The sequence below is a fragment of the Paeniglutamicibacter gangotriensis Lz1y genome (assembly GCF_000348945.1).
Classification (GTDB): domain Bacteria; phylum Actinomycetota; class Actinomycetes; order Actinomycetales; family Micrococcaceae; genus Paeniglutamicibacter; species Paeniglutamicibacter gangotriensis.
Genome location: NZ_AOCK01000001.1, coordinates 343,207 through 571,700 on the forward strand (window position 1 = coordinate 343,207; position 228,494 = coordinate 571,700).

A 228,494-nucleotide genomic window follows, 5' to 3' on the forward strand; every position below is an offset into this window, starting at 1 on the left:
CTGACAGGCGAGCTGGCGGCGGAGAACCTGCGCGCCGGGATTCGGGTAAATTCGGTGAGCCCAGGCCCGGTGCAGACTCCGATCCTCAACGATTTCAAAGCCGATCACGGTGCGGCGAAGGTCGAGGGCGCAGCTGCCTTGCTCGGCCGTTTCGGTGAACCGGAGGACATCGCCGACGTCGTCGTATTCTTGCTCTCAGAGCAGTCTCGCTGGGTCAATGGAACAGACGTGCGAGTGGACGGCGGGCTGACCGCGTACCGCACCAGCAACGTGGTCTCAGCCTAGCTAGGCAGGAAGCGGCTCGGGCCTAGCCCAGATGCCCGGCCATGCGTTGGTGCATGGCCGCGCTTGCCTCGTTCAGACCGGTGATCTGCACGTTTTTACCCCCGGCCTCGTACTTCGCGGTGATGGCCTCCAGCGCCGCCAGGGTGGAGACGTCCCATAGGTGCGATGCGTGCATGTCGATGATGATGTGGCCCGGGTCCAGGGCGTATTGGAACTGGGTGTAGAGGTCATTGGACGAGGCAAAGAAGAGCTCACCGTTGACTGTATAAGTAGCGGTTTCTCCGGTGGCATCCAGCGTGCGTGTGACCGTGACGAAGTGCGCCACGCGGCGTGCGAAAAGCACCATCGCGGCCAGCACCCCGGCACCCACGCCAACGGCAAGGTTGTGGGAGAAGACCGTGGCCAGCACCGTGATGAGCATGACCGCGGTTTCGCTCTTGGGCATCCGTCGCAGTGTGGAGGGACGGATGGAATGCCAGTCGAACGTCGCCCACGACACGAAGACCATCACCGCCACCAGCGCCACCATGGGGATCAGCGCGACCACGTCGCCGAACACCACCACCAGCAGCAGCAGGAAGGCGCCGGCCAGGAACGTGGAGATCCGGGTGCGGGCCCCGGAGGCTTTCACGTTGATCATCGTCTGGCCGATCATCGCGCACCCGCCCATGCCGCCGAAAAAGCCGGTGACCATGTTTGCCACGCCTTGGCCCCACGCCTCGCGGGTCTTGTTGGAACGGGTGTCGGTGATGTCGTCGACCAGCTTGGCAGTCATCAGGGATTCGAGCAGCCCGACGAAGGCGACAGCCAATGCGTAGGGAGCAATGATCTTGAAGGTCTCGAAATCCGGCGGGATCTGCGGGAAGAAGAGCTCGGGCAGGCTCGAGGGCAGTTCGCCCTTGTCGCCCACGGTCGGCACCGCGATGGACGCGAGGACCGTGACCAGTGTGAGCACCACGATCGCGACCAGCGGGGCGGGCACCACCGTGGTGATCCGCGGCAGCCCGAAGACGATCAACAGGGCCAGTCCCAGCAGCGGGTATGCCAGCCAAGGCACGTTCATGAGCTCGGGCAGCTGGGCAATGCACACCAGGATCGCCAGCGCATTCACGAACCCGACCATGACCTGGCGGGGGATGAAGCGCATCAGCTTGGCCACGCCCAGCACCGCCAGCAGCACCTGGAAGACGCCCGCTAGAAGGATCGCCGCGACCAGGTAATGCACGCCATGGCTTGCCACCAAGGGGGCGATCACCAGGGCCACGGCGCCCGTGGCAGCCGAAATCATCGCGGGGCGTCCGCCGACAAACGCAATGCTCACCGCCATGGTGAAGGCGGAGAACAGGCCCACGCGCGGGTCGACCCCGGCGATGATGGAGAACGCAATGGCCTCGGGGATCAGCGCGAGGGCCACCACCAGCGCGCCGAGGATCTCGACGCCCAGCAGCTTGGGGGAGCGCAGGGCGCGCAACACCGACTGTCGTTCCAGGGGCGTCGGCGCAATGGCCGGGGTGGCGGGCAGGGAAGGCATGGGTGGTTCCGTTCAAGGTAGCAGCGAAGACGCACAGGTATCGTGCCTGCCATGGTTCGCGCGAAGCGCCACCAAGAGCGGGATGAGCGCGCACTGCGAGGGGGAGACAGGACCAATACTAAATCAGCGACCCGATACCCGATGCGAACAGTGTCCAAGGACGCAACATTTTCCGGTTTCGCCCGGTCCGCATGGGACGGGGCGAGACTTGGCAGCGGCCTCCCGGGCTTCACGGAAAAATAATCTAGAATTGGAATTTGATATTCCAATGAGGTGCCCGGGTCAGCACGTTTCCTGCTTGTTGACTGGCGGTAGCGCCTTGTCAGCAGGGCTTCGCTCCACGGGAAGCCATGAAAGGAAACCATGGGCCAGGGCGTCGCATCGCCAACGCAGAATGCCCATCCTGCGTTGGCGCGTTTCGCCGCGTGGGAACAGGACGGGTCCCGGCTCCTGTTGATCAGGGCGGCGGCAGGCACCGGCCGGCGCTTATTTGCACGTTCCTGGGTTGGTGGACGTCGCGGTGAGGTCCATGACTGGTCCGGAAACCACCTCGACGAGGTGGCTGAACTCGAAACCTTGGCCATGCGGATGCACCGGGAGGCGGATCTGCATGCGGCCGTCATCCTGCCGCCCTCCGCCCCGCTGTGGGATCTTGCCTCGGTTGCCCCGTTCGTGCTTGCCGAGCAGCATGACCTGCTGCTGGACGCCCGGGAAATCGCGCAGCTGGCGGAACCCGGCCGGCCGATCGACCCGGATCAGGCCCGTGCCATCCATGAACTGTGCGGCGGGTGGCTCGGCGCGGCCCGGGTCCTTGCCGCGGAGCCGGGGGGCCACGCCCGGGCCCAGCACCTGATCCGCACCGGCCTGGCGCCGTGGTTGCGCCACCACGATCCCCGCGGGGAACTCTCAGAGGCGGCGTTCCTCCCCCAGCTCGATGCGCAAACGGTTGAGGCTTTCTTCGGGCAGGTCTCACCGGAGGTGCATGTGATGGAGGACCTGTCCCGGGCCGGGCTTGTGCAGGCCGATGGAAGCGGCGGGTGGATGATGCCGGCGCTGGTGCGGCAGGTGCTCATGGAACGTGTCGGGTTGCTTGGCCGTGAACGCATTGGCGCCTTGGAACAAGGCGCCGTCGATGCGATGGCGGAGACCAGCGGGGTGGGTCCCGCGCTGAAGGCTGCCGTGGACGGGCGCCGGTGGCCGGCAATCCTGAACCTGCTGCTGGAAAAGTGGGTCGACATGTTCATGGCCAACCCCAAGCACCTGGCTGCGGTGGCCGCCAAGGTGCCGCGCTTTGTCTCCGGGCAAACGCACTACATGCGGGTGGGACTGAGGATCCTCGGATCCGCCGGCAAGGACGGGATGGTCCTGCACCTTCCGTCCCTGGCGCCCGATTACTCCACCGACAGCACCGCCCAGCGCTTGCGCGAGGACACCGAGCGGCTCTACCGCACTCCAAACGCCCGGGCCCTGACCATCGGCATGCTGGAGATATCGCACCTGCGCTTGGCGGGATTGTATGAGGAGGCAGGTGGCGCCGCCCAGCGGCTGCGCGAAGCGCTGTCCCGGGGACTCGACACCCAGCGGCTGAACCCGTCCTTGGCGGCGCTCGTCGAGTTCCACTCCGGCCTGACACTGCACCTGGCCGGGTGCGATGCCGAGGCGGTGAGGGCCTACGAGACGGGCTTCCGCCTGGCGCAAGCCTCGGGCAAGGCCTTCCTGGTGGCCGATGTTGCCGGGAAGCTGGCGTTGTTCCACGCACTGGAAGGAAATGGCGACTCGGCGCGGAGATGGCTTGCGGAACACGAAGCCGCGATTGCCCAGGTCGGGTGGGGCAGGAAGATGATCGCGCACACGGCCACGCTGGCACGCGCCTTCCTGGATGTGGCCGACCTGCGTTTCGGCGAGGCTGCGCGGGAGCTGGACGGGCTTCCCCAAACCCCCGGCAACGACGAATTCTGGTCCGTGCATGCCTATTTGCTGGTCATGCAGTCCCTTCAAGGCGCCAGCCCGGAGTCGGCGCGCAGGCTCATCGATGCGTGGCGCACCGAGCGCCGCTACGCCTGTGCCGCACCGTTGGCGGACCGTTTGCTCGACGAGGCGCTGCTGCTGGCAGAAATCATCGAGGCGGGTGGTTGCCCGTCGAGGCACGCGGGTGCACGGGTGCATCCGGCGCTGGTGGCGTTCGGACACCTGGTGGGAGGGGAACCCGACAAGGCGCTCACGATGTTGCGCGGGCAGCAGAAAGCACCCGCGACGCGGCGCTGGGAGGGGTTTGCGCTGTTCCTGGACGTTGCGGCGCGGAATCCCGGTCCGCCCAGGGTGCTGGTGCTGCAGCAACTCAAAGAGCAACGTGGGCAGCGGATGAACCTCGTGGAGATTGCCCTGTTGCGCATGATCCCGGGTTGGGCCGATGTCGCCGGCGGGCTGCAGTTGGAGCCGGAAGAGCTCGACAGGCTTGAAATGGTTGCGGCACCTGTTCGGGGCACCGGAACTCGCCGCCCGGTGCTGACGCCGCGGGAGCAAGAGGTCCTGCGGCAATTGCGGATGGGCATGAGCCGGCGGGAAATCGCTGAAGCCGGATTCAGGTCGGAAAACACCGTCAAGACCCAGATCCGCAGCCTCTACCGGAAGCTTGGGGCCACGGATGTGGCGCAGGCGCTGGAGCATGCGCGGGAGCGGGGAATCTAGGGCCTCCCGCACTCCTGCCGCAGCCCGATGCAAGGGTGCCCCGGGGTCCGCCCGGAGCGAAGTCGGATGCGCCGGAGCACATGGGTACGAGGTTGCGATGTATGTATAGATTTTTTCTATGTGTGGTGCACGCCGCATCTATTGGACAAGATAATGCGGGCTTAGGCACACTGGGTGGTGATGGGTGCCATAGATCTCTTGGTTCCCTAACGTCTTGACCTAAGGTTCCACACACTCCATGAAATCCACCCGCAATAAATGGATCGTTGCCCTGTGCTGGCTGACGGTCGTCTTCGAGGGCTTCGACATCGTCGCCCTCTCCGCTTCGATTCCGCAGCTGATCGATACCTCGTACGCCGGCATCACGGCGCTTGATGCGACCTTCATCGCCACGATTTCACTGGTTGGCGTCGGTGCCGGCGCCGTGCTGATCGGCCCGATCTCCGACCGCTTCGGCCGCCGCGTCCCCTTGATGATCTGCGTGCTGGTCTTCTCGGTCTTCACAATCCTCTTCCCTCTGATGCCCACCATCGCCCTGCTGGCGACCGTGCGCATGATTGCGGGTCTGGGCATGGGGGCATGCATGCCCGTGGCCATCACCATGATGCAGGAAGCCGCGGCCTCCAACGCCCGTGCGCACTCCGCGACCATCACGATGACCGGCTACCACGTCGGCGCCGTGGCCGCCTCGCTCTTCGCGATCCTGGCCCACGCCGACTGGCACCTGCTCTTTTACATCGGCGGCGCGCTGGGCCTGGTGGTGCTCCCGTTCATGTGGGCCAAGCTGCCCGAGACCCATGCCGTGGGCCTCAAGGACATTGGCACCAAGGCACCAAAATCCAGCATGGCGACGCTGTTCACCGGAGGGCTTGCCCGCTCGACCATCGGCCTCTGGGTAGCGGCCTTCATGGGCCTGCTGCTGGTCTACGGGCTGAACACCTGGCTGCCGCAGCTGATGCGCGGCGCCGGATACAACGTCGCGGATTCCCTGGTGCTGCTGCTGATCCTCAACGTCGGCGCGATCGCCGGGTTGCTGCTCGGAGGACGCATCGCGGACAAGCGCGGCGTCAAGGGCACCACGATGTTCTGGTTCACCTCCGCCGCGGTGCTGCTGGCGCTGCTGAGCATCCGGATGGAAAGCCAGTTGCTGCTCAACGGCGTGGTCCTGGTGACCGGCTTCTTCGTCTTCTGTGCGCAGGTGCTGGTCTACGGATTCGTCGGCTACATCTACCCCAAGCATGTGGTGGGCACCGGCATGGGCATGGTGGCGGGCGTGGGACGGCTGGGAGCCATTGCCGGCCCGGGCCTGACCGGCCTGTTGGTGGCCAGCGGCCACGCCTACCCGTGGGGCTTCTACCTCTTCGCCGGGGCGGCGTTGCTGGGCATGCTCGCCGTGGCCATCATCCCCAAACCGGCAGCGCAGAAGGACGTCGACGAGCCGGTGCTTGAAACCCAGGAGGCGTAGGCGCGTTTTCCCGGGCGGGATCCGCGGCCTGGGATGCGATCCCGATAGTCACCAGGGGGCGTGTTTCCCCGGGGATTCGCTGGTGCGAATATCCCGGGGACTGCGCCCCTTTTTCGTGCCCGGGAAGCGGCAAAGGCTCAGTGCAGCGCCGGACCCAGCGCCGAAGGCATCTCGCGCAGTGCCTCGCGCACCAGCTCGCGGAACCAGAGCACCGGCCCGCTCGCGGCGATCTTGTGATCGGTGTAGAGGTCGACGGAGAAAGCGGGACTGTCCACCGGAAGCTCGCGGTGGACCAGGGGCCACTGCCGGCAAAAGCGCTCGGCGATCTCCAGCGGGACCACGGAGGCCAGCGAGGATTCCAGCTGCACCGAGGGCAGCACGGAGAAGTGGTGCACACGCAGTGCCGTGCGCAGCGAGATCCCCGATTCGCCCAGCCGCTCCTCGATCTGGCCGTGCCCGGCAGTGGGGTCGATGGTCACGAACCCCAGTGCGTCGAATTGCTTGTGCGTGAGCTTGCCCTGTTTCGGTGCCATGGCGCGCGGCAGCAGGCAAACGTACCTGTCCTTGGTCACTGCCTCGCGCCGCGCGCCGCCGCCGAGCACCAGCGAGGTCAGCGCGGCGTCGACGTGGCCGTGGGCCAGCCAGTGCGGGATATGCCCGACAGTCATGGGCACCGATTCGAGGTTGGCGGCCGGTGCCAGCGCGGTCAGGCGGGCCATGATCGGCGGCAGGAAGATGACCTCGCCGATGTCCGAGAGGCAGATGCGGAAGGTGCGCCGCGTGGTGGCCGGATCGAAGGCGGCGTTCGAGTCAACGGCCGCATCGATGTTGTCCACCGCGGTGCGAAAGACCTGGAAGAGTTCGTTGGCGCGGGCAGTGGGTTCGAGTCCGCCGGGGCCGCGGACAAAGAGAGGGTCGCCCAATTGGGTCCGGAGCCTGGCCAGCGTGTGCGAGACCGTCGGCTGGGTCAGCGAGAGTTCCTGTGCCGCTCGGGTGACGCTTCGGGCCTCGTAGATTTCCAGGAAGGTGCGCAAGAGATTCAGGTCCATGCTCATGCGCCCACTCTATCGAAGTGATCGATGATCGATTGCGCGTGGAATCGTTGGACCGATGCGCGGCCCTGGCATAGCCTGGGGGTGGGGCGGGTCACACGCGGGGCGGACGGCAAGGGGAAGCGCCGCACGTGATGATTCCACGCCCCGCCGGCCCGCGCCGGAACGCCGCATCCATGCCCACCAGAAAAGGAACCACAAAGTGCCACTGCTTGAAGAATCACTCTGGAACTCGAAGATCAACATCAACGGCTGGGTTGCAGGCAGCGCCGGCACCCAGGATATCGTGGAACCGGCCACCGGGAAGGTGATCGGTGCCCTCGGAGTGGCATCGGCCGAAGACGTGCTGCGGGCCTCCAGCGCAGCGGCCAAGGCTCAGGTCGACTGGGCGGCGAAGAAGCCCGAGGAACGGGCTGCCGTGCTGCGCAAGGCTGGCCTGCTCTGGGAAGAGCACGCCGAAGAGATCAACGACTGGTTGGTGCGCGAGTCCGGCGGCATTCCCGCCAAGGCGGAGTTGGAAACGCACACGGCGGCCAACGAATGCTACGAGGCCTCCGCGCTCCCGTCGCTGCCCGCCGGAGACGTGCTGACCACCAACCATGACCGCTGGTCCTTTGCCCGGCGCCGTCCGGTGGGCGTCGTCTCGGTGATCGCGCCGTTCAACTTCCCGCTGATCTTGGGCATCCGTGCCGTCGCTCCGGCACTGGCCTTGGGCAACGCGGTGCTACTTAAGCCGGACCCGCGCACCTCGGTCTGTGCCGGCGTATCCATCATGCGAATCTTCGAGGAGGCAAGTCTACCCGAGGGCCTGCTGCACCTGTTGCCCGGCGGTGCTGAGGTCGGCGCCGCGGTGGTCGAGGCCCCCGAGGTTCGGGTTATCGCGTTCACCGGTTCCACCGCCGCAGGGCGCAAGATCGGTCAGAGCGCCGCCCGGCTGCTCAAGCGCGCACACCTCGAGCTGGGAGGGAACAGCGCCATGATCGTGCTGCCCGGGGCCGACCTTGCCAAGGCGGCGTCCGCCGCCGCGTTCGGATCCTTCATGCACCAGGGGCAGATCTGCATGGCTACCGGCAGGCACATCGTGCACCAGGACATCTATGAAGACTATGTGGCGGCGTTGGCCGACAAGGCAAAGAACCTGCCGATGGGCGATCCGAAGTCCGGCACAGTGGCCATTGGACCGGTCATCGACGGGCAGCAACTGGAACGGATCGACTCCATGGTGCAATCCGCGGTGTCTGGCGGAGCGCGGCTGGCTGCCGGTGGGGTCCGCGGAGAGGGCTGGTTCTACCCGCCCACGGTGCTGGCGGACCTTGACCCGGAACACGATGCCTGGAAGGAAGAGATCTTCGGTCCCGTCGCACCGGTGCGCAGCTTCTCCACTATCGATGAGGCCGTCGAGATGGCCAACGCCTCGAGCTACGGGCTCTCGGTGTCCATCCTCGGTGACGTGGGCATGGCCATGAAGATCGCCGACCGGGTCGACTCGGGCAAGGTCCATATCAATGAACAGACCGTCTCGGACGAGCCCAACTCCCCGTTCGGCGGGGTCAAAGACTCGGGCAACGGCGGGCGCATCGGTGGGGCGGCTGCCAATATGGAGGCCTTCACCGAGACCCAGTGGCTGACCATGCGCCCGGAGATCGCGCCGTACCCGTTCTAGACCACGCCATGTAATGGGGTTCGGCTGCCGCCCGGTGATTGATCGGGCGGCAGCCGAACTGTCTTGCCACGTTCGGGGCCGCCGGACAATTGTCCACCCGCGTTCGATCGGGTCCTGGCGGAACCTGCCTTCGGGGAATGGCAGGGCCGGCGGGACCGTTGAAGGGGGCATGACAACCATCGGAATCATCGGAGCAGGACATATCGGATCCCAGATCGCCCGTAAGGCCGTGGAACTGGGATACGACGTCGTCATCGGCAACTCTCGCGGGCCGGAAACCCTCGCGGACCTGGTGGCCGAACTTGGACCGCGGGCGCGTGCCGCCACCGCGGCCGAGGCAGGGGCAGCGGGCGACTTCGCGGTCGTCACCATCCCGTTGAAGAACTACAAGGACCTCCCCGCCGCGGAGCTGGCAGGGAAGGTCGTGATCGACACGATCAACTACTATTTCGAACGCGACGGGCATGTCGCTGCCTTGGATACCGGCGAGGCCACCACCTCGGGGCTGGTGCAGCAACACCTGAAGGAATCGAAAGTGGCCAAGGGCTTCAACCACATCCCGGCCAGAGACATCACCACGGCAGGAACGCCGAGCGGACGCGAAAACCGTCGTGCGCTGGCCACCGCCAGCAACCACGAGGACGCCACGGAACTGGTCACACGGTTCTACGACGAGTTCGGCTTCGACACCGTGAACATCGGCCCGCTGTCCGAAAGCTGGAAGGTGGAACGTGACCGTCCCGCCTATGTGGTGCGGCAAAATGTGCAAGAGCTGCGGGAGAATCTGGCTAAGGCGGCACGGCTTCCATAGTTCCTGGCAGTCTGACCGCGAATTGCCGCAGCGTTTGATCGACCCTGTATAACGGTCGTGGCCGAGCCGAAAAGCCTGCTTACTTCTTGTAGGCTCTCAACTCAAGACGTTGAGCGGTGTTCCTGCCACCCACGCGGCAATGTCGCGGACCGCGTCGGTGTAAAAGATGCTGAACTGTTCTTCGGTCACGTAGCCCAGGTGCGGGGTGGCAATCACCCCGGGGGTTTGTAACAGGTGGTGGTTCGCAGGCAGCGGCTCGACATCAAAGACGTCGAGGGCCGCCAGCGACGGGGCGCCGGAGCCCAGCGCGGCAACCAATGCGTCCTCATCGATGATGGCGCTGCGCGAGGTGTTGACCAGGATCGAACCGGACCGCATCGCTCCGAGTTCCTGGGCCCCGACCACCGCGGTGGTGCGCTCGGAGAGTTTCAAATGAATGGAGAGCACGTCGCTGCGGGCAAAGAGTTCTTCCTTGGCCACCAGCTCGACCCCGGCTTCGGCTGCCCTGGCGGCGGACAGGTTCTGGCTGTGGGCGATGACCTCCATCCCGAAGGCCCGACCGATCCCTGCGACCTGGGCCCCTACCTTGCCCAATCCGTAGACCCCGAGGGTGTGCCCCGCCAGCCCGGTGCCCAGCGTTTGCTGCCAGGGCTGGTCAATGGCCCGGGGTCGGGATGCCGAGAGCAGCTCCACATCCAGTCGGCGGGCAGCGGCCAGGATCAATGCCCAGGTGTGTTCGGCGGTGGCGGCCAGACTGCCAGAGGTCCCACACACCGTGATGCCCTGATCCCTGGCAGCGTCTAGGTCGATGGCGGCATTGCGCATGCCGGTGGTGACCAGCAGTTTCAGCTTCGGGAGCGCTTGCAGTCTTTCGGCGGTGAACGGGGTGCGTTCGCGCATCGCCACCACCACGTCGAAATCTTGCAAGGCCTGGCAAACCGCATCGTCTCCGTGCCCGAGGAACCCGGAGAAGAAGACCGTCTCTGCGGGCAGCGATCCCCAATCGGCCAGGGTGCGGGCAACGTTTTGGTAGTCATCAAGGACGGCTATGCGCATGGCTTCATCATAGGGTGTGCGGCGCCGCGTGCGGTGGAAAGCCGGCTGCCACATGAGAGCCGGTCAAACCGACCGCGGGAGAAAACGGTCATGGGATTGGTCGAGGCGTTGCTGAGCGGGCGGAGGGGACGGCATTTCCTGCCCGCCAGCGGGAGCATCGTCGGTGGCGCACCACGGTGGTGCCGGGACCATCCGGATGCGGTTGCCACCTGCGGGGTCAGGCCAGTTGCATGGCCATTTCATCGGCGGCGGCCCGAACCGCCTCACCCAGCGTCGTGGCCGGCCGGCCGATCAAGCTGGCCAGTGCGTTGCCCTCAACAAGCAGTTCACCGCGGGCGATGCCCCTGTCGCTGTCGGCCAGGATCGTCGCAAAGTACGCGGGGACCCCGGCGCCGATCAGCAGGTGGGAGAAGTCTTCCTCCGGCAGGTCCTGGTAGACCACCTTCTGGCCCGTGGCGGTGCCTACCTCGCGGGCCAGATCGCCCAGGGTGAACGATTCCTCCCCGCCTAGCTCATACACCGCGTCCGCCTGGTCGTCAGCGAGAAGGACGGCCGCGGCCGCCTGGGCCAAGTCGGCCCGGGAGGCGCCGTTGAGCCTGCCGTCGCCCGCGCTGCCGAAGACCGAGCCGTGCCGCAGATATCCCTGAAGCTGTTCGGTGTAGTTCTCTAGGTACCAGCCGTTGCGCAACAAGGCGTAGGGGATCCCTGAATTGCGAAGTGCCCGTTCGGTCTGCTGATGGTCGGTGGCCAGCGCCATGGTGTTGGTGTCGGCATGGGGGATGCTGGTGTAGACCAGCAGCTGGACTCCCGCGTCCTTGGCCGCATCGATGACATCGAGGTGATGGGCCACGCGCGGGCCCGGCTCAGTGCCGGAGACCAGCAGTGCCTTTTCGACGCCGACAAATGCCTCGCGCAGCGACGTCGGGTCGGAGTAGTCCATGGTGCGGGCCTGGACCCCGAGCAGGGCGAGTTCGGCCAATCTTTCCGGGTTCCGGCCCCCTGCGACGATCTGTCCGGCGGGAATGTCGCGCTCGAGGAGCGCTTCAACTACGAGGCGGCCGAGCCTGCCGGTGGCGCCGGTGACGAGGATTTTCATGGGGTTTCCTTTCGCGGAAGTAATGTCTGTCACCCATCACAACCGCGGAGTCGGGATGATGCTTCCCAAAAGAGAGTACGCACTTTAAGGTAAGGTGCTTTTATGACTGCACCCGCCGGCTTCCACCCATCCGCAGTTTCTGCGGCAACCCTTGTCCTTCAGGCCGATTGCCCTAGCAGGACCGTGCTTGACCACGTGACCAGCAAGTGGGGCGTGCTGATCCTGGTGTCGTTGGAATCGGGGCCGCAGCGCTGGAGCGAATTGCGTCGCCGGGCCGAGGGGATCAGCGAAAAGATGCTGGCCCAGACCCTCAGGACCCTGGAAGGCGATGGCTTCATCCATCGCGACGCCCAACCCATCATTCCTCCCCGCGTCGACTACAGCCTCACCGCACTGGGAGCCGAATTGGTGCAACGCCTGCTGCCCCTGGTCACCTGGATCGGTGAGCACGCGGATGACATCATCGCCTCGACGGCCGTTGGCCCAGACAAGGTTTCGGCCACGAGCTGAGACGAGAACGGGCCCGGGACAATTCGGCTGAATCGTCCCGGGCCCGGTGCCTGATTAGTGGCAGGAGCCCTAGCTAGCGTTCTGCGCTTCGTATTCGGCCAGAACCCGCTTGCCGATACCGAACGCGGTGTTGGCCGCCGGCACCGAGCAATAGATGGCCGATTGCAGGAAGACTTCCTTGATCTCCTCGGCAGTCATCCCGTTGCGCAGGGCCGCGTGGACGTGCATTTCCAGCTCTTCCCAGTAACCGCCGGCGATCAACGCGGTCAGCGTGATGGCGCTGCGGGTGGTGCGCGGCAGTCCCTCGCGGGTCCAGATGGTGCCCCACGCGTAGCGGGTGATCATTTCCTGGAACTCGTCGGTGAAGTTGGTGGAATTCACCGTGGCGCGTTCAACGTGTTCGGCACCCAGGACCTGTTTGCGGACCTCAAGACCCGCGTCGTAGGTGTCGCCGGGCAGGCGGGATGAGTCAGTCATGCGGTTTTCTCCTGGGAAACGGAAGCGAAGAATTCAAGCAACAGTGCGGCGGTTGCCGCCGGGTCCTCGGCCGGGGCCAAATGCGCGGCGGTGTAGACGGTGGCCGCCTGGGCGTTCGGGGCATGCTCGGCGATGAACTGGGCATCGGTCGGCGGGCAAACCGAGTCGTGGGCTCCGGCGATAGCCAGGATCGGGTCGTTCATGCCGGCCAGGGATTCGCGCAGGTCGTATCCTGCCAGTGCGGCACAGGCGTGGGCGTAGGAGAACCGATCGGCGTCCTGCAGGTTGTGCAACAGGTCGGTGGACACCACGGGGTTGGCCTCGATGAAGCCCGGGGCGAACCAGCGCTCGGCCGATCCGGCGACGACCACCGGGGTGCCGGCCTTGGCCACGAGCTCGGCACGCTCGGCCCAGCCCTCGGGGGAGCCGATCTTGGCAGCGGAACAGATGACCGAGAGTCCGGCGAAGACGCCCGGGAAGTCGTTGGCCAGCTGCAGTGCGATGGCCCCGCCAATGGAGACACCCGCGTAGAACAGCGGGGTCCCGGCCGGCACGACCCCGTCGGTTTCCAGTGCCTGGAGCATGTTGATAACACCGGAGGCGAGTTCGGCCATGGAGAAGTCTTCGGTGGAGGGCGCGGAGGCGTCGTGGCCGGGCAGATCCCAAGCCACGAGCTGGTAGTGCTCCTTCAGGTACGGCACTGCTGGTCCCCAGAGGGCCAGCGAGCCGGTGCCCAGCGAGGGGCCCAGCACGAGGGTGGGTTTGCCTGCTGCACCGTGGAGCAGGGACGGGGTCAATGTGGGAATGCTCATGCGTGGTTCCAATCGTTGAAGTCGTCGCGGATGCTGTTGATGAAATCGGTGGCCGAGCCGAGGTAGCCGGCGGGGTCCAACAAGTCATCGAGGAACAGCTTGTTGTCCATATCCGAGGGCAGGACCCCCTGCAGCAAGGTGCGCAGCGGGGTGCCGGTGGCCAGGGATTCGAGGACGAGGCCCTGCACAGCTGCCTTGCCGCCATCCACCAGCGGGGCGGCGACGGCCAGAATGCGCTCGGAGACCAAAAGGTCCCCGGATAATGCCATGTTCCGGGCCATAGCCTCGAGGTGGACCTGCAGGCCGGAGGCCAGTACACGGGCGTGGTGCGCGGCTCCGCCGGCCAGCCGCAACAGCTCGCGCAGCGCGGCCCACTCGGAATGCCAGCCGCCGTCGGGACGCTCGTCCACCGCGGTGCCGGCGGCGGTGTAGAGCGTTGCCAGGTGTCCGGGGGCGGAAAGTGCACTATTGCGCAGCAATACTGAGTGCACGGGGTTGCGTTTTTGTGGCATCGCCGAGGAACCGCCCTTGCCCGCCTCATGGGGTTCGGACAGTTCGCCGATTTCCGGACGGGCCGCGGTGAGTACATCGGCGCCGAAGGTGCCGGCAGCGGCAACCACCGAGCCCAGTGCGGAGCCGAGCCCGAGCACCGGTTCGCGCACGGTATGCCACGGAGTGCGCGGTGCGGACAATCCCAGCTCGGTGGCCAGCGCCGTGGTGAGTTCGGCGGCACGCTCGGCCAATCCGTGGTCGGACTTGTAGGGCAGCGAGGTACCCAGTCGTTGGTGCAGCGAGGCGAGGGTGCCCACGGCTCCGCCCCATTGCACGGGCAACGAGGCCGCGCTTGTCTCTAGTCGGCGCCCGGCGGCAACCAGCCCCGCCAGCCAGTTGGCGGCTCGCAGCCCAAAGACCGTGGGAAGCGCGTGCTGGGTCAGTGAACGGGCGACGCACACGGTGCCCTGATGTGTGTGGGCCAGCTCGGACAGGGCCGCGGCGGCACCAATCAGGTCCGTACGAATCAGCGCGATGGCCCGGGAGGCCATGAGCATCAGCGCGCTGTCGATGATGTCCTGGCTGGTGGCCCCGCGGTGCAGGGCGGTGGCGGCGGTGGAGGGCGCTCCGGTAGCGGTGAGGCGTGCGCGCATCATGGACAGCAGCGGGATCAGCGCGTTGGCGCCATCGGGTCCCTGGTCTGCCAGCTCGGCCAGGTCATAGTGCTCGACGTGTGCGATGGCCGCAACGGCTGCCGCGTCGGCGGCGGTGCACAACCCGGCGTCGGCCTGGACCTTGACCCAGGCAGATTCGACGTCGAGCATCCCCTGGACGAAGGCAGCATCACTGGCTGCTTCGGCCACAGGGGTTGCGGCCCAAGCGGGGGTCAACAATCCGTAATCGACCGGGTACATTCGGTGGTGCATCTCCTTGGACGGTGGGGGCCCGGCGGATCCGTGGAAGCGCTCGGGAAAGGCTGTGCGGGGGATGAACCCCCAAAACCCCCGCGGGGGTTAGGAGCCGTCGAATCCATCATCCCAATTCGGGAGCGGAAAAGGCGAGTCCCGCCGCACGCGGGGGTCATCTAGTGGTGCTTCAGAGGGCTAGTCCTCGCGCGGGTAGGCCAGGAACACCGTCTCATCTTCGCCCTGCAGGGAAACATCGAAGCGCAGCGACCCGTCGGCTTCGCGGGTGGCGATCATCGAGGCGCGGCTCTTGGCATCCAGTGAGGAAAGTAGCGGATCATTGGCCAGCGCCGCGGTGTCCTCGGGCAGGTAGATGCGCGTGAACAGGCGGTTGAGCAGGCCGCGGGCAAAGACCGTGAGCATGATGAACGGCGCCTTGCCTGCTTCTGTGGCCCCGGGGTTCAGGGTGGTGAAGGTGTAGTGCCCGGCGTTGTCCACCGCGGTGCGGCCCCACCCTGTGAAGGTGTAACCATCGCGCACCAGCGAGCCGTCCTTCGAGACGACGTTGCCTTCTTCGTCGGGTTGCCAGATTTCTAACAGGGCGTCGGGGATTAGGGCGCCTGCACCGTCGGTGACGTTTCCGTGCAGGCGCACCGAGCCGGGACGTGCCTGGTTGACCAGCTCGTTGTCCTTCTCATAGGGAAGGGCGTAACCGTAGAACGGGCCGATGGTCTGTCCCGGGGTGGGAGCCAGCTTCAGGGCTGGGGCGGAGGTGTGTGCTGCCTGAGTCATTAGTGATCTCCCTCTTCGTCTTCCATCCAGGTCCGGTTTGAACCGGTCAATACGATGTCCCAGTTGTAACCGGTGGCCCATTCGTGGGACGTGATCGAGTGGTCGTAGGTGGCCACCAGACGATTGCGTGCCTCGGCGTCGGTGATCGACTGGTAGATCGGGTCTAGCGAGAACAGCGGGTCGCCCGGGAAGTACATCTGGGTGATCATCCGCTGAGTGAAGTCGGTGCCGAAGAGCGAGAAGTGGATATGCGCCGGGCGCCAGGCGTTGTGGTGGTTCTTCCACGGGTACGGTGCCGGCTTGATGGTGGTGAAGGAGTATTCACCGTTCTTTCCGGTGATCGCGCGTCCGACGCCGGTGAAGTTCGGGTCGATCGGGGCTGGGTGCTGGTCACGCTTGTGGATGTAGCGTCCGGCGGCGTTGGCCTGCCACACCTCGATGAGCTGGCCGGCCACCGGGCGTCCGTCGCCGTCGAGCACGCGTCCGGCCACCACGATGCGCTCGCCGATCGGCTCGCCATTGTGCTGGATGGTCAGATCGGATTCCAGGGTGTGTACGTCGCGCTCGCCGAAGGCGGGGGAGTAGAGCTCGATGGTTTCCGGGTCCACGTGGTGCAGGTTCTTGGTGGGGTGGCGCAGCAGCGAGGAGCGGTAGGGGGCGAAATCGAGGCGCGGTTGCGTCTCGGCTTTGACGCCTGCGGCCAGGGATTTTTGGTAGCCGACTTGGATATCGCTGATCTCGGCGCTCATGGATTCCTGCGAGACGGCGGTGGCTGCTGGATCCAAGCTCGGGGATTGATTGGAGGTCTTCGACGATGCGGTTTCGGTGCTCACTGCGGGCTCCTTTCGGGGAGGCGGGGTGGTATGTGGTGAAAGTGTGGGGCGACGAGCTAGGAGTGCGGCCAACCGGTGTAGGACTCGGCCAGGTACTGCTGCCCGAAGCGAGAGGACGTCACGGTGTCGAGCTCGCCCAAGGCGCGCTTGGCCATGAACGGATCGGCATCCACCGGGGTGTGCAGCATCGAGGTCATCCAGTAGGAGAAGTTCTGTGCCTTCCATACGCGCTTCAGCGCCAGGTCGGAGTATCCGTGCAGCAGGGTCGAATTCTGGGTGGAGTAGTAGGAGTCGATGGCTTCGAAGAGCACCTTGACGTCGGCGAAGGCGAGGTTCAGGCCCTTGGCGCCGGTGGGCGGGACGGTGTGCCCGGCGTCCCCGATCAGGAACATCCGGCCGTGCGAGAGCGGTTCGCGGACAAAGGAGCGGAACTTCAGCACCGTCTTGTCGAAGATGTTTCCGGTCTTGAGGGTGAATCCGTCGGGCCCGTCAACGCGGCGCTGCAGCTCGGACCAGATCCTGTCCTCGCTCCACGCATCCACGTCCTCGTTCGGGTCGCACTGGAAGTACATGCGCTGGACGGTCTCGGAGCGCTGGGAGATCAGTGCGAAGCCGTGCGGGGAGTTGGCGTAGATGAGCTCCGGTGCGCTCTTCGGGGCCTCGGTGAGGATGCCGAACCAGGCGAAGGGGTACTCGATCTTGAAGTCCTGGGTGCCGGGAACGGCGCGGCGGCAGAAAGACCGTGAGCCGTCGGCGCCGACCAGGATGTCGCAGTGCACCTCGAAGTCGGTGCCTGTGGCGTCGGTGAAGTGGAACTTCGGGGTTTCGGTTTCCAGGTCGAAGACCGCCGTGACCTCGGAGGAGTAGCGCACGTCTCCGTTATCGCGTTTCCGGGCCGCGGCCAAGTCGACGAAGACCTCGTTCTGCGCGTAGAGGGTGACCGTTGCATCGACCAGGTCGGTGAAGTCCAGCGGGTGGGATTCGCCGTTGAAGCGCAGGTCGATACCCTCGTGTTCGTCGCCGTGGGTGAGTACCCGGCCGTCGACCCCGGAATCGGTGAGCATCTTGACCGATCCGGCCTCGAGGATGCCGGCGCGGTGGGTGTTGCGGATGGTCTCGTGGTCGCGGGATTCCACCACGAGGTTTTCGATGCCGTTCTTGGCCAGAAGGTGCGAGAGCATCAGTCCCGCCGGGCCGCCGCCGACGATGCCGACCCGGGTTTTGATGATGGTGCGCGCTGTGGCCATGAGTGGATCGTGTTCCTTTGCTGCGTGGGGTTCCGGGGCGGCACGGGCACGTCGCTGTGCCGAGGGGTACGCCGCGGGGAACCCGGAGTATGGGGTATCTGACTCAAGTGTGTGGGTTGGCCCACGACAAACACATGCCGCGTCTCATTGAATGAGAATATGTTGGGTGGGTGCCGACCGCGCCGAGTGCCCGGCGGACTCTGGATTCGCGCAGCGGCCCGAGTGATCGGCGGTTTCAGGTGCCGTAAAGAGTGACGGCGGTGGCCTTGAGAACGAAGTAGGCCTCCGTGCCGGGGACCAGCCCGAGGTCGGCCAACGCGGCAGGGGTGATGTCCGCGGCCAGCTCGCCGGCCCGCACCCGGATGGCATCCCCGTGCGGTTCCAAATCGGTGATCGCGGCGCGAAGCATGTTCCTCGGGCTGCCGTCGTGCGGCGGATCCAGATACACCGAGACCGCCGCGGGACGGAACGCCGCCGCCGCAGGGCCACCTGGTGGGAGCTGTTCCTCCGCGGTACCGGTGATAAGCCCGTAGCGGGTTTCGACCCCCTCGGCCCGGGCGGTGCCGGTGAGCAGGTTCAACCCGGCCAGCCCCGCGGCAAAACCGGAGCGCGGCCTGTTCAGCACCTCGCGGGTGGCCCCGGCCTCGGACACCTGCCCGTCCTCCATGACGATGACCGAATCTGCGAGCATCAGGGCATCAAGCACATCGTGGGTGACGATGATGGCGTTGCGGTCGGCCAGCACGTGCTTCAGCAGCCGGCGCATCAGGGGGGCGGCATGGATGTCCAGGGCGGCCATGGGCTCATCAAGCAGCAATAGGTCCGGCCCCGCAGCAAGCGCCCGGGCCACCGCGACGCGTTGGGCCTGGCCTCCGGAGAGCTCGCCGGGGCGACGGTCCGCCAGCAGTTCGGTGTCGGTGGCCGCCAGCCAGTGTCGTGCGATGCTCCGAGATTCGGCCTTCGAAACACCCGTCGAACGCGGTCCGAAGGCAACATTCTCCAGGGCGTTCAGATGCGGGAAGAGCAGCGGGTCCTGGGCCAGCAGGGCCGTGCCGCGTGCGTGCGGGGCCAACCAGCGGTCCGGTGTGGAAGAAAAATCGAAGAGGGTGCGCCCGTTCAGGGTCGCCGATCCCGCATCGGGTTTCAGCAACCCCGCGATCACCGAGAGCAAGGTGGACTTGCCGGCGCCGTTGGGTCCCAGCACCGCCAGCGTCTCACCCGGGGCCATATCCAGTGCGATGTTGAAATTGCGTGCCTCCAGCGAGGCTTCGACTTGGAGGCTCATCGGGTGGCCCGCGCAAGGTGAGGCAACCGAGGGGATCGGTAGGACAGGGCCACGACGATCACGGCAACGGCCACCAACACCAGAGAAAGCGCCACCGCGGCATCGGCATCGGTTTCCCGTTGCAGATAAATTTCCAGGGGAAGAGTCCGGGTGACGCCCTGGAGCGAACCGGCAAAGGTCAGGGTGGCGCCGAATTCCCCCAGGCTGCGGGCGAAGGAAAGCACGGCTCCCGAAGCCAGACCGGGAAGGACCATCGGCAAGGTCACCCGGCGCAGCACCGTGGTGGGCCGGGCGCCGAGTGTCGCGGCCACCGCCTCGTACCTTCCCCCGGCGGTGCGCAGGGCACCTTCGAGGCTGACCACCAGAAAGGGCAGGGCCACGAAGGTCTGGGCCAAGACGACAGCGACTGTGGAAAACGCGATCTGGATGCCGGCCATTTCGAGACTGCTGCCCAGCAATCCCTGGCGCCCGAAGGTGTAGAGCAGGGCGATGCCGCCCACCACCGGCGGCAACACCAGGGGCAGCAGGACAAAGGCGCGCAGCAGGCGTTGACCCCGAAAATTGCCGCGGGCCAACACCAAGGCCAGCGGGACTCCGAGGATGATGCACAAGGCGGTGCTGGCCGCCGAGGTGCGCAACGACAGGCCCAACGCGGCAAGCGAAGCCTCTGAGGTGATCAGCGGAATGAACTCGGACCAGTTGACCTTGGCCACCATGCCAAGAAGCGGAAGTATGACAAAGAGAGCGCCCACCGCCGCGAACACATAAAGCCAGCGGGGGACCGCGGTGTATCCGCTTCCGCTACGACGAAACATCCCCTAGCTCCGCGGGGTTCCGAAGCCGGCGGCGGAGAGCATCTTTTGGCCCTCCGGACCCGTGACCGAGGCGATGAACGCATCGGCCAGCTTCTGATTGGAGCTGGTGCCCACGGTGGCAATCGGATAGCTGTTCACCGCGGCGGAAGACTCGGGGAACTCGATGCCCTTCACCTGGTCTCCGGCAGCCAGCACGTCGGTGACGTACACCAGCCCGGCGTCTGCTTCCCCGCTTCGCACCTTGCCCAACACATCGGTGACCGAGGATTCCTCGCTGACCGGAGTCAGTACGAGGCGCGCTGCTTCCTCGATGGTCTTGGTTGCCGCCCCGCAGGGGACCTGCGGGGCGCAGATGACAACCTTGAGTTCGGGTTTGGTGAGGTCGGCCAGGGAAGAAACCTCGGCGGGGTTGGCCGGGGGAACAACGATCTGCAAGGTATTGGTCGCAAAGTCTATCGGGGTCCCGGCCACGAGGTCCGCATCGGCCAACTTGGTCATGTTTCGCTCGTCGGCCGAGGCAAAGACGTCCGCCGGAGCTCCGGCAATGATTTGGGTGACCAGATCGGAGGAGCCGGCAAAGCTCAGCTTAATCTCGGTGCCCGGGTGCTGCGCTTCGAAATCGGCGGCCAACTCGGTGAAGGGGCCGTTCAGAGAGGCCGCGGCAAATACGGTGATTTCACCAGTTGGGCCGGAAATCGAGGTATCGGGGGTGTTGGTTTCCGCTGCGCAGCTGGCCAGTGAAACGGTCAGTGCCGCGCAGATGAACAGGGCTGCCGCACTTCTTCCCAGGCGGTTCATATCGCGGCCGGTCCCTGCGGGGATTCGATGATGACGGTGGTGGCTTTAACGACTGCCGTGGCGATGGAGCCTAGCTTGAGGTCCAATTCGCGGGCGGCTTCGCTGCTCATCAGCGAGACAACCCGGAAGGGGCCGCATTGCAACTCGACCTGTGCCATGACGGTGTCCATCGTGATGCCGGTGACCAACCCGACGAACCTGTTGCGCGCGGAAGAACCGATGCGCGAGGGATTATCCGGCAGCTGGGCCTGGTTGCGTGCCAGTTGGGCCAGCTCGAGTCCGTCCACAGCCAGGCGCCCCGATGCGTCCTTGAATGGAGTCAGATTTCCGTTCTCGGTCCAACGGCGGATGGTGTCGTCGCTGACTCCTAAGAAGCGGGCGGCTTCGGACACACGGATCTTTGTCATATCCACATAATGCCTCATATGCGGAAGCTTTGGCGTAATTCCGAAGCAAATACGAGAATTTGTATTTCTCTGCAAGGCTGGTTGGGTCGATTCGGGCACGTTGCCCAGTGCCCAGGGGCTTCCCGATGAAGGGCGATCGTACGTTTGGGTTTCCTGGACGATAGTTGCAATGTCCGGTGCAGGGTTACTGCGGGAAAGCTATCCGAGCCAGCAGCTCACGCAGGGTCTCTTTCTCGGATTTGCTCAAGTTCGCCATGGCAATATCCTCGCCCTCCGCGGTGGCCACGCGAGCCTTCTTGTAGAGCTGCATGCCTTCGTTCGTGCAGGTGATGACCTTGGAGCGACGGTCGTTGGGATCGGCAGCGCGCCCGACCAGCCCCCGACTTTCCAGCTCGTCCACGAGCGGCACGATCTGGCTCGGATCCAGCAAGAGGAATTCGGCCAGTTCGCGCTGGGTGGGTGCCATGCCGCTGCAGGCGAGGGAAAGTACAGAGTAGGAGCGAACCTTCAGCCCCAGGGGACCGAGGAGCTTGTTGGCACGCGCGGAACCCAGTGAGCGGTTCCGGGCCGTGAGGAACTCTATTTCCCCTGCCAATTCGCTGGCCAGGAAGCGGTCAATGGTATTCGTGGTGGTGCCCGGCTTGGTCGCCATGGTGTCGCCCTTCGAGATCGATAAGAAACTTAATCGTTGACTTTATCAAGAGTTTACGTTGTTATGTATGTAGCAAGGTTCCCACGACCGGGTCGGAGGGAGCAATGAACACCCTTGAAGGAGCAGACATGTCACTGGCTGGAAAAGTTGCAATAGTTACCGGCAGCGGCCGTGGCCTCGGCCTGAGCTACGCCCAAGAATTGGCCCGCCAGGGTGCGGCAGTGGTCATCAACGATGTCGACGCAGACGTGGCAGCCGAGGCAGTTTCCTCGATCACCACAGCAGGCGGCAAAGCAGTATCCGTCGTCGCGCCCGTCGGTTCCACCGAAACCGCCAAGGCACTGGTTGCCTCCGCGGTGGAGAACTTCGGTCGCCTGGACATCTTGGTCACCAACGCCGGGGTACTGCGCGACAAGTCGATCCTTAAGATGAGCGACGAAGACTTCGATCTGGTCATCAACGTGCACCTGCGTGGAACCTTCACCTGCGTCCGCGAAGCCTATGGCTACTTCAAGGAAAACAATATCGCCGGACGCATCATCACCATCGGTTCGCCCACGGGCCAGCGCGGTAACTTTGGCCAGACCAACTACGCAGCCGCCAAAGCCGGAATCGTGGGAATGGTCCGCACCTGGGCCATTGAAATGAAGCGCGCCGGTATCACCGTCAACGCCGTGATCCCGGTGGCAGCCACCGCCATGACCAAGACCGTCCCCTTCTTCGCCAAGGCCGTCGAGGCCGACGAGCGCGGCGAGGCCATGCCGGACTTCTTCCGCAAGGAACTGGGTTTCGGTACCGCCGACGACGTCGCTGGACTGATCGCATTCCTCGCCTCGGAAGAGGCGGGCAATATCACCGGCCAGGCGATCGGTGCCGGAGGGGACCGCCTGCAGCTGTGGAGCCACCCGGAAGCCATAGCTTCCGAATTTCACGACGGCGGCTGGGATTACGCGACCTTGCAGGAACAGTTCGGTACGCTCTTTGGCGAGAAGTTGCAGTCCGTCGGCGAGCAGTTCCCTGAGCTGCCGGCCGAGCTGCAGCCCGAACCAGCAGCTAAGTAGTAAGGGATACCGGGTTAGAAAATGAGCGTTCGCTACGAATCCAACATCGATCTCAACGCAATCACCGCGATCGACATGCATGTACACCTCGAGGTCGATGACTGCGGGCACAAGGCCATGCCGGAAGACCTGTTCGAGGCCTCTGCGGCGTACTTCAAATCCGCTGAGCGCACCCCGTCGGTGGATCGGGTCGCAGAGGTTTATCGCGAGGCGAAGATGGCCGCGGTGTTGTTCACCGTTGACGCCCGCACCGCACTGGGTCACGAGCCGAACTCCATCGATGACCTGGTCGCCGGGGCGGCACGCAACAACGATGTGCTGATCCCCTTCGGTTCAGTGGACCCGCGCACCGGCCCGGCAGCGATCACCGAAGCCAGGCGCCAAGCGGACGTGCTGGGTGTGCGTGGTTTCAAATTCCACCCCTCACTGCAGGGCTTCGACCCGTCGTCGGCGGAATTTTACCCCTTGTGGGAGGCGCTTCAGGAACTCGGGTTGCCGTGCATCTTCCATACCGGGCAGAACGGGATGGGCGCGGGGCTTCCCGGCGGGCGTGGCATCAAGCTGCGCTACTCCAACCCGCTGTTGCTCGACGACGTCGCTGCCGACTTCCCGGGGTTAACCATCATCATGGCCCACCCCTCGGTGCCGTGGCAGGACGAGGCAAACTCGATCGCCACCCACAAGGCCAACGTGTTCATCGACCTTTCCGGGTGGAGCCCAAAGTACTTCCCGGCCTCCTTGGTGAAGATGAGCAACAACGTCCTTGCTTCCAAGGTGCTCTTCGGCACCGATTACCCTCTGATCACCCCCGCGAAATGGCTGGCTGCCTTTGCCGATTTGCCGTTGAAGGACGAAGTGCGCCCCCGGATCCTCAAGGACAACGCGGTACGGGTGCTGGGACTGGACGGGTCATGACCGATTTCTGCCCCAGCGACCAATACAGTTTCGCCAGGCTGCTCACCGACGCCGAACGCGCGGCGCTGCTGCGCCTGCGCGCGGTACTTGATGAACATGTCCGCCCGGTTCTCAGCGACCATTGGGAGCGTGGGGAATTCCCCGAAGCGATCATCGACCCACTGGTTCAGCTGGATCTGATGCGCCCGGCCGAGGTACTGGCCGCCGGCGAAAAGGTCCGTGGCCTCTTTGACGGCTTCAGGAACTTCGAACTGGCGCGCGTCGATGCCTCGGTAGTCACCTTCTACAATGCCCAGTCCGGGCTGTTCCGCACCGCCGTGAACCTCGGCGGCAGCCCCGAACAGGTAGCCGAACTGGATCCGCTGATCGCTTCCTACGCCTACAAGGGCGTCTTTGCCCTGACCGAACCCGAGCACGGCTCGGACATCGCCGGGGGACTTGATACGCGGGCCACCTTCGTGCCGGGCACCGACGGTGGGCACTGGGTGATCAACGGCGCCAAACGCTGGATCGGTGGCGCAGCCCAGGCCGACGTGCTGGCGGTCTTCGCCCGCGACACCGCGGACAGCAAGGTCAAATGCTTCCTAGTACCCACCGACGCGCCGGGCCTGACGATGAGCAAAATCGAACGTAAGACCTCGTTGCGGATCATGCAGAACGCCGACATCGAGCTGAAAGATGTGTCGGTACCGGCCTCGGCACGGCTGGCAAACATCAACTCCTTCGCCGACGTCGCGGCCTGCCTGCGCAATATGCGCTCGGACGTCGCCTGGATCGCCGCGGGGACCGCAGCGGGCGCCTACGAGGCGGCACTGAAATACGTCACCGAGCGACAGCAGTTCGGCAAACCCTTGGCTTCCTTCCAGTTGATCCAGGAAAAGCTGGCCACCATGCTCACCAACGTCACCGCGTCGCTGGCCATGGTCGTCAGCCTGACCCAGGCGCAGGACGAGGGCATCTACAAGGACGAGAACTCGGCCATGGCGAAGATGTTCACTGCGCGCATGCTGCGCCAGACCGCCGCCCTGGCCCGGGAAGTCTGCGGAGGCAACGGCATCGTGCTCGACTACGACGTGGCCCGTTTCCATGCCGACGCAGAAGCCATCTATTCCTACGAGGGCACCGACGAGATCAATGCGTTGATCCTCGGCCGGGCCATCACCGGCATCGGGGCCTTCCGTTAGCGGGCTCGACGCCCCCCCGATTGTTTTTCCTTATGTTTCAAGACCAACCACTTTAGAAGGAGTACCCATCATGGGCCAGACAGTTCTTTCCTACGAGCAGCTCGCAACCGCCGCCGGCACCGACCTGGGCTACAGCGAATTCCGCACCGTCACCCAGGAGCAGGTCAACACGTTCGCGGATGCGACAGATGACCACCAGTGGATCCACACCGACCCGGAAAAAGCCAAGGATGGACCCTTCGGTGGACCGATCGCCCACGGCTACCTCTCGCTGAGCCTGCAGATCGCGTTCTGGTCAGAGCTCTTTGACGTCACCGGTGTCTCCACCCGCGTCAACTACGGGCTGGACAAGGTCCGCTTCCCCTCGCCGGTACCGGTGGGCGCGAAGATTCGCATGAAGGCACAGATCGCGGAGGTCGAAGAGGTTAAGGGCGGTTATCAGATCGCCGTGGACCAGGTCGTCGAGGTTGAAGGCGCACCGAAGCCGGCCGTGGTTTCCCGCGGCATCTACCGCTTCTACGCCTAGAAAACGTCTTAACGGTCGGGAACCCGAGAGGGTTTTCCCGGCCGTTGCCGTATCCGCGTTCGGGTGAATCGCGCGATCTATCGTCACATTCAGAAGTTCACGCTTTAGAAAACGACAACTATTGATTTCTTCAACGATTAAGCTTAGATTGTCGTATGTGGCAGGGGTCACAATAACTCGCGGTTGGGGCATAGTCGCCTGGGCCATCATTTTTCACCAAGGAGCATTCATGAAGAAGCGTCTGTCTACCATTTTCGCCGGGGCATCGATTGCGGCGCTCGCCTTGACCGGATGCGGCCAGGGCTCGCCCTCGGGCTCTGGATCCACCGACGAAGCCTCGTCCGGCGGATCCGACGCAAGTGGACTGACCAAGGTCGTCGTCGGGGTCCTACCCATCGCTCCTTCGGTAGCTGTGAAGTACGGAATCGACAACGGCATCTTTGAAAAGCACGGCCTTGATATCGAGCTGACCACCAGCTCCGCCGGCGCAGCAATGCTCCCGGCAGTTTCCACCGGTGATTTGAACTTCGCCGTTGGCAACCCGCTCTCGGTACTGACCGCAGTGGACAAGGGTCTGGACATGAAGATCGTCTCAGGATACTCGGACTCCAAGGCCGAGGGCGATGACATCAATGGTGTGGTCGTGCGCGGCGATTCGGGCATCAAGACCTTTGCGGATCTGGCCGGCAAGACCACGTCGGTCAATGCCCTCAAGACCCAGGGTGACCTGACCATCATGGAATCCGCCGCCATCGACGGCGGGACCCCGGGCGACCTGAAATTCTCCGAGATGCCCTTCCCGGACATGGAGGCTCAGCTTGATCGCAAGAACGTGGATGGGGTGTGGTTGCCGGAACCGTTCCTGTCCAAGGCCCTAGCCAACTCGGATAATGAGCTGCTGGGCTACCCAAACCAGAAGGCCATTCCAGGCCTACCGACCATGGTCAGTTTCACCAGCGGCAAGTTCGCTGAGGAAAAGCCTGAGGTCGTCGCCGACTTCAAGGCAGCCATGACAGAAACCCTCGCCGCCGCCGAAGATGACCAGACCGGGGCCAAAGCCCTGCTGCCGGAGTTCATGAAGATGGACCCCAAGGTCGCTGAGACCCTCAAGATGGAAACTTGGGACGGCGCGGTTCCCACGGAGCAGCTGAGCAAGCTGGCGGAACTCGCCGCAGAGCACAAGTTCCTGTCCAAAGCACCGGACGTCGACGCCATGACGGTCAAATAATCCTGAGAACAAACGTACGAAAAGGTGTGCCGGCCTTGGGGCCGGCACACGCGAAAGGCACCCCCATGCATAATCAAGGACTCGGCGGCTGGATCCACAAGCGACGCATCAAGTCGCAGCACCACGCAGCAGTCATCGAGGGCGAGAAGTCCCTGAGCTATGCGCAGCTAGCAACCCGCATCGACAAGCTGGCCAACGCACTTCGCCAGTTGGGTGTGGAGAAGGGAAGCAGAGTTGCCTACTTGGGCAACAACCATTCCGCCTTCCTTGAAACTCTCTTTGCCGCCGGCGGCATCGGCGCGATCTTCGTCCCGCTCAACACCCGGCTCACTCCACGCGAACTGAACTACGCGTTGACCGACTCCGGCAGCACCGTGCTGATCAGCTCGGCCTCCCTTGACGACCTGGCTCAGGCAGCCAAGGCCGACAGCCCCGTGGTGCACCATCTGGTGCTGGCCAATGAGCCGGGCGCCGACTCGGACTATGAACGGGCACTGTCGAACGCGGACGCCGGATACCAGGACGTTGCGGTGGAGCACGAGGATCCTGCCATCATCCTGTACACCTCCGGAACCACCGGGCAGCCCAAGGGCGCGGTGCTGACCCACGGGAACATGACCTGGAATTCGCTGAACGTCTTGGTCGACTACGACGTGACCAGCGATTCGAAGGCCCTGATGATCGCACCGATGTTCCATGTTGCCTCTCTGGGCATGGGCGCTCTGCCGACACTGCTCAAGGGCGGCACCCTGGTGCTGCAGGATCGCTTCGAGCCCTCCGCGGTGCTCGCGGCGATCGAACACCACTCGATCACCTCGCTCTCCGGGGTCCCGACCACTTATCAGCTGCTGGCCGAGCATCCCGCCTGGGCCACCACCGACATTTCCTCGCTGCGCATGCTCACTTGCGGCGGATCCGCCGTCCCGATGCGTGTGCTTGAGGCCTACGAACGGCGGAACCTAGGGTTCTCCGGCGGCTATGGCATGACCGAGACCGCTCCGGGGGTCACCTCCCTGCAGGCCGAGCGTTCCCGTTCCAAGGCCGGATCGGCCGGGCTGGCGCACTTCTTCACCGATGTGAGGATCGTTGATCCGGTCGGGAACGAGCTGCCGGCCGGTGAAGCCGGCGAAATCCTGATCTCGGGGCCGAACGTGATCAAGGAATACTGGCAACTGCCCGAGGCCAGCGAGGTGGCCTTCATCAACGGAAACTGGTTTCGCTCCGGGGACATGGGGTATCTGGATGAGGAAGGCTTCCTCTACATCTCCGACAGGCTCAAGGACATGATCATCTCCGGTGGGGAAAACATCTATCCCGCAGAGGTCGAACAGGCCATCATGGAATTGGACGGGGTGGGTTCGGTGGCGGTCATCGGCGTCCCGGATGAGAAATGGGGTGAGGTGCCGCGGGCCATCGTAGTCCCGGTCGAGGGGGCGGAGATCACCGCGGAAGAAATCAAGGAACATCTGGCCGGGAGGCTGGCCCGATACAAGATCCCCCGAACGGTAGTGCTCACCGACGACTTTCCACGCACCGCCAGCGGCAAGATCCGCAAGACCGATCTGCGCAAGACATTCGGCGGTTCCACACCGCCGGCACACATCCTGTAAGGACACCGAAACAGCATGAAAAACAAACTCACACTCGCAGTTGCAGCATTGGGGATTCTGGCACTGAGCGCTTGCGGATCAGGCTCGCCTAGTGGTGGCGCCGATAGCTCCGCCGATGCCGGGGGAGACCTGGAGAAGATCACCGTGGGCGTGATCCCGATCGTTGACACCGCCCCGATCTTCCTCGGGGATTCTAAGGGCTTCTTTGAAGAGGAAGGCCTAGACCTAGAAATCCAGACCGCCACCGGCGGATCGGCGATCGTTCCCGGAATCCAGTCCGGAAGCTACGACTTCGCCTTCTCCAACTACGTTTCGCTCATGGTCGCCAACGACAAGGGCCTGAACATGAAGGTCGTCGCCAACGGCGTCACCACCACCGGGGACGCGGACACCGACTTCGGTGCCGTGGTGGTCACCGACGACTCGCCGATCAAGACTCCGAAGGACCTGGCCGGAAAGAAGGTCTCGGTCAACAACCTCTCCAACATCGGAGACATCACCGTTTCCCAGGTGGTCAAGGACGATGGCGGAGACCCCAGCACCGTTGATTTCGTCGAGGTCCCGTTCCCGGATGCCCCGGCAGCACTGGAAAACGGCATCGTGGACGCCGCATGGATCCTTGATCCCTTCCTCGTCCAGTCACTGGGTGATGGGGCACGGGTGGTCAGCAACAACTTCGTGGACTTCGACCCTGAACTGGACATCGCCGGGTACTTCACCTCCGCCGAGAAGGTCAGCACGGAACCCGAACAGACAGCCAAGTTCCAGCGTGCCATGAACAAGTCGCTTGAATACGCGCAGGAGCATCCTCAGGAGGTCCGCGACATCGTGGGCACCTACACCAAGATCGACGCGGACACCCGCGAGGAACTTGTGCTGCCGCGCTACCGCGTAGACATCAACACCGAGGCTGCACAGAAGCTCGGCGACGCCGCCCAGGAATTTGGTGCCATCACCAAGCCCGTTGACCTCGAAACCCTGTTGCCATGACCCAAATGACTGAATCGTCGACGCGGGCCGCGGCGAAGGTGAAAGTCTCCCGTGCGCCCTCCAAGGGTTGGCCGAAGTGGGTGCTGGGTCTGATCGGCATCGTGGTGTTCCTGGGTTTCTGGGAGCTGATGCCGATCCTGGGGGTGGTGCAGGCCAAGTACCTGCCCCCGGCCTCCGAGGTCATCGCGGCCCTCATCGCAGATCTGGGCTTCACCGCGTTCTGGGTTGCCGTGGGCGACACCCTGCTGGCCTGGGCCATCGGCTTGGTCATCGCGGTGGTTGCCGCGTTGATACTGGGATTGGTCATTGGGATGTCGCCGTTCCTGCGCCGTTTCAGCAACTCGAGCATTGAATTCCTGCGTCCGATCCCTTCGGTGGCATTGATTCCGTTGGCGGTGTTGCTCTTTGGCATCAAGATCGAGTCCTCGCTGCTGCTGATCGTCTACGCGTGCTTCTGGCAGGTGCTGATCCAGGTGCTCTACGGGGTGGCTGATGTGGACAACGTGGCCATGCAGACCGCGAAGTCCTACGGGTTCTCCTATGTGCAGCGGGTCCGGGACGTCGTGTTCCCCACGATGCTGCCGTACCTGATGACAGGTATCCGGTTGGCTGCCTCGGTGGCGCTGATCCTGGCGATCACCGCGGAGCTGCTGATCGGTTCCCCGGGGTTGGGTCGGGAAATTGCCCTGGCCCAGTCCGGTGGAGCGATTTCCGGGATGTACGCGCTGATCCTGGCGACCGGATTCCTTGGGGTGGCGATCAACTCGGTGACGCGGATAGTTGAGAAGCGGGTCCTGTCCTGGCACCCGTCGGTTCGCGGGGAGGCAACGGTATGAAAACCCTGAAATCTGTTGGCTACCTGCTCGGGTTGCCCGTCATTTTGCTGCTCTGGTGGTGGATCGGGACCTCTGGGGAAGCGAACTTCTTCGTCCCCACGCCCGCGAAGCTGGTGACCACGTTCATCGACACCTGGTTCGGGGAGCGGATGCTCACCGACGTTTTGCCGAGCATCATGCGCCTGGTGGTCGGGGTGTTGGCCGCGATCGTGCTGGGCATCGTGCTGGGACTCGCGGTGGGGTTGAACCGTACGATGCGTGCGGTGACCGAGCCGGTCTTCGAGTTCTTCCGTGCGCTGCCGCCACCGGTGTTGGTTCCGGTGTTGATGCTGTTGGTGGGCATCAACGACGGGATGAAAATCGCGGTGATCATCTCCGGCTGTGTCTGGCCGGTACTGCTGAACACCATCGAGGGCGTGCGTTCCATCGATCCGGTGCAGAACGAAACCTCCAAGTCCTACGGGATCACCGGATTCTCCCGGATCCGTTATCAGATTCTTCCCTCGGCAACCCCGACCATTATGGCCGGGGTCCGCCAGGCACTGTCCATCGGGTTGATCCTGATGGTCATCTCCGAAATGTTTGCCTCGTCCTCCGGGCTGGGATTCACCATCGTGCAGTTCCAGCGGTCCTTCGCGGTCCCGGAAATGTGGTCCGGCATCGTGGTGTTGGGGTTGATCGGTGTGGCCCTGTCCTTTATTTTCCAATGGGTTGAACGGCGCGTGCTGCGCTGGTACCACGGCCTGAAAGAGGTTGAAAATGCAGTCTGAGAATCCTACGTCCCACAAAGGCGGGCGTACCCTGCCCGAGGGTGAGGCACTGCTCTCGGTGCGGAACCTGAAGAAGGTTTATCACACCGATGCCGGGGACATTGAAGCTGTCCGCAACCTGACCTTCGATTTGGGCCGTGGCGAGCTGGTCTGCCTGGTCGGCCCTTCGGGCTCGGGAAAAACGACGCTGCTCAAGTGCATTGCCGGGCTCATGGGTTCGACCGAGGGCGAGGTGCTTTTGGATGGGCAGAAGGTCACCGGTCCACCGAAGAAGATGGCGGTGGTGTTCCAGGAGTACGGGCGCTCCCTGTTCCCGTGGCTGCGGGTGGTGGAGAATGTCGAGCTGCCGTTGAAGAACGCTGGCGTTCCGAAGGAGGAGCGCAAGCGACTGGTTCAGGAAGCTTTGGAGGCGGTGGGCCTGGATCATGTGCCCAAGTCTTACCCGTGGCAGCTTTCCGGTGGTATGCAGCAGCGTGTGGCGATTGCCCGCGCCGTGGCGTACCAGCCTGAGGTGTTGTTGATGGATGAGCCGTTTGCTGCTGTTGATGCGCAGACTCGTGCGGATTTGGAGGATTTGATTCGCAGTGTTTGGAAGAAGCTGGGCGTCACGGTCCTGTTTGTCACCCACGACATCGACGAGTCGATCTACCTGGGGGAGCGCGTCATCATCCTCTCATCCTCGCCAACGATCGTGCAGGAGGATATCGTGATCGATCTTCCGGCCGAACGCGATCAGCTGGAGACTCGTTCTCTGCCGCGTTTCACCGAGTTGCGGCACCACGTTTACGGGGAGATCCAGAAGGCCAAGCAGGGGCATCGCCCCGAGGAAGCCATCACCATGGTCGTCAAGTAACCAGAGTCGTCCCTCGAACCAGGACGCCGTTTGTCTGTTATCCCCTTAACCCGGAGATAGCGGGCGGGCGGCGTCCTTTTTGTGCCCCTCGCTTCATTTATCGCACCACAGACAAGTGGCCGCCGTTCCCCGGCGAGGGGAACGGCGGCCACTTGTTGGCTGGCGGGGTTCCTACTTTTGGTAGGAGGTGCGCCATCCACCCTGGTATTCGGCCCGGGCCACGGTCGAGTACGGCACCGGGCTGACCACCACGCGGGCTTCGAACTGGCGGTGCGGCTCCACGGTGGTCTTCTTCGTCCCACCCTCCGGCTCACCCCACACGACCCGCAGCTCGGTGCCCTCCGGGACATCGGGATCGACAATGGCCAGGGACAGGCCCCGGCGTTCATTGGAGCTATAGCCGGTGAACATGGACAGGCCCACGGTCTTGCCGTCGGCATCGATGACGCGGTCGTAGTTCGAGGAACCGTAGTTGGCCAGCGGGAGATCGAAGTACTTGTAGGGGACCTCATCGGGGTCCAAAATGGAGGAAAGGATCGTCCCGAGGTCCTCGGCGTTCCACGCCAGGGTGACCTTCTTGCGCTGGCTGGCAGGATCGATTTTTTCCAGTGCCTCGCGGCCGATGAAGTCGTGATCGAACTTCACAAACGACCCGTAGCCCAGTTCCCAAGGCGTGTGATAGTAGTCCTCGATGTTCGTGGAATCGAAGCTGCCGGCCACGGCGTTGGTGGCCTCGTAGCTGTCGGGGCCCAGCCATTCGCGGTAGGCGCGCAGCTCCTCGCCGGTGTAAATCCCCGGCAACGGCGAGGGGATCCAGCCGGATTCAAGAGTGTTGGAGGGATAGGCGCGGGCACCGACCGGAACCATGCCGAATTCCTCCCCGGCTTCCAGTACCGCTGTTCGGATCGTGTCGTAGGATTCGTACGGGCCCCAGATTTCTAGTCCCGGGGCTCCTGCCATGCCGTGGCGCAGCGTGCGCACTTCGGTTCCGGCGATGGACATGGTGTCCATGGAGAAGAAGCGCTGCTTTTCTAGTGGCTCGCCATTGAGCTTCTCGATGATGTTCCAGGCCTGTGGCCCCTGGATCTGGAAGCGCCAGTACTTGCGTTGCACCGGCTTGCCCATGGGGCGCGAGGGGGAGCGGCGATCCACCTCGATCTGCACGTCGTACCCGCCGGTTTCGGCGTGGAAGAGCAACCAGTTGGCGGCAGGTGCCCGTCCGACGTAGACGTATTCATCCTGCTGTTCGTGAAAGAGGATGCCGTCGCCGATGACGTGGCCGGCCGGGGTGGTGGGTACGTATTGTTTGGCTCGGTTCACCGGGAAGACCGCCACGCTGTTGATGGCGGTGTCGGAGATCAGCTTCAGGGCGTCGGGGCCCTTGATGAAGAGGTTGTCCATGTGGTGGGTCTGGTCGTAGAGCACCGCGGTTTCTCGCCAGGCACGCTGTTCGCTGCGCCAGTTGGAGAATTCCGGGGCCACCACCGGGTAGACGTAGGCCCCGATCTGGGAATTGCGCAACAGTTCGGCGGTGTTGCCGGCCGCATCCAGGACTTCCTGGAGGTTCTTGGGTGACATGCGAGAAGGCTTCCTTTCCTGGGGGAGCGGTGCCCACTTTTCGCCGGGCCCGCACTGGAACACGAAGGGACGGCATACCTGCCGCTACCCTGACCATAAGCCACCAAACTCACTAAGTCGATAGTTACTTGAGAGGAACTTTTCCCGCCTTCCCCCCAGCTTCGAGCCCGAGGGAGGAATGTGGCTGGCTGGCCGAAATATTGGGTTCGGCACTTTCCCCCAAAGCACTATCAAAATAGGTAGTATGCGACGTACATCACTTTTCTTTCGGGGGTGTCCCCGAGAATCTTGGAGACCAGCATGAAGAAGATCAAGGGTGCATTGGCCCTGCTTGCGGTACTGAGCTTGGCGGGGTGCGGGGCAGGATCTCCGTCGAGCGGAACGGCCGAATCGTCCCCGGAAGGGACGTCCGGCAGCGGCGCGGCCACTGCCCTGGAAAAAGTCGAGGTTGGGGTGATCCCCATCGTGGACGTCGCGCCGATCTACCTGGGGGTCAAAGAAGGAATCTTTGAAAAGGAGGGCCTGGACGTCAAGCTGACGTTGGCTCAGGGTGGGGCGGCCATCGTTCCGGCCATCATGAGCGAGCAGATGGATTTCGGCTTCTCCAATGTCACCTCCATGATCGTGGCGCGTTCCAAGAGTCTGCCGCTGAAGATGGTGGCGCCCGGAGGAAGTTCCACCGGTGACACCAAAGCGGACTTTGCCTCGGTGATGACCAAGCCGGATAGCGGCATCAAGGAGATCAAGGATCTGGTCGGCAAGAAGGTCGCGGTGAACACCCTGAACAACATTTCAGACTCCACCATCAGCGAGGCCGTGAAGTTGGCCGGCGGGGACTACAAAAAGGTCCACTTCGTGGAGATGGGTTTCCCGGACATGACCGCCCAGTTGGCCGCCGGAAACGTCGATGCCATGGCGGCCGTCGAGCCATTCGTGACCATCTCCGAGGCGGATGGAAACGTTCCGATCTTCTCCAACTACGCCGAGCCGGTCGATGACCTGACGGTCGCGGTTTACTTCACCTCGGATGACTACATCAAGAAGAACCCCGAGACGGCCGCCAAATTTGCTCGGGCCATGACCGAATCACAGAAGTTCGCCGACGAAAACCCGGAAAAGGCCAAGGCTGTCCTGCCCGATTACACCTCGCTGGAGCCGGAGGTTATCGAAAAGCTGAAGATGCCGCGCTACTACACGGAAGTCAACGAGGCCTCCATCGAGAAGATCGCCGAGATCTCGCTGGACCGCGGACTGATCGAAAAGATCCCGGACCTCACGGCGCTGCTGCCCTCCAAGTAGCGGCATCGAGGCATGAAAGCGGCGGCCTGCCGGGGAAACTCTTCCCGGCAGGCCGCCGTTGGTTCAACAGGTTTCTTGGTTTCCGCCTTAGCGGTGCGCCGCAACCCAGGTGGCGGTGGTCTCGATGCCGCCGAAGGTGTAAAAGTGCAATTTGATTTCTCCGTGGCGTTCGGGCTGGTAGTCCCGTGCCAGGTCTTCAATGAAGCGCTCGGGCCCGGCGGTTCCCAGCAGGTTTCCCAGGGAGAATCCGTAACGCTTGGCAATCCCGGCGGAGGATGCGACCCCGAACCTTCCGGCGTAGCCCAGCAGGCGTTTGATGCCAGCCGGACCGGGGACCCCGATCCGCACTGGCAGGCTGATACCGCGGTCACGCAACGTGGTTAGCCAGTCAAGTATCGGGACGGTATCGAACCCGAACTGGGTGATGATTTCGCCTTCCAAGCCCCGTTCCCGCAGGGCGGCGACCTTGGCTTCGAGGACCGACCAGAGTACGTCGACCTCGATGCCTGAATGGCCGTCGGGATAGCCGGCGATCGACACCTTGTTCACTCCGAAGGCTTCGAGACGACCGGAGGTGATCAGCGACAGGGAATCGGAGAAGGGACCCATGGGTTCGGCCGGGTCGCCGCCGACGGTGAAGACATGGTGTGCGGAACCGACCCGCTCCAGGGCCTCAAGGAAAGAGTCGAGCTCGCCCGTAGATGCCAGCCTGCGTGCCGAAATGTGTGGCACTGGATGCAGCCCGGCTCGTTTGACTGCTGCCGCCGCGGCCACCCGCATCGAGAGATCCTCGTTGCCTAGGAAGGTGACGTTGACGGGGGTCCCGGGCGGCAAGGACGGGGCCGCTGCTTCGAGTGCAGGGATGTCCTTGCCCGTCATTTCCAGGGAAAAACCGTCCAACAAGCTGCCTGAAGTGGTGCCGGGATGATCCGTTGTCATTGCTGCTGCCCCTTTCGTGCCCCGCGGGGCAGGTTGGCATCATTGCCTATGCCCATAGGTATATCCCGGATGCGTGATGGTGTCCATGGCCCCGGGGTGGATTGCTTACTTATGCACAATGAGCACTTCGCCCTCAAGCCCGTCCGGGTCCCGGAAGAACATGCTAAACGCTGCCCCGAAGTCGTTGACCTTCCCGTCACCTGCCCCGGACTCGATGAGCCGGTCACGGATGGTGTCGAAGGCGTCTTGGGAAGCAGCAGCAAGGCCGAGGTGGTCGATGCGTCCGCGGCCCCACATGGGGGTCTGTCGTTGGGCCTCGGCGTTCCCCTCGATCACGAAGACATTGAGTTCCGTGCCTGGTCCGATCCTGATGTTCGTCATGGTTTCGCCCGGGCCGTGGTCACGCGTCGGCCCCACCTGCGCGTCGAAGACCTTTCGGTAGAAATCAGCCAAGGTGACGGCATCATTTGAGATAACAGCGATGTGATTGATCCCATTGAGCAGCATGTCCCCATCCTCCGGTGTTGTCGTGGCGCCCTCGAATGCCCTTCCTGCCATTGAGCTACAGGTTCCATGGGTTTTCAAGGGTCGCGCGGCCCTTCGGCGGGACCGAGGCGGGGGTGAAGGGGCGGGGGTCAGCCGTTGAGACGATCGATGAGCTTGAGTCCACGTCGAGCCCAGATGATTTCGGCTTCGGCCTGGGACATGAGCCCCTCGTAGGTATAGACCTTGTAGGCGTTGATTTTTTCGCGGTCGGCCTTCGGGCTGTTGGCCAGTCGACGGTTGAGCATGGCACTGGAGCCGTCCTCGATTTCCTTGACTTTTTCGCGCCATTGGCCCAAGAGCCCCGTGTGGTGTTCGATGTGGGCGCGTAGTTGGGCCCGGGCCGCATCCGGATCCGCCCATTCCATGTAGGCGGCCTTGAGGTGCGCCGGGTCTCGGGTGCGCGCGTATTCCAGCGGGGTGTCCATCCAGTTCCTGAAGGCGGCCTTGCCCTCCTCGGTGACGTGATACTGGCGCTTCTTGCCGCGGGAGCCCCACGGGATTTCCTCCCCTTCGAGCAGCCCCTCGGACTCCATGCGCTTGAGCTCCGGGTAGATCTGCGAGTCAGGGGCGTGCCATACGTGGCCGACCGAGGATACGAACTGCTTGTGCAGGTCGTACCCGGTCATCGGCTCGACAACGAGTAGGGCGAACAGTGCGTTTCTCAGACTCATAGCAGCTTTCGTCGGTCAAGGGTGTTGCAAATCACTATATCCGCAGTTAGTCTATGACTCACACCACTAACTATGTCGATAGGTAGTTTGCTGCCGTATCGAAAGGAAAACGCCATGACCGTCGTCGCCCCGACCAGCTCCACCACCAACAAGGTCCTGCCCCACCCGCTGAACGCCTGGTATGTGGCGGCTTGGGACCACGAGGTCACCCGCAAGCCGATGTCCCGCCGCATCGCCAACCGCCCGGTGGCCCTCTACCGCACCGAGGACGGCAGGGCCGTCGCGCTGGCGGATGCCTGCTGGCACCGTTTGGCGCCGCTGTCGATGGGCAAGACCATGGAAAAGGACACCATCCAGTGCCCGTACCACGGCATCGTCTACAACTCGGCGGGCCGCTGCGTCTCCATGCCGGCGCAGGAGACCATCAACCCCTCTGCCACCGTCCCCTCCTTCCCGATTGTGGAGCGTTACCGTTACGTGTGGATCTGGATGGGCGACCCGACTCTGGCCGACCCGGAGCTGGTGCCGGACATGCACCAGATGACCTCCGATGAATGGGCCGGCGACGGCCAGACCATCCACGCCGCCTGCAACTTCCAGCTGGTGCTGGACAACCTCATGGACCTGACCCACGAGGAGTTCGTTCATTCCTCCTCGATCGGCCAAGAAGAACTCAGCGAATCAGACTTCGTCACCGTCCGTGAGGGCAACAAGGTCACTGTCACCCGCTGGATGCACAACATCGACGCCCCACCGTTCTGGCGCAAGAACATGCAAGACAAGTTCCCCGGATTCGAGGGCAAGGTGGACCGTTGGCAGATCATCAACTACGAAGCACCCTCCACCATCAGCATCGACGTGGGAGTGGCCAAGGCCGGCACCGGCGCACCGGAAGGCGACCGCAGCCAGGGCGTGAACGGATTCGTCATGAATACCCTCACCCCGGAGACCGATCGGTCTTCGCACTACTTCTGGGCCTTCATGCGCAACTACGCCCTGGACAGCCAGTTGATCACCACCCAGCTGCGCGACGGCGTGCACGGGGTCTTCGGCGAGGACGAGGAAATGCTCAAGGCCCAGCAGGCAGCCATCGATGCCAACCCCGACTACGAGTTCTACAACCTGAACATAGACTCCGGAGGCATGTGGGTGCGACGCATCATCGAATCGATGCTCGCCGCCGAGGGGCGTCTGGTCGCCTCCGCCTAGCGGTTGGGCGTACCGGACACCGAAAGGAAACGGACAAGAACCATGGCAGCAACAAACATTGAAACCTGGCAATCGGCCACCGTCATCGAGACCCTTCCGGTGGCCACAGGCATCACCCGCATCGTGCTGGAGCCCTCTATGCCGGTGTCGGCCGAACCGGGAACCCACATCGACCTCATGGTTGAAATCGAGGGTGAGGCGGTCAAACGCTCCTACTCGGTGGTCGAATCCACACACGGCGGCACCCGTCTGGTGATCAGCGTGATGAAGGCGCCGCTCTCACGGGGCGGATCGATCTTCATGCACTCCCTGATCCCCGGAGCACGGCTGGACATCACCCAACCGCTGCAGAACTTCCCGTTGCGCGTGGGCGCCCAGCGCTACATCCTGCTGGCCGGCGGCATCGGCGTGACGGCCATTGCCAACATGGCCGCGGTGCTCAAGCGGCTAAAGGCCGACTACACGCTGGTGTACGTGGGCCGCAGCCGCAACGCCATGGCCTACGTCGATGAGCTCTCGGAGCTGCACGGCGAACGCCTCGAAACCCACATCGATGACGAAGGGTCCTCGCTTAAGGTCCCCGAACTGGTGGGCCGCGCGGATGCGAGCACCGAGCTGTACATGTGCGGGCCCATCCGGCTCATGGATGCGGTGCGCCGCAGCTGGGTCGAGCGCGAGCTGGATCTACCGAACCTGCGCTACGAGACCTTCGGAAATAGCGGCTGGTACGACCCCGAGGAATTCATCGTGCGCGTCCCCAAACTGGATCTCGAAGTGCGCGTCCCCCAGGGTCGCTCGATGCTTGAGGCACTGGAAGATGCGGGGGCGGAAATGATGTTCGACTGCCGCAAGGGCGAATGCGGGCTCTGCGAGGTGCGCATCACCGAACTGTCCGGAACCATCGATCACCGCGACGTGTTCTATTCCAAGCGCCAGCAACGGCTGGCCACCAAGATGAACTGTTGCGTCTCGCGCGCTGTCACCTCGGCCACCGGGGCCCAGTCCGACGCCGCCCATGCCGGGCCCGCCGTCATCACCATCGAACCGAACTAGCCACCACCCACGCACGACGAGTCTCCTGAAGGTTCCGACAAGGGACCTTACGGGTGATTTGTTGCGCCCATAAACGGAAGACAACCCCCATGAACATCAGAGATCGCATAGATGCCTCGCCCATGACCAGCTTCCAATGGGTTGTCATCGGCGTCTGTACCTTCCTCAACGCCCTCGACGGATTCGATGTGCTGGCCATGGCCTTCACCGCCAACCGCGTATCCGCCGAGTTCGGGCTCAGCGGTTCCCAGCTTGGCGTGCTGCTCAGCACAGGACTCTTTGGCATGGCTGCAGGGTCCCTGGGCCTGGCGCCCTTCTCCGATATCTTCGGGCGACGTCCGATGCTCTTGTTCGCGACGGGGCTTGCCGCGGTGGGAATGTTCCTGTCTTCCACCTCGGGCTCGGTGACGGAATTGGGGCTGTGGCGCTTGGTGACAGGTCTGGGCGTGGGCGGCATCCTTGCCTGCACCAACGTCATTACGAGCGAATATGCCAACAAACGCTGGCGAGGTATGGCAGTGAGTATCTATACCGCCCGCTACGGTGTGGGGGCCACGCTCGGAGGAGTGGCCGCAGTTTCGCTCCAAGCCTCCTACGGTTGGCGTTCCGTTTTCGTCTTTGGGGGTGCTGTCACCGCCGCTGCGTTTGTTCTTCTGCTCGCTGTAGTGCCCGAATCGGTAGATTTCCTTGTCACCAAGCGACCGGCGCGCGCGCAGCAACGTCTCGCGGTTCTGGCATGCAAGCTTCGCCTCGACCAAGACACCGTCCTGCTTCCCAATCTCCCGGCCAGCACAGGAGGCCGTGCTGTGACTGGCCAACAGCTGACGGCGCTGTTCTCCCCGGCGAACCGCAGGGTGACCACGTTGATCTGGGTTGCCTTCTTTGCGACCATGTTCGGCTTCTACTTCGTGAACAGCTGGACACCCAAATTGTTGGTGACTGCTGGCATGACCGAAAGCCAGGGTGTTGTTGGCGGGCTCATGCTGACCCTGGGCGGGACCTTTGGCGCGTTGCTCTTTGGTGCGCTGACCACCACGTGGCAAACGCGTAAGGTGCTGCTGGTTTTCACCGTGCTCTCCTCTATCACGATGGTGCTGTTCATCTCGGCCGTCGGTATCCTGACCTTGGCCTTTGGAATGGGCATCGTGGTGGGAATGCTCATTAATGGCTGCATCGCCGGCCTGTATACGTTGGCACCTGCCTCATACGCCCCGCAAACCCGTGGCACGGGCGTCGGCTGGGCCATCGGCATCGGACGGTTCGGGGCAATCCTCGCCCCGCTGGCAGCCGGTGCGCTACTTGATGCTGCATGGAGTGCCGGACAGCTGTATCTGGGTGTTGGCCTCATGGTCTTGGTTGCGGCAGTTGCCATTGGTTTGATGCGCTCGCCGAAGGTCAACGATCCTGAAGTTGCGCCGGAGACAACGAGCGCAGCCGGAGCACTAGAGAGCCAAGGCAGCCGATAGAGGAAAGCCCTTGGAAAATTCGGATTCCTAGTGCACAAGAGATACTGTGCGCGGCCGTCTGCAGCGCCATCACTGCGGAAGGCAATAACCCGGAATCACCACGGCTAAAACCGCCAGCGCGTAACCGCGGGAATCGAGGATAGGAACCATCGACCACCGCGACATGTTCTATTCCAAACGCCAGCAACGGCTGGCCACCAAGATGAACTGTTGCGTCTCGCGCGCCGTCCCCTCGGCCACCGAGGCTCAGGCCGACGCCGTCCGCACCGGGTCCGCCGTCATCACCATCAAACCCAACTAACGGCAAATAGGATGAGTGAAATCTTTGTGGAAGGAACAAGAATGACTCCGATTCCGCCGGCACTGGATTACGTGGCAACCATTGAGGTTGAGGTCAGCCCCACGATCGAGATTGGCACCACGGCCCAAGGAATCCGCCGGGTCGCGCCCATCCGTGGCGGCAGGGTGGTTGGTCCGGGGATTTCCGGCAAGGTGCTCGACGCCGGGGCAGACTTCCAGCGCTACCCGACTTCCGACCTGGCATACCTCGAAGCCAACTACGTCCTCGAGCTGGACGACGGCCACCGGATCCTGGTGGAAAACCAGGCGATCCGCTCGGCAGATCCCGCGGACCTCAACCGCATGATGGCCGGGGAAACCGTAGACCACTCCCGCGTCTACTTCCGCTGCGTGCCGAGCCTCTCGGCCGATGACTCGGGACCTCACGCGTGGATGAACCGCACGATGTTCCTGGGCACCGGTGAACGTCTGACCGGCGGCGTGCGCATCGAGGTGTTTCGCGTGCGCTAGCCAAAGCGTTCGCGCTGACGTGCCTCCGCTACTCTTGAGGAAAGCCTGAAAGTCCGAGGAGAAATTCATTGCCCTGCTGCCACCCGGCCGAACGCGCACACCCTTCCGGCACGGATGTCCCGGCCTCCGCTCCGGAGAAAGTTGTAGCTTCCGGCGCTCCCTCCGCTGACCATCGGCCGGCGGAGCAGCTTGAGCTGGCCGGTGGTGACTTTGCCATGGGGGATCCTTTTGCCGAGGGCTACGTTGATGACGGGGAACTCCCGGTCCATGCGGTAAACCTTTCCCCCTTCGCGATCGACGCGACCACCGTGACCAACACGGAGTTCGCCCGGTTCGTGGAGGCCACAGGGTATCGAACCGAGTCCGAGCTCTACGGGTACTCCGCGGTCTTCCACCTGCTGGCCCAAGCGAAGACGCAGGACATCCTGGGCACCGCCGAGGGCGCAAGGTGGTGGCTCACGGTGCGCGGGGCGGACTGGGCCCACCCGCACGGACCCGAATCCACCTGGCAAGATATCTCCGAGCACCCCGTGGTGCAGGTGTCCTGGAACGACGCGCAAGCCTATTGCGCCTGGGCCGGACGCGCCCTACCCACCGAAGCCCAATGGGAATATGCCGCCCGCGGCAGCCTCGTAGCCAAGCGCTACCCATGGGGAGACGAGCTGCACGGACCTGACGGGGAGCACCTGTGCAACATCTGGCAAGGCGAGTTTCCAACGCGCAACACCCTCGACGACGGATTCCTGGGCACCGCGCCGGTCAGATCCTTCCCACCCAACGGGTACGGGCTCTATGAGACCAGTGGCAACGTCTGGGAATGGTGCGCCGACTGGTTCCTGCCGAAATACTACAGAAACTCTCCTGACGCAGACCCCGCCGGACCAAGCATCGGCCGCGGCAGAGTCATGCGCGGCGGATCCTTCCTCTGCCACGATTCCTATTGCAACCGTTACCGGCTTGCCGCCAGGTCCTCCAATACCGCGGACTCGGCCAGCAGCAACACCGGGTTCCGCACCGTCGCCGGCACAGCCTGACCCCCGGGTCTCCCCAGGAACGCGTAGGCCTATTCGTAGATCCTAGCTATTTCCCGGTCCAGGGCAATGATCTGCTCCGGGTTGTAGGCGCTCTTTTCTCTGGGGGTGTAGCGGACCCGGTGCAGGGTCCCGGTGTAATGGAAGCAGCCGTGGCGTAGCGACAGCTCCCAGTCCACGGGCCCGCCGCGGTCCAATCCGATGCTGATCCCGGCGAACGGAGATACCCCGGTCAGCTGCAGCAGGTGCTGCAGGACCATCACATCTTCACGCTGATGAACACATCCCAGGTGATCCCGGGCAGCACGATGAAATCGACCGTGACCAGATGACTGCCAGCGGTCAACGGCTCACTGGTCCGCAGCATCTTCCCGTATTGGTTGTAGCTGAAGTGCAGCTGCCCGTTCTCTGCGAAAAGTACGTAGCCGCCACCCTGGTCGCCATGGGCCAGCCGAATCGTTGGCAGGGAGGGCCAAGCGGTGCGGCGATGCAAACGCTTTTTCTCACTCGAAAGAGCACCGTCAATAACGCTTTTCCGGTCCAAATTCCAGAGTTGACGCGGCCTGCGGGAAATAAGTCGGTGAGCACTGGACAAAAAACTTGATACCGGAGGGTAACGACCTGTTTTGTCTGTACTACGGAACTTTCAGTGCCTTCCTTGCGGCACCCGGTTAGGCTCACTGACGGATGATCATCCCCTGTCAGTTCATGCAAGCGCACGTTCATCAAAGGAGATTTCCACGTGTCAAAAAATGTCAATGGGAGAAAGCTCGCGACCTCAGTCATGGCTGGCCTCTTCGCTCTCAGCCTTCCGTTCGCAGGTATTGCCCCGGCTGTTGCCGACGCAAACTTCCCGAGTGTTGAGGGCAACACCAACACTTCCAGCATCCTGTCGTATGCGGATGTGGTTTCCGAGATGCTCAAGCTCGAGAAGAACTCCCGCTTCAACGTCGACGTCTTCACGTTGGCCGAAGCTGGAATGGCGGTGAACACGTCCGAGCAGGGGCGTGACCTGTATGTTGCTACCGTCGGTACCGGTTCGAAGCATGTTTGGCTCCAGGGTCGTATCCACGGAAACGAGCCTTACGGCGCCGAGGCGCTGCTTCAGGTCCTCAAGGACGTGGGCACGAACGGTTCGCACGACTACAAGATGCTTCGCGACGAGTTCACGCTGCATTTCATCCCCAACTACAACCCCGACGGCTCCGAGGCGAACATCCGCCACACCATCCTTTGGGACCAGATCGCCAACAAGCCGCTGATGGGGGACAACGGTCGCGAGCGACTAGTCGACCTCAACCGCGATTGGACCCCAACAGGATTCGTCGCCAAGGAATCACTGGCGTTCTACGAGTACTGGACCACCGTCAAGCCTGACTACGGAATCGATATCCACCACCAGGGTCTGAAAAAGCAATGGGGGACCGGCGACGATGTAACTTTATCGCTGGGTATTTCCTTAGCGCCAAACGGCCCGACGCTTCCATCGATTAAGGACGGGCTCTACAACGACCTAACCCGCCAGATGAACGTTCACGTATACGACTCGTTGAAGAAGTACGGGTTCGTCAACACCGACCGTTACCAGGTGGGTAATGGCATGGAGATCGATATCAAGGGCGGTGTCGTTTCGGCGATGATGCTCGGGCTGAACTACCAGGGCATGAACCCCAGCGAGCACTCCAACCCGGTGGTCTTCTTCGAGACCTCCGGGAACACCTCCGATGGCAGCCTGGGGCAAAAGGCACGAGGCAAGTCCATCAAGCAAAATGCTCTGGCCGTGAAGGAGCTACTCACGGGCCTGGCCAGCGGCGCAGTCGACCAGGTGGATCCCGATCGCTGGGAAGAGATCCCGCACCAGCCGGTGACCGGATACAACACCGACTACGCGGGGAACATCCCGAAGTAGATCCTCCGATGGCGGCATCGTAGAGCGCTGAATCACCCAACACGTCCGTTTGTCGGATGGGGACACTGCTCCCGGATGTTCATGTGAACATCCGGGAGCAGTGTCGATCCCCCGTATCCTGCGCAGTTTCCGGGGTTCGCCTCAGGGAATCACGGATGAGTTCCCGTCCTACCGGTTGTTCAATCTGCTGCTGGACCAAGCGCGCGGGAGATACCACGCGCGGCTGTCTGCAATGCCATCACCGCGGAAGGCAATAATCCGGAATCACGCGGAACCACCACGGCCAAAACCGCCAGCGCGTAACCGCGGGAATCGAGGATCGGTGCGGCTGCCCCCGTGGACTCGGGATCGATGAATCCGTCGAAGGTCGCATACCCGGTACGGCGGATCTCGGCCAGCTCGTGGCGCAGCTTCGGATGCTGACCAAGCATCCTCTCCCCATGACGTTGGAGATAGCCCTCCAACACTCCGGCAGGGGAGTAAGCCAACAAGGCCATACCCATGGAGGTCAGGTGCACCGGCATCCGCCCGGCGACGTTGGCCTGGTTGACGACCGAACCCGGGCGAGAGAGGCGTTCGATGACCAGCACATCGTCCTCGTGCAGCACCGCCAATTGGGTGTTTTGCCCCACCAGCTGGTTTATGTCCTCCATGAACGGAAGGGCTGCCTGGCGCAGATCCAGGGTGGACGCGCTGCGATTGGCCAGCTCCCACAAACGTAGGCCCAGACGCACCTGGCCATCTGCATCACGCGCAAGCAAGCCGTGGCCCACCATGTTCTCCAACAATCGGTAGGTCGTGGCACGGGGAACGTCGGCACGCCGGGACAGCGCGTTGACGGTCAGGGTGGGATTTTGGGCATCAAAGGCGTCCAGGATCCGCACGAGGCGGTCGAGCATCGAGTCCCCGCTCGGTGAATTGGCCATGGATCCACTCTAGAACAGTCGCCGCCGGCCCGATGCCGGGCCGTGGCCGCCTGGCCACGAGGATCGGAGAATAAAGTAACCACGTCAAATTCGGTGGATGTCGGCGAAATACGCCTAACATGAGGAATCACAGACAACTAGGTTCGCCGGTCCATCTGACCCAGATTTGCAGGGTTTGACAAGCGGTTCTTGATTTTACGAACGGGTGTCCGGCACCCCTGGTCCACCGAGGGTTTAAGGAGAACCGCGTGGCCGAGTCAGAAGACACCCACGGGATGGAGAACGAAAACCGTCAACCGATGGTGGAGCGCAGCCGCTTCGGCGTTTCCGAACGGCGCAAGGATCCGATGATCGAAGGCAACCGCGCCCCGATCACCAGTACGGAACTGAGCAAGGGGCCGGCCGAGCTCACCAAGCACCTTGAGCCCAGGGTCAACTGGCGCGTGTTCATCACCGCCGCGGCAATCATCCTGGCGTTCTCGGCCTGGGCCATCATCAACCCGGACAACGCCGCAGCGATGATGCAGACGGCGGTCTCCTGGATTTCCACCAACCTCGGCTGGTACTACGTTGTCACCGTCACGCTGGTGGTGCTCTTCGTGCTCTGGGTGGCCTTCTCCAAGGAGGGCAGCGTCCGGTTGGGCCCGGACCATTCGCGGCCGCAGTACAACCTCTTCACCTGGGTGGCCATGCTCTTTGCCGCCGGCGTGGGTATCGACATGCTTTTCTACTCGGTGACCGGTCCCATTACCCAATTCATCACGCCTTCGGCGGCTGATCCCCAGTCCGCCGCCGCCGCGCAGGACGCGGTGGTGTGGACGATGTTCCACTACGGAATTGCCGGCTGGTCGATGTATGCGCTGTTGGGCATGGCCATGGGCTACTTTGCCTACCGCTGGGGCATGCCGCTGTCGATCCGCGCCGCACTCTACCCGCTGCTGGGCAAGCGTGTGCGTGGGGTGACCGGCGATGTCATCGACATCTTCGCGCTGGTCGGCACGGTGTTCGGCGTGGCAACGTCGATGGGCATCGGCGTGGTGCTGCTAAACGTCGGGTTCTCCTGGCTTTTCGGCATACCCGAGGGGCTGGCCCTGCAGATCGCCCTGGTGCTGGTGGCGGTCATCATGACCATCGCCGCCTGCACCTCCGGGGTGGACAAGGGCATCCGGCTGGTCTCCGAGCTGAACCTCTGGTCGGCTGCGGCCATGATGCTCTACATCCTGATCACCGGCAAGACCTCCTTCCTGCTCACCGCGCTGGTGGAGAACATCGGCCGCTTCGTCTTCACCCTGCCCGAGCGCACGTTGCAGACCTTCGCCTACGAGGAAGGCGGCTCGGAGTGGATGGCCGGCTGGACGCTCTTCTTCTGGGCGTTCTGGTTGGCCTGGGGCCCGTTTGTCGGGCTGTTTCTGGCCCGTATCTCGCGTGGGCGCACGCTGCGCGAATTTGTCATCGCCGCGATCACCGCACCGGTGCTGTGCGACTTCTTCATCGTCTCGATCTTCGGAAACAGCGCCATGTACGAGGTCCTGAACGGAAACACCGAGTTTGCCGAGAAGGCCATCAACAGTCCCGAACACGGGTGGTATGCGCTGTTGGAGATGTTCCCCGGCGCGCCGTTCCTGATTGGCCTGGCCACGCTCTCGGGCTTGCTCTTCTACCTGACCAGCGCCAATTCCGGCGCGATGGTCATGTCCAACTTCTCCTCCTCGATCCCGGACCCGTCCGTGGACGGTGCCAAGTGGCTGCGCATCTTCTGGGCGCTGCTCACCGCGGTGCTGACCGTAGCGATGCTGGTGGCCGGCGGGGTGACCACCATGGAACACGCCACGCTGATCTTCGCGCTGCCGGTGACCGTCATCGCGTACCTGGTCATGGCGTCCTTCTCCAAGGTCCTGCGCATGGAGCGAGCCGAACGCGAGGGCACCGTCATGCGCCGCCGCTCGGTGGCCGCGCACGGCGGAAACGCGCCTGAAAAGACCTGGCGCCAGCGGATGGCGCAGCTGCGTTCCTACCCGTCCAACAAGGCCGTGGCCCAATTCGTGGAGCGGACCATCCATCCGGCACTGGAAGCGGTCGTGGGGGAGTTCAACGAGCTGGGCTACGAGGCCGAGCTGACCATCACCCCGAATGCGACGACCGGCATCGACGAGCACACGTTGCTGGTCCACATGCACGACCACCGCAACTTCCACTACCAGGTGGCGGCCATGGAGGCTCCAGTCCCGGCGTTCGGTGCCCGCACCGTCTCCCGCGAGGTCGACGTGTACTACCGCCTCGAGGTCTTTACCCAGACCGGTACCGAGGGCTACGACCTGATGGGCCTGAGCAAGCAACAAGTCATCAACGACGTGCTGGACCGCTACGAGGCGCACCTCTCGTTCCTGCAGTACTCCTCCGAGCGCGACTATGCCTCGTTCGTCACCCCGCCGCGTCCGGCCACGGGCATGGTCCCGCAGGTTGATACCTCGGAACCTGACGAGGCCGAGGAGGAAGGCAAGGGGCGGGAATAGCGGAAGCACCAACCCGGAATCCTTGAAACAAGGCTCTTCCAGGGGGCGATCCAGTCGGGAGGTCGGGGCATTTGCGCGCTGGGTGTGCCGCCGATCTGACCCGCCGTTTTGTCTTGTCCCCAGTCATGCCCGGGGACAGGACAATGGTCGTTGTGTCGCCCGGTGATGTTTGCCGCCGAGGTGAAAACGGGCCGACCAGTTTTCTGCCGGCCCACCCACGAAATCCCGTTTCACAAAAACCATTGACTCCTGTGGCTCAGGTCACTTAGAGTCTGTTGTATATCAGTTGTATGCCTGACGGGGCAGGGTTGGAGCGACACCATTTAGGGGGTTCTGTTGAGAGAAATGCTCGGCGAGTCAGTGGGCGGGTTGAGCCACGAAATCTGGAGACCGATCGCTTCGCCCGGTGGCGAGATAATCGCCAGCGTGTTGCCCATGGTGGCGAGCTGCTCGCAAGGTCCGCGGTATGAAAACGCGGCAGCCCGGGCCACTGCGTTCAGCACCGGTGCCGATCCCCAACTGATTCGATAAGCCAAGGAGCATCAGCCATGACCTATTTGCCTTCCACCATCGCTTCGGGAACCACAAGCCTGCTCACGCCCCGCGAGAACATGCCCGCCACCGACCACGCGGTCCTCACCCTCTCCTGCCCGCAACGCAGCGGCATCGTCCACTCCGTGTCCAAGTTCCTCTTCGAGCGCGGCTTCGACATCGTTGAGCACCAGCAATTCGACGATCCGGCCGCGCAGCGCCTCTACCTGCGCACCGCCTTCGTCCAGCGCGAGCAGTCGGAGTCGGTCGAAGACCTCGTCCGGGACTTCGCCCAAGTGGCCGACGAGTTCTCCATGGACTTCAACTTCCACGACGGGACCAAGCCAAAGGTGCTGGTGATGGTCTCCAAGATGGGCCACTGCCTCAACGACCTGATCTTCCGCTGGACGACCGGCACCCTCGCCGCCGACCTGGTCGCGGTGGTTTCCAACCATGAGACCCTACGCCCCATGGCCGAGGCCGCGGGCCTTACCTTCATCCACATTCCGGTGACCGCAGAGACCAAGCCGGAGGCCGAGGCACGGCTGCTTGAGACCATCAACGACTTCGACGCAGATCTGGTGGTGCTGGCCAGATACATGCAGATATTCTCCCCGGAACTCAGCGCGCAGCTCGCCGGCAAGGCCATCAACATCCACCACTCGTTCCTGCCGGGCTTCAAGGGCGCCCGTCCCTACCACCAGGCCCACAAACGGGGGGTCAAGCAGATCGGCGCCACCGCGCACTACATCACCGACGACCTGGACGAGGGTCCGATCATCGAGCAGGAGGTCATCCGGGTCGACCACCGGCTCAGCCCCCAGGAACTGGCGATGGTGGGCAGGGACAACGAAGCCCTGGCACTGTCCAAGGCCGTGCGGCTGCACGTCGAAAACCGGGTCATGGTCGACGGGCTGCGCACCATCACCTTCACCTAGCCCGGCCCCGATCCGCGCACCACCCCCCAAATACCTGCGGTCCGCCTGCACTGCACCGGCACCCATACCCCCCCCAAGGAGAGCCATCATGAAGTCACCACGCGTCGTCATCATCGGAGCCGGAATCGTCGGGGCCAACCTGGCCGACGAACTCACCCAGCGCGGCTGGAACGACATCACGGTCCTAGACAAGGGCCCCATCCCGCTCACGGGCGGCTCCACCTCGCATGCCCCCGGGCTGGTCTTCCAGACCAACGCGTCCAAGACCATGACCGAATTCGCCGCCTACACCGGAGCGAAGCTCGCCTCGCTGGTGCGCGGGGGAGAGAGCGCCTTCAACCAGGTCGGCGGGCTGGAGGTGGCCACCACCGCGGCCCGGATGGAGGAGCTCAAGCGCCGCCAGGGCTGGGCCACCTCGTGGGGCCTGGAGGCACGGGTGGTGGATGCGGCCGAGGCCAAGGCCCTGCACCCGCTCATCGACGAGGACCAGGTGCTCGGCGCCCTGCACATCCCCAGCGACGGGCTTGCCTCCTCGGTGTTCGCCGTTGAACTGCTGCGCGAGCGCGCCGAGTCTCGCGGTGCGGTGTTCATCGGCTCGGCCCCGGTGACAGGGATTGAACGCAACGCCGGCCGGGTCACCGGGGTGCGCAGCGGTGACACCGTGTTCCCCGCCGACTTCGTGGTCTCCGCCGCAGGGTTCTGGGGCCCCGCGGTGGGGGACCTGATTGGGATGAAGGTCCCGCTGATTCCACTGGCCCACCAATACATCACCACCTCGCCGCTGGCCCCGCTGCGCGGATCGGCGGCCGCTGCTCGGAAGGTGCACGGCACCGGGAACAACGCCGACCTGCCGATCCTGCGCCACCAGGACGAGGATTTGTACTTCAGGGAGCACGGCGAGCGGTTGGGCATCGGCTCCTACGCCCACCGTGCGATCCCCGTGGGCTACGACGAAATGCCGAACACCGGGGAAATCACCGAGCACAACATGCCCTCACGGATGGAATTCACCGGGGAGGACTTCGAGGGCCCGTGGAAGAACTGCCAGCTGCTGCTCCCCTCCCTGCAGGGCGCCGCCTTCGAGGACGCCTTTAACGGCATCTTCTCCTTCACCCCCGACGGCGGATCGCTGGTGGGCGAATCGCGCGACCTGCGTGGCTTCTTCATTGCCGAGGCCGTCTGGGTGACGCACTCGGCGGGCGTGGCCAAGGCCGTGGCGCAATTGCTGGTCGATGGACGATCAGAAACCGACCTGCGGGAACTGGACGTCGCCCGCTTCGAGGAAGTGCAGCTGCAGCCCGACTACGTGCTGGAGACCTCGCAGCACAACTTCGACGAGATTTACGACATCCGCCACCCGCTCGAGCCGCGTACCTCCCCGCGCAACGTGCGCGTCTCGCCCTTCCACCAACGCCAGGTCGAACTCGGCGCCTTCTTCCTGGAGACCGCCGGCTGGGAACGTCCGCACTGGTACGAGGCCAACGCTGAGCTCGTGGCCCAGCTGCCCGAGGACTGGCAGCCTCCGGCGCGCGATGAATGGAGCGCGAAGTTTGAGTCCCCGATCTCCGCAGCCGAGGCCCATGCCACGCGCACCAACGTGGCGATGTATGACATGACCGCGCTGAAGCGGCTCGAGGTCTCGGGTCCCGGGGCGCTGGAGCTGCTGCAGAAGCTGACCACCAGCGGGCTGGACAAGTCCATCGGCTCGGTGACCTACACGCTGATGCTCGACGAATCCGGCGGGGTGAAGAGCGACTTGACCGTGGCGCGCATCGATCAGGACCTGTTTCAGCTCGGCGCCAACGGCGGGCTGGACCTCGACTACATCCTCAAGCACGCCGCCGACCAGAGCGCGGCCGACCCCGCACTCTGGGCCCAGGTGCGCGACACCACCGCGGAGACCTGCTGCATCGGGGTCTGGGGTCCGCGGGCCCGGGACCTGGTGGCTCAGCTGACAGCCCAAGACCTGACCAATGACGGATTGAAGTACTTCCGCGCGGCCAGCACTTCCATCGCCGGGATCCCGGTGCGTTTGATGCGCCTGTCCTACGTCGGGGAACTCGGCTGGGAGATCTACACGACCGCTGACCTCGGGCTGCGGCTCTGGGACGTCCTGTGGGAAGCGGGCCAGGGCCTCGGGGTCATCGCGGCCGGACGCGGCGCCTTCAACAGCCTGCGGCTGGAGAAGGGTTATCGTTCCTGGGGCAGTGACATGGACACCGAACATGATCCGTTCGCCGCCGGTGTCGGCTTCGCCGTGCGGGCCGCCAAGGAGGGATACATCGGCAAGGATGCGGTGGAGCAACGACGCAACAACCCTGCCACCAGGCGCCTGCGCTGCCTGACCGTCGATGACGGCACCTCGATGGTGATGGGCAAGGAACCGGTCTTCGTGAACGGAGAGAACGTCGGGTACGTTACCAGCGCCGCCTTCGGGCACACCGTCCACAAGCCGATCGCCTACGCCTGGCTTCCCGCCGCGATGGAGGAGGGGGAGAAGGTAAAGATCAACTACTTCGGGACGATGGTGGAGGCCAGCATCGTTTCCGAGCCGATGGTCGACCCGGGCATGGTGGTGATCCGCGCCTGATTCCTCGGGCCAGACGCCCCAGACGACCGCCGGGTGGGTCCCCGGCGGTCTTCTGGTTTAACCCCTACAGGGCCTCGCGCACGCGGTTTTCGAAGTGGGTGATGTGCTCCTCGGCCAGGCGTGCAGCCAACTCCGGATCCCCATCGATGATGGCGCGCAATAGCGCGGTGTGCTCATTAACATGGCTTTGGATGGGTTCGAGCCCGGAAAGTACGAAGTTCCACATGCGCTGGGAAAGGTAGAAGTACTGGATCAGCGTGGATTCCACGTAACTGTTGCGCATTACCGCATACACGGCGCGGTGCATCTGCCCGTCTAGGTCCACCGAGACCCGGTTCGAGGCAAAGGACTGGGCCTCGATGTCCGCCAGGCAGGCCCGCAGCATGTCACGGTCCTCATCGGTGGCCTGCTCGGCTGCCCGTCGGGCGGCGAAGGCCTCGAGCACGCGGCGAGCATCGGAGATGTCTTTGAGATCGCGGATATTAACATCGGCAATGATGGTCCCGCGGCGGGGGAAAACCTTGAGCATCCGGTCCGATTCCAGGCGTTTGACCGCTTCACGCATCGGGGTCCGGCCGACGGCCAGATCGCGCATCAGCGCCTCCTCATCGAGCGCGCTCCCGGGTGGCAGTCGCATATCGATGATGCGCTCGCGCAATTCCAGGTAGGCGTGTTCCGCCTGCGTCGTACCCATGGGGACGGTATTTGCCACGGTGCCTGGCCCTTTCGCCGAACGTGCGATCCGGATATTTATCCGTTCCTAGATATATCAGAGAGTACGGCAAACGAGCGCCGGGCCTTGCCAGCGTGGTGCCGGGGGCCAGGGGGACTTCCACCGGTCGGCGGCTTCTGCGTTAAAAGGCAACACGGTCGTTGCAGCGCCCCAACGATCTGGGTGCCGCAACGACCGCACTCACCGGTCTGCTTCATGAATTGCGGAAAATTCGGCCCCGTGGCCCGGACTAGTTGCTCAGGTAGCCGTTGGGGTCCAGTACATACTTGGTGGCGGCGCCGGCATCGAACTCCGCGTAGCCGCGCGGGGCCTCTGCCAGGGAGATCGCCTGCGCGTTGACCGCCTTGGCGATGTGGATCCGATCGTGCAGGATGGCCATCATCAGCTGGCGGTTGTACTTCATCACCGGGCACTGGCCGGTGGTGAAGGACAGGGACTTGGCCCAACCGGTGCCCAGGGACAAGGACAGGTTGCCCTTCTTCGCCGCGTCGTCCGCGGCCCCGGGATCCCCGGTGACATACAAGCCCGGGATGCCCAGCGAACCACCGGCGGCGGTGAGATCCATCAGGGAGTTCAGTACCGTCGCCGGGGCTTCTTGAGCTCCGGCCCCGCCTCCGTGGCCGCGGGCTTCGAAGCCGACCGCGTCGATGCCGCAGTCCACTTCGCGTACGCCCAGGATCTGTTCGATTTGGTCGGCCGGATCTCCGGCGCCGACGTTGATGGCCTCGCATCCGAAGGAGCGTGCCTGGGCGAGGCGGTCCTCGTTCATATCCCCGACGATGACTACCGCGGCTCCGAGTAGCTGGGAGGCTGCGGCTGCTGCGAGTCCTACGGGTCCGGCTCCTGCCACATAGACGGTGGAGCCGACGGTGACTCCGGCGCTGACGGCTCCGTGGAATCCGGTGGGCAGGATGTCCGAGAGCATGGTCAGGTCCATGATTTTTTCGAGTGCTTGGTCCCGGTCGGGGAACTTGAGCAGGTTCCAGTCGGCGTAGGGGACTAGTACGTATTCGGCTTGTCCGCCGACCCAGCCGCCCATGTCCACGTAGCCGTAGGCGGAGCCTGGTCGGTCGGGGTTTACGTTGAGGCAGATTCCGGTTTTGGCTTCCTTGCAGTTGCGGCAGCGTCCGCAGGAGATGTTGAAGGGGACCGAGACGATGTCTCCGACCTTGATGAATTCGACGTCGGGTCCGGTTTCGATGACTTCGCCGGTGATTTCGTGTCCGAGGACTAGGTCGGCCGGGGCGGTGGTGCGGCCGCGGACCATATGTTGGTCTGAGCCGCAGATGTTGGTGGTGACGGTGCGCAGGATGACTCCGTGCGGGACCTTTCGGCCCACGTTGGCCGGGTTCACCCCCGGCCCGTCTTTGAGTTCGAAGGTGGGATACGGGGTATCAATGACCTCGACGACTCCCGGGGACTTGTACGCGACGGCTTTGTTACCTGACATTGAATGGCTCCTTTGCGTTGGTGATCAAGCGTTTACGGTGGCCCTGGCTGTGCCAGAGTGCCGTTGAAGGTAGTGGTTGTCGGTTTCCGTGAAGACATTTGCGTCAGTTGCTGCGCGTTGCGCATTCATCCTGTGATCGCCGCCAAGGGCCTGAGACCAAACAATGGAGCCAGATACATGCGGCGGCTGATCTCGGCCAACCCCGAGCGACAGGAAGGGGCTAGGCATCGATCACCAGATCGGTTTGCGCCGTCGAGCAGCACGGGAGGAACTTGCCGGCGTCGATTTCCCTGGCCCGGATCCCTCCCTGGTGGTTCATGTCAACGTCGCCGTACAGCTTGACGACCTTGCAGGAGCCGCACATGCCTTCTTGGCAATTGGCCCCGATCCTGACACCGGCTTGTTGGGCAATGCCCAGGATCTTTTCTTCGGGATTGATCAGGACGTTGAGGCCGGTGCGCACAAAGGACATGGTGAGGCTTCCGGTTCCGACGGTCTCGAACGCCGAAATATCGGGGCCGTCGGTGTCCAGTGTTTCTTCCGCTTCGGCTTCGGGGGCTTCGGGTTCGGACATGGCGGGGTCGGCCGCTTCCAGTGGCAGGCCCTCGGACTCCAGCGGTCCCTCGGCATCGTAGCCCGGTTCGTAGATTCCGAAGGCAGCGGGCTGGTTGTCGTAGTAGTCCTCCGCGGAGTCGGCGATTTCCTCGGCGATTTCTTCCGCAATGTCCCCGGCCAGCGCGACCTCTGCCTGGTATTCCATTCTCGTCTGGCGGTCGCCGGAGAAGTACTCCATGTGGATGGAGGTATCGTCGACGCCGACCGCTGCCAGCAGCTCGGAGACGTTGTTCAGGTACCCCTCGGGGCCGCAGGCATAGACCTGGCGTCCGTTTGCATCTGGTGCCACCTCGTCGAGCATGGCGGTGGTCATCCGCCCGGTCAGGCCTTCCCACCCCTCGTACGTGCCGCGGTCGCCTAGGGAGTAAAAGACCTTGACGCGCGAATCTACGGTGGCGATGTAGGCCAACTCCTGATGGAAGGCGAAGGCGCCTGGCGCGGCACCGTGGTAGAGCACCACGACATCGGCCTGGCCGGGCAAGGAATGGATGGTCCGCAGCATGGACATGATGGGGGTGATGCCGGCGCCGGCGGCCAGTAAGAGGTAACGTGCCCGCCGGTCGACGTCGGGCAGGTGGAATGCCCCGACCGGTCCGAGCATCTCGAGTACCGTGCCGGGGCCGACGTTTTCGTGCACCCACTGCGAGACCAGGCCCTTGGGGTCGCGTTTGATCGTGACGTCGAAGGTCCACGGTTTGGTGGGCGAACTGGATAACGAGTAGCTGCGGTCCGCCGGGTCCTGGTCTTCGCCGTTCACGGGAAAAGAAATGTTCAGGTATTGGCCCGGTCGAAACGCCAGGGGCGCTCCGTCGACGCGGCGGAACAGGAAGGTCAGCATTCCGCCGGCCTCCGGAACGATCTCGACGCACTCGGCCAGAAACTCCTGCGGATGCCAGGGGCCCAGAGCGCGGGCGGCACTGGCCGGGCCCTCGGTGCTGCCCAGCACCCGGTTCCACGGCATTTCCAGGCCACGGATGCGCTGAGGTTGCTGAGGTGGCGCGGTGATGGTGGTGCTCTCGCTCATGCCAGGTGCTCCTGCACCCGCTGCACGTACCAATTGATGAAGGCCTCGACCTGGTATTCGCTCTTCATGTACGGGCCCGGCTCATAGACCGGGCTGTTGGCGCCGGCTTGGCAGAGTTCGACAAACGCCTTGTCCTGCAGGTTGGTCTGCTTCCACGTGTGGGTGAGCTTCTCGAGGTCGTAGTCATCGCCTTCGACGGCGTCATCTGCCACCAGCCAGGTGGTGCGCACCAGGGTTTGGTGCTCATTGATGGGGAACACGGCGAAGGTGACGACGTGGTCACTGAGGAAGTGAAACCAGCTGTTGGGCTGCAGGTGCATCGAGCAGCGACCGAGTCGGAAATCGCGCAGGTCCCCGAGCAGCTTCTTGGAGAGCCGGTGCCCATCGGGTGAAAACGATTCGCCGTCGCCATCGAGGGACTCGCGGGAGATGCGGATTCCCGCCACTCGGGTATCGAGTTCCTCGAAGACTTCGTAGGGAATGCCATAGCGTTGGCAGCGCTTTTCAAGCGCTGCTTGGGCTTGGGTGTTGCGATCCCAAACTTCTTCCAGATGCGCCGGGACGAGGCCCTCGGTCAGGCCCCAGGTGGGGAAGAGGGAGCAAGCCAACTCCGGGTGGCCATCGCAGTGGTAGCACTCCCGGTTGTTCTCCATGACCAGCTTCCAGTTGGCCTCTTCGATGATGTTTTGCTGATAGGCCACCTTGGTCTTGGGCAAGTCGTGGGGCGCGAGGTAGGGCTCGAAGATCTTTGCTGTTTCCTCGAAGTCCGCCGGCGGCTCGTCCGCCATGCAGACGAAGATGAGTCCGGCGTACTCACGGCCGTGGGCCCGCTTGAGACCGAAGCAGCTCTTGTCGAACTTGGTTTCCCCGGGGGCCGATGCGTGGATCAAGTTGCCCTCGGGGGAGTAGGTCCAGGAATGGTAGCCGCACACCAGATTTCCGGTGCTTCCGGTGGATTCGGTCAAGACCCGCGCGCCGCGGTGGCGGCACACGTTGTGCAAGACATTCACGCCGCCCTCGTCATTTCGCAAGACGATCAAAGAATACGGGCCATAGTCGACGGTGACGTAGTCCCCTGGTTCTGGGAGTTCGGCAACACTTGCGGCAAAAATCCAGTGTTGGCCAAAAATGGCGTGCATGTCGATCTTGAAGATCGCTGGATCGGTGTAGAAGGGGGCATCGAGGGAATGGCCTTCGAGCCGGTTCTCAAAGAGTTCGGTGATTTCCGCCAGTTGCTCGGCCGGCAAGGACGAAGCGAGCTTGCCGCGTGAATTGAGCGGCAGGTTCACTGATACAGACATTCTTGACTCCTCGGAGGGCTGGGTCGGCGTCTGATGCGCGGAACTACAAGCGAATTGCTGCGCCGGTGCTACTGAAAGCGTTGCAATCATGAGGTTAGTCACAATTGGGCTGCGGCAAAAGCGCAAGATTTAGGCGGGAATAGTGCACAATGAGTGCATGATCGATTCACGGCTGACCACGCTCAGGGTGTTTGCCCGGAGCGGGACCGTCGCAGCCACCGCGGAGCTCACCGGTTACTCTCCTTCCGCGGTCTCCGCGCAGTTGCGGGAACTGCAACGCGGGCTCGGAATGCAGCTGCTGACGAAGGACGGGCGGGGCCTGCGTTTGACCGCCACCGGCCGATTTCTGGTGACGGGCTCGGATGCGATGATTGCCGAATGGGAGCGCCTGCGGGCCGCGGCACTGGACGCCGGGGGACAGGTGCAATCGAATTTTGGGTTGGCTGGCTTCTCTAGCGCCGCCGCCCAATTGTTGGCGCCGCTTGCCGCCACGCTCCGGTTGGGGCACCCCATGGTCGAAGTCCAGGTGCTCGAGGCGAATCCGGCGCGATGCTTCGACCTGCTGGTGGCCGAGCGAGTCGATTTGGCCGTCATTGTGGCCATGCAGTCCGACACGCACGCCGACGAAGACCACCGCTTCGAGCAGACCACCCTGCTGAACGATCCCCTCGACGTGATCCTTCCCTCCGACCATCGGCTGGCCACACGGAAAACGGTGACACTCGAAGAGCTCGCAACGGACCCATGGATCACCGAAGCCCCTGGATCCGCCTATCATGCCCTGTTCGTTGCGGCGTTCACGGCAGTCGGGGTGACGCCGAGAATCGCCCATGAGGCAGTCGAGTGGGAAACCCAGATTGCCTTTGTTGGCGCCGGGTTGGGGGTCGGCCTGCTGCCGCGACTGGCCACCTTGCGCAGTGCGGAGAATGTCGTTCGACTGCCCCTCTCGGGCCGCGGGAATCCCTCGCGGCGAATTGTCGCTGCGGTCCGCAAGGGGAGCCTCGACTCGCCGCTGATCAAGGATTCCCTGGCGATCCTGCAGGCCCGGGCAAAGCGAATCCTCACCGAGCGACTGGAAGACGAGCTGTGACGCCGCGGGGCCATGGCCCCGTTGCGTTTGTGGCAAATACTGGCCCTTTCGCGACGCCGTCGGCACGGGGAGTTCATTACTTTCGTGTGGTTGTGGAAGACCAAGAAGCCAGGGCTGACCTCTCTCTTTAGACGGGTAGGCATGTCCGCCTCCCGTAGCCCCCTGCGCTTCTCTTGCGTGTTGGAAGGCAGAAGCTGAGAGCCGGGTAGTAGGAAGCGGTTCATCCCCGGCCGGGCGCCATTCTTATGCAGGCCTCTTGTGAGGCCACCGGCAAGCTGATAAAGTTCATTTAGTGAACAAGCGTTCGCGATGCGAACATATTGAACAGGAAGCCAGGTCCCCACATCATGCAGCAGGCGTACCTCTACGACGCGATCCGTACCCCCTTCGGCAAGATCGGCGGCAGCCTTTCCTCCCACCGCCCCGATGATCTGGCCGCACATGTGGTCCGCGAGCTCGTGGCCCGCGCCCCGCAGCTGGATGTGAACAGCATCGACGAATCGATCTTCGGCAACGCCAACGGCGCCGGCGAAGAGAACCGCAACGTCGCCCGCATGGCCACCCTGCTCGCCGGCCTGCCCACCTCGCTGCCCGGCACCACCATGAACCGTCTCTGCGGCTCCTCGCTTGACGCGGCGATTGCCGCCTCCCGCCAGATCAATACCGACGATGCAGATTTGGTGCTTGTCGGCGGCGTCGAATCCATGAGCCGTGCCCCATGGGTGCTGCCCAAGACCGAGCGCCCCTTCCCGATGGCCAACCTTGAACTGGCCAACACCACCTTGGGCTGGCGCCTGGTGAACCCCGCCATGAACAAGGAATGGACCGTCTCCCTGGGCGAGGCCACCGAGCAGCTGCGCGAAAAGTACGAGATCACCCGCGAAGACCAGGACGTATTCGCCGCCCGCTCGCACCAACAGGCTGCAGCGGCCTGGGAGAACGGGAAGTACAACAACCTCGTGGTCTCCGTGCCGCCGGCCAATAAGCGCGGCACCGAGGTGGTCATGGACGAGACGGTCCGCGCCGACTCCACCGCACAAACCCTCGGCGCACTGCGCACCGTCTTCCGCGACGCCGCTACCGGCACCGTCACCGCCGGCAACGCCTCGCCGATGTCCGATGGCGCCTCGGCGGCCTTCATCGGCTCCGAACGCGGCGGCGAATTACTCGGTGCTGCCCCGCTGGCCCGCATCGCGGGCCGTGCGTCTTCGGCGTTGGACCCGCAATACTTCGGTTTCGCGCCGGTCGAGGCGGCCAACAAGGCGCTGGCCAAGGCCGGCATCTCCTGGTCGGACGTGGCCGCGGTGGAACTCAACGAGGCCTTCGCCGCCCAGTCGTTGGCCTGCATCCGGGCCTGGGACATCGATGAGGCCATCGTCAACGCCTGGGGCGGTGCGCTGTCCATCGGCCACCCGCTGGGCGCCTCCGGCCTGCGCATCCTGGGCACCCTGGCCCGCCGCCTGCAGGAAAGCAATCAGCGCTGGGGCGTTGCAGCGATCTGCATCGGCGTCGGTCAGGGTCTGGCCGTCGTACTTGAAAACCCGAACGCCACCGCCTAAACACCCCCCCCGAGGGGATACTGTCCCCCCAAAAAAACTTCGCCCCACCCCTAAGATTTCAAGGAGAGAACAACTTATGGCACCACGCATAGCCACCTCCGCCGCGGAAGCCGTCTCCGGCATCCATGACGGCTCCACCGTGCTCATCGGGGGGTTCGGCAACGCCGGCCAGCCGATGGAACTCATCGACGCGCTCATGGATTGCGGCGCCACTGACCTGACCGTGGTGAACAACAACGCCGGCCAGGCCGACGCCGGACTGGCCCTGCTGATCAAGGAACGCCGCGTCAAGAAGGTCATCTGCTCCTTCCCGCGCCAGTCCGACTCCTGGCACTTCGATGAGGCCTACCGCGCCGGGGAGATCGAACTTGAACTGGTCCCGCAGGGCAACCTGGCCGAGCGCATCCGCGCCGCGGGTGCGGGCATCGGCGGGTTTTTCACCCCCACCGGCTACGGCACCATGCTGGCCGAGGGCAAGGAAACCCGCGTGATCGATGGGAAGGGCTACGTGCTCGAGACCCCGATCAGCGCCGACTTCGCCATTATCAAGGCACAGCGCGCCGATACCCTCGGCAACCTCGTCTACCGCAAGACCGCCCGCAACTTCGGACCGATTATGGCCACCGCCGCGAAGAAGTCCATCGTGCAGGTCTCCGAGATCGTCGCAGCCGGCGAGCTGGATCCGGAAAACGTCATCACCCCCGGCATCTTCGTCGACACTCTGGTCACCATTGGAGGCACCAAATAATGAGCGAATACACCTCCACCGACGCGGCACTGAGCCGCGACGAGATGGCCAAGCTGGTCGCCGCGGACATTCCGGCCGGCGCCTTCGTGAACCTGGGCATCGGACAGCCGACCAACGTCTCGAACTTCCTCACCACCGAGCAGGGCGTCACCCTGCACACCGAGAACGGCATGCTGGGCATGGGCCCGGTGGCCACCGGGGAGGACATCGACGGGGAACTGATCAACGCTGGCAAGATTCCGGTCACCGAGCTGCCCGGCGCCAGCTACTTCCACCACGCCGACTCGTTTGCGATGATGCGCGGCGGACACCTGGACGTCTGCGTCCTGGGCGCCTTCCAGGTGTCGCAGGAAGGCGACCTGGCCAACTGGCACACCGGGGCGCCGGGTGCGATCCCTGCCGTGGGCGGGGCCATGGACCTGGCCATCGGCGCCAAGCAGACCTGGGTCATGATGGGTCTGTTCACCAAGGCCGGTGAGTCCAAGCTGGTCGAGGAACTTTCCTACCCGGTCACCGGGTTGGGTTGCGTCTCGCGCATCTACACCGAGTCCGCGATCTTCGTCATTGATCAGAGTGGGGTGACGGTGCGCTCCACACACGGGATCACCTTCGAGGAACTTGCCGAGCGCCTGCCGATCGAACTGATCCGCGGAGCCTAAAAAACTCACGTAGATTGGTGGGTGCGATCTCCGGGGCCTTGGCCCCAGGGACCGCACCCATCGCAGCCCGCGCACCGAGATGCGCGGGCCTTCTTATTTCCGAAGATAGAAACTTTCAGGAGCCACAGCAGATGAGACAGGAAACCGGTACCCCGGCACCGAGCGCTTCGACCTCGGTGCAGTCCCTGGCCCGCGGCCTGGATGTCATCTGTGCCTTCGGCGCCGAGCACCCCTCGATGACGCTCAGCGAGGTGGCCAAGCGCGTGAACCTCTCCCGTGCCACGGCCCGTCGCTTCCTGCTGACCTTGCAGGAACTGGGCTACGTGCGCTCGGACGGGAAGTTCTTCGAGCTCACCTCCAAGGTCCTGCAGCTGGGCTACTCGTACCTTTCCAGTGCCACGCTGCCTCAGCTGATGGAGCCGGTGCTCGAGGAGCTTTCCTCCACGGTGAATGAATCGGCCTCGGCCTCGGTCCTCGAAGGCCACGACATCCTCTACATCGCCCGGGTGCACACCCGCTCGATCATGCGCGTGGGGATTTCGGTTGGCACCCGGTTCCCGGCGGCCAACACCTCCATGGGCAGGGTGCTGCTGGCCTACCAGGCGCCTGGCGTGCTGGAAAAACTGCTGTCCGAGGGCATCAGCGCCCCGACCGGACACGGCATCGGCACGTTGGCGGAACTGCGCACCGAACTAGCCAAGGTCCGTGAGCAGGGCTATGCGATCGTGGACCAGGAACTGGAAATCGGGTTGCGTTCGGTCGCCGCACCGGTGTTCGCCCCCGACGGGTCGGTGGTTGCCGCGATGAACGTGTCCATGAGCGTGGGACCGCAGTCGCACACCAGCGCGCAGGATGCCGCCGATACGGTGTTGCCGGCGCTGAAGCAGGCAGCGGCCCAGGTCCAGGAAGCGCTGGCCGCAAGCCGCTAAAAAGTATTCTCCGGGTTCCTGATGAACGCGGGCGATGACACCGAACCGGTGATGGTGCGCCCGGCAGCAAATTTGGTTGGCGCCGGCCCACTGCCATCGGCCAGATCCGCAAGGATCCGCCCGATCGCCGGGGTGAACTTAAACCCGTGACCGGAGAACCCCGCTCCAACGACGATCGGTCCCATGCGATCAAGGATAAAGTCCTCATCCGGGGTGTTCGTGTAGGTGCAGCTGATTTCGGTATAGGCATCCGCGTCGACACCGGGCAGCCATACCCGTGCGTAGTCCTGCAGGGCGCGCAGCTGCTTCGGTTCGGAGGTGAAACTTCGTTGATCGGGGTGCGTCAGGGCGCCGGTCCCGTGCCAGCCTGCCTTGATTCCTTCGCCGGGTGTGAGCATTCCGTAGACCGGAGCGTAGGCGTTTTCAAAACCTACAGAGCCCGGAACCAGGGTGTGGTTGAAGCCCGGCCATGCGCTGGACTCATCCCGCCGGGCGAAGTGCAGTGGTTGTTCCTGGGTGACGCGCATAGCAGGTAAGCGCACCGAACCGGGCAGCAGTTCTCCGGTCCAGGCGCCGGCGGTGAGCACGACGGTGCGTGCCTCCACGGTTTCTGTCCCAATCGCCGATTCCAGCACCAGGCGCACTTGGTTGTCCCCGAGAATCTTCAGCTCTACCACCCGCACCCCGTGACGGATATTGGCACCGTGTTCGGCGGCCACACGCTGGAAGCTCGGCAAGGCTAGGTCAGGGTTCAGTTGGCCGCCATCGGGCATGTGTAGCGCGGATGTGGCGAAATGAATGCCATTCCAGCGCTCGGTAGCCTCGGCCGCGGACACTTCTTCGGCGCGGATGCCGGCGGCCGAAAGCGCGGCGAGCACCCGCCCCTGTTCTTCCGGGGCTCCGTGGTTCACGATGCCGGTGCGCGTCACTTGGGCTTGCCCGCTTTGGGAACCGAGCCTTTCCCAAAGTTCGAGGGATTCGGCGAGCATGGCCACGTACACGGGATCGAAGTACCCGAGGTTCAGATTCCTGGTGCTTCCGTGGGATGCGCCAAAGGTGTGGGCTGGCGCGAATTGTTCAAGTAGCGTGACCTCACGACCTCGCGTGGCCAGCGCCCACGCGGTGGCCGAGCCCATGGCCCCGCCACCGACAACCACCGTATCCAACAGCGCAACCATGTCCCCGTCCTTTCACTAAACCGGTCCAATCCTATGCAGCGAGACGCCGGAAGACTGACCCAGATAACGGATGTGACATGGTTTTGGTCCCTGAGCATCCGGCGCTGGGCAGTGGCCCGTTCCGCGTGCGTGCGTGGACTCTCACCGAGGGAGGAGACGATCTTAACGCGCGGTTCACTTCGCCGTGACCGCAGCGATGTTCGGGAAGGGCAGCGTGGTGGGTGCCCGTCCCCGACACTGAAGGACCCCCCACCATGAAGTTTCGTACCGCCGCCCTTGGAACCCTGACCGTCTGCCTATTTGCGGGATTGAGCGCACCTGCCGTCGCGGCACCCGTTGCCAGCACCGAGAATGATGCACCGATCCTGATCGGCCACCGCGGTGCCGGAGGCATCGCACCGGAAAACACCCTGGCCGCCTTCAAGGCGGGCAGCCAGTCGGGCGCCGATTTTGTCGAGATCGATGTCCAGCTGTCCAGCGACGGCGTTCCGTTTATCTTCCACGATGACACTCCCGCACGCACCACCAACGTCGAAGAGGTGTTTCCGGAGCGGGCCAATGCCCCGATCACCTCGTTCAGCTGGAACGAACTGCAGCAGCTCGATGCCGGCTCCTACTTCTCGAGCAACTTCGCCGGTCAAAAGATCCCGCACTTTGACGATATCCCCGAGGTGCTGACCGGAAACACCGGGGTGTTTATCGAAATCAAGTCCCCGGCACAGTCCCCGGGCGTTGAACAGGTTGTTGCCGATGCCCTGGCCAACGATCCACAGTGGAAATCACTTAAGGACGCCGGCAAGATCGAGGTACTGGGCTTTGACGCGGCTTCGAACAAGAAATTTGCCGCACTGGCACCCGAGGTCCCGCTGCAGCAGCTAACCGGCTCCGTCCCCAGTGCCGCGGTCCTTGCCGACTATGCAAGCTATGCCGACTCCTTTGGCACCAGCTACCGGAACCTCGACGCGGCAGGTGCCGACCGGGTCAAGGAGGCTGGGCTTGGTCTGGGCGTGTACACGGTGAATTCCACCAAGGCAGCGGATGCGGCCCTCGATTTGGGCGTCGAGCGCCTCACCGGCGACTTCCCTCAGCAGCTCGACCGCCACCTGGACGGCCAAAAGGTCTTCCCGTCCAACAACGGGGTGGTTATCGCGGACTCGGTCAACGATGTTTCGGGCAACGATCTGCAGCCCGAAACCGGCGAACACGTCGTGCTGGCCAACACTTCAAACCGCACCATCGACGTCAGCGGCTACGTGCTGCGCGACGCGGCCAACAACATCATGCGCATCGGACAGGGCTTCAAGCTGACCCCCGGTGCCGAACTGCGCGTGTATTCGGGCCCGGGAACCAACCGCGCCGAAGCGTTCTACCTGGGTGGGAGCACTGCGGTGCTAAACAACAGCGGCGACTCCCTGGGGCTCTGGGATGCTAAAGGCAAGCTGACTGACACCTTCGCCAACTGACCCGGACGCTCCACACCATCTCCCGAACCAGCCGTGCCCACCCAAATTGCTTGATGGGTGGGCACGGCTGGTTCAAGAGGATTAGGATTCCCGGATTAGCCCCAGATAACTTCGCCAGCCAGTCTCTGGCCCTCGGCCACGTAACCGGCCATCTCCTCGGCCGGGACCATGGACCCTCCGGTGGACCAGATGATGTGTGTGGCACTGGCCAGGGCGGCATCATCGAATCCGAATGTCGATAGGTAGGTTTTATTGGCAAGGACCTGCCACGGGCCGGGGACACCGGCAGCGGCGGAAGGTTCCACATCGATTCCCTCGAGCGTGTGAAGCAACCCGACGCACGCCTTCATACGCTCATCGGTGATGGTCACGTAGCCGTCGATCAGCTGTTGCAGGTGTTCGCCGACCAGGCGGGAGGGACGGCCCACGGCCAGACCATCCGCCGCGGTGAGCCCGTCCAATCCGATGTCCGCCACGGAAATGGCATCGTGCAGGGACGTGCGCACACCCAGTGACATGCACGGGGAGCTGACCGGTTCGACGAAGATGCAGTGCACCGCATCCCCAAAGGTCTGCTTTAACCCGAAAGCCACACCGCCCGGACCGCCGCCGACACCACAAGGCAGGTAGACAAAGAGTGGATGCTGCGCATCGACGGTGACCTCCAGCGAAGCTAGTTGGCCGGCCAACCGTTCCCCGGCGACCGAGTAACCGGCGAACAGGCTTAACGAGGATTCATCGTCGACGAACCAGACGCTGGGATCCTCCTGTGCGGTGCGGCGTCCGGCAGCAACTGCATCAGAGAAATTCCCCGCATGCTCCACGACGGTGACCCCGCGCGAACGCAGCAGCTCCTTCTTCCATGCTCGTGCGTCCATGGACATGTGCACGGTGGTGTTGAAGCCGAGTTCCGAGGCAACGATGCCGATCGATAAGCCCAGGTTTCCGGTGGAACCCACGGCAATGCCGTGAGCCGAGAGCAGTTCTTGCACCTCGGGGGTCATCAGCACCCGGGCGTCATCGGTGGGTTCCATGAGGCCCGCCTCGAGGGCAATCCGCTCGGCCACCTGGAGCACCTCATGGATGCCACCGCGTGCCTTGATCGATCCGCTGACTGGTAGTAAATCGTCGCGCTTGATCCAGAGCTTGCCCGGCAGCGCCTTCCCGTAGCGGTTGCCGAGTTCTGTTTGCAGATCGGGGACGCCGACCAGCGGGGATTCCAGGATGCCGTGAGTGTGGCGGGTGTCGGGGAAGCGTTCGGCGAACCATGGGGCAAAGCGGCGGAAGCGTGCCCGGGCATCCTCGGTGATCGCCGGGTCGATGCCCGAAGCCTTGATCCCGTCAATCGTTGGGGTGGGCCGATCTCTGAACCATGCGGTCTCCTCGGAGCGGGAGAGTGCAGCAACCACCGGGTCAGCGAGCAACTGCTCGAGGTCGGGAAGCTGGGTCATCGATGCGGCTCTCTTCATAGGGGCGGTGTCTTGAGGTACCCAATGTAGGGCACCGCGATGTTACGGGCGAGTCGGTACCACGAGTATCGACCGCAGCCGAAGCCTGAGACTACAGATCGCGCTGGTCGCGGCGGATCGGGTGATCCTCGGGGACCTGGACCAGCACGATCCGGGTGCCGTCCGGATCCTTGATCCAGCCCTCGATCAGCCCCCACGGTTCGGTGCGAGCCTCCCGAAGAACCTCCACCCCGTGCTGCGCCAACCGCTGCACTTCGGTGTGGACGTCGCGGACCTGCAACCAGAGCATCAGCGTGGACGGGGTGTCGGCCTCGCGGCTGCCGGCAACTTCCAATTGTCCATTGCCCAGGAAGAACACGACACCGCTGTGCTGCCCGGTGCCGAACTCGCGGGCCACGGCCAGCTTTAGGACATCTCGGTAGAACGCCTGGGTCCCGGCCAGATCAACCGGCCGCAACAGCACGCGGCTTGAAAGAATCTCCACGATCGTTTTCCTTTCGGTACGAGCGATCCCGAGGGTCAGGCTCCGGTCCTTGCGCTGCGTTCGAGAATGGCACGGGCATGGCGCAGCAACGGCTCGTCGGCCATCTGCCCCTCGAACGTGAAGACGCCGCTGGCATTTTTGGCGGCCTCCAGCAGCCGGTGGGCCCGGGCGACTTCCTCGGTGTCTGGGGTGAAGGCTTGGCGGATGATGGGCATTTGGCCGGGGTGGATCGAGGCCTTGGCTCCGAAGCCCGAGGCCTGTGCATCCACCGATTCGCCGAGCAGGCCGGCGTGGTCGGCGATGTCGATGTAGACCGAATCGATGGCCACCTTCGAGTAGGCGCCGGATGCCAGCAATACGTGGGACCGGGCATGGCGGGAGATGTCCCGGTAGGTGCCCGAGGCCTTGCGGGAGGATGATCCGCCCAAGGAAGCGACGAGGTCCTCGGCTCCCCACATCAGCGCCACGACGTTACCAGCTGCGGCAATCTGTTGGGCGTTGAGGATGCCCAGAGCGGTTTCGCACAGGGCCACCACCTTGAAGTCGGCAACGGCTGCCAACTGGTCAAGGGTTTCGGTCTTGGCGAGCATGATGGTGCGGTACTTGGTTTGCTGCAGGGTGGTCAGATCCTTGGCGAAGTCCGGGGTGCTGACCGGGTTCACTCGCACGATGGTGCGTTCGGGATCCAGCGGGTTCGCCACCAACGCTTGGCGCGCGGCCTGCTTGTTTTCCGGGGCCACCGCATCTTCAAGGTCCAGGATCACCGCATCGGCGCGTTCCATGGCCTTGGTGTAACGGTCGGGACGGTCGGCGGGACAAAACAGGATGGCTGGTCCCATGGTGAAGATGCTCATGGTTGTTCCTCCACGGAGTCGTAAATCAGGGTGGCTACGATTTGGTTGGCCTTGACCAGATCGCCGACGTGCAGGCGCCCCATCTGGATGGTCCCTGCTGCGGGAGCCCGCATGGGGTGTTCCATCTTCATGGCCTCGATGGTCACCAAGATTTCTCCGGCCTCGACCCACTGCCCATCGGAGACTGCCACGGCAATGACGGTGCCTGGCATGGGGGAGCGGACCTCGGGGATTGCCTCCCCGGGGATGTGGGCACGGTCGGCCAGCTCGCGTTGCAGCAATTCGTTGCGGTCCAGGACACGGATGGCGGTGACTGCTCCCTCGCGGCTGAGCCACAGCGTGTCATCGTCCCCGAACGCGGTGGCGGGGCGTTGTTGCACCCCGTTGATGGCCACGATGCCGCCGGGCAGGGAGGCAACCTCGAAGTCGTTGCCTCCCAGCGTGTAGGTGCGCCCGGTGGGGGTAGGCATCGAGGTCAGGACGGAGAGCTTGTCATTGACCTCGAGGGTGGTGGTCACCGTGGCGGGTGTGCCCAACCGCCATGAGTCCTTAGCATGCCAGGTCCCGCCGTGCCCCGGGTGCCGTGCGGCAGCCAGGGCTGCCGCCAGCACCAGCTCGGTGTCGGTGATCGGGCGGAATGCCATGTCCGGCATCTTGCGTTCGATCAGCGTGGTGTCGAGGTTCCCGGCTTGGACCTCTGGGTCGGCCAGTAATAGACGCAGGTATTCGACGTTGGTCAGCACCCCTAGGATCACTGTCCGTGCCAGGGCCGCATCCAGTCGGCCGAGTGCGCCGGCCCGGTCCGGTGCCCAGGCAATGACCTTGGCGAGCATTGGATCGTAATGCGGGGAGACGGTGAGGCCTTCGGCCAGCGAAGAGTCCACCCGAATATGCGGCCCCATCGGTTCCTTGATTTCCAGCAGCCGTCCGGTGGACGGCATGAAGTCGTGGGAGGGATCTTCTGCGTATACGCGGGCCTCGATGGCATGCCCGTGCAGGGACACCTCATCCTGGGTGAAGCCCAGCGGCAGTCCTGCCGCGATGCGCACCTGCGCCTCGACCAGGTCCAAGCGCTCGCCGGCCACCCGTGCCACTTCCTCGGTGACCGGGTGCTCGACCTGCAGGCGGGTGTTCATTTCCATGAAGAAGAACTCGCCCGGCGCCTCATCGGAGATGAGGAACTCGACCGTTCCGGCACCCACGTAGTTCACCGAGGCCGCGGCGGCCACGGCTGCAGCACCGATTTCGGCTCGGAGGCGCTCGCCGTCGGGGTGGTTCTCCAGCAGCGGGCTGGGGGCTTCCTCGATGACCTTTTGGTGGCGACGTTGCAGCGAGCATTCGCGTTCGCCCAGGTGCACGGTGTTCCCCTGGGTGTCGGCCAGGATCTGCACCTCGATGTGCCTCGGTGCGCGCACCAGACGTTCGAGGAAGAGCGTGTCATCGCCGAAAGAGTTCAGGGCCGTGCGCCGGGCACTGAGAAGGGCCTCGGGTAACGCTTCGGCGGTGTCGACGGCTACCATGCCCTTGCCGCCGCCGCCCGCCGAGGGTTTGATCAGTACCGGAAAACCGATCTGGGATGCCGCATCGATGAGTTCCTCGTCGCTGAGCTCGGGTTCGGCAATGCCCGGGGTGACCGGAACATCATGGGCGGAGACGTGGTTCTTGGAGCGGATCTTGTCGCCCATGAGCAGCAGCGCGTCCACGTTTGGGCCGATGAAGGTAATTCCCGCATCCTGTAGCGCCCGGGCGAACTCGACGTTCTCGGATAGGAATCCGTATCCGGGGTGCACGGCCTGGGCGCCGGTGGCCCGGCAGGCGGCCAGGACATGGTCAATGTCCAGGTAGCTTTCGGAAGCCGGGGAGGCCCCGACACGGATTGCCTCATCTGCCTCGCTCACGTGGAGGGCTCCGGCGTCCGCGTCGGAGTAGATGGCCACGGACCTGATGCCCATGGTGCGTAGTGTGCGAATCACCCGAACCGCGATTTCCCCGCGGTTGGCAACCAGGACTGTGTCAAAGAGTTTGGGGGTCATGAAGCATCACATCCTGAAGAGGCCGAAGGAGGTTTCCGGCAGAGGTTGGGTAGAGCAGACATCCAGGGCCATACCCAGCACCCGGCGGGTGTCCAGCGGATCGATGATCCCGTCGTCCCAGAGACGGGCGGTGGAGTAGTAGGGGTTTCCCTGGTCCTCGTATTGTTGTTTGATCGGTTCCTTGAAGGAATCTTCTGCTTCGGTGCTCCAGTGCGAGCCTGCTGCTTCGATGCCGTCGCGTTTGACGGTGGCCAGCACGGACGAGGCTTGGTTGCCGCCCATCACCGAGATCCTGGCCGCGGGCCACATCCACAGGAAGCGCGGGGAGTAGGCTCGTCCGCACATCGAGTAGTTACCGGCCCCGAAGGAACCGCCGATGATGACGGTCAGTTTGGGGACCCGGGCCGTTGCCACGGCGGTGACCATTTTGGCGCCGTGTTTGGCGATGCCGCCGGCCTCATAGTCCCGGCCCACCATGAATCCGGAGAGGTTCTGCAGGAACACCAGGGGGATGCCGCGCTGGTCGCAGAGTTCGATGAAGTGGGCACCTTTAAGTGCGGATTCGGAGAAGAGCACACCGTTGTTGGCAATGATGCCGACCTGGTGCCCATGGATGCGGGCGAATCCGGTGACCAGCGTGGTGCCGTAGTTGGCTTTGAATTCATGGAATTTGCTGCCGTCCACGGTCCTGGCGATGACCTCGCGGACATCGTAGGTGGCGTTCACGTCGGTGGGCACCGCCCCATAGATCTCTTCGGGGTTTTCAAGAGGTGCGCTGACCTCCTCGATTCGGTCCCAGACGGGTGCGGGGGTCGGTGGCAGGGTTTCGATGATGTCCCGGACGATGGAGATGGCGTGGGCATCATTCTCGGCCAGGTGGTCCACGACGCCAGAGGTCTTGGCATGTAAGTCGCCGCCGCCGAGTTCTTCCGCGGTGACAACCTCGCCGATGGCGGCCTTCACCAACGGGGGGCCACCCAAAAAGATGGTGCCCTGATTGCGGACGATGACCGTCTCGTCGCTCATGGCCGGGACATAGGCGCCGCCCGCAGTGCAGGAGCCCAGGACCGCGGCAATCTGCGGGATCTTGCGTGCCGAGAGGTTGGCCTGGTTGAAGAAGATCCGTCCGAAGTGGTCGCGGTCGGGGAAGACCTCGTCCTGCATGGGCAGGAAGGCACCGCCGGAATCGACCAGGTAGACGCAGGGCAATGCGTTTTCCATAGCGATTTCCTGGGCGCGCAGGTGCTTCTTGACCGTCAGGGGGAAGTAGGTGCCGCCCTTGACCGTGGCATCGTTGCACACGATCATCACGTGGCGGCCGTGGACCATGCCGATTCCGGTGATCAGCCCGGCACCCGGGCAGCCGCCGTCGTACATGTCCTCGGCTGCCAGAGGCGCGATCTCAAGGAACGGCGACCCTGCATCGAGCAGTGCCTCCACCCGGTCCCGGGGCAGCAGTTTGCCGCGGTCCACGTGGCGTTGCCGGGACTTTTCGGAACCGCCCCGGGCCGCGGTGGCAAGGCGCTTGCGCAGCTCGGTGACCAATTCGGTTTGCTCGGCGGCGTTCTTCAGGTAGCCCGGGCTGGTGGTGTCGATCGTGCTGGGTAGGGCGTCCATGATTTCCTCTTTCGAAGCTGAAAACGTTGCGCAGGTGTCGGGTCAGTGGGCTACTGCGGCCGGCATGTCCGGCGGTTCGCTAGACAAGCGCACCGGAGGGCGGATGAATTCGATCCCCTCGAGCATGGATTGGTCCGCGGAGAGGATCTTGCAGGCCATCGCGACGAAGTTGTGTTGCACCTCGGTGAGCCCCAGGCGCCCGTCGGGCCGATACCAGTGGGCCACACCGGTGCCCATTTCCATCAGGGCAAGGCGCGCCATGGTGGCGTCGTCGGTGGTGAATTCCCCGACGCGGATTCCTCGCTCGACGATCTGGGCGAAAAGCGATTCGTAGTCATCGCGTAGCTTCTGCATGGCCGGCTGGTTCTCGGGGGACAGGGCACGCATTTCGTATTCCGCTACCCGTGCCGTCAGGGGATTGGTGGCGGTGAATCCGACATGGGAGGAAACCAAGGCGGCCAGTTGGAGGGTCGGCTCGGCGCTGATGCGTAGCGCGGCCGAGCCGGAAGCAATCATTTCGTCGAGGCAACCGCGCATCACCTGCACCAGCAGCTCTTCTTTGCTTCCCGCGTAGTGGTAGATGGTGGCCGAGTTGATTCCGGCACCCGCTCCCAGCTCGCGGATTCCGGTTGCGGCGAATCCCTGCCGGGCAAAAAGCAGCACGGCCGCCTGCTGGACCTTTTCTATGTTCACCGTGGGCTCCGTTGCCGTGAGTAGGACCCAGACCAATCAGTTGATTGGTCTGCTCACCTCTAGCAAACACCGTGATGCAGGCCACTGTCAATCATTCGATTGGGAATCGGGTGGACGTGGGTGACTTTGGGCTGACTCTAGGTGTCGGGACTAGGGGGCTGCCCCTGCTTGCGGACGGTTGGGTCGAGCAACCGTTGGCTCTGAGTCAATGCTTTGGTAGTCACGCTTTGGAGGTGAGGCGTGAAGTTCGGGAGCGTCGTGCGTCGAGGAATCTGGGCGTCGATTCTTGGGTAGATCTACCGCAAGCCGGGAGATTTTGCCATGAGGCAAAAGCGAAGTCCCAAAATATCTTGTATCGTGAGTCGATACGCGATACGTTGAACCTGTGATCATCAGTTTCCGGCATACGGGGTTGGAAGCGCTCTATCGTGACAATTCCAAAAAGGGCGTGCAGCCCGCGCACGCAGCCAAGCTCATCCGCATCTTAGGTTTGCTCGATATAGCTCAGACGCCAGCGGACCTCGCAATACCGGCGTTCCGCACGCATGAGCTCAGGGGCAACCTTGCCGGATACTTCTCGATCTGGGTTAACGGCAACTGGCGTGTGACGTTCCGCTTCGTTGGGCAAGACGTCGAGCTCGTTGACTACCAGGACTACCACTGAAGGAACCACATTATGATGAAAAACCCACCGCACCCGGGTGAGATCATTCGTGAAGACGTGCTCGCCGAACTCGGCCTCACCGTTGCGGAAGCTGCGCTGCGGTTGGGCGTCGCCCGCGTGACCCTGAGCCGAGTCGTCAACGGCCGAGCCGGCATCAGCCCGAATCTCGCCGTGAGGCTGGAGCTAGCAGGAACCGGAACCGCCCGGGGTTGGCTCGCCATGCAGGTGAACTACGATCTCGCCCGGGAGTTGGACGGCAAGGAGCACGATGTGAAGCCGCTCGACGCTGCATAGATTACGCGAAAACGCGGGCATTCTCCACACCTCGCAAGAGGTGTGGAGAATGCCCGCGTTTGAGGATGGCCGTAGTGATACCCGAGGCCGTTGGCCCTACAGAGCCCGCAAGATAACGGCGCTGCCCTGACCGCCGCCGCCGCAGATGCCGGTGGCCCCCACTGACCCGGTACCGATTTCGGCCAGCTGGCGGGCGAGAGTACCAATGATTCGGGCGCCGGAGGCACCGATGGGGTGGCCCAAGGCAATGGCGCCGCCCTTGGTGTTCACAATTTCCGGGTCGATCCCGAGCTTCGCGGTGGAGCGTACGCCCACTGCGGCAAACGCTTCGTTGATTTCCACTGCCAACAGGTCCGCCGGGGTAATGCCGGTTCCCTCGAGTGCTGCCAGGATGGCGTTGGCTGGCTGGTCGTGCAGCGTCACGTCCGGACCTGCCACCAATGCGTGGGAAACGATCTCGGCAATCGGGGTGATTCCCAGACGTTCCGCGGCGGCCTGGCTGACCAGCACCAGGGCGGCGGCGCCGTCGGTGATTTGCGAGGCGTTGCCGGCGGTGATGGTGCCTTCCTTGGAAAAGGCCGGGCGCAGCTTGCCCAGTGACTCTACGGTGGTGTCTGCGCGAATCCCGTCATCGGCCGAGACCACGGTGTCCCCGCGCCGGCTCGTGACAGTGAACGGTGCAATCTCTCCGGCATGGAAGTCGGCGGCCGCGGCTGCCAGCCGGTGCGAACGGGCAGAGAGCTCGTCCTGCTCGGCACGAGTGATGCCCAAAGTGGTGTTGCCGTCCTCCGTGGAGGAGCCCATGGAACGGGCCTCGAAGGCGTCGGTGAGTCCGTCGAATTCGAGGGTGTCGATCATTTCGATGGCACCGTACTTGGTCCCGGCGCGGGCGCGCTGCACGTGGGGTGCCAGCGACATGGATTCCTGGCCGATGGCCACCACGATATCCGCCTCTCCGGCGTCGATCATCCGCGCGCCCGCCACCGCGGCCTCGGTGCCTGAGAGACACACGGCGTTCAGCGTCAGGGCCGGGACGTTGAAGCCGATCCCGGCGCCCACGGCTGACTGGCGTGCCGGGTTCTGTCCGGCGCCCGCCTGCAGCACCTGCCCGGCGAAGACCCGCTGGACCTCCTCGGCGGAGATCCCGGCGCGCTCGAGGGCCGCGGCAGCCGCGTGGGCTCCCAGTGCCGTGCCGGAAACCGTGGCGAAGGCTCCGTTGAATCGGGCGAAGGGGGTGCGGGCGTACCCGGCGATTAATGCGCTCATGCTGCAATATCTTCCTGTAGTTCTACGGTAAAGGGGGCACCGGTGACTTCGGTGAGGGCTTCGACGGTGATGCCCGGGGCCATGGCACGCAGCACCAGGGCGGAATCCACCACGTCGAAGACCGCGCGGTCGGTGATGATTCGATCCACCACACCCACGCCGGTCAGTGGCAGGTCGCAGGTCTGCACGATCTTGGGGGTGCCGTCCTTGGCCACATGGTCGGTGATGATGATGACCCGTGGGGCCCCGGCGACCAGATCCATGGCACCGCCCATGCCCTTGACGAGCTTGCCGGGGATGGTCCAGTTGGCCAGGTCGCCGTTGGCGGCGACCTGCAAGGCACCGAGGATTGCGGTGGCGACGTGTCCGCCGCGGATCATCCCGAAGGAGGTGGCCGAATCGAAGAAGCTGCCGCCGGGCAGCAGCGTGACGGTCTGCTTGCCGGCATTGATCAGGTCCGCGTCCTCCTCGCCCTCATAGGGGAAGGGGCCCATGCCCAACAGCCCGTTCTCGGACTGCAGGGTGACGTTGACGCCCTCGGGCAGGTTGTTGGCCACCAGGGTGGGGATGCCGATGCCCAGGTTGACGTATTGGCCGTCGCGTAGCTCGCTCGCGGCAATGGCCGCCATTTGATCACGTGTCCACATGGTGCTTATGCCTCCTGGCGGACGCGCACGGTCCGCTGTTCGATGTCCTTGGTGCCGTCCGTTGCGACGAGGTGCTGCACGTAGATGCCCGGGGTGTCCACCCGGGTCGGATCCAGGTAATCCTCGTGGATGTTCTCCGCTTCGGCGAAAGTGACGCGGCCAGCGGTCGCCACCAGCGGGTTGAAGTTCCGCGAGGTCATCCGGTAGCGCAGGTTGCCTTCAGTGTCCGCGTCATAGGCGCGGACCAGAGCGATGTCGGCGACGATGCCGCGTTCCAGGATCGCGGCCCGGCCGTTGAATTCCATGGTTTCCTTGCCCTCGGCCACCGGGGTGCCCACACCGGTGGGGGTGTAGAACGCGGGGATGCCTGCGCCGCCGGCCCGCAGCCGCTCGGCGAGTGTGCCCTGGGGGACGAACTCGACCTCGAGTTCACCGCTGAGGAACTGCTGGGCGAAAAGCTTGTTCTCACCCACGTAGGAGGCCAAAACCTTGGCGACCTGCTTGTTTTCCAGCAGCAGGCCCAACCCCTTGCCGTCCACGCCCATGTTGTTCGAGACGATGGTCAGCCCGGTGGCGCCCGAGTCGCGCAGGGCGGTGATCAGCCGGCTGGGGATTCCGCTGAGGCCGAAGCCGCCCACCGCGATGGTCATGCCGTCGCGCACCTGGGCAGCCAAGGCCTGCGCTGCGTCGGCTACTACTTTCGTTGCCATGATTCTCCTTGAAGTGTCCACGATGTGGATTACGGCTGGTTCCTACTTCGACCGTAGCCAAGGGGCGGGATCGCCGTCAACGAAAGAGATTCTATGACGCACGATTGCTCAGCTGGTGACACAGCTCTCGGCGATCGTCCATACTATGGACATGCATACTTCGTTTCCTGGAGCCCAGGTAGTGGGCAGGATGGCAGCGGTGTTGCGCGCCGTGAGCACCGCGATGCCCCGCGGCATCACTACCGCGGAGGTCGCACGGAGCACCTCGTTGGCCCGCCCGACCGTGCACCGACTGCTTGCCGCACTGACCGCCGAAGGTTTCTGCGATCACGACCACAAAGCGGGGTTGTGGATGCTGGGCCCGGAAATGTATTTGATGGGCATGGTGGCAGCCGAGCGCTATGACATCACCGAAACCGCCCGCGACCATGTGACGGCGTTGGCCGACGCCACGGGTGAGAGTGCATTTCTCTCAGTGCGCCGCGGCGAGGAGACAGTGTGTCTGTTGCGGCAAGACGGGGCCTTCCCAATCCGATCCTTTGTACTTCATGAGGGCAAGCGATTCCCGCTGGGTGTGGCATCGGCGGGGCTGGCGATCCTGTCCTTCTTGCCGGAGAAGGCGATCGAACGCTACATGGAAAGCCATGACCTGGCTTCGGGACATGGCAGTGAGCATGGGCAGGATCTCTTGAGGCAGCGCATAGCCGAGACGCGCGAACGCGGGTGGGCTGTCAACCCGGGGCTGATCGTTGAGGGTAGTTGGGGAGTGGGAGCGGCGGTGTTCGATACGGCAGGCCAGCCGGCGTGGGCGCTGAGCCTGACCGGTATCGAATCGAGGTTCGCTCCCGAACGCCGTGAGGAAATGGGTCGGTTGCTGATGCACCACGCACACGAGTTGACCAAGAAGCTGCGCGGTGAGCGATTGTAGTCTTTCCGCCTCATTTCTCGGGATTTAGAAGACAGCATGGTCGCTGAGTATCGCTCAGGAAAATCCCCCTGCAGTGGTTAGACAATGTCCTGTCGGCTGCGCACGTCAACGGACTTCGGAGTGCCTACTGATCCAGGAGCTGGAGTTCGCGGGCTGCATCAACGCATTGCTGGCGATTGGACACGCCAAAAGTGACAAAAAGGCTCTTGAGATACCATTTGACTGTGTTGATGCCGATATACAGCGACTGGGCGATTTCCCGGTTCGAAAGGCCACGATCAACCATGATCAGGATCTCCCGTTCCCTTTCGGAGAGCATTGGTGCATCTCGCCGGCCCGGTACAAGTGCGGTAGTTGCCGGTTCCATGGATTCCTTGGCCCACGTAATGGCGCCGCTACTATCCTGTCCGAACAGTTTTCCAAGATCCAGGATCCGCCCGATAAAGGCATGGATCGCTGCTGCGTTCCTGGGAACCCACGCTCCCGATTCCACGGCGCCGGATAGTGAGCGGAGCAGTTCGCGGCAATTCTGCCTGCGTTCCACCAGCACCATAGGCAGATCCAAGCCGTGGCAAATGGTCAAGACGTCCTTGAATTCCGCCTCGGCCTCTTCTTGATGCCCCGCTGCCTGCAACGCTTCTGCCAGTGCCAACCGGGCATGCAGAATCTCGTCCTTGTTTCCATGCTCCCGGCGTTGTGCCAACAACTTCGCGGCAAGAGCCGCCGTGGTTGACGCGTTGCCGGGCTGGCCGGAGAGCAACATGGACGCAAGGGTTGCAAGTTCCCGGGAGTCATCCACTGCATCCGTGATGTGTGGGTAGGAAAATGCTGTTCGGCCGTCATCTTGCCACGGGAGGCCCAGATTGGCCCGATCCGCCATGAGCCGCGTGGACAGCCGCGGAAGATCTAGGGCCGCTGCAATTTGTTCGCCGGCTTCGATGGTCTGGGTGGAGCCCTCCACGTCACCTCGCAAGGCCTGCAGCCTGGCAAGCGTGCTGTAGGTGGCCATCATAAAGTCAGCCACACCTGCGTGGGCACCCAATTCCTGAGCTTCGACAAGCAATTTTTCCGCTTCTCCAAAGGCGCCGCGCAAATACAACAGTTGCCCAAGCAGTCCACCGGCCAACTTGGCGGCGTGCGACTGCCGGCCGGCAGAACGGCGTCCCAACTCCAGGGCAGCTTCCAGGTGCCGCTGGGCGGTGTCGATATCCAATTGGGCGAATGCGGCAAGACCGGCAAAACAGTGGCCGTAAACCTCGCTGAAGGGACCCGAAGTTTGGTCGTGGGCCACACGGGCCGCATCCTGCGTGGCCATAGCTGCAGCGAAGCTCCCCTTTTGGAGTTCTGCGTAGGTGGCAATGTTGGCCGCAACCGAAACGATCCAGGGCCGCAATGGTTTTGTCGACTCGAGTACCAACACTCTCAAATCATTGGTGAGTACTATCTGGTCGGCGTACATTTCAAGGCAACGGCGGACCACCAGGGCCTCCAGCCTCAGTTCTTCCTGATCCTCGGTCCCCAGCGCGCTATCTGGCCCCAACAAGATCTCAGCCTGCTCGAGGGCGGTACGGGATTCTATCGGGAAGTGCAACAGGCAATTGGCCCAAGCAATTGCCATCTGGAGTCTTGGCCGTGGTCCGACGCGGGCGGGCGGCAGCTTCTCCACCATGGCCAGCAGCGTCGACATTTGGGAGTGCTCGACCTTGAGCATGGCGTCGGATTCAACGACGTCAACAGCAAACTCGATGTCTCCGGCGGCCAGGGCATGGTCGACTGCCTCGCTGGTGTGGTTGTGCTCCGCATACCAATGTGCCGCTTTCCGGTGGAGCTCGGCAACCCGATCGGGTTCGTCACGCTCTAGTCTCTTCCTCAGATACTCCACGAAAAGGTGGTGGTAACGATACCAGGATCCGTCCACGTCCAAGGGCTGCAGAAAAAGGTCGCGGGCTTGGACCTTCTCGAGCATGGCCTGGCCGCGCCGGACGCCGGAAAGGGTGGAGGCAAGATCGGCGCAGGTCCGTTCCGTGACGGAGGTGCTGAGCAGGAAATCCAGGACCTCGGGTTCCAAGGTGTCTAGGACGTTCTCCGCAAGGTACTCGCCGATGGCCTGGTGCCTGCCGGAAATCTTCTGCACGATCCCGGAAACGTCGCTTTGCCCGCGTAACGACAGCGAGGTCAATTGCAGAGCGGCGGCCCACCCGTCCGTTGATTCAAGGAGCGAGTCGATGTCATCGTTGGTGAGCTCAAGTCGGTTGATTCCCACGAGCAGTTGCCAGCTCTCGCGGTGGTCGAAGCGCAGAGACGTTGCATCTACCTCAACCAACTGGTCGCGGACACGCAGGCGCCCCAAGGGGAGCCCGTTGCGGGTGCGACTGGTGATCACAAAACGGAGGCTCTCCGGTCCCTCGTCCAGCAATCGTTCCAGTACGGCGCGGGCGCGCGGGTCGAGGATGCGGTGCCAGTCGTCGAGTGCAATGACGGTGGGACGCCGGCTTTCGGCCAGCGCGTTGATGATCGAGGGAACCACATACTTCTCCGCATCATCGGGGCGCTCCTGGAGAAGTTGGAGTAGCTGTGGATCCAGTTCCGTTCCGGCCTTGAGCAGGGACTCGATCAAATGCGACATGAACCAAATGGTGTTGTTGTCGTCCTTGTCTAAGGAAAACCATGCAATGACGAAGTTGTCGTCGGCGAGTTCGGCCACCCACTGGGCGGCAAGAGTCGATTTGCCGTATCCGGCAGGGCCATGCAGGAGAGCCAGACGTTTGTTGCCGCCCGCAGCCAGAACAGCGGTGAGGCGCTTGCGCTCCACCCAACTCATCACCGGGGTAGGTGGCTGGAATTTCGTAGCCGCAGTTGGCGGACCCAGAGGCATTTGCTGGCTCTCCTCGATGCACGCCGTCCACCCAACCCGCGTTTGCGGGTTGGGTGGACGGACAATAAACACATGTCATGTGACTTTGGTCATGCTATCAGTTCGCGGCTGGGCGCATCCGGAATGGACCTTACCCATGGGGGCTTTGCCTTGCTTGTGCCACCGAGCAAAGCAAAACCGGGCGTTCCCACGAGTGCCACACCGGCCAAAAACCCGGCAGACCGCGGCGAAGGCCTTACTTGAAACCCGCCATGAGGGTGATGACATCTTCCGGCACCGCAGCGGCAGGCAGCTGGGAAAAATAGAAACCGGAGTCGGGAAGCGGCGAGGTGCTCGTGCCCCAGAATCCGCCACTCAACACCTGGCCTTCGATCTCCGGCTCCCTGAACGCAACGGAATCTTCCGACCTGATCCCCAAGGTCCAGCGGTAGTTTTGGGCCACGTTGATGATGGGGGTGTAGACCTCGAGCCCCACCGCTGGGAGCTGTGCGGACCCCGCTGGTGTCCGGTCATCGAGCAAGACTCCGGCAATCGGAAGCGCGGAGAAATTCCGCAACCAATCGGCGACGTACATCGAGGCGTTCTCCGCATCATCGGCGTCCAGGTCCGCGGCGTCGTCCTTTCCGGAGAAGGCATGGGTGGCGACCAGCCATGCCATGGGAGATGGGACATGCAACACCACGGCTTCCCGTTGTGTCTGCGAAAACGTCTTGGCGATACCCATGACAAGTTCAAGGGTCTGTGCATCGGCCAGCATGGTTCGCAGGGCAAAGCCCGTCCGGCTTCTGGCGGACATATCCTCGTGCAGGGATTGGCCGGTCGCCATCCGGTGTGCATAAAACCGGTCGAGATGAAGCAAAGCGGCATCCGGCTTGAGCAGCCCCTGTGCCTGGCCAATGAAATTGGCGTAGGCCATGGGATCTTCCCACGGGATGGGACGGTTTTGCAGTATCACCGCCTGGGAGTAATCGAGGTGGTCAAGAATCACTGCATGCTTCCGGCCGGATTGCGGCTCGGCGATGACATTTGCCAGATTCACTGTATTTGCTCCTTTCCTTGCACGGACCTTGCTGGATGATTGGTGACGGTGAAGCGGTGCCTCCCGCCATGGCCGGGGCCAGGGACGGAAAGGCACCACTTCACCGATGATGCGCGGCTCAGGACTTGTGGAGCACGGTTTCCCCGTACTTCGCCTCAAGCTCGCGGATCCTCTTGTCTTGGGCCTCGATCTTTAGCACACGGCGATCCGGGATCATGACCAATGGGATCTCGCTGAGCTTCCCCTTCACCCGCTGTGGTTCCTGCCCGCCCCAGTGGGTGGCGAAGACCTCTTCATCGTTGTCCTGGCCCCAGGAACCGTAGTAGAGCAGATCCGCCGGTGGCTCCTCCGTGACAAAGTCCTTGATGAACTCCCTGAACGGCGTGCCACGGGCGATGCGGCGCTTGCGTGCCTCGGCCCGCGCGTCCTTCGTGCCCTGGACATCGACAACGAAGGTCTCCGGATTCCAGACCACTGCGTACAGGTCGGTGGCAACCTGGGCGGAAATCCTATCGAGCTGCAGGTCGGTCGCCACCATCTCCGGGTCGCGTTCCAGGACGTCGCCGTAGCCTCCACCGGAACCCTGGGAGATCATGTACAGCTCGCCCTCCTTGGCCACATCGAACTGGAGCCCCATGTGGGCGCTCTGGTAGGAGCCGCCCTCGTAGGGCTGCTCGTTCATGATGCGCTCGATCGACAGGTCGAACTGCGAGGGATCCTTGCGGATGATGTCGTAGATGTTGATCCCCTTGACGATCGACAGCGGGTACGTCGGGCAGCCATAGCCACCAAACATTCCGGTGATCGAGGAGAACTTTGAGCCGGAGGTCACCGTCATGAATCCCCAGTTGGGCGTTCCTCGGGAGGCGACGATCATCTCGTATCCCATGCCGCCGCGGTACTTGCCGAAGCCCTGGTTGTCACGCACCAGCCGCTTGGACACCAGCTGCAGGAACGGGACCTCCTCCTCCATGACCTCCTGTTCGGCAATGTCGGCCATGGCGCAGAACAACGGGGCCACCGCGTCTTCGCCGTCCCTGAAGGCCTTGGCCCCGCCGCCCATCCCGTTCAGGTCGGCACACAGGTTGCCCACCTGCTCACCGTGCTGGGTGGTGCCGCCCCACAGGAAATCGTTGATCTGGTTGAACCACGGGGCGATCACGTTGGAGTATTTCTTGGGGGTGGAGAACTGCAGCTTGGCATATGCGGTCTGCAGCGCCGAGAAACCCCTGAAGGAGCCCTGCAGCGACTGGCCCACCGGTGCGTCGTAGCCGGCGTCGGCCCACGAATGCTCCTCGGAAATCACCTCGATGGGGGACAACGCGCCCGTGCTTCGTGGCAGGTCGGGCCACCAATAGGAGAGGATCGCCTGGGTCATGAAGGCCTTGGTGGACCCCAGGGGCGAGTTGATGGCACGATTGAGGATTTCCGGTCCGGTGCCGGTCAGATCGACGATCAGCCGGTCACCCTTGACCGTGATCTTGCAGGCGAACTTGATGAGGATGTTTTCCTTCAACGTGGAATCCATGAACTGATTGAACGTCACGGTGCCATCGGGCAGTTCCTTGATGCGCCGGCGCACCTCGACCTCGACATTTTCCACGGTGACGCGCAGGGCCGCCACGAATGACTCTTGGCCGACCTCCTCGATAATGCGGTCCACGGACTCGATGACCCGGCGCACCGCGCCCATTTTCACCTTGATGTCCGCAAGCATCAGCTTCGGATCACGGGTGGAGTGCTGGAGGAAGGTCAACAGGTCGCGGCGGAGGTGGCCGCGCTCCACGATCTTGATCGGGGAAGCCCGCAATCCGTCATCGAAGGGGGTCTCCGAACCCGAGGGCATGCCCCCGGGTTCGCAGGCGCCGTTCTCGCCCTCGTGGATGGTGGCCCCGACCCAGGCAATGATCTGGCCATCGCGCATCACGGGCACGAGCATTGACTGGTCGGTGTTGTGCACCATGCCGTAACGCGAGTCGTTGTGGAAGAATCCGTCGCCGGGGTGGATGCCCACGGTCGGCTCGTCTTTCCAGTTCTTCATGATGTAGCGGATTGGGTGGTGCAGGACCGCGGAGAAGGCGATCACGCCGCGGTTGGACAGGTAGGTCACATCCCCTTCCGCTGTGTACACGGCCACCGAAAGATCGGCCCACTTGGCGCCAGGGGCCGCGCCCATGCTCTCGCACATTTCGAAGGCCTCGTCCAGGGACCCTGCCAGGCGCTTGCGGATCCGGTCCATCTCCAAGGGGCTGATGCCCTTGGAAATGCACTCGTCCTCGTAGGCGGTGCGCGCGTGGATCTGGTGGTTGCGCATGATCTCCGGGTCGGGGCCCAGGAACAGCGTGGTCTCGTCCATGAATTTGTCGACCCACTGCTGTTCCTGTGCGCTCAGGATTTCTTGCGGGTTTCCGGTGTCATTGGTTGTCAGCGTCATTGCTCTCAAGCTCCTTGGAATTGAAGTTTGGTGGTCACATCGGTCGTATTGGTGGGGTCTTTGAGCAGCCAGACTGCGCCCTGCGGGGTTGGCTCAAGGCGCCATCCCGGTTCCACGAGGTAGGTGGTGCTCTCGGTGGTGACCAGCGCAGGGCCGTTGATCACGTAGTGGCTCTTCAGCGACATCGTGTCGTAGATCGGCGTATTTACCGGATCCTCCTCATCGGTGAAGTGGATGGTGCGTTCGGCGACGGCCACCGGTTCGATGCGACGGGTTCCGCTGGAGTCCAGTGACTCGAATTGGACCACGTCCCCGTCGATGTAGGAGGCGACCCGGACCGTTTGCACGCGCACCCCGGCCTCGGGGGCTTGGGTGCCTTCGCCGTAGCGGTCGCCGAAGATGTCGGAGAATGTCTTGATTAGGTGCAACACGGCCCCGGTTCCCTTGACGCGGTTGATGTCGAAGGCGACTGCGGTGGTCACCAGCTGGTTGCCATAGCGCATGTCCATCTCCAGGCGGTACTTGACCGAATCGCGGTCGTACCCCTGGCGGACCAAGTCCTCGGCGCCCTTCTGCTCGAGCTCCTCGATGTAGTTGTTGATTGCGTCGTAGTCGTTGTAAAGACTGCGTTCCAGGGCGTCGTAGAGCACGATGTAGGCACTGCGTTCGTGGATGTGCAGCGGCTTCATGTTCCCCGCGCCGAGCGCGGAGAACACCGAGGCAAAGGGTGGGAAGAGGATCTTGCTGATGCCGGCACGGGACGCGATGCCGCAGGCGTGCAGCGGGCCGTTGCCGCCGTAGGCCAGCATGGTGTAGTCCTCGACCAAGCCGCCGCGGGTGCGCAGTTCCTTCTCGATGCCGATAGCCATTTCCTCGTCGACCGTGCGCTTGATGATCTTGGCGACCTGGATTGCTTCCAGATCCAGTTCGTCGGAGAAGGCCTCCTCGATCGCGTAGGCTGCTCGCTTCTTGTTCAGCGGGATGTAACCGTTGGCGTAGTTCTCCGGGTCCAGGTATCCCAGCACCAGATCGGCGTCGGTCACGGTGGGCCGCAGGCCGCCGCGGTCGTAGCAGGCCGGTCCCGGGTCGGAACCAGCGGATTCGGGACCGATCTTGATGGCACCGTGGATGCGGTCATAGGAAGCGATGGAGCCGCCGCCGGCGCCCAGGGTGTTCAGGTGGATCATGGGTGCTGAGACCATCCAGCGACCAATGGTCGGCTGGAAATCGTAGTGCTTGATGCCGCCCTCGGGAACCAGCCCGATGTCGAAGGAAGTCCCGCCCATGTCCATGGAGACCACGTTGCCCAGCCCCGTGGTTTCCGAGAGGTGCTGCGCGCCGCCGACACCGGCGATGGGACCCGAGTGGATGGTCTGCAGTGCATCGGTGGAGTTTGGCTGGGCCATTCCGCCGGAGTTGTGGATCACCAGCATGGGCTTGTCGTAGCCCGATTCGCGCAGGTTGCTGGAGAGCTGGTTCAACGCGTGGAACATGGTTTGGTGAAGGAATGCGTCCACCACCGTCGACATGGCTCGGATGTATTCGCCCTTGCGCCCGGAAACCTGGCTGCTGAGCAACACCGGGATCGCTCCAAGCTCATGGGCCGGGTATTCCTCGAGGATGATCTCCAGGATTCTTTCCTCGTGGTCGGCGTTCTCGGTGGCATTGGTCAGTGCCACGACGATGGCTTCGGCCCCGTTGTCGACTAGTTCGCGGACCTGTTGGCGCACGTCTTCGTACATCAAGGGGACCAACACGGTGCCGATGGAATCGATGCGTTCCTTGACGGAACGCACAAGGTGGCGCGGGACAAGGGGCTCGGGGCGTTGTGCGTCGGCCATGTCGCCCTGCTTCAGGGGGTCGAGGCCTTCACCGTAACCGCGTCCGCGGGAAAGGTGGATGGTGTCCTCGAAACCGTGGGTGACCAAAACCCCGACGCGGGGTCCAACACCCTCGATCAATGCGTTGGTTCCCAACGTGGTCGCGTAGCGTACGGAGTCGACTTCCTTCAGCGCCTGCTGGCGGCTGACTCCGGCTCGATCGCACGCCAGGTCCAAGGCTTCATTGAAGCCCAAGGCCAGGTTGTGGTGGGTGGTCAGGGCCTTTGACTCTACATAGATGTCGTCCCAGACGAAAAAGCAGTCACTGAACGTACCACCGATGTCAACAGAAATGCGTTTCATGTCCTGTTTGCTCCTTTTGGAATTCTGGCTTAGCGATGCGAATGGTTGTGGTGGCCCTCGTGCGTCGAGCGCATGTCGGTGACGGCGTTTTCGCCCGGACCGTAGTCGACAACGAGTTCGGGGTCTTCCCCTCGTTCCTCCCATTGCGTACGCAGCGCATCGATGTCCCAGATCATGTCGATTGTCGGCGGGTGGCCCGGCGGAAGGTACTCGGTCTCCATCTGCGTGCCGCACTTCGGGCAGCAGTATTCGAGGATGCGGCAGTAGGCGGGGTCCGGTGAGAACGTGAACTCATACTTCTCCGGGTCAATGATCGGGGGGTGGATCTCGCGGGGGTCGCGGTCGTAGACAAGGGTGCCTTCCTTGTAGCTGCCGCGGGCGTCACCGAGGTTGTGGCCGCATGGGCGGCACACCCACTGTTCGGTGGAAAGGTCGATGTAGAGGTATTCCGTCATGGGGACGCGCATGGTCGGTGCCTGGCTTTCTGTCTTGGTGGTTCAAAAGGCGGAGCGAAGGAAAAGAGCAGTGGCTACTGCGAGTCGGAAAGCAGCAGGTCGCCTGCGGCGGAAATATCGAGGACCCAGCCGGCAGGGACCCGGGTCGTGAAGAACGGTCCCTCCACGATGGCCGGTCCCGCGGCTGTGGCTCCGGGTGCTTGCTCCTCGAGCTGATACACCGGGATCTGGTCCACCAAGTCGGCTGAGGAACGGACCGAGCGGGTTCCCGCGGCCACCGCCTTGCTCTTTGACTGTTCGTGGTTGCCCGGCAGTGTCGGGTGGGGGAGGGCATAAGTGCACTTCAGTGAAAGCAGTGCCAACTGGCCGTCAGTTATTTGCGGGGTTGTGGTTTCGTCGAATAGTGATTCCCTGGCCAAGGAGCCATCTGCGTTTTCAATGACAAGCGTCCAGTCAAGGTCGCATTCATTGATTGTGTGTCCCTCCTGGAACATGTCACGAGCCGCGCGCCCTTCCATCTCCACCCTTGCCTCATCGATCTGTGCGGCCGATGCCCCGGTGATGTCGATTTCATAGGTTTGTGAGATATCCGAGAAACTGATCCCGAAAGCCGAGAACACCGCGGCGAGACGCGGGATCAGCACGTGGCGCACTCCCGCGATCCGGGCCGCGAGGCATGCGCTCATCGGACCGCCTCCACCGAACGCGGCAAGCGTCGTCGTGTCCGCGTCCTGGATCGTACCGGAGAAAGCCGAGGCCATCTGCTCGGCGTAGGTCCGCTCCATGAGGATCAGTGCCTCGTCGAGGCTGATGCCCAGGGGCTCGGCAACGGTCGAGGTGATGACCGCCCTGGCGCGCTCGGCATCCAGCTTCAGTTCCCCGTTGAGGTAGGTGGCAGGATCGAGCACGCCCAGCAGCAGGTTGACGTCGGTGATGGTTGCCTGGCGGCCGCCAAACCCGAAGCAGGCCGGCCCGGGTGCCGCGCCGACGCTGTCGGGGCCAACGGTGATCTCGCCGTTCTGCACGGCGATAACAGAACTTCCGCCGATGCCCTTGGAATGGACGTTGCTCATCTCGTAGGAAATGGGCACGCCCTTGACGCTTCCGCGGCGATCCGTGGAGATCTCCGAGTTCAGTACCGAGCCGACGTCCGTGGTGGTCCCACCCACGTCGATCATCAGCACGTGCTTGAGCCCGTAGGCATCTGCCAGTGCCCGGGTTCCCTCTAACCCGCCGCGCGGGCCCGAGGAATAGGTCTTCAAGGCCACCGACTTGGCCACACGGGAGGACGCCCCGTCGTTGCGGTAGATCAGAAGCGGGTTCTTGACCTTGTAGGAACGCAGCCGGTGCTCGGCGCTGTACAGGAAACGCTCGACGGTGGGGTGGAGGAAGGAGTTGATGATTCCCGACCAGATCCGGCGGCTGCGCAAGGTGTCGGAGGTGAAATCCCAGGAGAAGAGCACCGGCACAGAGCCGAGCAAATGCCGGGGGAAGTTCTTCAGCATCGCACGCTTGTAGAGCTTTTCGCGGTCGAGGTCCACTGCGGCAACGACCAGGCGTTCGGCGCCGGCCGTGGTGAGGCGGTTGATCTCGGTGACCAGCAGCCGAGCGCGGGAATCCTCGTCGCCGTCCACCGGAAGCAGGCTCACCCGTTCCCCGATCAGGTCGTCAAAAAGCCTGGATGCCTCGGGATCCTTGCGCAACTCCGCCACGAGATTCGGGTCGTCGGTGATCAGGCCGATGCCAGGACCTTTTCCCTGGACCAATGCGTTCGTGCCTTGGGTCGAGGAATAGCGGATATGACGTGTGGAGTGGAGCAAGGACGGAAGGTCTTCCTGCCCGTAGATGGTGGTCGAGGCCTTGGCCAGGCCATCGAAGAGACACTGGGACAGGTCGGCCGGGGTTGTCAGCGTCTTCGTGAAGGTGAAATCGGTGCCGCTTCCGACGACGATGTCGGTCAGGGTGCCACCGTTGTCGATGTTGATCAAACGTTCCATGGAATCTCCCAAAGCCTGGCATGTGAGCTGAGTCATATGCGGTTGTGTTTGATTAGTCTGCACCGCGGGCCCGGGTGGAGCGCTACTACCCGCAGGGGTGGTCCGCCGAGGGTGGGTCACGGCTCCGGGTGGGTGGACAGAGCTACCCACCCGGGTGGCCATCCCGGGTGGGTGAGGCAGTGAACGCGTTGCGCCTGACGATTTTTGCGGTGTGTAGGGAATGGTCTTTCTGACGCTTGGGCGTGGTTGATCAGCCCGGCCTGTGGATGCTGGACCCGGAGTTGTACCGGATGGGCATCGTGGTGGTCGGCTGCTACGACATCGCCTGCCCCTATGTTTCGGTGCTGGCCGAAGCCACGGGCGCGAGCACGTTCCCGCTGGGCGTGGCATCGGCGGGGCTGACGATTCTGTCGTTCTTGCCGGAGAAGCCGATCGAACGCTACATGGAAAGCCATGACCTGGCCTCGGGTCATGGCAGCGAGCATGGGCGGGAGCTGTTGATGCAGCGCATAGCAGAGACGCGCGAGCGCGGGTGGGCTGTCAACCCGGGTCTGATCGTTGAGGGTAGCTGGGGAATGGGAGCGGCGGTCTTCGATACGGCAGGCCAGCCGGCATGGGCGCTGAGCCTCACCGGCATCGAGTCGAGGTTTGCTCCCGAACGGCGCGATGAGATGGGCCGGTTGCTGATGCATCACGCGCACGAGTTGACCAAGAAGCTGCGCGGGGAGCAAGCGCTGCCCGCCCGATGACGTCCGGCTGTTGCAATGACGTCGTCACACGGAGTCGAAGCTGCGGTGAGGGGCTTTACCTGTTTTGATGGGGCTCCTGGAGATGGATAAAGCGTTCTTTTGACGGCAACTCTGCTTTGTCCCGAGGAATGCGTGCTACAGATTTCCCGGGCTGACATCCGCTAATCAATTGCGGTTGAAATGGACCTGCCGATGGAAAATCCATGGCCTGGATTCACCGTTCCGACGCCGCAGCCCGCCGCGCAGCCGGAACATCAACCTGCGCGTGCCCCAATTGGCCACGTAAAGGTGGACATCGTAGTAGCGCTCCATCGGTGTGACCGGTTCTGCGCCAAAATTGCCCCACTGGTACTCGTTTATGAACCCGGTGCCGGTGATCCGGGCCCAGGCGGACGGCGACTTGACCTCATCATCCTGCTTGTCACGAGTCGGAGGTCGGTCAGGGGCCAGGAATTAGTCATACTGGTTCTCGCTCAACGCGCGTCCCCCTGGCCTACGTTCCCGAAGGGCTTGGCCACGAAGGCCGAGTCCATGCCCAGGTGGAAGAAGATGTGCCCCTCGACGGTTTCGTCGTCCACCAATGCCGCCCATCCCCGTCCGCTGGTTTCGCGGCCATCGTCATCACCAGTCCAAGAAAATCCGATGCCGGGTTCTCCGTTCCGTTCAAGCGGGCGGCAGTCCATCCGGCCGCGCACGACGATGAAACTGAACTCTCCGTGTCGGTCCTCGGAAATTTCGATAAATCCCGGTTGGACCAGGTCGATGGCATCGGAGTCCCATTCGTCCATCTCGGTGATGCGCCATCGGCCGGTCAACTGCGAAGCGGACCGCGAAAGATTTTGATTCATGCCAACCGGCGTATCGATTATGGCGAGCTGGATGGATACGCAGCCCAGTCGTGTTTCGGCACGAGAAGCTTGGCCTTCATATCACGAAGAGGAGCATCCCATCCATTGGTGGAGCTTTGCGCTGTTCGGATCGGGGATGGTCGTGATCCGCGCCGGTGTTGCGGACGAAAAGTTGGCTGCGTACGGGCAACGAATCACGATCCTGATTCGGATGAGAGGTAAATGGATTCGGCTACATCGATCATGGCGCCGGGCGCCGCTCTCGTACCCTCGCACCTTCGCGATGGTGCGGCGGGAGCCACTTGACGTCCACTGGGCCGGTGCGTCGAAACTGAAATTTACGCCCAAACCAACTAGTGGTGGGGACGGATCTGAAGCTGGTCTCAGCAAGGCCGGCGAAAGCTCAAGAACGCCTCAAGTATCTCGCCTTTCAGGGTTCGGGAACCTTGCAGAAGAGTTGTGTCGACGTTTCACCAAAACGCGACCGCATCTTGAGCCTGCCCCGAGATAGTTGTTTCAGCGCAGGCCGCTGGGGCGATGCGCAACAAAACCACAGGGAAACACACCATGAATAAGATGACCAAAGGCGCACTGGCAACCGGCGTAGGCGTAGCACTCTTGCTCGGCGGCGGAGGAACCCTGGCCGTGTGGAACACCGCGGCCGAGGCAAACGCAGGCACCATGGCCAATGGCGACCTGAAGATGGAAGCGGGCGCGGGCACCTGGACCAACGCCGCCGGCACCGTCGTGAACCTCGCCACCTACCGTGCCGTCCCGGGCGACACGCTGACTTTCCGCCAGCCGGTCACCGTGGAGCTGGACGGTGACTTGATGGTCGCCAACTTGACGGTCACCGACAAGCTCGCCTCCACCGCAAGCTACCTCAGCGTCGGAGAAGCCGCCCTCACTGACGCAGCAAACAAACCTGTTATCAAGGAACTGACCAAGGACTCGGATGGCGCCTACACCGCCGCGGTGACGGTCAAGTTCCTGGAGACCACCGGCGGAACCGTCGGCACCAAGGCAACAAACGACTTGGGCAAGATCGGTTTCAAGCTTGAGCAGGTCGCGCCGAGCACGTAACAACACCGCGGGGACGGCCCCGAAAATCCATGACCAGGAGTCCCCATGAAGCGCATGCTCAAAGTGACCGGGTTGGTCTTGGCCGCCGTGGTCCTGGGGCTGCTGAGCGTCCAAGGCTCCCTGGCCCTGTGGAATACCACAGCCAATTCCAAGGCCCAGAATATGAGTACCGCCGATTTCTCGGTATCAGTGAAGTCGGATAGCGGCCCCACCGCGTATCTTGCCGAAGGAACCACCGCCGTGGATCTGGCAAGCCAGAACCCTCTGAAACCAGGTGAAAGCAATACCCTGGCCATCCGGGTGGGAAACGCAACCAATGCCAGTAGCGGGACATTCCGGACTCGTCTTGCACCGGGTACCCCGGTGGTCGGCGGAGCGCTGAAGAACCACCTGACATTGAGCCTCACCAAGGCCCAAGGCAGCGACTGCTCCAAGACCGTGAGCGTGACCAGCATCGACCTGGCCCAGGATGAATCTGCATTGTTCTGCCTACAAACCACGCTGGCCCCTGCTGCCCCGGCCACGCTCTCCGGAGCGAAAGGAACCATCAGCTTGCCGCTGAGCGCCACACAGCTCTAAGACACCACATCATCTCTTCTTGAAAAGGAACGGCCACCATGGCACGGCACCAAGCACCACGCGCCACCCGTAAGAACGCCTCGGCATGCCGCCTCGCCGGCCAATTGCTGAGCTTCACCGCGCTTATCATCACGGCATTGGCCGCGATGGTGCTGATCGTTGTTCCGCTGCTGACCGGTTCGCAGACCTACTCGGTGCTGACCAGCTCCATGAAGCCGAACTACGCCCCCGGCACCCTCCTGGTGGTCAAACCGGCAAGCTTCAGCGAGCTGAACGTCGGGGACGTCGTCACCTATCAGATCGAATCGGGCCGCCCCGAGGTCATCACCCACCGGATTCTCTCCGTGGGCGCCGACCAGGAAGGCAACCGCACGCTGATCACCAAGGGGGACAACAACGCGCTGGCCGATGAGAGCCCGGTGTCTGAGGTCCAGGTACGCGGCAAGCTGATGTATGCCGTGCCCTACATTGGATTTGTCGCCAACTGGCTCGGGAACCAAGACCGGGGCATGTTCAGCCAGCTGGCCGCCGGCGGTTTTATCCTCTACGGCTTTGGCACAATCGCCAACGCCGTCAACACTCGACGCAAGCGCTCCCAGCAGACAAGAGAAACGGAATCGACCTCGATGGAGCTCGCGGCATGAGCACTCCCAGGGCGACGAAATCGATGGCTGGACTGCGCCTGGCAGCTATCGTCTACGTGGCGGTACTGATGCTTGGCCTGGGTGGAGCAGGCGCGCACGCGTTGTGGAAAATGTCAGGTTCGGCAGTTGGCACCGTGGTCGCTGGATCGTGGGCACCGAAGAAGATTGCTGCCACCTCGGTGACGTGTGAACGCAGTGACAGCTGGGACCACGCGAATGTAACCGTGACCTGGCAGGCGGTGGACGCTGATGCCTACTCGCTCGAATTCACTGGCAACAACGTGGACTTGGCCCGGAAAACAACTACGCTTTCTGAGACTTTCAAAGTCAACAAACCTGGACTACTCGGCTTCGTCGACTACAAACTGTCCATCACGCCTACGGTGGGAAGCGGCTCGGAAGTCGTTCTTGGAAACCCAACCAATTTCAACGTCACCGTCAAGAACGCCACGGGAGTATTTGGCAGCGTGAAATGCTCGGCGCTCTAGCAGCTCTCCCTGCGCAGAAGCATCGGCAGCGTGATTTCGCGGCTTCAGTCCGACACCACCACCGAGGGATTTAGCCGCTGGTCGCTGTGAATCCGTCCCTCGCCGCCGAGTGTGCGTGGAATCTTCGATAAGCGCCCCGAGGGTCTTGGGTACGTGCTTAGGACAGAAGAGCTGGGTTGCTGGCACATCCGTGCACGTGAAAATCGTGGCGCTGCCACGTACATCGGCATACAAAACGTGTCACTTCTTGAATACCTAATATCTCAGGCGGCTGCCAAAGTGCGGTGTCGGGCCGAGATCACCTGCTGATTGCCGCGGCCCTACACCGTGAGTGTGCGGCCCAGTGGAATTTGGGTGCAGTTCATTCGGTTGAGGGGTCCCTCAACGGTTCTCTAGAGCATCGGGAAACAACTGAACGACTGCATTTCCCTACGAAGGCCATATGCTTGCCAGCTTCATTCCGTGGTGTGTTCTTTTAGCCGTTGGCTCTGTGGCCTTCGTTGTGCTGGCGGTCATGGGAAAGTGTCCTATGGAGGCCACCAAGAAGCCACCGGATCAGCCCTGCATAATCATGTGGACTGGCCGCAGGCGGTCAGTTCAAACGCACGAAACCCCTGCTGCCAACGAGCGATTTTTCGCCGATGCGCGGCCTTTCCCTGTCGGCTGGCAGTCCAGCCCTGAAGCGACGCTGCCGGGACGCACTGCTGCACTCGATCTTCCCCGGAGCGGCAACGAATCCCGGCGCTGCCAGCATTCACTGTCCCTGCCTTCGGTGACGACGATTCGTCTCCGTGCGCAGGATTCCTTCTCCAGACTCTTGACTGCTCCGCTGCGGCGACGTGGATTCCCTCGGACTGCCAAGACCTAGCCCGCATATGGCCATGGGCAAGCGATAACCGTAGGCATTGATTCATAGCCACTAACCGGCCCTGGTGACCGTTGTGGCGTCCGCCGCCTGTACTCGGGCATTCCCGGCCCGCTCCCAATACGGATTGTCGACCGCCCGACTGCGAGGCAAACAAGTACTTCGACCGTTTTCGTGCTGATGTCGGCGTGTTTCAAAAAACGCCTGGGACCTTGCCTGGGTTTCCTGACACTCAGCGTCGCAGGAGGAGCCCTGCGTCCTTTTCTGGACAGAGTCGCCAAGCCATGGCACCACCCCATTGCCCGCCTCACGCCGGAGAAGCTGCCGGGCGATACAACAAATGCTGTCCTTCCAGTTGTGATCGTACTGTGCGGGTCCCCGGGTCAGCCACGTCTGCTGGAACGGCGGGCATCGGCAGATACAAGGTATGAACCCCGTCTGGGTGGGCTTAGCAGGTTTTTGAGTGCCGACAGTTTCCGTTGCTGGGAAGCCAGCCGCCGGATCATGCTTTCCCACTGTCCATTGTGTGTCATGTCCATAAGCTGCCACGTGATGTTTCCGGTTCTGTCCCGGTGCCGCAGCGGCCTGCCTCGTGACTGGAAAAGGGCCGTTTGTCCGCGTGTTTTCGGGAGTTTATATGTGGAGGCCACTGTCGGCGTTGTGTCCGGGCGATGCCACATGTTGGTGCCTCTTGGCCAGATGTTGCAGTGGCCGCTTCCTGATCTTCCGACGGCTATTCACGGCGGGGGAAGGTAGTTCTACAAGCACGGGACAGAGGAATCCTTCCTCAGACAAAACGACTTACCAGGAGCCGAAATGACCAAGCGTATCCGAATCTTTCTGACTGTTATCGCAACCTCCGCCACTCTGGCGATCGCTGCAGGATCGGCAGCAGCTGCTCCGATCCAGACACCGGAAGCCAGCGAGATTCATACCTTGGTCGACTCGCCTGAGCAGCTGCCCTTGCTGGACTGGGACTGGAAGTAACCGAATCGAACTTACAGATTCAAAGGAAAGGGAACGCCATGAGCACGATTACGGATTCACCCTTGAGGGCAGTTGCTGTCCAGGATGTCGAGACAGTCGTCCGGATCAAGGGTTTGACCAAACAATACGGGGACTTCACCGCTGTGAAATCGCTGGACCTAGATATCAACCGCGGCGAGATCATCGGACTGCTTGGCCCCAATGGCGCCGGCAAAACCACCTCCATCGACATGATCGTGGGCCTTCAAGCACCGAGCAATGGGTCGGTCAGTGTCTTCGGACTGGATCCGACAAAAGACCGAGCTCAGTTCACTCGTCGAGTGGCAGTGCAGACCCAGGAAGCGACACTTTTTCCGTCGCTGACAGTGGCCGAAACGCTTCGGCTGTTCGCCTCGCTGCATGAGCATCCGCTATCGGTCGCCAGTGTGGCTGCGGCGACGGGCATGGACGAACAAGCGGGCGTCAAAGTGCGAAAGCTTTCCGGCGGCCAAACAAGGCGCCTGCTCCTGGGTGTGGCGTTGATCGGGGACCCGGAACTGATAGTCCTAGATGAACCCTCGGCCGGCCTTGACCCGGCGGCCCGTCAGCAACTCTGGGGCGTGATCAGAAACCTTCGTGAGCGCGGTACTACGGTCCTGTTGACCACACATCACATGGATGAAGCCACGGAGCTGTGCGACCGCGTCGCGATCATGGTGGACGGCGGAGTCATGGCTCTCGACACCCCCGAAAACCTTGTGTTGGCCCAGGCAAACAACCGAAAAGTAAGCTTCACGGTCTCGTCCGAAACGGCCCTTCAGTCGTTGGAAGACCTTCCATCGGTAACCGGAATCCAGACGCGTCCGAGCAACGGCGCACTTCGTGTCACCGTTTCCACCAGCGATTCCGATGCCGTCATAGCGTTTCTGGGGGCCAACACCGGCCTCGGGGCACGCGTGATCACCGTGGACGGCGGAAACCTGGAAGATGTGTTCCTGCAACTGGCTGCGACGTCCAATTACTCAACGCGCACCGATAAGCCAAGTCGTCAAGGACGGTTTGGAAAGAGGACCCGATGAACAAACAACTGACAATTCAGCCCCGCTCGGCGTTGGCCGAGCTGACGGCAACAAATACCAGAGAACTGGTGCGAGACGGCAAGACGATGTTCTTCGTGCTGCTCTTTCCGCTCTTCTTCCTTGGACTGTTCTGGTTCATCGGCTATTCGACCGATGCCGATGCTGCCACGCCACATGTCGTGGTCGCAGAAAGCACGATTGGGCCGGAAATCAACGAGTCGCTGGAAAACCAAGGGATCGCGACAGTTCCCCGGAATGACCCGGCGGCCAACATTCTCCTGACCATCGACGGAGAGCACGCGACAGTGACCTTGGCGGCCACCGACCAACCGTCCTGGAGTCAGACGGTGCAGGCACTGCGGGATATAGGCATCCCGAGAACCGCAATTGACGTGGTCACCACCGAGGGAATAACGGCCATGGACCCGCTACGCACCTCCATGGCATCGATTTTGATGGTTTCCTTCCTTTCGCTGGCATTCCTGGGGACGGCTGTACCGCTGGTGAGCCTCCGGGGACAGGGAACGTTGCGCCTCTTGGGAACGACTCCCTTGAAACGCTCGGTCTTCGTGCTCTCACAATCACCGGCACGGTTTGGACTAGGTCTGTTTCAGATGATCTTGGTCATTTCGGTGACCTTCTATTTGGGATACCTGGACATCGCGCATCTGCCCAGATTGATCGTTACTGCCCTCTTGGGGCTGATCATGCTCTTCAGCCTTGGATTCCTGATCGGGTCAAGGGCACGGAATGCCGAAGCCACCACCACCGTGGTTTCGTTGCTACTGCCCGTGGCTCTCATGCTCTCCGGGGCGGTCATCCCGATGCAGGTCTTCCCCGAGAGCGTGGTTCGGGTCTTGGAATGGCTTCCGACCACCGTGCTTGCCAACTCTCTTTCGACGGATTTGGTGGGTAGCGACTCCGGACTGAGCATTGGCGTTTCGTGGGCCGCGATGGCAGCGGTGGCAATCGTCGCCGCCATGATAACCACCAAAATCTTCCGCTGGGATTCGGTGATCAAGAAATGAACAAGGAGAAGATCATGGGATCTCAACAGGACCTAGGCCAGCTTGCCGAGCTTGACCAACTGGTCGGACCCCTGGGGGTCGTCAACGGGATCAGTCGACTTCCCAACCACGCCGGAGAACCGGGCTTCCCGATCTATATTGCACGTATCGGCGACCTGAACTCGATTTCGGCGAATGTCCAGGAAAGCACCGATGGTGCCTCAACCCGGGGACAAATCGATGGTGCCGGCGGTGCTATCGACCCGGTCAAGGCCTCCAAGCTGTGTGTTGCCGAAGCGCTGGAACGCTACGCCTCATGCGTGGTTCCCGAAGAACAGATCATCTGGGCTACTTCGGATGATCTCGGGGATCAAGCCATCGACATCCGCCGGTTCCCCGAATGTTCGCCCACTGAACTGGCCAACCCCAGATCGGTCCATGCACCGATCGATCCAACCGCCCCGATTCGCTGGGTAAAGGGATGGTCTCTGACGCATCGGCGCCCTGTGTATGTACCTGCGGTTTCCACCTGGTTGCACATTCGGGCTCGCACGGAGGCCGAACGGTTCACGATGCCGATTTCTACCGGTTGCGCGACACATTCATCGCTGTCCCAGGCCATCATCAACGGGCTCGGAGAAGTGATTGAGCGTGATGCCATCGCACTGACCTGGCTGCAGAAGATCCCTTGGCCGCGACTAGAAATCGATGTTACCGACGAGCGCTTGGCACCGTTCCTGGACAAGTACAACAACAGTCATGTCCGCACGGAGTTCTTCAACGCAACCACCGACGTGGGGGTGCCCACCTTCTATTCGGTGGACCTGACACCCGACAACAAGGTTCTGGGCCAAATGGTCATGTGCAATACCTCCCTTGACCCCGTCGACTCGGTGGCCAAAATGCTCCGTGAATCCGCCTCATCGAGGATCGCCATGCAGGCCCAACGGCAACGTCCCGCCGATGTTGACGAGTTCACCTCGGTCTTCCACGGCGCAAGCTACATGGGGGAACCTGACCAGGCCTCCGAATTCGACTTCCTGTTGAAAAATACGCGAAGCGAGAAACTTTCGTCCATACCGAACATGCTTTCCGGCGACCCCGAGCAGGATCTGGAAGACATGGTTGCACGGCTGGCGGCCATCGGCGCGGAAGCCGTGGTTGTGGAGATCACCACGGATGAGGCCAGACGCGCGGGCTTCCGGGTGGTGCGGGTCATCGTGCCCGAACTGATGCCGCTCTCCTTCGTGCATACCGGCAGGTACCTCGCCCACCCACGACTCTACGAAGCCCCAAAAACAATGGGCTATACCAGCCACCCGGAAGAACAGATCAACCCGCTGCCGCAGCCATTTGCCTAGGCATCGCCCCAAACATCTCGAAAGGAGTCCACAATGAAAATCCATGTCATCGCCACCGGAAAATTCGGGGGAGAAGCAGCCAATCGTTGTGCGGACCTGGTGCGCCGGGACGGCCATGTGGTGCGCATCGATCACTATGACGACACTCGGGTTGGCCACGAATCTGGCTGGCCCCACGCGGAACTACGGGTGCTATTTGCCTGGCGCGAAACTCCGGAGCTGATGGAGCGCATCGATCGGCAGTGCGCCGAGACCGGTATCCCTTACACCGTTGCCGTGCTGACGCACCCGCGGTTGCGCATTGGGCCCACCATTATTCCCGCCACGGCGCAGCTGCCGGCTCGGGAAGCAGGCTGCTTCAAATGCTACGAAAGTCGTCGCCTCCAGCACGGGGCGTTGGACGCCCGTTCGGCGCCGTTGTACGAGCACTACGACAAGGACCCTGCTGCGGGCCCCACCGGATACCTGCCACACCACGCTGGCTTGGCAGCAGCTGCGGTGGCCAGGGTCGCTATGCAGCTGCAGGAAGAAAACCTGGCAGCAGTGCAAAACATGGAACTGAGCTACAACCTACTGACAAACGGCCTTCACCAGGCCGAACTAGTGCCAGTCCACGGATGTCCGCGCTGCGGCAGCCGGGACCTGGATGCTTCCTGGAGCCAACTGGCCAAGGAACTGCCTGCCCTCGAACCGGAGTTGGAGAACAGCCATGGGTAACAACGTGCTTCAAGCCGAAGCAATGGGAATTGCCACGCTCAGCGATCCACAGTTCAAACTTCCCCTGAGGCCCGCCATGGCGCCCGGTTTGGTGGTACTTCCCACCGATCATGGGCTGCTGGTAGAGGGTGGACCAGCCAGGCAGCTGTTTGGCGGAGATGCCGGGGGTGACCTGCGATCGGTCTGGTCGGCTCTCGACGGTAGCCGGGGCATCGACGACGTGGCACTGTCAACGAACCTTGAGGAGCGCAGGGTGCACTCAATCACCTCCCTGTTGTACGCAAGCGGTCTCCTTGAAGACGCGAGCGATGTCCCCGAGGTGACGGGATTCGATGAACAGGCCATGTTGTTTATGCGGCGATCCATTGACTCAAGCAGGGTCAATATCTCCGGAGCCCATGCGGCCAACCGTTTGCAACGAGCCACGGTTTGCCTGGTGGCTAACGACGATCACGGGGACTTGGCAGATGCTCTGCACCAAACACTTTCCTTGGTGGGTTTTGGCTCATTGAAGCGCTGCGACGCAGCGCTTCCGGCTGACGCCACCTACGTGATCGTCTTGGGAAGCGGCGGACTGGCCGAGGCCGCGGCAGACAACGCCGCACGGCTAGGCATACCGGTCCTCCCGGCACAGCTTGTCGGGGAATGCGTCTACTACGGCCCGCAGGTTCATCCCGACTATTCGCTGTCCTACCAGGATTTGGCGCAACAGATTGCCGCTGAAAACCTGGACGGCCCGAGGTCGGAATCCGAGGCAATCGCCGCCGAACTCATCGCTGGCGAGGTACTGACGCTGATCTCACGTGTCGGGCACTCCATGGCCCAGCAGGCGTTGGTTAGATTGAACCTGACGTCAATGAAACAGGACCGCCTCGTTGCCGTCGAGTCAACCAAGGACGGCATGCCGTTGGCCTACGCCTTCGAGGCCTCTACGGTTTTCGCCCCCAGAGAGTTGAGCTCGCCCCGGGACCACCAAGTCCACTACAAATCCTCGAATCTGGCCCTCACCATGGATTCGATGACGTGGCCCTCGGCGCCCACTCTGCCCTTCAACCTCAGCCCATCATCCACTGGGAAACTGGAGGCCGCCGCGCTGTCGCAAATCATCAGGTATGCGGCAGGCAACCGCCACGGCGGAGAACCAGTCAACGGCAAGGTCCAACGTTGGGCACCGACCGGCGGAAACCTCGGTTCCGTCCAGGCATACCTGATCGTACGCAACGTCCCGGGGCTGGAGACGGGAGGATACGGGTTCGAGCGCGGAGACGATTCCCTAGCCATCCTCCCGTGGGTTTCCTCGTACCAATCGTTGGCAGGTCTTGACCTAGGCTGCGCGGTCTCTGTGGTGCTGACAGGAGCGCTCAGCCGCGTCGCCTCGAAGTACTCGGCCTTCGCGTGGCGGATCATCCACCTTGATGCTGGGGTCGCCAGCGCACACCTGGACGCGGCGGCCAGCGATCTGGGTTTCACGGCAACCGCGGCACCAATCTGGGACGACACGGGAATCAGCAACATGCTGGGGATCAACCTGGATCATGAACCGATCACCTCGGTCATCAATATCTCTGCAACGAAATCGCAAGGAGCAGAACAATGAGCACTGTTGTTCAAGGCGGAACAAAGCTCGAAAGCCTGTCGACCCAATACGACATCATCACCGAGCTGCAAAAGGCAGCGTGTCTAGATGCCGAGGATTTGGCAGGGCTCCCATTCGCTGGAGCATTTGCCCCGCGACGGGTGCGTGGCGTTCACGGACCAGTTGGCATGGAACCTGTTCCCGTGACACGGCGGATCCCCGCACGAAAGACCCTGTCCCAAACGTTGGAGTCGCGTACATCCGAGCGCTTCTTCAACGACACGAAGGTCGGTCCAGACCTGGTGGCGGAGGTCATGCGAGCAGGCACTGCCTACGACCAGACCCAATGGGCGGGAGAATGCGCCAACGGACTGGAACTGGACCTCCTAGTTGCCGCACGGCAGGTCGATGGCATGGTTCCGGGTTTCTACAGGTTCGCGGATGAAACTTTCACGCCCGTGGAACCGCTGACGGAACCACTCGACGACCTCGTGCTGCAACTCGAGTTCGCCTCTGCCCCCTTCATCGTCCTGGCACTGGCTCCACTGGCGGATGAGTTACAACGGTGGTCCGACCATGGTGAACGCGTGGCGAATCTGAGAACCGGTGGAGCCATCGCAGCGGGACTGCTGGCGGGCCAAGCCCGCGGACTGTCTGGCAGCCCCTTCGCCGGGTTCCTCTCCGCACCACTGCGTCGCCTGTTGAACACCGACGGATACGAAAACGCACCAATGTTTGCTGCCGCCTTCGGGTACCGGTAGCTCCATGAATTTGGCCGGCCATCAACCGGTCAGACGTAACAAGAACACTCACCATCATTCAATCAACGATCTAGACAAGGAAAACGAAAATGAACAACGAACTCTCCGCGCCTGAAGACATCTACGCAGTGGATCTTGAAGCAGTCTCCGCCGAGGGGCTGCCGGACGATGCGGCTCTCGCCTCCTTCTCCACGGGGTCAACCGCCGGCACGGCCTCCTGCCCCTCCTCTGTGTCCACGCTGGGTACCGTCGGCTGCGCCGGATAAATTCGCCGTCTGCCTCCGCCCGCAATTCACGAAAAACCATTGAAAGGAACCACCATGAACATCAACAATCCAGCCGAACTGACAGCAGAAGACCTCTCAGAGGGATTAGAAGTCGATGCCCTTGACACCGATGCCGCACTGGGTTCCTGGGGCTCCCTCGGCACCTTCGGATCCGCATCGTGCCCGGCCTCTGCCAGCTCGGTAGGCTCCGCCTCTTCATTCGGCTAACCCTCCACCAAAAACAAAAAACCAACAGTTTCAACGAAAGGCACATCATGACTGAGCAAATTCCGGGCGAGACCACCGATCTTTTCGCCCAAGAAATAGGTGTTGAAGAACTTGCCACAGAAACCGCTGCCGGGTTCACCACCGCGGCAACCTTCAGCAGCGTTTCATCGGCCGGCGGATCGGTAGGCACCGGCAGCAGTCTCTCTTCGGCCGGCGACTGAACCCTGGAGCGGGAGAGACCAACCTTCCTGGCACGGTCCTCCCGCCCCTTCTTTTCCCAATTCTGTTCACATGTCGAAAGGATGAAACCTCATGGGTCTAACACCTACCTTGAATGACAAGACCGCTCTTGCCGGTCCGAGCGACGTCGGGGCTTGGTTCCGCGACACGAAGCAGCAAGTTCGTGAAGACGTTGAGGTCCTGCAGGGATTGGATCAGCGGCCGCTGCTGTTCATCAGGACCACGGGCAAGTATGTCGCAGTGGGCTTCGATTTGCCCAAGCTCCTGCCGCTTTTCGACGGTACCCGCACGGGTGCGGAAATCATCGAGCAGATTGCCTCACGTGCCGATCCCATCCTGGCCATGGACCGGCTGGGAGGGATCCTGCACGAACTTCGGCAGGCCGGCGCTCTTGTCGAGGCTCCCAAGCCAGAACATGGGCGTCGGGGCATCGCGAGCTTCATGCGTCGAGAACATCTGCTGAGGTTGCCGCTGACGCGCAGCATCGGCACCTGGCTGGAAGGTCCTGTTGCGCCCCTGCGGGCCATCCCAGGCCGTGTTTTGGCCGGACTATGGGTCACTATGTCCGCCATCGGGTTCGCTGTGGGGCTGTTCAGCCTGTTCACTGCGGGCTCGGGATGGCAGCTTCCTTCCAACCTGTGGGTTCTTTACCTCGTATTGTTCCTTCAAATCGGGTTCCACGAACTCTCACATGCGCTGGTATGCCAATACCTGAAAGTTCCCGCGAGGGAAGCCGGTGTGGGCCTCATGCTCTATGTGATGCCCGTTGGTTATGTGGACAGAACGGATTCCTATCGGATCACCGATCGCAAATCACGGGCCTTCCTGTCCTTGGCAGGGCCGATCAATGACCAAATCTGGTTCGGTGTCACAGGGCTCGTGGTGCTTCTTGCCCCACCAGAAATCTCACATCTGGCGTTTTCAATGTTGGCGTTGCAAGTGCTGCTGACGCTGATGAATTTCAACCCGTTGGTTCCCTCGGACGGGTACCACGCAGTTTCAGCACTCGCCGGAATCGTGAACTTCCGGGGCAAGGCACTGAACTACCTGACACACAAGCTGCTCCGGGTTCCCCTGAGCGAATCGCAACTAACCGTGAGCCGCAAAACTTCGAGGGCTTACATCTGGTACGGCATCGGGTGTCTTGCATTCGTGCTCGTCTTGGTCCTTGGCATGGCCCGCACCGTGGGCAGACTACTGGAGGTATTGGCTTGAGCGCGCAGGTCCAGGAAATCCCTGAAATTTCAACTACCCACGACCTCGATGCCAGACGCGTGCAGTTCGGACCACACATGGCCCGGGTGGCAGGCCTGGAATCCACGAGGCTCGCCATCGGGTGTCCGCTCGCGGCGGCAACGGCCGCCGAGATCCACGAGATTGAAGAGCTGGTCCTGGCGGCCGGGCAAGAAACCGGAGAATTGTTGTTTCGGCTTGTTCCGTCCCTGGACCAGGACAAGGGGCTGCGTCGCGAGGTGCTGGCCCTCCGACGGGAAACCAAACGAGAAAGCCCGCGCATTGACGAATCAGTGATCAATAGAATCGCTGTCGCAGGTGCGGACCACAACACGTTGCGGGCACTTCATGCATGGAACAGCCTAGCCACCAAGGCCAAGTCGCTGCGTGAACGGTTTAGCGATGAGGTTCACTCGGAGGTGCAGCAAGCCAACGAAGTACTGCAGCGATTGCGTGCAGATGAAGGCTTCCTCACCGCTGTCGCGGATTCCTCACCGTCGTTCGCGGCAAATCCAGGGGACGGAACCTTATCGCCGGGACGCCGAGATACCCGTACCGTTCTCTCGTATGCATCTCGGGCGGCCCGCAAGACCAGCCCGTTCGGTCGTCTGACGACCGTTTCCTTGGCGGGTGCTGGCGCAAGCAAGCAGCAGGCGGAAGCCGCAGTCGTGTCACAGAGCTATGTGCATGCGTGGCTTTGGGTGCTGGCCCGCGACGAAGAGACCTCCGCGCTGTTCCAGTTTGAATTGCTGGATACCGGGGGCTTTGACCCCGTTGCCGAGGCCGTGTCGATTCCCGAGCTCATTACCCACGGAGACATCGTCTGGAAAACCTCGTCCCGTGCTTCGCTCCGAGGGTTCGCTGAGGTTTGGAATGCCCTGCAGGCTCACGGGAATCGTTGGGACTTGCCCCCGCTGCTTGCCGCGATCGGTGGCAGCGACCCCTTTGCCACGTTCATGCGGTTCCTTGAGGCCGGAATTTTGTATCCGGTGGCCCCCTGGGACTACAAAGAACCCAATGCGTGGCGAGTGCTTGCTGACCTAGTGGAGGATAACGCCCCGCAATCGCGGGCGGCAGGAGAGATAGCTGAATTATCCGAACGGATCTCTCTCTATCTGGCTTCTTCCGGTAGCAGCAGGGGCACGCTGAAAACCGACTTGGCCGCTCACGCCGAACAGCTCTTGGCCCGACGCGGTGTACCCGAGGACCGGCGGAGATTCCAGATTTACCTCGATGTTGCGGAAACCGCTGTCGACACGACGCTTCCTGGCGCCACCTCCAAGAGCTTGGAATCCTTTGGCGCAGAATTGGCGGCGCGCATCCAGCAGCGGGCGTCCTATCCCTTGTTGGTCGCACGTTTTGTCGAAACCTACGGTGTCTCGGGTAAATGTTCCGAGGCTTGGCGTTGGCTCGTCGAGGCGGCCCACGATCAAGGATTTTACGCACAGCTCCAGGCTCTGCACCATCGGGCCGGAGACGTAGCGGCGAGGCTCGGCCCGTCCATGCCCCTGCCCAACACGGCGGTCGCCTTCCAAACATCCGAGGATCCATACGCTGCGCTCATCATCAATCAGTCTCATGCCGGCACCGGCAGCGTGATGGCACGCTTCGCACATGTGCTTGATGGTTCGGACGGGCAACTGAAGCAGTGGGCTTCGGTCTTGGCACATGGGGGCAGCGCTGTTGAATTTGTTCCCTCGTTCGAAGTCAACGGGTTGCAATCGGTCTCCAAAGGGTCCCTGCGCCGGTTGGTGCGTCCCGACGATTTTCCGATGAAAAGCGCACTCGACGAGGTCACGATGACATCAATGGTGATTCGCCACGACGTCGAGACTGACTCACTGGTGTTCTACGCTCCCGACGGAGAGACCATCGTCCCGTTGTATATGGGGATTGTTCCGTCGCACCTGCTCAGCGGGGTGGATCGACTGTTGGCCACGATTGCCGACCCTTGGCTGCTTCCACGCCCGGGGGATGCGCCCTTCTCCCGCCTCGAAGATCAACAACGAGTGGTGGCTAGGCCGCGCAAAGATCTCGATGGAGTGGTACTGAGCAGGGCCCATTGGTCTGTTCCTCTCGGTGAGCTTCCAACATTGAGCGGAACGGACGAAGAGCTGGTTCGGAACTGGACGGTATGGCGTAGAAACCAGGGGATCCCCTCCGAGGTTTTCGTACGGTTCGTGCGCTCCACTCAGTCATTCTCCCCGGCAGATAGGAAGCCCATATGGGTGGATCTCACCAGTGCCCACGCACTCAGTGCGCTGTGTACTGCGTTGCCCAAAGACGCTCTGGGTGTCCGGTTGACAGAGGCGTTGCCCACGGGTGCATCTTTGGAATCACAAGGCGATCGTGCTGTCGAACATTTGTTGTTCATGACGTTCGCCAAGTAAAGCAGAATCGCCAGACAAACCGTTTTCCAGAAAGGAGTCATCGATGTTGACTTTCGGCACGGCTCAAGCCGAGCGGACACTCTCCGAAATTCCCCAGTGGTGGTATGCGTGCCTGTACACCGGCGGTTCCAACGCCACAGACGACGTGATTGCCGGCCTGCTACCGCCAATGTTGGCGGACGTGCGCATGAGTGGAGCGCAACGCTGGTTCTTTATCCGGTATTTTGATGATTCGGGCCCGCATCTGCGGTTGCGAATTTTTGGCCCTGCACGTGCATTGAATCGCCTGGTCCGTAGCTATTCTGACGTCTCTGCGCATTTGGACCTCATGAGACAGATAGAACGAGGGGAACCAGTTGAACTGATGAAGGGGCCCAAACACCCTGGCCAGTTACGTGACAGCGTGGGAATCTCCCCGGCCGTCTATGCTCCGGAGATTGAAAAATACGGTGGAATGGACGGCGTTGAATTGGCTGAAGCGTTTTTCGAGTTTTCATCGGAACTCGCGTTGTGGGCCGTAGCCCAACACCAGAAGGGAAGCAGCCGAGATGCCCTGGCCATCCTCTTGCTCAGCGACAGCGTTGACTCATTATTGACCGGACCAACTGCGTCTCATTGGTGGCAGCGCCAGCGGGTTTCGGTCGACAGGTTCTGGCAGATCCACGCCAACTGGTGGACTGGTGCGATACACGGGGACGACGCATTCCGCCAGCTCACAAGAAACCACGCCAGCGCCCACCGGGAAAGCATGCAGGATCGGATCGCAATCGTTGCCGCCGAACCGAATGTGCTGGCGTGGCGTCAACGCTGGTTCAAGGCCATCGATGCCTATCTCAACGATGTGCACGACTACGACGTGGGAAGGACTGCACAACACCTGGTATTTCATCAGAATCATATGATCATGAACCGTCTGGGGTATCTGCCCCGGGAGGAAGCCTTGCTGGGGATGTACGCAGCGGATTGGATGGAGACCCCAGCCTTCACGCATGACCGCTAACAACCAATAACCAAGGACCAAGAAAGGTCGTTCACCATGTCTACCAATTCCATGATTTTCAAGAAGCCCAACAAACCGGTATTGAGGGCCCAGGCCAAAGTCAGCGGCTCGTGTGCCGTTGTAGCTTGGCTGTTTGTGGTCGTCGCATCGATTGCGCACTTACAAGATGACTATGTGCTGGCCGGTATCATTGCCGCCGGCGTCCTCAGTGCCGTGCTTGCTGCCCTGTCCTTGGCCCTCCGCCCCCGCGGTCTGTCGCGTCGGGCGACGCTCATCACCACATTGGTCCTTTTGGTTGTCGGGGCAAATGCTCCGCTCATCGCCCGGGCAACCGACCAATGGTTGGCCATCTTGGCCATTACTTTCGCCGGGGCGGCAGCACTCGTCACTTCCGGATTTTTCCGGAAAGCCCCGGAAGAGTCCTAACCATGGACAAGAAGGATCGGAACGAGAAGGATATCGATGAGGCCATCGGGGTTACCGATAGCGAGTTGAACTGGGCCGAGGCCATGTGGCCGACTGGTCGATGCGTTATCGACGTTGAAGATGAGTCGACGGATGTTCCCAAATGAATTACTACTTCGTATAGTGATAGGTTGAGATTGACAACACACTAGGGGGGAGCCTGGATTGCTCGACGAGAACGCGATGCGCCTCTATTCGTTTTCAATTGGCAATAGCCGTTGGAGTGAAGAGGACGCCTCGGTGGAGTTGAACATTTCCCTGGCTGAGGTGGACGCGGCCAAAAACCTGTTGCTGAAGCACCACTTGTTGCACGCCTTCGGAGATGACGCCGCGTTTTTCACCGCGAATCCCCCTGATGTAGCGGTGGCAACCCTCGTCGAAACCGACGTGCAGCGAGTGCATCAGTTGCAGGGCGACATCGCCCGGCGCCGCGGGGAAATGCTCGCGTTGATGCCCCTCTACCGGGAACTAAAGGTGGCATCGTCCAGTAGCGAGCACCTTGAAATCCTTGAGGACGGCGATATGGTCACCCGGTATCTTTCCGAGGCCAGTCGTGATGTTTCCAAGGAAGTCCTGGCAGTGCAACCCAGCCCCATCAGCACCGTGGAACGGGCCAGACTTTCGGCGGCCAAGGACATCGAGCTTCTGGAACGCGGGGTCCAACGCAAAACGCTGCGACGGGATCGCGACCGCGACCACGCTCCGACGGTCTTCCTCTCCCAAGAACTTGCGCCGTATGGGGCCGAGCACCGCACCGTTGCCACGTTGCCGCTGCGCGCCATGATCTTTGACCGCTCCGCGGCCTTGATATCGCGTCCCACCTTTGACTGCGATTTTGCTGCGATCGTTGTCCACTCGCCCGACATGGTCGCATCCCTGGCAGCAGTCTTTGACAGCGTCTGGGACATGGCCACGCCCATGAACGGCGACAGCGAGCCGGCACACAGCGTCAGCAAATCCGGCGGCCTGTCGGCTGTGCAAGCTTCCATTCTTGATGGGTTGGCCATGGGCCTGACAGATGAGGCCATTGCTTCGCGGATCGGTGTCAGTGTTCGCACCTGCCGACGTCATATCGCCACCATTTTCGAAGTGCTGGGTGCCGACAGCAGATTCCAAGCAGGGGCGATTGCCGTAAGCCGTGGCTTGCTGCGTCCGGCCCTGTTGAAGTAACTGTCCGTCGCGCATCCAGTTGCGCAGTCCTCCACCGTGTGAATCATGAGGTCAACAGGGCGCAGAAATTGGGCTGATGCCCGGGCACCATGTTGCTGACACAGTAAAACGTGGAACATCCGACGCGTTGGATGTGATCAGCTCGGGGTCATGATTCCCAAACCGTGCGAAGCGTGCCTCGTCGAAGTGTTCCTGATCGACTCCTGGAGGCTCGTCTCGGTCCAGGATCTGCTGACCGGGCACCGGGGCGGAACCCTGCCCCGGGAGCGACCGGGAAAACGAATCTTATGATTTCCCCAGCAGGCTATCGAAGGACTAGACCACGTTCTACGCTTGGATCATGTCGCAGGATGACCCGCCACGTGCCAACACCGGAACCACCGAATCTGAATCCACCGGTGTAGCGACGCCTCCGCAGTCGGGGCATCGCACGTTCATGCATGTGCTGGTCAATACGGCCTTGGCCAACGTGACCACCAGCCTCCTCTGGTTTGCACTGACCTTCTGGGTGTATCTGGAGACCCGCTCGGTGTTGGCCACCGGACTCATCGGCGGTGCGTACATGCTGCTGGTCGCGTTTTTCGGTCTGTTCTTCGGCGTCCTGGTGGACAGATACCGCAAGCACGCGGTGATGGTGGGCTCCACGCTGTTCACCGTGGCCTGCTTCGGGCTGGCCGCGGTGATGTTCAGGCTGGTGCCCGAAGCCGAGCTGCTGGACCTGAGAGGGATCTGGTTCTGGCTCTTTGCCCTGGTGGTGCTCATCGGGGCGGTGGTCGAGCAGCTGCGCAATATCGCCCTGTCCACGACCGTGACCCTGCTGGTGCCCGCAGATCGTCGGGTCAATGCCAACGGGCTGGTGGGTACCGTGCAGGGACTGGCCTTCATGGTCACCTCGGTATTCAGCGGCCTGGCCATCGGGTTCCTGGGCATGGGCGGGACGATCGTCATTGCCCTGGTGGCGTGCCTTGCGGTGCTGGGGCACCTGCTGGTCTTGCGGATCCCCGAGCCGACGATCGTGCGCGCGGCCGAACGCGAGAGTTTCTCCGAACTGCGGGCCGGGATCGGGGCGGTTCGCGCGACCCAGGGCCTGTTCGCGCTGATCCTGTTCACCACGTTCAACAACCTCACCGGCGGGGTGTTCATGGCGCTGATGGATCCCTACGGCCTGACGATCTTCCCGGTGGAAATCTGGGGTGTGGTGCTCGGGGTGACCGCCACCGGTTTCTTGGTCGGCGGCGGACTGGTGGCCAAGTTCGGGCTGGGCAAGAACCCGATACGCACCATGCTGATCCTGGTGGCCTGCACCGGGGTGCTGGGTGCCACGTTCACGATCCGGGAGTGGGGGTGGCTGTACGTGGTGGGTATCTGGATCTTCATGATGATCATCCCCGCAGTGGAGGCGGCCGAGCAGACGGTGATCCAGAAGGTGGTTCCCTACGCGGTCCAGGGCCGGGTGTTTGGCTTTGCCATGACATTCGAGGCCGCTGCCGCGCCAATCACCGCATTCATGATCGCACCGCTGGCCGAGTTCTGGATCATTCCCTACATGGATTCCGAACCCGGCAAGCGGGGTTGGGGCTGGTTGCTGGGGGAAGGGGACGCCCGCGGGATCGCGCTGGTGTTCCTGGTTTCGGGGATCGCCTCGATCGTGCTGGGTCTTGCCGCGCTGGCCACGCGGTCCTACCGGCGGCTCTCGGTCGCCTATGCCACGGCGCCGGAGAGCGCGCAGGAGCATTAGCGGACACCCCTGGGCATTACCGTTGAACGGGTGCCGGGCGGTGTGATTCTTGCCCTGACGCATTCCGGAGTGTCGGTGTTTCACCTCACCCGGCGGCAAAGCAGGAATAGCCATGCTGCGGGACCGGTTGCATCAGGCAACCCCACCCCAACGTTTGGAGTACTGCCCCATGGACCTGTTTTCCCCGCTCACCCTCGGTGACCTCGAGCTGCCCAACCGCCTGGTCATGGCGCCGCTGACCCGCTCGCGCTCCCGCACGGACGGCGTGCCGAACGACGATGTCGTCGAGTACTACCGCCAGCGCGCCTCGATGGGGTTGATCGTCTCCGAGGGCGTGTACCCCAGCTTCACCGGCCAGGGGTTCGTCCGCCAGCCCGGGCTTGTCACCGATGAGCAGATCGCAGGATGGAAGCGCGTCACCGACGCCGTGCACGCCGAGGGAGGGTTGATCGTCGCCCAGGTGATGCATGCCGGCCGGGTCACCCACCCCGAGACCACCGGGCAAAGCCACGTCGTGGCCCCAAGCGCCATCGCCGTGGACGGGGTCACCCGGACCTACACCGGCAAGCATGCCTACCCCGTCCCGCACGCCCTGGGGACCGACGAGCTTCCGGGCATCCTCGAGGAGTTCGTGACCGGATCCCGCCATGCGATCGCCGCGGGGTTCGACGGCGTGGAACTGCACGGGGCCAACGGCTACCTGCTGCACGAGTTCCTGGCACCCAGCGCCAACACCCGCACCGACGCCTATGGCGGGCCTCCGGAAAACCGGGCGCGCCTGGTCATCGAGGTGGTCACCGCCGTGGCCGAGGCCATCGGCGCGGGCTGCACGGGCCTGCGCATTTCCCCCGAGCACAACGTCCAAGGTGCGCTGGAAACCGATCCGGCAGATGTCGCGGCCACCTATGCAGCGCTGATCGATGGGATCGCGCCCTTGGGCCTGGCCGCGCTGAGCATCCTGCACGCCGATCCAGCCGGTGCCCTCGTCCAGGACCTGCGCGCCCGTTTCGGTGGACCGGTCCTGCTGAACACCGGCTTCCAGACCGTCACCACCTACGACGACGCTGCTGCGGTGGCCGCAAACGGCTGGGGAGACGCCGTGGTGGTCGGCCGCCCGGCGATCGCCAACCCGGATCTGGTGCGTCGCTGGCAGGAAGGCCTTCCGCTGAACGAGCCCGATGCCTCCACCTTCTACACCGAGGGAGCGAGCGGGTACACCGACTACCCGTTCATCCAGAACTAGACAGGACTGCGGAGGGTCTACCTGCCCAGCGATTGCACAAAGGCGAGGCTCGCAGCCGATATTTCGGTGCGGGCTTCGTCGCGGGAAATCGTTGGCTCGCCGTCCCCGGATTGCGTCCCGTAGTCACCAAAGTTTGCATGCACACCGCCGTTTATTTCCGTGTAGGTGGTGTCTTTCGGAAGCAGGGAACGCGAGGCCTTGACCTTTTCCTGGGTGGTCAAGGCGTCGTTGGATGCTGAGAGCGAAAGCACGGGCACCGGCAGGGTGCGCATGTCCGAGGCTGGATATGAGGCAAAGAACAGCACCCCGGCCACGGGTCTTCCCGGATCGTTGGCGAGGGACTGCGCGTCGATCGCGGCCACCACCCCGCCGAGTGAGTGCCCGCCGAGGACCCACCGGGCGACCGGGCGGTGTTCGGTGCGTGCGGCGTTGAAGGCCCCCGTGGACAGGAAAGCAATGCCAAAGGGCTGTTTCGGGATGACGACGGTGTGGCCGCTCTCAGCCAGCGGCCGCAAGACCGCGGCATAGGCCCGAGCGTCGACCAAGGCTCCAGGCTGGAAAAATACCCCGACGTCGCTGGGCGTGCCGGTGGGTGTCATCAAGATTTGCGTTGGGGACTCCGTGACGGTGAGCGTGCCGTCGGAGACCATTGCCGAGAGGGCCGCGGGTGCGGCGCTGTACGGCACGAGCCAGCAGCCCAGGGACAGGACCCCACAGGAGGCCAACAGGCCGATGGTGCGCAGCACCTTGGATCTGCGGTGCCCGGGCGTGTGCCGGCGCCAGGAACGGATGGCGACCGCCGTGCACACGATGAAGAGCAGCCCGAGCAGGATCGCGTACGCCGGGTGTCCGTGCACGAGCATGTCACCGGTGGCGATTCCCGCCCAGATCACGGCGACCGCCCCGAGGGCCGAGACGAGGCGTACTGCCCAGAAGAGGACCACTTCGCTGCGGTTCATCGCCGCCCTGCTTCGTTGTGTGCGTTCGGTTCCACGGTGGTCATCTTTCGTTCAGGGTTCGGGCTCCATGGTGGACTTCTTTCGGGCTTGCGCGCCCCCGGCCCGGAGCCGGCAGGTTATCTGGCGCACCGCTGGGCGGTGCCATCATTCCCGGGTTGACGGATCGGTTTTCGGCCGCAACCCGGGTAAGTGTCCGCACGGCCGGTGTGGTCGACCCGAGGCTTGTCGGAGCCAAAAGACTCCTTCCAGAGATCCTTCCATGGTGGAACTATGTAGGAGTAGTCTGGCACACGTGGAAGCAGACAACGAGCGATACCTTAGGCTGCGCTGGTTTGGACTGGGCGCCATCAGCCTCTCGGTGGCACTGATCATCATGGACAGCACCATCGTGGCGGTGGCTGTCCCGGCGGTCATCAACGACCTGGGCCTGAGCACTACCCAGGTGCAATGGATCCAGGAGATCTACACCCTGGTGTTCGCCGCATTGCTGCTGGTCTGGGGCAGGGTGGCGGATGGGGTCGGCCGGCGCCGGATCCTGGTGCTGGGATTGCTGATCTTCTTGGCCAGCTCTGCCCTGTGTGCACTGGCGTCCTCGGGCGGCTGGCTGATCTGTGCACGCGCGGTGCAGGGGGTCGGCGGCTCGATGATCCTTCCGGCCACCCTCTCGTTGCTCAATGCCACCTTCCGCGGCAAGGAACGTACCATCGCTTTTGCCGTGTGGGGCTCGACCATCGGCAGCATGACCGCCGTTGGACCGATCGTCGGCGGATGGCTGACCTCCTCCCACTCCTGGAACTGGGCGTTTTTGATCAATGTCCCGCTGGGGCTGATCGCGGCAGGCGGTGTCCTGTACTTCGTGGCCGGCTCTAGGGAAAACGCCACCGTGAAACTCGATGATTACCTCGGCGCCCTGCTTTCCGTGGTCGGCTTTGGATCCTTGGCCTTTGGCCTGATCGAGGGGCGTCACTATGGGTGGTGGAGTGCCAACACCGATGCGCCATTCCCCTTGTTTGGACTATCCCCGGTACCGGTGTCCTTGGTGTTGTCGGTGCTGGCGCTCGTCGGATTCATTCTCTTGGAGCGTTCGCGGTCGCAGGCGAAGCGCAGTGTCTTGCTAGATCTTTCCCTGTTCAACATCTCATCCTTCTCGCGCGGAAACCTCACCGCCTTGACGGTGAGCCTGGGCGAGTTCGGGTTGATCCTTTCCCTCCCGTTGTGGTTTCAAAACGTCTTGGGACTCAACGCGCTTCAGGCCGGGGTGGCGTTGGTGCCGTTGGCCGCGGGATCCTTTGTGGCTTCCGGTTCGATATCCGCGCTGTCCAAGTCGCTGCCCGCGGTGCGCATGGTGCAGCTGGGTGTTGGACTGGAGATTGTTTCGGTGGCAACCCTGGCCCTGTTGATCCGCCCCGATTCCTCCACCTGGATGACCTCGGCCATCCTCTTTGTCTATGGAATCGGGGTGGGGTTCGCCACCGCCCAGCTGACCCAGGTGGTGCTGGCCGATGTCCCGGTGCAGCAATCGGGGCAGGCGGCCTCCACCCAGTCAACAGCGCGGCAAGTCGGTTCAGCCCTGGGAATCGCGATCCTGGGCACCGCGCTGTTCACCACCTTGAAGAACTCCACCGAGTCCCAGGTCTCGGGATTGGTGGCCCAGTTCCCGCAGTTGAAGGATGCCGTGGATTCGGTGACCCACAGTTCGGGCGGCACAATCTCAGCATTGGCCGGAAATCCGCAAACCGCAGCCATCGCCGACGCGGCACGCAATGCATTGACCCAGGGTGTGTCCGTGGCCGCATGGATTGCGGCCGGCGCCTTGGCCCTCGACTTGCTGACCAGTCTCAGGCTTAGGCCTGCGGTGCCGCCGCCTGAAGAGCCGCAGGCTGCCGAGGCGGCCGGGGAAAAATAAGCCGCGGCACGCCAAGGTCGCCCGGCCCCTCGGGGCCTCCGGACCGTCGCACCGGGCAAGGGACTAGAGCACCCCAGAGCATTAGCCGGGCGCCTCGGGCACCAACAAGCGCTCATCAGGCGCTGAACCGTTGTGCGCACAGCACCGTCTACTTCCCGGCAGTTGCCTTGGCCAGGGCAGCACGCAGTTGGCTGCGTCCAGCGCCCTCCCGCAGGGATCGGCCCAGCGAATGCAGCTCGTCGCGGGTGTCCTGTGGAAGCGATAGCATGGCGCCCAAAGCAAGCCGGAGCTCTTGGACCGTGGCGGTGTTGGGTGCCAGTGCGGCACCAAAGCCGATGTCCTCCAGGGCAGCGGCGCCGGCGAACTGGTCCGTGGAAAACGGCAGCACGACGGTAGGCACCCCAAAGGTCAGGGACTCGGTGACCGAGTTGTTTCCGCCGTGGGTCACCGCGGCCGCGGCGGAACCCAGCAACGTGACCTGGGGCAGGAATTCACCAACGAGCCAGTTTTCCGGGACGTCGCCCAAGGACTCGGCGCCGGCGGAGCCATACGCCACTGCGGCACGGATATTGGATTCCTTCAAGGCGGTGACGACCTTGTTCAGCACATCCCCGCGCACCGAGAGAAAGCTGCCGAAGCTGACATAGACAAATGGTTCGTCGCTCTCGGAGATCCACTCCTCGATGTGGGCCTCCGCCGATTCGGTGCGAACTGATGACCCAATGAAGATGTGCGGGGGAAGATGCCCGGCACGTTCTTCGCCCACGAGTTCACCGGGGTAGTTGAAGACCAGCACGTCGCCGTGTTCGGCAAAGGCGTCGGGGGAGGGCGGCAGTTCGGGTGCCAACTGCGCCAGGGCCGAATTCCATTCGGAGGTAAAGGATTCGGACACCCGGGTGCAAAGGTTCCGCAGCTCCTCGATTTCCTGGTCCTCCGGGGAGAAGGCCGCCGGCCAAGTCGGCGGCAGGCCGTAGACTTCCGCCGCCGCCGGAAGCGGGAGGGCCGTGGGGTGGCCCAAGACCACATCGATGTGCTCGATCCCGGCGGCCACCATGCCCAGGCGGGCGCTGAAGGCCAGATGGTCCACGATGATCGTCTGAGGTGCAACATCCTCGATGATCCGCTGCACGGCCCTTGCGGTCTTCACCGGTTCCCACATGAGGTCATTCATGCGTGCCTCGGCCTGGAAGGCCAGGGTCTGGACCATGCCCAGGCGGGTGGCGGCAAAAAACCCGCGCAGGGCGTCATCCTCGCCCTCGGGCTGTTCCTCCGCCCGGATCACCCCGGGGTTCGAACCCCGACTCAGTTGCAGGTGGACATGCTCGAAGCCGAAGGACTCCACGATTGCCGCGGTTGCCTTACCGGAGGCGACCACCACCCGCTCTTCGGCCTCAAGCCAGCTGGTGCCCAACGCGGCCAGCGGGTAAAGGTGGGAAGCATAGTCGGGACTGATGATCAGCAGTGTCATGGGACGAAAACCAGCTCTCGTTGAAGTTCGACGTCTGCGTGGTGCACATCGGAATATACCTTGGCCAGGGCGCGCGCCATGGCTTGGACAGTGAAATCGGCTTCAACCACGGAGCGCGAGTACGTGGCACGTTCCTGGCTGGTCTCGGCCGCGGCGGAGTCCAGCGCCTCCAGGATGGCTGTGCGCAGACGGGCGGTGTCCCAGGTGGCGGTGAGGAACCCGGTGTGTCCTTGCTCGAGGTAGGTCGCCGGACCCCCGGAATCCGGGGCCACCACCAGCAGGCCCGAGGCCATGGCCTCGAGCAGCGCAATCCCGAATTCCTCCTTGAGGCTGCCACAGACGTAGATTCCGGCTCCGGCGGCAAGGCCCGGAATGCCGGTGCGTGCCGCGGCGACCCAACGGGCCACGGTGTCATTGGGGCGGTGCCCGGACAGGATCAGTCCGGCCCGTTCCCGGGACCTGGGGTCGACCAGCGCGTCGATCCGTTCGAGCTGTTCGCGTTCGTCGGGCGAGGGATGGTTCAGGTTCCCGCCGACCAGCAGCAGGTTGGCCCGCTGCTGCAGGTCCGAGCCGGCCCAGGCCGCCACGATGGTGGCCATGCCTTTGACCCGGTGGAACCTGCCCACACTGATGAGCAACGGCTTCCCCCGGCGTTCCTCCGGAAGCCGCGCCAATAGCTCGCGCAGCTGCACCAGCGGTTCACTGCCTTGGCCTCCGGAGGCAAGCTCCTGGGCTTCGGCCACGGCCCGGTCGATGACCTTCAGGTCGATGCCCTCGGGGATCACGGTGTGGCGCTCGGGCTCCAGGGCCATGTCCAGGCCCACCAGTTCCTTCATGTCCCGGGCAAGCTCCGGCCGCGGGAAGAACACGGTGTGTGCCGCCGTGGCGGCCAGGCGCTGGACCAGGCGCGCACGGAACCAGAAGTGCTCCAACTCGTCGATGCTCCCGAAGTTCTCCCGGGTCAGTTGCCCGGAGAGGTCCATGGAGTTGATCACCGCGTGCGGGTCCGGTGCCACGGTGAACACGACAGGAATCTCGAGCTTGCGGGCGACGTCAAACGCGGCCAGGCTTCCCACATCGGCCATGCGCAGGTGCAGCGCATCGACCCGTCCCAGGGACGTGAGGATGCGGTGGATTCCGCGGCGTGCCGCCACCCGCAACGGCCAGGCCGTAGCGGACGTCATGGGTCCCTGCAACAGGGGAACGCGTCCGTAGACGTGGCCGGTGGCGGTCTCCCGCAGGGTGTCCAGGCTCCGCGCCGCTTCGTCCAGCCCCCCGCGGGAAAGGGTCACCACACGGCTGACCGTGGAACGGCCATCCGCCTCGGGTGCCGGGGTGGCGGAGGCCGGATGGTTCCCGTGGCCGTGGACCAGCGCATCGCCCAGGCGCACCAGCAAGGTGGCGATCCCGCCGGTGTCCCCGCTGCCGGCGTGGCTCAGGTGCGCGTCGATGTCCGCATGGAGGAACAGCTGGGCGATCGTGAGCCCCTGCCCGGGAATTCCGGGATCGGGCCGGGGGGCTGCGGCTTCGGCGAGGTCCGCCAGGGTGAGCCGGGCAGCCTGGGCCAGCAGGCCGTCTTCCCGCGCGATTGCTTCGAGGTACGTCGTGGTGTCCTCGGAGCACGAATGCTGGCCCAGCGCAACGACCGCGGCCACCCGGATGGATTCCGCCTCGCGGGTGTCCCGCGCGATGCGCTCAAGCAGGTGGATGGCCGTCTCGTGCTCCACCAGGCCCAGGGTTTCGACCAGCCGGTAGCGTCCCGCCTCGTCCACGACGCCCAGCAGCGCGCCCTCGAGTCCCACGGTGACCGTTTCGGGCACAGTGGCCGCCCAGTCTTCGAGGGTTCGCTGCGCGAGCATCCCCGCGAAGCCCCCGGTGTGCACCAGGCCGATGAGCCGCCCCACGGATTTGCTGCGCGGCGTCCGGGAACCGTGGGCCCAGGCGGCATGCTCGCGGATGAACCCTTGGTCGCTGGAGAGCAGCTCGGCCAGGAGCCTGTCGGCTTCCTCGTCGCTGACCTGGGCGAGGGCATGGATGGCGGCGATCGCCGCGACCTGGTCGGGCCCGGAGATGGTGCTGCGCAGCAGTCGCAGGTTGCGCACCCCGCCGTCCCTGCCGGCTTCCACGGCCAGTTCGTCGGCCAGCCGCAGCGCATCGACCAACCGGTCGGCCTTCTTCACGGCATCGAGACAGCTTTGGATCCGCATGCATACACCTCGTCCAGCAATGGCCAACTTGGCACGGCTTGTGACCTGCGCTTCCAACCCTACACAAAACCTAGCCAAGCTAGCTATCGTTGCATGGGCTTCGATTGCTTCCACCAGGCAGACCGGGGGGGGCTTGGCGGTATCTCGCCAGGAACAACTCGTCCAAGAAGTGCAACGCACAGGCCCCGGCTAGCTCGGGTGCAACGGCACCATGTGGCCTGCAATCACAGGCTCGGACAGCTGTCCAAGTGCCCCGAGTGCCGCCAGCCGGGGACCCCAGGCCTGGACGGAGGTGGCAAACGCCTTGCGCTTCATGACGGCGGAGCCGGGGCACGGGACCGAACCCGGCATGCGCCTCAGGTGTGGATTCCCCGCACACCATGCCCGAAAGCATGCTAGTCAACCATTTGGTTGATCCGGCGGCTGGAAACAGCCGATACCCTCGGATCATGCTCCTGCCTGCGATCGTACTCATCACCGCTGCCCTGATCTTCTACTCGATCGGTGTCTGGGCCGAACACCTCCAGCGCGTGCTCAAATGGTGGCACGCCGGGTTCTTCGCAGTGGGCCTGGTTTGCGATGCCAGCGGAACCTATCTGATGTCCCGGATTGCTGCAACCGGCGGGGTCCAGGCCAGCGGGCTGGGGACCGGGCTCAACACCATCATGGCCGTCACCGGTGCGGCGGCCTTGCTGCTCATGGTGCTCCATCTGGTGTGGGCCGTGATCGTGCTGCTGCGCAACCAAGAAGCCGAGAAGTCGAGCTTTCACAAGTTTTCCCTCATCGTGTGGGGGATCTGGCTGGTCCCCTACTTCACCGGAGCCATCGGTGCAAACATGGGATGATGCCGGCGGTGCCCGGCCGGTCCCAGGGCCAGGACCGGTTCCTGCCGGCTGCGGCAACGACATCCCCCATGGCCTGTCGCCGCCCCATCCACCGGCCTTAAGCCCGGGCCGTGGCGCAGGAAGATCCATCCTCCGCCGACTTCGAAACGACAAAGAGGCAGGCGGCCACCGGCGCGACACCCCGTGACCCGGGCCACCGCACCTTCCTGCATATGCAGGCCAACACGACCCTGGCCCACGACATCACCAGCTTCTTGTGGCTCACGCCGAGGATCCGGGAGTACCGGGAGGCGCGGCCTGTGCCGTCCCACGGGCCGCGTGGATTTGGAAGGCTCTTCCGGCTCGTATCTTCCCGCTTGGCGCGCGTCTCGTGGCGCACTGGGGCCTCACCGCCCCTTGGGGATCCCCGGCGGCCGAAGCCGAGCGCCTGCCCGGTCCGGGGGCCACGCACAAGTGGGATGTCCTGGACGAAGTCCCGCACGTCCAATGGACCACGCTTGCCGACCCGGAGGGCAACCTTTTCTGCATCGCAGAACACCCGCCCGCGGACCATCAAGGATGTCGGACCGGCGTGCCACCGGCCCGGCAACCTGTTTCCCGGGTGTACGGGCGGGTGGACCACGCCCCGGCCGGGCTGCCCGGGGTCGTGGAGGAGGAACCGTGTTCCACCCCACGGATGCGCCGGGGCCCGGAAGGAATAGCGTTGCCGCGGGGGTGGTTGCACCAGGCAACCACCCCCCAACGTTTGGAGTACTGCCCCATGGACCTGTTTTCCCCGCTCACCCTCGGCGACCTCGAGCTGCCCAACCGCTTGGTCATGGCCCCGCTGACGCGTTCGCGATCCTGTACTGACGGGGTACCGAACGACGATGTGGTGGAGTACTACCGTCAGCGTGCCTCGATGGGTCTGATTGTGTCCGAGGGGGTTTACCCCAGCTTCACCGGCCAGGGGTTCGTCCGCCAGCCGGGGCTTGTCACGCAGGAACAGATCGCCGGATGGAAGCGCGTCACCGACGCAGTGCACGCCGAAGGCGGATTGATTGTCGCCCAGGTAATGCACGCCGGCCGTGTCACCCACACCGAGACCACCGGACAAGAACATGTCGTGGCCCCGAGCGCCATCGCGGTGGACGGGATGACGCGGACCTACACCGGAAAGCATGCCTACCCGGTCCCTCACGCGCTGGAGACCGACGAACTACCGGGAATCGTTGAGGAGTTCGTGACCGGTTCGATTAATGCCATGGCCGCAGGATTTGACGGCGTGGAATTGCACGGAGCCAACGGTTACCTGTTGCACGAATTCCTGGCGCCCAGTGCCAACACCCGCACCGACTTTAATGGTGGGTCACCGGAAAACCGGGCACGCTTTGTCATCGAGGTCGTCACCGCCGTGGCCAACGCCATTGGTGCGGGCCGGACCGGCCTGCGCATTTCCCCCGAGCACAACGTCCAGGGGGCGTTGGAGGCCGATCCGGTGGATGTTGCCGCCACCTATGCCGCCCTGATCGACGGGATCGCACCCTTGGGCCTGGCCGCGCTGAGCGTTCTGCACGCCGATCCAGCCGGAACGCTCGTGCAGGATCTGCGCTCCAGGTTTAACGGACCGGTCCTGCTGAACACCGGCTTCCAGAAAATCACCACGTTTGATGACGCGGTCGCAGTTGCTGCCAATGGCTGGGGAGACGCCGTGGTGGTGGGCCGCCCGGCGATCGCCAACCCCGATTTGGTGCGCCGGTGGCAGGAAGGCTTGCCCTTGAACGAACCGGACTCTTCCACGTTCTACACCGAGGGTGCGGCCGGATACACCGACTACCCGTTCTGGCAGAACTAACAAAAACTTCTCATAAGATGACCTGATCATGGCTTGCCGGCCGTGGTCAGGTCTTCTTTTTGGGCTGCGCCGCCTGGGTAGTTTTAGCTCTTGAGCCGGGCAATCCCTGTCACCGTGCTGAAACTTTGACCGCGAGGTCGCCTGTTGGTGGATAGGAATTAACCGTTTGGTCATGTGGGCAGGCTGAAATCAATGGATAGATAGATTTCCCTCCAGAGGGAGAATGAGAACCATTCATTGAGGAAAGCCCGCCATGCCCCGCACGTTGGAAACCACCACTTCGGTGCCGAACCTGCGCAGGGTCCCCTCCGTCGGCGCTGGCCGGCTGTTCAGGTCTGCTGCCCCCAGCGGACTTTGCCCCGAGGGTCTCCAGGAGCTCAACGCACTGGGGGTGGGAACGATGGTGGACCTTCGTGAACCATTCGAGGTCGCCGAACGTCCGAGCCATATCCCGGAGGCCGTCGAGCTAGTCTCGGTCCCGCTGTACCTCGGACCCCTTCCCGTGGCCACCGCCATTGAGGACGTGTACTACTTGCTGCTCATCGGCCGCGGCACCGAGATCGCCAAAGCTGTCGGAACGATCGCCGCGGGGCTGCCCGGCGGAGTGTTGGTGCACTGCGCAGCGGGCAAGGACCGCACCGGTTTGGTGATCGCCTTGGTGTTGGAAGTCGCCGGCGTGCCGCGCCAGATCCTGCTTGATGACTATGTGCGTACCTCTAGGGATCTGCCGACAGGATACCGCGAACGCGTGACATACGAGCTCTCCCAAACACTGGGCGAGACCACCGAACTACAGGCAGCACTCCGTCTGCACCTGGATAGCCCCGTCTCGGTCCTTGATGGGGCGTTGGACATGATCGAGGCCCGCTACGGCAGTGCCGCGTGCTACCTATTGGCTCACGGGCTGGATCCCGCGGACCTGACGACCCTGCGCGAGGAATTGGCTGGTCCCGGCGCTGCAGCGGAAGCGGGCCCGGACCTATGAGCGCGGCTAGCACCACCCTGATCCAGCTGACGGACACCCACCTACTCGACGATGGTGCTCTGCTGCGCGGAAGCATCGACACCTGGGCGCGCACCACCGAGGTGCTGCGCGCCGCTGCCAGGTTTGCCCCGGACGCGGTGTTGGTCACCGGAGACATTGCCGACCGTGGTGCGCAGGTCTATTCCCGTGCCGCGGCACTCTTCGAACAAACCGAACATGAACTTGGCTGCCCCCTCGTGGTGGTGCCGGGTAACCACGATCCTCGCGGGGCGGTAGGAGCAGACTTCAACCTCAAACGCCTTGCCAGCGGCCCCGGCCCGGCGGACACCGTGCAGATGGTCGGCGGACTGCGGATCATTGGACTGGAAACCCACGGGTTCGGCGAGGCAGCGGGATACCTCAGCGCCGGACAGCTCGACTGGCTGCGCAGCGTGCTGGAGATTCCGGCGCCGGCAGGGACGGTGTTGGCCATGCACCACCCGCCGATCGAATCCCTCATGGAAAGCCTCGCCGGCAGGGGACTGGCCCGTCCGCAAGAATTGGCCGCCGTACTGCAGGGCACCGATGTCCGGGGAATCCTCTGCGGCCACTACCACCTGCCCTGTAGCGGGACCCTAGGCAGCATCCCGGTGTGGGTTTCCCCGGCCGTGTCCTACAACCATGAACTCTTCGCACCCGGTACCGCGGGGCAGGGGCAGGACACCAGCTGGTTAAGCGTCATCACGCTGAGTCTGGGGCAACTGACCGCCACTCCGGTACAGATGGCTATCCCCGCGCCGCTGCTCACCGTCGCCGAAGCAGTACCGGCAAGGCACCACGTATTGATCTAGAGCTTTAGCTCAATAAGCACTACCCACTCGCAAGCCGCGTTATTTCCGCGCGGCACCTCAAGGAGAAGAAATGAAAAACCGTCTCACCATGCTCGCTCCCTTGGTTTTGATCCCGATGCTGGGGCTGACCGCCTGTGCCGGCGGTGAAACCGCAGGCGCCGCAGACGCACCGGCCGAAAAGACCCTGACGGTCTATACCTCTGAGCCGCAGGCCAAGATCGACCAGATCGTGGAGGCCTTTGAAAAGGCCAACGCTGGAGTCAACGTCGAGGTGTTCCGGGCCGCCACGGGTGAGCTGAAAACCCGTATCGCCGCCGAAAAGGAATCGGGAAAGATCAGTGCGGACGTCATCCTGGCCGCCGATGTCCCCACCTTCGAGGCCTACGCTGCCGACGGATCGTTGGCCAAGCTGGATATTGAAAACGACACGGCACTGGATGCCAAGTTTGTGGACGCCGACGGGTTCTGGGTCGGCACACGCATCATCCCCACGATCATTGCGTACAACACCGGTGCACTCAGCGAGGGCCCCGCAAGCTGGGCCTCGCTGACCGAGGATACCTACAAGGGCAAGATCGCGATGCCGAACCCGGATGTCTCGGGTGCCGCGGCCTTCAACACCGCGGTGTGGCTCCAGGAATCCGCGCTGGGTAAGGGCTGGATGGAAAAGCTGGTCGCCAACGAACCCACCGTCTTGGAAAGCAACGGACCGGTGGGACAGGCGGTTGCCGCCGGCAGCTCCGAGGTCGGCATCGTGGTCGACTACGTGGCTCGCGAACTCGCGGCCAAGGGCTCTCCGATTGCTGTGGGCTACCCGAGCGACGGGGTTCCCTACGTTTCGCAGCCCGCCGGGGTCTTTGCCGATTCGCAGAACCAGGAAGCCGGCAACGACTTTGTGGATTTCCTGATTTCCCAGGAAGGCCAGAAGCTCGCCGTTGAGCAGTCCTACCTTCCGGTCCGTGAAGATGCGGGTGTCCCCGAAGGCGCCCCAGCACTGAGTGAGATCAACCTGCTGGATCCGGACCAGGAAGAGATAGCCGCAGGTCAGAAAAAAGCGGTTGATTTCTTCAACTCGCTGCTGAAGTAGTTCCCTTTCCCATGTCGACCCACACCCTAGACAAAGCGGCCGTAGCCCAGAAAGCCGCAACCGACAGAGCTTCCTCTGCTGGATGCGACACTGCCGCGCCCAAACCGCCCCGGAGGGGCGGGCGGCCCGGTGACGGGCTGAGCGTGCTGCGCACCGTGGTGTGGGTCCTCATGGCTTTGGTGGTGGGTCTGCCGCTTGCCGCCCTAGTTTTCCAAGGAGTCCAGCCCGCGGCCCGGCAGGTCTTTGGCGACCCGGCGGTGGCCGTTGCCGCGATCAACTCGGTGGCCAGTGCTCTCGGGTCTGCGCTGCTGGCCACGCTGGCCGGGGCGGTGCTGGCCGTGCTGCTGGAACGCTGCAACATTCCCTCCAGGAACGTGCTGCGCTGGCTGGTGTTACTGCCCTTCCTGATCCCGCCGTTTATCGGGGCCATGTCCTGGATGGCACTGCTTGGCGCCAACGGGCCGGTCAACAAAGCGCTGCAGGGCCTGGGTATCGATGCGAAACTGAGTATCTTTGGCGGGTGGGGAGTGGTGTTCCTGCTGGCCGTCCATTCCTACCCGATGGCTTATTTGGTTATTGCCGCCACGTTGCGGCGGATCCCGGGAAACCTTGAGGAAGCTGCACGCATCTCCGGTGCGGGTACCAGCCAAGTGCTTGGCACGGTGCTGCTGCCGTTGTTGCGCCCCGGGTTGCTTGCCGCGTTTGTGCTCACCCTGGTCGCCAACCTGTCGGACTTCGGGATCCCCGCGCTGATTGGGCTCCCGGAACGCTATACGACTCTCACGACGCTGGTGTACCGCTACCTGGCTTCCAGCACCACCAGCAACCCGTTGCCTGCTGTGGCCGCGATTGGCCTGCTGCTGTTGGTGCTCGCCGTGCTTGTGGTGCTGGCTCAACGTAAATTGCCGGCCGATACGCAATTGGGGTCCGGTCCGGTGGGACAACGATTGAGTTTGGGGGGCGTCCGAATTCCCTTGACCGTGCTGTTGTGGGTCTCGACCATTATCATCTGCTTGGTCCCGCTGTTCGCGTTGGCTAGCCAGGCCCTGTTGCCTGCTCCGGGGGTGCCGTTGACGTGGGAGAACCTGAGCATGGAGAACATCGTGCGCGTAGCCACCTCGGCCGGTGCGATTTCTGGAATCGAAAACTCGCTCAGGCTCGCCGGCGGGGCTGCGGTGTGCTGCACGGTGTTGGGGTTGGGCATCGCCTTGCTGCTGACCCGCGGCAAACACCGCAGCAATACGGCGCTCGACGTGAGCGCTACGCTGCCCCAAGCCTTACCCGGATTGGTGATCGCCGTGGGGTGGCTGCTCATTGCCCCGATGCTGGGAATCTTCAATACGCCTTGGGTGATTCTTGGGGCCTACGTCATGGCCTTCCTCGCCCTGGTGGTCCAATCGGTGCGCGCCCCGCTGGCCTCGGTGTCTTCCACGTTGGAGGAAGCCGCTCGTAGCTCCGGGGCCTCGCCACTGCGTGCACTGCTGGATGTCACGACCCGGCTGGCCGCACCCGCGGCACTCACCGGCGGGGTCGTGGTGCTGTTGACCGCGGTGCGGGAGCTGACCATCTCCATTCTGTTGGTGGCACCCGGAACCCAGACTCTGGGCGTGAGCATCTTTAACCTGCAGCAAGCAGGGGACTACGGGGGAGCCTCGGCTCTTGCCCTGCTGGTGGCGATGGCGGGCATCCTCGGCCTCTCGGCCACCGCGGCACTGGCCAATCGCCGTGCGAACAACTAATAATCTTGTGAAAGGCACCTATGGCAACCCTTGAGCTGAATGGACTGGGCCACGTCTACGAGAACGGCCACGTGGGCCTATCCGGTATCGAGCTGAATATCCGGGACGGGGAGTTCCTGGCTCTGCTTGGACCCTCCGGCTCCGGCAAGACGACGCTGCTGCGAACCATTGCAGGTTTCCTGCGCCCTACCTCCGGAAGTCTGGCCATCGATGGCAAGACCATGGCAGGGGAGGGAACGTGGGTGCCACCGGAGAAGCGTGGATTGGGCATGGTGTTCCAGGACCACGCGATCTGGCCGCATCTGAATGTGGCGGGCAATGTCGGTTATCCCTTGAAACTGGCCGGGGTGCCCAAGACACAGCTCAACGGCCGGGTGGCGGAGGTGCTCGAGCAGGTGGGCTTGGCCGAATACGCGCGGCGGAAACCCTCGGCGCTTTCCGGCGGGCAGCGTCAGCGGGTCGCCCTGGCCCGGGCCATTATCGCGTCCCCGAAGGCCTTGCTGCTGGATGAGGCACTCTCGGCACTGGATGAACCCCTGCGCGCCAGACTCCGGCTGGAACTGCGGGCCTTGACCCGAGAGGAGGGGCTGACCGCGGTGCACGTGACACACGATCGCGCCGAGGCACTCGGCCTGGCCGACCGCGTGGCGGTGCTGAGGGACGGAATGATTCAGCAGGTAGGAACCCCCGCCGAACTATTGGAGACCCCTGTCAATTCCTTTGTCGCATCCTTTGTCTCAGACGCAACGCTCTTCCCCGGAACCCTGGTGGACGGGAACTTCCATGCGGACCACCCCGGGTTGCGCCTGCCGATGGGCTCCGGGTCGCAACGAAACCACGGCACCAGGCTCATCGGGCAGCCCTTGGCATCCGGATCACGCTCACGGCGTGCCGTGGCGGCCGTCGCCCCAACGTCGGTGCGCCTGAAACCGGCGGGTAGCCCGATCCACGTAGATAACCTCGCAGGAGGTCCGCTGGCCCGGGTCACCTCCGCGCTTTATGGCAGGCATGGATACGAAACCAGCCTGGACTGGGCGGGCGCCACCTTGCGGGTGCTGGTCACCGGATGGACCCCCAAGGAAGGTGACATGGTGCGCCCGCTAGTGGATCAGGCACATGTGTTCTGTGAGGAAGCCGGCGCTGTCCAAGGAAGAGCGGCATGAACCAGCAACCTTGGGTGATGGTTCGCCACGGTGAAACCGAATGGAACCGCACCGCTCGCCTGCAAGGCAGGGCAGATATCCCGTTGAACGCCACGGGCCGGGCGCAGGCGCTGGCCACGGCCGAGGCGCTCGCCGAGAGTGGCCCCTGGGACCTGGTGGTCAGCTCCACCCTGGGACGTGCGCGCGAAACCGCGCGGATCATTGCGCGTCGGCTCGGCACCGGTGAGGTGGTTGAGGTTCCCGCCTTGGTGGAACGCGACTATGGGCCGGAAGAGGGAACTGGCGTCGCAGGGCTCAGTGAGCGGGCCAAGGCCGAGTTGATGGAAGCCGGGGAAAGTTCCGCGTCGGTGGTGCTGCGTGGCACCGCGGCCCTGGCCGGATTGGCATCGGCCCATGCGGGCCGGCGATTGGTGGTGGTCAGCCACGGAACGCTCATCCGGCTGGTGCTTTCGTCCCTGCACGGTGTTGAGCATCCGCGAGTAGAAAACGGGGAAGTTGTGAAGCTTGGGGCGCACCTCCTGCAGGGCACGCGATGAACGACGGCGTCAAAGGAGATGGAAGGTCACTCGGAGGAAATCACCGCCGACGTCCGGAAATATTCGCGCGGCACGTTGTTGTTGCACCCACGACAAACCATCAGATCGCCCCTCGGAGCCATAAACCTGGAAGCCGCGGACCCAACTTCCTTGGCCAAGTTCTGGGCTGCGGTCACCGGTGTCGAATCCTCGGCTGGCGGCGACAACATCTACCTGCCTCCCAATGTGCCCGGGGAATCGGGATGTTTTCCAGCCTGAGGCCGCGCCCCGCGCCGAGCACCAGTGGCCCACTGGGACCTGACCGTCCCGTGGGGTTCGCGGGCTGCCGAGGTCGAACGCTTGATCGGGCTCGGAGCCGTGCACCAATGGGATGTCCTCGACGAGGTGCCCCACGTCCAGTGGACCACCCTCGCCGATCCGGAAGGGAACCTGTTCTGCGTCGCCGAGCACCCGCGGGTGGACCCGCAACGCTCATGACGGACGGTGCGCTCTCCGGCGTGAAGAATCAACTTCTATTGACGGGGTGGAATAGGGCGAAAGGCAGCGAGGTTGGCCCTCGTAGCGGCCGGTCGCTGCAGCATGACCCCAATCTTTAAAACTAGGAGCGCGCATGAGTATCCTCGGAACCTCAAACCTCGATGTCTTCGGACTGAACCTTGGAGGAAACACCTTCGGGTGGACCACGGACGAAGCCACCTCCCACGGTGTGCTTGACGCGTTTGTGGAAGCCGGTGGCAACTTCGTTGACTCCGCCGATTCCTACTCGGCGTGGGTAGAAGGAAACTCGGGTGGAGAGTCCGAGACCATGATTGGATCGTGGCTGGCGAAGGGTGATCGAGAACGTCTGGTGGTGGCCACCAAAGTTGCGCAGCACCCCGAGTTCCCCGGGCTGTCTCCCGGGAACGTGGCAGCTGCCGCAGATGCCTCGCTCACGCGGTTGGGTACCGACTACATCGACCTGTACTTCGCACACCAGTACGATCCGAACACGCCCATCGCTGAGAGTGCGGCAGCCTTCGACGCATTGGTCCGCAGTGGCAAGATCCGCCACATTGGCCTCTCGAACTTCCCGGCAGAGCGGATCGATGAGTGGTTCGCCGTGGCCCGTGCCGAGGGCTTTGCCGTTCCGGTGGCCTTGCAGCCGAAGTACAACCTGGTGGCGCGGGAGGACTTCGAAACCGAGTTGGCCGAGGTCTCGGCACGCCACCACCTCGCGGTCCTGCCGTACTTCTCGCTGGCCAGTGGCTTCCTGACGGGTAAGTACCGCTCGGCCGCCGACCTCGAGGGCAAGGCGCGCGGTGGCATGGCCGCGGGCTACCTCAACGACCACGGGCTCACCGTGGTGGATGCCCTCGTGTCCGTTGCAGAAGAATTGAACGTGGAAGCCGCCACCGTGGCACTTGCCTGGCTTCGCAGCCGCGACAACGTGGTGGCACCGATCGCCAGTGCCAGCAGCGTTGAACAGCTGCCCGCACTGATGGCCTCGGCATCGCTCGAGCTCTCGAATGAGCAGCTGCAGATCCTCAACGCCGTCTCGGAACCAGTGAAGGTCAGCTAGCACGTAGACCTTGGGGCGGCGGCGGTCCGGGAGGGGAAACCGGAACCCCGCCGGGGAGGGTTCCGCACTACCGGAAGACTCCGGAGCGTCAGTGTTCCGCCTCACCCGTACGTCTTTGAAGGAACAGCCCTGCGGCGGGCCGGTTGCATCAGACAGCCACCCCCAACGTCAGGAGCCCTACTCGATGGATCTTTTTCCCGCTCACCCTCGGTGACCTTGAACTGCCCAACCGACTAATCATCGCCCGCTGACCTGTTCGCGATTCCGTAAGAACGGGGTGCCGAACGACGGTGTCGTCTAGTCCTACCGCCAGCGCGCCTCGATGGGCCTGATCGTGTCCGAGGGCGTCTACCCCAGCGTCACAGGCCAGGGGTTCGTCCGCCAGCAGGGTCTGGCCACCGAGGAGTAGATCGCCGGGCGGAGGCGCGTCACCGACGCCGTGCACACGGAGGGTGGGCTGATCGTCGCGCAGGTGATGCACGCCGACCGCGTCACCCACCCCGAGACCACAGGGCGGGGCCAGATCGTCGCCCGAGCGCTATCGCGGTGGACGGCGTCTCCCGGATCTACACCGGCAAGCACACCTACCCCGTCCCGCACCCATTGGAGACCAGAGAGGTGCCCGGAATCAATGAGGAGTTCGTGACCGGATTCCGCAATGCGATCGCCGCGGGGTTTGACGGTGTGGAACTCCACGGCGCCAACGGCTACCTGCTGCACGAGTTCCTGGCCCAGCGCCCACACCCGCACCGACGCATACGGGGGTCCCCGGAAAACCGGGCACGCTTCGTCATCGAGGTGGTCACCGCCGTGGTCAACGCCATCGGGGCGGGGCGCACGGGCCTGCGCATTTCCCCCGCGCACAACGTCCAGGGCGCGGTGGAGAGCAACCCGGCAGATGTCGCGGCCACCTATGCCGCGCTCATCCACGGGATCGCACCCCTTGGCCTGGCCGCGCTGAGCATCCTGCACGCGGATCCCGCCGACACACTCGTCCAGGACCTGAGTTCGCGGTTTAATGGACCTGTCCTGCTGAACACCGGGTTCCAGACCGTCACCACTTATGACGACGCGGCCGCGGTGGTCGCCAACGGCTGGGGAGACGCCGTGGTGGTTGGCCGCCCTGCGATCGCCAACCCGGATTTGGTGCGCCGCTGGCAGGAGGGCCTGCCTCTGAACGAACCCGATGCGTCCACCTTCTACACCGAGGGGTTCGCCGACTAGACCGACTACTCGTTCTGGGAGAACTAAGGCGGCATTCCGCAGGTCAGCCGTCGCCTCGCTGGCGGCTGAGGCCACCGAAGTCTGCCTGGATGGCCCACGGGGGATTGGTGGCATTTTCGCGAGGCCTGTTTACGCTCGGGTGCGCTTGCCGACTCGCAGCGCGAATTCGTCCAGGGCTTCGATGACGGCAGGTACGATCCATATTTTGCTGCTCCTGATGTGGCTGCTGGCCTCGAGCAAACCGATTGCCTCCAGAACGGCGATGTTGTGGTAGGCGGAGCTCGGGGAAACGGTATTGTTGCTAAGGTCCAGATTCTGCCCCAGAATCCCTGATCCGGACCGTATGGGCTCCAACCTTTCATGAATGGTTGGAGCGTCTGCAGTGCGATTGCTGGAGCCGGGGGCATGGCAAGCAACTGTTCAAAGCGGATCGAGGGCGCCAAGTGTGTAGTGCACCAAGAAATCCATTTGCGTACCGTTGCTGAATCATCCACGTCCTGCAACGTTGCGATACTCGGTTCCATCGAGGCTGCAAATAGGCGCAGTTTCTCCGCCTCACGCTAATCTTCAGCCTGCTGAGGGCGGATGTCCACGCGGTGAGATCCATCAGATCGCGTTGAGGCGCGATGCGGACCATTCGACTCGACGCTCCAAACCAGCGACCCCCAGTAAAAAGGTTGGGAGCCGCTCAGCACTGCCAATTGATAAACTTTTCACATATCAGTTGATGACCACAAACGACTCGATCCGGTCAACAAAACCAAGGGCTAGCTCATACTTGTTCATGATCTCCTTCGGCGTCAGCTCGACCGGAGCACTCGCATAGTCGTTATGTACCAGCAGGTTCCGAAGCTGGCCCAATCTCATAAAAGCTTCGTGTTGCTCTTTTAACTCACGATTTGACTGGAGCTCGGTCTTGAAGGCTTGGCCGCAGGCGTCACCGAAACTGCTGAAAAAACCCCTTGCCGAACCTGCCTTCCAATCAAACAACGTGTGGTAACTACGAGCCATCACACGCTTGGAAACGAACGTTGCGAGCCGATCTGTGCCGTCCCGCTCGAATATCTGCGAGACCAGCCGTTTAACTCTGTCTTCGAGGCTACTAGCAGCCGCAAGCAGAAGATGCTTAGGGTAACTGCGGCTCAGTGCAGCCAGCCCTGATGGGGTGGATCTCAAGTCTGATTCCAGCCCGAGGTAGTCGTCATAAAGTGACTGGACGGCGCCTTCCCCGATCTCGTGCGTCACACCGATGCCTCGATGTAGGTGCGTAATAGCCCGATTCTTTTCCTGGTATTGAGCGGCTTGGTCGATCCTTCTTGAAGAGTTTCCGCAAATTCTTCTGTCAGTTTCGCCTGATTGATGGCCGCTGATAGAGCCTGGTGGTCCGCCATCGGCCGCCCTATGCTCTGCCAGGCAGCATAAGCACTCTCAAAGAGTACGCCGCTGAACTTGCCAGTACGCATAAATGGTGAATCAACATCATCGAAGAGACTAAAGAAAGCGGACAGCTGTTTAAGGACCTCCTGGGCCTCGGTGTCCGTGAACTTCTTGGCACGCAGGCAGTAATTGTTGATGAAGTTCGCCATCGAACCGCTATAGCCGTCCGAAGAATCTGCAAGGGAGAGGGCACGCAGCAGGAACTCCGTGTCACGCATGCGTGGGTCTGGATTCTGTGTTCCGATGATTTGGCGCCATGTTGAGTCAGAGTTGAGCTCAATGACCTTAGTGAAAAAATCTGAATGGTACAAGCTCGCGCGGATCTCCTGCGGTGTAAGGTTAACGCTTCCGGTATTCAATCGGCTGAAGAGCTCGAATACCGCTGAGTTCCCTTCAGGGCTCGTCTGCTTGACGACAATGTTCCGGATGGTTCGCAAATCGAGCGAAGTGCGGTCTTCCTTCAGCCCCTTATAGGTGAGTCCGTTGAATCTGTTGGGAATTCCGGTTGCGGACTTCGGCAGCGAGAGTTTGAAGGGCTCGAAATAGTCGTTGTCTTCAAGAAGGTCCTCATCGAGAAATCCTCTCTGAAGTGACTTGCGAAGTTCGCCCCGAATCTTCGGCTTCGGAAAACGACCTTTAGAGAAGAAATAGAGCGTGAGCAGCCGCTGCTGGCCGTCAATAACAAGGAAGTTATTTCGGCTTTCCTCGTAGAGGAAGACCTGCGGAACCGGCAGGCCGATGAGCAAGGACTCAATGAGCTTGGAAGCCCGCTTTCGATCCCAGATGTAGTTTCGCTGGAAACTCGGAATCTTCATCGCGCCTGACTCGATGAAACTGACAATGGTGGAAAAGTTCCAGTCGTTGGGAGACGAAACGATGTCGTATTCTTCTACTTCCACCTCGTCTTCCTCCTGTGATGCGGCATCAAGCCAGGCCTCGCTTTCGCGGACCCCGGCATCGTCGTTCATCTCTGCGACTTCCGTGCGGTCTGTCATGGGTATCTCCGTTCGGGTCTTCGTCAAAAAGCGGGTGTGCTTTCAGGCTAGCCGAGTATTTCAAATCGGAAGGCCTACGGAAGCCTCCGGCCGTGCTGAACACCCGGTCACCCCGCATAAAGCCGTAAAGCCGACAAGGTGCCAATGCCACTTTAGAGCTTGGAGCGTTGCGTCTAAATAATGTAATGATGAGCGGCCCAGTATGTCTCGTATATCGAGCCCGTTTTGCGAATTTTGGCTTTGTCCGATGTGGAGAAGCAATTTTCACAATTATTGGTTCGTCCCTTTCCTCCGCGGTGAGTCCGTTTACGTAGGGACGCCTGCCTTCGCTGTTGGATGAAGGGACCCAATTTTGAATGCTCCGCCAACAAAGCCGAAATGCAGACGTCCTTCACAGAACGGAAAGGCGCAGCCAGCAGCTAAGCAATCACCATCTATATACGCCAGCGCACAGATACCATATATCGAGATCAAATTGTTCGGTGTTGCAGGGCGTCATAGAGTTAGGGCCATGCTCTCCTTGCCTGTGGACTTCAATAGCGGGTCCGTAGACCCTGGCCTCGATGCCGTGTTTAACTGGTTTCGGCAGGCCGATCGGGACGGCGCACGTATGGCCCGCGTCTTTCGAGAAACTTTTGACCAGCTCTACGACGGCCAGCGAACCGGACGGTACCGCTGGGATCAGCTCTACAAGACTGAGAAGACGCACTACGGCACCCTGATCGAGATCAACCTTCATCGCGAATTCAAGTTCGACGACGGAATGGTCATGGACTACCGAATTGCTGGTCATGAAGTGGATTGCAAGTACTCAGCATCTGCCCAATGGATGCTGCCGCCAGAGAGTATCGGCCATCTTATACTGGGCTCCGTCGCCAGTGACGTGAAATCCGCGTGGAGTATCGGATTAGTTCGGGCAACGTCTGAAAACCGCAACGTTGGTACGAATCGAGACATGAAAGGCAGCCTGAACGCCCTCGGAAAGTCTCGCATTCAGTGGCTTTTCAAGGATGCACCCATGCAGCCCAACATTCTCTTGCAATTGCCCGAGGATCAAGTCGCCCGCATTTTTGCACCCAAGAGTGGCCAGGCGCGCGTCAACGAACTTTTCCGAGTCGCAACCAACATGCGGATTTCCCGGAGCATCATCGCCACCGTGGCACAACAGAACGACTTCATGAAACGAGTAAGGGAAAATGGCGGGGCCCGCAGTACCCTTCGGGCCGAGGGATACCTCATCCTCGGCGGCGATTACACTGCACAAACGGCTGTCGCCCAGGCGCTTGGCTGCGTTGTGCCAGAACCCGGTGAGCTCGTAAGCGTTCGGGTCGGTCCGGTGGACTACGTGATGGAAAATTCCGTTGAGCTCGACGGCGAGCTCTGGCGCAGGATTGAACATGGCCATGCTTCAACTGCAGCTGCGCCAAAGGTGCTCGGCCAGTGAACTCTGACTTTAGCCAGCTGCCATTGCCCGGCACCCAAGAACTTACCAATTTGATTGCGTCCAAACCGTACCGAGTGCTGTATGACTTCCTCTACGAACGAGTGGATAGTCCGCCGACGATGGTCGAGATCATGGAGCATGCGGCTACTGTCGCGGGAGCGACGCACTCCCAAACCGATCGGCGAGTACGCGCTTTCCGTGATGTTTATGGAATTGACGTTCCTTGCCATCGAATCGACGGAAAGTATAGGTACGTGTTGACGGGACTTGGTGACCCCATCAAGTCAAAAAGGAAGAGGATCTCACGCAAACTGCGAGCTCGAGTTCTCCTTAACCAACGATGCGCCCAATGCGGCAAGACACCATACGAGGACGGCATCAAGCTAGAGGTCGATCACAAGCTGCCACTGGCATGGGGCGGCGACAACGACATCGACAACCTTCAAGCCCTCTGTACCGAATGTAACAACGGGAAGCGCGACTACTTTACCCCCATAGACCAATACGCTGACCAAATCAGCGCAGCGGCCAGCTGGCTCGAACCACACAAAAGAATAGGAGAAGCACTCAAAGCATTCGCCGCCGTCAACGAATTGGCCCCGAGTCAGGTCGTTGGGGTCGTTGCTTCCATGCATCAGTTCCAAGAGGACTGGCAGAAGCGGATGCGCGAACTCAAGAAACTTGGCTGGGCCTACAAAGTCCACTACCGCAAAGAGGACGGCCGTAAGCGTAGTTACTCTGAACTAAGGGCTTGGACTCCTTGGCCGGAGGGTGACGTCAGTGCTGAGATCCGTCGGCGCGAAAAGGCCCTCAAAGCTGCGAAGCAGGCTGTCTCTAGCTAACAGCTCGGAGGTGACGCACGTTGTCTTCCGACTCGCTCATCTTGGCCGCAGCCTTAACGCCGAGCGCAGTCGCGATTGACGTCCCAATGGCCCTAGCAACCGGTGGCGGGAAGGCGTTGCCGATCTGACGGTATACGGAAGTCTTGAGGCCGGAGAACTGCCATTCGGGAGGGAAACCCTGGATTCGGGCGACCATCTGGTTGGTCAGACGCGGAATATGGTCGAAAGGAGTATCTGGCCCTGGAACTTCGTTGGCGATTCCCTTGCCATCGACGCCGAGCTGCAGCCATCCGGCCTTGGCGCGAGTAGGGCCGAGATCGGCTCCGCCGTGCTTTTTGGAACCGCCCACGACTGTCGGGGCAATATTGTTAGCCTTGGCCGCCCATGCTTCCGCCCCGGCCCAGCCACCACTGGCCATGTACGGCAGCAAAACTTCTCCGACTGTCGGCGGAGTACCTTGCGGCGCGGGCCATGCAAACTTCTTCTGATAGCGGGTTTTGACAGCCACCAGGATAAAACGGGGGCGCAGCTGGGCCACGCCAAACTCACTCGAATAAAACAGCTGCCAATCCGCGTGGTACCCAAGGTCCTTGAGTTCATCCAGAATCGACTGTCGGTAGGTCGCGAACCTAGCCGAGGCTAGCCCCTTAACGTTTTCGAGCATGACCGCCGACGGATTAGCTTCTTTTACGAGCCTCAATGCTTCTGGGAACAAGTCACGCTCATCGTCAGCACCAAGCTGCTTCCCAGCAACGCTGAATGGAGGGCAAGGCACTCCGCCGGCGAGCAAATCTACACCCTTGTAGTCCTTGCCGTTGATCTCCCGAACGTCCCCGTGATGAACGTGCCATGTCTTACGGTTGAGCTTCAGAGTTGCCGCCGCATCCTTGTCAATCTCGACTGCTAAAGAATGGCCAAAGCCGGCCTTTTCCAAACCAACTGACTGGCCACCCGCTCCAGCGCAGATTTCAAGTACGGAAAGGGAATTGGTGGTGTTCATGTCGTCTATCATCTCATTGCGGGGCGGTTACCGGGACCTTGTGTGGTGTGTCTCCCACCCTGCCATGCAGCACTGACAGTTAGTCACCGGGGAGTGCCCCTATCTTTTTGGAAAGTCCTTCTCTAGGTTTTCCCGGAAAATCTTTGGGAATCTCGGGCACGGTGCTATTGGGCATGGCTTCGCGGCCCGGTCCGGGCTGCCGGGTCGGGCTGCCGGGGTCGTTAGCGGTTCGCCGGTTTAGGCGGTGTGGGCCTCCGGTGCCTCATAGATGATGCCGTCGCGGGGCATCGCGAACAGGACGTTGCAGGGGCGTCTGGCCAGGGCGATCACTGTTTGGTTGTGCTTCTTGCCCTCGGTGCGTTTCTTGTCGCAGTAGGCCCGCGAGATGTGGTCCTTGCCTTGCAATGGAGGCGAACGCCGAGAGGAACAGGGCGCGCTTGAGGACCTAGGTGGCGGTGATGTCCCAGGCCCAGCGATTCCAGGCGCGGGGTGCGTGCTTGCGTAGCAGGGCGCCGATGCGCGTTTCCCCGGCCTGGCGCAGGGCCGGGTGGATGTGGGTGAGTAGCCCGCGGATGCGGTTGGAGGTCGTGGTGGCCTGCTTAGCAAGGTCGTCATCGAATCCGCAGAGCATCGACAGCTCGGCGACCTGTGCCTCGGGGACCTCGACGGTGCGCAGGGATTCGGGCATGATGCGCGCTGCATTCGAGATAATATAGGCGTCCCTCGAAACTTCTCCGCCTTGGCCTCGCCCGGGTGCAGGTCCGTGATCCGACGCATGGCGAGTCCGGGCGGGTAGTCGACCTGGATTCCGGCGGCCTGGGCGACGTAGACCGGGAGTGCGCCGATGGTGGCCGGCTGGTCCACCACTAACAGTAGTGTCTCGTGCCTGGCCAGGGACCTGATCAGGGTCCTGAGCTTGGCCTCCTCCTGTGGCAGGGACGTGTTCAGGAGTTTCTTGCCGACCTTGTTCAGGGCGACTGCGTGGTGGTTGGACTTGCCGACATCGACGCCGATGAAAACGTCGATGGATTCGTGGTTTTGGATCATGGAGCACCTCATTCGTAAAGCCATCTGGCCATGGCAGCGGATGAAACGGAGCTGGCTTGTCCTGATCGGGCCCCAATTTCTAAAGGGTCGTGGCACGCCCGAGGCTGGCTGCCAGAATGGACCCAAATGAACCGGGTGTGACTCTCTCCCGATTTGACCCGCCCCGGCGGTGTTTTGTCGGTGACATGTCCACCCAGCCAGTGTGGTCGCTCTGGCTCGCACGATGGCCTCATAGAAGGTTGTCATTTCCCGCAGATTCCCGCGGGAAATGACTCGTTAGAGATCTGCCTCGATGCGATCCCACCCCGACCGGCGAATCAATGCCCCTTTATGGGAAGGAAACCGCTGCCATGACCGCAGTCCGGGAGCACTACACCAACGTCGTCGGCGTGGACACCACGCACGAACCAACACCTACGGCGACGGGCTCGCCCGGGCCCTGCAGACCACCGATCTGGAAGCCTGCGAGGGCCGGCCGCCCCGCAGGACCTCGCGCGCGGGCCTCAGAAAATTGGACGAGATCGATGCGCGGGCCGCGGCAAGCACGGTCCTGGGCGGGGACGTGGAAGCCCTGCTGGAGCCCCGTGCCGCGGGCAACCGCGAGGCCCTGCGGTTCCTGCTCAACGCGCGAATCATCATGGAACGGCAAGGCACAGCCGACCGGCTAATGCTCACCTCCATGTTGCGGACCATGGACCGGGGCGTCGACGCCCGCCGCGCTCTCACCGACGGGCAGGTCCTGCACATCAGCCGTTGGCGTGCCCGACGCGACGACGACCTGTCGACCGGGATCGCCAGCGCGGAGGCCAAGTGGCTGGCCGCCGCCATCGTGCACTTCCGAGCCCAGCTGAAAGCGAACCACCGGCAGCTACAGGAGGTTGTCGGCATCATGGCCGCCGGCTTGCTGGACCTCTATGGCGTGGGCCCGGTGTCCGCGGACCGGGTGCTCATCTGGTATTCGCACCACGGGCGGGTCCGCTCGGAAGCCGCCTTCGCGCATTGGCAGGGGTGAACCCGATCCTCGTGTCCTCGGGCAACGAGACCCGGTACCGGCTCAACCTCCACGGCGACCGGCAGCTCAACAAGGCCAAACACGCGATCGCCAGGTCGCGGATGGCGTTCGATGCGGCCACCAACGACTACGGCGGACCGCCGAGGGCAAGACCCTTCGGGATATCCGACGTTGCATCAAGCAAATCATCGCACGCCAACTGTCAGGCAACTGAGAACCCTCTTGACTTAAGTCATGGAAGGGTCAGCGATGTCCTTGGTGCCTTTCGGTCCCGGTGGCAGCACCCGGATCATCACATGATAGGTGGAGTGAATCGTGCCGGGACCGACAGGCCAGCGACCCCATTCCTTCCCCAGGGAGTCCGATGGAGGGGCTACTAAAAAGGTAACAGGGGGGCTCAGGCTGTGAATGCCGCCACTAGGCGTTGAAGTCCACAGTCGTGCCGAGAACTCCTAAAGCCCCCGGGAGAGGGGCCAACCGGTCTCATTTAATCGTTCGTTTTCGAGAATGGACGGCCGCCAAGATAGCGGGTCGGTTGGGACTGTCATTGTCGTAGCTAAGGACCGGTAGGAAGTAGGGTCGTCATCATGGTTGATGCGACAGCGTGTGAAAATCAAACGACTCTGAACTGGAGTCACTCCGGACCGAGCCTGGTTGTTGAAGGTGACAATTTGGGCGTACTTCGTTCTTTGCCGGATGAAACTTTCCGGCTGATCTACATTGATCCGCCATTCAACACCGGCAAAACTCAAGTTCGGCATTCGCTGAAAACGATGCGATCTGCTACTGGTAACAGGTTAGGTTACAAAGGCGAGAGGTATGAAACGGTCAAAGGCGCGACGTTAGCCTACGACGATACTTTTGATGACTATTGGGCTTTCCTGAAGCCACGTTTGATGGAAGCCTGGCGGCTGTTGACCGACGACGGGACCTTGTATTTGCACCTTGATTACCGTGAAGTGCATTATGCCAAGGTATATTTGGATTCGATTTTCGGAAGTCACTGCTTTTTGAATGAGATTATTTGGGCGTATGATTACGGCGCAAAAGCCCGAACGAAATGGCCAACAAAACATGACAATATATTGGTCTATGTAAAGAACTCAGAAAACTATATTTTCAACACACAGAACGTTGAAGGAGAACCGTATAAGACGCCGGGCCTGAGACTTAGTCCGTCAGCCACAGATGTTCTTCCCAGTGATGTCTGGTGGCACACGATTGTGGCGACAATGGGGAAGGAAAAAACAGGGTATCCAACCCAAAAACCGGAGGGCATCCTTCGGCGGATTATTCAAGCTAGTAGCGAGCCAGGCGATTGGGTTCTCGATTTTTTTGCAGGAAGTGGAACTACAGGAGCGGTGGCGCATGCACTCGGAAGGAAATTTGTAATGATCGATCAGAATCCTGAGTCGTTAGTCACCATCAAGGCGCGACTCAGTCCCCATCTGAGAAGCTCTGCCAACATTGAAGAGGATGTTCGAATTTACGCCGCTAGTCCATCCAAACGGGGCCTAGTGTAATGACCGTAAATGACTATATGATCATGACCTCCGCCTCCGAAAAGCTTCTTGGGGATATCGCGCGGAACGACGCATGGACGGGGAGTTCTTTCGAATGGATTCGAGGAGTTCCTTCGGCCACCAAAGGTCGGGTTGGGAAGACCTTGATAACTGAATGGGCGCGTGCTGTTGGACTTTTTATAGAGGGAGCTCCAGATGGACCAGGGGATCGTTGGATCAACGGACATCTAATCCAAATAAAGATGTCCACTCTTTGGGACGTGGGCTTCTATAAGTTCCAGCAAATTCGCGACCAGGACTATGCATATTGTCTCTGCCTGGGAATCTCACCTTTCAAAATCCACGCATGGCTGCTGCCGAAAAACGTCATCAAAGAGCATGTCATCGGCCACATGGGGCAACACACGGGCTCTGGCGCTAGCGAAACGGCCTGGTTGGAGGTGCGCCCTGGTGCCGCCCCTGAGTGGATGCGCCCCCACGGAGATACCCTTGAAAGCGTGCGATCAACGCTCGAGAAAGTACAAACGTAGGCGATCCTCTGGGATGCCTAATCACCGTATAAAACGCGGAAGATCGTCCCACCCGTCGCCATCTCACCCCTTCGGATGGACGGCGACGAATTGAACGTAGGTTGTTCAAGTGCGGCCGCTAGTGAGCATTGGGCGCAAGAACAGCCTGTGGCTTTAAGGCCGCAGCAATGCTGAGGGATGGAAAGGAATTTTGAAAGGTGCAGGGTGCCGAGCAGATCCAGCCATTGGGATGGTTCCATGCTGTTAAAACGCGGGACGCCGTTGCGCAGGCCAGAGATGGCTGGCGTTACTTTGAGGCTGAGCCACGGGCACTGATTCAAAGGGAAAGGCCTTGATTGAGATCCGAGTCGGAGACGGGGGATGGATACTCGCTGTCGAAAACGACTTGTTGCGGCGCAGTCGTTAGAAATATCGGTCCAGGCTGGCGAGATCCGAAAGGAAAATGAAACTTCGCTAACGGCTTGAAGACGCCTCTACAACTGTTGGAGCAATGTTGATGGCTCTTGCTGCTCATGTCTCCGCGCCTGGCAAGCCTCCGCTTTTCATCAACGGCAACAGGACGCCGCCCACCGCCGGGGGTGTGCCCTGGGCTGAGTGCCATGAGAATTTTCTGAAGTGGCGGCGTTTCATTGCTACCTGGATGAACCGGGGACGCAGCTGGAGGACCCCAAACTCGCTTGAGTTAAACAGCTGCCAGTCAGAGTCTTAACCCAGCTTGTCGAGGGCCTCCAAGATTGACTGGAGGTACGGGGTGAACCGAGCTGAGGCCAAGCCCCTTACGTTTTCGAGTAGTACGGCTGTAGGTGACGCTTCGAGGACAAGGCGGAGCGCTTCGGGAAAAGGTCGCGTTCGTCATCAGCGCCCAGCTGCTTGCCCGCAATGCTGATCGGCGGGCAGGGAACTCCACCGGCCAAAAGATCAACGCCGTTGTAACCCCGTCCACTGATTTCCCGGACGTCACCCTGATGCACATCCCAATCGGGACGGTTCCAGGGGTCTGGACTGTGATGATGGCCTAATACCATCATCACAGTCCAGGCCCCTGGGTTCAGGCCAAGGGTGGCGGCTGCATCAACATCGAGTTCCACCGCGAGGGAGTGTCAGAATCCTGCCTTTTCCAGGCTGACCGATTGACTTCCCGCTCCGGCGCAGATTTCGAGCACGTTGAGGGTGGGGGAGGTTGCAATCATGTGGTCCATCATCTCATTTCATCTGTGATCGTTTAGTCGACTGACGCGCCTTGGATCTTATTTAGGTGATCGGTTCAAGTCGATGTAGTAGATCGTCGCGCTGCGCCTTCGAAAGTAGCCTTACAAGAGTCCAGGCTTTATCAAGTTTTTGCGGCGTCCTGTAGCCGGCGGCTATCCACTGGGCTAGCACCTGAGATTCAGCAGGATCGAGCCGTGCGGCGGCATCAAAAGCGTCATTGCTTGAATCGGCTCCGTCAAGCGGATTGCGGCACAGTTTGCAAGAAGTCACATAACGTCCTGCTGGCCCAGCCGACCCGCACCAGGTAACGCTCAACTGTCCGGAATGAGCCGGATCGGCACTGTAGGTTTGTCCGGCGCCTATGCCGCAGAAGACACAAGCAAAGTTGTCCCTGGCAAGAGTATCCCGGCGCTCACGGTCGCTGACGGTTCGGGTTGTTGTGGATCTATACCCGACTTCCCAAACAGGACCACCGATCTTGACTAGCCGGAGCTCGTCCACGGCCAGTGACCGTTCCTGCGCGTACGTTGAGAAGACCCAGTCGTCCTTTCTTAGGTCCCGCATACGACGATCAATCTGTTCGACTCCCGGAAACGCTTCCCGGAGCCGGGCTTTCGTAAAGACGCCCCCCTCGCCAATCTCTGATGCCAGCCATAGGGCAGCCCGGATGCGTGTCCCAGCGTTGCTCGTTTTCCAGTCGGGAAGGTTCATGACGTCAATCATCATTGATTTATTCCGTAAGGACAATGCAGACATGTCTTGCGGTTTGGGTGTCAGCTGAAGATTGACCGAGGGCAACACATTAGGATGAAATTGGGAACTTTACTTTAAGGGGGATGACTGTGAGCAACGTGCCAAAGCGTGCGCAGGACAACAAAGCCATTATTGAGGAGCGTTTAGCAGCGAGCCGGTCCACAGAGGGAGTCCAAGAGACTGTCTCGATTGAGTGGCGCGGAAACTCGATGCACTTGCCAGTCATTTCCATGCCGGTGGAAATCTTGTACTACAACCCCGCAACTCATCGTATTCGTGCCCAGCGGAGTATTGACAGCGCCAAGGACCAAGACCTGGACAACGATCCGTATGGCGATCTTGGCCAAGCGTACCTCCAGCAACTGCTCAAAGGTGATCCCACAAACCCGGAATCCGTAGACCCCGCCTTTGAGGCACTTAAAGAGGACCTGAAGGTCCACGGTCAAAGCGAGCCGGGCCTCATAACGCGGAGCGGTGTCCTGATCAACGGCAACACACGCCGGGCAGCGCTTTCGGAGCTGAAGCAGGAGCACATCCGCGTCGGAGTCCTTCCACCGGATGCAAGCCTGGATGATCTTCGTTCCATAGAGCTTGCCCTGCAATTGAGAAAAGACCACAAGCGCGACTACTCGTTCATGAACTTCCTACTGGCCATTGAGGAAAGGATCCAACAGGGACGACCTACCCATGAGATCATGACTGACTTCCGAATCAAGGCGGCAACTCTTGAGCGCCATCTATGGATCTTGAGCCTCATTCGCGAAGCCATCGACAGGAGCCGGATCGTGGCATCGGACGGCCTACCCGTGTCCCTGCGTTTAGTGGATTTTGAAGAACAACAGGGAAAACTCGAGGAACTCTACCGGTCCTATTCCGCTCTGAAGGTAAAGACGCCGGATGAAGCGGAAGCGCTGAGAGAACAGCGCCTGTTGGCCATAGCATTCAATAAATCCAAGACCGATCTCCGGTTGATCGAGTCTGATTTTCTCGAAAAATATGCTAAGCCGCTTATGCCGGAAATGTCCTCGACCCAGGGAAGCACCGTACGCATTCCGGGCACGCAATTGACGGCGCCGGGCCCGAGCGCGATGGTCGAGGCATTGAAAGCCTCAACCACCGCCGTTCTCCAAGCAAGGGCAGCAACTCAGCCCCACGCCGATGTATCCACCATGGAGCGGGCGGTAGCACAGCAATTACTTACAACCACACGGACTGCCCTTGACGATGGGTTGGATCTAGCCGGCCGTCAGGGCAGGGTTCTGAAGAGGAAACTAGCAGCAGCTGACCGGCTGTCCGACGCAAATGATGCTTTGGAGCTGGCCCTGGAAGCTGTCGGGAGTGCCAAAGCTACAGGCAACTTCAGCATGTCTGACCTGGAAGACGGCATAGGAGTAATGCGAGAGAATCTGCACAAGCTTGCACAGATTGTCAGCCGAGGCTCCAGCGAAGCGACGGACGGCGTTCGGTGGCTTCAAGCAATCGCCCGCGTCGAGATGGGGGCGGAAAACTAGAGTGCTAGACCTCCGGTTTTCTCTCACGGCAGGGAGAATTGATCTTTCGTGCGATGAAAAAAACGCGCCTCATCTTCGGATGCTGAACACGCGCTTTTCGACAAGTTTGAGCTTGCACAAAACATCAGTCAGCGTTGAAATCGATGACTTCCTCGTCAACCTCCGCGAACTTGCGAGATGGCCTCAACAAGATGTTGATGTCCGCTGGGACAGCACTCTCCTCAGGCTTGTCGAAGGAAACGTCCAGGACTCCACCGTGGTAGAAGCGCGTCTTAGAACCGAAGAGTCCGGTCCACTGTCGGTTCCCACCCTGCCATCCAACTGGATTGCTCCGCTTACGGAGCACCAAACCCGTGATCTCTCTAAGCTCATGGCGCTCAATCACGGCGCAAACTTCAGTGTTCCAGGCGCAGGAAAGACCCGGTCGAGCATGGCGGTCTACGCGACTCGTCGTGGGAGTGGATCGATCGATCGTATGCTCGTGGTGAGCCCTAAATCCGCATTCGAAAGCTGGGCATATGAAGCCGGGGTCTGCTTTAGCGGTACCCGGATAACTACCCATGTGTGGACCGGGGGTCCTCCTCCGGAGGTCGACATACTCTTAGTCAACTACGAGCGTCTTCCCAATTCAATTCCGCCGCTTATTTCGTGGATGAAAGCTGCTTCAACCCTCTTGGTCCTTGACGAAGCCCACCGGATGAAACTTGGAAGTTCGGGAGCCTGGGGGAACGCCTGCCTTACTCTTGGCCCCTACGCGACGAATCGTCTCATCTTGACCGGTACACCAGCTCCCAACGGGGCAAAGGACCTAGAAAGCCTCTTCTCATTTGTGTGGCCAGGGCAAGGGCGAACAACTGTTCAGCGGGCGGTAGCCTACGACGATCTTTCGATTGCCAGCCAGGCCCTCAAGCCACTTTTTACCCGAACAACGAAGTCCGAATTAAATTTGCCCCCAGTTGAGGTGTCCATCCGCCGGGTCGAACTTCCACCGCTGCACCGGGAAATATACGATGCACTTCTCGGCCAAGGAAGGCTTGCTTCAGCATCCGAGGCCGGTGACATGGCCGCTCTGGGTAGAATTCTGCTGTATCTGTTGATGGCTGCCACTTCGCCCGCACTTCTTGCCGTTGGCTCGGACAAACACGAAGCTTTGCCATACCGCGTGCCGCCTTATCAGGTCCCCGAGAACACTTCCGCCATGGAACTTCTTCGGGACCTGCCACTCTATGAGCTCAACCCTAAATACCAGGAAGTACGCAGCATAGTGGAAAAGAATGCTGCCACAGGAAGAAAAACTCTCATTTGGTCGACTTTCGTGCGAAACCTGAAGTCGCTAGAGAGGATGCTCGCGGACTTCAACCCCGCCTTGATCCATGGAGGAACTATCGACCGGGAAGCAGAACTCAAACGCTTCCGGGAGGATCCTACCTGCGCTGTCCTGCTGTCCAACCCCGCAACACTGGGCGAAGGTGTCAGTCTCCATCATGAGTGTCATGACGCCGTTTACGTAGACCGTGATTTTTCCGCCGGCCGGTTCCTCCAAAGCTTGGATCGCATCCATCGGCTCGGTCTTGCTCCGTCAACGATTACGAAGATCACCGTCTTGTCAGCCTCAGGGACTATCGATGAGCTAGTCGAAGATCGGCTTGCCCGGAAACTGGAATTCATGGGCGGCATTCTCGACGATCCCAACGTGCGTGTTCTCGGGGACCTCGAAGAAGAAATCGACGAATCTGTCGGAATGGACCTGTCCGACCTTGCTGCCCTTTCCACCTACTTGAATCGATGATCCCCGCTGAAGGAGTACTCATCGCCGCAGCCAGATGGCTTGACTTGCTAGGGCGTTCCACTGAATCTCAGGCGTCGATGATTATCCGATCCAACTCCCGATACGCGGATCTGACTCCAACGCAATACTCCACTGCCCTAGACTGGCTGCACTCGCTGCCGTGGACGGGCCTGACAGTGAACACCTTGGGCCGGTCCGACACACTGCAGAAAATGACTTCGCAGGGCAGGAAGGAATGCCTTTTGGCCAGTCTCTTGGAGGTCTCCAACCCCCCTTGGCTGGAAAATTCGGACGTGCTGGTTCACAGCAGCGATGACCTGCCTCAGGACATAAATAGGTGGCAGGAACTGCTGGGGCTCCCTCCCAGCTCAGGCTTTCGCGTCGTACGCAGAATTAGCGGAAAAATTGATTTGGTGCGTCGTGCGCAGATAGGAAATGCCGGAGAAGTTGCCTTATGCATGCTCCTTGAGGCCAAGTGGCCGGGCGCAATCAATCATGTGGCCGAAAGGGACGACGGATTCGGATACGACGTTTCAGCCTCAATCCAGAACTGCGAATGGCATTTCGAAGTGAAATCTACTACTCGCAGAGGTCGTCTTTCCTTCTTCCTGAGCCGCCATGAGTTCGAAACGGGATTGGCCGACAATTATTGGAAGTTGTTGGTTGTCGGGTTAGACGACGAGCTCAGAGCCACCTGCGTCGCCGAAGTGGATAAGTCAGCGTTGAAAAAGTTCGCCCCTGCTGATCGGACTACGGCAGCAATCTGGGCAACCGCAAGGTACGACTTCGGGGAAGGCCAACTCAGTCCTGGTCTGTCGTTTCTTCCTTGGGAGCAGGCAGACTTCAGGACACACAGACTACTCACCCAAGGCACTCGAGATCAAGGCCCCAATTTTTCTTGGATGCCAACAGATGCTGGACGAGCTGCTGCATTGCCGATTCTGGGTCCTCCATGAGTTCTGCTAGTCGGTTGTACATGTCAGCAAGCAAAGCGCGAGCTCTGCCCGGCTTACCGTCAGCGGGAGTTTTTCAGTGCGCGAAGCAGGTGTGAGGAGCCGATCTTGAGGACGTCGACGGGTGACCATCCAGAGGGTGAAGGCAATCGATTTCAGCAAACATCCGGAGCTTGGCGAACTGGTGGTGACCTTCGGACCGCTCGTGCTGACGTAGGTGCGGTTATTGGCGATGGCACTACCGGCAGTGAGCGGAAGCCCCTTATATCTACTAGGTGCATCACTGGCCGCCGCATAGGGGCGCTGCGCGCCCCGGACACCCCGGCACGGGGCAAGCCAACTGAGCTGCCATTGAAGGCTGCTGGTAACTGTAATGCAAGTCGTTGGGTCGGCGGTAATCCAATGCAGAATGCCGTCTCCGGCTGTTATAAAAGCCCTCAATGTATTGAATGACGTCGCGCTTGGCCCGCGCCTTGGTCGCGTAAACCGTCCTGTAAACGCGCTCGTTTTTCAGGGCTGAGAAGAAAGTTTCGGCCTGACTATTATCCCAACACACGCCGGTTCGGCCCATCGACGATCGCATCCTCAGGCGCTTCACCAGCGCCCTGTAGGAGCTGGAGGTGTATTGACTGCCGCGATCTGAGTGCGTAATCGCGAGAGGGGCGATTCTGGTCGTTGCAGCGGCATTGCGCAGCGCTTCCTCCACGAGTTCTGCGCGCATAAGATCCGCAACGGCCCAGCCGACGACTTTCTTCGAAAAACAGTCGATGATGGTAGCCAAATAGATGAAACCTTGCCACGTGTGAATGTAGGTTATATCACCCACGAACTTGACCCCGGGCTCGGTGGCGGTGAAGTCCCGTTTCACCAGATCGGGGATCTTCGCGGCCGCTTCGGCATCCGCCTCGGTGGTGATCCTGAACGGACGAGGCTGGCACGGAATTAAGCCCTCGATCCGCATGATCTGACGCACCAGTTCCGGGGAACATTCGGTTCCCTCTGCCACCAGATCCACGTGGATTCGCCGGTATCCGTAGGTCTGGTCGCTTTCCTTGAAGTAGTTCTTGATCCGCACCGCCAGTTCATCGCGGCGGGCGGCGGTCGCTGATTTCGGGCGGGTGAGCCAGTGGTAGAAACCGGAAGTGGAGACGGCCAGCCAGCGGCACATCTTGGTCACCGGGTTGGTGTTAGATGGGCTGGTTCTTTGGGAATCAATGAATTCGTACTTGCTCACTACCGCTGCTCCCTCGCGAAGTAAGCGCTTGCTTTTTTCAAAAATTGGACCTCGGCGCGAAGCTCCTGATTTTCTTTCTCCAGGGCTTTGAGGCGAGTGGCCTCGGCACTGGTTGCCACGGCTTGGGTGCCGGCGTGGGTCTCGCGGTATTTGATCAGCCAGCGGCGGAGGGACTCGGCCCCGACGCCGTAAGACTTGGCGACCTCGACCACTGGCTTGGAATCGTTGATGACTTCCTGGCACAGGTCGTCTTTGAACTCTTTGGTAAACGTGCGGCGGGATGCAGACATGCTGCTGATCTCTCTTTCAGTAGTCCTCCCATTTTAGGAGGGTCCACTGTCCGAAATCTCTAGGCTCACCAAACAACTTCACTCCCACGCTGCGGCGTATGACCTCATGCGCTTCTATCCCGGCGATGGATCGGCCCAGCCGGTACCGCACTACCGGGCCACAGCAGAGATTCCTACACTTAGTGGCAGCCTTGTCTTTGAGATCGACGGCACCGCCCGCACCACGCACCTGGTATAGGTCGCATGGATCGATGACACCGGGGAACTCATGGGCACTTGCTGCCCCACCACTGTGCTGAGAACAGCACACGGATCCCGGACCTAGGAGCACAAGACCATGGTAGGCGAGCAGACTCCCGGGGCCGTGCAGGTAGTCGAGATTTCTGCGCGTTCTCCCTGGGAGGAAGGGCTCATTACATTCGGTGATGTCCAATGCGATGAGGAACGCGATCTGCTTAAGCGGGTCACACGATTCCTCCACATTGATGATGCGGAGCGCGCCGACGCTTATTCCGAGCTGCTTTCCAAGGATGCACCGTCCAATTGCTGGGCTGGGGCAACGGAACCAGATGTTCGCCCGCATGCTGTTCTACACGTTCTGGGACAACGGCGGAGGCTACGGGTCCTACGACGACGGGCTGGACCGCATTCGTGCAAACGGTTATCTGGTTGAGGAACTGCGCGCTGCGTTTGCGCGGGGCGTGGCTCGCAGCTCGCGAGCACCGAGGGGACTTCCGCTCGGCCTGCAACAGATTCCGCTGTACTCGCATGCCACCTATTGGCGGTCCGAAGTCCTTGCGGCACTCGACTACGGTTCCTTGGAACAGGGCAAGGGCGTAAACCATCGTGAGGGAGTGGCCTGGTGTCCGCAGGCAAGCACCGATGCGCTCTTCGTGACGCTGGACAAGGATGAGACGGTCCACAACCCGAACACGCTGTGCAAGGACTATGCGATCAGTCCACGGCTTTTCCACTGGGAATCGCAGAACGCAACCAGCCCAACCAGCCCAACCAGCCCAACCAGCCCAACCGGGCAGCGCTACCTGAATCGGAAGGACCACGCATCACGCATCACACGTCTTGCTCTTTACCCGTGATGCTGCCAAAGACATCGATGGCTTGGTCATGCCATTCACCTGCCTCGGCACAGTTGACTACGTGAAGCACGAAGGGTCAAAGCCCATTGCCATCACGTGGAAGTTGCATCGAGAAATGCCGGTCAGCGTATTTACGTCGGCGAATGCAGTGGCCAGATAATGACTATGCAGCGTTTCCCATAATTAGGCGACCGAAGAGGCCGCCTTGTCGTCCCGGTACCTGCACACTTGGAGCGACTTGATATTCAACCCTTGAATTGAACTGGTTTCTGCAAAACGATCCGGACAGACCAAAAGCTCGAGACGCAGCCTTCTGCGCGACAGTTGGTCTCGTCGTAGCTGCGCGGCTCTCGGATGATAACGCCCGGATATCGTGCGAAACGTCGCCTCCAAGACTGGTTCATCTCGTGGATACAGCGCCGGACCACGCTCTCTCCAGCTCCCTGCGGAATGCAACATGCCGCGGGTAACGGGTGAACCATTCCCGGAGCCAAAACAGACCGGCATTCTCGCCGTGGGCGAGAGACCGCGCCAATGCACCGTCGGCCAGCCACTCGGCCGCCTTCTGGTACTCGCCGCGGCGCTTGCCCGACACGACCGCATCGACGTCCCGGCCGAGCTGGCCCAGTGCCGCCTCAAGCTGGGACTCCAGCGCCATTGGCTCGGTCGTTTCGGCGCAAATCCGTGCCGCGAAAAGTTCGGAGAGCTTCGGGATTCCTTCCCTGTCGAGTTTTCCAGGCCGACCTTACAGCCCGCTGCTCCGGTTGACGTTGTTCAGGTAGCCATTTGCCCAGCTGAACGCGTCCCCGGCGCCATCAAGCGACTTGGAGGCGGAAACCAGCAAGTAGGGGATGAGGATCGAGCCGGAGACCTCCCTCTCGCGCTGAGCGGTCGGTTGCGATAGCAGCTCCGTGGCTCGCTCCACTTCGCCGGAGAGCAGCAACAGGCTGCTGAACAGTGACCCTCCCAACGGTTCGGACTGCTGATCGGATTCGGTGTACGCAAGCTCTTCGGCCAAGACCGGTGCCGGATCGCCCAGCTGCGAGGCTGCATGGTGCAACAACAACAGGCTCGTCTTATCGGGGCGGCTGCGCCAGTCCACGCGCCTGGCTTCAAGGACCGCGCCGACATCCGGCGCGCCGAGTTCGGCCAACTCCTCGGCGATGGCTGCCCGGTTCCAGAAACCAATTCCCTCAGTGGCCAACGCCTCCCGGGCTGCATCCGCCGCCTGCCCGGAAATCACTGCAACCTTGCCTTCGAGTCCGTCGTCGCGGTTCAACTGGTTCATGCTGATACTCCTGTGGTTGCAGATTGACGATGGTCGAGATCGCGGGCGTCGAAAAGATCAGTCCGGCACGGACCAGCGAGAGGGATCCTGCCAGCAATGCTGCTGTAGTCATCCGTATTCCGACCGTCGGCATGATGGAAACGACGGCGGATCCGACGATCGCGCCGACAGTGGGCATCACGTGGGCGAGGTTGCTGCCGATGCCACGGACGTGGGTCGGGAAGGACTCACCCATGTAGAACAGCATGGCTGAAAACGGGCCGGTGCGAAAGCACAGAGTCACGGCTTACATGCTGTTGACGAACCCTGAACTGTTGGGTCCCAACAGCATGATGGTGCTGGAGCTGCCGCCAAGGAAGAATCTGCCCAGCATCGTGTTGCGTCGTTCAAGCTTGTCCCCGACCCAGCTGTGGAACAGGTATCCGGTGAAGGCAACGGCTTTGGCCAGGATCAAGATGAAAACGGCGATGTCGAATGAGAGGCCCTTTGCCTCGACCAGAACGGTGGTTCCGAGCACGGAGAACAGTGGAGGATCCGCTGATCGGTCGCTTCCTCATCGATTCCCTCGTAGACCGTGCGGCTGGGGCCTGCGCAGGTAGCCGGGCGCCGCAACCACCACCCTGATTCGTTCGATCATTTCGCCCGAGGCCCAGCGACATATTTCCTTGTCCGAGAAATTGATGACCCGGGAAACCGTCGAAACATTGACCGCGGCCTCATCGGCAATCATGCGCAACGTTCGCAACGTTACGGGCTCCGAACGCTGGCCCAACCTCTTCCGAAGGTGCCTCCGTTGCAGGCGCGATTGATCGTGCACGCATCCAGCAGCCAGCATTTTTCAATGACCTCCGATGATCCGGTGCCCTTGCGGCAAACGTTGGTGTGGGGCATGCTCGCAGTACCCGTTCCCGCTGCGGTAGCCGTTTGGGGACTTGACACGCAACGGAAGGATCCAGGCAAAGATGCAGAGCATGCCGCATGTTTCGGTCTTGGCAACGGGAGGGACCATTGCTTCAAGCGAAAACGATCGTGGAGCGTCGGTGGCAAGCCGGGGAGCGGGTGATTTGCTCGATGGTGATGCGGTAGGTGGGGCCAGCGTGGCTTCGCGGGATGTCATGCGGCTCGGTTCCTACCTTTTGGGGCACCGCGAACTTCGCTTGATCTGCGAGGCCGTCGCCGGCGAACTGGCGGATGGTGGCGTGGACGGTGTCGTTGTCACGCACGGAACCGACACCATGGAGGAAACGGCATATCTCCTGGATCTGATCCACGCCTCTTCCAAGCCCGTGGTGCTGACCGGTGCCCAACGCCCTGCCGACCATGCCTGCCCGGACGGCCCAGGAAACCTTCAAGAGGCCATTGCGGCCGCGGCAAGTCCCTTGGCCCGCGGCAAGGGGACGATGATCAGTTTCGCCGGAAACATCTATGCAGCCAGGGGCACCCGCAAGGCCCACACAGTCGCCCCATCACCCTTCCAGACCATGGGTGGTGGCCCGATTGGACAGGTCGTAGACGGTCAGGCCCGCTTCCTGTCGGTCCCGATCCGGCCCAAGGCTCTTGCGCTGCCCCCGCCTGCGTTCGACACCACCCGGGTCGACATCATCACCGTCCATCCGGGTTCCGACGACGCCCTTGCCAGGGCCGCCGTTGAAGCCGGAGCCCACGGCATCATCATCGCTGGCAGCGGGGTGGGCAACGGCAACTCGTCCATCCTTGCCTGGACGGAAGAAGCTGTGCAGGCAGGAATCACCGTGGGCTTGTCCACCCGGGTGCCGGAGGGTCCGGTGGTTCCGTTCTACGGGAACGGCGGCGGGGCCGACCTGGTCAGGGCAGGGGCACTGCCGCTCGGTTCGCTGCCGATATTCCAGGCCCGAATGCTCTTGGCGCTTTTGCTCTCGCAGGGCCAGACGCCGAACCCCGAGATGCTCGCAGTTTATGTTTGAATCGATCCGCAACAAGATAAGGAATGAAAATGGCAAAGGAAATCTCCGTGGCATTCGGCATCGACGTTGATGCTGTTGGTGGCTGGCTCGGTTCATACGGGGGAGAAGATTCCCCGGATGACATCTCACGCGGCATGTTTGCCGGTGAAGTCGGCGTCCCGCGACTGAACGCCCTGCTGAAGAAGTACGACCTGCCGGCAACATGGTTCTGGCCCGGACACTCGATCGAGACTTTCCCCGAGCAGTTCGACGAGGTCGTCGCCGCGGGCCATGAGATCGGTGTCCACGGCTACAGCCACGAGAATCCCCTCGCGATGACCCGCGAGCAGGAAACGGACATCCTGGATTACTGCATCAACCTGATCGAGCAGCGCACCGGGAAGCGGCCGACCGGCTACGTGGCGCCGTGGTGGGAATTCTCCAACGTCACCAATGAGCTCTTGCTCGAACGAGGCATCGCCTACGATCACTCGCTCATGCACCGCGACTTCGAACCGTACTACGTGCGTGTCGGGGACAGCTGGACCAAGATCGACTACGACAAGCCCGCCAGCACCTGGATGAAGCCCCTGGTCCGCGGCGTGGAAACCGACCTCGTGGAGATCCCGGCCAACTGGTACCTCGATGACCTGCCGCCGATGTTGTTCATCAAGTCCAGCCCGAACAGCCACGGATTCGTGAACCCCCGCCACCTGGAAGAAATGTGGCGCGACCAGTTCGACTGGGTGTACCGCGAATACGACCAGGCCGTTTTCACCATGACGATCCACCCCGACGTCTCCGGGCGCCCGCAGGTCCTGCTGATGCTTGAGCGACTGATCGAGCACATCAACAGCCACGAAGGCGTGAAGTGGACCGACTTCAACACCATCGCTGAAAATTTCAAGGCGCGGAACCCGCGCCAGAAGTAGCTGGAAGGAAGTCGGCACGCACATGTGTGGAGCCTGCGCACGCGTCGCCCCGGATTGGGCAGGGCCCATGGTCTCCGGCCCCATCCGGCGTGCCTCGATTGCTCGTTTCCTCACCGGGATGTGCCATGGGGTCAAGGTCGGTACGTTCCCTGGCGGGTGGACCGTATCCAACTGCACGGGTGCCACACGCACCGCTGCAACTTTCGATGAACTGCTCGACATGGTTGCGCCGCGCTGCTCCGCGCTGGACTGGAACGTTCTGGACGCGGTGCTGATGCAATGCGGTGGATCCGCCAGGGATGAGGAGTTCAGTGATTACTTGCCAAAAGAAGCCGAAGCTTATGAAGATCCTGAACCGGTCCTCACGAGGTCCGACTTGGCTCCGACCCATCTGCGTCTGGCAGCGTTCGGTCTCGGACTACGTGCACTGAAGCCGCGCAATGTAGCCGTCGCTTTCCCGCACCGCCTCGTACCATTCAGGCTTGTCGCCGTCGACGGAGTCGTCCAAGGGTCAGCACCGTTGCACGGCCTGCCCTAGATGGTTGGCCGGGAACGGTTCGGGCTCCTGCGCGACCGAAGCCGGTGGCAAAGATTCCTGTCGTTTTGGTCCCGGTCTATCCGTGGCGCGGCGCCGGCACTATCTTTGGAGACAGTCAGCGACGGATGAACATTACGGGAGGCCAACGGTTTCGGAAAGCAAGGAAACCGTTACGAGACACATCGACGGATTCACCAGGAACGACCACGCCTAGGTCCTCTCCTGCCTGACCGACGACATGGAATGAAAGGTGCCTGGGCGATTCCACATGGTGGAGAAGGACGCCTACGACAGGGGCAACGACAGCGAAGCCTCAGCGGCGACATCGTTTTGGAGATCGTGCGGATGGTGTAGGAGGACAACGCGGTCATGTCTGGGCGCACGCATCTGGCCAACAACGCCCCGGTCCGCATGGGGAAGAGCGATGCATTCGCGATGCGCCATGCCAAGATCACTGAACGGCGTGTAGTCCTGATCCACCTGACGGAGAACGACGACAAGCAGCTTCGACGCACCACGCCTCCGAGGCACCTGAAACCACTTGTTTGACATGGCTGCCGGGGCAGCTTGCTCCACATCCCCGATGAACGGCTATTTCACCGTGCCGTTGTGCCATGTAGGCCAAGCCTCATGCGCCAGCGTTCCCGCACACCAGCCGCGGCGCCGTTGAGCTTCAGGGTTCGCAGTGCCATACCCACGGAATCGCGAAACCCTCCCTGCCTGGAAAAGATCCGCCCTGCGGCGCCCACCAGCAGTTTCCTATCGAACCGGGTGATGGTTCCGGGTTCCAGCTTGCAAGTGAACTCCAAGTCGTCATGGATGCCCAAGGATCGCAGGTCCAGCTGTTCGCGCACCCCCGGCCATATTTCGCGCCGGAAGGCCATGTTTGAACCCCACAGCGGCACGCGAGCGACGGCCCCGCCGATACCCAGGAAATATGCCGTGGCATAGAAGAACGAGGCGGACGCGCCAATGATGCCTGGCATATCGTAGAAACGTCCGGGACCCGTCAAGGCACCGAGTTCCTCGCTGCGTGTGAAATGTTCGTTGATCCGGTGCACCCAGTCGCTCGGCGGTCGTGTATCGGCGTCGCAACGGATGATGACCTGGCCGGTGGCGGCCTCGTAACCCGCAGCGGCGGCAGCGAGGATTCCGGGCAGGGGCTGATGGATGACTCTTGCGCCGGCGGCCTCGGCCCAGTGCGCGGAATTGTCGGTCGACCCGTTGTCAACGACGATGATTTCGTCCGGCACCCGGGTTTGTCGCGCCAGCAAGTCAAGAAGCACCGCCAAGTGCTCGGCATCGTTGAGCACCGGGACCACCACGCTGAGCGTATTCATGCGCTGCCCGAGCGCCGGGCGGTGCCATGGGACCAGAGCGCCGCGGCCAACGCACCCAGCAAGCCGGCAGCCAGGTCCCCGAGCGTGTCGTCATAGCCGACTCCGACTTCCGGGTTGATGAAGGTGTGACCAATCCATTCGCCGATTTCCCAGAGCACGGCCAACAGGACACCCATGGACGTTACGGCCAGCAGGATTCCCGCTGCCTGGCGCCGGTCCTCGGCAGCGGGAAGCATCTCGTGGTGGACCAGCATGTTGGTGAGCAGCTTGGTCAGGATGACGAGCATCAGCCCGTGGACCACAAGATCCAGCCAATCGATGGCCTTGTAGGTTCCCAACACGCTAAACGCCCCGCCCAGAAGCAGCACAACCGAGCCGGCGAGATCCTCGTTCCGGGTTCGGGAGTAATAGCGGGTCAACCATGTTCCTCCGCAGACCAACAGCATTGTCAGTGCAGAGAGCGGACCTGATATCACCCACGCCGCGGGGATCGCCAACAGGGTAGCCAGCCGCACGGCGTCGCCGAGGTGCGGCACGAAGGTCTGCTCGTAGGCGCCCACAGGTTCCTTGCCGAACGGCGTGGCAGTCCTTGGAGGGCCAGCTGTCCATGGGCCGTCCGCATCGGTCATTTCGGGGGGAATGGCCTTTTGCTGCGATATGCCGCGGGGCCGACTTTCGTCTTTCATTTACAGCGATTGGTGGTGTCCGCGTCTCTCGATGAGACGCAAGCGTATCCCCTCTTCGAGGGACCTGAAATCGTTGGATTGCCCATCTTCATATTCTTCCATGAACGGAAAGGCCCGCCATCCTTTCACGACTCTGCGTTCCGCGCCGCTGGCTGCGAAGGCTTCCACGACCCCTGGCCTGGCTGCGTCCACTGGAATGGTGGATTTTCCTCAACACCGTGCGGCCTTGCGGCGCCGGCCGCGCAGGGCCGCAAGGCCGGGCGTCCAGGTTTGTCAAGAGCGGCCCGGGGAGCATGATGGGGCCCAGACCGACCCCGAAGCGCCCCGTTTGCCCGTCCCGCCGAGTGCAGCTGTTCTCGGACAGCCCATTCAGGATCCGGGAGCCGGTGGTTTTGTGCAGGTTGACCCGGTTCGCGATCTCGGTGCCCCCCAGAACGGGGCGAGGGGCACCCAGATTGTTAAACGCCCGTTCGGCGGCAACTCCCTGGGGGCCAGGGAGTTGCCGCCGAACGGACGGTGTCTGTGGTTCGGAGTTCAGGCGAGTTAGTCGGTGCGCACGGTGCGCGGGTCGACGTTGCGGGCAGCGAAGATCAGCAGCCCGGAGGCCAGGATGGGGATGACACCCCACCACAACGCGGCATTGATCCAGCCGCTGCCTGCGGCCAGGGTGGCGGTGATCAGCAGGCCGCCGATGATCGCACCGACCTGGCCCGAGGCGTTGACCAGCGAGCTGCCCGTGGCCCGAGTATGGACGGGGAAACTCTCGCCGGTGAAGAACATCAGGGCCGAGAAGGGGCCAATGAGGAAGAACAGTCCGGCGCTATAGAGAGCTACGATGAGCGGGAAGTTTCCGTTCGGGGCTTGGAGCATGGTGAAGAAGGAGATGGCGCACAGGATCCAACCGATGCCAATGGCGTTGCGACGTCCGATTCGGTCACCCAGCCAGCCGTGGAAGAGGTAACCGGCGAAGGCCGTGGCATTGGAGATGATCAGGACCAGTAGCGCGCTGTTGAACGCGATGTCCTTGCCGTCGGGCGCCGTCAACAGCGAGGTGCCAAGGATCGAGAAGGCCAGGACACCTAGCCAATTCAGGAGGAAGGCGCCACCGATCGTCACGGTGGAGCGCAGCGATTCCCCGCGGAAGACCGAGACCAGGGGACTGGCCTTCTCAGAGATGTCTATGCCGTACTTCTGTCCGAGCACCTGTGCCTCCTCCAGTCGACCGGCCTTGATCATCTGGTCGATCTGGTGACGATGGGAGAACTGGGGGCTTTCCTTGAGCCAGCGCCCGGCCCAAAGAATGAAGATGGCCGGTAGCGCCGCGACGACGAAGCACAGCTGCCACCCGCCGATGGGGAACAGCAGATATACGGACCCGGCTGCGAGCACGGAACCGACCGGCCAGCCGGACTGGACCAGCGAGTAGACCAGCCCCCGGCGCTTGGCCTTGGCCGGGTCGCTGTTGTGGGCGAACATCTCATTGAGGTAGGCCGCGTTGATGGCCTGTTCGGCGTAGCCGAGGCCGGCCAGCGACCGCACCAGGACCAGAAAGACGAGCCCCAGTCCGGCGGCGAGGCCGACGACCCAGCCGACCATGGCGGTCAGCAGCGAGGCCACGGCGGCGCCGGCCACGGCGATGAGGATGCCCTTGCGTCGACCGATCCGGTCCACGATCGGGCCGATCGCGAAGGCCACGATGGCCGTGCCGGCCGTGACCCAGGTGTTGATCTCGGTAGATTGGGCCCCTGTCCATCCGAGGTGCTCGGCAAGCTGGGGCAGCAGGTTCCCGAAGAGGACGAAGTCGTAGACGGCGAAGGTCCAGGCGAAGAAGCAGATCCAGGTGGCTAGCCGGACGTCCTTGGGCTGGACATCCGATTCGACGAATTGAGTGGGTTGCACAGTAGACATGACGATTCCTTGGGTGCGGTGGGGAAATGACAGAGGCAGGGTGGGAAAGGGACAGGGAAGGGTGGTGGATCGGGAACGAAAGGGGGCGGACTAGGGACCAGGCAATGACGCTGGCCTCTAATCCGCCCCCTACTACTACAGCTTCTGGATCAGTTGGTGGGACTGAGCTCAGATGCCACGTTCTTCCGCATTTCGGCGGTGGCGACCAAATCGACCGTGAGCTGGTCGTTGACCTCCTTGAGGACCACGCCGTAGTCGCGGGTGGCGGCCTCGGCGGTGGTGAAACCATCCAGCACGTCCTCGAGGACCTTCGAGGGGTCGCGCTTGATCGGATCGCCGAACCCGCCGCCGCTGGGCACGGTGATCTGGAGGGAATCGCCGGCCTGCAGCTGCCAGCCGGTGACCTTGGAGGGCCAGTTCTCTTCCCCGTCTCGGCCGGGGTTCTTCACCAGGGACGCGTTCAGGCCGTCATGCCCGCCAAAGGCGCCCCAGGGAACGTCCGAATCGTGGCGTTCGCCCTCGCAAGTAACCGCGGTGTCGGTCAGGAAGGTGTTCTCCCGCACGATGCCGATGCCGCCGCGGAACTCACCGGCGGCTGCCGGATCGTCGCGCAGCTCGTAGCGGTCGGTGCGCATCGGGAAGCGCCACTCGAGTTCCTCGATCGGGTTGTTGCGGGTGTTGGCGATGAGGTTGTCCACCGAGTCGGGCCCGTCCGAGTGCTGGCGCCCGCCGTAGGAGCCTTCGTTGACCTCGAGGTAGACCCAGTACTCGCCCTGTTTCTGGTCCCAGCCGGAGTAGGACATGAAGTGGATGTGCGCCGAGTTCCCGGCGGTGACCCGCTCGGGCATCACCGGGGACAGGGCCCGCAGGGCCAGGTCCACGGCCCGCTGGACCTGGGAGAACCGGCTGAAGGTGGCCGCCGGATAGGTCGGGTTGAAGATGGTGCCTTCCGGGGCAATGACCTTCAGCGGCTTGAGCATCCCCTCGTTCTGCGGGACGAAGACCGGGAAGGCGACCTCGTCCAGGAACATCATGCGGGTGATGAAGGTGAACGCCGAGACCGTGGTGCCTTCGAACGCGCAGTTGTAGGCGGTGGGCACCTGTTCGGAGGAACCGGTGAGGTCGTAGGTGATCTCGTCGCCCTCGACGATGACCTTGACCACGATGGGCAGCTTCTTTCCGTAGTTGCGCCCGTCGTCGTCGAGGTAGCCGACCTCCGTCTCATAGACGCCGTCCGGGACCTTGGCGATCTCCTGGCGCAGCATCCGTTCCGAGTAGTCGATCCAGAACTGGCCGGCGTCGCGGACCGCGTCCAGGCCATAGCGTCCCACCAGCGCCAGGTAGCGGGACCTGGCCAGGTCACAGGCGGCGATCATCGCCTGGAAGTCGCCCTCGTTGGAGGTGGGTGTCCGGGTGTTGTTGAGGATGTGCTGGATCAGGGAAGCCTGGCGGACGCCCTTCTCGTAGACCTTCACCGCACGGAAGATGGTGCCCTCGGACTGGATGTCCTGGATGTCCACCATCAGCCCGGAGAACGCCCCGCCGTTGTCGATCAGCTGCCCGGAGGCGCCGGCGAAACCGACGAGTTGCCCGTCGTGGAAGATCGGTTCGATGATCGCCACGTCCGGGGAGTGGGTGGCGCCCAGGTACGGATCGTTGTGCAGGATGACATCGCCCTCGTGGATGTCATCGCCCAGCACGGAGATGACGCCCTTGACGATCTTGGGCATCGAGCCCATGAACATCGGGGTGGAGTCGGATTCGGCCAGCACGTTGCCGTCCTTGTCGAACAAACCGGCACCCAGGTCCTCGGACTCGCGGATGATCGAGGAGTAGGCCATGCGGAAGAGCACCGAGGCCATCTCCTTGGCCGCGGAGTTCAGGGCGCCGCCGATCACGCGCATCAGGATCGGGGTGGCCAGCTGCTCTGCGCTCTGGGTGGCGGCCGGGCAGGCGATGACCAGGTTGCCGGCCTCGTCGACCGTACCGGTGAAGCCCGGGGGAATGACCGTGGTGGAGTCGTACTGCTCGATGACGACCGGGCCGGCAAAGGTGGTTCCCACGCCCATCTTGTTCCGGTCATAGAAGCCGGTGTCCAGGGTGACCGGCTGGCCGTCCTGCTGGAAGGTCACCGGACGGGTCTCCACCAGTGCCTGTTCCAGGGAGCCGGACTTCGTGGCCTCCGGCGTAGGTAGCTCGTCCATCACGGCGCGGGCCTCCACGCGGATGTTGATGACCTCCACGGTGCCGTCCTTGAAGCGGTGGCCATACTCCTCGAAGTGGGCGTCGTGGAAGGCGGCCTCGGCCTGGTCCAGCCAGGCGGTGTTCACCGGCCCCTCGGGGACATCGAAGCGGATCTCGTAGCCCTGGCCCTCATAGCGGGCATCGGCCAGCCAGTCGATCCTGCGCCGCTCGGCGGGGACTTCTTCGGCGTCCAGCTGGGCATTGGCGTCGCGCTCGAGCTGTTCGAAGGACGCCTGGATGGCCGCCGGATCGGCGTCGGCGAACCTGAACCGGTTGGTGGCAACGAACTCGTACTGTTCGTCGGTGGCCAGCAGCCCGATGCCGGCGATGATGCCCGGGTGGGCCGGGACCAGCACGTGGGGCACTTCGAGCTCGGCGGCGATTTCGCAGGCGAACAGCGCGCCGGCTCCGCCGGCGGCGACCAGGGTGAAGTCGCGCGGGTCGTAGCCGCGACGCACCGAGTTCTGCTCGATGGCCTGGGTCATGCCGAACTTCTGGACCTGCAGTGCACCCAGGGCGGCTTCCTCGACGGACATGCCGAGCTTGTCTGCCAGTTTCTCCATGGCCGTGCGGGCGCCGTCGAGGTCCATGTCCAGGCCCGAGCCGGCCAGCATGCGGTCCGGGCGCATCCGGCCCAGTAGCACCTGGGCGTCGGTCGAGGTCGGCTCCGTGCCGCCGTGGCCGTAGCAGACCGGTCCCGGCACGGCACCGGCCGACTGGGGGCCGACGCGGAAAACTCCGCCGGCATCGACATAGGCGATGGAACCGCCGCCGGCGCCGATGGTGTCGATGTCCACCATGGGGACCATGGCCTGGTGGTCACCGATCTTGGTGTCCAGCAGGTGGCGCATGCGCAGCTCGCCCTGGTAGGCGACTCCGATGTCCGCCGAGGTGCCCCCGATGTCCAGGGTGACGACGTTCTCGAAGCCGGACTGCTTGGCGGCCCACATGCCGCCGATCAGGCCCGCGACCGGACCGGACATCATCAGGGTGACCGGCCGCTTGGCGGCCTCGCGGATGGGCACCATGCCGCCGGAGGACTGCATCAGCAGGATCTCGCGCCGGTAACCCAGGCCTTCGGCCTCTTCCTGCAGACGGTGCAGGTAGCGCGAGACCCGCGGCCCGACATAGGCATTCAGTGCGGTGGTGGAAAAGCGCTCGTACTCCCGGTACAGGGGGACGATCTCGCTGGAGAGGGACAGATAGGCCTCGGGGAACTCCTCGTTGACGATCTGCCCGATGCGTTGTTCGTGGGCGGGGTTCAGGTAGGAGTGCAGCAGGCACACGGCGATGGCCTGGACACCTGCGGCCTTGAGTTCGCGTACCCGGGTGCGGACCTCGTCCTCGTCCAGGGGAACCAGAACTTCGCCGTTTGGGGCGGTGATGCGTTCCTTCACGGTGAGCCGGTGGCGGCGCTTGATCAGCGGCTTGGTCTGCCACGGCAGGTCCTGCTGGAGGGAGAAGTTGTGTGGCTTCTTGTGGCGGGCGATGTGCAGGATGTCGCGGAATCCCTCGGTGGTGATCATCCCGACCTCCGCCCCGGTGTGCGTCAGCGCGGTGTTCGTGGGCACCGTGGTCCCGTGCACCAACTGCTCGATCTCCGACAGAGGCACGCCGGCCTTCTCGCAGAGCAGCTTGATGCCGTTGATCACGGCCTCGGACGGGTCATGGGGGGTGGAGGGAACCTTCTCGACGACGGCGATGCGGCGTTCGTCATCTGAATAGTAAAGGTCGGTGAATGTGCCGCCGACGTCGACTCCGATGCGCTTCATGATGAGTCCTTTCGATAGGGGGATGCCCAGGATTGTGGTGGAAAAGGAATGTCCCGGGGAGGAATAGGGGATGCAGGGAATGGGGCCCGTACCGGGCCGCGGATGGGAAGGATGGTCCACAGTGGTGGGGCCTTCCTCCGACAGGCGTGTGATGGGCCTCACGCGACGTTGCTTAGGTAGCAATCTAATGCCCCTCTGAGCAACAAGCAATGCCTAAGTGGGATCCATTCGATATTTTTTTGCGCGCGGAGTGATCTGTTGCGGATGTTATCCCCGCAGCCCCCTGCTTATCCGGTGATCTAGCCCGGAGGGCCCGTGGGGTGGGCGCCGGGTGCCGTCTCGATGGGCTGCTACTTCCGGTCGGTGGGCGGGGCCCCTTCGGTGTCCCTATGAACCCCGCGTCTTCATTTCGGTCTCGATAGGGGAGCTGCGGGCCGGTGGCCTCGGCAATGTGAGCGCCATCCGCGGTCTCCTTTCGGGCCAACCCGGTGGCAGCGTCACTGGGCGGACCGGCGCCCCGATTGTCGGCGCGGGAGGGCGGCCCCGCTCACCTTCGGCGCGGAGGGGCCCTCGGCATTTACCTGAGGCTCGGTTCCAATCCTGTTGCCGGGCCTGGTGATCGCGCGGGGTGAGGGGCGGGCCTTGCTGGGTTGTAGGAGTGGCGCAGCAGCCGATACCCGCACCCTGCCGAGCGGTGGGCCCGAGAAAGATTCGGGTTTCGTGCACCCCTGGCGCTGGGCCGTGATGTAGGTTATAGTATTTACCAGAGCAACACAGTTGCTTGGTTAGCAACATTCCGATGGATGAGAGTGGAGAGAAAAATGACTGAATCGACAGGGAAGTTCAACGACATCGAAGCCCGCCTTGCAGCAGTGCTGGAAGAAGCGTTCGAAGCCGGGACGAGCATCTACAACGAGCGCGGCTTCAAGCGCCGGATCGGCTACGGCAACCGCCCCGCCGTCATCCACATCGACCTCGCCAACGCCTGGACCCGTCCGGGCCACCCGTTCAGCTGCCCGGGCATGGAGACGATCATCCCGAATGTGCAGCGGATCAACGAAGCAGCGCGCGCCAAGGGTGTCCCGGTCTTCTACACCACCAACGTGTACCGCAACCGCGACGCGACCTCCGGCACGAACGACATGGGCCTGTGGTACTCGAAGATCCCCACGGAAACCCTTCCGGCGGATTCCTACTGGGCGCAGATCGATGACCGCATCGCGCCGGCAGAGGGCGAGGTCGTGCTCGAGAAGAACCGTGCCTCGGCATTCCCGGGGACGAACCTCGAGCTCTTCCTGACCTCCAACCGCATCGACACCCTGATTGTGACCGGTGCAACCGCAGCCGGGTGCGTGCGCCACACCGTCGAGGACGCGATCGCGAAGGGCTTCCGCCCGATCGTCCCCCGCGAGACCATCGGCGACCGTGTCCCGGGCGTCGTGCAGTGGAACCTCTACGACATCGACAACAAGTTCGGTGACGTGGAGTCCACGGATTCGGTGGTGCAGTACCTGAACGAACTCCCGATGTTCAAGGACACCGTCCCGAAGACCCTCTCGGATCCCCAGCCCGAGGTGGAGGCACCGGCAGACCCGGTGTTCGCCGAACAGCACTAATCATCGTCCTACCGGCCGGCGGCCCTGAGCCGTGGCGACAACAGTCCGGCACCCCTTGGTGGGTGCCGGACTGTTGCGCATCCGGGAGGGCATTGAAATCCCGGGCATTCGTGCGATGGGATTGACCGCAACTCGTGGACACTGGTTCTGCATCACGCGGCCCGCGTGAGCACGTCTTTCCGCCCTGCACCATTCTCGGCGCGGGCCCGCGTGGCCTGCACGCACTCCACCGACGGGAGCATCCCAAGCCTGGAATGGCGCCGTCGGCGATTGTAGAAATCCGCGCTCCACCGCGGGACATTGGCCTTCGCCTCGTCGCTGGTTCTCCAGCCCGCCAGTCGAAGAATGAGGCCTTCAGCGTCGACCCGAGCCGCTCCTGCATGTCGTTGCCACGGCCGGTGCGCCCCACCGATCACAGGATGCCCAGGTCCCTGGCGGCCTCCCAAGGCTGCGTCGAGGTGAGCTGCGCCTCGCGATCGAAATTAGGCCGGCATAATTCCGATCGCGGCAGCCAATACACTTCGACCGCTTTCCAGGGGTGGTGCGTGGCTTCCGGGGTGCGGCAACCGAGGGGGAAAACAAGGGTGCTGGTAATACCGTCGCTGGGTCTGCCTTTTCAACGTTGAAGAACGAGATGCGTCACTCTCGGGCGTTCACCCACCTCAGCGCGGCTCATACCGCGGTCATGGAACATATCGAGCTCTGGTATAACCGGCGCAGGACCCGCCGGACCCACAGGAGCAACGACGGGTCAGCCCGCTGGCCACGCGTGAGCGCTACCGTGTTGCCCAGGTTCCGGGCCTCACGGCCCAAATTACTGAAAGGAAATCAAACAAACTGTCTTAAAAGCTTGACCAGCTCATATTGAGTCATGGGGAGAATCCGACGGGTGGCACCACGGGGGCGTCCATAGTGTCAGAGCGATTTAGGGTGAATACGCGGCGCTCTGAAACGGTCGACCCAGCAGGGATGGTGATCGCCAGTTGCATCGAGCCGCAGCTCTTGGGCGAAGAGCTGCGACGTCCTGGGTGGTGGACCCGGTGGCCATGGCCGCGATGCCGTGCAATGTGACGTCTTTCGACGTTGACACCCACGTCGAGCATTCCCGGCCTGCGACGGCATGAATAGTATCCAGGACAAAACGGGCAGGAAAACTTAACTACGCAACGATTCGTTGATACCCGCGGCTTTTGGCCCGGCTTGCGTCGTCGCCGGGCGTCGTGGATCAAACTCAGCCGGCGGCTGGGAATTAGGCTACGTTGTCACCGTTGCCGTGCTGAAGACCGAGACGCGCCGACACCGCACGGGCAGTCTCCTTGGTCGCCTCCGCCAGCTCGTCTCCGATTCCCAGATGCTGTACGCGGGAGCGGGGAGCGCTGACGGTGATGCAACCGGCGATCTTGCCACGGTAGTCCCAGATGGCGGCCGAAACCCCGAATTCCTCGTAGGTCGTTTGGCCGTCGTTGACGGCCAGGCCAGCGTCCCGGATCATGGCCAAGTGGGCTGCTGCGTCCGCATAGCCCCCATCAATACGGTCCTGCTCGGTGACTTCGATGGTCCCGGAATCCACCAGTTGTTCCACGGTCCCCATGTCTAAGGTGGAGAGGAGTATCCGCACCGACGAGGAAGCCCAGCGCGTATAGCGCGTACCGATGTGGGCAGAGTGCTTGACCTGGTGCGGGCTGGCAACCTGCTCAATGACCACGGCCTCGTTGCCGTTCCACAGTGAAATTGCCGAGGTTTCGCTGGTGCGTGCAGTCAGGTCCTCCAGATGTGGAAGCGCGGCACGGCGCACATCCAGTTCCGCGAGCAGCGGTGCGGCCAGTCCCAGCAAGCCGAGCCCCAGTCGGAAACGCCCGCTGCCCTCGTCGCGCTGGACGTAGCCGGCCTCGGCCAATCCGTTGAGCATGCGCGACACCGTGGACTTGTGCAGACCGACCCGGTCGGAAACTTCGGTGACTCCAAGAACCGGGTGGGCGGTGGTGAAGGCCTCCAGCACCGCCAGCCCGTTGAGCAGTGAGGCAGCCGCCCCCTGCGGTTGCGTGCCAACGCGTTCGGTCATCGGTCTGGGTCCTCATCTGTGGTTTTGGGGTTGTCGCGGTCTTGCCGGTTCGCAACGTTCGGCGTACTCAATGTTCCCATAAGCGACCGTGGAAGCCGTTCATGTGCAGTACGTCACAAAAACTTCCCGAAAACTCTTGCTTGTTGCTGAGTCGGGAACTATGTTGATATGAAAGCAACAAATTTGCGAATGTAGATCCTAACCACAGGGAGCAAGATGTCGGAAAACTCCCACGCAGCACTCGAAGCCCAGCTGGAAGCGCTGCCCGAGAAGGTCTTTGCGGCAGGCGCCGAAGAGTGCAACAAGCGCGGATGCAAGCACCGCGTTGGCTACGGAACCCGTCCGGCCATCATCCACATCGACATGGCCAATGCCTGGACCCGTCCGGGCCACAACTTCACCTGCAGGAACTTGGATGTCATCATCCCGGCCTGCCAGAACCTGAACGCCACAGCACACGCCAACGGTGTCTCGTTCGTCTTCACCACCACCACCACCTCGTTGTCGGTGAACAACAAGGTAGCGGTCAACGGCTAGACGAGGTCGCAAAACGTCCCATCAGTGTTCTGGGCAGAAGCTGGTCACGTCAACCGTGCATAATGGTGCGCGGTGGATACGGCCCGCTTTCGCCTACGGGCAAGAGGCTGCCGCCCCCAGTGGTGGGAGCCCCCCAAAAAGCTATCGTCCGCAGAAATGCGGTATTTTCCCCGAATGAAAATGAGGCGAGTCACCCATGAAGCAGCACCGCACCGAACCTTCCCCGGCCCGTTTGGGCCCCGATCCGTCGCCTCCCGAAGACTACGGGGTCAAGCCGGAAACGCTGCGCCGGGCGACCCTTGCCGGCTTCGCGGGCACCGTGGTGGAATGGTTCGATTTCGCTGTCTATGGTTTCATGGCACCGATCATCGCCCAGACGTTCTTCGCCTCGGAGAGCGCCGTCATGTCCCTGTTGCAGACCTTCGCGGTTTTTGCCGTGGCCTTTGCCCTTCGCCCGGTGGGTGGAGCCTTGTTCGGCATGCTGGGGGACCGGCTGGGTCGCAAGCAGGTGCTGATCACCACGGTCCTGCTTATGTCAGGATCCACTGCCGTCATCGGGCTGTTGCCCGGCTACCAGCAGATCGGCGTGTGGGCGGCGGTCCTGCTCACGCTGGCGCGCTGCGCCCAGGGCCTGTCGGCCGGCGGCGAGTATGCCGGGGCGGTCACCTATGTCATCGAGCATGCCCCGGCGCATCAACGGGCCCGGTGGGGATCGGCGATGCCCACCGCCACATTCTTTGCTTTCGCGGTGGCTGCCCTGCTGAGCTTCCTGCTCTCCGCCGGGTTGGGGCAAAGCGTCATGGAAGAGTGGGGCTGGCGCATACCATTCCTGGTGGCCGCGCCCCTGGGGTTGGTGGCCTTCTGGATCCGTCGGCATTTGGATGAGTCCCCGCTCTTCCAGGAGATCAAGGATTCGACCGCGGCCCCGGAGCATGCACCCCTGCGCACCACCCTGGCCGAACAAGGCAAACCCATGCTCATCTTGGGCGGGTACATCTCCCTGACCGCGCTGTCCTTCTACATCTTCTCCACCTACATGACCACATTCCTTCGCAATGTCGTGGGGATGGACGCCACCTCCGTGTTGCTGTCGAACGTGATCGCTTTGTCGTGTGCCGCAGTGCTGGCGCCCTTCGTTGGGATCCTGTGCGACCGGATCGGACGGCGGCGGACCATGTTTGCCTCGGTGTTCCTGCTGATCCTCACCGCCTATCCCGGCTACTTGCTCGCTTCCTCGGGGACCTTCAGTGGAGCGCTGGGCGGCCAAATGATGATCATGCTGGGTACCGTGAGCGCGAATGTGGTCACCGCGGTGCTGCTTACCGAGGTCTTCCCAACCCGGGTGCGTTACACCGCGGCCGCAATCACCTACAACGTCAGCTACGCGCTGTTCGGCGGCACGGCCCCGTTCATTGCCACCTTGCTGATTGACCTGACCGGCTCGCCCATGGCCCCGGCGGTTTACCTGACGGCCATCGCAGTGGGCGCGTTTGTCGCGGCCATGCTCCTGCCCGAAACTTCCGGACGTCGCCTGGGTGCTGGCGTGGACGAAGGCTCCATCACCACGGCTGCGGAACCTGGCCCGCGCTAGTTTCCGCCGCCCGGTGCGCAGGCGCGGCAGCCGACCCCGAACGCGGGGTCGGCTGCCGCGCCATTCCCGGATTCCTGGACGTGGATGTTCGTCCCGAATCAGTGATCCACAACTTGCATGTCCTTGCAATGAGGCGTTTTTGGTACTAGGGGGCCGTGCAATCGGGGGTGACCTGCGGTGTTGCGGCAGCTCGAAACCAGCCCGTGAGATCGGTCAAGAAATTTGCCAGACCCATTGCATCCTGGCTCTCAGAGCAGCTGGGTTGGTCACAGAGCAAAACAGTCTGGTGTTGGGCTTCCCGCAAGTGGATGGGCCAGCCCCGGAATAGTTCCGGCAGGGCTTTCATTGTCGCAGCACTCGCGACACACCACCCCGTCAAACCCGCCACCCCGCACCCCACGGCATTGCCGTATGGGGGGGAACTGCGAAGTGCCACGGAAGAAAATACACACTGAAGCTCATCGGAGTCATCGAAAAGACTCTATCCACCCCGCACGACCTCTCCGAGGCCGTGATCGGCAGGCTGAGGCGGCTGGGCCTCAAGGCCGGGATCCCGCTTTCCGAGGTCGACCATCTGGTGCACGGTACCTCGGTGCCCACCTACACGGCGCTGACGCACCGCGGGGTGGAGGTCGGAATGATCATCACCGAGGGCTTTCGCGGCATCCTGTACATCGCGAGACACAAAAACCCTCAACGTCTCACTGCAACAGGACTTGCCTTGGCAAACCCGACCGCTGGTCAAGCACCGGCACCGAGCCGACCACCACCGACGCGTCGTTGAGCCAGGGCCGGATGCGCCCGGAACGGGTGTTGGCCACGACTCGGGCCTTGATCTGGACGTGGATCAGGCAGGCTAAGCCTTGGCCAGGGTTGCCGCCCGCGTCGGCGTGAGCGCGGAGGAAACGGCACTCGGGGCCTTGCAGATCCAGACGTACGGCATGGCCCAGGCCATCGAGTAGAACTCGGTGCGCCGCGGTGACGATCGGCTGGGCTTCACCTTGATCGCTGGCTGCGGGCGGTGCACTGTTCGCCTTCGAAACCGCCGCCCACCCGGCATCATCGCAGTCACCGGGCTGCTGGCCTCCGATGAGCAGTACGAGTGTTAATTGGCTCTCGTGTAAATCTCGGCAGCCAGCAATTCACGGGTGCGGCGTTGGGCCTCGGCGTCGCGTATGCCCAGCTTGTCCACCAGGTTCTGCAACTTGTCGATCTGCTGCAGGTAATCGGTTCCGAGCCGTTGGGACAGCGGACGGGCGGCGAGGTCGTCCGCCATCCGCCAGGCCACGGCCAGGGCCCGTTCAAAGATCCGTTGGTCGGCTTCCGCGCTGGTGGCCGCCGGGCCTGCGCCCAGCACGGCCACGATATTGAGCCGCGAATCGTCCAGGCCGAGCGCGAGGCCGTCGAGCTGGCCGCGCAGTCGGCGCAGTGTCTTGGCATTGCGCCCAAAACGGCCCAGCCGCATCGAAACGGTGCCGCCGTAAGCGATGACCTGGGTGAGGGTGACCAGCGCGAGGGCAAAGGTCAGCGTCAGCAGCCAATAAAGCAGTGATTCGTTGAGGGGTTGCTTGGTGAACCCGTTGCCTTGCAAGCCGCGCGCGAGTTCCTCGATGCTGTTGGCGACCTTGAGTTCGGGGTAGGTCGAGACGTAGTAGCTGCCGTACTTCCACGAGGTGTCGACCAGCCTGCTGTTGCCGCCCAGGCCCATCGCGCCGGTGATCTGGACCGGTATCGTCACGGTTCCATCGGGGAAGGTCCACACGGGGATGATGCTCTGGTCGGGGAAAAGCTCGCCGGTGGCTGGATCGACCAAGTCCGGGAATTCGCCCTTGATCTTCCACAGGGCATCGATCAGCACCGTCGGATCGATTTTCTGCCTGGTGGCTTCGTCGTCCGTGTCCGGCTCGGCGCGTACCAACAGGTGTTCCTCCGCATCGCGCACCGCGAGGGTGACATCCACCTGCTCGGTGAACTTGTCCTCCAGGTATCTGCGGATTCCTGCTTCGGTGATCGCCGTGGTGTTTCCGTCGATGGCCAGGGAGCGCAGGGGGTGGGTCCCCGTCAGCGTCCACGCAGGGCGCATCGTTAGCTTGTCGGTGGCCACGCCACCGGCGATGAGCGAGGCCAATGTGATCGCTCCGCCGATGCCGATCCACACTCCTCGATGGCGGATGCGTGGCAGTGGCAATTTCCGGCGGCGGCGCGGGGCTGCGGGCTCCCGGTATCCCAGGGCTTGGGGCAAGGGGCCGAACAGCGCCCTGGCTGCGGCGTTGGCGCCGTTCTTCGGGATCGGGATTGCATTCTTCGTCGTCGAATCCGTTGACGACGATCTCTCCGGACACGATGTTCAGGTAGTAACCCAGGCCCATGGAATCGCCTTGCTGCATGGCATCGGCGATCTGTTCGAGATCAAAGTCTTCGAGATTCAACATGCTGTGTCCTTGTTGCGCGAGGGCGTGGAGTGTTTTATCCAGCCTTGTCCGTCGGCACGTTTCGCGCAAGGGCTGTACCGGAGAATAGGCGGAGCGGTGCATTTCTAGCGGCGAGAAACCTCGATGCTGCCGGACATGGAACGAACGGCTTCGCGCAGAGGGCCCTCGACCCGGGCGAGGTATTCCTTCCGCGGCTCGCGAGCCGTCGGGGTCGGTGCGCTGAACGCGGCCAGTTGGCCCCGGGGGAACTGGAACGCCATGGACATGGTTCGGATGCCTGCGGTGTGTTCTTCCTCCACGAACGCGTACCCCCGGGTTCGGGCCAGCTCGATCTGCTTCAGGATCTGTTCGGGCTCCGTCAGCGTGTGTTTCGTGTGCGGTTCCCGTTGTGTTTCTCCCAGCAACCGGGTGGCGCCGTCGCCGGGCATCAAGGAGAGCATCGCCCGCCCCATGGCCGTGCAATAGGCCGGCAGAAGCCTGCCGCGCTCAACCCGGATTGCCAGTTCGTGCGTGGCTTGGACATCTAGGACGTTGAGGACTTCGTCGCCCTGAAGCAGCGTGAGCGTGGTGGTCTCGTTGATGCGGCCGGTGAGTTCCTCCAGCACCGATTGCGCACGAAGGGTCGGATCGTTGGCGGCAAGATAGGGGTCCGAGAGTTCGAGTAACTTGGCCTGCGCCGAAAAACGGCCATCGCGGTGGGTGAAGTACCCCAGTTCTGTCAGCGTGCCCAGGTAGCGTCGTGCCGCGGCGGGTGGCATGCCGACCCGCTCGGCGACCTCGGAGAGGGTGAGGGGAGACCCATCAAAGCCGGAAATCACCGCCAACCCGCGTTCGAACGCCTGGACGTACTCGTTGCGTGGGGACCCTGCATCCATGGTGTGGCCCTTCAGGTGGCTTAATAGTCGCGACGGTTGCGGAGAACCCTTGACGGGAGATGTCGATCACATCAATACTGTTTCGTATAGCGAATATTATTTTCGCACAACGAAACCGAAAGGTGAAGAGATGCGCCGCAAATTGTTCACTGTCACTGCATCTGTCTCGCTATGTCTGACGGCGACTCTGGCCCTGAGCGGCTGCGTCATCCTGCGCCCCGGGGTCTCGGCCAACGAGCAAGGCGCGGTGCAGGGCGAGGCCCATACCCGGATCGTCGAGCTTCCGGCCTCGGTGAAGGACAAAGGTGTGATGGTGATCGGGTCCCAGCTTGCTTCACCTCCGTTGATCTTCCAGCAGGACGGTGGAAAACAGATCGAGGGCATCAACAAGGACATCGCAGACGAGGTCGGAAAGCGGCTCGGCGTCAAGGTCGAATGGAAGCAATTCCCATTTGCCGGCCTGATCCCCGCCGTCCAATCGGGACAGATGGATGGCGGCATGGACCTGATCGGCGACACTGAGCAACGGCGGGCGGCCGTCGACTTCGCCAACTACATGAACCAGGCAACCTCTCCGCTGGTGCGCCGCGGCAACCCGCATCACATCGAATCCGCCGCGGATTTGTGTGGCCTACCAGTGGCCATCGTCCGCGGCGGCGTCCAGCTAGAGTTGGCCGAGCAAACGAGCAAGGACTGCGTGGAGCAAGGCAAGAAGCCCGTGGAGATCAACCAATATGGCGCTCCCGGCGATGCCAGGCTTTCGGTCCAGGCTGGACGCGAGGCTGCCTTCTTGGGCAACACTCCGGTGATGCGCTACATCTCCGAGCAGAAGGCCACCAGCTCGATCTTTGAAATGGGCGGGGAAGCAACCTACCAACTCCAGCCCATCGGCATCATCACCGCCAAGGGCAACCGCGAGGTCCACGAATCAATCCAGTCGGCTCTGGACCTGATGCAAGCCGATGGCACCATCGCCGGAATCCTCAAGGAATGGAACACCGAGGATCTCGCCCTGGACACCGAATCTAAGGAAGCCAAATGAGCAACGCACTGCTTTCCGATCGACAAGCCGCCTTGGCCAAAGTCAATGACATGGTGGCGACCAAGCGCCATCCCTGGCGCATCGTATTCGGCGTCTTGGCCGCAGTCGTAGTGGTCTGGGGTGCACTGAACCTTTGGCTCAATCCGGCGCTGGACCATGCAACGATCTTCAAGTACCTCACCGCCGAGTCGATTCTCACCGGGGTAAAGAACACCATCGTGCTGGCGGTGATCTCCATGGTGATTGGCACCGTGGGCGGCTACTTGGTCGCCGTCATGCGACTGTCCCACAACCCGGTGTTGCGGGCCATCGGTTTTGGCTACGTCGCCTTGATCCGCAGTATCCCGTTGTTGGTGCTCATCCTGTTCATGGGCAACCTGGCCCTGTTCTGGTCCAGGGTGGACATCGTCAACCCGTTCAACCAAGACGAGGTATGGATCGGTTGGGGCATGAACGATCTGGTCACTCCATTTATCGCCTCGATCTTGGCACTGGCCATCAACGAGGCCGCTTACATGGGTGAGGTGATTCGTTCGGGTCTGCGCTCGGTTGACCAAGGCCAGCGCGAGGCGGCCACTGCCCTGGGCCTGGGCTCGGGGCACACGATGTCCAAGGTCATCCTGCCCCAAGCTATGCGAGTGATCCTGCCCCCGGCCGGCAGCCAGTTCGTGACAATGATCAAAATGACCTCGCTGGTCTCGGTGATCGCCGGTGGCGATTTGCTGACCGAGGCCCAGAACATTGCGGCCACCAACCTGCGAACACTTGAACTGCTAGTGATCGCTTCCGCCTGGTACTTGCTGGTGACCGGGATCGCGACCATAGGCCAGTCCATCCTCGAACACCGCCTTGAGCGCGGCCAGAGAAGGGTTTCGATCTGATCATGGCACCGACCACACTGCTGGACATCTCCGAGGTCCACAAGTTCTACGCCAACCACCATGTACTCCAGGGGGTGAGCCTCCAGGTGCCCGAGGGCACCGTGGCCTGCCTGCTGGGCCCCTCCGGCTCCGGAAAGTCCACGTTGCTGCGTTGCATCAACCACCTGGAGTCCATCGACGCCGGGCGCATCACCATGGACGGCACCACCCTGGCCTACGAGGAACGAAACGGGCAGATGCATCAGCGTCCGCGCGCCAAGGTGGACAAGCAACGCCAAGACATCGGTATGGTATTCCAACACTTCAACCTGTTCCCGCACTACACCGTGTTGCAGAACATCACCTTGGCCCCGAGCCTGCTCAAGAAAGCGTCAAAAGCCAAAGCCACCGCGCGGGCCCTGGAACTTCTCGAGAAGGTCGGGCTGGCCGACAAACGCAACGCCTACCCTTCATCGCTCTCCGGCGGACAGCAGCAACGCGTAGCGATCGCCCGGGCGCTGGCCATGGAACCCAAGGTCATGCTCTTTGACGAGCCGACTTCCGCCTTGGACCCCGAGCTGGTCGGCGAGGTGCTCAAGGTGATGAAGGACCTCGCTGCCGGCGGCATGACAATGATCGTGGTGACCCACGAAATGTCTTTTGCCCGCGAGGTTGCGGACTCCGTGGTCGTCATGGACGGCGGGGTCATCATCGAATCCGGGACACCTGCGGCGATCTTCGACAACCCGCAGCAGGAGCGCACCAGGGACTTCCTGCGCCACGTACGCTGATCCCCGCGACCAAGAAGAAGGAAAACATCACATGAAAAGCTCACTCGTTTTGCTGGGAACTGGCGGCGGACCGACACCAAAATCCGAGCGCAATGCCTCCTGCAACGCCATTGTGGTGGGGGATGCCACCTACATCATTGACGCAGGAAACGGGATCGCGCGGCAAATGGCCTTCGCCGAACTCCCTTTTGATTCGATCCGCGCCATGGGAATCACCCACCACCATTCGGACCACAATGCCGATGCCGGGACGCTGATGCACCTTGCCTGGTGCGCAAACCTGCAGGGGCCGGTGGAAACATTCGGGCCAGCGCCCTGGTCCGGAATCTGGGAGTCCTTCCTGGCCTACTCCGCCACGGATGTGGAGATTCGCAAGGTCGATGAAGGCCGCCCCGATTTCGCAGCAATGGTCACCGCCAAGGACATCGTGGAACCCGGTGTGGTCCATGAGGACGACCGCGTGCGGATCACCGCGGCGTGGGTCAACCACCCGCCGATTCCGGCACTGGCATACCGAGTGGACACCGAGGACCGCTCCTACGTGATCTCGGGCGACACCACCCCGTGCGAGAGCCTTATCGAGCTGGCCCGGGGGGCGGATGTGTTGGTGCATGAGGTCATGCATATCCCCAGCATCGACCCGTTGCTCAAACGCTCCAACGGGGCCAGACTGCGCGAACATCTGATCAACTCTCACACCTCGTCCACCGCCGTCGGAAGCATTGCCGAACAAGCCGGCGTTGGCCAGTTGGTGCTGTCGCACTTCGTGCCGGGCAGCCCTGCTGTCCCCGAGGAAATCTGGCTTGCCGATGCGCGGGAGGGTTTCGGCGGGAAGATCGTTGCCGGACGGGACCTCATGGTCATCTAGTCCGGGCCGGGCCGGGCCGGGCCGTGCGCGGCTGCGGTTCCGGGGTGGAAACCGGGGCAGAGCCACGTCCAAATATTCCGGCACCTTGGTTCCCTACGAAGTCTCGGCATTCATGCCGGGCCCGGGGTCCTCGATGGCCTTGATGCCGACCAGCCACTCGACAACGACCTTGTTCATGGCCTGGTCCTTGAACTTGTACCAGGTCTCGAGTTCCTTCGGGAAGTATTCCAGTGCGTCCTTGAAATGCCGGAACGGCTTGCTGCGGACTAGCGCCTGTTCGAGTTTCAACCGCGCCTCGCCGTCGGGAAGGCCGACGGTGAAATCTTCCATGTGCCGGTAGGACTCGTAGGATTCAAGGCGGTCGACGTAGGCGTAGTTGCCCTCGTCGATATCCTCCAGGGTGATGTCCTCGTCGAGCCCCGGCACGATGACTTCCCCGGTATAGAGGTCGAGGTAATACTCGTTGCCCATGGAACGGTCATCGTGCATGGCCCAGGCAATTTCTTCCAGATCAAGGTCTTCGAGTTTTAGCATCATGCTTCGTTGCCGCGCGTCGGTGTCTTGACCTCCCCAGCCTTGCGCCACCTCGATGATCGCGCAAGGCCCCCCCCCCGTGCGCCGGGCGGGCTGAGCCGGCAACCAGATTTTCTTGCAGATTCCATGCTTGACTTCGCTTCGTCTCGAAGGGATAGCATGAAGGTAGTGGGCCATGTCGCTTGCGCGCCATCGATGGTTTCACCGAAATCGTGCGGCAGACGACGCGCGTGCCCCCAGCGGGCATGCGTTTCCTTGTGACGCACAAGATCTGTTGGGAGAACTCATGAAGACCAGAGCAGCTGTGGCAATTGCCCCCGAAACCGACCTTGAGATCCGTGAAGTCGATCTCGACGAACCTCGTGCGGACGAGCTTCGCGTGAAGATCGTGGCCTCCGGGGTGTGCCACACCGACGCCATCATCCGCGACCAGTGGTACCCGGTGCCGCTACCGGTGGTTCTGGGCCACGAAGGTGCCGGGATCGTCGAGGCGGTTGGCTCGGCCGTGCAGGGGTTCTCCGTTGGCGACAAAGTTGTCATGGGTCCGGCATTCTGCGGCGCCTGCGAGCAGTGCCTCGCCGGGCACCCGATGTATTGCGTGAACTTCTACGACCGGAACTTTGGCGTCCAGCGTCCGGACGGCTCGAAGGCCTTTTCTGACTCGCAGGGTGCGATCGGATCGCACTTCTTTGGACAGTCTTCCTTTGCCGAATACACCAACGTTGTGGCCCACGGTGCGGTCAAGGTCCCCGACAACGCTCCGTTGGAGATCCTCGGTCCGCTCGGCTGCGGCATCATGACCGGTTCCGGGGCCGTGCTCAACGTCCTGAAGCCCACGCCCGGATCCTCCATCGCGGTGTTCGGCACCGGGTCCGTGGGCATGTCGGGCATGCTTGCGGCCAAGGCCGCCGGCGCCACGACCATCATCATGGTGGACATCGTTCCCGAGCGTCTGGAATTCGCCAAGGAACTGGGTGCCACCCACATCGTGAACTCCAAGGAAGTTGACCCGGTCGAGGCGATCAAAGAGATCACCGGGGGCGGGGTCGACTACGCGTTGGACACCACTGGTGTCCCTGCAGTGTTCGCGCAGATGACCAAGTCACTGACCATCAGGGGCCACGGCGCACTGGTAGGTGCCGCGAAATTGGGCACGGAGGCACCGTTCGACATTGGCACGCTGCTGTTGACGGGTATCAAGATTTCCATGGTCATCGAGGGCGACGCGGTGCCCAAGGAATTCATCCCGAGACTAATCAGCCTCCACGCCCGAGGCATGTTCCCCTTCGACAAGCTGATCAAGAAGTACAAGTTTGAGGACATCAATCAGGCCTTCGTCGATTCGGCGGACGGATCGACCCTCAAGCCGGTTATCGTGTTCTAGCGCATACAGATCCGGTTTGACGGGTGAGCGAATGCGTGCCCGCTGGGGTCCGTCCATCCGCCCACCCTCCCCGGGAATGGACCGGTGCCGGACTCAACCACCCCATGTGAAACGCAGTCACCTGCCCTCCGCGACTGAGATCGATGACGCCAATGCCGCTCAGCGGTAGCACGGGGGTTCTCCTTTGAAATGCTACGTTGTAGGTTCTGGGGGCGTGGGGTCTAGCAAATAGTTGGGAGTACAAGTGCACCGACAAGAGCAATGGGTCCGACGACGGCCATGGGCATTGGCCACTGGATGAGTAGCTGATTGATGCGGGAGCGTTCATCTTCATCGGCGGTGGCTACAAGCGTCGCACCCACCGTCCGAACGCTAAGAGGTCCACGATCGGGGAACAAAAGCCAATCGCCGCGATCAATGCGCGGCCGGCGATGTCGCCGAAGCCACAAGCGGGATCGCCCACGGCACCAGGGCCGCGAGTATTCCGGTGGTTGATGCGAGGGCAGGGACAAGCCAGTCGATCAGGCAAATGGCAAGAGCCGCGATCAATGGACTTACTATCTGACTTGCGGCATCGCCCAAGAACTAAGCACCCATCGTTTGCAGGCCTCCGACGAAAGTGATGCTGCCACCAACCATCAGGACCGTGGACCAATCGATTTTGGCCACCGCAGTCTTGCCGGTCTTGGGGTCGACCAGTGTCATGACAGCGGTCGGCTTCGCCGCCGGCGAAAAGGGCACCCTGCTGGCCACGAGCGCGCAGAACCTTGCCGAACTCGGACGCCAGAGCGTGCAGAGCCTCGCCGGGTCCCTGGCCGGAAAGGACGTCGCGGCAACCGTCGCCGTTACCGTTGACACAGTGATCGCCGAGAATACCGGCGCATAGACCAAGTAGCATCCTCTGGGGAGCCCCGCGCATGTCGAAGGCTCCCACGCCCGCAACACGGGCAGCACACTCCAAGCACCGCACAAAGGAACAATGATCATGGCATCGACTACGCAAGTGACCATCGTGGGCTCATCAAACGTGGACATCACCGCGCTGATGAATCGGCTGCCCGGCCCGGGCGAGACGGTCCTTGCCGATTCGTACCGGCTCACTCCCGGCGGCAAGGGCGCCAACCAGGCCCTCGCCGCGGCTCTCGCCGGTGCCAGAACCGAATTCATTGGTGCCGTCGGCAATGACCCGCACGCGGAGATCGCCCTGGGCCAGTTGGCCGAGGCAGGGGTGGCCCTCGATCGTGTCAAACATATTGAAGGTGCGACAGGCGTTGCCATCATCAGCGTCGACGCCAAGGCGGAAAACAGCATTGCGGTGATCTCCGGTGCCAACTCGAGTATGGAGGCTGCGGCGGTCACCGCCGCCGGCGCGCTTGAGGGCGTGCTGGTCTTGCAGGGAGAAATCCCCGAATCAGGGATCCGCGCGGCCATCGATGCCGCCACCGGGCCCATCGTGCTGAACCTGGCACCGGTCATCGACCTGGACCGCGACTACCTCTGCCGGGCCAACCCGCTGGTGGTTAACGAACACGAGGCCGCCCTGATCCTGGCCCAGCTCGAGGGAAGCAAGGAACTGAGCACCGACCCCGAGCCGGTCATTGCCCAGCGCCTGTGCGATGAAGGCATCGCCTCGGTAGTCATCACCCTCGGCGGGGAGGGCGCACTGGTGGCGGTGCGCGGAACCGATGGCGCCGCCGAGATCACCACGTTGCCCGCCGTGAAGGTCACCGCCGTTGACACCACCGGTGCCGGAGATGCCTTCACCGGCGCCCTGGCCGCGCGCCTGGCCGCCGGTGAAACCCTGATCGAAGCCGCCGGATTCGCCGGCCGCTTTGCCGCGCTGACCGTGCAGGAACACGGAGCCCAAGCCTCCTACCCGCGCTCGCTGAACAACCTCTAAACAATCCCCAAGATCCCCGAAAGCCCAGGACACCCGTGCTCAAAACCGACATCCTCAACGCGCCTCTGCTCAGCGCACTGGCCACCCTGGGACACACCGACACCGTGGTGATCGCCGATTGCGGGCTGCCCATTCCTGCCGGCCCCAGTATCATCGACCTCGCGCTGGTGCGCGGGACCCCCAGCTTCGAAGACATCCTGGAGGTCTTGGCCAGGAACTTGGTCATCGAATCAAGCACCCTGGCCAGCGAGGCACAAGGGACCGGAGTCGAGCGGATCTGCCAAAACCACGGGCTTGCCGCGGACTTCCTCACCCACGAACAGCTCAAGGAAGCCCTGCCGCGTGCCAAGGTTGTGGTGCGCACCGGCGAAACCACCCCGTACGCCAACGTGATCCTGCACTGCGGGGTCGATTTCTAGTCCTGTGACTCCTTGCCCTCCCGGGCAGGGAACAAGCCGATGTGCCGAAGACCGGCCGTGTACCCGCACCCGCGGGGACGTGGCCGGTCTTCGCTTTGTGCCCACGGTGCACCCTTGCAGTGTGCACCGTGGGATAGGTTCATGGAGGGAAGAAGCAGCCCAGAGAAAATCCGGGCGCGCACCAGTTCGAGGAGACCGTAAACGATGTTCCACAGTGACTACGTGGGAGCCGCATTGGATGTGGTCTCGAATGCTCTGGCCTCGTTGACGGCGCAAAAACGCGTGGAACGGACGGCAAATGCCGGGCTGAGCTCTCTGGCCGCACGGCTCGAAAGCGCCGTGGGAACCCCGGAACCAGCAGTCGGTCTGATGACTTTTCCGACCGCGATGCGTGACTACCTCGCATTCGCAGCCGAACATCCCGAATCCCGCCAGCCCGAACACGACATCCGGAGTCTGCAAGAAATCCACCGGGTGTGGGCGACCGGCGCCACCATGTCGGAAGCGGACATGCAGGTGGCCTTTCAGACCTGTCAGGAGTTTCTCAGCGCACTGCAATTGGGCGATGCGGCGCAGCAGGTTCAGGCGCTGCTGAACGCCGCCGCAGCCGGAGATCCTGCCACCGCGTGGGGCCACACCCCGGTCGGCGACCACCTTCTGATCGATATTGCACACAGTAAATCGGTCAACTATGTCACGGCCCACAGCCACGCCCGGATTCTGGAACAAGTGGTGCTGGATAACCGAGCCGGGCATGCTCGTTCGGTGCTGGTGACTGCCGTGGTGATGAGCGGCAACCTGCCGGTCTCCGCGGTGGCCGATCGCCGACTGGAGCTGCCTCCGGGGGTGAGCACCGTCGAGAATCTGGACGTGGTGCTGGATCCCGCGGCTTTCTCGCTGATCGATTCGACGCGTCAGGGACAGCTCATCGTGCGGATCGCCGAACATTCGACGCTGGTCGCCGAGGCCTCGGAAAGCATCGAACTGCTGCCGGCCAACCACTGGCCTGGTGCCGCAACCCAGGTCAACGCGGAGCTGCTGGCCTCCTTCGTGCAGCCGCAACACCCCGCATTGACCCAATTGCTTTCCGAGGCGAGCGACCTCTTCCGCACCCGCACCGGGAACCTCGAGGCCCGGATCGGTAGCACCGAAAGGGCCGACACCTCGGTCCAGTGCATCTTCGATGCGTTGGGTACCCGCGGGATCAGCCGTGCCGCATCGCCGGTGGGCCGGGAGCTGACAGATCCGGGCGGAGAATACCTCCGCGATGCCCAGGAGATCCTTAGCGCACGGGTTGCATCTTCAGTGGAATCCACGCTGCTGTTTTCCGGGTTGCTCGAGGCGGTGGGCATCAACTCGGTCATCTTGTTGGCGCGCGGGCACGCATTCCTGGCCTACTGGCGCACGCCCGATGGCTCGCTGCCCAGCGTCAGCCTCGACTCCGAGGGTGCAGGGGCGCTGACCAACCTCGTAGCTGCAGGGCAGCTGCGCATCGTGGAAACCACGGCCATCACCGCCGAAGCCGGCGCGCTCAATGCCGAGTCTTCGGCCACGACCAGAAAAGAGTTCGCGCAAGGTCCGGAGGCGGAAGGCCTGCTCGTTTTCGCCATTGATATCAAGGCCGCACGGCGCTCGGGCATCACGCCGCTGCCGGCCAAGGGTGTTTCGGCGGCCGGCAAACCGATCGTCGTGCGGTACCAGGCCGCGGCCACCGACACACTCGAACGCTTCTTCAAGGAAAAAGCCGAACGCCAGCAAACAGTTCCATCTTCACAAGGGAAACCGGCGCCTGCCCGCATCGCCGCATGGAAGAACGGGCTGCTGGACCTCTCCTTGCGCAACCGGTTGCTGAACTTCACCGAACGCTCGCGCTTTGAACTGGCGGTGCCCGAGTCGGTGGTGGACGGCTTCGAGGATCTGGTCAACAACTCCAAGGCCATCGAGCTGCTGCCCGCCGACGAGATCGGCGCCTTGGACAAAGAGCGGTACAAAGCCGGTCCGCTGCTACCAGTGGAGCGCCGTGTCGAGCTGCTGTTTTCCCGCAGCCGGGTCTACACCGGGCTCGAAGCTGACCGGTATCTGACGCGGTTGCGCAGGATGGCCAGTGAAGCCAAGCGGATCATTGACGACAACGGTGCCAACAACCTCTACCTGGCCCTGGGATCGTTGAACTGGTCCATGGATGGCAAGGCCTTGCGCTCCCCGTTGTTTCTGGTCCCCGTCCACCTGAAACCTGCAGGGCGCGGCAAGCACTATCGCATCGAAATCGACGACACCGGCAGCTCCACCCCGAACTACTGCCTGGCCGAGAAATTGCACGAACAGTTCGGTCTGCGCATCCCCGGATTCGAGGACCCCGAACAGGACGGCTCGGGCATCGACCTGGCCGCTGCCCTCGATGCACTGCGCAACGCACTGGTGCAAGCGGAGCTTCCCTTCCACATCGAGGGAACCGTGGACCTGGCGATCCTGCAATTTGCGAAGTTCCGCATGTGGAAAGATCTGGACGAGAACTGGGAAACGTTTATGGCCGCACCCCTGGTGCGGCACCTGGTAGAAACCCCGACCAGCGAATTCACCGACCCCGCGGGCACCGCTGCCCGGAAGCCGTCAGTGGACCTAGACCAGCTGGCCGCAAGGCTTCCTGTCCCCGCGGACTCCTCCCAGCTCGAGGCGGTTGCCGCGGCACAGTCCGGGCGCACCTTCGTGCTCGAGGGCCCGCCAGGCACCGGAAAATCCCAGACCATCACCAACCTGTTGGCCCACGCCATGGCCTCGGGCCAACGCGTGCTCTTCGTGGCGGAGAAACGTGCAGCGCTTGAGGTGGTGCGCAAACGCCTCAACGAGGTAGGGCTCGGGGAATTCGCTCTTGACCTACACGACAAGCGCTCCTCCCCGAACGCCGTCCGGGCACAGATCAAGGCGTCGCTGGACCACCTGGTTTTTGCCGATACGACCGGGATGAAGCTGGCCGCCGGCGACCTGAAGACCTCCGTGCGCCTGCTCGCCGGCTACGCCCACGACCTGCACGCGCCCAACCCTGCCGGTTACACCGCCTACGGCGCGCACACCACGGCCCTGTCCATGGACTGGGACATCGAAGCGCTACCAATCCCGGAGCGCTTCGCCGCCCGCGCCGGCCACGACGAGATCGAAGCGGTCCGAGAGGCACTACTGCGGCTGCCCGAAACCGCACAGGGGACAGACCCGCGGACCGAACACCCCTGGGGCTTTGTCGGCGGCCCCCTGGCTCAGCCGCACCACTTAGAACTTCTGGAAGCCACCGACATGCTGGGCACGACGTTGGCCGGCGCAACCCGCTTGCACCAGGACGACGCCCTGGCCTCGCTGGTGGACACCGCGGCCGAACCCGCGGACCTTCGCCGGCTCGCCGAGCTGTTGGAGGGCCAGGTGCCACCACACATCCTCGACGCCGCAGCATCACCGGTCTGGCAGCAGCAAAGCAGCGAGCTGTTGGCCGAGGCACGGGACCTTGCAAAAAACCTGGCCTGGTTGCCGAACACCGTTGCACCCGCGGTGCTTGAACGGGACCTCGCCCCGGTACACACCGCGGCCGTTGATGCCGACAGGTTCGGATTCCTCGGACTGGGCCGCACCAAACGCCGCCGGGCGGTGATCACCAAGCACTTCGGTTCGAACTGGCGGGGCACTGAAACCGATACCAAAAACCTCGTACCCATCCTCGAGTCGTTGGTTGAGGCACGGGCCCGCTGCGCCGGGATCGTGGCGGGCTTCGCGGAAATACCAGAGATCCGGCTCGGTCGGCATTGGAACCCGTTCAGCGAAGACGACATTAACTCCGTGGCCGGGCAGCGCGAGAAGCTGGTGCACCTGGCCGGGGAGTTCGCCGGCTACGGAGGCCCCGCGGTGGACGGTCCAGCCGAAACGGCTCTGCGGGACGTCTTGGAGCGGGCCGAGCCCGCCGACGCCGGATTGGGTGCTGAACTGCGGGAGCTGGCCACCGCATGGGATGCGCTGCTCGGAGCACTGCCGGTGGAACTGCGCACCCGTTCGACGTGGCCCGGCACCCCCGCGTTCCTCGGCCGCTTCGGACGCACCCGCGAAGAGCGCGGCACCGGGCTCCAAGCCGAGCGCGGCCTCCAACGGTGGTCGGCGTTCCTCGAAGGCCTTGAACCAGTCAAAAGCCACGGACTCGATGTTGCGTGGGTGCAATTGGCCACCGGGGCCTTCGACGCCGCTGACGCACTGCGTGGATTCATGCGCGGCACCGCAGAGTCGGCCCTGGCCGAAAGACTCGCGGCCCAGGGGCTTGATACCTTCAACTCCGAGACCCAGAAGCGCACCATCGAGCGGTTCGCCGTTTCCTCCCACGCGATGCGCACACACGTGGGCAAGTCCCTGCCCGAGGCGATCACGCGGGAACGCGCAACAAAATTGAAAACAGCCGAGAAACGCATGGGGGAGTTAGCCAGGCAACTCGAACGCCGCCGTGGTGGGCTCAGCGTGCGCCGGCTGATGGACTCCTATGGGGACTTGGTCACCACCATCCTGCCGTGCGTGCTGGTCAGCCCCGACTCCGCCGCCCGATTCTTCCCACCGCGGGCCGGGGAATTCGACATCGTGGTTTTTGACGAAGCCTCGCAGATCCGTGTTGCCGACGCGATCGGTACCCTGGGGCGGGCTAAGTCCGCGGTCATCGTGGGCGATTCCAAACAGATGCCGCCTAGCTCCTTCGCCGAGGTGTCAGTGGACCCCGGAGACGATTCCGACGCCGAACTGCTGGTCGCCGACGAGGAATCGATCCTGAGTGAGGCAGTCATGGCCAGGGTGGACCGGCGCTGGCTGTCCTGGCACTACCGCAGCCAAGATGAATCCCTGATTGCGTTCAGCAACAAGCATTACTACGACGGCAAGCTCTCTTCCTTCCCGTCCCCACGCAACGGGTCCGCGGCCCGCGAGGGCTACGGAATTTCCCTCATCCGAGTCCACGGCACCTTCCACCGCACGGGAACCGCCGGGGTGCTGCGCACCAACCCGGTGGAGGCCGGACAGATCGTGGAGGAGATCAAGAAACGCTTCGATGCTTCGCCGGCTACCTTCCCCTCCATCGGCGTGGTCACGTTCAATGCCCCGCAACGCGATCTCATTGAAGGCCTGTTGCGTGATCACGAAGACGAGCGCCTGGGCGCTGCGTTGGAGACGGACTTGGAGGGATTGTTTGTCAAAAACCTGGACAACGTGCAGGGCGATGAACGCGATGTGATCTTGTTTTCCACGGCCTTCAGCACCAACGCACAGGGCCGGTTGCCGTTGAACTTCGGCCCGTTGAACAACATCGGTGGCGAACGCCGGCTGAACGTGGCCATCACCCGCGCTCGGCGCCAGGTCAAGGTGTTCTCCAGCTTCGATCCCGTGGACCTGCGGGCCGAAGAATCCTCCGCGCTGGGCATCAAACACCTGCGTGCATACCTGGATCTGGCCGCCGAGGGCACCCGCGTGCTGGGCAACGGGTCGATGGACTCCCTCGCCCGGGACAGGCACCGCAAGCAGGTGGCCGAAGCTCTGCGCGGGCGCGGACACCACGTGGCCACAAACGTAGGGCTCTCCGACTTTCGGATAGATATCACCGTGGCAGATCCTCAGCGCCCCGACGAACCCTTGATGGCGATCCTGCTCGATGGCGAAGCCTGGGCCGCGCGCAAGACTGTGGGGGACCGCGACGGGTTGCCGCATCAGATCCTGCGGAACCTGTTGGGCTGGGAGACAGTCGCCCGGATCTGGTTGCCGGCCTGGCTCCAGGACGCGGAAGCGGTGCTCGAGTCCATCGATGCCGAACTGGCGAACGCAGGAAAGACGCGGGAAGCCAAGGAAACGGCACCACGCAAGGCGAACCCAGTGAGCAGGAACGCCGAAACTCCGGGTTCTGCAGCCAAGGATGCCCTTGATACAGCGCCCGAGGGAAAGCGGCGCGATTACGCCGGTTCGGCCCAACCCTTCACACCGTGGGGTTCGCGCCAAGTCGGTGCCATCGATGAACTCGACGAGCTCAAGCGGGCCGCAGGCAAGAGGAAAGCCGCAGCACTGCTGGCCGAGATTGTGGAAGCCGAAGGGCCGATCCATCGGCGGCGGTTGGCCCGGTTGGCCAACGGCGCCTATGGCTTGGGCAGGGTCTCGGCGGCACGGGAGAAGTCGATGTTGGCGGCATTGGACAAGAAATCCCACACCACGGACTCCGACGGATTCATCTGGCCATCGAAGCAGGAGCCCACCAAATGGATCGATTATCGGACTGGCTTCGCTGCGCACGAGCTGAACATCGAGGAGATCAGCCCCCGGGAGATCTCCAACCTCATATGTGCCAGGGTATCGCTGGCCGGAGAATCCGGTGTGGACGAGCTCAAGCGCAAGGCCATGGGCATCCTGGGCTACGGGCGGATGACCGAGAAGGTTTCCGCCTGGCTGCAGCAGGGGCTGGAGCTTGCGGTGCGCGAGCAACGCCTGGAATCAGTGGCCGGCAGGATTCGTCCGAGCCTGTAGCCCGACGGCTCCGGGACAGGCCCGCCCAGAAGCTTGGTTACTTGGCGGAGCGCTCGTAGGGGATCTCTTTTCCTGCCTCGATCACGATCTTCAGCCGGTTCTCCACTGGTGGAAGCGGGCAGGCTGCTCGGTATACAAAACCAGATTGGCAGCTGAGATGAGCAAAGGAGCTGGCCACGAGGCAAACCTTGGATCCGGAGCTCAAAGCGCAAAAACTCGTCGACGACCTTGACGAGCTTTCCGCAGCGAAGCAGGCCCGCGATCGTGGACTCAACCAGCGAAGTATCGCAGAACTGTTGGGCACCCACCAGGCCAAGGTGCACCGCCTACTGAAGGCCATTGAACGCCGAAGCGGAGATCTGCCACCGGGGCCGGAAGAAATCCTGCTGAGGGCTTATGTCGAGGGACGCGACCGAGCCGCGGTGCTGGAGGAGCACAAAAGTTTCCACTACACCGATGGGCAGGACGCACCGTACCCATCCGAGGGCCGAATTCCCGGCGCTTGGGACCAAGTGGTCGCCTCATTCGCCAAAGATCTGCTCCAGAAGGCCGAATTCGACGAGATCAGCACGGCAGTTGGACACTAGGAAAGCGCAGCTGCACCAGGGGGGCTCCTTGACGCGATGCCCCGAAAACCCCGTGTCCCGGGTGCAGCTTCGCAGGGAAGCTCCACCCGGAACACGGGGGCAAACGCCGGGACCACGCTTAGGCGTCGTGGTCCGTTTCCAAAATCGCTGCCAAGGTTTCGAGCACTGACTCCGCACCCTCACCCTCGGCACGCAAGACGACCTTGGTGCCGTACTCGGCGCCCAAGCCCATCAGCGAGAGGATGCTGGCGGCGTCCAACGCCTCGTCGGCCGGCTCTCCCTCACGGGCGATGGTGACCTCGAGGTCCTGGTTGCCGGCGGCCTCGGCGAAGATGGCTGCCGGACGGGCGTGCAAGCCGACACGGCTGGCGACGGTGGCTGTACGTTCTGCCATGACTGGCTCCTTAGACTTGTGGATTCTTGACATGGAATATTAGATGCTCGGGCCGCTATGCGGAGACCGTGGCTGGTTCTTCGGCCGTGATGGCCTGCGGTGCGCTCTTGCGGACGAACTTCTTCAGCACGATCACCAGGATGGCCGAAACCACGGTTCCCACCAGGGTGGAGAGAAGGAACATCGGCCAGGTGTTGTTCATGGCGAAGAAGACGAAGATGCCACCGTGCGGTGCCTGGGAGAGCACGCCGAAGCCCATGATCATGGCTCCGGTGATCCCGCCGCCGACCATCGAGGCCGGGATGACGCGCAGCGGGTCGGAAGCAGCAAACGGGATGGCACCCTCGGAGATGAAGGAGAAGCCCAGCAGCCAGGCGGCCTTGCCGTTTTCACGCTCGGCACCGGTGAACAGCTTCGGTGAGATGACCGTGGCCAGGGCCATGGCCAGCGGGGGAACCATACCTGCGGCCATCACGGCGGCCATGATCATCAACGGTGCGGGGTTCTCGGCAATCGAGCCGGCACCCAGACCTGCCACGGCAAAGGAGTAAGCGACCTTGTTCACCGGGCCACCCAGGTCCACTGCCATCATGAGTCCCAGGATCAGGCCCAGGGCCACCGCGGCGGTGCCGGTCATGCCCGAAAGCCAGCTGTTCAGTGCCACGGTCAGTTGGGCGATGGGTCCGCCCAAGATCAGGAACATCAACCCGGAGGCGATGATCGAGCCCAGCAGCGGCACGATGACCACCGGCATCAGTCCGCGCATGAAGCGCGGGACCTTCCAGGAGCTGATCCAGCGAGCGGCCAAACCGGCGAGCACGCCGCCGACGATGCCGCCGAGGAAGCCTGCACCCATGAACCCGGCAACCGCGCCGGCGGTGAAGCCCGGGGCGATGCCCGGCCGATCGGCGTAGGCGTAGGCGATGTAGCCGGCCAGCGCCGGGACCAGGAAACCCATGGAGAGGTTACCGATCTTGAAGGCGACGGCACCCAGGTAGGCAGCCAGCCCGGCATCGGGCAGGTTGAAGATCGTATTGTCGGCCAGGTAGGTGTCTGCGACGTCGGTGATCGCGTAGCCGCCGAGCAGGAAGCCCAACGCCATGAGCAGACCACCGCCTGCAACAAACGGGATCATGTAGGAAACGCCGGTGAGCAGGGCGCGCTTGAGCCCTCCGCCGAAGGACTCCTTGTCGGTGGAGTCGTTTCTTTCCTCGGAGCCGGTGCCGGCCGGGACACGGCGGGAGTGCGGATCCTTGGAGGCGGCGATGGCATCGTTGATAAGTTTGGCTGGTTCGTCGATGCCGCGCTTGACCGGGACCTGGATCAGCGGTTTGCCGGCAAAGCGGCCGCGATCGCGCACATCCACATCCACGGCGAAGATCACCGCATCAGCGGAGTCGATAATCGACTGGGCCAGCGGGGTGGAACCCGAGGAACCCTGGGTTTCCACGGAGAATTCGACGCCCATTTCTTCGGCGGTCTGGGCCAAGGAATCGGCTGCCATGTAGGTGTGGGCGATGCCGGTGGGACAAGCTGTGACCGCGACGATCCGCGCCACCGGCGCGCTTGCGCCGGGTGCTTCGGTCGGGGCCGCGGCGGGAGCTGCAGTGGCGGCGACCGCGGCAGCTGCAACTGCCGGGTCATCGGAGAGCACCGCGGACACCAGCTCCACGATCTGCTCCGGGGAGGTGGCAGCGCGCAGGGCAGCGGTGAAAGACTTCCTAACCAGCGCGCGGGCCAGCTTGGAGAGCAGCTTCAGGTGCTCGGTGTCCGCCCCTTCCGGGGCGGCAATGAAGAACACCAGGTCCGCCGGGCCATCCTTGGCACCGAAGTCCACGGCCGGGGCCAGCCGGGCCATGGCCAGAGTGGGTTCCAGTACCGCGGCGGAACGGCAGTGCGGGATGGCGATGCCGCCGGGAACACCGGTGGCGGTCTTGGCTTCACGAGCCTTGGCATCTGCGGCCAGGGCAGTGGCGTCGGTGGCCCGGCCCTGGGCGGCGACGAGCCGCGCGAGGTGGTCGATGACCTCGTCGGTGGCGGAGCCCAGATCGGCATCCAGGCTGACCAGATCGGGATTGATGAGTTCGATCATGACTTCGTCCTTGGGGTTGTGATCAGCTCGGCGACGCTGACGGCATCGTGGTCCAGCTGGTAGGGGGTGGGAATTGCCGAACCCGGCAGGGACGCGGCGGCAGAACCGTAGGCCACTGCCCGGGCCAGGCGCTGCGGGGCGGGTTCGCCTGCAGCATCGGCCAGCAGGTAGCCGGCCAGTGATGAATCTCCGGCGCCCACGGTGGAGCGCGGGGTGATGGGCGCATGGGCGGCATGCCAGGAGCCTTCGGAATCCACCAGCACCGCGCCGCCGGCCCCGAGGGTCGCCAGCACCGTGCCGACCCCGCGGTCAACCAGCAGCTGGGCTGCGGCGGCGGTAACTGTCGGAGAATTCTCGAAGTCGGTGTCCGGTCCCTGGTCGGTGAGTTCGGCCAGCTCCTCGGCGTTGGGTTTGATCAAATCCGGCAGTTCGGTGACCTCCGCGGCGAAAAGTGCGCGCAACGGGTCCCCGGAGGTATCCACAGCAATCTTGGGGGCCGCGAGGCCCAGAGACCCGCGCACCGTGGCCAGCAGGTCCGCGTAGAAGGAATCTTTGACACCCGGAGGCAGCGAGCCGGCCAGCACCAGCCAGCTGGCCGAGCGGGAAAGCTCCACGATGACTCGAACGATTTCTTCCAGCACCGCCTTATTGAGCAGCGGGCCCTGCTCGTTGATCTTGGTGGTGGTGCCATCGGGGTCGGTGATGGTGATGTTGGTGCGCAGCAGGTGGTCGATGTGCACCGAGCGGTGTTCCACATCATCGGCGACCAGCTGGCGCAGCAGCGGATCGGTTCCGGCACCCGGCAAGACCGCCAGCGTGCGCCCTCCGGCCTGCTTGATGGCGCGCGAGACATTCACGCCCTTGCCCGCTGCCTGGGTGTGGGTGCCACGCGAGCGCTGCACCCCTCCGTGGTCCAGGGCGGCATCCAGCTCGATGGTCTTATCCAGCGCCGGGTTCATGGTCAGGGTGATGATCATGCCAGCACCACCTCCACGTCGGCGGCCTCGAGGGCGGCGGCCAGTTCGCCGTTGGGGGCGGCATCTGTGACCAGAGTGTCGATTGCATCAAGTTTCGCGAATTGCACGAGGGTGAGCCTTTCGAATTTGGAGGAGTCGGCCAGCACGATCACGCGTTGGGCGCTGGAGACTATGGCGGTTTTGACCGTGGCTTCCAAGGGATCAGGGGTGCTCAGGCCGAAGGTGGAGTGCAGGGCATTGGTGCCGATGAAGGCCACGTCGGCGTTGAGCTTCGAGAGCTGGTCGACGGTTCCGGCTCCGGTGGCGGCGCTGGTCAGCCCGCGGACCCTGCCGCCGATGAGCTCCAGGGGGATCTGGGTGTTTGTGGCAATGCGGGCGGCAATGGGAAGTGCGTGGGTGATCACCAGTGAGGGGGTGTTAGTGGTGTCCTGGGCGATCAGCCCGGCCAAAATCTCGGTGCTTGTTCCGGCGTCGAGCATCACCGAGACGCCTTCTGCGGGGAGGAGCCGATGGGCTGCCCGGGCAATGCGGGATTTGGCCTCGGAGTGGATGGTGGTGCGCTCGAAATGGCTTTCTTCTCGGGTGCTGGCGGCCTGGGTGGCCACGGCGCCGCCGTGGACCCGGCGCAGCGTGCCCTCGGACTCGAGCTGGGCCAAATCCCGCCTGACGGTTTCGCGGGTGATATCGAAGCGTGCCGAGAGCTCGGCGACGGTGACCTTCCCGTTGCCGGCGATCATCTCGGTGATCAGGCGGTGCCGTTCTTCGGCGAACATTGCTTCCTCGCGTCCAGTGATGTGCCACACATGAATCTGTGTTTAACTGACTTTATGCCCGATTGTGTGGGAACGTCAAGTGGTTTGTGTGGGAAATGTGAGTTTGCCTGCGGATGAGCCCGCTTTCTTGGCGAATGGCCCGCGGATCTGATGCGCTGATTTGCGCCTGGCCGTCAGGATTTCATCGGGCCGCGTAGCCCTGGTTAGGTTCCGTTCACCCGCAGTTTTCTGCTCGTTCATGAGAGCTCTCTCATCAAACACTCCTTTTCATCTCATCTTGGATCAATATTGTCCTAGTCAGACAGGGAATGAGTTTCCTCCAACGAGATGAAGGAGTTCGACATGCAGAACTTTTGGATAGCACTGGCAGCCAACCTGATTGCGATGTTGGTATTGGTATGCGGCATCTACTACCGCCGGCACTTCCGCAAGGACTTGGCCCTGGCGTATCTGGCGCTGAACTTCGGAATCTTCGGGGTGACGATGCTGCTCAACGGTTCCGGCGCCGGAGCCGGCCTTGGCTTGGGACTGTTCGGCATCCTGTCGATCATCCGGCTTCGCTCGGACACCCTCACCCAGGAGGAAGTCGCCTACTACTTCATTTCGCTGGCCATCGGCCTGATCAACGGCCTGCACCCTGACCCGTTCTGGCTTTCCCCGGCGCTGAGCCTTGCCATGGTGCTGGTCATGTTCGTGGCCGACCACCCAGCCTTCGGCCGCCGCACCATGCGCCAGACCGTCACGCTTGATGCTGCCTATGCCCAGCAGCAGGACCTGCACGCTGCGCTGGCCGACCTGCTTAACGCCAAGGTGCTGCGCACCGTGGTGCTCGAGCTGGACATGGTCCGTGACCTGACGATCGTCGATGTGCGCTTCCGCGCCAACACCACGGCCGGCAAACAGCAGAAGCTCGTCGATGCCCCGGACATCGAGTCCATCCCGTCCCCGGCCGAACGGCTCCAGGCCCAGCGCTCAGGGGAGCGGGACTTCGCCCAGCAGCAGGGGCGCTAGCCATGACCACGACCCAATACTCCGAAACCGAAGTGCTGGCCGGGTCCTGTGCCCAAGCTCTGGCCGAGGCAGCCGAGGCTGCGGATCCGATTTCACTGGAGGACGTTGTCAGTGAGGCCGCCCTGATGACCCGGGTGGATAAGAAGTTCCTGCTGAATGCCGGACAGTTCACCGAGCTGATGGCCCGGCTGGGTCCGTCTTTTCGAATCATGCAGATCGGGGAGCGGCGGATGTTCACCTACGAATCGGTGTATTTTGATACTCCCGATTTGGAGATGTTCACCGCGCACAAGCAGGGGCGCCGACGCCGATACAAAATCCGCACGCGTACCTACGCCGATTCTGGGTTGTGTATGTTTGAGGCGAAGTTCAAGGGATTGCGCGGGCAGACCGTGAAACACCGGATCCCCTACGACGTCTCGGAACGCAACACCATCAACGCCGAGGCCCACGGCTTCCTCACCGAGCAGCTGAGCACCCAGTACAACCAGGAACTTCCGCATCTGGAACCGGTGATGCGCAGCGACTACATCCGCGGGACGTTCGTGAACCCGCTGGATGAGGAACGCCTGACCTGCGACGTGAACTTGGTCTACACCCAGAATGGAACCGTGGTGCACGGCCCGGATCTGTTCGTGATCGAAACCAAGACCGCCGACGGGCGGGGCGCCGCCGACTCGGCGCTGGCTACGATGGGCATCCGCCCGGTAAGTATGAGCAAGTACTGCATCGGGATTGCGCTGCTGCACCCGCACCTGGCCGCCAACAAATGGAGCAGACTGCTGAAACAGAAATTTGGGTGGAATCGTACCCCGCGCCAGATATCGCGCTAAGCACCGGATTCAACGGAGCGTCGTGGCCTCACCACAACCTGGTGGGACCACGACGCTCCGTTGCTGTGTGCGGGAGTTCAATCGCATCCACCGCTTGGATGCGATTGGTCGTTAAAGGTTTGAGCACCGGCCGGAAGATTCGGGGGAGGAATCTTGTTTCCAGCCGGTGCTCGCATCACTCGCACCTTCATGAGGTACTAACGACTCTATGATGCAAACCTATGGATTTGATGTGGCCGGCCATGACGTTGAGTGTGAAAAATCGTCGTGGGTTGCGTGTCAGCGACTGGATGCCGCGGCGGCTACCAAACGGATGCGCTTGGCTCGTGAACCGATCAGCAGTGCGAGTGCGACCAATGACAAGGTCACCACGAGTGCAGCGTAGCCGTAGACCACGTTCTGCAGTCCGAAGTTGGGTATCAGCAGTCCGGCCACCAGCGTAGGTATGCCGAACGCGAGGTAGGAGACCAGGTACACGGAGGAAAGCGTCCCGCCGCGTTGCCGGGCCGGAAGTAATTCGAGGACCGAGCGGAGCCCGCCTTGGAATCCCGCGCCGAAACCGATGCCGCCAATGATGCTGGCGGCGAAGAATATCCAGGTGCTTTCCATGGCCACCGCGGCGGCGATCGCGGCCACGCCGAGGATGAGTGCGACGGCGCCCGTTGCCATCACTTTCTCGCTCTTGATCCGGAAGCTGAGCAGCCCCGTCAGGGCCCCGGTGCCGGTCAGAGCGAAGATGGCTAATGCCCCGAGCGAAGGGGAAGCAATGTTCAGCAACGTCTTGCTGACGTTGGGTCCGATGCCCAGATACAGGCCAACCAGCGCCCAACTGGCGCACAAGGCACCGACCGCCGTGAAGAATCGATCGCGGACCTCGCGGGGAATCATGAGCGCGGGAACCAGCGAGCGCAGCATGCCGGCCCGGCGGGGGTGCTTCTCCTTCAGGAAAGCAGCGGCGGCACAGGCGAGCAGCAGCGGAATGAAGACCACGATGTAGGGAACTTGGAACGGGTGGGAAGAAAATTCCACCAGTACGCCACTGAGCAGGGCGCCGAGTCCCAGGGATGCTGGCGGCAGTGCGCCGTTGATCATGGCGACCCTGGCATGTTTCCACGCGGGGCTGTAATCCAGTAACGCCGCACCAAGCGTGCCGAACCCCAATCCCGAGGCAACGCCCTGAAGCACGCGGGCGGCGACCAGGTCGCCGAATCCGTCGGCCAGGGCAAGAACCGCCATGGAGGCCGCGGCAACAAACAAGGCGGCCATGGCGACGGGCCTCCGGCCGATATGGTCCGAAAGTCCGCCGGCGGTCAGCAAGGTGGTGATGAGCCCCAGGATATAGGCGGCAAAGACAGTGCTGATGGCCAGCGGCGTCAAGCCCCACTGTTCGGCATAAAGCGGAAAAAGCGGGGAGGGTGCACCGGAATGTGCGGCCAGAAGCGCGAGCCCCACCGCGGCGATGAAGAAGCCGCGACGATCCGCAGTGTAGATCGCCGGTGTGGGTGTGAGGTCGGAGGGGCCGGCCTCAGATGCTCGGATGGGCTGCGCCATGAGGGGGCCTTTCATTTGTTGGCGAGCAGGCCGTTGAGGGAAAGCTCGATGGTGTTGCGGAGGGTGGTCTGGTCCAGTTCGCTGGTGTCGCGCATCAGCCGGAAGACGGCCGCGCCGAAGATGACATCGATGGCCACGTTGATGTCCACATCGGCAACGATCGCACCGGCGTCGATGGCGCGGGTGAACAGCGGAAGCATAGTTTCGCGGCGGGGGCCCAGATAGTACTCCTGAAAATACAGGGCGCCGCTCGGCTCCATCGAGCAGGCGGCCAGCAGCTGGAAGAACACCCTGCCACTTTCGATGCTGTGAAAGCTCAGTGAGGCGACCGCGAAGTCAATCAGATCCGCCAGGGGATCGACGCACTCGGGGATCGTGAGGGCCGCGGTGGCCGTGCGCCCGAATGCCTCGGCCACGATGGCGTTCTTTGACGGCCAGTGCTTGTAGATGGTTGCGGTGCTGACACCTGACCGGGTAGACAGGCGTTCGATGGTTACTCCAGGGAAGCCCGCCTCGAGCAGCAGTTCATTGGTGGCGGCCAGGACCACTTGGTGCGTTTGCTGGCTCCGGGGCCGGGTGCTGACTGGCCAAATGCTGATATCCACGCGCAACCCCTTAACTAAAGTGACACTTCACTTTAGCATTGGAGCAAATACATCGCCTGGGAATGCGGAGGTGATACCGGGCACCAGCAGTGGGCGGGCCGTGATAGGTGGGCACCGGCAGCATCGAGTGTTGCTGCGTCGGAATGGATCCGCCGAGGGCTGCCGAAGTCCTAAAAGCGAACCGCTGTCAAAGGTGCCATGGCGATGCGAGGAGCACGACAGGGGCTCTGCCACATGGAGTGCGTGGCGGATGTTGCCGGCACGGTTTCCTGGACGATGAGGAAACACGTGGTTAAAGGTTTGAGCACCGGCCGGGAGATTCGGGGGAGGAATCTTGTTTCCAGCCGGTGCTCGCATCACTCGCACCTTCATGAGGTACTAACGACTCTAGGGTCCGGAGCTATGGATACGATGTGCCTGTCCATGACGTTGGGTGTGAATACGTTGCTCGAGGGTGGCCAGCAGGTAACGCGTGTCAAAGTCATAAGGCGCGAGCGCCGGCGATGCATGCACACCACTTGAAATGCAGTTCTGTCGATCCGTGGACTTGGAGCTGGCCCCGTACGTACAATGTGAGTACAAGAAAGGTGGCGTGTAATGGAAACGAGACCCCAGAAGACGCAGAGGATCAATTTACGGGCGACTGCCAGCCAAGAAGAAGCCATTCGACGTGCGGCCGATGCGACTCATAGGTCAGTCACTGACTTTATCTTGGAAGCAGCAAGCATTGAAGCGGACCGGGTCATGGCAGACCGCCACCGATTTGCCCTCAGCGCAGCGCAATTCTCGGAATTTGAGCGGCTGCTCGATCAGGAATTGCCTTCGAATTCCAAGTTGGCAAAACTTACCCGACGCCCGAGCCCATTCAAGGGCTAGGCGGTGGAGCAAACTGATTTTCAGGTTCCTCGACGGCTCATGACAGACGACGATCGGACCTCATTTGCAAGCGGAGCCCCCGAACTAGATCGCTGGTTCCAGCGCTCCGCTCTTGAAAGCCAACGTGCGAATCGAGCCGTCACCTACGTTGCGACTGATGGCCAATCGATCATCGGATATTATTCGATTGTTGTCTCGGCGGTCGAAAAAGCCGAGACTCCGGCAAAATTTGGCAAACCGTCCGACCCCCGACTGATACCTTGCATTTTGCTGGCACGTTTAGCGGTTTCGCAGCAACATCAAGGCATGGGGGTTGGGGCAGGACTGTTCAAGGACGCACTGGAGCGCTCGGCGTTCTTGAGTGAATCGGTGGCGGCGCAGGCGATGCTGATTCATGCAAGGGAAGAAGCAGCCAAGGCCTTCTACAAAAACCTCGCCGAGTGTTTTGAGTTGCCGGGCAATCCCCTGCACCTGATGATTCCCATGAAATGGATCCGCTCCAATTTTCTTCCGTAATCCGCTGAAAACTGGTGATCTCCAATGAGCGCCAAGCCGCCGGTCAGATGGTTTCTCCATCTGACCGGCAACCCGGTTTCCGGCATCAACGGCGGTGAATCGACTTATAGCTCAGGTACGCGGCCAGTCCCTCGGGGCCGTATTCAGTGCCCAACCCGGAATCATTGCGCCCGCCAAAGGGTGCGGCATGGTTGGACGCGAAGAAGTTGATGCCGACGCTGCCGGTGTCCATGCGCTCGGCGGCGGCCTGCGCGGCATCGGTATCGGCGCCAAAGACGAGGCCGCCCAGACCGAACTCGGTGTTGTTGGCCAGTGCTATACCCTCATCGATCCCGTCGTAGCGCAATATCGAGACCACCGGCCCGAAGATTTCCTCCCGGGATATCCGCATCCCGGGTGTCACATCAGCAAACACCGTCGGGGCAATGAAGTAGCCTGCGTCCAGGCCACCGCCCAACTGCACCTTGTGTCCGCCGGTGGTGGCACGGGCGCCCTCTGCCCGGCCCGACTCGATGTAATCGAGCACCGTGCGGTACTGGCTGGCGGTGGCCGTGGGTCCGAAGACCGTGGCCGGATCCAACGGGTCCCCCTGGGGCGCGGCGGAAATCGTGGAGGTCACCAGCTCCACGACCTCGTCGTAGCGCTGCGTCGGGGCGAGGATTCGCGTGGAAATGTAGCAGGTCTGGCCGGTGTTGCGCATGCAAGAGCGAATTAGATTGCTCCCCATGGCGTCCAGATCCGCATCGGGAAGCACCAGCGCGCTGGACTTGCCTCCCAATTCGAGGGTGACCGGACGCAGCAGTTCCCCGCAGGCGGAGGCGATCTTGCGTCCCACCGGCGTGGAGCCGGTGAACGCCACCTTGTTGACCAGCGGGTGCTTGACCAGCGCATCGCCCAGCCGTCCCGACCCGGTGACCAGGTTGGCCACACCATCCGGAACACCTGCGGCGGCCAACGCATCCATGATGATCCTGAATGACAGTGGCGTGGGGGAGGCAGGCTTCATCACCACGGTGCACCCGGCCAGGAGCGCGGGCGCCAGCTTGATGACCATCAGGTTGATCGGGAAATTCCACGGGGCAATCAGCCCACACACACCCACCGGGTCCCGGCGCACCAAGGATTCACCCAGACCGTTGGGGAACGGACGGACATCCTCGGATTCCAGCAACGGGGCCAGCGAGGCGAAGTAGCGGAAGATGGACGCCGCGTTTGCTGCTGCACCCTTGGTCTCCGAGATCGGAGAGCCGTTCTCCAACGTGTTGGTCAGCGAGAGCTCGGTGGATCGCGCCTCGATCTGATCGGCAACGCGCAGCAGCACCACGGCGCGTTCGGACGGGGCCAAGCGCGGCCACGGACCGGAGTCGAAGGCGGTACGAGCGGCGACTACCGCCTTCTCGAGGTCTTCGGTGGTGCCCTCGGCGACCGAACCCCACACCAATGCGGTGGCCGGGTCGGTGACGTCGTTTCGGGCGGTAGTCGTTGACGCAATCCAGACACCGTCGATGAAGTGGGTGTCGACGTGGCGGTAGGGAAGGACAATCGCTTCGCGCGCGGCCGCGGAGCCAAGCAGCTGTTGCATGCTCATCGCAGTACCGCCGTATGCAGCAGGTCGCGCGAACGCTCCAGGTCAGTGGTCGCCATGTCCACAGCGGCGGCGGTGATGAGCTCCGGGATGATCTCGGTTTCCAGCCGGTCCGTGTAATCGGCAGGGTTCTGCGAGAACCAGCCGGCGGCCAGCGCGATGCCGGCATGGTCGAAGCGCCACAGCCTGTCGGCGTCGCGCATCAGCGCGTCCTCTAGGGAGTGAGCCACCGGACGGGTGTCGTGCCCGTCGATGATGGCACAGACCGCCTCGATGAACTCGAGCTCGTAGCCCAGTGGAGGCAAGACTCGCCGGGCCACCTCGCAGCCCAGCCGTTCGTGCTCAAAGCGGATGCCTGCCTTGCGCCAATCACCGCGGAAACCCTCGGAGATGATCTTGGTTTCATCCACATGTGCCCAGCCGGTGTCGTGCAGCAAGGTGGAAACCAACACCAGCTCACGGTTCGCTTCGGGGTAGGCATCACACAGGCGGCGGGCGAAGGCCAGCGAGATCGGCAGGTGGATGTCGTTGCCGCGGGCCCGGGTCTCTGGAACTACCGCGGTCCACAGCGGAAGCAGATCCGGTTCGAGGCCAGGAGTGAGGCAAATCGGGCTGGTGTCCACCTGCTCGGGTGTGGGAATGGGGCGTTGCGGGTAGGCCGCGGCAAAGTCGGCACCGGGATCGGTATCGGTGAGGGTATTCATGTCGCGTACGGCTCCTTGCATCAGAGAAAAGTATGGGGGCGAGGGGGACTAGGCAATCAAGGTCTTGAGCATCGTGGCCGGATCTGCCGCGGCCACCGAGTCAATGGACCTGCCGGCGGCCAGAGCCTGTTTGACGGCCATGAAATCCAACGGTGCATTGACCGCGTCCGCGGCAATGATCCGCCCGGAGCGGTAGTAGAGCACCGTGAATTTTCCTCTCTCCGGATCCCTGCGGAGCACCGTGGAATCGAACCCGGTGGACAGCCCGGCGATCTGCAGCTTCATATCGGCCTGGTTGGACCAGAACCAGGGGATACCTGCATATTCCTCACTGCGCCCCATGAGCGAATAGGCCGCGACCTTCGCGTGCTCGATGGCGTTGTTCACCGATTCGAGACGGATGCGCTCACCGGTCGGGGCGCCCGGGACCGGGTTGGGCATGTTGGCCACATCCCCGACCACGATGGTGGTGCCGTCGGAGGCCACAGCCCCGGAATCGACGAGGATACCGTTGTTGACTTCCAGGCCCAGGGCCTCACCGAGCTCGGTATTGGGGATGACGCCGATGCCCACCAAGACGATCTGGGCTTTGAGCACGTCACCGTCCTCAAGTTTGACTCCGCACAGCGCACCATGGCCGTCATCAATGATTTCTTCGATGCGGGCACCGATGCGGATGTCCAGGCCGCGCTTGCGGTGTTCGGTGAGGAAATATTCACTGGTTTCCTCACCCACGGCTCGGCCCACCAACCGCGGCCCGTATTCCAAGACCGTGACACGCTTGCCCATGGAAGCCAGGGAACTCGCTGCCTCCAATCCGATGAAACCGCCGCCGACCACGACCACGTCGGTGGTGGTTGGTGCCAGCTCCTTCAGACGCAAAGCGTCGTCGGCGTTGCGCAGGTATACGACCCCGTCCAATCCGGCGCCGGGTGCTTCCAGCAGCCGCGGGCGGGCCCCGACGGTCAGGGCCAGCCGGGTATAGGGGTAGTCGGTACCCGAGGTGCCGTGGGCGAATCCGCTGCCGTCGGGGTTGGAGTCCAGAGACGCGATCCGCTCGCCCTTGACCAGCGTGATGTGGTGTTCAATCCAGTACTCGTTGGTGCGGAAGATCAGCGACTCGGAACCGACCTTGTCCTGGAGGAATTCCTTGGACAGCGCGGGGCGTTGGTAGGGGCGGTGGTCCTCATCGCCCAGCAGCGTGATGTGTTCGGTGTAGCCCAGGGCGCGTAAGGAAATGGCCAGCTGCACCCCGGACTGGGAAGCTCCGATGATGAGCAGCCCGGTGGCGGTGCCCGCGGTAGGAGCCTCGGCGCCGGCGAGCGAGGGGACGATGAGCGTTTCCATGTTTTAAACCTGCGTTTCCGGGGTGGTCACGTGCAGTTCCTGGCCTTCGGCCAAGCGGATTTGGCAGGAGAGCCGGGAGTTATCCGCACGGTCCTCGGCGGTTCCGTAGAGCATCTCATCCTCCATCTCGCCCATGGGTTCCAGGCTCGGCAGATCGGCCTCGGCCACAAAAACGTGGCAGGTGGCGCAGGAGAGCGAACCGCCGCATTCGGCGACGATGGCCGTGACGCCGTTGCGGACGGCGGTCTCCATGACCGAATCGCCGGCATTGGCGTTGATGGTGGTGGTGGCACCTGCTGCATCGGTGAAGTGGACTGTAGTCATGGTGGTCTTCGGACCTTTCTAGATGAACTGGCGGCCACCGTCGACGACGAGCGTCTGACCGGTGATGAACGATGAGTCGGGGCCGGCAAGGAAAAGCGCGGCACCGACGATGTCTTCTGGTTGGCTGGCCCGTTTGAGTGCGCCGCGGTCGACCCCGTAGCTTTCGGCGTTTTCCATCAGCCCGAAGCTGGCCTCGGTGAGGGTGAAGCCCGGAGCGATGGTGTTGACAGTGATGTCTCGTCGGCCCAATTCCTTGGCCATAACCCGGGACAAGGCAATGACACCGCCCTTGGAAGCGACGTAGTGGGCCCACTGCTCGGAGCCGGAATAGACGGTGGCGGAGGCCAAGTTGATGATCCGCGAGCCGGCGCCCAGATGGGGACTCAGGGCTCTGGCCATCAGCCACGGACCCTTGAGATTCACGGCCATCACCCTGTCCCACTCGTCGGTATCGATATCTTCGAAGGGGGAGCGGGTGACGGTGGCGTAGATGGCCGCGTTGTTGATCAGGACTTGGATGTGCCCGCCGGCAAATCCCGCGACTTCGGCGGCGAGGGCCTCGGTGGAGGCGCGGCTGGTGACATCGACGGTGAAGCCTGCGGCGGTGCCGCCGGCGGCCTGGACCAGCTCAACGGTGGTGGCAGTGCCTGCCGGATCGATATCCGCCGCGGCGATCCGGTAGCCGCGCTTGGCGAAGCCCAGGGCAAAGGCCCTGCCGAGTCCTCCTGCGGCGCCGGTGATAAGCACCGTGCCGGGGGCGGTGGGTGATTCGGTGTTCATGTGCTGTACCTGGGGGCCTTTCACGGGGACGGATGCCGGGGTGGAAAATCTGCTGGGGTGGTGGGCGGGGCCTTGGGGTGCCCCGCCCGCCTGTGGATGCCAGGGTCTGCTCTTGGGGGCGAGCAGTCTTAGGCGTGCGTGTGGGAGTGCGCGCCGGGTCCGGAGACCACCGGTGACTCCTCCAGGATTTCGACGGTGCCCTTGGTGCCATCCACGCGCAGCATCTGGCCGGTGCGGATGGTGGTGGAGGCGCTTCCGGTTCCGGTGACGGCCGGCAGCCCGTACTCGCGGCAAACGATCGCCGCGTGGCTCATCATCCCGCCGATGTCGGTGACGGTCGCCTTGATCTTGCCGAAGATCGGGCCCCAACTGGGTGCGGTGATCGGTGCGACGAGGATTTCCCCCGGCTGCACCTCGGAGAGGTCATCGGCGTGCATGACGACCCGGGCCGGGCCCTCGACCCGGCCGGGGGAGGCCGCCATGCCCTTGAGCACACCGGTTTCGCCCTCCTCGTCCCCGCCCAGCCACTGCTGGACCTGCTCGGTGGTGATGCCCCACAGCATCCGGGTGAACGGCTCGGTGATGATCTCCGGCGGGGTGTTCAGGGCCGGGGCCGGGCGGGCGGTCTTCAGCGCATCGACGATGCCGCGGCGGCGTTCGATCTCCTTCGGCCACACGACGTTGCCGATCGGGTCTCCGGCGCCGATGCCCCAGGAAGTGACGAGGTCAAAGAGCACGTCGCGGACCTCGTTGCGGCCCAGGTAGAGCATGTCCTCGGGTTCGTTCCACAGGCCCTGGGCATGGAGCATGCGGCTCAGTTCGCGGACCTTGCGCCAGAACACGCCCATGGTCCAGTGCTCGATGTAGAAGTTGTGGTTTTCCACGTACGGGTAGGCGGTGGCGGCCAGGGTGCGCTTGGCATCGAAGACCTCGCGGATTTCCGGATCCAGCAGTTCCCGGTATTCGGAGACGATGCGGTCCTTCTCCTCGATCAGCTTCGCCGTGGGGCGCATGATGTTCGCACCGTCCTGCAACCGGCGGATGTAGTCGGCGATGAAGCCCAGCGGGATCTCCTGGTGCTCGATCCAGTACTTGTCGTGCCCGTAGAAGCCGTTGCCGATCGTGAAGTTGAACCAGGGGTCCTTGGCTTCTTCCCAGCGGGCCAACCAGGTTTCCCCGCCCTGTGAGGCGGCAATGGTCGCCAAGGTGGCGGCTGGGTCATCGGTGTTGGAGAACGAGTCGGTGATTTCCAGTTCCACGGCCAGCTTGGCCAGGTCCTTGAGTTCATCATCGGGGCGGAAAAGTTCCATGTCCACGCCCTGGACCATGGTGGCGATCGACTGGTCGGGCATGTTCGGGAAGACTTCCTTGCAGAAGTTGAAGAAATCCAGGTAGGCAATGTAACCCAGGTTCAGGAACTCAAAGTGGTACTGCCAATTCTGGTAACAGAGCTGGATCAGCCGGTCGTAGTTCTCCAGCAGCACCTCCGAACCATCCTTGGCCTTGCCGGAGAGAATGTCTTCCATCGGCACCATCTCGGGCAGGGCCTCGAAGCTGAGAGCCTCCATATCGCTGATGGTGCCCTTGACCTTCACGTGCCACTGCTCCAGTAGGGTTTCCCAGTTGGCGAAGTAGTGTCCGATGCGGGCCTCGAATTCCGGGACACGGGCGGCGATCTGTTCTTCCGGCACGGGCAGGGGGGACATATAGAGGTAGCCGAGGTGGATGCGGAAGTCGATGCCGTTGGCGTTGGGGATCATCAGGTGGCGGGCGTTGTACTGGCCCAGGCACTTGACGGCGAATTCCCCGCCGATGGTTTCAAAGGGCTTGAAGACGGTGGGCCAGTGCTGCGAGTCGCAGAACCAGAACTTCTCGTCTTCCTCGGCCTTCAGTGCGTCCTGGAAGACCAGGTAGTACGGGTAGAGCTCCTCCCAGCCTTCGGCGCCCGGAGGGACTTGGAGATCGGAGGGCTTGGGAAAGGATTTCATGCTCATGGTGGTGGATGCCTTTCAAAAGTTGCTGTTGCGGAGTCGTCGAAGAAGCGACGAACGAGTGTGCGGAACGTCAGGAAGCGGAATTCATCAGCGAAGCGGTGATTGAGGGAATGTTGAAGCCCGCGCCCAGGCCGAGGGAGGAGGCGTAGCCGCCACCCGTGGGCTTGGCGGTGGTCTTGGAAGAGTGCACCGTCTCGGGGCGGGACTGAAGCAGAAGCAGGTTATCGCCTTCCGGCAAATCCGCATCCAGGGCCCACTCAATGTCTTGCGGGCAGCCGTAGTGTTTCTCGGCGCGTTTGGCCAGCTGGGCGACCAAGGCCAAATCGACGTCTGACAGGCAGCGCACCGCTCGACGCTCCTCACTGACTTCGACCTCCACCAAGGAGTTGGTGGCGGTATCCGGGATCAGCTCGGCATGCTTGGCACCGATGTGCTCGGTGATGATCGCCAGGGTGACCTTGTCCAGCTGGATGTTATCCGGGGTGACAGTCCCGGAGACGACCATTTCCCCGACACCGTAGGAGGCATCGATGGTGATCTTGGAACGGTCCCCGTTGGTTGGATCCAGGGTCATGGCCACGCCGGAAGCGGAGGAATTGACCATTTTTTGCACGACCACGGCCATGGACAGGCCCTCGTCGGGGATGTTGTTCTTCAGCCGGTACAAGATGGCCCGCGAGGTGTAGAGCGAGGCCCAGCACTGGCGGATGTGTTCGGTGACCGAGGCGTAGCCGTTGAGCCAGAGATAGGTGTCCTGCTGCCCGGCAAACGAGGCATCGGGCAGGTCCTCGGCGGTGGCCGAGGAACGTACGGCCAACGGGACCTCTGCTGTGAAGCCCTCCTGCAGGGTGGTGTAGGCATCCTTCGTGACTTCACGCAGGGCTGCGGGCACCGGGCGTTGGGTGATCATCAAGCGGATCGTGGCGCTGGCGGCGTCGAGGGCCTTGACGTCCTCGGGATCGAGGCCCGCCAGCAGGGCGTTGATCTCTGCGGTGATGCCACCTTCCATGAAGGCGTCAAATGCGGCGGTGGTGACGACAAAACCGGGAGGCACCGGCATTCCGGCGGAGGTCATGGTCACCAGCGAGGCACCTTTGCCACCGAGGTTTTCCAGTTTTGGTTCGGCGCCGCCGTCGAAGAATTCGATGAAGTCGTTGTTGCTCATGCCTGGGATTCCTTCCAGCTCACGTTGACGTATTCGGGGACGCGGAAAGAGATGTTCTTGCGGAACGTGATGTCTTCCCCGTCAATCAGTTCAAGGCCCGGGATTCTGGAGCTCAGTTCCTCCAGGGCGATCTTGGCCTGCAGTTTGGCGAGCATGTTGCCCAGGCAGTAGTGGATGCCGAAGCCAAACGAGAGATGTTCGCGGGCGTTGGTCCGGGTGATGTCGAAGGCCTCGGGGTTCTCGAAGCGGTCTCCATCGCGGTTGGCGGCGCCCATCAACAGCAAAAGCTCTGCACCTTCGGGGATTTTGACCCCGGCAACCTCGGTGTCCTTCAGCGCCTTGCGGCGCCAGCCGACAATCGATCCTGCGTAACGCAGCACCTCGTCGATGGCCGCCGAGATGGACTTGGGGTTTTCGACAATCTGGTCCCAGGCTTCGCGGTGGGCCAACAGGACGCGGACGCAATTGGATATCAGCGTGGTGGTGGTTTCGTGCCCGGCGAAAAGCAGAGAGTAGAGCAGCGACGCGATCTCGTGGTCGGTGATTTCCGCGCCCTCGGTTTGGGCCTTGACCAGGTCCGCGGTGAGGTTGTCCCCACCGTGTTTGTGGGCGTGGGCCACCAAGCGCAGGCATTCGGCCCAGTACTCAACGAGATTGTGGGCGTGCGGGATCTGTTCCTCATCGCTCAAATCGCCCCAGGTCATGGCCGCACGCGAATCGCTCCAGCGCTTGTAGGTATCTACCTGGGTGACATCGGCTCCGATGAGGGTGAGGATGGTGATGGTCGGGATGGCGTAGGCCAGATCCTTGACGATGTCCCCTTCAGCAGACTCACGGGCCAGCATGGCTTCGATCGAGGTCACGACGTTTGCGCGGATGGAGGGTTCAAGGGCCTTGAAGCGGCGTGGAGTGAAGGCTTTCTGCGCGATGGCCCGGATACGGGTGTGTTCCGGCGGGCGGCGGGCCGAAAGGCCGGAATAGGTGGTGAAGCCGCCGTCGTTCATGATCTGGGTGGCCTGCGGGCCGCGCTTGCGCACCGGGGCCTGGGCATTCTCTGAGGAGAAAGTCTCCCAGTCCTCGAATACCGCCTTGACGTCGTCGTAGCGGGTGACGACGTAGAGTCCGACGCGTTCGTCGAACATCACGGGTTGTTCGTCGCGGAGGTTCGAGTAGGAGGGAAACGGGTTTTCCATGGTGAACGGTTCATAACCGTGGTGGTCGGCAGGTGCCGTGGCACCGTGCCCCATGGGGCAAACCCCTGCTGCAACGTCGCTGCTGGACATGGAACGGACTCCTTGAGGAAAGAAGGTCGGGTAGTCGCTGCCGGTTTGTGGCCTGCGCTACATTCATTGCCTCAAGTGTTACCCATGACACATCGAATGGGTGTGGATCATTTCTCACTCAGTGGAAACTGTTTCATTACTCGCTATGGGGTGGCTGAAGAAGCTCGCCCGATGTGAGACTTCCCAGCAGGGTTTCGAGTGGGATATGCGCGGTCGACGCCTCGATCCGCTGGGAGATTCCTTGCAGCACGGGAAGATGCCGGAGCATGGCGCCAGCGTTGGTCGATGCCACGACCAGACCGATCGAGCAGCCAATGCGTCCGGTGTGAAAGACCGGGACGGCAATCGAGCACGCCCCAAGGATGACCTCCTCCTGGGTTGCGGCATACCCTCGGGCCCTCACCTGGGCCAGCTCGGTGCGTAACCGGCCCGGATTGACATGGGTGTGTCCGGTGATCGGCGCCAAGGGCTGGCTCAGGTAGGCATCGGTGACCCAGTCTTCCGAATAGGCAAGGATCACTTTGCCCACCGCCGTGGCGTGCAGCGGCAACCGGCCGCCGACCCGTGAGGCACGCGGAACCCTCTTGGAGCCATACACCCTGTCGATGTACAGGGCCATATTTCCGTCGCGCACGGCCAGCTGGCTGGTTTCCCCGGTCAGTGAGAACAGGTCCTGGACGAAGGGGCGCGCGGTGTCACGCAGTTGGCGCCCGGCATTCTGGGCGATGGCCCACAACCGCAACCCCAGTTGGACCCCACCGGTCGACCCTCGGCTGAGCATGCCCCATTCGATCAGCTCATTCACCAATCGATGTGTGGTGCTCAGTGGTACGCCAGAGGCCTCGGAAATCTCGGTCAGGCTCAAGGCCCGACGCGAGGTCTCGAACACTTCCATGATCGCAAGGACCTTGGACGTCACGGTGCTTCCCGGCACCCGGTTCCCGCCGGCCATCAGCTCACTCCTCTTGCGTCCCATGCGTGCACCTCGGGTGCACAGCTTGAGTCTAACGGCGTGCGCTGGGGGCGGGTCTAGGGGAGACGGAAGAACGGGCGGGGTATCAGGAACCCTTCTGCAGTTCCTGACTTCGCGGCCAGAGGTTGGCCTGTTCCAGGGCGATCAGCCCGTTTGCCATGGTGGTTGCCTCGGGTGTGAAAAGTTTGCCCACCACCCGGGATGCGCACAGTCGCAGGGCCTGGCCGCGATGCAGCCCGAACCAGTCCATGATGGTGTCCAGCCCGTGCGGGGTTAGACGCCAGAGCTTGTCTGCGTCCTTGACGATCTCATCGTCGGGGTTCAGTGCGTGGGTGCGCGAGTCATGGCCGTCGATGATCGCCGCTACCTTCTCGATCACCAGCGAATCCACGCCCAAGGATTCAAGGATCTCGGTGGCCAGCCGGGCACCTTCCTTTTCATGCAGCAGCACCAGATCGGGTCGACCGCCGCCGGGGGCGATTGCCGAGAGGACCAGTCCTGGCTCGACCTGTGACCACCCAATGTCGTGCAGCATCATGGCCGGCAGGACCACATCTGGGTCTGCCTGCTCTCGTTCATCGAGCAACGCGGCAGCCAACGCCACGGCGTAGAGCGTATGCGAGTCGTTGTCGCGCACTGCCAACAGGCCTCGTGCCCGAGCCCAGATTTCGCCGAGCAACGGATAGATCTCGAAAAGATCGGGACGGGGCAACGGGATGTGGTCGGAGGTATCGAATCCGAAATGGTTTGCCAGCGGGGCCAATTTGATCATGGGCACATGCTTGCACCTGTGTGCTCGTTCCCCAAGCAATTTCTCCCGGGCAGTGGAATCCACGTTGGTCCAGCGTGCGGGCGATCCCCGGCATTCAGCCCGTGAAATTCCCGTTTGCAGGTCCGTAACTTAAATGAGTGAGCACCGGTCGGGAGATCCTTGGGGGAAATCTTCCGGCCGGTGCGTTCATCACTCGCACCTTCATGAGGTAGTACCTACTCTAGGGAAGCCTTCTGTGCTTCCGGTATGCGCAGGCATCACGTTCTATGTGATTGTCGGGTGGGCGTCAGGAATGTGAAAAATGCATGCTTCCGCGCCGCCCGACCAGGACCACGGACAAGATGATGCCCAAGGCGGCGAAGGCACAGGTCATCCACCACGTGGAAGACCACCCGCCGGTGGTCATGGCCAGCCAAGCCACGATCATCGGTCCGGTGAAGTTCCCAATGTTGTAGATCTGCTGCATGAGTCCCATGGCCGCGGGGGCAGAGCCTCCCTCGGGTGCCAGATCCACGGCCATCCGTGTCATCGTCGCCGGGATCATCGCACCGGAGAAGGAAAAGAACCCGACGCAGGCTACCTGCCAGACGAGGCCACCGGGAATGGAAGACCAGTCGACGGCGAAGGTGAGCAGGCTGGCTCCTCCCATCAAAATGAACGACAGGAACAACAGCACCCGTGCCGGGGCACCACGTTGCAGCAAGATACCGGTGATGATCGCGCCGACTCCGTTGAGTCCGCCGACGATGGCGGAGAGGATTCCGGCGTGCGTGCCGCTCAGGCCGCTTTCCCCGTATACCGTGGGCAGGAAACCCACCACTGCCATCCATTGCACGGTGTAGCAGCCGAACACCAGTCCGGCGATCCACACTTTGGGCGAACGAGCGGTGATGCCGATGCGCCCGGCGGCTGCCTTGGCCCCGCCGGCACCCGCGGGTTGGTCCTGGGGGACCATCCGCAACACCAATGGGATCGGAACCAGCGTCACTGCGGCCATGACCCACCACCACAGCTGCCAGGTGCCGATCTGCAGGAAGTAGGCGCTGGCGATCAACCCGATGAATGTCGCCGTCCCTTGATAGGCACTCCAGCAGCCCACTGCCATGTTGACGCGGCGAAACGGTGCGTGGCGGCGGATCAGGCCGGGGCCCACCACCGTGGCGACAATAAAACCGATACCTTCGATGGCGCGGGAGGCTAGCAGCGTGTCCGCACCGATCGACAGGCCTCCCAGCACCGAACCCATGCTGAGGAAGACCAAACCCAACAGCAGTGTGCGGCGTTCGCCGATGTTTTCGGCCAGCAAGGACACCGCCAGGCCGCCGAGCATGCCGGCCACCTGCACGATGCCAAGCAGTACTCCCGCGGTCAGCAGGGACAATCCCAGATCCTCTTGGATCAAGGGAAGAGCTGCGGGCAACTTCCAGATATGCAGGGCTGCGGTGATGCCGGCAATCACCACGACAATCCAGGCTGCATCGCCGCTGGAAGCGCGTTGGAGGTTAGGGCGGGTGACGGTCAAGGTAGAAGGTCCTTCGATGGGCAATAGAACGGATTCTTCCATGTCGGTGAGCTGGAACACGAAGATATGTCGCTGTGGGAGAGATGCGGTGGAAGCCTGTTGTGTCGTGCAGACGTGTCGGGTTCCTTCAAGACCGCAGGCCCCCTGCGGCGTTGAATGAAGATCCAGCAAAACATCCAGCAACGAAGGGTGCACGATCATGACCACGAATCCAGCGACCACGGGCGTCGTCGGAGCCCACACCACCAGCGGGGTGCCGCATGGTTTCACCGCGCTGACACCGTTCATCGTCGTGGACCCTGCCCACCGGGCCATCGAGTTCTATCGTGAGGTCTTCGGTGCAACGGTGCTCTCGGTGATGCCCGGAGCGCCGCGAGAGGACGGCAGCGCCACCGTCTCACACGCCCAACTCGACTTCGGAAACGGCATGCTCCAACTCTCGGACCCGCAGCCGGGCTATGGGTTGGTCGCCGCCGATGCGCGACACACCAACAACTCCCTTGCCATCTACGTCGCTGACGTGGACGCGGTCTTCGCCCGCGCTCTGGAACATGGGGCCGCGGCCGTCGAGCACCCCGCGGACTTCGTCTCCGGGGACCGCTTTGCGACCTTTGTGGATCCCTTTGGTCGGCGCTGGAACGTCATGACGCGCATCGAGGATCTTTCCCGGGAGGAGTCCGAACGCCGGGTCAACGCCTGGCTCGCATCCTTCAACTCCGCGGACGCGAAGTAAGCAGAAGGGGAATCGGTCAGCCGTTAGGTGAGCCGGCATGGACCTGGCGTACGTATTCGCCCGGGCTCATGCCCGTTACACCGGTGAAGTCCCGGGTGAAATGCGCCTGGTCCGCATATCCCAGCGCATGGGCCAGCCGGGCCAGATCCGGACCTGCACCCCTGCCCATCAACGCCGCTGCTTCCTGCAAGCGGGTCCGTTGTAACAGCCATTTCGGGGTGATCCCCATGCGGGTGCGCACCAGACGCTGCAGAGTGCGTTCACCGATCTTCCAGCGGTCGCAGATCTGGCCCACACGTTGGATGTCCGGCGTGGATTCAATATCGACACAGATTCGGTTCAGCAGGGCCCCTTCGTCGTCCATGCCGGAGGGGAGTCGGCGTGCGATCCATGATTCAAATATGGTGATGGCGTCCAGCTGCCGCTGGCTCGTGCTCCGCTCCGCGTCGAGGGCCACCTGGATGGCTTTGGCCTGGTCAAGTCCCCAGGTACTGGCCGGGGTCACGGAATCAACCAGTTCTTGCAGGGGCACATTGCTCAGCAGTGCCCCGGTCCCTGGACGGAACAACACCCCGAAGGCGCGGCCCGAACCGGAAAGCCGCTTGGTGGAGAGCCGGGTGACGGGCCCATGGATTGTCCCGATGCCATCCTCGATGGCCAGGTTGCAACCGGGGTAGGTCAAGATCCGTTGTTCGTGGATGACGCCGTCGGGAATCTCCCAGCTCGGCAGCCAATAGTGCACCACCAGATCACGCACGGCCTCGGTCGGGGCCAGGCGTGCGACGGTTGCAATGCCGGCTCCGAGCGGCAGCAGGGGGCCGCGAGGGTTGTCCATGAAAGACATTATGCTGCCGTGGGCCAGGAATGTGGCGGCCGAGCACGTCTGAAACTGCAAGATACCGCTCCCTGCGACGCATCGGAGCGCCGCTCTACCCATGGTGGAGCGTCCATGCCGCAGACTTGAACCATGAAGAATCTGCGGACCCAGCACACGCTGCACCTTGAACTTTATGGCTCCGAGCCGACCATCTGGCGGCGCATCGAGGTTGATGGGTCCATGACCCTGGCACGCTTCCATGAGGTCCTACAGGGCGCGCTGGGCTGGACCGACTCGCACTTGCACCTCTACATGGATAGCAACCCCTTGAATCGTAGCGGTGCTGCCTCCGGCGACACGCCGGTCACCTGGCACATGTCGGGCAGCCTTGACGATGGTCTTGAAGGCGAAAACGAGGAACATACAACGCTGACCAAGGCGTTGGCCCGCTCAGGGGGCACGCTCTGGTACGAATACGATCTCGGCGATAGCTGGACGCACCTGATCACCGAGGAATCCTCCCGCGCACTGGACCCTGCGGCTCCTGCGGCAAGGGTGCTCGAGGGGGCCATGCGGGTTCCTCTGGAGGACAGTGGGGGACTGAGCGGCTGGTACGAAACACTCAAGCTTTCCCAAGCTGCCTCGGTGGACCCGGAACGTAGCTACGTCGTGGACTGGTACAAGAGCCACCACAGCTACTTCACGCCCGTGGACCCAGAGGCCTTCGACGTGGAGCTGGCGAACGTACAGGTGCGGTTGCATCTCGACGGACCGCCTGCGGGAACCGTTGCCGGCACATGGCTATCCACGATGCCCAAGTACGCATGTCACGTGATGGCCGATGCCCTCATGCGGGTGGGAGTGGACGTGTTTGCCGGAGATACGGTGCCGCACCTGCCCGAAGAAGCGCCGCGCGCCATGGAATCGATCCTGTGGTGGATCCGGGCCTGCGAAGGTGACGGGCTGCCGCTGACCGCGGCGGGCTACCTGAGCCCTGCCGCACTACCGGGCGTGATCGCCGGAATTGGCTGGGAGCATGAAGACTTCGTGCAATTTGGCGCTAAAACCGAGGTTCATCTCCATGCTCTCCTAGATTTCCGCGAAATGCTGATGGACATTGGCCTGCTCAAGGCCCAGGGCAAGAAGCTGGTGGCGACACCCACCGCCGTGCGCGTGGCCCAAGACCCGGTCAAGCTGTGGGCTCATCTGGTGAAGCGGGCCAGAAACTCGCGAACGGACCAGGTCACCTACGACGTGACCATGTTGGCGCTCTTGGCGGCGGCCGGGGACGGGGCAGCGGATAGGAAAACCATCAACGCCCGCATCAACCAGGGCATGCGTCTGCTGGGCTACGCCCACAACGACGGGGAACCGATTGCCGACGGCGACTTTAACCGGCTCGGGGGCAGATATGAGGCCATCACCAAGGCCTTTAGGATGGCGCTGCTGAAGAACGGCAACAAGGGCCGTGCCGTCGAGCTCGAGCGCGACTTCGCCCTGGCGGTGCTGCGTTCCAGAATCCGGCGGTGGCGCACCAAGGCCCCGGTGTTTCCCTTCGCGAGGGAAACACCGGGGCCTTGGTCGTAGTGCGCGGTAGCGCTACTGCACCTGGGCGCCCGAGGTGCTTTTAACCTTGTGTGCGGTGCGGCCCAGCAGGTGCGTAGGCACCTTGTAGGTTTCCTTGGCCGTCAGTGCCGAAACCGTGGCGATCAGTGCGATCGCGGCGGTGAACAGGCTGATGACCACCCAGCCGCCAGGCTCCAACCCGCCCAGGGCCGCAACGATGGACGGGGCGAAGCCCGCCATCAGGAAGCCAAGCTGGGTGCCGATGGCCAGGCCGGAGAAACGCACCTGGGAGGAGAACATCTCCGCATAGAAGGAGGGCCAGACGGCGTTGGCCGCGGCGTAGGCGCAGGAGAAGACCAGTACCGAGAGCGCGAACTGCAACATGGTGTTGTTGGTTTCCATGGAGCGCAGGTAGAACGGCATGAAAACGGCCGAGGAGATCGCACCGTAGATGAAGACCGGTTTGCGGCCGATCCGATCGGCCAGCTTGCCGAAGAACGGCTGGGTGAACAGGGCACCGACGTTGCCCGCCACCACCAGCCAGAGGGTGACCGATTCATCCATGTGCCCGATGTTCTTGCCGTAGGAAATGGCCAGGGTGCCATAGACGGTGGAGACAGCGGCGATGAAGGCGCAGAAGACCACGCGCAGCACGTCGCGCCAGTGGAAGCGGATCAGCACGCCCAGCGGCAGCTTGGCGATCTCGTTGTTCTTCTTGGCGTTCTCGAATTCGGGGGTTTCGTTCAGCGAGCGGCGGATGAAGAAGGTAATGAGGACCACCACGGCGGAGAGCCAGAACGGGATGCGCCAGCCGATGCCGAACTTGAACTCGTCGTCCATGGCCACCACGGGGATGAAGATCAACGCGGCAAGGATCTGTCCGCCCTGGGTGCCGGTCAGCGTCCAGGAGGTGAAGAAGGAGCGCCGGTTATCGGGAGCGTGTTCAAGGGTCAGCGAGGAGGCTCCGGCCTGCTCACCGGCGGCCGAGAGGCCCTGCAGCAGCCGGGCGAGGACCAGCAGTGCCGGTGCCCACCAGCCGATCTGGTCGAAGGTCGGTATGCAGCCAATGGCAAAGGTGGCCGCGCCCATCAGGACCAGGGTGAACATCAGCACCTTCTGCCGCCCGACTCTGTCCCCGAAGTGACCCAAGATGACAGCGCCGATGGGGCGGGCGATGTAGGCGAACCCGAAGGTTGCCAGGGACATGATCGAGGCGTTGGCATCCGCGTCGGGGAAGAACACATGCGGGAAGATTAGTGCCGCGGCGGAGCCGAAGATAAAGAAGTCGTAGTATTCCACGGCGCTTCCCATGAAGCTGGCCAGGGCGGCCTTGACCGGCGTCCGGCCCTCGGTGCCGGGCGCGGAGGGCGCCGGTTGGTTCTCGGTGTGGGGCATCGGGGACTCCTAGATTAAGACTGGTGCTGGGGGAAGACGAACGACTATATGTGCGCATTGCGTACTGTTGTACGTTTTGCGTACAACCATTAGAGTAGAGCTAAATCACACCCAAGACAATCCTCACGCGGAAAAATCTCAAGGACCGGAGCATTATGAGCACCATCACGCAGTCGTACCTTGTAGGCCTGATCGGCGACGGGGTCGTTCCTTCGCTGACCCCTCCGATGCACGAGGCGGAGGCGGATGCCCACGGATTGCGCTACCTCTACCGCCCCATCGACCTTTCGGTCATCGGCAAGGAGGGTGCGGAGGTGGGCGAGCTGTTGCGCGCAGGGGCCCTGCTGGGGTTCAATGCCTTCAACATCACCCACCCCTGCAAACAGCTGGTGCTCGAGCACCTGGATGAAATCAGCGACGAGGCCCGCGCCATCGGCGCGGTGAACACCGTCATCATCAAGGACGGCAAGTTCCACGGCTACAACACCGACGCCTCGGGCTTCTCCTGGGCCCTGGCCCACGGGCTGCCCGGCGCCACGCTGGATTCCGTGCTGCAACTGGGTGTCGGCGGAGCAGGTTCGGCCGTGGCCTTCGCGCTGCTCGACTCCGGGGTCAAGGAGCTGCTGCTGGTGGATCCCGAGGCCGCCCGCGCCGCAGAACGCGCGGCAACGCTCTCCCTCCAGTTCCCCGAGCGCACCATCTTGGCCTGCACCCCGGACCAGGTCCCGGCGCTGCTGCCCCAGGTCGACGGACTGCTCAATGCCACCCCCATCGGCATGCACCACCACCCCGGCCTGCCGCTGGACATCGCCGGGCTCACCAAGGAGCACTGGGTCGCCGATGTGGTCTATCGACCCGTTGACACCGAATTGATCACCGCGGCCAAGAAACTGGGCGCCAAGACCCTGGACGGCGGAAACATGGCCGTGGGTCAGGCCGTCGACGCCTTCGAAATCATCACCGGCATCACCCCCGACACCGCGCGGATGCGCGCCCACCTGCTTTCGATGCTGGAGGCAGGCCTCTAAATGCGCACCTCCATCGCCACCGTCTGCATTTCCGGCACCCTGGAGCAGAAGATGCTCGCCTGCGCCAAGGCAGGCTTCGACGGCATCGAGATCTTCGAACAAGACCTCACCGTCTCGGCCATGTCCCCCGAGGAGGTCAAGGCCCTGGCCGACCGCCTGGGCCTCACGCTGGACCTCTTCCAACCCTTCCGCGACTTCGAAGGGGTTGACGCCGCAACCTTGGCCGCGAACCTGGCCCGCGCCGAGGCCAAGTTCAAGCTCATGGGGCGCCTGGGCATCGATACCATCCTGCTGTGCTCCAACGTCGGCACCGCCACCATCAACGACGACGCACTCTTTGCCGCCCAGATCCGCGAGCTGGGGCTCCTGGCCGCTGCCTACGGGGTGAAGATCGCCTATGAGGCCCTGGCCTGGGGCACGTTTGTGAACACCTATCTGCACTCCTGGCGCCTCGTTGAACTCGTGGACCTGCCCAACGTGGGGCTCTGCCTGGACTCCTTCCACATCCTCTCGCGCGGGGACGACCCGGCCGGCATCGAAACGATTGACGCAGAAAAGATCTTCTTCGTCCAGCTGGCCGACGCCCCGGTGCTCTCCATGGACATCCTCTCCTGGTCGCGGCACTACCGCGTGTTCCCCGGCGAGGGCGGGTTTGAACTCGATACCTTCATGGGCCACCTGGTGCGCAGCGGCTACGACGGGATCGTGTCGCTGGAGATCTTCAACGATGTTTTCCGCCAGTCGAATGTGGAGCGCACCGCCGTGGATGGGATGCGCTCGCTGATCTGGCTGCAGGATCTCACCTGTACGCTGCTGGGCGACGGCGCGCAGGGGCACCCGCTGGGTATCCGCGCACTGCCCGAGGCGCAGAGACCCGATGGTTTCGACTATGCCGAAATCCGCACCGAGGACCCCGAGGCGGTGGCCGGCATGCTGGCCCAGCTTGGCTTCACCTTCCGCGGTCAGCACCGGCGCAAGCCCGTCACGCTGTGGAGTGCGGGGGCTGCCCGGATCATCATCAACACTCAGCGCAGCCGCGGCATCACCGCCGAGGTCTCCGGCTTTGGAATTCAGATCCCGGATGCGGCCCTGGCCACCGAGCGGGCGTCGGCCTTGCAGGCCCCCGCCGTCCCACGTCACCACACCCCCGATGAGCAACCCCTGCACGGCATCGCGGCCCCCGATGACACCGAGGTGTTCTTCGGAACCAGCGCCGCCCAGCCGCCCTGGGCGGTGGAATTCGGCCACCCACACACTACCGAGACCGGATTGATTACGGGCATCGACCACATCAACCTGGCCCAACCGTGGCAGGCCTTCGATGAATCGGTGTTGTTCTACACCTCCACGCTGAATTTGGCCGCGCGGCCGGGCACCGAGGTCCCCAGCCCCATGGGTCTGGTTCGGTCCCAGGTGCTGCGCACCGATGACGGTGCGGTGCGCCTGGCGTTGAACATCGTGCCGCACGGATTGGAAAACACCACCGATCGCGCGCTGCGCTACCCGGAGCACATCGCGCTGCACACCGATGACATCTTCGCCCTGGCCCGCCGCGCGGCAAGTGCGGGGATGGAGTTCCTGGCGGTGCCGAAGAACTATTATGAGGATCTGGCGGCACGGTTCGGCCTCGATGCTCCAACCCTGGCGCAGCTGGCGGAATTGAACCTGCTGTATGACCGCGACGAGCACGGTGAGTTCCTGCATTTCTACACCGAAACGGTGGGCACCATGTTCTTCGAGGTGGTGCAGCGCCGCGGCGGCTACGACGGGTACGGGGCACCAAACGCCCCGGTCCGCCTGGCCGCGCAATTCGAGCGCAACCGCGCCATGCAGTACTAGCAAAGAAACTCACAGGGGAGCGGGAGACCATGGGCGAACAGCCTGATTACTTCGTGAAGTCGGCGGAAAAGACGCTGGCAGTGTTGTTGGCGTTCAACGCGGCCCACAAGTCGCTGACCGTCACGGAGGTGGCCGGCGCCATTGGTGTTTCGCGTGCCGCGGCCCGCCGCTTCCTGCTCACCCTGGTGGATTTGGGCTACCTGGAGGTGGAAGGCAGCGCCTACCGGCAGACCCCGCGGGTGCTGGATATCGGGGCCTCGTACCTCGCCGGGCTGACCCTGCCTCAGGTGGCCAGGCCACACCTGCAGGCCCTGGCCAACCGGCTCTCGGAGACCACCTCGCTGTGTGTGCTCGATGACCAGGACATCCTCTACGTGGAGCGGATCAGCAATCCGCGCCTGCATTCGATGACGGTGTCCATCGGCAACAGGCTGCCGGCCTGGGCCACCTCCATGGGTAGGGTGCTGGTCGCCGAACTGCCCGAGGCGGCGCGCGAGGAGTTCCTGAACAACGCCAAGCTGCAGCACTACACCGCCAAGACCGTCTCGAGCATCGATGAGCTGCGCGCCGAGCTGGACACCGTACGGGAGCAAGGCTGGTCCTTGGTCGCCCAGGAACTGGATGAGGGGTTGCGCGGACTTGCCGTTCCTGTATACCGGGGAGCCCAGCTTTTGGGTGCATTGAACGTCTCGGTGCAACCCGGACGCATCGGTTCGGCCTCCATCACCGATGAGATGCTGCCGCTGATGCGCCAGGCCGCCATCGACATCGCCGATGACTTCGGCGGGCGCACCGCGGAGCAGAATTAAGCGGGCGGCCAGTTCAGATCAGGCCAAGAAACCGGAGCAATAAAAAGCGGGGCCGGAAGGGAGGATTCCCTTCCGGCCCCGCTGAACCGCTGTGGTCGGTGAGTGCTACTTGGCTTTCTTAGCCGCACCCTTCTCGGTGCGAGCATCCTTAGTGACCAAGGTGCCTTCGTCGTTTTCCAGATGCGAGCGCATGAACCACTGGAACTGCTCCAGTTCGCCGGTCTGCCCGATGAGCATGTCCTCGGTGACCGGGTCCAGCTTGCCAACCTTTTCGATGGTCTTGCGCATGGATTCGATGATCCCGGTATAGACCAGGTCCAGTGCGGCGAGGTGCTCACTGGTGCTGGCACGGCCGATCTCGTAGTCGTCCCAGGCACGGGCCGCCACCAGGGCGCCGGGCAGGCCGTTGGGCGAGACGCCCATGGTGGCCATGCGTTCGGCCAAGGCATCGATCATGCCGCGGACCAGTTCGATCTGTGGGTCAAGCATCTCGTGGACGCCGATGAAGTCGCGGCCCACCACGTTCCAGTGCGCGTGCTTGAGGGTCAACTGCAGGTCGTTGAATGCGTGGATCCGCATCTGCAGGGCGTCGGCGACCTGGTGACCGTTGTCCAGGGTCAGCCCCGGAACCGTGAATCCCGCGTAGTTTGAGTTTTTTGCTGCCATAACTGCCTCCTCGATGCGTGACTGCTGAGCAGTCTTCCGTGGATATCCATGTGATGTAGCCGTACTTAGGAACGTATCACGAGCATCTGGCGAAACGCCCGGGGATTTCGCGAACAGAAAACATCGACTCGATGCTGCGGGTGTTCCGGGACCCTGCGGCTACTCTGCGGGCAGCGAGGTGCGCGGGGTGACGATGCGCGGCAACACCAGCAAGAGAAACAGCGCCGAGGCCATCAAGATCCCGCCCACCAGCAAACTCATCTGCCAGCCGTGCAGCACCTGCACGACGAACCAAACGCACCCTGCCACCAAGACTCCGACGCCCAGGACCACGAACCTGGACACCAGGTGGCCCAGATGCACGGTGGTGGCCTTCAGCTGCTGCCCGAAGAAGTGCCGGTGCACCGCCACGGGGGTCACCAACATGATGATCAGCAGGGCAGAGGCCACCAGCAGCACCAAGTAGAAGATTTCATCGGGGGCCTCGAGGGTGTCGAAACGGGATTGAAAGGGCAGGACCACCAGGAAGGCCGCGAGGATCTGGGCCCCGGTCTGCATGACCCGCATTTCCTGCAGCAACTCGTTCCACTTGCGGTGCAGCTCTTCGTCGCCGTCCTGGCTCGACGTGTCGGTGTGGCTGTGCTTGGCCATGTCGGCTCCCTTGTGCGTCAGTGTGGTCGTGGAAAAACCTTAGACGAAACCGCTGGGTACAGCGAGCAACACGGCCGAGCCGAGAAGTGCCCAGTTTGGAACCGGGCTGGAGATCGGGGGCTCACCGGATCTAGGGTGGGGAAGGTGAGACACATTAGGCAGGACACCGAGTACACACCGGCCACCAACCGACACGACGGATTCGTCCATGTGCGTGGGGCCAACGAGAACAACCTACAAGATGTCGAGGTGCGCATCCCGCGTGATGCCATCGTCGCTTTCACCGGGGTCTCCGGATCAGGGAAGTCCTCGCTGGCCTTCGGCACCATCTTCGCCGAGGCACAGCGCCGGTTCCTGGAATCCGTGGCGCCCTATGCCCGACGATTGATCGCCCAGGGCCACACACCCCAGGTCGAGTTCATCTCCGGCCTGCCGCCGGCGGTGGCCCTGCAACAGCGCCGCGCCACGGCTTCCTCCCGCTCCACCGTCGGCACGCTGACCACGCTGTCGAACTCGGTGCGCATGCTCTTTTCCCGGGCCGGGGATTACCCGGCCGGGGCGGAGCGCCTGGACTCGGATTCTTTCTCGCCTAATACCGCGGTGGGCGCCTGCCCGCAGTGTCACGGGCTGGGCATCGCCCACAGCGTGAGCGCCGAAACCCTGGTCCCTGACCCGTCCTTGAGCATCCGCGAAGGAGCGATCGCTGCCTGGCCCGGAGCCTGGCAGGGTAAAAACCTGCGCGACATCACCACCCACCTGGGCTATGACGTGGATGTGCCTTTCCGCGAGCTGCCGGCCAGTGCGCGCGATTGGATATTGTTCACGCAGGAACAGCCCGTCGTGGAGGTGGTGCCCGAACGCGATCGGATCGCCAAGCCCTACCAGGGCAGGTTCTGGAGCGCGAAGCGCTACGTGCTGCACACCGTGGCCGAATCGAAGTCGGAGACCATGCGTGCCAAGGCGTTGGCCTTCATGTCTTCCGGTCCCTGCCCGGACTGCGCCGGGACCGGGTTCCGGCCCGAAGCCCTGGCCGTGAGAGTGGCATCCTTGGACATCGCAGCCTTCAATGCCACGGCCCTGGGTGCCCTCGCCGGGGTACTGCGCCCACTGGCGGAGCCGAGGGACCCAGAATCCGATGACCTTGCAGCAGATGTCGCGGCATCGATCGCCGCCGACCTGCTCGAGCGCATCGAGGTGCTGGTCAACCTGGGCCTGGGCTACCTGAGCCTGGACAGGGGGACCCCGACGCTTTCTCCCGGGGAGATGCAGCGCCTGCGTATCGCCACGCAGCTGCGCTCGGGGCTATTCGGGGTCATCTACGTCTTGGACGAGCCTTCCGCCGGCCTGCACCCGGCCGACGCGGCCCCGCTGTTGGATGTGCTCGAGGCGCTGAAGGCCGGAGGGAACTCGGTGTTCGTGGTGGAACACAACATGGAAGTGGTCTCCCGTGCGGATTGGATCGTGGATGTGGGCCCCGGCGCCGGGGCAGGCGGTGGCAAGGTGCTCTACAGCGGGCCCGTGGCCGGTCTGGCACAGATCGAAGAATCGCTGACCCGCGAATTCCTTCAGCCACGGGCCCAGGCCGCGGTTGCCCGCACACGACGGGAACCCGCGCACTGGCTGGAGATCGAGGGGGTACACCTGCACAACCTGGTGGGCCTGGATGCGCGCTTCCCGTTGGGAGTGCTCAGTGCCGTGACAGGGGTATCGGGCTCGGGCAAGTCGTCCCTGGTCAGCCAGGCGTTGGCCGATGCTCCCGGGTTGGCCCAAGACGCCGTGGCGGGCAGCGACGCTGCAGCATCAAACGGACAAGGGCAGCAGATCGAGACCGGACGGGCCCGAATCGGTGCGGTACACGGCTCCGAGCGGATCGACCGCGTGGTGACGATGGACCAAAAACCCATTGGCCGGACCCCGCGCTCAAACCTGGCCACCTACACGGGCCTGTTCGACGCGGTGCGCAAGACCTTCGCCGAGACCGAGCTGGCGAAGGCCCGCGGCTACGGAGCCGGCCGTTTCTCCTTCAACGTGGCCGGCGGGCGCTGCGATAAATGTCTGGGAGAGGGCTACCTGGAAGTTGAGCTGCTCTTCCTGCCCGGCAGTTACGGTCCCTGCCCCGAATGCCACGGCTCGCGCTACAACCAAGAAACCCTCGAGGTCACCTACCGCGGCCTGAACATCGCCGAGATCCTGGCGCTCGGGGTGGATGAAGCCTACGAATTCCTGTCGTCGATCCCGGCTGCCGCCCGCTCCCTGGCGACGCTGCGCGAAGTGGGTCTGGGCTACCTGCGCCTGGGCCAACCTGCCACCGAGCTGTCCGGTGGCGAGGCCCAACGCATCAAACTGGCCACGGAACTGCAGCGTGCCCGCCGCGGACACACGCTCTACCTCCTCGATGAGCCCACCACCGGTCTGCACCCGGCCGATGTGCGCCTGCTGCTGGAGCAGCTGCATCGACTGGTCGAGGCAGGGAACACCGTGATCGTGGTGGAGCACCACATGGATGTGGTTGCTGCCGCGGACTGGATCATCGATCTGGGGCCTGCGGGCGGGGATGCCGGAGGCCGGATCGTCGCGACGGGAACACCGGAGCAGCTCGCGGTGCATCCAGAATCCCGCACCGCACCGTATCTAGCCGCGCGGCTGGGGCTTCACACCGGATGAAACCAACCTGAGGAACTGGCTCTTAGTCCCTGCAGCCCACGGGGTCGTGGGATGGCATGGTGCTGAGGAACCCCAAAATCCATGCCTGAGCCACAGGACAGTGGAAGAGGCATCGGAGCTTGCCCAAGCCAGACTGAGCCGGGTCGCCAAAATCCTTGCGTCTCATGCTGCAGCTCCGCTGTCGTGGGCTCGGGGGCGGGCCTCTGCCCTCTGGCAAAAGATGGAAGGATGGGGTCCGTGGAAAATGAACTAAATCCTCGGTCCTCGAAACCGACCGCGGACCAGCAGTTTCGGGCCGAGAGCTGGGCGCTGTGGCTCGGACTTAGCTGCATGGTGGCCGGCCTGGTCGTGTGCATCATCGGATTTTCCGGATACCGCCCCGACCTAGCCGGATACCGGTCGGTGGGTGTCTATGCGGCGATCATGGCCGCGATCTCGGCCACCGTCGGAGCGGCGCTGGGCTACCGCCGATTCCTGATGGTCTCCCAAATCTGGCTGCTCGAATTCCCGCGCTACCGCCAAATCATCAACGCTGCCGCCTTGGTGCTCATCCACGCCGCGATCTGTGCCATGGCGGGAATCATCATCTTCCGCGTCTTCCAGGACGCTTTCCTGGGCCTGAACGTCGACAGGTTCGCCGGGAGCCTCATGGTGGGGGTCTATGCCGGGATCTGCGGCTATGCGGCACTGGTCTCGGCGGCGCGGATCAGCGCGCAGTCGCTCTCCGCACTACTGGCAATCTTCTTGGTCACCGGGGTGTTCATCAGCATGCTGGCAGCCGAGGACCCATACTGGTGGCAGTCGATGTTTTCCGAGCTGGGGACCCGGGCCTCGGGTACCACCTCCTTCTGGACCTTCAACCTCACCCTGGTCATTTCCGGGGTGGTGCTCAGCACCCTGACCGCCTTCATCGTGCGCAACGTAAAGCTGATGGCGGGGATCCACGACGACTATGCCGAGGCCCAGGGCAAGTCCCGTCCACGCTTCATCAGGCCCCGCCCCGCGGTGGTGCGCATCTGTCTACTGGGACTCGGGCTCTGCGTCATCGGCATCGGGCTGGTCCCCATCAGCGTCGCGGCCCCGATCCATGCAGGAATCGTGCGGACCGCGGCCGGGTTCATCGTGGTGCTGTTAGTGGGCGCGGCGTTCTGGCTCCCGGGTTTCCCCTGGGTGTTCCACCTGTTCTCCTTCGCATGCTTCCTGGGGTTGGTGGGCGCGGCGCTGCTCTGGCAGCCGCTGGCTTATTACAACCTCACGGCCTTCGAACTGGCGGTGGTGGGCATCGTCTTTGGCTGGCTGGTGGTCTTCATCCGTACCACCGCCGCGGCGCTCGCCGTGAAGGAGAAGGCGCTTGAGGACCTGCTCTTGGCCAATCAGCAGCGGCTCGCGGCCGACTGATCAGGACGTGACGTGCTCGAAATGCGCCACAAACATGTCCGGACGCACCAGCACCACGGAGCCGTTGGGCAGCCGGCGCTTGGGTGAAGGAGCGAACTCATGCAGCGCAACCCCGTATTCTGCGGCCAGCTCGGCCCCGCGCGTCCGGCCAGCGGGCCCGTAGACATGCACCTGCCAGCAGGCGTCGTTGAGCACCTCGAAGTTATCCGGTGCTTCCCCGGTCCTGTTGGGGACCCATGGCAGCCTGCGGCCCAGCACCTTGCCGCGGCGCCGGGTGCGGGCAAACCCACTGGCCAGCGTGGCCCGATCCCGTGAGCGCTCATCCATCCAGTAGTGGATGCGGATCTGCGAGAGGTAGCCAAAGAAGCGGCGGCCCGCAGGAATCCTCCCGACCAGGCGCACCATCGCGGGCCAGAAGATCGGCATCGCCCGGGTGCGGATCATGCGGGCCAACCATGAATCGGAGGTTGCCGCGCTGAAGAGCCTGTCGGTGGTGGAGACCAAGCGTAGCGCCACCGGGCGACGTTCTGCCTCGTAGCGTTCCAAGTAGGTCTCGGGCATCCGACCGGAGAACACATCGGCGAGCTTGCAGACCAGGTTGTGGGCGTCCTGCAGGCCGGTGTTCATGCCTTGGGCACCCACGGGGGAGTGGATGTGGGCGGCGTCTCCGGTCAGGAAGACCCTGCCCTGGCTGAAGCGTTCGGCGACCCGGTGGTGCACCCGGTAGGTGGCGAACCATGAGGCGGAGTTGTACCTGACGCCGAACTCGTTGCGCAGGCTGGTCCTGGCACGGGCCTCGTCCACATCAGGCTTTTGAGCGCTGTCGTCCTGGGGTTCGTGCAGGATACCGAGGATCCGGCGGCGTTCGCCGCCGGCTGAGTCGGACCCCATGGGGAAGCCGAGCATGAAGTTCTCATCGGAGAAGCGGAGGTTAATGCCTGAACCCATGCCCGAAACCCCTTGGGCGTCGAGCACATAGAAGACCTCGTCATCGGTGGTGCCCTCGAACTTGATGTCAAAGGATTCGCGCAAGGGGGAGGCTGCGCCGTCCGCGGCGATCACGTAGCGCGCAGAGATATGTACCGGGCCCTGCGGGCCATTGCATTTGATGAGCAGCTGGTCCCCGGTGTCCTGGAAGGAATCGTAGCCGTGTTCCCACAGCACGGGGTTGCCTGAGTTTTTCAGGTGCTCGGCCAGCAACTCTTCGTTGGCGCTTTGTTCCAGCATGGTCAGGCCCGCGTAGTGGGTCTGGGAGTAGCCCAGACGATTGAGTTTGATGCTCTTGAAACTTCGGCCGCCGATCCCGGGGCGCATTTCGCCGGTGGGCACTGCACGTTTTTGTACCTCGTCGGCCAGGCCGAGCTGGCGGTAGATCTCCATGCTGCGGGCCTGCAACGCCAGGGCCCGTGATTCCTTGGTGGGACCCGACTTCAGGTCAACGACCTTTGCTTCGATCCCGAATTTCTGTAGCCACGCACCTGCCATCAGGCCCGTGGGCCCGGCGCCGATGACTAAAACCTCAGTGTGAAGCAGCGTGATATCCATGACCTTCACGCTACGCCCGAATCCTGTGCAATGCACTGGTGAGTAGGCCCTGGCGGGTCGGAACTGCTCTGGTGTTCCGGCGGGGAGGGAAGGGGCCCGCGCCATCGTGCTCTTGCTCGGCATCGGCCAGGTAGGCAATCGGGCTCGAGGTAGGTGCGTGCACCGAAGCATGAAATAACCTGGGAGTCTCAAATCGGACCAGGTGGAGGTACGGCGGGCAAGGGATCTCCGGGGAAGGCCGGCACCCAGGACTTGGCCGTGCAGAAGCCTTAATAGGCCCCTCAGCTGTGGATGGCGACGCTGACCACGACCGGTCTGAAAGGTTCCGCGCGGCTTCGTCGCGGCACCATTGGCGGCTGGCTCGCCGGGCGCAAAGGTCCATGCCAGAGGGTTTATTTCTCATACTACGGGCGGATGACACCGGCACATGATCCACCCAAGGACCGACGCTCTTGGCAGGTCGATACTTTTAGGATGGAGATATGTCCAAGAAAAAGTATCTCCCAGCAAGTGTCCTGGTTCTTCCGTTTCTCTTGCTGTTGACCGGCTGTGACATTAACGGGTTGCTGGCCGATAGCTCTGAACAGTCCACCACGCGGAGCGCCAAGACCTCTGAAGAGGGAGTCGCCGACGGGCTACTGCCAAAATGGGTGCCCAAGGGAGGCACCAACGCCGAGTTGGTGCAGCGCAACAGCGGCAGCGAACGAATTTTCGTGATGGATTATGCCGGTGACCTCCCTGCTAAGGCGTGCAAACCATTGGGCACGGTCGGTGAACCCACAAAAACCGAGCTTGCAAACGCCTATGCCAGCGATGACCGCATCAAAAGTTTTGATCCGGAGGAAATTTCAGATACTCGGACTCTGGAAGCCAGCTGGTGGCCGGAAGGAACCGAACTGAGGACCACGCACCTGTGTGAGCGATTCTGAGTCCAGCAGAGCGACGGCAAGTTGTATGCCTTCGCGCCGGACACCATTGACACTGTCACTAACGTCCAGAAAGAGCGTGAAGCCCGGAACAGTCAATAGGAAAGGCCGAATTCATCGGCGATGTGCTCGCCACCGGCCCGAACAACGAACCACGGATCGTGGGGGGAAGCCCGACATCTAGAACTCAATGGTGCAGATCGGCCGGGCCGCGAAACCGTCGGTCATCCTCAAGGAGCATGTTGCGGCGGGCTTCGTGTGGTGGTGCCCAATCTCACCGCCCACGCACTGGACATGCATGGGAGAATGGATGGGATGACTTCCCCCGAAATTACCCCAGTGACCGAGCCTGCCACCACTGCGCCCGCCGCAGAGGACGCCGGAGCCCGCCGTGCAGCCCAGGCCGCGGCTCAGGGTGCCCAGCAAATGCGCATCTCCGAATCCCGAGCCAAGGCCGAGGGCCGTGCACAAGTGCGCCCCACCGCCGAGGGGTGGAAGCAGGCCATGGGCGATGACGGTCGCCCACAGCTTCAGTTCACCGCAAAGAAGCGTGTGACGCAGCCGCCAGTGCACCTTGCCGACCTGACCTTGGACGAACGTGCCGCCAAGCTCAAGGAGATCGGTCTGCCGGCCTTCCGTGCCAAGCAGCTCTCGGTGCACTACTTCCAGCACTACACCACCGATCCCGAACTGATGAGCGACCTTCCCAAGGACCGCCGCGCCGAGATCGCCGACGTCATGTTCCCGAAGCTCCTCACCGAGGTCAAGCGACTGGCCACCGACGACGGCAGGACCATCAAGTTCCTGTGGCGACTCTTTGACGGTTCCCTGATCGAGTCGGTGCTGATGCGCTACAGCAACCGCATCACCCTATGTATCTCCAGCCAGTGCGGCTGCGGCATGAACTGCCCGTTCTGCGCCACCGGCCAGGCCGGCCTGACCCGCAACATGTCCACCGCGGAGATCCTGGACCAGATCGTCCAGGCCAACCGCGTCATCGCCGAAGGCGGCCTGGGTGGACAGAAGCACCCCGAAGAGCGCGTGGGCAACATCGTGTTCATGGGCATGGGCGAGCCACTGGCCAACTACAAGCGCGTCATGAACGCCGTGCACCGCATGGTGGCAGAGGCCCCCGAGGGCTTGGGCATGAGTGCCCGCGGCATCACCGTCTCCACCGTTGGCCTGGTTCCTGCCATCCTCAAGCTGGCCGAAGAGGGCGTCCCGGTCACCTTCGCGCTGTCGCTGCACGCGCCGGATGACGAGCTGCGCGACGAGATGATCCCGGTGAACTCGAAGTGGAAGGTCGACGAGGCCCTCGACGCCGCGTTCAACTACTACGTGAAGACCGGACGCCGCGTCTCCATCGAGTACGCGCTGATCAAGGACATGAACGACCACGGCTGGCGCGCAGACCTGCTGGCCCGCAAGCTCAACGCCCGCGGTCGCGGCTGGGTGCACGTGAACCCGATCCCGCTGAACCCGACTCCGGGCTCGGTCTGGACCGCCTCGGAACCGGATGTCACCGCGGAGTTCATCGACCGCCTCGACTCCGCGGGCGTGCCCACCACGCTGCGCGACACCCGCGGCAAGGAAATCGACGGAGCCTGCGGCCAGCTCGCCGCCGCAGAGTAAGTTGTAACCACCACATTGGGGCGCGAGGGCGCCATGGATGAGATGAGTCAAGAAGTGTCATTGGCAGCACCGTTTTTCCTGGACAAATCCGACACCGCCAGCTGGAAGGCCCTGAACGGCCTTTCGCTCAAGGTCAAGGAAGCCGCGGAGGCGGCGGGGCTGGACACCAGGCTCATCGAATTGCTTAATGTGCGAATCTCGCAGATCAATGGCTGCGCCTTCTGCCTGGACATGCACTCCCGGATGGCCCTCGAGGCCGAGGAAACCAGCCAGCGTCTCGCGGTGCTCTCCACGTGGCGCGAAACCGCACTGTTCAACGACCTTGAATCCGCTGCGCTCTCGGTTGCCGAGGCAGCCACCGAGCTGCCGGATTCCGAGACGCGGATCGCCGAGCTAGCGTCATCCCGCATGGTGCTGAACGACGCACAGTTCTCTGCCATCCAGTGGGCCGCCATTGCCATGAACGCCTTCAACCGTGTCTCGATCCTGTCGCAGCATCCGGTACGCCCGAGTAAGAAATAGCGGGAACCATGAACGAGCGCGGGATCGTGGACCGGGACATCTCGGTGCTCTCACGCTTCGCGCCCGAAAGCGTCTACCTGCTCGGGGGCGGTCGGGCCATCCTGTTGCAGCTTGCCCTTCCCGGGGTGGGCCACGGTGTGGCCAGGCATTCGAACTTTGCATCCAACCCGCTGGGTCGACTCAACGGCACTCTGACCTATATTTATGCCCTGAGCAACGGCACCGACGCGCAGCGTGCCAAGGTTCGGGCGATGGTGCATGGGGCCCATGCACCGGTCAAGGCTCCGGCAGCCAAGGACAGAACGCACCCTGCCTATTCGGCACGCGACCCGAAGCTGCAATTGTGGGTTGCCGCGACACTGTACGACTCCGCCATGACCATCCAGCAGGCGGTGTTCCCCGAACTCGACGAGGAGACCGCCGAGGCTCTGTACCGGGACTATGCGGTCCTGGGCACCGAACTGGGCATGCCCGCGCACCTGTGGCCCGCGACCCGCGCCGACTTCGCAGACTACTGGTCCGAGACCAGCAACAGCCTGCACGTCGATGACCGCGTGCGGGAAGTAGCCCATGAGCTGCTGGCCGCAAAACACGCACCCTGGTGGATCCGGGCGGCCATGCCGCTGGTCAGGCTGGTCAGCGTCGGGCTGCTGCCCGAGCATGTACGGAGCATGTTTGGGTTCCACTTCAATGACCGACAGCAACGTCGGATGGATGTGGTCATGCGTTGTGCGAGGGTGGCCGTGCGAATCCTGCCACGTTCACTGCGACATTTCCCGATGCGCTACTACCTGCGCCGCCTCGATGGATCGGCAGCCAACCATACCGCCGGTTCCTGAAGACACATGCGAGAACAGTAGTGTCATCCGCCTACTCAAAACGGTCGCGCCATCGTGGAAAAAGCCCTGGCGTCATACCAGTAGGCCGCTACAGGCTCATCACCACAAATCAGGCCGGCACGTCAACGAGTATGTTTCGACCGGCCACGTCGCTGACAATGGACGGCACCCTTTGAATGGCCTCCTGGGACCACTGCCAACGAGCGCAGATACCTTGACGGGGCATGTGATCGCCACGCATCCGGGCGACTAAGGCTGGGAATCGATCCCAAACGATGTGAAGATTGTCCATGGCGAGCCGGCTCTTATCCTACGCGGCGGTTCTACCTGCTGAAGTAACGAATTTATCGGGCACTGGTCCAAGCGAGGAGGCAACGGTTACGTTGACAGCGAGCTTTTCTCATCGAACGCAGGAGCAGCGATCCTCCGTTGCCACATCGCCGAGCGCATCTTCGATGTGCTCACCGCACCCTTCCCACGTCGGCTTGGCACAGTTATCGCAGGTGACCTTCTTGCACATGTAAAGACTCCCTTAAAAGTTTGTAACGGCTCTTCGGAATAGTACCCCGGCAGGTTTTGTTGTGCCATTTGTGGATTCGACACGGAATCTGCATGGACCTCTCTCGAAGGGACAGAGCACCTATGGCTTCCATGGAACTGACCTCAACAAACTTTGAAACGACAATCAGCGAGCCGGGAACCGTCCTGGTGGACTTCTGGGCCGCATGGTGCGGACCCTGCCGCAACTTCGCCCCGGTCTTCGAAGCAGCCAGCGAAAAGTACCCTGACATCACCTTCGGCAAGATCGACACCGAAGCCGAACAGCAGCTCGCGGCTGCAGCCAACATCACCTCCATCCCGACCCTCATGGCATTCCGCGACGGAATCCTGGTCTTCTCCCAGCCCGGCGCATTGCCAGCCGAAGCGCTGGAAGACCTGATCGGCCAGATCCAGGGACTGGACATGGATGCCATCAAGAAGGACATCGCAGCAGACACCACGGCATGATTTCTGTCAGATTCGCGCTTCGAGGGCCCTCCGGCAATTGCTGCTGGCGGGCCCTCGGGCGTTAACGCTGTCGGCTGTGACACGCTTGGGACAGATATCAGGTTCATGCAGGTGTTGGAGGAAGAATGCAGCGCACGTTGAAGGTCGCCGATCGGGCCAAGGTCTCGGCGTTTGAAGTCATGAATATCTTGGATCGGGTAGCCCAACTGCGGGCCGCAGGCCGGGACGTGATCTCCCTGTGCGCCGGTGAACCCAGTGATGGTGCGCCCAGCGCCGTGTCGCAACGCGCCGCCCAGATCCATGCCGACGGCCTGCCGCTGACCTATACGCCGGCACTCGGTATCCGGGAGCTGCGCGAAGCCATCGCCACGCACTACAAACGTTGGTACGACATCGAGGTATCAGCAGACAACGTCGCCGTCACCACCGGTAGCTCGGGTGCCTTCCTGCTGATGTTCCTCTCCGCCTTCAACGCCGGCGACAAGGTGGCATTGGCCCGCCCCGGCTACCCGGCTTATGCCAACATCCTTCGCACCCTGGGCGTTGAGGTCATCGAACTCAACGCCGGTCCCGAGTCAAGGTACCAGCCCACCGTGGAGCTGCTCGAAGCAGCACAGCTGGAGCATGGCGAACTTGACGGTCTGATGCTTGCGTCGCCAGCAAACCCCACCGGAACCATGGCTTCGGGAGAGGAACTGGAGGCGCTGACCACCTGGTGCAAGGACCAAGGGGTTCGGTTGATCAGCGACGAGATCTACCACGGCATCGACTATCCCGAAGCGGGAACCGACACTCGGCGTTCGGTCAGTGCCTGGGAACTGGATACGGACACCGTGGTCATTTCGAGCTTCTCGAAGTACTGGGGCATGACAGGCTGGCGGTTGGGTTGGGCCTTGGTTCCCAACGACATGCTTGCGACCGTTGATGCCTTGGCCGGAAACGTGGCTCTCTGTGCTCCGGCACCGGCCCAATACGCTGCCCTGGCGGCCTTCACCGATGATGCTTACCTCGAAGCCGAAGTGCGCGTGGCGGAATTCGCCCGAACCAGGGCTGCGGTGCTGAACTCGATCGACCGGTTGGGGTGGGGCGAATACGCACCTGCAGACGGGGCCTTCTACCTGTATGCGGATGTGGGCAGCAAGCTCGGATCCCATGCGAACTCCGCTGCCTATTGCGCTGCGTTGCTGGAAGCCGAAGGTGTTGCCATTGTCCCGGGAAACGATTTCGATCACGTCAAGGGGGACACCCACGTACGTCTGAGCTTTGCTGCAGGATATGAGTCCGTGACAGAGGCGATCGAGCGCATTGTGAGGTTCCAGGGCGACGCCTGATTTGGCGGGGAAGGGGCTTCTCCGCACATCGGGCCTGCCACTGCCGATCGATGTTGTGCACAGCCGGGGATGATGCTGATCGCTGGTGATGCCAGGTGTTCCATGCTGGAGGCTCCACCAACCTGAGGAGCCCGCCATGGAAGAATATACGGTCACCGAGCTGGAAGACGCCCTCAAGGTCGTCAAACAGCTGCTTCCGCCGCGCTACGAATGCTTGGCGTGCTATCTCAACCGCATGCTGGCAAGCCGCAACTGCAACGGTCTGAAGTGGTGCACGACCTACCGGGACCTGCGGGCGCCACGTGCCACGGCGATGGAACGGAAGTTCCCGGATCTCGGTGGCTACTGCGACTGCGAGGTCCTGGCGAACATCTTCCACATCAACGATGCACTATGGTCCAGCGCGGAGGGCGGAAGCGCTGATGACGCCTACGTCCCCGCCTGTCACAAGGTCCGTCTGGGAACCATCAAGCCCTGTGAGCTGTGGCTGATGCGCAGCGGGGTGCAGTGGGGCGGGGGAGTGTTCCGCTCGGCCACCAGGGCGTCGTAGTTCGGGAGCCCAGGGGTTGGCCGTTTTCACGAGCCGCCCCCGGATTGCAGGAGCTACTGCTCGTCGGGTTGCTTCAGCTTCAAATGCTCGCCCGGGATGCGGTCGCGGTCGTAAGTGATCTCGGAGAAACCGTGCGCGGCAGGGGTGCCGTCGGGGCCGAGGTTAACGAAAACGATCTTCTCGATGGTCAAGATCGACTGTCGCGTAAACATATTGCGCACCTCGGCGCGCATGGTCAGGGAGGTGCGGCCGAAATGGGTAGCAGTGAGGCCCATTTCGATCAGGTCGCCCTGTTGAGCCGAGGAAACGAAGTTGATTTCCGACATGTACTTGGTGACGGCAAAACCGTTGCCGAGCTGGACGATCGCGTAGATTGCAGCTTCCTCGTCGATCCAACGCAGTAGCGAGCCGCCAAAAAGCGTGCCGTTGGCATTGAGATCCTCGGGGCGGACCCATTTACGGGTGTGGAATGTAATGTCTCCATCGGTCATGGAACGAGTCTATGGCGTTCGGGCCGGTCAGCAGCCGATTAGTGACAGGAACCATGGAGCGCCGCTTCGTGAATCCCAGAGGAAAATCAGTCCAGCTGGTCCATTGCCTCACAAGGGTTGGCACCGGGCTGCGCTCGGTGGATGTCCATGGAGAGCTTGGAAACCAGCGCGGCAAGTTGCGCGCTTTCAGTGGAGTCAAGGCCGGCAAGCAGCTGTTGCTCGGCTGCGGCAACGCGTATCTCGAGCTGGTTCAGCAGGTCGACGCCCTGCTCGGTGGCAACAATCTTTCGCGCCCTGCGATCTGTCGGTGCCGGGACTCGTTCGACGAGTCCTGCCGTCACGAGGTCATCGATGCGATAGGTCAGCACCGTGCGGTCGATGCCCAAATGGGCGCTCAGGGCCTGCTGGTTGGCGGGCTCGTGGTGGACGACCGTGGAAAGCATTTGGTAGCCGCGCACCGAGCACGGCATTTCCGCAACCGCCTCGGCAAAAAGAGTTTGATGGCCGCGCAGGATCATGCCCAGATGCCACGCCAGATCCCCCGGAATGAAACCCGGGAGCGGCTTGTCAAGAGACAGGGGAGCATTATGTGTTGAGGCCATGAGGTCCATC

204 protein-coding genes and 5 pseudogenes (1 of these 209 running past the window's edge) are annotated in these 228,494 nt (G+C 62.7%); 120 read left to right on the forward strand and 89 right to left on the reverse strand.

What is annotated here, in order from left to right:
* Positions 1-285, forward strand: partial view of an SDR family oxidoreductase gene (locus ADIAG_RS01585; RefSeq protein ID WP_007269538.1) — the end only. It extends 510 nt beyond the left edge of the window; the window shows 285 of its 795 coding nt (coding positions 511-795); its start codon lies beyond the left edge, outside the window; it ends in the stop codon at positions 283-285.
* Positions 286-307: 22 nt separating this feature from the next.
* On the opposite strand, the gene ADIAG_RS01590 is transcribed toward ADIAG_RS01585, so the two are convergent.
* Entirely contained in the window at positions 308-1,816 is a 1,509-nt protein-coding gene (locus ADIAG_RS01590) for a SulP family inorganic anion transporter (protein WP_007269539.1), read from the reverse strand.
* Between the two features lie 363 nt (positions 1,817-2,179).
* Here ADIAG_RS01590 and ADIAG_RS19765 point away from each other — a divergent pair, with 363 nt between their 5' ends.
* Entirely contained in the window at positions 2,180-4,504 is a 2,325-nt protein-coding gene (locus ADIAG_RS19765; protein WP_007269540.1) for a helix-turn-helix transcriptional regulator, read from the forward strand.
* 238 nt (positions 4,505-4,742) lie between these two features.
* Entirely contained in the window at positions 4,743-5,969 is a 1,227-nt protein-coding gene (locus tag ADIAG_RS01600) for an MFS transporter (protein WP_007269541.1), read from the forward strand.
* 137 nt (positions 5,970-6,106) lie between these two features.
* Here ADIAG_RS01600 and ADIAG_RS01605 read toward each other — a convergent pair whose 3' ends face one another.
* Complete coding sequence (locus tag ADIAG_RS01605) at positions 6,107-7,024, reverse strand: LysR family transcriptional regulator (RefSeq protein ID WP_007269542.1); 918 nt, start codon at positions 7,022-7,024, stop codon at positions 6,107-6,109.
* Positions 7,025-7,223: 199 nt separating this feature from the next.
* Here ADIAG_RS01605 and ADIAG_RS01610 point away from each other — a divergent pair, with 199 nt between their 5' ends.
* Together ADIAG_RS01610 and ADIAG_RS01615 are read left to right on the forward strand one after the other, a co-directional pair.
* Complete coding sequence (locus ADIAG_RS01610; RefSeq protein ID WP_007269543.1) at positions 7,224-8,684, forward strand: benzaldehyde dehydrogenase; 1,461 nt, start codon at positions 7,224-7,226, stop codon at positions 8,682-8,684.
* Between the two features lie 169 nt (positions 8,685-8,853).
* Positions 8,854-9,495 carry an NADPH-dependent F420 reductase gene (locus ADIAG_RS01615; protein WP_043472604.1) on the forward strand — a complete coding sequence of 214 codons (642 nt, stop codon included), beginning with the start codon at positions 8,854-8,856 and terminating at the stop codon, positions 9,493-9,495.
* Positions 9,496-9,591: 96 nt separating this feature from the next.
* Here the strand turns inward: ADIAG_RS01615 and ADIAG_RS01620 are convergent, their stop codons facing one another.
* Together ADIAG_RS01620 and ADIAG_RS01625 are read right to left on the reverse strand one after the other, a co-directional pair.
* Complete coding sequence (locus tag ADIAG_RS01620) at positions 9,592-10,551, reverse strand: D-2-hydroxyacid dehydrogenase family protein (protein ID WP_043472607.1); 960 nt, start codon at positions 10,549-10,551, stop codon at positions 9,592-9,594.
* 217 nt (positions 10,552-10,768) lie between these two features.
* On the reverse strand, positions 10,769-11,647 hold the full coding sequence (locus ADIAG_RS01625) for an SDR family oxidoreductase (RefSeq protein WP_007269546.1): 879 nt from the start codon (positions 11,645-11,647) through the stop codon (positions 10,769-10,771).
* Positions 11,648-11,749: 102 nt separating this feature from the next.
* Here ADIAG_RS01625 and ADIAG_RS01630 point away from each other — a divergent pair, with 102 nt between their 5' ends.
* The gene (locus ADIAG_RS01630; RefSeq protein WP_007269547.1) at positions 11,750-12,157 is read left to right on the forward strand and encodes a winged helix-turn-helix transcriptional regulator; all 408 of its coding nucleotides are present in this window, start codon (positions 11,750-11,752) and stop codon (positions 12,155-12,157) included.
* 69 nt (positions 12,158-12,226) lie between these two features.
* Here ADIAG_RS01630 and pcaC read toward each other — a convergent pair whose 3' ends face one another.
* The 11 genes from pcaC to ADIAG_RS22485 form a co-directional block, all read right to left on the reverse strand.
* A complete protein-coding gene (pcaC, locus tag ADIAG_RS01635; protein ID WP_007269548.1) occupies positions 12,227-12,634 on the reverse strand; it encodes a 4-carboxymuconolactone decarboxylase in 408 nt (135 codons plus the stop codon).
* Positions 12,631-13,446, reverse strand: coding sequence for an alpha/beta fold hydrolase (locus tag ADIAG_RS01640; RefSeq protein ID WP_007269549.1), 816 nt, complete (start codon positions 13,444-13,446; stop codon positions 12,631-12,633). Before ADIAG_RS01640 ends, pcaC begins: the two co-directional genes overlap by 4 nt.
* Positions 13,443-14,852 carry a lyase family protein gene (locus tag ADIAG_RS01645; protein WP_007269550.1) on the reverse strand — a complete coding sequence of 470 codons (1,410 nt, stop codon included), beginning with the start codon at positions 14,850-14,852 and terminating at the stop codon, positions 13,443-13,445. The genes ADIAG_RS01640 and ADIAG_RS01645 overlap by 4 nt, the downstream gene beginning before the upstream one ends.
* 189 nt (positions 14,853-15,041) lie before the next feature.
* On the reverse strand, positions 15,042-15,635 hold the full coding sequence (gene pcaG / locus ADIAG_RS01650) for a protocatechuate 3,4-dioxygenase subunit alpha (protein WP_007269551.1): 594 nt from the start codon (positions 15,633-15,635) through the stop codon (positions 15,042-15,044).
* Positions 15,635-16,384, reverse strand: a complete 750-nt coding sequence (pcaH, locus tag ADIAG_RS01655; RefSeq protein WP_152426021.1) for a protocatechuate 3,4-dioxygenase subunit beta — start codon at positions 16,382-16,384, stop codon at positions 15,635-15,637. Before pcaH ends, pcaG begins: the two co-directional genes overlap by 1 nt.
* 140 nt (positions 16,385-16,524) lie before the next feature.
* Positions 16,525-17,715 carry a 4-hydroxybenzoate 3-monooxygenase gene (locus ADIAG_RS01660; protein ID WP_007269553.1) on the reverse strand — a complete coding sequence of 397 codons (1,191 nt, stop codon included), beginning with the start codon at positions 17,713-17,715 and terminating at the stop codon, positions 16,525-16,527.
* Positions 17,716-17,950: 235 nt separating this feature from the next.
* Positions 17,951-19,000, reverse strand: coding sequence for a sulfate/molybdate ABC transporter ATP-binding protein (locus ADIAG_RS01665; protein ID WP_007269554.1), 1,050 nt, complete (start codon positions 18,998-19,000; stop codon positions 17,951-17,953).
* Positions 18,997-19,815 (reverse strand): ABC transporter permease, encoded by an 819-nt coding sequence (locus tag ADIAG_RS01670; protein ID WP_007269555.1) that lies wholly within the window; start codon positions 19,813-19,815, stop codon positions 18,997-18,999. Before ADIAG_RS01670 ends, ADIAG_RS01665 begins: the two co-directional genes overlap by 4 nt.
* 3 nt (positions 19,816-19,818) lie before the next feature.
* Complete coding sequence (gene modA / locus ADIAG_RS01675) at positions 19,819-20,613, reverse strand: molybdate ABC transporter substrate-binding protein (RefSeq protein ID WP_007269556.1); 795 nt, start codon at positions 20,611-20,613, stop codon at positions 19,819-19,821.
* Positions 20,610-21,020 (reverse strand): TOBE domain-containing protein, encoded by a 411-nt coding sequence (locus ADIAG_RS01680; protein ID WP_007269557.1) that lies wholly within the window; start codon positions 21,018-21,020, stop codon positions 20,610-20,612. Before ADIAG_RS01680 ends, modA begins: the two co-directional genes overlap by 4 nt.
* A 184-nt stretch (positions 21,021-21,204) precedes the next feature.
* Positions 21,205-21,672, reverse strand: coding sequence for a MarR family winged helix-turn-helix transcriptional regulator (locus ADIAG_RS22485; protein WP_007269558.1), 468 nt, complete (start codon positions 21,670-21,672; stop codon positions 21,205-21,207).
* A 128-nt stretch (positions 21,673-21,800) separates the two neighbouring features.
* Between ADIAG_RS22485 and ADIAG_RS01690 the strand changes: the two genes are divergently transcribed.
* From ADIAG_RS01690 to ADIAG_RS01735, 10 genes are all read left to right on the forward strand, one after another.
* The gene (locus tag ADIAG_RS01690; protein WP_043472611.1) at positions 21,801-22,733 is read left to right on the forward strand and encodes an SDR family NAD(P)-dependent oxidoreductase; all 933 of its coding nucleotides are present in this window, start codon (positions 21,801-21,803) and stop codon (positions 22,731-22,733) included.
* Positions 22,734-22,754: 21 nt separating this feature from the next.
* Positions 22,755-23,648 carry a 4-hydroxyphenyl-beta-ketoacyl-CoA hydrolase gene (locus ADIAG_RS01695; protein ID WP_007269560.1) on the forward strand — a complete coding sequence of 298 codons (894 nt, stop codon included), beginning with the start codon at positions 22,755-22,757 and terminating at the stop codon, positions 23,646-23,648.
* Positions 23,645-24,832: an acyl-CoA dehydrogenase family protein gene (locus tag ADIAG_RS01700; protein WP_007269561.1), complete on the forward strand. Its 1,188-nt coding sequence runs from the start codon at positions 23,645-23,647 to the stop codon at positions 24,830-24,832. Before ADIAG_RS01695 ends, ADIAG_RS01700 begins: the two co-directional genes overlap by 4 nt.
* Positions 24,833-24,902: 70 nt before the next feature.
* On the forward strand, positions 24,903-25,358 hold the full coding sequence (locus ADIAG_RS01705) for a MaoC family dehydratase (protein ID WP_007269562.1): 456 nt from the start codon (positions 24,903-24,905) through the stop codon (positions 25,356-25,358).
* 229 nt (positions 25,359-25,587) lie between these two features.
* The gene (locus tag ADIAG_RS01710) at positions 25,588-26,586 is read left to right on the forward strand and encodes an ABC transporter substrate-binding protein (protein ID WP_007269563.1); all 999 of its coding nucleotides are present in this window, start codon (positions 25,588-25,590) and stop codon (positions 26,584-26,586) included.
* A 65-nt stretch (positions 26,587-26,651) separates the two neighbouring features.
* Positions 26,652-28,196, forward strand: coding sequence for an acyl-CoA synthetase (locus ADIAG_RS01715; RefSeq protein ID WP_007269564.1), 1,545 nt, complete (start codon positions 26,652-26,654; stop codon positions 28,194-28,196).
* A 15-nt stretch (positions 28,197-28,211) separates the two neighbouring features.
* On the forward strand, positions 28,212-29,186 hold the full coding sequence (locus ADIAG_RS01720; RefSeq protein WP_007269565.1) for an ABC transporter substrate-binding protein: 975 nt from the start codon (positions 28,212-28,214) through the stop codon (positions 29,184-29,186).
* On the forward strand, positions 29,183-30,022 hold the full coding sequence (locus ADIAG_RS01725; RefSeq protein WP_007269566.1) for an ABC transporter permease: 840 nt from the start codon (positions 29,183-29,185) through the stop codon (positions 30,020-30,022). Before ADIAG_RS01720 ends, ADIAG_RS01725 begins: the two co-directional genes overlap by 4 nt.
* Entirely contained in the window at positions 30,019-30,792 is a 774-nt protein-coding gene (locus tag ADIAG_RS01730) for an ABC transporter permease (protein WP_007269567.1), read from the forward strand. The genes ADIAG_RS01725 and ADIAG_RS01730 overlap by 4 nt, the downstream gene beginning before the upstream one ends.
* A complete protein-coding gene (locus ADIAG_RS01735) occupies positions 30,782-31,645 on the forward strand; it encodes an ABC transporter ATP-binding protein (RefSeq protein WP_007269568.1) in 864 nt (287 codons plus the stop codon). Before ADIAG_RS01730 ends, ADIAG_RS01735 begins: the two co-directional genes overlap by 11 nt.
* Before the next feature lie 171 nt (positions 31,646-31,816).
* On the opposite strand, the gene ligM is transcribed toward ADIAG_RS01735, so the two are convergent.
* Positions 31,817-33,223, reverse strand: coding sequence for a vanillate/3-O-methylgallate O-demethylase (ligM, locus tag ADIAG_RS01740; protein ID WP_007269569.1), 1,407 nt, complete (start codon positions 33,221-33,223; stop codon positions 31,817-31,819).
* Between the two features lie 300 nt (positions 33,224-33,523).
* On the opposite strand from ligM, the gene ADIAG_RS01745 reads away from it, so the two are divergent.
* Positions 33,524-34,522 (forward strand): ABC transporter substrate-binding protein, encoded by a 999-nt coding sequence (locus ADIAG_RS01745; protein ID WP_007269570.1) that lies wholly within the window; start codon positions 33,524-33,526, stop codon positions 34,520-34,522.
* An 87-nt stretch (positions 34,523-34,609) separates the two neighbouring features.
* On the opposite strand, the gene ADIAG_RS01750 is transcribed toward ADIAG_RS01745, so the two are convergent.
* The 3 genes from ADIAG_RS01750 to ADIAG_RS01760 all read right to left on the reverse strand — a co-directional run bounded on the left by ADIAG_RS01750 (position 34,610) and on the right by ADIAG_RS01760 (position 36,678).
* The gene (locus tag ADIAG_RS01750) at positions 34,610-35,461 is read right to left on the reverse strand and encodes a methylenetetrahydrofolate reductase (protein ID WP_007269571.1); all 852 of its coding nucleotides are present in this window, start codon (positions 35,459-35,461) and stop codon (positions 34,610-34,612) included.
* A gap of 105 nt (positions 35,462-35,566) precedes the next feature.
* Complete coding sequence (locus ADIAG_RS01755; protein WP_200859341.1) at positions 35,567-36,019, reverse strand: VOC family protein; 453 nt, start codon at positions 36,017-36,019, stop codon at positions 35,567-35,569.
* Positions 36,020-36,096: 77 nt separating this feature from the next.
* Entirely contained in the window at positions 36,097-36,678 is a 582-nt protein-coding gene (locus ADIAG_RS01760) for a helix-turn-helix transcriptional regulator (RefSeq protein ID WP_007269573.1), read from the reverse strand.
* Between the two features lie 114 nt (positions 36,679-36,792).
* On the opposite strand from ADIAG_RS01760, the gene ADIAG_RS01765 reads away from it, so the two are divergent.
* The 6 genes from ADIAG_RS01765 to ADIAG_RS01785 all read left to right on the forward strand — a co-directional run bounded on the left by ADIAG_RS01765 (position 36,793) and on the right by ADIAG_RS01785 (position 42,250).
* Entirely contained in the window at positions 36,793-37,887 is a 1,095-nt protein-coding gene (locus ADIAG_RS01765) for a Rieske 2Fe-2S domain-containing protein (RefSeq protein ID WP_007269574.1), read from the forward strand.
* 42 nt (positions 37,888-37,929) lie between these two features.
* Entirely contained in the window at positions 37,930-38,940 is a 1,011-nt protein-coding gene (locus ADIAG_RS01770; RefSeq protein WP_007269575.1) for a PDR/VanB family oxidoreductase, read from the forward strand.
* A gap of 89 nt (positions 38,941-39,029) precedes the next feature.
* The gene (locus ADIAG_RS01775; RefSeq protein WP_007269576.1) at positions 39,030-40,406 is read left to right on the forward strand and encodes an MFS transporter; all 1,377 of its coding nucleotides are present in this window, start codon (positions 39,030-39,032) and stop codon (positions 40,404-40,406) included.
* A 163-nt stretch (positions 40,407-40,569) separates the two neighbouring features.
* Positions 40,570-40,707 carry a hypothetical protein gene (locus tag ADIAG_RS21255; RefSeq protein WP_007269577.1) on the forward strand — a complete coding sequence of 46 codons (138 nt, stop codon included), beginning with the start codon at positions 40,570-40,572 and terminating at the stop codon, positions 40,705-40,707.
* 41 nt (positions 40,708-40,748) lie between these two features.
* On the forward strand, positions 40,749-41,216 hold the full coding sequence (locus ADIAG_RS01780; protein WP_007269578.1) for a DUF3237 family protein: 468 nt from the start codon (positions 40,749-40,751) through the stop codon (positions 41,214-41,216).
* Between the two features lie 68 nt (positions 41,217-41,284).
* On the forward strand, positions 41,285-42,250 hold the full coding sequence (locus ADIAG_RS01785; RefSeq protein ID WP_007269579.1) for a formylglycine-generating enzyme family protein: 966 nt from the start codon (positions 41,285-41,287) through the stop codon (positions 42,248-42,250).
* A gap of 29 nt (positions 42,251-42,279) precedes the next feature.
* On the opposite strand, the gene ADIAG_RS01790 is transcribed toward ADIAG_RS01785, so the two are convergent.
* Together ADIAG_RS01790 and ADIAG_RS01795 are read right to left on the reverse strand one after the other, a co-directional pair.
* The gene (locus tag ADIAG_RS01790; RefSeq protein ID WP_007269580.1) at positions 42,280-42,507 is read right to left on the reverse strand and encodes a hypothetical protein; all 228 of its coding nucleotides are present in this window, start codon (positions 42,505-42,507) and stop codon (positions 42,280-42,282) included.
* A complete protein-coding gene (locus ADIAG_RS01795; protein WP_007269581.1) occupies positions 42,507-42,740 on the reverse strand; it encodes a hypothetical protein in 234 nt (77 codons plus the stop codon). The genes ADIAG_RS01790 and ADIAG_RS01795 overlap by 1 nt, the downstream gene beginning before the upstream one ends.
* A 249-nt stretch (positions 42,741-42,989) precedes the next feature.
* Here ADIAG_RS01795 and ADIAG_RS01800 point away from each other — a divergent pair, with 249 nt between their 5' ends.
* A complete protein-coding gene (locus ADIAG_RS01800) occupies positions 42,990-44,156 on the forward strand; it encodes a M14 family zinc carboxypeptidase (RefSeq protein ID WP_007269582.1) in 1,167 nt (388 codons plus the stop codon).
* A 179-nt stretch (positions 44,157-44,335) separates the two neighbouring features.
* Here ADIAG_RS01800 and ADIAG_RS01805 read toward each other — a convergent pair whose 3' ends face one another.
* Positions 44,336-45,082, reverse strand: a complete 747-nt coding sequence (locus ADIAG_RS01805) for an IclR family transcriptional regulator (RefSeq protein ID WP_043472618.1) — start codon at positions 45,080-45,082, stop codon at positions 44,336-44,338.
* A gap of 275 nt (positions 45,083-45,357) precedes the next feature.
* On the opposite strand from ADIAG_RS01805, the gene betT reads away from it, so the two are divergent.
* The 3 genes from betT (at position 45,358) to ADIAG_RS01825 (ending at position 51,654) form a co-directional block, all read left to right on the forward strand.
* Entirely contained in the window at positions 45,358-47,595 is a 2,238-nt protein-coding gene (gene betT / locus ADIAG_RS01810; protein WP_051059804.1) for a choline BCCT transporter BetT, read from the forward strand.
* A gap of 548 nt (positions 47,596-48,143) precedes the next feature.
* On the forward strand, positions 48,144-49,064 hold the full coding sequence (purU, locus tag ADIAG_RS01820; RefSeq protein ID WP_007269585.1) for a formyltetrahydrofolate deformylase: 921 nt from the start codon (positions 48,144-48,146) through the stop codon (positions 49,062-49,064).
* A gap of 85 nt (positions 49,065-49,149) precedes the next feature.
* Positions 49,150-51,654 carry a GcvT family protein gene (locus ADIAG_RS01825; protein WP_152426022.1) on the forward strand — a complete coding sequence of 835 codons (2,505 nt, stop codon included), beginning with the start codon at positions 49,150-49,152 and terminating at the stop codon, positions 51,652-51,654.
* A 64-nt stretch (positions 51,655-51,718) separates the two neighbouring features.
* On the opposite strand, the gene ADIAG_RS01830 is transcribed toward ADIAG_RS01825, so the two are convergent.
* From ADIAG_RS01830 to ADIAG_RS01845, 4 genes are all read right to left on the reverse strand, one after another.
* A complete protein-coding gene (locus tag ADIAG_RS01830) occupies positions 51,719-52,366 on the reverse strand; it encodes a GntR family transcriptional regulator (RefSeq protein WP_007269587.1) in 648 nt (215 codons plus the stop codon).
* 250 nt (positions 52,367-52,616) lie between these two features.
* On the reverse strand, positions 52,617-53,837 hold the full coding sequence (gene fdhA, locus ADIAG_RS01835) for a formaldehyde dehydrogenase, glutathione-independent (RefSeq protein ID WP_007269588.1): 1,221 nt from the start codon (positions 53,835-53,837) through the stop codon (positions 52,617-52,619).
* 220 nt (positions 53,838-54,057) lie between these two features.
* Positions 54,058-55,476 (reverse strand): ferredoxin reductase, encoded by a 1,419-nt coding sequence (locus tag ADIAG_RS01840; protein ID WP_007269589.1) that lies wholly within the window; start codon positions 55,474-55,476, stop codon positions 54,058-54,060.
* Positions 55,473-56,777, reverse strand: a complete 1,305-nt coding sequence (locus tag ADIAG_RS01845) for an aromatic ring-hydroxylating oxygenase subunit alpha (protein WP_007269590.1) — start codon at positions 56,775-56,777, stop codon at positions 55,473-55,475. Before ADIAG_RS01845 ends, ADIAG_RS01840 begins: the two co-directional genes overlap by 4 nt.
* Before the next feature lie 157 nt (positions 56,778-56,934).
* Between ADIAG_RS01845 and ADIAG_RS01850 the strand changes: the two genes are divergently transcribed.
* The 5 genes from ADIAG_RS01850 (at position 56,935) to ADIAG_RS01870 (ending at position 61,762) form a co-directional block, all read left to right on the forward strand.
* A complete protein-coding gene (locus ADIAG_RS01850) occupies positions 56,935-57,867 on the forward strand; it encodes a LysR family transcriptional regulator (RefSeq protein WP_043472624.1) in 933 nt (310 codons plus the stop codon).
* Positions 57,868-58,214: 347 nt separating this feature from the next.
* Positions 58,215-59,426, forward strand: a complete 1,212-nt coding sequence (locus ADIAG_RS01855) for a thiolase family protein (RefSeq protein WP_007269592.1) — start codon at positions 58,215-58,217, stop codon at positions 59,424-59,426.
* A 76-nt stretch (positions 59,427-59,502) separates the two neighbouring features.
* Positions 59,503-60,174, forward strand: a complete 672-nt coding sequence (locus ADIAG_RS01860) for a 3-oxoacid CoA-transferase subunit A (RefSeq protein WP_007269593.1) — start codon at positions 59,503-59,505, stop codon at positions 60,172-60,174.
* A complete protein-coding gene (locus ADIAG_RS01865; protein WP_007269594.1) occupies positions 60,174-60,833 on the forward strand; it encodes a 3-oxoacid CoA-transferase subunit B in 660 nt (219 codons plus the stop codon). Before ADIAG_RS01860 ends, ADIAG_RS01865 begins: the two co-directional genes overlap by 1 nt.
* A gap of 131 nt (positions 60,834-60,964) precedes the next feature.
* Positions 60,965-61,762, forward strand: coding sequence for an IclR family transcriptional regulator domain-containing protein (locus ADIAG_RS01870; RefSeq protein ID WP_007269595.1), 798 nt, complete (start codon positions 60,965-60,967; stop codon positions 61,760-61,762).
* On the opposite strand, the gene ADIAG_RS01875 is transcribed toward ADIAG_RS01870, so the two are convergent.
* A complete protein-coding gene (locus tag ADIAG_RS01875) occupies positions 61,759-62,940 on the reverse strand; it encodes an FAD-dependent oxidoreductase (protein ID WP_007269596.1) in 1,182 nt (393 codons plus the stop codon). The genes ADIAG_RS01870 and ADIAG_RS01875 overlap by 4 nt on opposite strands.
* Positions 62,941-63,194: 254 nt before the next feature.
* Here ADIAG_RS01875 and ADIAG_RS01880 point away from each other — a divergent pair, with 254 nt between their 5' ends.
* Positions 63,195-64,403, forward strand: coding sequence for a glycerophosphodiester phosphodiesterase family protein (locus tag ADIAG_RS01880; protein WP_007269597.1), 1,209 nt, complete (start codon positions 63,195-63,197; stop codon positions 64,401-64,403).
* A 95-nt stretch (positions 64,404-64,498) separates the two neighbouring features.
* Here the strand turns inward: ADIAG_RS01880 and ADIAG_RS01885 are convergent, their stop codons facing one another.
* The 6 genes from ADIAG_RS01885 to ADIAG_RS01910 form a co-directional block, all read right to left on the reverse strand.
* On the reverse strand, positions 64,499-65,872 hold the full coding sequence (locus ADIAG_RS01885; protein WP_200859342.1) for a D-serine ammonia-lyase: 1,374 nt from the start codon (positions 65,870-65,872) through the stop codon (positions 64,499-64,501).
* A gap of 91 nt (positions 65,873-65,963) precedes the next feature.
* Complete coding sequence (locus ADIAG_RS01890) at positions 65,964-66,356, reverse strand: VOC family protein (RefSeq protein WP_007269599.1); 393 nt, start codon at positions 66,354-66,356, stop codon at positions 65,964-65,966.
* A 35-nt stretch (positions 66,357-66,391) separates the two neighbouring features.
* Complete coding sequence (locus ADIAG_RS01895) at positions 66,392-67,210, reverse strand: HpcH/HpaI aldolase/citrate lyase family protein (RefSeq protein ID WP_007269600.1); 819 nt, start codon at positions 67,208-67,210, stop codon at positions 66,392-66,394.
* Positions 67,207-69,243: an acetyl/propionyl/methylcrotonyl-CoA carboxylase subunit alpha gene (locus ADIAG_RS01900; protein ID WP_007269601.1), complete on the reverse strand. Its 2,037-nt coding sequence runs from the start codon at positions 69,241-69,243 to the stop codon at positions 67,207-67,209. The genes ADIAG_RS01895 and ADIAG_RS01900 overlap by 4 nt, the downstream gene beginning before the upstream one ends.
* A 6-nt stretch (positions 69,244-69,249) precedes the next feature.
* Entirely contained in the window at positions 69,250-70,860 is a 1,611-nt protein-coding gene (locus tag ADIAG_RS01905) for a carboxyl transferase domain-containing protein (protein WP_007269602.1), read from the reverse strand.
* 42 nt (positions 70,861-70,902) lie between these two features.
* Positions 70,903-71,553: a TetR/AcrR family transcriptional regulator gene (locus ADIAG_RS01910; RefSeq protein WP_007269603.1), complete on the reverse strand. Its 651-nt coding sequence runs from the start codon at positions 71,551-71,553 to the stop codon at positions 70,903-70,905.
* Between the two features lie 385 nt (positions 71,554-71,938).
* On the opposite strand from ADIAG_RS01910, the gene ADIAG_RS01915 reads away from it, so the two are divergent.
* Both ADIAG_RS01915 and ADIAG_RS01920 read left to right on the forward strand, forming a co-directional pair.
* Positions 71,939-72,217 carry a type II toxin-antitoxin system RelE/ParE family toxin gene (locus tag ADIAG_RS01915; protein WP_007269604.1) on the forward strand — a complete coding sequence of 93 codons (279 nt, stop codon included), beginning with the start codon at positions 71,939-71,941 and terminating at the stop codon, positions 72,215-72,217.
* Between the two features lie 12 nt (positions 72,218-72,229).
* Entirely contained in the window at positions 72,230-72,511 is a 282-nt protein-coding gene (locus ADIAG_RS01920) for a HigA family addiction module antitoxin (RefSeq protein WP_007269605.1), read from the forward strand.
* Positions 72,512-72,607: 96 nt separating this feature from the next.
* On the opposite strand, the gene ADIAG_RS01925 is transcribed toward ADIAG_RS01920, so the two are convergent.
* From ADIAG_RS01925 to ADIAG_RS01935, 3 genes are read right to left on the reverse strand one after another with little or no spacing between them, the layout of a single operon-like run.
* Positions 72,608-73,777, reverse strand: a complete 1,170-nt coding sequence (locus tag ADIAG_RS01925; RefSeq protein WP_007269606.1) for an acetyl-CoA C-acyltransferase — start codon at positions 73,775-73,777, stop codon at positions 72,608-72,610.
* A complete protein-coding gene (locus ADIAG_RS01930; RefSeq protein WP_007269607.1) occupies positions 73,774-74,424 on the reverse strand; it encodes a CoA transferase subunit B in 651 nt (216 codons plus the stop codon). Before ADIAG_RS01930 ends, ADIAG_RS01925 begins: the two co-directional genes overlap by 4 nt.
* A gap of 5 nt (positions 74,425-74,429) precedes the next feature.
* Positions 74,430-75,134, reverse strand: a complete 705-nt coding sequence (locus ADIAG_RS01935) for a CoA transferase subunit A (protein ID WP_007269608.1) — start codon at positions 75,132-75,134, stop codon at positions 74,430-74,432.
* A 151-nt stretch (positions 75,135-75,285) separates the two neighbouring features.
* Between ADIAG_RS01935 and ADIAG_RS01940 the strand changes: the two genes are divergently transcribed.
* Complete coding sequence (locus tag ADIAG_RS01940) at positions 75,286-76,062, forward strand: IclR family transcriptional regulator (protein WP_394366986.1); 777 nt, start codon at positions 75,286-75,288, stop codon at positions 76,060-76,062.
* Between the two features lie 124 nt (positions 76,063-76,186).
* Here ADIAG_RS01940 and ADIAG_RS01945 read toward each other — a convergent pair whose 3' ends face one another.
* The 6 genes from ADIAG_RS01945 to ADIAG_RS01970 all read right to left on the reverse strand — a co-directional run bounded on the left by ADIAG_RS01945 (position 76,187) and on the right by ADIAG_RS01970 (position 87,045).
* Positions 76,187-78,874, reverse strand: coding sequence for a helix-turn-helix transcriptional regulator (locus ADIAG_RS01945; protein WP_051059780.1), 2,688 nt, complete (start codon positions 78,872-78,874; stop codon positions 76,187-76,189).
* A 298-nt stretch (positions 78,875-79,172) separates the two neighbouring features.
* Positions 79,173-79,976 carry a hypothetical protein gene (locus ADIAG_RS01950; RefSeq protein ID WP_007269611.1) on the reverse strand — a complete coding sequence of 268 codons (804 nt, stop codon included), beginning with the start codon at positions 79,974-79,976 and terminating at the stop codon, positions 79,173-79,175.
* A 118-nt stretch (positions 79,977-80,094) separates the two neighbouring features.
* Entirely contained in the window at positions 80,095-82,410 is a 2,316-nt protein-coding gene (locus ADIAG_RS01955) for a hydantoinase B/oxoprolinase family protein (RefSeq protein WP_007269612.1), read from the reverse strand.
* A gap of 5 nt (positions 82,411-82,415) precedes the next feature.
* Positions 82,416-84,593: a hydantoinase/oxoprolinase family protein gene (locus ADIAG_RS01960; RefSeq protein ID WP_007269613.1), complete on the reverse strand. Its 2,178-nt coding sequence runs from the start codon at positions 84,591-84,593 to the stop codon at positions 82,416-82,418.
* Positions 84,594-84,622: 29 nt separating this feature from the next.
* Complete coding sequence (locus ADIAG_RS01965; RefSeq protein ID WP_007269614.1) at positions 84,623-85,060, reverse strand: acetone carboxylase subunit gamma; 438 nt, start codon at positions 85,058-85,060, stop codon at positions 84,623-84,625.
* A 62-nt stretch (positions 85,061-85,122) separates the two neighbouring features.
* Entirely contained in the window at positions 85,123-87,045 is a 1,923-nt protein-coding gene (locus ADIAG_RS01970; RefSeq protein ID WP_007269615.1) for a hydantoinase/oxoprolinase family protein, read from the reverse strand.
* Between the two features lie 242 nt (positions 87,046-87,287).
* On the opposite strand from ADIAG_RS01970, the gene ADIAG_RS01975 reads away from it, so the two are divergent.
* On the forward strand, positions 87,288-87,794 hold the full coding sequence (locus ADIAG_RS01975) for an IclR family transcriptional regulator domain-containing protein (protein WP_235045802.1): 507 nt from the start codon (positions 87,288-87,290) through the stop codon (positions 87,792-87,794).
* Positions 87,795-88,267: 473 nt separating this feature from the next.
* On the opposite strand, the gene ADIAG_RS01980 is transcribed toward ADIAG_RS01975, so the two are convergent.
* The gene (locus ADIAG_RS01980) at positions 88,268-88,642 is read right to left on the reverse strand and encodes a hypothetical protein (RefSeq protein ID WP_007269617.1); all 375 of its coding nucleotides are present in this window, start codon (positions 88,640-88,642) and stop codon (positions 88,268-88,270) included.
* A gap of 567 nt (positions 88,643-89,209) precedes the next feature.
* Here ADIAG_RS01980 and ADIAG_RS19770 point away from each other — a divergent pair.
* The 22 genes from ADIAG_RS19770 to ADIAG_RS02065 all read left to right on the forward strand — a co-directional run bounded on the left by ADIAG_RS19770 (position 89,210) and on the right by ADIAG_RS02065 (position 109,741).
* Entirely contained in the window at positions 89,210-89,725 is a 516-nt protein-coding gene (locus tag ADIAG_RS19770; protein ID WP_007269618.1) for an alternate-type signal peptide domain-containing protein, read from the forward strand.
* 45 nt (positions 89,726-89,770) lie between these two features.
* Positions 89,771-90,304 carry a hypothetical protein gene (locus ADIAG_RS01990; RefSeq protein WP_007269619.1) on the forward strand — a complete coding sequence of 178 codons (534 nt, stop codon included), beginning with the start codon at positions 89,771-89,773 and terminating at the stop codon, positions 90,302-90,304.
* Between the two features lie 38 nt (positions 90,305-90,342).
* Positions 90,343-90,948 (forward strand): signal peptidase I, encoded by a 606-nt coding sequence (locus tag ADIAG_RS01995; protein WP_007269620.1) that lies wholly within the window; start codon positions 90,343-90,345, stop codon positions 90,946-90,948.
* Positions 90,945-91,436: a hypothetical protein gene (locus ADIAG_RS02000; RefSeq protein ID WP_007269621.1), complete on the forward strand. Its 492-nt coding sequence runs from the start codon at positions 90,945-90,947 to the stop codon at positions 91,434-91,436. The genes ADIAG_RS01995 and ADIAG_RS02000 overlap by 4 nt, the downstream gene beginning before the upstream one ends.
* 1,681 nt (positions 91,437-93,117) lie before the next feature.
* Positions 93,118-93,288 (forward strand): hypothetical protein, encoded by a 171-nt coding sequence (locus tag ADIAG_RS21545; protein ID WP_007269623.1) that lies wholly within the window; start codon positions 93,118-93,120, stop codon positions 93,286-93,288.
* A gap of 38 nt (positions 93,289-93,326) precedes the next feature.
* Complete coding sequence (locus ADIAG_RS02005) at positions 93,327-94,346, forward strand: ABC transporter ATP-binding protein (RefSeq protein WP_007269624.1); 1,020 nt, start codon at positions 93,327-93,329, stop codon at positions 94,344-94,346.
* A complete protein-coding gene (locus tag ADIAG_RS02010; RefSeq protein WP_007269625.1) occupies positions 94,343-95,374 on the forward strand; it encodes an ABC transporter permease in 1,032 nt (343 codons plus the stop codon). Before ADIAG_RS02005 ends, ADIAG_RS02010 begins: the two co-directional genes overlap by 4 nt.
* A 14-nt stretch (positions 95,375-95,388) precedes the next feature.
* The gene (locus ADIAG_RS02015) at positions 95,389-96,714 is read left to right on the forward strand and encodes a YcaO-like family protein (protein ID WP_007269626.1); all 1,326 of its coding nucleotides are present in this window, start codon (positions 95,389-95,391) and stop codon (positions 96,712-96,714) included.
* A gap of 33 nt (positions 96,715-96,747) precedes the next feature.
* A complete protein-coding gene (locus ADIAG_RS19775; protein ID WP_007269627.1) occupies positions 96,748-97,431 on the forward strand; it encodes a TOMM precursor leader peptide-binding protein in 684 nt (227 codons plus the stop codon).
* A complete protein-coding gene (locus tag ADIAG_RS02025) occupies positions 97,424-99,028 on the forward strand; it encodes a nitroreductase family protein (RefSeq protein WP_007269628.1) in 1,605 nt (534 codons plus the stop codon). Before ADIAG_RS19775 ends, ADIAG_RS02025 begins: the two co-directional genes overlap by 8 nt.
* Complete coding sequence (locus ADIAG_RS19780) at positions 99,025-99,768, forward strand: nitroreductase family protein (RefSeq protein WP_007269629.1); 744 nt, start codon at positions 99,025-99,027, stop codon at positions 99,766-99,768. Before ADIAG_RS02025 ends, ADIAG_RS19780 begins: the two co-directional genes overlap by 4 nt.
* A gap of 89 nt (positions 99,769-99,857) precedes the next feature.
* A complete protein-coding gene (locus tag ADIAG_RS21260; RefSeq protein WP_007269630.1) occupies positions 99,858-100,034 on the forward strand; it encodes a thiocillin family RiPP in 177 nt (58 codons plus the stop codon).
* Between the two features lie 54 nt (positions 100,035-100,088).
* A complete protein-coding gene (locus tag ADIAG_RS21265; protein ID WP_007269631.1) occupies positions 100,089-100,262 on the forward strand; it encodes a thiocillin family RiPP in 174 nt (57 codons plus the stop codon).
* 47 nt (positions 100,263-100,309) lie between these two features.
* Complete coding sequence (locus ADIAG_RS21270) at positions 100,310-100,483, forward strand: thiocillin family RiPP (protein WP_007269632.1); 174 nt, start codon at positions 100,310-100,312, stop codon at positions 100,481-100,483.
* Between the two features lie 91 nt (positions 100,484-100,574).
* Entirely contained in the window at positions 100,575-101,717 is a 1,143-nt protein-coding gene (locus ADIAG_RS02035; protein WP_007269633.1) for a M50 family metallopeptidase, read from the forward strand.
* Entirely contained in the window at positions 101,714-104,125 is a 2,412-nt protein-coding gene (locus tag ADIAG_RS02040; protein ID WP_043472629.1) for a hypothetical protein, read from the forward strand. Before ADIAG_RS02035 ends, ADIAG_RS02040 begins: the two co-directional genes overlap by 4 nt.
* Before the next feature lie 43 nt (positions 104,126-104,168).
* Positions 104,169-105,125, forward strand: coding sequence for a thiopeptide-type bacteriocin biosynthesis protein (locus tag ADIAG_RS02045; protein ID WP_007269635.1), 957 nt, complete (start codon positions 104,169-104,171; stop codon positions 105,123-105,125).
* Positions 105,126-105,161: 36 nt separating this feature from the next.
* Positions 105,162-105,551 (forward strand): hypothetical protein, encoded by a 390-nt coding sequence (locus ADIAG_RS02050; protein WP_007269636.1) that lies wholly within the window; start codon positions 105,162-105,164, stop codon positions 105,549-105,551.
* 2 nt (positions 105,552-105,553) lie between these two features.
* Entirely contained in the window at positions 105,554-105,697 is a 144-nt protein-coding gene (locus ADIAG_RS21550; protein WP_007269637.1) for a hypothetical protein, read from the forward strand.
* A 133-nt stretch (positions 105,698-105,830) separates the two neighbouring features.
* Entirely contained in the window at positions 105,831-106,760 is a 930-nt protein-coding gene (locus tag ADIAG_RS02055; protein ID WP_161623917.1) for a helix-turn-helix transcriptional regulator, read from the forward strand.
* Between the two features lie 340 nt (positions 106,761-107,100).
* A complete protein-coding gene (locus tag ADIAG_RS02060) occupies positions 107,101-108,498 on the forward strand; it encodes an MFS transporter (RefSeq protein WP_007269639.1) in 1,398 nt (465 codons plus the stop codon).
* Positions 108,499-108,667: 169 nt separating this feature from the next.
* Entirely contained in the window at positions 108,668-109,741 is a 1,074-nt protein-coding gene (locus ADIAG_RS02065) for an alkene reductase (RefSeq protein WP_043472634.1), read from the forward strand.
* A 17-nt stretch (positions 109,742-109,758) separates the two neighbouring features.
* Here ADIAG_RS02065 and ADIAG_RS02070 read toward each other — a convergent pair whose 3' ends face one another.
* On the reverse strand, positions 109,759-110,700 hold the full coding sequence (locus ADIAG_RS02070) for an alpha/beta hydrolase (protein ID WP_007269641.1): 942 nt from the start codon (positions 110,698-110,700) through the stop codon (positions 109,759-109,761).
* A 292-nt stretch (positions 110,701-110,992) separates the two neighbouring features.
* Between ADIAG_RS02070 and ADIAG_RS02075 the strand changes: the two genes are divergently transcribed.
* Positions 110,993-112,606: a DHA2 family efflux MFS transporter permease subunit gene (locus ADIAG_RS02075; protein ID WP_043472637.1), complete on the forward strand. Its 1,614-nt coding sequence runs from the start codon at positions 110,993-110,995 to the stop codon at positions 112,604-112,606.
* A 148-nt stretch (positions 112,607-112,754) separates the two neighbouring features.
* Here the strand turns inward: ADIAG_RS02075 and ADIAG_RS02080 are convergent, their stop codons facing one another.
* On the reverse strand, positions 112,755-114,074 hold the full coding sequence (locus tag ADIAG_RS02080; RefSeq protein WP_007269643.1) for a glycosyltransferase: 1,320 nt from the start codon (positions 114,072-114,074) through the stop codon (positions 112,755-112,757).
* The gene (locus ADIAG_RS02085; RefSeq protein WP_007269644.1) at positions 114,071-116,281 is read right to left on the reverse strand and encodes a glycosyltransferase; all 2,211 of its coding nucleotides are present in this window, start codon (positions 116,279-116,281) and stop codon (positions 114,071-114,073) included. Before ADIAG_RS02085 ends, ADIAG_RS02080 begins: the two co-directional genes overlap by 4 nt.
* A gap of 380 nt (positions 116,282-116,661) precedes the next feature.
* Between ADIAG_RS02085 and ADIAG_RS02090 the strand changes: the two genes are divergently transcribed.
* The 11 genes from ADIAG_RS02090 (at position 116,662) to ADIAG_RS22585 (ending at position 128,082) form a co-directional block, all read left to right on the forward strand.
* Positions 116,662-117,126: an HsmA family protein gene (locus tag ADIAG_RS02090; RefSeq protein ID WP_007269645.1), complete on the forward strand. Its 465-nt coding sequence runs from the start codon at positions 116,662-116,664 to the stop codon at positions 117,124-117,126.
* A 760-nt stretch (positions 117,127-117,886) separates the two neighbouring features.
* A complete protein-coding gene (locus ADIAG_RS02100; RefSeq protein ID WP_043472643.1) occupies positions 117,887-118,960 on the forward strand; it encodes an alkene reductase in 1,074 nt (357 codons plus the stop codon).
* 253 nt (positions 118,961-119,213) lie between these two features.
* A complete protein-coding gene (locus tag ADIAG_RS02105) occupies positions 119,214-119,945 on the forward strand; it encodes a tyrosine-protein phosphatase (RefSeq protein WP_007269647.1) in 732 nt (243 codons plus the stop codon).
* Entirely contained in the window at positions 119,942-120,775 is an 834-nt protein-coding gene (locus tag ADIAG_RS02110) for a metallophosphoesterase (RefSeq protein WP_007269648.1), read from the forward strand. Before ADIAG_RS02105 ends, ADIAG_RS02110 begins: the two co-directional genes overlap by 4 nt.
* A gap of 70 nt (positions 120,776-120,845) precedes the next feature.
* On the forward strand, positions 120,846-121,862 hold the full coding sequence (locus tag ADIAG_RS02115; protein ID WP_007269649.1) for an ABC transporter substrate-binding protein: 1,017 nt from the start codon (positions 120,846-120,848) through the stop codon (positions 121,860-121,862).
* 11 nt (positions 121,863-121,873) lie between these two features.
* Positions 121,874-123,601 (forward strand): ABC transporter permease, encoded by a 1,728-nt coding sequence (locus ADIAG_RS02120; RefSeq protein ID WP_007269650.1) that lies wholly within the window; start codon positions 121,874-121,876, stop codon positions 123,599-123,601.
* Positions 123,602-123,621: 20 nt separating this feature from the next.
* On the forward strand, positions 123,622-124,764 hold the full coding sequence (locus ADIAG_RS02125; protein ID WP_007269651.1) for an ABC transporter ATP-binding protein: 1,143 nt from the start codon (positions 123,622-123,624) through the stop codon (positions 124,762-124,764).
* The gene (locus ADIAG_RS02130; protein ID WP_007269652.1) at positions 124,761-125,300 is read left to right on the forward strand and encodes a histidine phosphatase family protein; all 540 of its coding nucleotides are present in this window, start codon (positions 124,761-124,763) and stop codon (positions 125,298-125,300) included. The genes ADIAG_RS02125 and ADIAG_RS02130 overlap by 4 nt, the downstream gene beginning before the upstream one ends.
* A gap of 282 nt (positions 125,301-125,582) precedes the next feature.
* Positions 125,583-125,777 carry a VOC family protein gene (locus ADIAG_RS21970; protein ID WP_161623918.1) on the forward strand — a complete coding sequence of 65 codons (195 nt, stop codon included), beginning with the start codon at positions 125,583-125,585 and terminating at the stop codon, positions 125,775-125,777.
* Between the two features lie 133 nt (positions 125,778-125,910).
* Complete coding sequence (locus ADIAG_RS02140; RefSeq protein ID WP_007269654.1) at positions 125,911-126,858, forward strand: aldo/keto reductase; 948 nt, start codon at positions 125,911-125,913, stop codon at positions 126,856-126,858.
* Between the two features lie 618 nt (positions 126,859-127,476).
* Positions 127,477-128,082, forward strand: coding sequence for an oxidoreductase (locus ADIAG_RS22585; RefSeq protein WP_407636046.1), 606 nt, complete (start codon positions 127,477-127,479; stop codon positions 128,080-128,082).
* Positions 128,083-128,802: 720 nt separating this feature from the next.
* On the opposite strand, the gene ADIAG_RS02155 is transcribed toward ADIAG_RS22585, so the two are convergent.
* Both ADIAG_RS02155 and ADIAG_RS02160 read right to left on the reverse strand, forming a co-directional pair.
* Positions 128,803-129,327 carry a HEPN domain-containing protein gene (locus ADIAG_RS02155; RefSeq protein ID WP_007269656.1) on the reverse strand — a complete coding sequence of 175 codons (525 nt, stop codon included), beginning with the start codon at positions 129,325-129,327 and terminating at the stop codon, positions 128,803-128,805.
* Positions 129,324-130,514: a DUF262 domain-containing protein gene (locus ADIAG_RS02160; RefSeq protein WP_007269657.1), complete on the reverse strand. Its 1,191-nt coding sequence runs from the start codon at positions 130,512-130,514 to the stop codon at positions 129,324-129,326. The genes ADIAG_RS02155 and ADIAG_RS02160 overlap by 4 nt, the downstream gene beginning before the upstream one ends.
* 511 nt (positions 130,515-131,025) lie before the next feature.
* Here ADIAG_RS02160 and ADIAG_RS02165 point away from each other — a divergent pair.
* Together ADIAG_RS02165 and ADIAG_RS02170 are read left to right on the forward strand one after the other, a co-directional pair.
* Positions 131,026-131,958: a NaeI family type II restriction endonuclease gene (locus tag ADIAG_RS02165; RefSeq protein WP_007269658.1), complete on the forward strand. Its 933-nt coding sequence runs from the start codon at positions 131,026-131,028 to the stop codon at positions 131,956-131,958.
* Positions 131,955-132,800 (forward strand): HNH endonuclease, encoded by an 846-nt coding sequence (locus tag ADIAG_RS02170; RefSeq protein WP_007269659.1) that lies wholly within the window; start codon positions 131,955-131,957, stop codon positions 132,798-132,800. Before ADIAG_RS02165 ends, ADIAG_RS02170 begins: the two co-directional genes overlap by 4 nt.
* Here the strand turns inward: ADIAG_RS02170 and ADIAG_RS02175 are convergent.
* A complete protein-coding gene (locus ADIAG_RS02175) occupies positions 132,793-133,800 on the reverse strand; it encodes a DNA cytosine methyltransferase (protein WP_007269660.1) in 1,008 nt (335 codons plus the stop codon). The two genes, ADIAG_RS02170 and ADIAG_RS02175, sit on opposite strands and share 8 nt — an antisense overlap.
* Before the next feature lie 237 nt (positions 133,801-134,037).
* Positions 134,038-134,847: pseudogene (locus ADIAG_RS20640) on the reverse strand (IS110 family transposase).
* Positions 134,848-135,358: 511 nt separating this feature from the next.
* On the opposite strand from ADIAG_RS20640, the gene ADIAG_RS02190 reads away from it, so the two are divergent.
* The 4 genes from ADIAG_RS02190 (at position 135,359) to ADIAG_RS20650 (ending at position 137,912) form a co-directional block, all read left to right on the forward strand.
* Positions 135,359-135,859, forward strand: coding sequence for a hypothetical protein (locus ADIAG_RS02190; RefSeq protein ID WP_051059783.1), 501 nt, complete (start codon positions 135,359-135,361; stop codon positions 135,857-135,859).
* An 11-nt stretch (positions 135,860-135,870) separates the two neighbouring features.
* Positions 135,871-136,239 (forward strand): hypothetical protein, encoded by a 369-nt coding sequence (locus tag ADIAG_RS22590; protein ID WP_407636047.1) that lies wholly within the window; start codon positions 135,871-135,873, stop codon positions 136,237-136,239.
* Positions 136,240-136,446: 207 nt separating this feature from the next.
* Positions 136,447-137,382 carry a DNA-methyltransferase gene (locus ADIAG_RS20645; RefSeq protein WP_007269664.1) on the forward strand — a complete coding sequence of 312 codons (936 nt, stop codon included), beginning with the start codon at positions 136,447-136,449 and terminating at the stop codon, positions 137,380-137,382.
* A complete protein-coding gene (locus ADIAG_RS20650; protein ID WP_007269665.1) occupies positions 137,382-137,912 on the forward strand; it encodes a hypothetical protein in 531 nt (176 codons plus the stop codon). Before ADIAG_RS20645 ends, ADIAG_RS20650 begins: the two co-directional genes overlap by 1 nt.
* 705 nt (positions 137,913-138,617) lie before the next feature.
* Here the strand turns inward: ADIAG_RS20650 and ADIAG_RS21980 are convergent.
* Together ADIAG_RS21980 and ADIAG_RS02210 are read right to left on the reverse strand one after the other, a co-directional pair.
* Positions 138,618-138,940 (reverse strand): annotated as a pseudogene (locus tag ADIAG_RS21980) (DNA cytosine methyltransferase).
* A 223-nt stretch (positions 138,941-139,163) separates the two neighbouring features.
* A complete protein-coding gene (locus tag ADIAG_RS02210; protein ID WP_007269667.1) occupies positions 139,164-139,847 on the reverse strand; it encodes a hypothetical protein in 684 nt (227 codons plus the stop codon).
* 116 nt (positions 139,848-139,963) lie between these two features.
* On the opposite strand from ADIAG_RS02210, the gene ADIAG_RS02215 reads away from it, so the two are divergent.
* The 3 genes from ADIAG_RS02215 (at position 139,964) to ADIAG_RS02225 (ending at position 144,130) form a co-directional block, all read left to right on the forward strand.
* The gene (locus tag ADIAG_RS02215; protein ID WP_007269668.1) at positions 139,964-141,385 is read left to right on the forward strand and encodes a ParB N-terminal domain-containing protein; all 1,422 of its coding nucleotides are present in this window, start codon (positions 139,964-139,966) and stop codon (positions 141,383-141,385) included.
* Positions 141,386-141,464: 79 nt separating this feature from the next.
* Positions 141,465-143,174, forward strand: coding sequence for a DEAD/DEAH box helicase (locus tag ADIAG_RS20660; RefSeq protein WP_083873844.1), 1,710 nt, complete (start codon positions 141,465-141,467; stop codon positions 143,172-143,174).
* A 242-nt stretch (positions 143,175-143,416) separates the two neighbouring features.
* Positions 143,417-144,130, forward strand: a complete 714-nt coding sequence (locus ADIAG_RS02225) for a protein NO VEIN domain-containing protein (protein ID WP_161623919.1) — start codon at positions 143,417-143,419, stop codon at positions 144,128-144,130.
* 340 nt (positions 144,131-144,470) lie between these two features.
* Here the strand turns inward: ADIAG_RS02225 and ADIAG_RS02230 are convergent.
* Positions 144,471-145,651: pseudogene (locus tag ADIAG_RS02230) on the reverse strand (IS3 family transposase); the annotation flags it as partial.
* A gap of 569 nt (positions 145,652-146,220) precedes the next feature.
* Here ADIAG_RS02230 and ADIAG_RS21985 point away from each other — a divergent pair.
* The gene (locus tag ADIAG_RS21985; protein WP_007269673.1) at positions 146,221-146,748 is read left to right on the forward strand and encodes a DUF3427 domain-containing protein; all 528 of its coding nucleotides are present in this window, start codon (positions 146,221-146,223) and stop codon (positions 146,746-146,748) included.
* Between the two features lie 400 nt (positions 146,749-147,148).
* On the opposite strand, the gene ADIAG_RS02250 is transcribed toward ADIAG_RS21985, so the two are convergent.
* Positions 147,149-147,406: a hypothetical protein gene (locus ADIAG_RS02250; RefSeq protein ID WP_007269674.1), complete on the reverse strand. Its 258-nt coding sequence runs from the start codon at positions 147,404-147,406 to the stop codon at positions 147,149-147,151.
* A gap of 87 nt (positions 147,407-147,493) precedes the next feature.
* Positions 147,494-148,036 (reverse strand): hypothetical protein, encoded by a 543-nt coding sequence (locus tag ADIAG_RS02255; protein WP_007269675.1) that lies wholly within the window; start codon positions 148,034-148,036, stop codon positions 147,494-147,496.
* A gap of 29 nt (positions 148,037-148,065) precedes the next feature.
* Between ADIAG_RS02255 and ADIAG_RS19815 the strand changes: the two genes are divergently transcribed.
* Positions 148,066-148,275, forward strand: a complete 210-nt coding sequence (locus tag ADIAG_RS19815) for a hypothetical protein (protein WP_051059787.1) — start codon at positions 148,066-148,068, stop codon at positions 148,273-148,275.
* A 47-nt stretch (positions 148,276-148,322) separates the two neighbouring features.
* On the opposite strand, the gene ADIAG_RS19820 is transcribed toward ADIAG_RS19815, so the two are convergent.
* Positions 148,323-148,553, reverse strand: a complete 231-nt coding sequence (locus ADIAG_RS19820) for a hypothetical protein (protein WP_007269676.1) — start codon at positions 148,551-148,553, stop codon at positions 148,323-148,325.
* 454 nt (positions 148,554-149,007) lie between these two features.
* On the opposite strand from ADIAG_RS19820, the gene ADIAG_RS02270 reads away from it, so the two are divergent.
* From ADIAG_RS02270 to ADIAG_RS02285, 4 genes are all read left to right on the forward strand, one after another.
* Positions 149,008-149,979, forward strand: a complete 972-nt coding sequence (locus ADIAG_RS02270; RefSeq protein ID WP_043473003.1) for an asparaginase — start codon at positions 149,008-149,010, stop codon at positions 149,977-149,979.
* A gap of 29 nt (positions 149,980-150,008) precedes the next feature.
* On the forward strand, positions 150,009-150,890 hold the full coding sequence (locus ADIAG_RS02275) for a polysaccharide deacetylase family protein (protein WP_007269679.1): 882 nt from the start codon (positions 150,009-150,011) through the stop codon (positions 150,888-150,890).
* Positions 150,891-150,912: 22 nt separating this feature from the next.
* Positions 150,913-151,428, forward strand: coding sequence for a hypothetical protein (locus ADIAG_RS19825; protein ID WP_007269680.1), 516 nt, complete (start codon positions 150,913-150,915; stop codon positions 151,426-151,428).
* Positions 151,429-151,797: 369 nt separating this feature from the next.
* Positions 151,798-151,977, forward strand: coding sequence for a hypothetical protein (locus tag ADIAG_RS02285; protein WP_007269681.1), 180 nt, complete (start codon positions 151,798-151,800; stop codon positions 151,975-151,977).
* 47 nt (positions 151,978-152,024) lie between these two features.
* Here ADIAG_RS02285 and ADIAG_RS02290 read toward each other — a convergent pair whose 3' ends face one another.
* From ADIAG_RS02290 to ADIAG_RS02310, 4 genes are all read right to left on the reverse strand, one after another.
* On the reverse strand, positions 152,025-152,768 hold the full coding sequence (locus ADIAG_RS02290) for a glycosyltransferase family A protein (protein ID WP_007269682.1): 744 nt from the start codon (positions 152,766-152,768) through the stop codon (positions 152,025-152,027).
* A complete protein-coding gene (locus ADIAG_RS02295; RefSeq protein ID WP_051059788.1) occupies positions 152,765-153,328 on the reverse strand; it encodes a hypothetical protein in 564 nt (187 codons plus the stop codon). The genes ADIAG_RS02290 and ADIAG_RS02295 overlap by 4 nt, the downstream gene beginning before the upstream one ends.
* A 669-nt stretch (positions 153,329-153,997) precedes the next feature.
* Positions 153,998-155,362, reverse strand: coding sequence for an MFS transporter (locus ADIAG_RS02305; RefSeq protein ID WP_007269684.1), 1,365 nt, complete (start codon positions 155,360-155,362; stop codon positions 153,998-154,000).
* Positions 155,363-155,511: 149 nt separating this feature from the next.
* Complete coding sequence (locus tag ADIAG_RS02310) at positions 155,512-159,378, reverse strand: hydantoinase B/oxoprolinase family protein (protein WP_007269685.1); 3,867 nt, start codon at positions 159,376-159,378, stop codon at positions 155,512-155,514.
* Positions 159,379-160,199: 821 nt separating this feature from the next.
* On the opposite strand from ADIAG_RS02310, the gene ADIAG_RS02315 reads away from it, so the two are divergent.
* Both ADIAG_RS02315 and ADIAG_RS21990 read left to right on the forward strand, forming a co-directional pair.
* Positions 160,200-160,994, forward strand: a complete 795-nt coding sequence (locus ADIAG_RS02315) for an N-carbamoylsarcosine amidohydrolase (RefSeq protein WP_007269686.1) — start codon at positions 160,200-160,202, stop codon at positions 160,992-160,994.
* A 494-nt stretch (positions 160,995-161,488) separates the two neighbouring features.
* Positions 161,489-161,862 (forward strand): annotated as a pseudogene (locus ADIAG_RS21990) (IS3 family transposase); the annotation flags it as partial.
* 381 nt (positions 161,863-162,243) lie between these two features.
* Here ADIAG_RS21990 and ADIAG_RS02320 read toward each other — a convergent pair.
* Positions 162,244-163,056, reverse strand: coding sequence for an IclR family transcriptional regulator (locus ADIAG_RS02320; RefSeq protein WP_007269687.1), 813 nt, complete (start codon positions 163,054-163,056; stop codon positions 162,244-162,246).
* Positions 163,057-163,272: 216 nt separating this feature from the next.
* On the opposite strand from ADIAG_RS02320, the gene ADIAG_RS02325 reads away from it, so the two are divergent.
* The 3 genes and pseudogenes from ADIAG_RS02325 to ADIAG_RS21995 form a co-directional block, all read left to right on the forward strand.
* Positions 163,273-163,593, forward strand: a complete 321-nt coding sequence (locus tag ADIAG_RS02325; RefSeq protein WP_007269688.1) for a cysteine hydrolase family protein — start codon at positions 163,273-163,275, stop codon at positions 163,591-163,593.
* 196 nt (positions 163,594-163,789) lie between these two features.
* Entirely contained in the window at positions 163,790-165,184 is a 1,395-nt protein-coding gene (locus ADIAG_RS02330; protein WP_007269689.1) for an MFS transporter, read from the forward strand.
* Between the two features lie 511 nt (positions 165,185-165,695).
* Positions 165,696-165,824, forward strand: a pseudogene (locus ADIAG_RS21995) (hypothetical protein); the annotation flags it as partial.
* 465 nt (positions 165,825-166,289) lie between these two features.
* Here ADIAG_RS21995 and ADIAG_RS02340 read toward each other — a convergent pair.
* Positions 166,290-167,312, reverse strand: coding sequence for a hypothetical protein (locus ADIAG_RS02340; protein ID WP_152426007.1), 1,023 nt, complete (start codon positions 167,310-167,312; stop codon positions 166,290-166,292).
* Here ADIAG_RS02340 and ADIAG_RS02345 point away from each other — a divergent pair.
* Entirely contained in the window at positions 167,299-167,724 is a 426-nt protein-coding gene (locus tag ADIAG_RS02345) for a hypothetical protein (RefSeq protein ID WP_152426008.1), read from the forward strand. The two genes, ADIAG_RS02340 and ADIAG_RS02345, sit on opposite strands and share 14 nt — an antisense overlap.
* Here the strand turns inward: ADIAG_RS02345 and ADIAG_RS02350 are convergent.
* Entirely contained in the window at positions 167,721-168,491 is a 771-nt protein-coding gene (locus tag ADIAG_RS02350) for an IclR family transcriptional regulator (protein WP_007269692.1), read from the reverse strand. The genes ADIAG_RS02345 and ADIAG_RS02350 overlap by 4 nt on opposite strands.
* 130 nt (positions 168,492-168,621) lie before the next feature.
* Between ADIAG_RS02350 and ADIAG_RS02355 the strand changes: the two genes are divergently transcribed.
* From ADIAG_RS02355 to ADIAG_RS02370, 4 genes are read left to right on the forward strand one after another with little or no spacing between them, the layout of a single operon-like run.
* Complete coding sequence (locus ADIAG_RS02355; RefSeq protein ID WP_007269693.1) at positions 168,622-169,533, forward strand: ABC transporter substrate-binding protein; 912 nt, start codon at positions 168,622-168,624, stop codon at positions 169,531-169,533.
* Positions 169,530-170,414: an amino acid ABC transporter permease gene (locus ADIAG_RS02360; protein WP_007269694.1), complete on the forward strand. Its 885-nt coding sequence runs from the start codon at positions 169,530-169,532 to the stop codon at positions 170,412-170,414. The genes ADIAG_RS02355 and ADIAG_RS02360 overlap by 4 nt, the downstream gene beginning before the upstream one ends.
* 2 nt (positions 170,415-170,416) lie before the next feature.
* Positions 170,417-171,184: an amino acid ABC transporter ATP-binding protein gene (locus ADIAG_RS02365; RefSeq protein ID WP_007269695.1), complete on the forward strand. Its 768-nt coding sequence runs from the start codon at positions 170,417-170,419 to the stop codon at positions 171,182-171,184.
* 31 nt (positions 171,185-171,215) lie between these two features.
* On the forward strand, positions 171,216-172,052 hold the full coding sequence (locus ADIAG_RS02370; RefSeq protein ID WP_007269696.1) for an MBL fold metallo-hydrolase: 837 nt from the start codon (positions 171,216-171,218) through the stop codon (positions 172,050-172,052).
* A gap of 93 nt (positions 172,053-172,145) precedes the next feature.
* On the opposite strand, the gene ADIAG_RS02375 is transcribed toward ADIAG_RS02370, so the two are convergent.
* A complete protein-coding gene (locus ADIAG_RS02375) occupies positions 172,146-172,589 on the reverse strand; it encodes a UPF0158 family protein (RefSeq protein WP_007269697.1) in 444 nt (147 codons plus the stop codon).
* Positions 172,590-172,872: 283 nt separating this feature from the next.
* Between ADIAG_RS02375 and ADIAG_RS02380 the strand changes: the two genes are divergently transcribed.
* From ADIAG_RS02380 to ADIAG_RS02400, 5 genes are all read left to right on the forward strand, one after another.
* A complete protein-coding gene (locus ADIAG_RS02380) occupies positions 172,873-173,970 on the forward strand; it encodes an NAD(P)-dependent alcohol dehydrogenase (protein WP_007269698.1) in 1,098 nt (365 codons plus the stop codon).
* 646 nt (positions 173,971-174,616) lie between these two features.
* Complete coding sequence (locus tag ADIAG_RS02385; protein WP_152426009.1) at positions 174,617-174,856, forward strand: hypothetical protein; 240 nt, start codon at positions 174,617-174,619, stop codon at positions 174,854-174,856.
* A 99-nt stretch (positions 174,857-174,955) separates the two neighbouring features.
* On the forward strand, positions 174,956-175,870 hold the full coding sequence (locus ADIAG_RS02390; protein ID WP_007269700.1) for a ribokinase: 915 nt from the start codon (positions 174,956-174,958) through the stop codon (positions 175,868-175,870).
* A 35-nt stretch (positions 175,871-175,905) separates the two neighbouring features.
* Complete coding sequence (gene rbsD, locus ADIAG_RS02395) at positions 175,906-176,289, forward strand: D-ribose pyranase (protein WP_007269701.1); 384 nt, start codon at positions 175,906-175,908, stop codon at positions 176,287-176,289.
* A gap of 204 nt (positions 176,290-176,493) precedes the next feature.
* Positions 176,494-182,808 (forward strand): DUF4011 domain-containing protein, encoded by a 6,315-nt coding sequence (locus ADIAG_RS02400; RefSeq protein ID WP_007269702.1) that lies wholly within the window; start codon positions 176,494-176,496, stop codon positions 182,806-182,808.
* 37 nt (positions 182,809-182,845) lie between these two features.
* On the opposite strand, the gene ADIAG_RS21565 is transcribed toward ADIAG_RS02400, so the two are convergent.
* Positions 182,846-182,986, reverse strand: a complete 141-nt coding sequence (locus ADIAG_RS21565) for a hypothetical protein (protein WP_161623921.1) — start codon at positions 182,984-182,986, stop codon at positions 182,846-182,848.
* 10 nt (positions 182,987-182,996) lie between these two features.
* Here ADIAG_RS21565 and ADIAG_RS19830 point away from each other — a divergent pair, with 10 nt between their 5' ends.
* The gene (locus ADIAG_RS19830) at positions 182,997-183,395 is read left to right on the forward strand and encodes a hypothetical protein (protein ID WP_007269703.1); all 399 of its coding nucleotides are present in this window, start codon (positions 182,997-182,999) and stop codon (positions 183,393-183,395) included.
* 118 nt (positions 183,396-183,513) lie between these two features.
* On the opposite strand, the gene ADIAG_RS02410 is transcribed toward ADIAG_RS19830, so the two are convergent.
* Genes ADIAG_RS02410 through ADIAG_RS02425 form a run of 4 tightly spaced genes read right to left on the reverse strand, consistent with a single transcriptional unit; the run spans position 183,514 to position 187,631 of the window.
* Positions 183,514-183,789, reverse strand: coding sequence for an HPr family phosphocarrier protein (locus tag ADIAG_RS02410; RefSeq protein ID WP_007269704.1), 276 nt, complete (start codon positions 183,787-183,789; stop codon positions 183,514-183,516).
* Positions 183,790-183,844: 55 nt separating this feature from the next.
* On the reverse strand, positions 183,845-185,881 hold the full coding sequence (locus tag ADIAG_RS02415) for a PTS fructose transporter subunit IIABC (protein ID WP_007269705.1): 2,037 nt from the start codon (positions 185,879-185,881) through the stop codon (positions 183,845-183,847).
* Positions 185,878-186,858 carry a 1-phosphofructokinase family hexose kinase gene (locus ADIAG_RS02420; RefSeq protein ID WP_007269706.1) on the reverse strand — a complete coding sequence of 327 codons (981 nt, stop codon included), beginning with the start codon at positions 186,856-186,858 and terminating at the stop codon, positions 185,878-185,880. The genes ADIAG_RS02415 and ADIAG_RS02420 overlap by 4 nt, the downstream gene beginning before the upstream one ends.
* Positions 186,855-187,631 carry a DeoR/GlpR family DNA-binding transcription regulator gene (locus ADIAG_RS02425; RefSeq protein ID WP_007269707.1) on the reverse strand — a complete coding sequence of 259 codons (777 nt, stop codon included), beginning with the start codon at positions 187,629-187,631 and terminating at the stop codon, positions 186,855-186,857. Before ADIAG_RS02425 ends, ADIAG_RS02420 begins: the two co-directional genes overlap by 4 nt.
* Before the next feature lie 342 nt (positions 187,632-187,973).
* On the opposite strand from ADIAG_RS02425, the gene ADIAG_RS02430 reads away from it, so the two are divergent.
* Entirely contained in the window at positions 187,974-188,642 is a 669-nt protein-coding gene (locus tag ADIAG_RS02430) for a DUF4956 domain-containing protein (RefSeq protein ID WP_007269708.1), read from the forward strand.
* Positions 188,643-188,644: 2 nt separating this feature from the next.
* On the forward strand, positions 188,645-189,475 hold the full coding sequence (locus ADIAG_RS02435; protein WP_007269709.1) for a polyphosphate polymerase domain-containing protein: 831 nt from the start codon (positions 188,645-188,647) through the stop codon (positions 189,473-189,475).
* Positions 189,476-189,754: 279 nt separating this feature from the next.
* Here ADIAG_RS02435 and ADIAG_RS02440 read toward each other — a convergent pair whose 3' ends face one another.
* Both ADIAG_RS02440 and ADIAG_RS02445 read right to left on the reverse strand, forming a co-directional pair.
* On the reverse strand, positions 189,755-191,026 hold the full coding sequence (locus tag ADIAG_RS02440) for an MFS transporter (RefSeq protein ID WP_007269710.1): 1,272 nt from the start codon (positions 191,024-191,026) through the stop codon (positions 189,755-189,757).
* An 11-nt stretch (positions 191,027-191,037) separates the two neighbouring features.
* Positions 191,038-191,631, reverse strand: a complete 594-nt coding sequence (locus tag ADIAG_RS02445) for a TetR/AcrR family transcriptional regulator (protein ID WP_007269711.1) — start codon at positions 191,629-191,631, stop codon at positions 191,038-191,040.
* Between the two features lie 597 nt (positions 191,632-192,228).
* Here ADIAG_RS02445 and ADIAG_RS20665 point away from each other — a divergent pair.
* Both ADIAG_RS20665 and ADIAG_RS02450 read left to right on the forward strand, forming a co-directional pair.
* Entirely contained in the window at positions 192,229-192,507 is a 279-nt protein-coding gene (locus ADIAG_RS20665; RefSeq protein WP_007269712.1) for a type II toxin-antitoxin system TacA family antitoxin, read from the forward strand.
* A gap of 39 nt (positions 192,508-192,546) precedes the next feature.
* The gene (locus ADIAG_RS02450; protein WP_007269713.1) at positions 192,547-193,023 is read left to right on the forward strand and encodes a GNAT family N-acetyltransferase; all 477 of its coding nucleotides are present in this window, start codon (positions 192,547-192,549) and stop codon (positions 193,021-193,023) included.
* A gap of 85 nt (positions 193,024-193,108) precedes the next feature.
* Here the strand turns inward: ADIAG_RS02450 and ADIAG_RS02455 are convergent, their stop codons facing one another.
* The 11 genes from ADIAG_RS02455 to ADIAG_RS02505 form a co-directional block, all read right to left on the reverse strand.
* On the reverse strand, positions 193,109-194,611 hold the full coding sequence (locus ADIAG_RS02455) for an aldehyde dehydrogenase family protein (RefSeq protein ID WP_007269714.1): 1,503 nt from the start codon (positions 194,609-194,611) through the stop codon (positions 193,109-193,111).
* Positions 194,608-195,312: an HD domain-containing protein gene (locus tag ADIAG_RS02460; protein ID WP_007269715.1), complete on the reverse strand. Its 705-nt coding sequence runs from the start codon at positions 195,310-195,312 to the stop codon at positions 194,608-194,610. The genes ADIAG_RS02455 and ADIAG_RS02460 overlap by 4 nt, the downstream gene beginning before the upstream one ends.
* Before the next feature lie 48 nt (positions 195,313-195,360).
* Positions 195,361-196,659, reverse strand: coding sequence for an NAD(P)/FAD-dependent oxidoreductase (locus ADIAG_RS02465; RefSeq protein ID WP_007269716.1), 1,299 nt, complete (start codon positions 196,657-196,659; stop codon positions 195,361-195,363).
* 3 nt (positions 196,660-196,662) lie between these two features.
* Positions 196,663-196,983: a 2Fe-2S iron-sulfur cluster-binding protein gene (locus ADIAG_RS02470; protein WP_007269717.1), complete on the reverse strand. Its 321-nt coding sequence runs from the start codon at positions 196,981-196,983 to the stop codon at positions 196,663-196,665.
* A gap of 18 nt (positions 196,984-197,001) precedes the next feature.
* Positions 197,002-197,763 carry an SDR family NAD(P)-dependent oxidoreductase gene (locus tag ADIAG_RS02475; RefSeq protein WP_007269718.1) on the reverse strand — a complete coding sequence of 254 codons (762 nt, stop codon included), beginning with the start codon at positions 197,761-197,763 and terminating at the stop codon, positions 197,002-197,004.
* 128 nt (positions 197,764-197,891) lie between these two features.
* Positions 197,892-199,757: a PEP-utilizing enzyme gene (locus tag ADIAG_RS02480; RefSeq protein WP_007269719.1), complete on the reverse strand. Its 1,866-nt coding sequence runs from the start codon at positions 199,755-199,757 to the stop codon at positions 197,892-197,894.
* Positions 199,758-199,827: 70 nt separating this feature from the next.
* Complete coding sequence (locus ADIAG_RS02485) at positions 199,828-200,922, reverse strand: PEP/pyruvate-binding domain-containing protein (protein ID WP_007269720.1); 1,095 nt, start codon at positions 200,920-200,922, stop codon at positions 199,828-199,830.
* Positions 200,919-202,205, reverse strand: coding sequence for a cytochrome P450 (locus ADIAG_RS02490; protein WP_007269721.1), 1,287 nt, complete (start codon positions 202,203-202,205; stop codon positions 200,919-200,921). The genes ADIAG_RS02485 and ADIAG_RS02490 overlap by 4 nt, the downstream gene beginning before the upstream one ends.
* 136 nt (positions 202,206-202,341) lie before the next feature.
* Complete coding sequence (locus ADIAG_RS02495) at positions 202,342-203,181, reverse strand: IclR family transcriptional regulator (RefSeq protein WP_235045803.1); 840 nt, start codon at positions 203,179-203,181, stop codon at positions 202,342-202,344.
* A gap of 82 nt (positions 203,182-203,263) precedes the next feature.
* Positions 203,264-203,950, reverse strand: a complete 687-nt coding sequence (locus ADIAG_RS02500) for an HD domain-containing protein (RefSeq protein WP_007269723.1) — start codon at positions 203,948-203,950, stop codon at positions 203,264-203,266.
* A 286-nt stretch (positions 203,951-204,236) separates the two neighbouring features.
* Positions 204,237-205,472 (reverse strand): MFS transporter, encoded by a 1,236-nt coding sequence (locus ADIAG_RS02505; protein ID WP_235045804.1) that lies wholly within the window; start codon positions 205,470-205,472, stop codon positions 204,237-204,239.
* 199 nt (positions 205,473-205,671) lie between these two features.
* Between ADIAG_RS02505 and ADIAG_RS02510 the strand changes: the two genes are divergently transcribed.
* Positions 205,672-206,205 (forward strand): VOC family protein, encoded by a 534-nt coding sequence (locus ADIAG_RS02510; RefSeq protein WP_007269725.1) that lies wholly within the window; start codon positions 205,672-205,674, stop codon positions 206,203-206,205.
* A gap of 16 nt (positions 206,206-206,221) precedes the next feature.
* On the opposite strand, the gene ADIAG_RS02515 is transcribed toward ADIAG_RS02510, so the two are convergent.
* The gene (locus tag ADIAG_RS02515; protein WP_161623922.1) at positions 206,222-207,040 is read right to left on the reverse strand and encodes an AraC family transcriptional regulator; all 819 of its coding nucleotides are present in this window, start codon (positions 207,038-207,040) and stop codon (positions 206,222-206,224) included.
* A 132-nt stretch (positions 207,041-207,172) separates the two neighbouring features.
* On the opposite strand from ADIAG_RS02515, the gene ADIAG_RS19835 reads away from it, so the two are divergent.
* Positions 207,173-208,609 (forward strand): plasmid pRiA4b ORF-3 family protein, encoded by a 1,437-nt coding sequence (locus ADIAG_RS19835; protein WP_007269727.1) that lies wholly within the window; start codon positions 207,173-207,175, stop codon positions 208,607-208,609.
* Between the two features lie 12 nt (positions 208,610-208,621).
* On the opposite strand, the gene ADIAG_RS02525 is transcribed toward ADIAG_RS19835, so the two are convergent.
* The gene (locus ADIAG_RS02525) at positions 208,622-209,983 is read right to left on the reverse strand and encodes an MFS transporter (RefSeq protein ID WP_007269728.1); all 1,362 of its coding nucleotides are present in this window, start codon (positions 209,981-209,983) and stop codon (positions 208,622-208,624) included.
* A gap of 155 nt (positions 209,984-210,138) precedes the next feature.
* Between ADIAG_RS02525 and ADIAG_RS02530 the strand changes: the two genes are divergently transcribed.
* The 3 genes from ADIAG_RS02530 to ADIAG_RS02540 are packed head-to-tail and all read left to right on the forward strand — an operon-like array spanning position 210,139 to position 213,659.
* The gene (locus tag ADIAG_RS02530) at positions 210,139-211,011 is read left to right on the forward strand and encodes a shikimate dehydrogenase (protein WP_007269729.1); all 873 of its coding nucleotides are present in this window, start codon (positions 210,139-210,141) and stop codon (positions 211,009-211,011) included.
* A complete protein-coding gene (locus ADIAG_RS02535) occupies positions 211,012-212,850 on the forward strand; it encodes a bifunctional sugar phosphate isomerase/epimerase/4-hydroxyphenylpyruvate dioxygenase family protein (protein WP_007269730.1) in 1,839 nt (612 codons plus the stop codon). It begins immediately after the preceding gene.
* Positions 212,851-212,879: 29 nt separating this feature from the next.
* A complete protein-coding gene (locus tag ADIAG_RS02540) occupies positions 212,880-213,659 on the forward strand; it encodes an IclR family transcriptional regulator domain-containing protein (RefSeq protein ID WP_007269731.1) in 780 nt (259 codons plus the stop codon).
* Positions 213,660-213,764: 105 nt separating this feature from the next.
* Here the strand turns inward: ADIAG_RS02540 and ADIAG_RS02545 are convergent, their stop codons facing one another.
* Entirely contained in the window at positions 213,765-214,325 is a 561-nt protein-coding gene (locus ADIAG_RS02545) for a Dps family protein (RefSeq protein WP_007269732.1), read from the reverse strand.
* Positions 214,326-214,484: 159 nt separating this feature from the next.
* A complete protein-coding gene (locus ADIAG_RS02550) occupies positions 214,485-214,976 on the reverse strand; it encodes a DUF6328 family protein (RefSeq protein WP_007269733.1) in 492 nt (163 codons plus the stop codon).
* Positions 214,977-215,120: 144 nt separating this feature from the next.
* Between ADIAG_RS02550 and uvrA the strand changes: the two genes are divergently transcribed.
* Both uvrA and ADIAG_RS02560 read left to right on the forward strand, forming a co-directional pair.
* Positions 215,121-217,640 carry an excinuclease ABC subunit UvrA gene (uvrA, locus tag ADIAG_RS02555; protein WP_007269734.1) on the forward strand — a complete coding sequence of 840 codons (2,520 nt, stop codon included), beginning with the start codon at positions 215,121-215,123 and terminating at the stop codon, positions 217,638-217,640.
* 237 nt (positions 217,641-217,877) lie between these two features.
* A complete protein-coding gene (locus tag ADIAG_RS02560; RefSeq protein ID WP_007269735.1) occupies positions 217,878-219,038 on the forward strand; it encodes a hypothetical protein in 1,161 nt (386 codons plus the stop codon).
* Here ADIAG_RS02560 and ADIAG_RS02565 read toward each other — a convergent pair whose 3' ends face one another.
* Positions 219,039-220,583, reverse strand: a complete 1,545-nt coding sequence (locus ADIAG_RS02565; RefSeq protein WP_043473055.1) for an FAD-dependent monooxygenase — start codon at positions 220,581-220,583, stop codon at positions 219,039-219,041.
* A 482-nt stretch (positions 220,584-221,065) separates the two neighbouring features.
* Here ADIAG_RS02565 and ADIAG_RS02570 point away from each other — a divergent pair, with 482 nt between their 5' ends.
* The 7 genes from ADIAG_RS02570 (at position 221,066) to ADIAG_RS19840 (ending at position 227,391) form a co-directional block, all read left to right on the forward strand.
* Positions 221,066-221,512, forward strand: coding sequence for a hypothetical protein (locus ADIAG_RS02570; RefSeq protein ID WP_007269737.1), 447 nt, complete (start codon positions 221,066-221,068; stop codon positions 221,510-221,512).
* Between the two features lie 423 nt (positions 221,513-221,935).
* Complete coding sequence (rlmN, locus tag ADIAG_RS02575; protein WP_235045814.1) at positions 221,936-223,141, forward strand: 23S rRNA (adenine(2503)-C(2))-methyltransferase RlmN; 1,206 nt, start codon at positions 221,936-221,938, stop codon at positions 223,139-223,141.
* A gap of 33 nt (positions 223,142-223,174) precedes the next feature.
* Positions 223,175-223,663: a carboxymuconolactone decarboxylase family protein gene (locus ADIAG_RS02580; protein ID WP_007269739.1), complete on the forward strand. Its 489-nt coding sequence runs from the start codon at positions 223,175-223,177 to the stop codon at positions 223,661-223,663.
* A gap of 8 nt (positions 223,664-223,671) precedes the next feature.
* The gene (locus ADIAG_RS02585) at positions 223,672-224,502 is read left to right on the forward strand and encodes an oxygenase MpaB family protein (RefSeq protein WP_007269740.1); all 831 of its coding nucleotides are present in this window, start codon (positions 223,672-223,674) and stop codon (positions 224,500-224,502) included.
* 642 nt (positions 224,503-225,144) lie between these two features.
* Positions 225,145-225,510: a thioredoxin gene (trxA, locus tag ADIAG_RS02590; protein WP_007269741.1), complete on the forward strand. Its 366-nt coding sequence runs from the start codon at positions 225,145-225,147 to the stop codon at positions 225,508-225,510.
* A gap of 125 nt (positions 225,511-225,635) precedes the next feature.
* Positions 225,636-226,841: a pyridoxal phosphate-dependent aminotransferase gene (locus tag ADIAG_RS02595; RefSeq protein ID WP_007269742.1), complete on the forward strand. Its 1,206-nt coding sequence runs from the start codon at positions 225,636-225,638 to the stop codon at positions 226,839-226,841.
* Between the two features lie 136 nt (positions 226,842-226,977).
* Positions 226,978-227,391, forward strand: coding sequence for a DUF2695 domain-containing protein (locus ADIAG_RS19840; RefSeq protein ID WP_007269743.1), 414 nt, complete (start codon positions 226,978-226,980; stop codon positions 227,389-227,391).
* Positions 227,392-227,444: 53 nt separating this feature from the next.
* On the opposite strand, the gene ADIAG_RS02605 is transcribed toward ADIAG_RS19840, so the two are convergent.
* Together ADIAG_RS02605 and ADIAG_RS02610 are read right to left on the reverse strand one after the other, a co-directional pair.
* The gene (locus ADIAG_RS02605) at positions 227,445-227,882 is read right to left on the reverse strand and encodes an acyl-CoA thioesterase (RefSeq protein ID WP_007269744.1); all 438 of its coding nucleotides are present in this window, start codon (positions 227,880-227,882) and stop codon (positions 227,445-227,447) included.
* 86 nt (positions 227,883-227,968) lie between these two features.
* Complete coding sequence (locus ADIAG_RS02610) at positions 227,969-228,484, reverse strand: MarR family winged helix-turn-helix transcriptional regulator (RefSeq protein ID WP_007269745.1); 516 nt, start codon at positions 228,482-228,484, stop codon at positions 227,969-227,971.
* Between the last annotated feature and the right edge of the window lie 10 nt (positions 228,485-228,494).

Coding starts and splice junctions, on each gene's coding strand:
- ADIAG_RS02420 (WP_007269706.1), bottom strand. CDS start 186,858: ATGATCATCACCCTGACCATGAACCCGGCGCTGGATAAGACCATCGAG.
- ADIAG_RS02345 (WP_152426008.1), top strand. CDS start 167,299: ATGAGCGAGGCCAATGTGATCGCTCCGCCGATGCCGATCCACACTCCT.
- ADIAG_RS01645 (WP_007269550.1), bottom strand. CDS start 14,852: ATGTACCCGGTCGATTACGGATTGTTGACCCCCGCTTGGGCCGCAACC.
- ADIAG_RS02115 (WP_007269649.1), top strand. CDS start 120,846: ATGAAAAACCGTCTCACCATGCTCGCTCCCTTGGTTTTGATCCCGATG.
- ADIAG_RS01620 (WP_043472607.1), bottom strand. CDS start 10,551: ATGCGCATAGCCGTCCTTGATGACTACCAAAACGTTGCCCGCACCCTG.
- modA (WP_007269556.1), bottom strand. CDS start 20,613: ATGAACCGCCTGGGAAGAAGTGCGGCAGCCCTGTTCATCTGCGCGGCA.
- ADIAG_RS01680 (WP_007269557.1), bottom strand. CDS start 21,020: ATGACAAAGATCCGTGTGTCCGAAGCCGCCCGCTTCTTAGGAGTCAGC.
- ADIAG_RS22485 (WP_007269558.1), bottom strand. CDS start 21,672: ATGGCGACCAAGCCGGGCACCACCACGAATACCATTGACCGCTTCCTG.
- ADIAG_RS02065 (WP_043472634.1), top strand. CDS start 108,668: ATGGACCTGTTTTCCCCGCTCACCCTCGGTGACCTCGAGCTGCCCAAC.
- ADIAG_RS01775 (WP_007269576.1), top strand. CDS start 39,030: ATGAACATCAGAGATCGCATAGATGCCTCGCCCATGACCAGCTTCCAA.
- ADIAG_RS20665 (WP_007269712.1), top strand. CDS start 192,229: ATGGAAACGAGACCCCAGAAGACGCAGAGGATCAATTTACGGGCGACT.
- ADIAG_RS01625 (WP_007269546.1), bottom strand. CDS start 11,647: ATGAAAATCCTCGTCACCGGCGCCACCGGCAGGCTCGGCCGCCTCGTA.
- ADIAG_RS01955 (WP_007269612.1), bottom strand. CDS start 82,410: ATGACGCTGACAACCAATGACACCGGAAACCCGCAAGAAATCCTGAGC.
- ADIAG_RS02610 (WP_007269745.1), bottom strand. CDS start 228,484: ATGGCCTCAACACATAATGCTCCCCTGTCTCTTGACAAGCCGCTCCCG.
- ADIAG_RS01905 (WP_007269602.1), bottom strand. CDS start 70,860: ATGGACGCCCTACCCAGCACGATCGACACCACCAGCCCGGGCTACCTG.
- ADIAG_RS01770 (WP_007269575.1), top strand. CDS start 37,930: ATGGCAGCAACAAACATTGAAACCTGGCAATCGGCCACCGTCATCGAG.
- ADIAG_RS02465 (WP_007269716.1), bottom strand. CDS start 196,659: ATGGAAACGCTCATCGTCCCCTCGCTCGCCGGCGCCGAGGCTCCTACC.
- ADIAG_RS02255 (WP_007269675.1), bottom strand. CDS start 148,036: ATGAACCAGTTGAACCGCGACGACGGACTCGAAGGCAAGGTTGCAGTG.
- ADIAG_RS02310 (WP_007269685.1), bottom strand. CDS start 159,378: ATGAAGCGCATCGGAGTCGACGTCGGCGGCACATTCACCGACCTTTAC.
- ADIAG_RS01790 (WP_007269580.1), bottom strand. CDS start 42,507: ATGGTCCTGCAGCACCTGCTGCAGCTGACCGGGGTATCTCCGTTCGCC.
- fdhA (WP_007269588.1), bottom strand. CDS start 53,837: ATGTCAGGTAACAAAGCCGTCGCGTACAAGTCCCCGGGAGTCGTCGAG.
- ADIAG_RS02495 (WP_235045803.1), bottom strand. CDS start 203,181: ATGGGACGCAAGAGGAGTGAGCTGATGGCCGGCGGGAACCGGGTGCCG.
- ADIAG_RS02485 (WP_007269720.1), bottom strand. CDS start 200,922: ATGAGCAACAACGACTTCATCGAATTCTTCGACGGCGGCGCCGAACCA.
- ADIAG_RS01900 (WP_007269601.1), bottom strand. CDS start 69,243: ATGACCCCCAAACTCTTTGACACAGTCCTGGTTGCCAACCGCGGGGAA.
- ADIAG_RS02060 (WP_007269639.1), top strand. CDS start 107,101: ATGTCGCAGGATGACCCGCCACGTGCCAACACCGGAACCACCGAATCT.
- ADIAG_RS01980 (WP_007269617.1), bottom strand. CDS start 88,642: ATGAATCAAAATCTTTCGCGGTCCGCTTCGCAGTTGACCGGCCGATGG.
- ADIAG_RS01990 (WP_007269619.1), top strand. CDS start 89,771: ATGAAGCGCATGCTCAAAGTGACCGGGTTGGTCTTGGCCGCCGTGGTC.
- ADIAG_RS02110 (WP_007269648.1), top strand. CDS start 119,942: ATGAGCGCGGCTAGCACCACCCTGATCCAGCTGACGGACACCCACCTA.
- ADIAG_RS02355 (WP_007269693.1), top strand. CDS start 168,622: ATGCGCCGCAAATTGTTCACTGTCACTGCATCTGTCTCGCTATGTCTG.
- ADIAG_RS02595 (WP_007269742.1), top strand. CDS start 225,636: ATGCAGCGCACGTTGAAGGTCGCCGATCGGGCCAAGGTCTCGGCGTTT.
- ADIAG_RS02120 (WP_007269650.1), top strand. CDS start 121,874: ATGTCGACCCACACCCTAGACAAAGCGGCCGTAGCCCAGAAAGCCGCA.
- ADIAG_RS02325 (WP_007269688.1), top strand. CDS start 163,273: ATGTCGGAAAACTCCCACGCAGCACTCGAAGCCCAGCTGGAAGCGCTG.
- ADIAG_RS19835 (WP_007269727.1), top strand. CDS start 207,173: ATGAAGAATCTGCGGACCCAGCACACGCTGCACCTTGAACTTTATGGC.
- ADIAG_RS02480 (WP_007269719.1), bottom strand. CDS start 199,757: ATGAGCATGAAATCCTTTCCCAAGCCCTCCGATCTCCAAGTCCCTCCG.
- ADIAG_RS02305 (WP_007269684.1), bottom strand. CDS start 155,362: ATGTCTACTGTGCAACCCACTCAATTCGTCGAATCGGATGTCCAGCCC.
- ADIAG_RS02415 (WP_007269705.1), bottom strand. CDS start 185,881: ATGATCGAACTCATCAATCCCGATCTGGTCAGCCTGGATGCCGATCTG.
- ADIAG_RS01760 (WP_007269573.1), bottom strand. CDS start 36,678: ATGAGTCTGAGAAACGCACTGTTCGCCCTACTCGTTGTCGAGCCGATG.
- ADIAG_RS21985 (WP_007269673.1), top strand. CDS start 146,221: ATGTTCGCCCGCATGCTGTTCTACACGTTCTGGGACAACGGCGGAGGC.
- ADIAG_RS01710 (WP_007269563.1), top strand. CDS start 25,588: ATGAAGAAGCGTCTGTCTACCATTTTCGCCGGGGCATCGATTGCGGCG.
- ADIAG_RS01715 (WP_007269564.1), top strand. CDS start 26,652: ATGCATAATCAAGGACTCGGCGGCTGGATCCACAAGCGACGCATCAAG.
- ADIAG_RS01920 (WP_007269605.1), top strand. CDS start 72,230: ATGATGAAAAACCCACCGCACCCGGGTGAGATCATTCGTGAAGACGTG.
- ADIAG_RS01875 (WP_007269596.1), bottom strand. CDS start 62,940: ATGGTTGCGCTGTTGGATACGGTGGTTGTCGGTGGCGGGGCCATGGGC.
- ADIAG_RS01780 (WP_007269578.1), top strand. CDS start 40,749: ATGACTCCGATTCCGCCGGCACTGGATTACGTGGCAACCATTGAGGTT.
- ADIAG_RS21545 (WP_007269623.1), top strand. CDS start 93,118: ATGACCAAGCGTATCCGAATCTTTCTGACTGTTATCGCAACCTCCGCC.
- ADIAG_RS02380 (WP_007269698.1), top strand. CDS start 172,873: ATGAAGACCAGAGCAGCTGTGGCAATTGCCCCCGAAACCGACCTTGAG.
- ADIAG_RS19770 (WP_007269618.1), top strand. CDS start 89,210: ATGAATAAGATGACCAAAGGCGCACTGGCAACCGGCGTAGGCGTAGCA.
- ADIAG_RS01970 (WP_007269615.1), bottom strand. CDS start 87,045: ATGGAACGTTTGATCAACATCGACAACGGTGGCACCCTGACCGACATC.
- trxA (WP_007269741.1), top strand. CDS start 225,145: ATGGCTTCCATGGAACTGACCTCAACAAACTTTGAAACGACAATCAGC.
- ADIAG_RS01965 (WP_007269614.1), bottom strand. CDS start 85,060: ATGCGCGTCCCCATGACGGAATACCTCTACATCGACCTTTCCACCGAA.
- ADIAG_RS01725 (WP_007269566.1), top strand. CDS start 29,183: ATGACCCAAATGACTGAATCGTCGACGCGGGCCGCGGCGAAGGTGAAA.
- ADIAG_RS02005 (WP_007269624.1), top strand. CDS start 93,327: ATGAGCACGATTACGGATTCACCCTTGAGGGCAGTTGCTGTCCAGGAT.
- ADIAG_RS02070 (WP_007269641.1), bottom strand. CDS start 110,700: ATGAACCGCAGCGAAGTGGTCCTCTTCTGGGCAGTACGCCTCGTCTCG.
- ADIAG_RS02400 (WP_007269702.1), top strand. CDS start 176,494: ATGTTCCACAGTGACTACGTGGGAGCCGCATTGGATGTGGTCTCGAAT.
- ADIAG_RS02000 (WP_007269621.1), top strand. CDS start 90,945: ATGAGCACTCCCAGGGCGACGAAATCGATGGCTGGACTGCGCCTGGCA.
- ADIAG_RS02365 (WP_007269695.1), top strand. CDS start 170,417: ATGGCACCGACCACACTGCTGGACATCTCCGAGGTCCACAAGTTCTAC.
- betT (WP_051059804.1), top strand. CDS start 45,358: ATGGAGAACGAAAACCGTCAACCGATGGTGGAGCGCAGCCGCTTCGGC.
- ADIAG_RS02010 (WP_007269625.1), top strand. CDS start 94,343: ATGAACAAACAACTGACAATTCAGCCCCGCTCGGCGTTGGCCGAGCTG.
- pcaH (WP_152426021.1), bottom strand. CDS start 16,384: ATGAGCGCCGAGATCAGCGATATCCAAGTCGGCTACCAAAAATCCCTG.
- purU (WP_007269585.1), top strand. CDS start 48,144: ATGACCTATTTGCCTTCCACCATCGCTTCGGGAACCACAAGCCTGCTC.
- ADIAG_RS01640 (WP_007269549.1), bottom strand. CDS start 13,446: ATGAGCATTCCCACATTGACCCCGTCCCTGCTCCACGGTGCAGCAGGC.
- ADIAG_RS20650 (WP_007269665.1), top strand. CDS start 137,382: ATGACCGTAAATGACTATATGATCATGACCTCCGCCTCCGAAAAGCTT.
- ADIAG_RS01805 (WP_043472618.1), bottom strand. CDS start 45,082: ATGGCCAATTCACCGAGCGGGGACTCGATGCTCGACCGCCTCGTGCGG.
- ADIAG_RS01845 (WP_007269590.1), bottom strand. CDS start 56,777: ATGTCTGTATCAGTGAACCTGCCGCTCAATTCACGCGGCAAGCTCGCT.
- ADIAG_RS01885 (WP_200859342.1), bottom strand. CDS start 65,872: ATGAAGAGAGCCGCATCGATGACCCAGCTTCCCGACCTCGAGCAGTTG.
- ADIAG_RS01860 (WP_007269593.1), top strand. CDS start 59,503: ATGGCACCACGCATAGCCACCTCCGCCGCGGAAGCCGTCTCCGGCATC.
- ADIAG_RS01670 (WP_007269555.1), bottom strand. CDS start 19,815: ATGTTTCGTCGTAGCGGAAGCGGATACACCGCGGTCCCCCGCTGGCTT.
- ADIAG_RS01590 (WP_007269539.1), bottom strand. CDS start 1,816: ATGCCTTCCCTGCCCGCCACCCCGGCCATTGCGCCGACGCCCCTGGAA.
- ADIAG_RS02565 (WP_043473055.1), bottom strand. CDS start 220,583: ATGGATATCACGCTGCTTCACACTGAGGTTTTAGTCATCGGCGCCGGG.
- ADIAG_RS02290 (WP_007269682.1), bottom strand. CDS start 152,768: ATGAATACGCTCAGCGTGGTGGTCCCGGTGCTCAACGATGCCGAGCAC.
- ADIAG_RS01745 (WP_007269570.1), top strand. CDS start 33,524: ATGAAGAAGATCAAGGGTGCATTGGCCCTGCTTGCGGTACTGAGCTTG.
- rlmN (WP_235045814.1), top strand. CDS start 221,936: ATGCGCATCTCCGAATCCCGAGCCAAGGCCGAGGGCCGTGCACAAGTG.
- ADIAG_RS01850 (WP_043472624.1), top strand. CDS start 56,935: ATGATCGATTCACGGCTGACCACGCTCAGGGTGTTTGCCCGGAGCGGG.
- ADIAG_RS02375 (WP_007269697.1), bottom strand. CDS start 172,589: ATGATGCTAAAACTCGAAGACCTTGATCTGGAAGAAATTGCCTGGGCC.
- ADIAG_RS02085 (WP_007269644.1), bottom strand. CDS start 116,281: ATGCGGATCCAAAGCTGTCTCGATGCCGTGAAGAAGGCCGACCGGTTG.
- ADIAG_RS01730 (WP_007269567.1), top strand. CDS start 30,019: ATGAAAACCCTGAAATCTGTTGGCTACCTGCTCGGGTTGCCCGTCATT.
- ADIAG_RS01720 (WP_007269565.1), top strand. CDS start 28,212: ATGAAAAACAAACTCACACTCGCAGTTGCAGCATTGGGGATTCTGGCA.
- ADIAG_RS19840 (WP_007269743.1), top strand. CDS start 226,978: ATGGAAGAATATACGGTCACCGAGCTGGAAGACGCCCTCAAGGTCGTC.
- ADIAG_RS02535 (WP_007269730.1), top strand. CDS start 211,012: ATGCGCACCTCCATCGCCACCGTCTGCATTTCCGGCACCCTGGAGCAG.
- ADIAG_RS02460 (WP_007269715.1), bottom strand. CDS start 195,312: ATGAATACCCTCACCGATACCGATCCCGGTGCCGACTTTGCCGCGGCC.
- ADIAG_RS01600 (WP_007269541.1), top strand. CDS start 4,743: ATGAAATCCACCCGCAATAAATGGATCGTTGCCCTGTGCTGGCTGACG.
- ADIAG_RS01880 (WP_007269597.1), top strand. CDS start 63,195: ATGAAGTTTCGTACCGCCGCCCTTGGAACCCTGACCGTCTGCCTATTT.
- ligM (WP_007269569.1), bottom strand. CDS start 33,223: ATGTCACCCAAGAACCTCCAGGAAGTCCTGGATGCGGCCGGCAACACC.
- ADIAG_RS02540 (WP_007269731.1), top strand. CDS start 212,880: ATGGGCGAACAGCCTGATTACTTCGTGAAGTCGGCGGAAAAGACGCTG.
- ADIAG_RS02165 (WP_007269658.1), top strand. CDS start 131,026: ATGCTCTCCTTGCCTGTGGACTTCAATAGCGGGTCCGTAGACCCTGGC.
- ADIAG_RS02500 (WP_007269723.1), bottom strand. CDS start 203,950: ATGATCAAATTGGCCCCGCTGGCAAACCATTTCGGATTCGATACCTCC.
- ADIAG_RS02430 (WP_007269708.1), top strand. CDS start 187,974: ATGCAGAACTTTTGGATAGCACTGGCAGCCAACCTGATTGCGATGTTG.
- ADIAG_RS19775 (WP_007269627.1), top strand. CDS start 96,748: ATGAAAATCCATGTCATCGCCACCGGAAAATTCGGGGGAGAAGCAGCC.
- ADIAG_RS01940 (WP_394366986.1), top strand. CDS start 75,286: ATGCATACTTCGTTTCCTGGAGCCCAGGTAGTGGGCAGGATGGCAGCG.
- ADIAG_RS02100 (WP_043472643.1), top strand. CDS start 117,887: ATGGACCTGTTTTCCCCGCTCACCCTCGGCGACCTCGAGCTGCCCAAC.
- ADIAG_RS01750 (WP_007269571.1), bottom strand. CDS start 35,461: ATGACAACGGATCATCCCGGCACCACTTCAGGCAGCTTGTTGGACGGT.
- pcaG (WP_007269551.1), bottom strand. CDS start 15,635: ATGACTCAGGCAGCACACACCTCCGCCCCAGCCCTGAAGCTGGCTCCC.
- ADIAG_RS02015 (WP_007269626.1), top strand. CDS start 95,389: ATGGGATCTCAACAGGACCTAGGCCAGCTTGCCGAGCTTGACCAACTG.
- ADIAG_RS02160 (WP_007269657.1), bottom strand. CDS start 130,514: ATGACAGACCGCACGGAAGTCGCAGAGATGAACGACGATGCCGGGGTC.
- ADIAG_RS21265 (WP_007269631.1), top strand. CDS start 100,089: ATGAACATCAACAATCCAGCCGAACTGACAGCAGAAGACCTCTCAGAG.
- ADIAG_RS02455 (WP_007269714.1), bottom strand. CDS start 194,611: ATGAGCATGCAACAGCTGCTTGGCTCCGCGGCCGCGCGCGAAGCGATT.
- ADIAG_RS21260 (WP_007269630.1), top strand. CDS start 99,858: ATGAACAACGAACTCTCCGCGCCTGAAGACATCTACGCAGTGGATCTT.
- ADIAG_RS01935 (WP_007269608.1), bottom strand. CDS start 75,134: ATGGCAACGAAAGTAGTAGCCGACGCAGCGCAGGCCTTGGCTGCCCAG.
- ADIAG_RS01605 (WP_007269542.1), bottom strand. CDS start 7,024: ATGAGCATGGACCTGAATCTCTTGCGCACCTTCCTGGAAATCTACGAG.
- ADIAG_RS01755 (WP_200859341.1), bottom strand. CDS start 36,019: ATGGCAGGAAGGGCATTCGAGGGCGCCACGACAACACCGGAGGATGGG.
- ADIAG_RS02440 (WP_007269710.1), bottom strand. CDS start 191,026: ATGGCGCAGCCCATCCGAGCATCTGAGGCCGGCCCCTCCGACCTCACA.
- ADIAG_RS02350 (WP_007269692.1), bottom strand. CDS start 168,491: ATGGATGCAGGGTCCCCACGCAACGAGTACGTCCAGGCGTTCGAACGC.
- ADIAG_RS01695 (WP_007269560.1), top strand. CDS start 22,755: ATGAGCGTTCGCTACGAATCCAACATCGATCTCAACGCAATCACCGCG.
- ADIAG_RS02605 (WP_007269744.1), bottom strand. CDS start 227,882: ATGACCGATGGAGACATTACATTCCACACCCGTAAATGGGTCCGCCCC.
- ADIAG_RS01960 (WP_007269613.1), bottom strand. CDS start 84,593: ATGAAACGCATTTCTGTTGACATCGGTGGTACGTTCAGTGACTGCTTT.
- ADIAG_RS02080 (WP_007269643.1), bottom strand. CDS start 114,074: ATGACACTGCTGATCATCAGTCCCGACTATGCTTCCCACCTTTACCCG.
- ADIAG_RS02585 (WP_007269740.1), top strand. CDS start 223,672: ATGAACGAGCGCGGGATCGTGGACCGGGACATCTCGGTGCTCTCACGC.
- ADIAG_RS02250 (WP_007269674.1), bottom strand. CDS start 147,406: ATGGCGCTGGAGTCCCAGCTTGAGGCGGCACTGGGCCAGCTCGGCCGG.
- ADIAG_RS01700 (WP_007269561.1), top strand. CDS start 23,645: ATGACCGATTTCTGCCCCAGCGACCAATACAGTTTCGCCAGGCTGCTC.
- ADIAG_RS02360 (WP_007269694.1), top strand. CDS start 169,530: ATGAGCAACGCACTGCTTTCCGATCGACAAGCCGCCTTGGCCAAAGTC.
- ADIAG_RS02090 (WP_007269645.1), top strand. CDS start 116,662: ATGCCCGAAAGCATGCTAGTCAACCATTTGGTTGATCCGGCGGCTGGA.
- ADIAG_RS02435 (WP_007269709.1), top strand. CDS start 188,645: ATGACCACGACCCAATACTCCGAAACCGAAGTGCTGGCCGGGTCCTGT.
- ADIAG_RS02425 (WP_007269707.1), bottom strand. CDS start 187,631: ATGTTCGCCGAAGAACGGCACCGCCTGATCACCGAGATGATCGCCGGC.
- ADIAG_RS01895 (WP_007269600.1), bottom strand. CDS start 67,210: ATGAGCATCTTCACCATGGGACCAGCCATCCTGTTTTGTCCCGCCGAC.
- ADIAG_RS02580 (WP_007269739.1), top strand. CDS start 223,175: ATGGATGAGATGAGTCAAGAAGTGTCATTGGCAGCACCGTTTTTCCTG.
- ADIAG_RS02140 (WP_007269654.1), top strand. CDS start 125,911: ATGAGTATCCTCGGAACCTCAAACCTCGATGTCTTCGGACTGAACCTT.
- ADIAG_RS02210 (WP_007269667.1), bottom strand. CDS start 139,847: ATGATGATTGACGTCATGAACCTTCCCGACTGGAAAACGAGCAACGCT.
- ADIAG_RS02470 (WP_007269717.1), bottom strand. CDS start 196,983: ATGACTACAGTCCACTTCACCGATGCAGCAGGTGCCACCACCACCATC.
- ADIAG_RS20645 (WP_007269664.1), top strand. CDS start 136,447: ATGGTTGATGCGACAGCGTGTGAAAATCAAACGACTCTGAACTGGAGT.
- ADIAG_RS01865 (WP_007269594.1), top strand. CDS start 60,174: ATGAGCGAATACACCTCCACCGACGCGGCACTGAGCCGCGACGAGATG.
- ADIAG_RS19780 (WP_007269629.1), top strand. CDS start 99,025: ATGAGCACTGTTGTTCAAGGCGGAACAAAGCTCGAAAGCCTGTCGACC.
- ADIAG_RS01925 (WP_007269606.1), bottom strand. CDS start 73,777: ATGAGCGCATTAATCGCCGGGTACGCCCGCACCCCCTTCGCCCGATTC.
- pcaC (WP_007269548.1), bottom strand. CDS start 12,634: ATGACTGACTCATCCCGCCTGCCCGGCGACACCTACGACGCGGGTCTT.
- ADIAG_RS01665 (WP_007269554.1), bottom strand. CDS start 19,000: ATGAGCCTCCAAGTCGAAGCCTCGCTGGAGGCACGCAATTTCAACATC.
- ADIAG_RS02025 (WP_007269628.1), top strand. CDS start 97,424: ATGGGTAACAACGTGCTTCAAGCCGAAGCAATGGGAATTGCCACGCTC.
- ADIAG_RS19825 (WP_007269680.1), top strand. CDS start 150,913: ATGTGTGGAGCCTGCGCACGCGTCGCCCCGGATTGGGCAGGGCCCATG.
- ADIAG_RS01840 (WP_007269589.1), bottom strand. CDS start 55,476: ATGAGCGAGAGCACCACCATCACCGCGCCACCTCAGCAACCTCAGCGC.
- ADIAG_RS20660 (WP_083873844.1), top strand. CDS start 141,465: ATGCTGAACACGCGCTTTTCGACAAGTTTGAGCTTGCACAAAACATCA.
- ADIAG_RS02320 (WP_007269687.1), bottom strand. CDS start 163,056: ATGACCGAACGCGTTGGCACGCAACCGCAGGGGGCGGCTGCCTCACTG.
- ADIAG_RS02570 (WP_007269737.1), top strand. CDS start 221,066: ATGTCCAAGAAAAAGTATCTCCCAGCAAGTGTCCTGGTTCTTCCGTTT.
- ADIAG_RS01855 (WP_007269592.1), top strand. CDS start 58,215: ATGCAGCAGGCGTACCTCTACGACGCGATCCGTACCCCCTTCGGCAAG.
- ADIAG_RS02530 (WP_007269729.1), top strand. CDS start 210,139: ATGAGCACCATCACGCAGTCGTACCTTGTAGGCCTGATCGGCGACGGG.
- ADIAG_RS02410 (WP_007269704.1), bottom strand. CDS start 183,789: ATGGCAGAACGTACAGCCACCGTCGCCAGCCGTGTCGGCTTGCACGCC.
- ADIAG_RS02285 (WP_007269681.1), top strand. CDS start 151,798: ATGTCTGGGCGCACGCATCTGGCCAACAACGCCCCGGTCCGCATGGGG.
- ADIAG_RS02270 (WP_043473003.1), top strand. CDS start 149,008: ATGCCGCATGTTTCGGTCTTGGCAACGGGAGGGACCATTGCTTCAAGC.
- ADIAG_RS21270 (WP_007269632.1), top strand. CDS start 100,310: ATGACTGAGCAAATTCCGGGCGAGACCACCGATCTTTTCGCCCAAGAA.
- ADIAG_RS01690 (WP_043472611.1), top strand. CDS start 21,801: ATGTCACTGGCTGGAAAAGTTGCAATAGTTACCGGCAGCGGCCGTGGC.
- ADIAG_RS02490 (WP_007269721.1), bottom strand. CDS start 202,205: ATGTCCAGCAGCGACGTTGCAGCAGGGGTTTGCCCCATGGGGCACGGT.
- ADIAG_RS02370 (WP_007269696.1), top strand. CDS start 171,216: ATGAAAAGCTCACTCGTTTTGCTGGGAACTGGCGGCGGACCGACACCA.
- ADIAG_RS02045 (WP_007269635.1), top strand. CDS start 104,169: ATGTTGACTTTCGGCACGGCTCAAGCCGAGCGGACACTCTCCGAAATT.
- ADIAG_RS01995 (WP_007269620.1), top strand. CDS start 90,343: ATGGCACGGCACCAAGCACCACGCGCCACCCGTAAGAACGCCTCGGCA.
- ADIAG_RS02450 (WP_007269713.1), top strand. CDS start 192,547: ATGACAGACGACGATCGGACCTCATTTGCAAGCGGAGCCCCCGAACTA.
- ADIAG_RS01930 (WP_007269607.1), bottom strand. CDS start 74,424: ATGTGGACACGTGATCAAATGGCGGCCATTGCCGCGAGCGAGCTACGC.
- ADIAG_RS01765 (WP_007269574.1), top strand. CDS start 36,793: ATGACCGTCGTCGCCCCGACCAGCTCCACCACCAACAAGGTCCTGCCC.
- ADIAG_RS01660 (WP_007269553.1), bottom strand. CDS start 17,715: ATGGCCACAGCGCGCACCATCATCAAAACCCGGGTCGGCATCGTCGGC.
- ADIAG_RS02105 (WP_007269647.1), top strand. CDS start 119,214: ATGCCCCGCACGTTGGAAACCACCACTTCGGTGCCGAACCTGCGCAGG.
- ADIAG_RS02545 (WP_007269732.1), bottom strand. CDS start 214,325: ATGGCAGCAAAAAACTCAAACTACGCGGGATTCACGGTTCCGGGGCTG.
- ADIAG_RS02475 (WP_007269718.1), bottom strand. CDS start 197,763: ATGAACACCGAATCACCCACCGCCCCCGGCACGGTGCTTATCACCGGC.
- ADIAG_RS02510 (WP_007269725.1), top strand. CDS start 205,672: ATGACCACGAATCCAGCGACCACGGGCGTCGTCGGAGCCCACACCACC.
- ADIAG_RS19815 (WP_051059787.1), top strand. CDS start 148,066: ATGGTCGAGATCGCGGGCGTCGAAAAGATCAGTCCGGCACGGACCAGC.
- ADIAG_RS02515 (WP_161623922.1), bottom strand. CDS start 207,040: ATGGACAACCCTCGCGGCCCCCTGCTGCCGCTCGGAGCCGGCATTGCA.
- ADIAG_RS02330 (WP_007269689.1), top strand. CDS start 163,790: ATGAAGCAGCACCGCACCGAACCTTCCCCGGCCCGTTTGGGCCCCGAT.
- ADIAG_RS02390 (WP_007269700.1), top strand. CDS start 174,956: ATGGCATCGACTACGCAAGTGACCATCGTGGGCTCATCAAACGTGGAC.
- ADIAG_RS02175 (WP_007269660.1), bottom strand. CDS start 133,800: ATGAACACCACCAATTCCCTTTCCGTACTTGAAATCTGCGCTGGAGCG.
- ADIAG_RS01735 (WP_007269568.1), top strand. CDS start 30,782: ATGCAGTCTGAGAATCCTACGTCCCACAAAGGCGGGCGTACCCTGCCC.
- ADIAG_RS01630 (WP_007269547.1), top strand. CDS start 11,750: ATGACTGCACCCGCCGGCTTCCACCCATCCGCAGTTTCTGCGGCAACC.
- ADIAG_RS21255 (WP_007269577.1), top strand. CDS start 40,570: ATGTTCTATTCCAAACGCCAGCAACGGCTGGCCACCAAGATGAACTGT.
- ADIAG_RS01870 (WP_007269595.1), top strand. CDS start 60,965: ATGAGACAGGAAACCGGTACCCCGGCACCGAGCGCTTCGACCTCGGTG.
- ADIAG_RS01615 (WP_043472604.1), top strand. CDS start 8,854: ATGACAACCATCGGAATCATCGGAGCAGGACATATCGGATCCCAGATC.
- ADIAG_RS02315 (WP_007269686.1), top strand. CDS start 160,200: ATGACTGAATCGACAGGGAAGTTCAACGACATCGAAGCCCGCCTTGCA.
- ADIAG_RS19765 (WP_007269540.1), top strand. CDS start 2,180: ATGGGCCAGGGCGTCGCATCGCCAACGCAGAATGCCCATCCTGCGTTG.
- ADIAG_RS21550 (WP_007269637.1), top strand. CDS start 105,554: ATGGACAAGAAGGATCGGAACGAGAAGGATATCGATGAGGCCATCGGG.
- ADIAG_RS02525 (WP_007269728.1), bottom strand. CDS start 209,983: ATGCCCCACACCGAGAACCAACCGGCGCCCTCCGCGCCCGGCACCGAG.
- ADIAG_RS02130 (WP_007269652.1), top strand. CDS start 124,761: ATGAACCAGCAACCTTGGGTGATGGTTCGCCACGGTGAAACCGAATGG.
- ADIAG_RS01705 (WP_007269562.1), top strand. CDS start 24,903: ATGGGCCAGACAGTTCTTTCCTACGAGCAGCTCGCAACCGCCGCCGGC.
- ADIAG_RS02125 (WP_007269651.1), top strand. CDS start 123,622: ATGGCAACCCTTGAGCTGAATGGACTGGGCCACGTCTACGAGAACGGC.
- ADIAG_RS02275 (WP_007269679.1), top strand. CDS start 150,009: ATGGCAAAGGAAATCTCCGTGGCATTCGGCATCGACGTTGATGCTGTT.
- ADIAG_RS02035 (WP_007269633.1), top strand. CDS start 100,575: ATGGGTCTAACACCTACCTTGAATGACAAGACCGCTCTTGCCGGTCCG.
- ADIAG_RS02050 (WP_007269636.1), top strand. CDS start 105,162: ATGTCTACCAATTCCATGATTTTCAAGAAGCCCAACAAACCGGTATTG.
- ADIAG_RS02550 (WP_007269733.1), bottom strand. CDS start 214,976: ATGGCCAAGCACAGCCACACCGACACGTCGAGCCAGGACGGCGACGAA.